This window comes from Coprococcus sp. OM04-5BH (genome assembly GCF_003482105.1).
Taxonomy (GTDB): Bacteria; Bacillota; Clostridia; order Lachnospirales; family Lachnospiraceae; genus Coprococcus.
Genome location: NZ_QULM01000001.1, coordinates 922,744 through 1,153,429, shown reverse-complemented (window position 1 = coordinate 1,153,429; position 230,686 = coordinate 922,744). Strand labels below are relative to the sequence as shown.

The window sequence follows — 230,686 nt, the reverse complement described above, 5'->3', positions numbered from 1 at the left end:
GGAATATATATCCGGCGTTAGTCTTTGGGAGCTTATTGCAGAAAAGAAGCTTCTCATGGATGATGTTATACGGTATATTCTGGAATTGTGTGACATTGTGGGCAGACTTCACGATCTTACTCCCCCACTCATCCACAGGGATATCAAGCCACAAAATATCATCATTTCTTCTTCTGACAGCGTGTTCCTTATTGACTTCAATGCTTCAAAGCAGTATTCACCTGATGAGACCTGTGACACCATCCTTATGGGTACAGAGGGCTACGCAGCTCCTGAGCAGTATGGTTTTGGTGCCTCATCCACAAGAACAGATATATACGGCATTGGCAAGCTTATGAAGATATCCTTTGAAGAACTGGGCATAGTCCCTGACACCACCGTATATGCGCCGGTAATAGCCCAGTGCACTTACCTCATATCCCAGTTCAGATATAACAGTACCTACGAATTAAAGTCGGCTATCATTGAGTGTCGTGACGGAAAGCATCTGTCCCGGCATATTCCTCCGGATAAAGCCAGACTTCTCCCACCGGGCTTTAGGACATTGATTCCCTGGAAAATGCTTCTTGCCACCACCGGCTACATACTCGCATTTTCCCTGTGCACCCAGATGACAGTTAAAAATGTTTCTCCGGCAGAGCTGGTATTTGACAGGATACTGTGTTTTGCCATGCTTATCGGCATAACACTCATAAGCTCAAACTATCTGAACGTGCAGCAGAGGTTTCCCCTGTGTAAAAGCCGGAACAAGGGAATAAAAATTCTCGGCATAGTATTATTTAATCTTACATATATACTGTTTCTTCTGGCAATCATGGTGGCTGTATCACCATTGTTGAAATGAAGTTACACAGTATGTTAGAATCTACATCATGGTGTGTTACTCATATTGTGATGTGCGATACCTTACGCACACAATTTAATGGTCTGATATAAAAAAAGAAGGGAAATGTGTTATGGGGATTTTTCCGGATATGAAAACTAAAAAAAGAAATTTTGACATTAAAGAGCCAGCCACAAAGACACTGGCATGGGGACTGGTGCTTGCAGCAGCGGGTACTGTCTGTATCGCTTATTTATTTGAGAATACAGACGAGGACAACAACTTAAAGCTTGTGCTTCCGGTCATAGGAGTGATACTCTGCATCATCGGAATAGTGCTTTTTATAAAATACAGCAGGGACTGTAAAAAATTCAGAGATTTTGTTCCCTACTGGGACAAATCAAGGGGCATGTATGATGTATATGCCAAAGAATTAAATGAATGGAATACAACAGGAAAATATCCTTCCTGCTGCGATGGTGACACTGCATACTTTTTTAAGCTTCAGGAAAACCGACTTAAAAATAAAGGTCTTACCATGAAGTCTACGGTTCTGCCTTTAAAGAGCGGCAGCTTCGACGCAGTAAGACAGAATGTATGTCCATACTGTGGCACAAAATATCACATGGAATATTTTGACTGGGTTATTGAAGAAATGACCCTCTTGCGTTAAAATCTACAGGTCAGATATTCAAATAACAAAGGAACCTGATCTGACAGGATATACAGATATTGATTTTTACATGACCGGATATAGAGGCAGAAAATGGATTCAACAGAACTTTTTAAGAGTGAGAAAATAAGTAAGATACTTTTTAAGCTGGCGCCACCTGTAATGTTGGCCCAGCTTATTCAGGCTTTATACAATATTGTGGACAGTCTTTTTGTAGGAAGATTTTCAGATTCGGGACTTACCGCCCTGTCCATCGTGTACCCGCTGCAGTTGCTTATGATCGCCATGGCGGTGGGAACCGGTGTTGGCATAAACACTGTAATGGCTGCAAGGCTTGGTGTTGGCGAAAAGAAAACTGCAGATGAATATGCCGGTGTAGGGACACCCCTGGCATTTGCCCTGTGGGTGATATTCGCAGTGGTATGCTGGTTCATAATGCCTGCCTATGCGAGAATGTCCACTGATTCTCCGGAAGTCATAAAGGATGTCATAACTTACGGACGTATTGTGTGCGTATTCAGCTTCGGTCTGTTCTTTGAGAGCATATGGACCAAGGTCCTGCAGTCAAAGGGCAACATGAACATACCTATGTATGCACAGATAGCGGGTGCAGTAACCAATATAATTCTTGACCCATTACTGATATTTGGTGCAGGTTTATTTCCACGACTTGGAATTGCCGGTGCCGCAATATCAACTGTCGCCGGTCAGATCGTGGCTGCTGTCATTGTATTTAAGAGGGGCTTCTACAGATCTCCTGCCATTCATGTGTATCCAAGGTATATTAAAAATATCTTCCATCTGGGGATACCAAATATTCTTATGCAGTCAGCGTACACCTTCTACATACTTGGACTTAACCTGATACTTGCCACATTCTCTGATGATGCGGTTACAGCCCTAGGACTTTACTATAAATGGCAGACCTTTTTCTTTATTCCCCTTGGTGCCATGCAGACCTGCATAGTTCCTGTCATAAGCTTTAATTATGCAGCAGGTAATATACATCGCTGCAGAAAGACCCTGTCAACCTCTGTGCTCTTCGGCATGGCGCTGATGTTTCTCGGAACACTGTGCTTCGTTATAATTCCGGGACCTATGCTGTCAGTATTCACCTCGAACAGGGCTGTTATAGATATCGGCACAGTGGGCTTCCGCTTCGTAGGAATAAGCTTCATTCCTATGGTAACCTCACTTATATTCCCGGTATTCTTCCAGGCAGTGGGACAAAGCTTTAAAAGCTCAATGCTTACTGTTGTAAGAACGGTATTTCTCTTCGTGCCACTTGGCTGGATGTTCTCAAGACTGGGTCTAAGCTGGTTCTGGATGACATACCCTGTAACAGAGATCATAACTACAACTGTTGGATTTCTGTTCTACAGACATTTCTTGATGAATAATTGCTTTAGTAAGCTGCAGGCTATAGAAACGGGGAAGTAAGAAAAATGCCCACTACGGTATAAACATACTGTGGTGGGCATTCGTCGTTCTAATACTCATCTAAGAAATTATGTGTATTTCCCTGCTTGTCTTTATACTGGATTATAGTGCTTAAGTTTACATTGGTGACGCTCTTAAATATATTGCTCTCAACAAACGGATTAAACTCCTTCATCCTGGCGATGATCTGCTTGGTCTCCATTCGTTTGGAAGCTGACGTGCCATCGTCACGGCATGAGGAACAGGTATCTGTGAAATGGCATGCACACTGGATAAAGTGCAGATTATTATAATCTCTCCACTTTATTATGTCGTCCTCTCTGATCAGATACATAGGTCTGATGAGCTCCATCCCTTCAAAGTTTGTACTATGAAGCTTCGGCATCATGGTCTGAACCTGTGCTCCATACAGCATACCCATGAGAATAGTTTCAATAACATCATCGTAATGATGTCCTAAGGCTATCTTATTACAGCCCAGCTCCTTGGCCTTGCTGTAGAGATATCCTCGTCTCATTCTGGCACACAGATAACATGGTGACTTCTCAACTTCATATACTGCATCAAATATCTCTGTTTCAAATACTGTAATTGGCACACCCAGCATTCTTGCATTCTTCTCAATTACCTTACGGTTCACCTCGCTGTATCCCGGATCCATAACCAGAAATACCAGTTCAAACGGGAATTTATTGTGCCTCTTCAACTCCTGGAAGAGCTTCGCCATAAGCATGGAGTCCTTACCTCCGGATATACATACGGCGATCTTATCCCCTTCCTGGATCATATCGTACTCATTTATCCCCTTGGCGAATCTGGTAAAGAGCTGCTTGTGGAATTTCTTCCTTATGCTCTTCTCTACTTCCTTCTGCTTCTCATCGTTATCACTGTCATATGATGACATAAGCCATTCACTATATCCGTCCTTCAGGCTCACTGCATCATATCCCAGACGTCTTAAAGCATAGGCAATACCAAGACTATCTATGCCCTTCATGCAATACAGCACATAGCTTGTGCTCTTGTCCAGCTCTCCATCCTCTGCCATCTGAAGAATATTCTCCATACAGACAGCCCCCGGAATCGAACCATATCTGAACGAAACTTCATCCCTCACATCACAAAGTCTGTACAGTGAGGGATGAATGTCTGCCAGCTCTTCTATTGTTATCTCAGGCACCAAGTTATCTTCAAACATTTTCTGTTGCTCCTGTCTCTGCTATTTCTTACATTTTATATCATAAACATGATACTATACCCTGTCAACTCAATGTCCGACATAATGTTCTTCCCGATGCCCCTCGCCATCAGTACCTTAGATGTTCTTATCTGCACATCTCAAATATCTTAACTACATCCTCCACATCCAGCGGATAGTAAGCTCTTGTCTTTATGCCACTGGTTCTGACGGCTTCCTCTGCCATCTCTTTGAACTTCTCCTCTGTGATACCAACTTCACTTAACTTCTCAGGAAGTCCCAGGGATACGAAGAAATCCTTTGTCTTTTCTATGGCTTTATCTGCCGCTTCATATCTGTCGTCACAATCTATGTTCCACACATTCTTACCGTACATGGCAAATCTGTCCACGGTTTCATCGCACAGCACGTATTTCATCCACGCCGGGGTGAGGATGGCAAGACCCACACCATGGGTAATATCATAAAAAGCACTGAGCTCATGCTCTATAGGATGCACTGACCAGGCACCACCCTTGCCTACTGTTATGAGATGATTAAGTGCCAGGGTACTGGTCCACATAAGATTTGATCTCGCCTCATAATTACATGGATCCTTCATGGCAACAGGACCGTATTTGAAACAGGTCTTAAGAAGTGCCTCTGAAATTCTGTCTGTGACAAAGGCTTCGTCATTCTTCTGAAAATACTGTTCAAATATATGGGAGATTATATCTGCCGTACCTGCCGCAGTCTGGCTATCGGGAAGAGTGTAAAGGTATGTTGGGTCACATATGGAAAGTCTCGGATAAAGCAAAGGAGTATTTATCTCCAGCTTCTCACAGGTTTTCTCGTTGCTTATTACTGCACCGGAGTTCATCTCTGAGCCGGTGGCACATATGGTAAGCACCACTGCTATAGGCAGTGCCTTCTTCACCTTGCTTCTGTCAAGGACAAGATCCCATGGTTCTCCCTCATAGCAGGCTGAACAGGCAATATGCTTTGAGGCGTCAATAACACTGCCGCCGCCCACGGCAAGTATAACCTCAATGCCCTCTTTCTTACATATCTCAGCGCCTTTTTCAACTGATGTAAGCTTAGGATTCGGCTCTATACCGCTAAGCTCGAACACCTGAAAATCTTTTAAAAGCTCGTATACTTTATCGTAAATTCCGTTCCGTTTGATACTGCCGCCTCCATATACCAGAAGAACCTTCCTTCCGTATTTTGCAAGTTCCTCCGGAAGACACTGTATCTGATTTCTTCCAAATCTTATATCTGTGGGAATATAAAATGTAAAATTGTTCACGGATATCTCCTCCTATCTCAAGCTCGTCTTACATATAAGCAAATATATTACACCAGATCATATATCCATCTATGACCTGACATCAGCCATTAGGTATTTGCCTGTTTTATGTTGCCCCTTATATTCACTCAGGTGCATTTCTTAAAATATCAGATCTTTGCCTTGTATCTGTCATATCTGAGTTCATCAAGTGATATGTCTGTGGTTCCGGTTATCATGAGCTTTGCAAGCTGCTCACCGGCAGCAGGAGCAATACCGAAGCCATGTCCGTTAAAGGCACATGCCACATAAAGTCCCGGCACCTCATCTACCTTACCAAGTGACGGAACACCATCTGATGAAGCGTCCATCCAGCCTGCCCAGGTTCTTACGATCTTAGCCTTTGCAAGGTCAGGGAAATATTTCATGATACCACGGCATATACAAGGAGCAGTCTTGCTGTTTGTAACAGGAGTGCCATTATCCTTGTTATACCTTTCAAGGCCCGAAGAACCACCGAACACAAATGATCCATGCTTGGTCTGATGTCCGTAGAAGTCTGCCTCCGCAGTACCGAGCATCTGGTCAAACATGTGAGGCTCTGCCTCAGTGACAAGAGCTTCAAGAAGAGAATTTGTCATTGGGATATCAATGCCCACACTGGTAAGTATCGGTCTGCTGTCAAGGCCTGCTGCCACCAGAACCTTCTCACCCTCATATATATTATTTGGGGTTACAACCTTTCTGATCTTGCCCCTCACCATTCCAAGAGATACTACCGGCTCACCGGTGATAAATCTCACTCCAAGCTGCCTTGCCATCTTGTAAAAGCCAAGGGTTGTGGTCAGAGGATTTGCATGTCCGTCTGTAGGACACCAGCTGGCACATGTAACCTCGTGGGAGAGATATGGATTTATCTGTCTTACCTCATCACCATCTATCATTCTTACATCAAGGCCTACACCTCTGGCATTGTCAGCAAGCTTCGTAAGAGTTGCCTTGTGGGCTTCTGTCTTGCCAAGACGAAGGTTGCCGTCCTGATGATATTCGCAGTCAACCTCCAGCTCCTCCGAAAGATGAGGCCAGAGATTTTTAATTCCGTACATTACAAGTGGCAGCTCTCTTACATCTCTTCCGGACTGTCTTACACCACCACCGTTTCTTGATGAGCCTCCGTTACCCATAAAGTCAGATCCCTCAAGAACTATTACATCCTTAACACCATTTTTTGCAAGATAGTAGGCTGTTGCACAACCTATAATGCCTCCACCGATTATGATAATTTCCGCATTATTACTCATGGACATCCGCCTCCTTTGCCTCATTTGCAAATATATACATCTCTATAGGTCTCATTGGAACTCTTGATGTGGCAGGCTCAAGCTCTGCCGGAGATACTCCAAGCTCCCTTGCTACTATTCCCTTGACCAGCTTACCACAGGTCTGTCCCTGGCAGAGTCCCATTCCTGTTCTTAAGTACCTTCTGATCTCTGTCATGGTCCACATGCCGTCGTGGACTGCCTTTCTTATCTCACCCTTAGTGATCTCCTCACATCTGCATATAAGCATATCGTCATCCGGTCCCGGTACAAATGGTCCTATATCTCTTGATCTGTCATTTACCTTATTCATTAAATGCATCTCCCTTCCTGTAAAACGTCAGCCATTAAAAATCTACCTGCTCGGTATAGCCGACATTGTATGCTGCCTATGATCAACTCTTACCGGTTTATTCTGCCTTAAAAAATCTTGCCTTCATGGCGTATTCCTTAGGAACTCTCATGGTAAGTAGATTTGTCTTGTCAAATGCCTTAAGGCTCTTCACCGACACAACCTCAGCCTGGCATACGGGCTGTCCGCTCCTGCCAAGGCCTACACCCTTTGTTCCCGGCTCCGGAAGCGGAAGAAACTCATATGGCAATGTGACTGTTGCAGTACCGTCTCCACAATCCTCATCCACCAGGAATATCGCCTGTCCTGAACAGGAGGCAACGCACATTCCGCAATTTATACAATCCTCCGCGTGAGGCACTGTAGGAAGTGAGGTTATATTTTCACCAATGCTTATACACTTCTTAGGGCACGCATCCTGACATGGGTTACATGGGATATTCTGCGTACATTCAATAACAGGATGGATACCCTTGGCATGTGTAACACCCGGAAATCTTTCGATCTCATCATCAGCCACATAGCCCTTTGTGAGAAGATTCTCAGAAACCGGTATTCCTTCCTCTGTCTCTGTGATCTTCTTTCCTCTGTTCTTTGGCGCGAACATGCCCTGTCTCAAGCCGTTTAAGGCATGATCAAGCTCTTCCATTCCCTTGTCTAATTCTTCCTTGTCCATGTATCCAAGATATTCGGCAGCAGTTATACCTGCCATCCTTCCTTCTATCATGGCACTTGACGCCTCTTCGATTCCTGACACATCACCTGCTACAAATATACCCGGTATTGAGGTTCTTCCATTTTCATCACAGATAGGAACCTGTCCGCCACGCTTTGGATTGTCCTCCATCTCGCAGCCTGCCATCTTAAGAAGCTGTGACATAGGTGAAAGTCCCACAGCCAGGCAAATGGTATCCACGTCAAAGTGCTTCTCCGTTCCCGGGATAAATTTAAAACTGCTGTCCACCTCTGCAATGGTAACGCCTGTAACCTTATCCTCCCCCTCTGCCTTGACAATGGTATGGGACAGATAAAAAGGAACTCCGGTTCTTGCAACCTTGGCTGCGTGTACACCGTATCCACCGACCCTTGGTGCAGCGTCCACGAGAGCAACCACATCACAGCCGCACTGGAGAAGCTGGAAAGAAACAACCAGACCTACATTTCCGGAGCCCAGCATAAGGATCTTCTGTCCGGGCTTCACACCATGAAGGTTCATCATTGTCTGGGCGGCTCCGGCTCCGATAACTCCCGGAAGAGTCCAGCCCGGAAATGTAACCATGTTCTCGGCGGCTCCGGTAGCGATTATTATGGAGTCTCCCTTATAGTGGCAGATTTCTTCACCAATCTTTACCACCACCTCTTTATCCTGATAAAGTCCTATAACTGTGGCATTAAGCTTAACCTCAACACCTGCCTCGTCGGCCTCCTTTAAGAGCTGCTCGCCGATCACGAAGCCTCGTATCTTAGCCTTATGCTCCTTTGATCCGAAGAATTTATGTATCTGTTTAAAGAGCTGTCCTCCGGGCTTCTCATTTTCATCAAATATTATTGTCTTCATTCCCCTCTTGGCTGCCTCTATTGCAGCAGACAGGCCTGAAGGTCCGGCACCAACTATTATCAAATCATATCGCTTCATATAACACACGCTCCTTTTTGATGGTTTTGATTACTGCTTGTCAAATGGTTCTGCTGAGACACCATACTGGGTTCTTACATCCATTCCTTCTTTTAACGGGGTGATACAGGTTCTTACATTTGGCACACCGTCTACCACCATAACGCAGTCAGTACATCTTCCTATGGCACAGAAGATACCTCTTGGCTTGTGCTCCTTCTTGGTGTATCTGTGTATCATAACCCCTGCCGCCTTAAGGGCTGCAGCTATTGGTTCTCCTTCGTATCCGGTCATTTCTTTTCCGTCAAAGGTAAAGCTTATCTCTCTTCCCTTTGTTGTCTCTCCAAGTATTGGATGAACTGCAATTCTTGTATCCATGGTGCTTCCTCCTTTTTGTATTGCCCCCTCACATTCGTTCGGCGGCATTTCGTCAGCACCATTTTCAAATGCATCTTCGATGCATGGTGCTTCCTCCTTTTCTGTTATGCCATATCCGGCTTATCCCATAATCTGAGGCTGGTTCCAAGCCCCAGTTCCTTAGCTTTGTTGTAGCAGATACTGCCCCAGGCAACATCCTCCACCGGCATACCGCCTACGGAGAATATAAATATCTGATCATCTGAAACTCTTCCCGGTCTCTTGCCATATATGATATCCCCAAGATCGTATATCTGATCTCTGGTTATCACTCCGTCATGTACCATATCCGTGAACTTTGAGCCGATAATGTTATTTGCCCCAAAGGACGGATAAGGAAATTCCTCAGCCCACGCATCGTAGAGCTGCATGTTGTCAACCACCAGTGTTGCCGTTTCCGCCATATCACGGCTATCCATGTCGAAGCAGCTTAAGGCAGCTATCACAGCTCCGGGCTTTATCCATTCTCCCTTGACAAATGGATATGTGGAAGGGTCTGTTCCTCCGGTATTTGCAAATGAGATAACATCTGAACCTCTCACCAGCTCCTCTACTGTATCCACAGCATATATTTTCTTCACATCAGGATATTTTGCTTTTGCATACTCTACAAATGCACTTAAAGATCTTTCACTACGTCCCTTAACCTTGATCTCCTCAATATCCGGACAGATAGTTAAGATGGCCTCAAGTGATGTCTTGCCCATAACACCGGGGCCGCACACTCCGCACACCTTAGCGTCCTTCTTTACCAGATATTTTATTCCCACACCCGGGATTGCTCCGGTTCTCATGGCACTTAATATATTCGCGCTCATGAGACAAAGGGGAGCACCTGTGGTCTTGTCATTTAACATTACTGTAAGGATGGATCTAGGAAGTCCTTTTTCTTTATTTGTCATGTTGGAGCCGTACCACTTCATTCCCATGAGATCAAAGGGTCCACCGATATATGCCGGCATTGCCATAAATCTTCTGTCATCACCTTCATCTAAAGGCATATTGGGAAATGGTGATGTCTTGGGAAATGAAACCTGACTTCCGTGGGAATTATGATTTTCGCCGCCCATAACATAGTCACCGGAGTTTAAGCACTTAACCACCTCTTCCATGGCTTCTATGCACTCAGGCATGTTCTTCACACCTGCTTTTATCATGTCTTCTTCACTTAAAAACAAAAAATCTATTGTCGGATACGCCATATTCATTCCTCCTTATCAATAACGATAAATTGAGCAACAGCATTTTTAGTTGCCTTCGGCAAGGCTGTTGCGGTGTAACGATGTCTTCGACATCCTTACATTAATTGAGCAACAGCATTTTTAGTTGCCTTCGGCAAGGCTGTTGCGGTGTAACGATGTCTTTGACATCCTTACATTAATTGAGCAACAGCATTTTTAGTTGCCTTCGGCAAGACTGTTGCAGTGTAACGATGTCTTCGACATCCTTACATTAAACAAAAGGCAACGAAACTTTTATTAAGCTCCGTTGCCTTTTATCTGTGATTTATTTAATTTATGGATATATGATAAATCTTATCAGATACTTATTCAATTACATTTACTCACCATTATTGTACTTATTTTTTGCCACTTATACTTATATATAAGTATAAAATCGCACCCCTAGTACATATACGGCTCATTCCAGAGGTTAAGCTTCGTACCTATTCCAAGCTCCATGGCTTTCTGGTAGCAGTCATAGCCCCAGGACAGATCCTCAAGCGGCATACCGCCTATGCTGCACATAACAATCTCATCATCACTTGTACGTCCCATTGATATGCCATTTACAATGTCACTGATATTTATTACATCCTCCCGCTTCGCCTTGCCGGTCTGTACCAGATGTACGAAATGGATACCCATTATGACCCACTCACGCTTATTTCCAAATGCATCCACAGGTCCTCTGGCAATGAAATTATTCATGTACTTCTCGTACATTCCATAGTTGTCAACCACCATCTTTGTACCAAGGAAATCATCAAACTGACGATACAGGAATGATCCCATGGAGAATACAGTTGCCCCCTTCTTGAACCAATCAAGATGAAATTCTTCCATGTTCTCCTTGGTTACAGACATTGCCTCACTTACCACATCTGCGTCCTCGCAGGCTTCTCTTAATGTACTACATATCTCTATCTCCTTAACCTGTGGATACTTCTCTTCTATAAATTCCTTCATGGCAAGAGCTGTTCTTGAATTAACAGAGCTGCCACGAAGCTTTATCTTCTCAATGTGCGGAAGTACCTCCATATAACACATAAGGGCACATTTGTTTATAACTCCGGGGCCGATAAGGGACAATACCCTTGAATCCTTTCTGGCAAGATACTTTGCAGACATGGCAGGCATTGCACCGGTTCTCATGGCACTCAAAAGATTAGCTGACATAATCGCCTTAGGTGCTCCCGTATCCACATCGGAAAGTGTGACCATAAGAATAGATCTCGGCAGCTTAAGGGCTGAATTATGGCTGTTGGAGCCATAAAACTTCTGCCCTGCAATATGAAATCTTCCACCCAGATAAGCCGGCATTGCCATAAAACGTCTGTCGGGGCCATCGTCTAACGGAAAATCCTCTATGTCAGACTTCTGAGGAAAGTTCATCTGGAGCCCGTGCTCATCCCCCTTTGGTCCACCAAGAAGGAAATCCTTCTTGCCAAACAGTGACATGGTATCCTCCATTGTCTTTATACAACCGGAAGGATCCATAACTCCCGCCTTTATCATATCCTCTTCATTCAAATATAAGAAATCTATCTTCATTATAGTAACCTCCTCACTATTAACCTTCATCCAATAAAAAATTTGACTTCCAAAAAAGGATTGCATTGCATGCCAAATTTTCATACAAAACCTTACATGACAATCGAACACCCTTCATATTAATTCAGCCGCCTTAAATATCCGATGATTTAAGACGGCTGAATTTTGCTGCTTAATTTATATGGTTACTTCTTAAGCTTTGTCCACATATCGTTGTATATTGCAAGTGTATCGTTGTCCAGATTCTTTACACTTTCACCGGCTGCAATAACATCCTCCGGTGGGTTCTTTGCTATATTGCCACTGTACTCCTCTCCCATTGCCTCTACAGCAGCCTTGTTAGGGCAGAGGTATGGAAACTCCTCAGATACCATCTGGGCTGTATCTGCGTCTAACATGAAGTTGATGAACTCCATGGCATTGTCATAGTTCTTTGAACCCTTAAGGATACACCAGTTATCCATGAATACATATGGTCCTTCCTCAGGATATACTACCTTGATATTAGGATCCTCTTCCATGGCAAGAGCAATCTCGGCACCCCATATCATGCCAACTGAACAGTCACCGGATATAAGAGCACTCTTAGGACTGTCTGAGTCATAAAGAGCGACATTATCCTTAAGTGTCAGAAGCTTATCCTCAATCTCAGCAAGCTTATCAGGATCCGTCTCGTTCATGCTGTAGCCCATGCTTCTGGCAGTCATGCCTATAACTGCTCTGTAGTCATCCAACACAACCAGCTCCCCCTTAAGAGATGGATCAAAAAGATCATCATAGCTTGTAATATCCTTGTCAACCATTGAAGTATTAACTGCTATGGCAGCTACACCACCCTGATAAGGAACTGAATATTTATTTCCCGGATCGTAGGATGGATCCAGATATGCTTCATTTATATTTGACAGGTTAGTAAGCTTACTCTGGTCAAGCTCCTCCAGCATTCCCTGCTCTATCATCAGCTCAACTGTGTAATCACTTGGAAGTACTATGTCGTATGTTCCCTCTGTTTCTGATTTTACCTTGGCAAGCATATCCTCATTTGACGAGTAGGTTGAAACATTTACCTTGATACCTGTCTCTTCCTCGAACTTTTCAAATACTGAATCAGGCACATACTCTGTCCATACAAACACATTGATCTCACCATTTTTTCCTGCGTCATTCTTCTTGCTGCTTCCGCAGCCACCAAGAAGCCCTACCATCATAACACCTGCAGCGGCAATACTTATAAATCTTCTAAATCTCTTCATACTACTACCTCCTTTAATATTGGCCCGGCCCATAAAATACTGGCGCCCTGTTATTCTTCATATGTCACCTGACATCTTCGATTTAACCATCTGAGTACCATTCAGAATAAGCCGGTATTACATGATTAGTTTTTTCTTTTTCTATTGAACAGATTGCTCTGGGTTAGGACAACCAGAACAATCGTACCAACCAGTATCAGTGCCGAAAGAGCATTTACATCAGGAGAAACACCACTCTTAATGCTCTCCATGACCTTAAGTGGATATGTCTTTGTCTGACCATTTACAAAGTAGCTGACGATAACATCATCTATGGAAAGGGTAAATGCCAGAAGTGCACCACCACCTATTCCCGGAGCCAGGATAGGAAGTGTTACCCTGAAAAATGTCTGTATCCTGTTGGCACCCAGATCCATGCTGGCCTCCTCTACCGAATTATCATATCCCGATAACCTGGCACGGACATTGAATATTACATATGGAACACAGAAGGTTACATGGGCAAGTATCAGTGTCAGCATTCCTCTTGGAACATTTGCCTTGGCAAATACCGTAAGAAGTGAAATTCCAAGTACAATCTCAGGAATTACTACCGGTATATACAAAAGAGCATTTATAATTCCTTTTCCTTTAAATTTGTATCTGTACATGCCCACAGCTCCAAGAGTTCCTATGGCTGTGGCAAGCACTGTACTTACAACGGCGATTATCATTGTATTGCCGAAGGATGTAAGCAGTGCGTTATTTTCAAATAATCTCACATACCAGTCCAGTGAAAATCCCTGCCAGGTTAAATATGGCTTTCTGGTGGTGGCATTAAAGGAATTGACGATCACCACTACTATCGGCATAAACAGGAATATATACACCAGTATCATGAATATGGTATTTACAATTTTTCTTCCGATAATTTTTGATTTTCTGCTCATATATTCACTCCCTTACTGTTGAACGTCAGCCCCATTCCAATATGCATCTTCGATGCATGGGGGCTTCCTCTTGTATCGCCCCCTCACCTTATGGGTAACGCCCCCTCGTTTACACTCGGCGGCAAGTCGATTGTGCCATTACAATATGCGTTTTCAACGCATGGGCACAATCTCTCGGCGGCATTTCGTCAGCCCCATTCCAATATGCATCTTCGATGCATGGGGGCTTCCTCTTGTATCGCCCCCTCACCTTCGTTCGGCGGCATTTCGTCAGCCCCATTCCAATATGCATCTTCGATGCATGGGGGCTTCCTCTTGTATCGCCCCCTCACCTTCGTTCGGCGGCATTTCGTCAGCCCCATTCCAATATGCATCTTCGATGCATGGGGGCTTCCTCATACTCCCAGTTCATCCATATCGCCGCCTATCTTCTGATACAGCTTAACAAGCAGCAGCGTTATGACTATCAATATGATGGACAGTGCCGCACCAAGGGGCCAGTTATTTCCACTCTTAAACTGTCTCTCTATGAGATTTCCGATAACATCTGAATTTCCTCCGCCAAGGATATTTGACACGAAGAAATATCCGAGACATGGGATAAATACCATGATACATCCAGAGAATATACCACCGGAGGTAAGGGGAAGCACAACTGTAAGGAATCTCTTAAAGGGCTTTGCTCCAAGATCTGCTGCTGCCTCTAGCAGGCTGCCATCCAGCTTCTCTATGGATGTATAAAGCGGCAATATCATAAATGGGATCAGACAGTAAACCATACCGAACACTGTTGTCCCCTGTTTGTACAGGAAATCTACGGGACCGCCGGTTATGCCGATGGTCTGCAATATGGTATTGAGCCATCCCTTTGTTCCGAGGAATGTTCTCCAGCCATATATCCTTATAAGTGAATTTGTCCAGAATGGAATGATAACCAGCATATACATAAGCTGTTTCCATCTGCTCTTTGTTCTTGCAATAAGATAAGAAAACGGATAACCTACAAGTATGCAAATGATGGTTGTAAGGAGTGCTATAACTATCGACTGTATGTATATCTTCATATAATCCGCACTCATGAGATTTTTGTAATTATCCAGGCTGAAGCTGAATACCACATTATAATACTGATCTGTGGTGCAGAAGCTCATAACCGCCACATATATAAGTGGAACAGCCACAAGCAATACCAACAGCAACGCCACGGGGCCTACAGTGGCAATAGCCGGAAGATTATTGGAACGCCATTTATGTTTTTTGATAAGCTTTTCATTTCTTTCACCCAGTTCCATTTGTTCACCTTCTTTGATTACTGGCACGGCTCACAAAGTGATAGCGTGCTCCATTACTTGTAATAATGTCTGCGACATTTTTTCATGTGTCATTTGACGCTTCCAGCCCACTACGCAAGCACTACATTATCCAGTGCCTCGAATATACTGTTCTCCCTGCTGTGGATAAGAACCGCGTCCTCTTTGTTCCAATATGGATATATGGCACTTCCGATCTCCGGAAGACTCTCACCTGCCAACCTCTCTATCTTAAGCTCATTACCATTTGGTAGTACTACTATACATTTGATAACAGAACCCACATATATGTAATCCTTAACCACAACCTTGATACCAAAGCCCTCCACCGGTGTCTCGGAATACTTCATCTTCTCAGGTCTTACAGACACTGTGATATACTCTCCGAATTTAAAGTCATCACCCTTGCCGGTAATAAAGCCATTTTCAACTGTGACCTGAACCTCATCACCATTTATGAATCCCACGGTTCCGTCAAATATGTTCGTCTCGCCGATAAATGTGGCAACAAATTTCGTCTTAGGTGCCTCATATATCTCCGACGGAGTTCCAAGCTGATCCAGGATACCGTCATGCATGATGGCGATCCTGTCGCTCATTGTAAGGGCTTCCTCCTGATCGTGTGTTACATATATAAATGTAATATTAAGCTTTCTCTGTAATCGCTTAAGCTCAAGCTGCATTTGCTTTCTGAGCTTAAGATCAAGTGCTCCCAGCGGTTCATCGAGAAGCAGTACCCTTGGTTTATTAATAAGTGCCCTGGCTATGGCAACTCTCTGTTTCTGTCCACCGGAAAGCTGTGAAGGATATCTCTTCTCAAAGCCTGACAGCTGTACCAGATCTATCATTTCCTTAACCCTGGTCTTTATCTCCGCCTTTGGCACCTTCTTAATTTTCAAGCCGTATGCTATGTTGTCGGCTATAGTCATATGGGGAAATAACGCATAGGTCTGAAATACTGTATTTACATTTCTCTCAAATGGTTCCTTCTCTTCTATGGCTTCCCCCTCCACCTTTATGGTTCCGGTGGTAGGCTCTTCAAATCCTGCTATCATCCTCAGAGTTGTTGTCTTTCCGCAACCGGAGGAGCCTAACAGGGTGAGGAATTCACCCTCTTTAACTTTTAAATCCAAATCCTTGACGACGTGATTCTTGCCATATACCTTATTAACTCCGTCAAGTTCAACTATATATTCCATAGGATCACCTCTCATCATTGAACATCAGCAATTAAAATTTGCCTTCATAGGTATTGCCCCCTCCCATTATGGGTAACGCCCCCTCGTTTACACTCGGCGGCAAGTCGATTGTGCCATTCAAATATGCGTTTTCAACGCATGGGCACAATCTCTCGGCGGCATATCGTCGGTACCATTTTATATGCATCTACGATGCATGGGTACCTCCTCTCATCAAAGGACTGACGCTACATGTCAAGTTTTATACAAAACTTGACACGACCATTGAACAAACATCTTAACATTAATCTATAATGCCTTGAGTCCTCTCTCACCTGTTCGTATTCTCACAGCCTCTTCAATATTTCTGACAAATATCTTACCATCACCTACATGGTCTGTGGCACAGGCTTCTCTGGTTTTCATGATGATAGGTTCAACATCCTTATCATTTACAACCACCTCAACTCTTATCTTAGGGAGAAGATTAATGGTTGTCTTCAGACCCTTTATCTCATTGACACCCTTATCCTCTGTTGCACCCTTCTGAGTACCACAGCCCATTACTGTTGAAAGTGTCATACCACCACAGTTAATCTCATCTAATATCTTCTTCATGGCTTCAAGCTTCTCCGGTCTGATTATCATGATTATTTCCTTCATACTGCATCTTCCTTTCCTTCGGATTATTCTTTGTCTTCGTTACCATGCCAGCGATAAAACACGCCTTACCATAACAAAACGGAGCTATCTATCCGACAGCTCCGTTGCTTGTTTTTTTCATTAATTAAATTGTTATATGAATAATAATTCCATTCACTGTTATTATCAATGCAGATTTTTTACCATTTTTATACTACTTTTTAAGTATCTTTATCAATAATGATCCGACATGGCTCATCCTTGCAATTTGCATATGTACTTGAATTTGTCCGCATTTGCTACTCTTTTTCTTTAATAAGTTTGAACATCTGAACCCTGTTATTTATACCAAGCTTTCTATAGATATTGAGTATATGCTTCTTCAAAGTGTTATCTGTTATGGTAAGCTCGTCGCAGATATCGGCGTTGGTCTTTCCACCAAGAAGAAGCCTTAATATGGTGTGCTCTCGTCTGGTCAGATCATATTTCTCCACCACTTCTGCTATGGTCATCTTGTCTCCTGCATTGTCAGTCTTCTCAAGCTCCTTATAAAGCCTGTATGACAAATGCTCCTTAAGCTGATCCAGCATAAAAATATCCTCATACTCGAAATTTTCTTTTCCTATGGTTCTGTAGAAGGTCACAACTCCTACGAATTTTTTCTTCATGGCAAGTACCATCTGAAGAGAATAATGCCAGTTATTTGGCTTGTATACCTTCTTATAATACTCGGTCTCCACCCTTGCGTCATCAGAGATTATATCTGTCTCCCGGTATACCAGGGTCTTGCCACTGTATAGTATGCCTCTACTGTAATCAAGCTCGTCATATATGTCAGAGTGATCATCCTCGCAATTAAAATACACTGGTCTGGTCAGGTGATTGTCTCCACCTGCTGCCGCCATATAAAAGTCCGCACTGTCGAAATCCAGAAGCATTTTAAGCTGTTCCAGAAGTTGCTTCCTCATATCATCCACGTCCTCAACAGTGTATATCTTGTAAATTATGCTGTTTAACATGAGCCAGTCATTTGTCTCAAGATTTTTCATGCTGTATCTCTCCCCTTTGAACATCAGCCTCTTAAAATTTGCCTGTTCGGTATCGCCACCTCGTAATGTAGTGCCAACTCTTTTACACTCGGCGGCGTGCCAAGTTTTCTCCGGACATTTACATGGAGATCCATCCAAATGCATTTGCTACGGAGCTAATTAATATTATCAATACGAACACAGGGCACAGGTACCTGATCATAACCACAAATACCTTCTTTCTGCGGAACTTGCTCTCCCCATGTCTGATCTCTTCTTCTATGCGGTCAATACCTACAACCTTTGATACAAGCAGGCTGGTCATAAGAGCTGCAATAGGCATCATTACTGAGTTGGTCATGAAGTCAAAGAAATCAAGGAACTGCATACCTATGATCTTCACAAATGCCAGTGGTCCATATCCAAGGGATGACAGACTTCCAAGCACCAGCATTATGATACCTGTGATGACTGTGGATTTCTTCCTGCCCCATCCAAGCTCATCCTCGAAGGTTGAAACTGCACTTTCTGTCAGTGCTATCGCGCTTGTTACCGCTGCGAATAAAACCAGCACAAAGAAAAGTATTCCTATGGCTGTACCAAATCCCATATTTGCAAATACCTTAGGAATGGTAATGAACATAAGTGACGGACCTGCCTTAAGTGTATCGGGATTGCCCCCTGAAAATGCAAATACTGCCGGGATTATCATAAGTCCCGCCATCATTGCTATGGCAGTATCGAATATCTCAACATTTCTTGTGGAGTCTTCAATAGCGGTGTCCTTCTTCATATATGAACCGAAGGTAATAAGGATACCCATGGCAATGGACAGTGAGTAGAACATCTGCCCCATGGCTGCCACAACCGTCATCCACGAGAAATTTTTAACATTTGGCACAAGGAAATACTTGACGCCCTCCATGGCTCCGGGTCTCGTAACTGAATATACTGCCACTATGACAGACAGCACTACAAGCACCGGCATCATGATCTTTGACACTCTTTCTATTCCATTCTGAACTCCTGCATATATGATTGCCAGGGTGAACAGGCAGAATATTATAAAGCAGGTCTCTGTAGATACGCCATTTGATATGAAACCTGAGAAATATCCTTCCTCTGCCAATGCTGTTCCGTTTCCCTTTATATATTCTATCAAATATTTGATAACCCAACCACCGATCACTGAGTAATAAGGCACTATCAGGATTGGTATTATGGCATTTATCCAGCCGCCGAATTTCATCCATTTTTTGTTGCCAAATGACTGAAATGCCCCCACCGGACTTTTTCTGGTCATTCGTCCAAGTGCAGACTCTGCAACTATCATTGTATATCCAAATGTCACTGCCAGCAGAATATATACAAACAGGAATATTCCTCCGCCGTACTTGGCTGCCAGATATGGAAATCTCCAGATATTTCCCAGACCTACCGATGCTCCTGCTGCTGACAGGACATATCCCAGCTTACCTGAGAATGTGCTTCTATTATTTTTATGTGTACTCATAATCCTCTCCATATATCTATCATTCTCCGGTGATATTTGCCCTTGGCGTAGAGAATGCTATTTTTGATTGTAACATGACTTGGTGGTAAAGTCACTAGAAAAAAGATGGATGCTGTGAAGGAAAAAGGGCGGACATTGTGAAGGGGGCCTTACTATGCACTGCAAATCTGAGCACTTCAAATCTATGCACGCCATCTCCGCGGCTGGTTCCATGACTTATTTTCTAGTTTGTCAATTTTAGGTCACTTTCTATGCCTATTTTCAGTGACTTTATTTTTGATTTCCTGTTTTCAGGTCACTATTTTTTGCATGTTTTTATGACCTGTTTTCAAGATTTGCATTTTTAAGTCACTTTTTTCTTTGACTTTTCTTGACCTTATTTTTGATTTCCTGTTTTCAAGTCACTATTTTTTGCATGTTTTTATGACCTGTTTTCAAGATTTGCATTTTTAAGTCACTTTTTTCTTTGACTTTTCTTGACCTTATTTTTGATTTCCTGTTTTCAAGTCACTATTTTTTGCATGTTTTTATGACCTGTTTTCATGATTTACATTTTTAAGTCACTTTTTTCTTTGACTTTTCTTGACCTTATTTTTGATTTCCTGTTTTCAAGTCACTATTTTTTGCATGTTTTTATGACCTGTTTTCATGATTTACATTTTTAAGTCACTTTTTTCTTTGACTTTTCTTGACTTTATTTTTGATTTCCTGTTTTCAGGTCACTATTTTTTGCATGTTTTTATGACCCGTTTTCAAGATTTGCATTTTTAAGTCACTTTTTTCTTTGACTTTTCTTGACCTTATTTTTGATTTCCTGTTTTCAGGTCACTTTCTATGCCTATTTTCCGTGACTTTATTTTCAATTTCCTGCTTCAAAGTCATTTTCTCTGATTTTATTTCTGCTTATATTATACACATAATGATCATATGCTAACCACCAAACCTATTTCTTGTTTATATGAATTATATGGATTTACTCAAGCCTTGCAATGGCGATATCCCTGCTTTCCTTTTTTGCTTTCTTTTTTGTTTTCTTTTTTGTTTTCTTTTTTGATCTACTTTAATTTTTACTTTGGAGCATAAAAAATCCCCCTTCATCGGGAGCACTGATCGTACTCACCAACAAAAGGGGGAGGGCTAACATATTTAAACCAATTTTTAATCATTTACAATTTTGTGATCGCATAATTCTCACTATATAAACACACACATATTCACTGCTATGTAGTGCTCCCGTAATTGAAGACTATAATAAATAATTACATGATCAAACACCACACAAATGCTTATATGAATATCAGAAGTCCCAGGAATGTTATTGTGCCTGCTATATTTCCTGTGCCCACAAGCTTAAATGGGATAAGGATGATGAACAATGGCAACGTATTAAAAATACATGCCCATGCAGGAAGGGATGTGCCTCCTGTAACTACCGTAATAAACAATGTAACCATGAACACAAGCAATGCCACATAACCAACATACATTGTTGAGATTGTTTTCTTGAAGAACTCAACTATTGCCTCGTGAGCAGCGTCGGTTCTTCCGAGTTTGATATAGAACCACTCGATTATTCCGCAGAACACATGATGGGCAGTGATAAATATTATAAATGCGGCTCCTGATATCAGCATTATATTTGCACTGATAACCGAATACTGTCTCATCCAGTTGCTCAAGCCATAATACCCCACTGCCATCAAGGCAATAGCAACCACTCCGAGCATTATCGATATCATAGAATATCCTGTAGTAGCTCCTTCAAATTCCTTTGAAAGATTTTCATTATCATTTAAGTATTTAAGATTGATCCTGTGCTTATCCTTTGTATATGCCAAGAACCAGTCACACCTCTGACACAGCAGATGTCCGATCATAGCTATAAGCATACATACTTTCACAGCTGTCATTTCTAATCCCCCTGCATGTATTGGCATGGTTTGGCCTGCTTTCCTATTCCAGATGTCATTTGACACTATCTGTCTGGCTTCATTTTTCATAACTCATTTGGCACTATTAAGTTAGTCATTGCTAAACCATAACCCATTTGGCGCTATTAAGTTAGTTATTACTAACCATTTCATTAAGTACTTTATCTCACAAAAGTCACTACGTCAAGATAGTAACTATTAAAGTCCGGCAAAAATTATGAAAATTTAACATTTTCAATTAAACTTCAATCTTCCATGGTTAGAATGACAGCATAAAAGATAAAGCAACACCAAAAAATAATTACAAATAGAAGGAGTGAATGATCATGAAAAAGAAATTTTTATTGGCATGTGTAGCCGGAACAGCGATGGCGATATCCCTTACGGGCTGCGGCACAGAAGCTACTACAACCACATCAGCAACAACTGATACTACAAATTCAATCGAGGCTTCACAGACCAAGGTTACAGGAAAGGTTTCATCTATTTCCAACGGAACCGTAACACTTGCTCTTGGTGAGGTTGATGAAAATGCTCTCCGGATAGACAACGCCACTGTCCCCCTGGACGGTATAACCGTTGACAAAAGTGCCGGTGCTACCTCAAGCACCGAAAATGGCGACTTCTATGGTGTGAACGCTGCCCTCCTTGCAACAAACGGTGCAACGGTCACCATCAAAAATGCAACTGTAACCTCATCTGCCCAGAACGGCAACGGTGTATTCAGCTACGGAAGCGGCACTACAGTCAACATATCTGACTCAACCATAACCACAACCGCTGACAACTCAGGCGGTATCCAGACTACAGGCGGTGGCACAACCAACGCAAGCAATCTTACAGTATATACATTCGGCAACTCTTCAGCAGCAATACGATCTGACAGAGGTGGTGGAACTGTAAATGTGGATGGCGGTTCATATACTTCAAACGGCTACAACTCGCCTGCCGTATATTCCACAGCAGCAATCACAGTAAAGAATGCCACCCTTACAGCCAACAACTCAGAGGCACTGGTAATTGAAGGACAGAACTCCATAGACCTTGAGGACTGCACGGTATCCGGCAACATGAGTGATACCAAGGGCACCAGCTCAGATGAAAATGTTCATAATGTAATGATCTACCAGTCCATGTCAGGTGACGCAGATGTAGGAACAAGCAGCTTCTCCATGACAGGCGGAAACCTCACTTCAAATAACGGCGACATGTTCTACATCACAAACACTGACTGCACACTTTCATTATCAGGTGTTGATATTGTAAACAAGGACAGCGACGCCTACCTTATGAACATTACCGGCAATTCAGCTACCCATGGCTGGGGCACTGCCGGTGCAAATGGTGCACAGGTTACATTTACCGCAGATGATCAGACATTAGAGGGAGATATCAGAGTGGACAGTATCTCAACTCTTAACATGACCCTTAGCAGAAACAGTACATTTACAGGAGCTATTAACATTGATGAAAACGAAGAAGGAGGTGAAGCAGTTTCTGACAACGCTGTAGTAACTATAGAAGAAGGCAGCACCTGGACACTTACCGGTGACTGCACTATAACAAGCCTTACAAATAACGGAACCATCAACTTCAACGGATATACTATCACTCTTGCTGATGGCACCGTATTAAAATAAATTAATTTGATTTTTCACAAAAACTCACTTTTAAAATAAAAACTTCCCTATAAAAATTGAGCAGGCTGTCTCCCGGTGTCATATGGTTAAAAATAACATCAGGAGCTACCTGCTCATCCCTTACAGTAGTGAAAATTTTATCGTATCATTATTTTGTATCATTTTTAATAGACACAATATAACCATCAAATCTCACGAACCAAGCTTAATTCAAAGTATATAAATAGTACTTATTTTATATAGTAAACGTAATTTTCCTTTCTTGGGGCTGGGGCTTTAGCGGGCTCTGCTGCATAACCTAATGCACAGTGACCTATACCTTCATAGTCTCCCTCAATTCCAAGCTCCTTAAGGATCTGCTTGCCAAAGTCTGAGTCGAACTCTTCCTTTGCACGATGGATCCAGATACTTCCAAGTCCAAGACTCTCTGCTGCATTCATCATATTTCCAAGAACAAGTGAACCGTCATACAGATAGGTAGGCACATTTCTGTCTGCCAGGACAATAAGGATAACAGGTGCTCCGTAGAATGGATCGAAGTCCTCTGCCCATGCAGGGTTTATGCTTCTGTTTGCCCTTGATATCTCGTCTCTCTTTTCCTTATTTGTCACTGCAATTATTATAGGGCTCTGGAGTCCCCTGCCTGTTGCCGCATAGGTTCCGGCTTTTATTACCGCCTGGATATCTTCTTCCTTTACCATATCAGGCTTGAAGCTTCTGCAGCTTCTTCTTGTTTCAAGTACCTTTAATGTATCATTCATTATAATTACCTCCTGTTAGATTCACGCCTCCAACCATCAATGGGATAGTCATTGGTTAAGCTTTGTTACTATCCATAGTTTAACACCATAGTCACTTTGTTTCTATAGTTTTTCTTCTTATTGTTTCAATCAAAAACCTTTCAAGAACCCTGGCAACACCATCATCATCATTTGAAGTGGTCACATAATCGGCATGGGCTTTGACCTCCCCAGGAGCATTTGCCATGTTTTGGTATCGTTACCATAATTGTGATTTTTTTACTGGCTATGCAGTTTGTCTGATAGCCAGTTCAAGCTTCAGTTTTTTTCTAACTGATTTCTTCTTGTCTCCACCAAGTTGTCTTAATAATTCAACAGCAGCAAGCCTTCCTTCTTCCTCTACAGGCTGTCTTATGGTTGTAAGCGGAATCTCTATCTGAGTCGCAATAGGCTGGTCATCCACTCCCATAATGGCAAGATCCTCAGGAATTCTTATTCCTCTCTTTCTTGCTTCAAATACCATTCCTGCCGCCACCTGATCACTGCCCGCTATGACTGCGTCCGGCCGAACATCCAGATCTGCATATTCCTCAATGAACTTCTGTCCATCCTCGAAGGTTTTTATCCCTGTATATACAAATGCTGGGTTTGCAACCATATTGTGGGCACTTAATGCTTCCGCATAACCCATGTAACGATCAGTATTGATATTGACACCTACAGGCTGTATCACTACAGTCCTTGTGCCTGCACAGTAGCCGATTCTTTCGTATCCTTTATTTATAAGATACTCTGTAGCTTCGTAAAAGCCTTCGTACTGTCTGCACTGGATGGTTGAAATACTCTCGTCACTGTTATACTCATTGCATATGACCAGACTTCCATATCTTGCATATGACTGTATAAATGCCGGATCATTCTCCAGTGCACATAATATAACGCCATCTACATGATGAAGTTTTAACAGGTTTAAAGCTTCTTCCTCCAGCTTCTTCTCTCCGTAGGTCTGGATGATCAATGTCTTGTAATCATGTTCCCTGCAGGTTCTTTCTATAGCATTCACCAGGTATGCAAAAAAGGTATTGGTGATATTAGGTATCACAACTGCTATATTCTGCGAACCAGAGCCTCTCATCTGTCTGGCTGCCTGCATTGGTGCATATCCAAGCTGCTCCATAGCCTCCAGAACCTTCTGACGCTTCTCCGGGGAAACATGAGGATTGTCATTGATGACCCTTGACACTGTTGATACAGAAATACCGGATAGCTTCGCTACATCTGAAATCGTTGCCAATTAAATATCTCCTCTGCTGTTTCATTTCTAATATAGTTTCATTATATTCAATTTTCATGGGTTGTCAACAGGTTTTTGGTATCGTTACCAATTATTTTTAAAAAATATTAAAAAAATTTAATCTTGATATGCCAAGGCCCGACAGTGATAAAGCTTGTTTTGCAAGTTTTATCTGTTTACATGTCAGAAGCTGTGGCATTTCATCATCTACCGTGGGAGTAATAATCCGATTCTACATATATCCTTCTATAAACCCTGCTATTTTTTTCAACTTCCCCGATTGGATTTAGCAATTCCACAATAGCATTTCCATCCCGGTACTGCACATAAATCCGTGCTTGTCCATCTGCCATCTTAAAATCATTCGCAAGTTCACCGAAGTCTGCTATCTGCAGCTTTTCTGCCAAGGAACACTGTAATTCATCTTCCGGGGTTTTCCATTCAGTAAGCACCACCCCATTACAGATTGCCCGATAACTTGCCGAGGATGCTTGTTTTCCGTCTCTTTCATATTCCTTCATAACCGAAAGTACGTCTCTTCGGATCGAGTCTGCCTGCAGCATATCTCCGTCAATCTGAGCTTCAAAGACATATTTTGTTGTAGATACTGCAAGATTAATGGCAATTGCACATACTGCCATAAAACAAATTGCAAATATAATTATATTTTCAAGATTCCAACGCTCTTTTCTTCCATCATCAGGCTCCACGTCATCGCGATATTTATCTTTATTTTCTTGTTTTCTCATAATCCCGGCAAGAACGATCCAGAGTAAATTTAAAACAACGCATATAACATACCAAAAATAACAGGTTTCCTTCATAAAATTCCATTTAAACAGATATACCGTATCAATCACCATGAACACACAAAAAATAGCAATATATATACATGCTCCTATTTTACTATGTTTTGCAAAAAGTGATGTTTCTGCGTCCTGTATCCTTACAAGCTCACTCAGTTTATCTCCATACTTCTTTTTATGCTCCGGAATTTCATAACCATATGCTCTTAGTCGGACAAAATACAGCCTTGCGAACAAATATACTCCCCAACAAGGAACACAAATAAGTGCTCCCGAATAAACTGCCATGATAACCAAACCTATAAGTAAAAGCGCAGAAAATATAATTGCACAACATTTTGCTGTCTGTGCAGTTGCCTTATCGTATTTTATTTTCATGCTTCTCCTCTTTCTTATTTTTTTTATTTATGTGATCCTTAAATATCATTATTGGTAACATGGTAACACTTATATCTGTCAATGCCACAAGCATCAACAATCTGTATTGAGACATATAATCCCCCTATCATATTCCGATAGTATTAAATGCCATCACCTTTCTATAAAAATACTTTATTTACAGAGATTTTGCAAATAAAAAGATAAGTCTGCCATAGCCTTAAATGCCTACCTTTTCTAAAGCTCGTTTAAGTTCTTTTTAGTCAACTTCATTTTTGTGACTCGTTTACTTAACTTCATTTTTGTGACTTATTTGACACTCTCGAAGCATTCTGAAAGATCAAATTCACCCGCCGTTAATTATATATATTACATTTTCCCCGTTGTCTTAACAAAAAACCTGTCTCGTAGGTTCTACAAGACAGGTTCTCTTCTTATTATTCACGATATTCAACTATCCGTGTCATTCTCTTTCTTGGTCTCTTGGCCGGAGCTTCCGCCGAATGTCCCACAGCTACAATGCCTATCAACTGGTCCTCTGTGTTCAGGTATTCCACGATGTCGTTATAGGCGAAACAGGTATTTGCGATCCACAGAGTTCCCAGATCATGCTCTGTTGCAGCAAGTATCATATTCTCAATGGCTGCCCCTATGGACAGGGAGTCGCATATCTCAACTATCCTCTTCTCATTATCTATGGCTGCAAATGGCGTCTTTCCGTTTGTATTAAGTACCACTATAAGACACGGTGCCTCATCCATAACTCTCACGGTATTCTCTGCGTCCGGTATGGCAAATGCCCACTCAGGCATAAGGGCATGAGTCTCCTTCTCATTTTCAATACCCTGACGCATAACCTGAACCAACTCATCCTTGGCTGCCCCCTTAAAAACTATGAACTTCCAGGGCTGCCTGTTCTTGGCTGATGGTGCCAGGGTCGCCGCATATATCATTTCCTCTATGATCTCCTGAGGTATTTCCTCCGAGGTGTATTTTCTTATACTTCGTCTGTTGTCTATTGCCTTTATCATGGTGTGCCTTTCTGGTAAATCAAATCAAACATTTTTACGCTCTCGTTAAGCCATCTGTATATTAACGCCCGCTTAAAATTTAGTCAATTATAATTTACTAAAGTATAGTTGACTAAAACGCAATCAAAAAGACACTCACATTATCTGCAAGTGCCCATGATGATTTTCTATATTAAAATGCTATTATTTCTTTTCCCTGAATATGCTTCTGAAAATAAGTCGTACAAACGGTCCGCAATAGAACATCTGATACAACAATGCCATAGGGAAGTTCATACCCCATGTCTGGATAAATGTTCCGAAGGATCTGTTTTCTTTGAATAAGATAGTTGCAATGAGACTCATGATCGGACACATGATACAGCATATACATATGGAGATCGCATATGTTATGAACTGTGGGCGGTCATCCGGCCGCATAACCTTGAAAGCTAACATCCTGGCTAACTTGCCCACCACGAAGAACTCCAACACGAATGCTACCGGTACCATTATCGGCATTTCATGAAGTGCCATAAGAAATGTCTTTCCTGTCACCCCTCCTGTGTTCAATGCTACATTGTAGACTATCATTCCATAGACCATAACTGTAGCCATGATGATTGTGAATATGGCGTCTTGAAATTTGTTTTTTGGCATAAAAATACCCTCCTTTTGATGATTGACACGATCCGTGTGTTTTCTTTTTAATGTGTCATTTAGCACGTTCTTATTATTGGCACGACTATGTACTCTATTTTTTCGTGCTTCATCTGACATTTTCTCGTGTTGTTCGTTATCATCCAAGAAGGGTTGTACGTTTCCAATTAATATTTTTATTCACCGAAGTCACAACTATATCATACTTTTCATGAAAATGTAAGTATTTTTTTATTTTGTTTTATTGCTAGATTTTTTCAGTATTGAAATCATCATGAGGTGCCGGTGCGTTTCATGATATTTGACCTGTTTTCCTATCTTCCATATTTAAGTCATGCTTTTGGGGATATTTTCTTGACCTGTTTTAATGTTTTTTATTTTAGGTCATTTTTTTCTGCCGTTTTTCGTGACCTGTATTGCCATTTCCGATTTTTAGGTCACTTTTGCCTCCAATTTTCCGTGACCTATATTGCCATTTCCGATTTTCGAGTCACTTTTGCCTCCAATTTTCCGTGACCTGTATTACCATTTCCAATTTCCAGGTCACTTTTGACTGCAATTTTCCATGACCTGTATTATCATCTTCAATTTTCAGGTCACTTTTGCCTCCAATTTTCCATGACCTATATTGCCATTTCCGATTTTCGAGTCACTTTTGCCTCCAATTTTCCGTGACCTGTATTACCATTTCCAATTTTCAGGTCACTTTTGCCTCCAATTTTCCATGACCTATATTGCCATTTCCGATTTTCGAGTCACTTTTGCCTCCAATTTTCCGTGACCTGTATTACCATTTCCAATTTTCAGGTCACTTTTGCCTCCAATTTTCCATGACCTGCATTGCCATTTCCAATTTTTAGGTCACTTTTGCCTCCAATTTTCCGTGACCTGTATTGCAATTTTCAATTTTTAGGTCACTTTTGCCTCCAATTTTCCGTGACCTATATTGCAATTTCCGATTTTCGAGTCAATTTTGCCTCCAATTTTCCGTGACCTGTATTACCATCTTCAATTTTTAGGTCAATTTTGCCTCCAATTTTCCATGACCTGTATTGCCATTTCCAATTTTTAGGTCACGTCACCTCATATCACTTCATAAATTCAAGACTCAGAACTGCCTCAATTATCTGATCCATGCCCCGCTTGATCTCCGGATCTATGTTCTTCATGCTGCGGTAGAATGTTACGATCTGGCCAAATGACAATTTGAAGTCTGCGGCATACTCATGATTGAGATTTTCAAATATGGTTTCAAAAGCAAGCTTCATAGTGTCATAGCTGATGTTCTCTACACCCTTGGTGGTGTTAGTGTGAAGACGTCTGCTGATATTGGATAATCTACCCTCCACGAAACACTGTCCGAAGACCTCCCATGTTGTAGGATTATGCTCTCCGAGAGCAATGGAATTGCTCTTCACAACCACATAATCTGTGTTGTTGTTCATCAGGACTCCCACAACCGAGTCCGTCGGAACTATAGTGGTGAGCTTCTCTGCCATCAAGGCAAATTTCACCTGATCATACTCATCTTTTCTAAATCCCGGCCCATCAAAATTATATATCTTCTTAATCCTGTCAAACAGGCAATCAGCAGCTCCTGTCACCGTTCCGGAAACCTTCACGCTACCGTCCTTCGTCTCTGCTCCGGAAGCCTTCACACTATCGTTTCTCGTCATTTTCCCTGGACTTTCCAGACTATCATCCATAACAGCAAGCTTCTCACCCGCTGCCTCCATACATGCCGCCATGGCAAGGTTGCCACCCTTTGAATGTCCGCACACATAGAGCACATCATCCGAGTAAAGGCTGACATTATCCAGGTATGAAATTGCCAGACTGTGGGTTGCTGTGGGATACTGATATGCTCCTCGCATGTTCTCTATCCAGCCTATCAGGGCATAGTCTGTTCCCTTGTAGCTGACTGTCACATTCTTTCCCACTCTGAAGGTCACTGCCCCGAACTGGGTCTTGTCACTCCTGAGATTTATAAAGTTGCTCACACGCATATTTCCATATCTTATTGAACCTTTAATAAGCGTTAGCAGCTCATACACCTGTGTAACCAGCCCATTCTCCATATTCTCCGAATAGGCTTCAGAGTATGATATAAACTCGTCTATGTCCTTTTCATCTTCAAATGATGCTGCAGGAACATACGCTAAAACTGAACACAGCAGACAATCCATGACATTCCATGGAGCATCTGCTGTATCAAGATGTCTATAATACTCAACATAATCAAATATTGTATACATTCATAACCCCTTATTTCAACCAATCTGATCAATTCGTCTCTATAATCAATATATACAAAACCTCGCCTACTATGTCAAGGTCTTATATCAAGCCCATACATCAATTCTTTATATCAAGACCTTATATCAAGATTTCATAGCAAGGTCTTATATCCGCACATTATATCAAAATTTTATAGCAAAATTTCATATTAATATCTTACATCATTAGTCTACGCCCCAGCCTTGCTTACCTTTCCCTTTACCGGGTAACCCATCTGGCGTCTGAGCTTTCTGCAGGCGTAGAAGTAGGTGGGTATCAGGAACATATCAGCCATAAGCCATGCAATAGGACTTCCGAGGCTTACGCCTACGAAGCCAATAATTGGCACCAGTCCGAAGCCTGCGATGGATCTTGCCACCATCTCGAATACCCCTGCAAATATAGCCACACCTGAAAATCCCATTCCCTGGATAAGGAACCTGACTATATTCACCAGTGCCAGCAGGAAGTAAAAGCCTGTATTTATAATAAGATACATATGTGAATTTCTTATGATCTCTGTTTCGCTGCCGCTTACAAAGAGCATGGACAGCTTGCCGCCGAACAATGCCGCAATAGCAAATGCTATAACAGAATATCCTATACCAAGTATAAGGCAGGACTTAAGTCCCTTTCCTATACGTTCAAGCTTGCCGGCTCCCACATTCTGACCTCCATAGGTTGCCATTGTTGAACCAAGGGCATCAAGAGGACAGGCGAAGAAGTTACCAAGCTTGCTGGCTGCAGTCATGGCTGCAACTGCATTTGATCCAAGAGTATTCGCAGCTGTCTGAAGAACAACACTTCCGATGGCTGTTATGGAATACTGTAATCCCATAGGTACGCCCATGTTGCAGAGCTCCAGTGCCATATGGCCCTCAAACTTCCACTCACCCTTACGGATACGAAGTATCTCGAATCTCTTCACCATATAAACCAGACAGGTAACACCTGATACTCCCTGGGATATAACTGTAGCCCAGGCTGCACCTGCAACCCCCATCTTAAGGCAGATAAGGAACACAAGGTCAAGGGCGATATTTATAACCGAGGAAAGAACCAGAAAAATGACGGGAGTCTTGCTGTCACCGGTTGCCCTTATTACGCCTGCCACTATGTTATACAGGAATACAGTTGGTATTCCAAGGAAGATGACAAATATATAATTATAGGCACCGTCGATTATATTGTCCGGTGTCTTCATCAGTGTAAGTATGTCTCTGCACAACAGGGCTGTCACTACAGTAAGTATAATGGAGAAAACGATACCAAGCCACACACAGTTTGCCACGTATTTACGCATGCCCTGGTAATCCTTTGCACCGAATTTATGGGATACAGGAATTGCGAATCCATTACATACGCCCATGCAGAAGCCTATGACCATGAAATTTATACAGCCGGTGGAACCCACCGCGGCAAGATCATCTACACCAAGATAAAGTCCCACTATCATGGTATCCACCAGATTATACAACTGCTGGAACAACAGTCCGAACAGAAGCGGAACGGCAAAATTAAGTATCAGTTTCATTGGTTTTCCATTTGTCAAATCTTTTGTCATAATTGCGTCCTTTCATATATTGTCTATCATTGAACATCAGCCCATTTAAAATTTGCCTTCGGCAAAGGGCTGACGCTACATGTCAAGTTTTCACATAAAACTTGACACAATCTTCAGATCCGGAGCTTTAAATTTATATTCCTGACTGCAATAGCATATGAATTTCCGTTTGCTGCCCATTGGAATTTTATCCAAAATTTATCCGGATTTATCTTTTCTTTACAACCTCATGAATTTATAACGCAAATAACAAAGAAATGCAATAGAGTATTTTCAATAAAATTATTGAAATTTTTTAGATATTTTATCAAATATCTACTTCCGCACCTTATCTCCCATTTCTTGTCTTCTATTCCTTATCTAATTCTTTGTTTGTATTCCTTAACTTATATTTCTTAATTTATTTTCTTTATCCTATTTGTTGCCCTTCTTTGTCTTCTATTCCTTGTCTTTTATTCCTTCTCTTCCATCACACTCATATACGCCGGTCTTATGATCTTGCTGGCACATATAAGCTCCTCTATTCTGTGGGCACTCCAGCCAACAATTCTTGCAATGGCAAATATCGCCGTGTAGAGCTCCTGAGGTATTCCAAGCATTTCATAAACGAACCCGCTGTAGAAGTCGATATTAGGACTTACGCCCTTGTATATACGTCTCTTCCTGGCAATAAGCTTAGGTGCGATCTCTTCGATGTTCTGGTAAAGGAGCATATCCTCCTGTCTGTTCTTCTCAACCACCAGCTTCTCCACATACTGCTTGAATACCCTCTCTCTCGGATCTGAAAGTGAGTACACCGCATGACCCATACCATATATAAGTCCCTTGTGGTCAAATGCCTGCTTCTCCAGTAATTTGTCAAGATACGCCTCTATGGCGTCCTTGTCTGCATAGTCATGGACATGGTCTCTGATGTCATCCATCATCTCCATAACCTTGATATTCGCACCGCCGTGCTTAGGTCCCTTAAGGGATGACATAGCCGCCGCTATAGTAGAATATGTGTCTGAACCTGATGAGGTTACAACTCTTGTGGTAAATGTTGAATTGTTACCACCGCCATGCTCCATATGAAGGATAAGGGCTGTATCCAGAACCTTTGCCTCTACAGGTGAATACTTCTTGTCAGGTCTTAAGAGCATAAGAAGATTCTCCGCAGTGGAGAGTGTCGGATCCGGATGATGGATGAACATACTCTGCTGCTTCTCATAATGATTGTAGGCATTGTAGCCGTAGACTGCCAGAAGCGGGAACTCACTTATAAGCTGTATGCTCTGCCTTAAGACATTTGCAATGCTGGTGTCCTTGGCCTTATCGTCATAGGATGCAAGAGTAAGTATACTTCTGGTCATGGAATTCATTATATCCTCTGATGGTGCCTTCATTATTACGTCTCTGGTGAAGTTAGTAGGCAGAGTCCTGCAGGCACCTATAAGCTCGGCAAATTCCTTCTCTGTCTTTTCATCCGGAAGATCTCCCATGAGAAGAAGATAAGCTATCCTTTCAAATCCCAGCTTATCCTCTCCCAGAGAAGAGATAAGATTCTCAACCTTATAGCCTCTGTACCACAGTCTACCGTCAGCAGGAACCTTCTGTCCGTTCTTTATAGCTGTGGAAGTAATCTTTGAAATATTTGTAAGTCCCGTAAGGACGCCATTTCCATTCTCATCACGAAGTCCGAGGTTTACTCCGTATTCATCATAAAGACAAGGTGAAACACTGTCATTGCCAAGGCACTTATCCTGTGCCCACTCTGTGAATTTATTAAGCCTCTCCATCATCGTCGCCTGCTGCCTCCTTACTATCTATTCCCATCTCCTCAAGCTCGCTGTCCATAACCGTCTCAAGCTGCTTCATGAGATTTAAAAGTTCAATAAGATTTTCCTTGCCGAACCTGTTTATTACTTTTCCATAATATTCCTTTATGATCTCCTTGTTATCCTCAAGAAGCTTGTGTCCATCGTCCGTCATGGTAACATATGTGCCTTCGCTTCCGTCACCATCGTGCATCCACTTAACAAGGCCACGCTCCTTAAGCACCCCCACCATTCTTGAGGTCTGTCTTATGGTAAGTCTCATCTTTTCTGCGATATCCTTAAGGTATGACTTTCCCTGATATATGTCTTCTTCACTCTCTGTATTGTCGATTATGTGAAGTGCAATATAGTCCGTAATGCTTAACCCCTTATTCATTCCAGCCTTGTTAAAAAGGTATCTCCTCATCATAAATTCATTTCCAAGTTTAAGTATAGATATATCTTTCTTCTCTTCAGCCATCATATCACCCCTTTTTGATCAAATCATTCAGCTTTGTTATTCTATTGTTCTTACCTTACATTTATGGGAGCGTTAGCACTCCGAGTCTGTGAGTGCCAATCCGAACTATAAAAAAACGCTTCCGAATGAAGCTGTTTATAACATGTACCTTATCATTATAGCTTTTAACTGAAAACTCCGTCAATAGCTTTATGATTATTTAATATGTGGCAAACCTATTTATGGATTGTTAATATTTTAATGCCATCCTGATAAGTCCCAGCACCAACAGATGGGTCGGATAGAAAATATAGAAGAACCACTTTGAAAATTTGGCAGAACGACTTCCCTTAGGGGCACACTCTCCCCCATAGCAGTACACAATCACTACGCCTGCAAGGATTATTCCTGCGCTGTTGCCAATGGAATATAAGATATTATCAAGAACCGGACACTGTCCCAGTCTGCTTACAAAATTGAATACGCAGAAAACCGCTGCCGACACCTGAAATACCATGCCTCTGCGTTCCTTAGACTCTCCTGCCCATATGAACAACAATACAAATGCCGGTGCAAATAATGACCAGTCACAGATCAGTGACACTAACGCCAGCGCCGACACCACGAAAAATCTCAGGTTCACATCGTAGATACGGTCAAATGCCACCAGTATGAGATAGCATATAAACAGAGAGAATATCATGTTAAGACTATGGAATTCCATCAGTCCTTCTCCGGAAAATGCCATCATGTATGGCATCTGGGATACCAGGGCAAATACTCCAAGTCTCACACCGTACCTTCTTTTTGAGCTTGTATAACCATATCCCTCCACCAGAAAGAAGCACATGGTTATGGCAGTAAAATAGCCAATATCGGTAAATACCTCATAGAGAAAGCTTCCCTGTATAAGGAATATATACGCAAAGTGATTTAATACCATGGCGGCCACTGCCATATATTTTATAGTTTCACGATGAAGCTTACCTTCGTCTTTCAAGTCCCTTTGTTTCATAATGCTTATTCTTCTCATCATACATCTTACGATCGGCAACCTTCGCCATATCGTACACGGAGTCCCACTTCTTCTCGTCACTGAACACATAGCCCGAGGATATTACCATGGAGCTTACATGCTTGCCATGCCATGACGCAATCTTCTTATCGAAGTTCTTCTTTAACTGGGCAAATTCCTCATCCCCGGCAAATACTATGGCAACGAACTCGTCTCCGCCTGTCCTGTACACCTTACCGTTTTCACCATAGCACCGCGTCATGCAGGAAGCTGCCCCCTTTATAAGCTCATCACCTGCAGCATGCCCCATGGTATCATTTACCATCTTAAGTCCGTCAACGTCCATTGATACATATACGAACTTATCTGTCCAGCTTAACTTATTATTTATGTCGTCCTCATAAGCACGCCTGTTGAGGCAGCCTGTAAGCTCATCGGTGTTGGACAGCCTGATCTGCTCATCACGCTCAGCCCTTGCCATAAGCAGTCTTCTGACAACCAGATACAGGACTACCACTGTTATTATCAGGTACGCAGCCATCACTGCCATAACTGCCAGATTACTCTTGTCATTTATAGCCGTTTCATACAGGATACCTATAAGATAATCCCCACTCTTTTTAACTACACTGTTATACCTCTTGCCCTCATACCAGTAGTTGAAACTGATAGTTTTCCCATCTGTTATTACATCATTTATATAATCAGCCTTGCTTATTGTACGACCTATCTTACTACTTTCCGTGGCGCCACGTATAATACCTGTATCTGCATCTGCCACGTATATATGCATACCCTCATAGGTCGGCATATTTCCTATAACTGCAGAAATCTCATTCTGCTTAACCTCTTCCAGAAGCCTCACAGGCTTAATGCCAACCTGCACCATATGTGTTCCTTCCTCATTCCAGGTAATGGCATACATCATTTCCTTACCTTCTGAGGTATTCGGGGTAACATCCTGGCACATGGTCAGTTCCTTGTCCTTAAGCATAGGCTTGAAAAAACCCATCTGGTCTCCCGAATCAAAATTATAACCATAGTACTTAGGTATAGTTCCGCTGCATATGGTTCCTGTTGCATCAAAGATATGTATCTCGTCAACTGACATAAGGGTTGCTATCTTGTTAAGCTCACCTACATCCTGCTCCGACTCCGGCCTTGAATCTATCATATAAGAAACTGCCCTTGCGCGGATCATATAGTCGTTCTTAAGCGAAGCCAGCATCTCCTCTTCATTTCTCCGGTTCTCGTCTATAATACTTATTACCTGATCAAGGAGTACCTTGGATGTTGTCTCAGAACTCTTATTATTAATATAAACCAGTATTCCAAACTCCATCAACATGGCAAATATCACCACAAGCACTGACGTTACGATCAGCTTCCAGGATATTTTGTTTTTGATTTTTTCCTGTTTCTTCATACCCCATCACCTAAATTATTTATTGGCGCAACCTGCTTTTATTATGAATTGTACCACCATTATGTATCATGGTCAATTTAAGAAGCTATGAGTGGACCACAATTATGAAGCGATGAATGGATTACAATTATGAAGCTATGAACGGATCACAATTACTTTGCTCGCCTTATGTTCTATACTCTGCCACACTGCCTGGGGCATACCCACATGATAACCTTAAGATTACTACTGGACCTTATGGCTTAGTGGATACATGTTTGTGCTTAAATATTTCATTCCGTTGTCGGCAAGGGCAATGATTATATTCTTGCCCTTATTTTCAGGTCTCTTAGCTACCACTGTCGCTGCATATATGGCTGCGGCTGCCGACTGACCTAAGAACACACCATCTGTCCGGGCAATCTCACGTCCTACAGCGTAGGCGTCCTCGCCCTTAACATCTACACACTCATCATAGTCAAATCCAACGATGAACGGAGCCTTTGCGCTGTCAGGGAATCCCGGATCGCCAAATGGTGCAATACCATCTATAGTCTGTGGATCCTCAGATCCGCCCGGTCTTGATGTGACATCTGCCTGAACGGCAACAATCTTCACATCAGGGTTTTTTTCTCTGAAATATTTTGATAAACCTGTTATGGTTCCGGCAGTACCACTGGTTGCCACAAGGATGTCAACCTTGCCGTCGGTATCTTCCCAGATCTCAGGGCCTGTGGTTGTGTAATGAACTCCCGGGTTGGCTTCATTTGCAAGCTGGTTTATGAAATAATGTGGTGTAGGCTGTGCATCGCAGTATCTTTGGATTGCTTCCTGATAAAAGCCTGTTGAGAAGGTTCCATTTGCGAATGCCTCAGGGACTCCCGGCACATCAAACATGCTCTTAAGCTCTGCACCATATGCCTCCAACATCTTCTGTCTCTCCTCTGATTGTCCCGGCTCAAGGAATACGGTAAGCTTGTAGCCCCTGCTGGCTGAAAATGCAGCAAGTCCGATACCTGTATTTCCTGATGTATTCTCTACAATAGTATCTCCCGGATGGAGTATTCCCTTCTCCTCTGCCGCCTTGATCATGTTAAGTGCAGCTCTGTCCTTTATGGAGCCTGATGGATTGAAGTACTCCAGCTTGCCAAGAAGATGTGCCTCTATGTTGTTCTTTTCCTGATATTTTACAAATTCAAATAATGGTGTATGTCCTACCAGTTCTTCAATATTCTTTATAATGTTGCTCATGATATATCCTCTCTTTCGTTAGTTACTTTCTGTATAAGTCTTTGTATGGATCCTCCAGGTATGGCGGAAGGTAATCCCCGCCGCTTATATACCGGGCAAATGCTATAAGTGAAGACGCGCAGCCTGCTGATCCATGATATAGTCCTATGTACGGATCTGATGTCTCCGGCTCGTGCCTGTTCCATGCCGTGTACCAGTTTCTTAATTTATTCCTGTAAGTAGACTCACCTATGATGGTCTCTGCCGCATCATAAGCCGCACTCAGGTATCGGTCATCCCCTGTAAGCTTGTGTACGTTTAGAAAATGCTCCAACATTCCCGCTGCACCACAGCAGTAACAGTTGGTACGCCAATATCCCTCCGAATGCTTCGCCGGTGCTCCTGTGGCAAGAAGTCCGTTGGTAAGCTTCACCACAAAATCCTTGTACCTTTCCTCACCTGTAATCTCATATAAGCTGTAGAACAGCCTTGAGGTTCCCACAGGTCCCTGACACACTCCCAAGTAATAAAGATCTGTGAGGTATGTGTCGTTGTACCTCACAAGAGCCGCCTCACCATCCTCTGAGTAATCGGCAATGTTCATTATGTACTCTGCAGCCCCCTGTGCAGCTTCTATGTATTCTGACAAAGGTAATGGTGCCTTAACCTCCCTGTTGCCTGCTACGTGTTTATATACCTCCGCAAGAATGTATCCACAACCTGCAGCACCATATTCAAATCCCGGAAAATATCCCCCCGGCTTGCCGATAGTTGGAAATGTCTCTGTAGGCATTACATACCACCTGTAACCGCCGTCAGGTGCCGGCTCCTTCTTATCCAGTATGTAGGCTGCCGCCTTAGCCGCCGCCTGTATATATCTCTCATCACCGTAGAGTTCATAGGAATCAACAAGATACAATATCAGACCGCCTTCACCTATGATCCCGTAATCGCCGTACCAGAATAATCTGCCATTTTCTTCATTTGCAGACAGGATACAATCATCAGTAACCCTGACGGCAAATGTCTTATACTCCTCGTCTCCTGTGATCCTGTATAACTCCGAAGCCAGATATCCGCCACCTGCAGGACCGTTCAGATATCCTATATAAGCCCCCTGCAGATAAGGTTGGTCAGTAGTAAAATCTTCTTTTCCTTTGTAATTCTTCATAACGTATGCTGCTCCGGCCCTGGCTTTCTTAAGCCACTCCTCATCACCGGTTGCAACATAAAGTCTCAGGTAAAATAACGCAATGCCCGCCGCCCCGCCATAAAGGCTTGTGGATTTCAAAAGCAGAGTGTCTTCACCCACCTGCTTTCCCGGCAGCACATCCCAATATTCTGTATCTTTATCTTTATGTCCGTAGGTTTCAAGCCAGGCTGCTGATTCCAGAGCAACCTCAACTAGCCGCTCTCCGGTAAGAGGCTCGAAACGCCTTATCCAGTTTTTCTTGCTCATAATGTATCCTTTCTGTGCTTAAATACATGTATACCTATCTTCTATCTGTTGTATGTCTTCTACTTATCTCCCTAGCATTTTAGTAGGTTTATCTGATAAAAAAATACTACCATTCAAGGCAGTATTTGTATAATCTGAATTTTTTATTATAGGTTATAGGGTGAGGCTATATAATACTAGTAATATCTAACCTCATGCTCCACCAGCTCATCACCTTCATATCTGAGCTTCAAAGTAAAAAATCTCTGTTCATCCTCAAGAATGATCTTTAAGAATATGGCGTCTCCTGTCCAGGTTGGAAGCTTAGGAACCTTCTTCTTGTCTATCCAGGCAAGGTCTCCCTCGTCACATATCTGAACTTCGCCGATGAAATCATCCGCAGTGAACAGGCACATCTGCTCCGGCTCACATTCATTGCTTATAAAGGTGATAAGTCCACGAAATCTGTAGGAAGTAAGGGTAAGTCCGGTCTCCTCCTTCACCTCACGGAGCAGGCACTCCTCCGGTGTCTCTGCATACTCTGCGTGTCCACCCACGCCTATCCATTTGCCCTTGTTTATGTCCTTTTCCTTCTTGGTTCGATGGAGCATAAGGTAACATCCATCCTTTTCTATGTAGCATAGGGTTGTCATTTTCATAATCGTTTCCTCTTTAAAATCAGCGCAAGCATCTAAGTGTATCATATATTGTAACAACATTTATAATCCGGATAACGTCCGCATTACCAAATCTACATCCTTATTCTCCAGCTCCTGAATAATGTGCAGATACGTTTTTTGAGTTGTGGTCATACTGGCATGCCCCAGTCTACGGGCAACGCTGGCTATAGATACCCCTGCAAACAGCAAAAGTGATGCGTGGGTATGCCGTTACGGTATAATAACGACAAACAGAAAAAGCCTTTATTTTCAAGGGGTTTGAGCGTTTGTCGTCTTTTATTCAATTCCTTTTCCAAGTTGAAAATTGACGAAAACTATAAAGAAAAAAGGAGGCTGTTTTATTAACGACAAAATTTAATAGTGCCAGCGGTCCGGCTTTATGTCTGACCGCTGGTTGCCGTGGGCGTTTCACTTTTATAGGTGGACGCCCTTTTTTCATACTCATTTTCGAGAGAAAGGAGATCCACATGGAATTAAACGAAATGGAAAAAAAGCTGCTCTTTCAAGTGGAGGGCGATTATCAGACAAAGATCCTGAATGAACTTTATATGACCGTGCGGTATTCAAATAATTCCGAACAGCGGGAGGCGGCAGAAGGTCTTATGGCAAAACTTCGTGTTCTGTCAAATGCAGAGTGCATGGACTTGGTAAAAGATATTCAGAAGAATTACCGTCTGCCCTATCCAGCCCGGACGATTGGAGAAAAGATCGCCGAGGCCAGACAACAATCAGAGGCAGAAAAATTGAAGGGGCATGACATCATGGCACTTGAACGCTTTGATCCAGAAGTAAAGCACATGATCGTCTTTGATGTATTGTCTTACGATTCCCCTGTTGGCGACAAAGGCGATAAGATGCGCTTGTTCCTTACAGATGCCGGCTATCAGAAATTTTTAGAGAGCCAGGAACGGGGCGAAGTGAAACTGAAAAACCATGCGAAGGTCTCTGACGGTCATCTCCATTATGACCGCAGGGATCATGCCTTGTAACGGAATAGTCGAAGAAAGGAGGCGGTACAATGGCAGTATTCCGTGTAGAGAAAACAAAGGACTTTACGATAATGAGCAATCACCATCTGCGCAATACGGAGTTGTCCTTAAAGGCAAAGGGGCTTTTATCACTTATGTTGTCGCTGCCGGAAGATTGGGATTATACCACAAAGGGACTCGCCCATATCTGCAAGGATGGTGTGGATTCTATCACTACTGCCCTGAAGGAACTGGAGCGGCATGGTTATCTCACCAGACAGCGCCTCCGCTATGATAACGGGCAGTTGGGAGACATTGAATATACGATCCATGAGCAGCCTGTAAGTACCGAAAACACAGGGCTTTCACCTAAACGGGAAAATCCAAGACAGGTAAAACCAGAACAGGCAAAACCTAAACAGGCGGAACCTGAACAGGAAAATCCGGCACAATTAAATACTAATCCATTAAAAACAAAAAAATCAAAAAAAGATAAATCAATAACTTATCCATCAATCTATCCGGCAGAGCCGGAAGCGGCAAACCGCACGGATGGGATGGATCGGATAGAGCTGATAGAAGCCTATCGTGAAATCATCAAAGAAAATATTGAATATGACTTACTGGTCTTACGGTATGGCAGGGAACGTTTGGATGAAGCCCTTGAACTTATGCTTGAAGTGATTTTGTCGAAACGCCCTTACATTCGCATTGCCGGAGATGATTTTCCGAGGGAGATCGTCAAGAGCCGGTTCCTGAAGATCAATTCCGGCCACTTAGAGTATGTCTTTGACTGTATCGACAAGAACACAACGAAGGTCGGAAACATCAAAGCGTATCTGCTGGCGGCGCTGTATAATGCCCCGGCTACAATGGACAGCTATTACCGTGCCGAGGTCAATCACGACCTGTACGGCTGTTAGGCACCTTTGGGTGTCTTTTTTCATTTCATCACAGGAAGGAGGCAAAGCACAATGAAAAGAAACACTGTGCCGGTACTATGCCCGGCGTAACCAAAGAACAGATTCAGGCAGCGCGGGAAGCTGACTTGTTTACTTACCTGCAATTCCATGAACCCGGCGTGCTGAAACAGGATGGACCTAATTTCCGGCATAAGGAGCATGACAGTCTGGTATATGTGACCGGGAAAAGGTACTGGTACTGGAACAGCCGCGGACGGAGTATCAATGCGCTGGACTACCTGATCCAGATTCGGGGATATGGTCTTGTGGATGCGGTTCATGCTCTGGTAGGTGGCGAAATCCCACAGGAACCGGCTTACCGAAGTACGGCAGAAATACAGGTATCAAAAGAGCCGGAAAAGAAAACATTCGCTCTCCCCTGGGCCAGACGTTGCGCGACCGCTGCGGTCTCCTATTTGCAGAAACGGGGGATCAGCTCAGAAGTCATTCGCCAGTGTTTACAAGCCGGGATTTTTTACGAAGCCCGGTATCATGGAGAACCGGTTTGTGTGTTTGTTGGGAAAGATGATTCCGGGAAAGCGAAGTTTGCCTGTATGCGCAGTATCAGCGGCAATCTCAAAAAGGATGTCTATGGCAGCGACAAAGGATATAACTTTTGTTATCCCCCGCAAAGTCCGGGCAGCCGGCATGTGGCAGTCTTTGAAGCTCCTATTGATGCGCTTTCCCATGCGACACTTCAAGAGCTGGAGGGATGGAAATGGAATGGTTATCGCTTGTCTTTGGGCGGTACTTCCCATGTGGCGCTGACTTCTTTCCTGGAACGCCACCCGGAGATACGGCGTGTTACCCTTTATATGGACCACGACCTTGCCGGATTTGTCAATGCCCGGAAAATCAAGACCATGCTTCACGAGGATAAACGTTTCCGTCATATCCGGGTAAGTGTCAACCCTCCCCGGATGGGAAAAGATTACAATGAGAAATTGCTGCTGGTTCGGGAACAACTGCAAACCAGCCAGCACCAACGCCGCCCAAAAGAGGCGGCTGTTTCAATTTAGGGAGGATTTCAACATGAATGGATCTCAACATATCTGCTTTACAGACAGCGCCGGAAAAGCGCTGTTTTCCATTCCCGACAATGGTTTACTCTGCCTGTTCTATGGAAACGGGGACAGGCACTTTGCTGTTTGTCATCGTCTGGATGACACCCATGCAGAAATTGACGGGGTAAATTATTCGCTGCCGGATTTTGCCAAAAGGATGAAACACAACCAGATCAGCTTTGCTCCGGCATAAGGCTGGAAAACAAATAACAGGAGGATTTGAAAATGAAAAAAATTGAAAATACCGCTTTGCAGATGATTGCCGAGGCTTCCCGGTGTCCAGACTACGGCCCCGATATGGTTAAATCGCTGATGAAAAAGCTGGACATGAACGAAAAGGGCTTTGCTCTTTTGATGAATGTTGCCCCATCCACAGTGCGTCTTTGGACCAGCGGAGCTGCACAGCCCTGCGGCACAGCAAAACGCCTCATGCAGATTTATGAAACCGGTCCGGAGATTGTCGGCAAGATTGCCGGCGGGCAGCTACCGGCAGATGGGAGGGATTGATTAAATGGCGGAGACAGATAGCCAGCCGTTTGCGGAAAATGAGCAGGTCAAAGAGCTGCTTCACATGAAAGGAGGAATTTGATTGAATCAGGAACCACTACCGCAGATTCATTTGATCCGTGATACAGACTTATCCGTCTTTGCGTATGAGCTCCATATTTTTGCCGGAGATTTTCTTAGGGAATGCGAATTTAATATGCGTTCTCTGGCGACAAATACCGGGGCTGATTCCATTGCCATCATGGGAAAAAATCACATATGGCTTTCCGACGCTTTGTTTGCTTATTGTTCTACGGCGGATCTTTATCAAATGATCTCAACAACGGAGTTTATCGGAGCGAGGGCTTTCCTGTTTCATACGGATCGCAGAGAGGGCGGTCACTTGTACGGAGATGTCCTGATGATGGATTTAGACACGCTGCGGCAGGATATAAAAAGAAATATCCTCTATCCTTGCGGCGTCAATATCGAACGCAAAGATGGTTCAGCGGCTACGGTCAGCCTGAAAGAATGGACTGAAATGGAGCTTTACGAAAAAGATGCTCTGAAAAGTTGGGGGTTTTCTTATGCCCCGAATCAAGTTACGGAATGGCAGTACCACTATTCCACGATGTTCAGACAGTGGATGGATCAGGCATTTCGTTATATGCCCCAGGATTTAGAAGAACGCCTGAATATGCAATATATGGAGGCAGCCCAGAACCCGGATATGGATAAGTACCGCATACCACAGGGAACGGCAAAGCAAATGCTTCTTTATGACGAAGCCCCTGTGTATCGCCTTCTTCCATCCGGTTCGGAGAAAATTGCGCCCATCGCGGCAATCTCTACGGGCCTGTGGTATGAAAATTACCGGGAGTTTGCCATTGCACCGGAGGATTTAGGCGCTCTGGACAAACTGATCCGCAGGGAAACTGACCGGCTCACAGGAAACCTCCCACAACTTCACAAAAACGAAGAACGTCGCCCTGCCCCGGAGCGATAAGAATTTTACACTGACTGGAGGTGATGAAGATTGGCAGGAGTGCATGAAGATTTCGGTGAAAAGATCGGCGGTGCGAAAAAAGACCTGTGGAAAGACCGCGGGCTGTATGCGGATGATCTGGAAGCCATGAATGAGCGCGAAGCCGAAAAATTTGTGAAAAAGGATAATGTCTGGAAAAAGCCGGACTATGCAGCCATGCTGGAGGAAGGGATTCCTCTTGGCGTGGTCTATTTTATCAAAAAAGCAAGGGACGGCTTAAACGCCTCTCCTCAGTATTACCGCACGGATGACACCCCGGAAAAACGGACTGCGAGGCAAAAGGAGTATATAAAAACAGTCCGGGAATTGCAGACAGTGCTTTCAGATGTCCGTACTGTGGAGGATGCCATGAGAGCCTATGACCGCTTTTTCGTTGACAATGGATATTTAGAAAAGGTACAGGGCTGGGTAAGCGGAATCCATTACCGGGCAACGAAAAAGGGTCAGGACAATCCCGTGATTACAAACAAATTATCCAATACTATGCTGATCCGCTCGGCTGAATATTTTGAGCGCAACTTTACTCAGAAAGCAAAAAAGGAACAGTTTTGTGTTTCCAAAGAGCAGAAAATACCGAAAGGTTATGCGATCCACTTCAACGACGGGAAACATACCTATTCTAAAAATGAGGACTGGAAACCCGGTACCTACTATGTGACAAAAGGCTATTCGATCCTGCGGACCAATTTTGAGACCAAAGAAGCTGCCCTGAAATGGGTGCAGGAACTTGCCAAAGGCAGGAACAAAAATGGGAAGATCCGGTTTGTCCCTCCCCAGCTCGCCCATGTCAAACGTACCGGCCCGGATTATCGGAATGGCGTGGAGATCACCGGACAGCATTATCTTGATACATTTGGATTCCGCGGCGGCGAGTTTGGAAACTGGATGAACCAGAACGACCGTCAGACCTCCCTTAACATGGGATTTGAAGCACTAAAGGATCTGGCGTCAGCCCTTAAGATCAGCGATAAAGATATTGCTTATCAGGGAACGCTTGCTATCGCTTTTGGTGCAAGAGGCAGCGGCAATGCTGCGGCTCATTATGAACCTTTGCGTACAGTCATCAATCTTACGAAAATGCACGGGGCCGGTTCGCTGGCACATGAATGGTGGCATGGACTTGACGATTATCTTGGTACAAAGATGGGCGCAAAAGGGATGCTGTCAGAACAGCCCCGCCTCTATGCGCCGTTCCAAAAACTCATTGACACCATGAAGTATAAACCGGAAACACCGGAACAGGCAGCAAAGCGCACGGAAGCACAAACAGAACGCACCCGGAAAAATGCGGCAAGCTGGCTGGATTCCTCGGTTCTTGCCTCTCTGAAACGGTATGGCAATGAGGAACAGATGGAAACTTACGCAGTCTTGCGGGAAGCATTTTTGTCCGGCGAACCCGGCTCTGTGGGACAGATCAGCGCATTTAAGAAGAATGTTACCGGCCGGGTAATTCCCAAAAGTGAACGGGAACGGCTGGAAATTTTTGAGCGTATGCTTTCCAGGATGCAGGCGCAGGAAGCTCCGCAGATTGGACGGACGGAAACTGATTTTTACCGTAATTCGGTACGCATGGGAAAAGAATGTGAAAAAGACGGCGGTTATTGGGACAGCAATGTGGAAATGACAGCCAGAGCCTTTGCCTGTTATATCAAGGACAAACTGCCCTACACATCGGATTATCTGGTAGGCCATGCCGACTGTGCCCTTACCCTGGTTTCCGGTAAAGACGGAGAAATGGAGGTATTGAAAGCCTTTCCTGTGGGGGAAGAACGCCGTGCGATCAACGCTGTTTTTGACGAGATCATTCAGGATTTGAAACGGGAACAGCTATTGACCCATGCCGATGTAACGCTTCCTCTCTCTGTTTCTGAACTTCGTGAGGCAGCGGACGGTCAGCTATCCATGTTCGGCGTCGGCCGTCCTTCCGTGATGGATCAGCTTGCGGCAAACAGACCGGCAGATAAAAAATCACCGGCACAGACGATTTTCAGAAAAAACCATGAGCCGGAAATATAGCAGGAGGTGAACAGCATTTTGGAAGAAAACAGGGATTACCATGCCTACCGGTATGGCGACCACTTGACGCCGGGATCAGAGCTTAAAATTGAACACAGCGTAGTTTGTGAAAATGTGGATATTTCTACTCTGATCACAATGGGAACCGATAGCCTGGAAGCCATGCGCCAGGGAAGTATTGACGGGGAGCAGAAAGCCTATGAAATCGTGGTGGCTGCTGCAAAACAGTGGGAACAGCAGGCAGCGGCAACACAGACGATCAACCGGGCTTTGGAATATCTTCGTACACCGGAGATCGAACATACCGGCAACCAGTGGAAAGACACCGATAACTGGAGGGCGGATCAGAAAATCAGCAACCGGGTCTATCAGATGACCTGCAGTATTTGGGAAGATACGAAATATGACAGAGAAACCAAACAGAGTGTTCCGATTGCCTGGTATGTGACATGGGAAGTCCGTATTCATTCCCCGAAGCAGGGATATGGAGCAAAGATTGCCGGACAAAACCAGAAACGATATACAGATAAGAACGCAGCCATAAAATACCTGGACGGGCGAAAGAAAGCCTATTCCCATTTATTCACGGAAATTTCCCCGCCGATCCCGAAAGAATATGAGCACCATTTTATGGTTCACGGTACTCTTTTACCTGGCTATACGGTTGAAGGACTGGAACAGGCCAAAACGGAACATGCCGCCACCGAGGTTTCGGAGGGCGGTATTTTTACACCCGAAAACCAGGAGAAGCCTTCCGTCCTGGGGAAGCTCTCTGTGGCAAAAACTCAGGAAAAAACGCCAACCACTCCCGGTACGGCAATGAAAAAGAAGGAGGATATACAATTATGAAAGTGTTAATGGTAGAGCCGGGCAAGTCCCCTTATGCTGCGGAGATCGAAAGTGGTCTGAAATCCTTGCAGGCGGCAGTGGGCGGAGATATTCAGGCGGTCTATCCGTATGAGGACCCGGTGGCTCTGATCTGCAATGAAGAAGGCAAGCTGATGGGGCTGCCTTTGAACCGAGCTCTCTTTGACGATGACGGCCACATCTATGATATTGTGTCCGGGAATTTTCTGATCGTTGGTCTTGGCGAGGAAAATTTTACAGACCTTTCCCCGGATCTGATGGAGAAATATGGGGAGCAATTCAAGTACCCTGAAAAATTTGCAAGGCTTGCCGGCGAGATCATTGCAGTCAAGCAGCCTGCAACCAATGAGCACCGGGAAAAACCGATGATGCACCATTCCGGCCCGGATTTGTAGAAAGAAAGGAGCCAATTATGTTAATGGCAGTAAATGAACCTTATGCCCTTATGGTGCAGCCGGACGATATTCTGATCTCTCCCCGTGAGGTAGATGAACATTTTGGGACGATGGTATGCTTTCATCCCAGCTATGCGCTGGGCGACCATCACAACCATATGGACAAAGATGACTTCCTGCGGGAAATGTATTTAGATACCGTAGGACATGATGAAGCCGGCATGAAACGCTATGAACGGATGGTAAACATTGTAAGCAGCCGTTTCCGGCATGGACCAAAGACAGAGGAACGGGCGATCGATGAAGCAATGCAGAAAGTAATTTCGGAAAAGTATCTGATGCTCCCCCTCTATCTCTACGACCACTCAGGTCTTGCCATGAGTACAGAAAGTTTCTCAGGCAGGGCTCCTCATGCAGAATGGGACAGCGGACAGGTCGGCTGGATCTATGTTTCCAAAGAAGATGCCCTAAAGGAATTTGACGCTGACAAGATGACCGGCGCCATCCGGCAGAAAGCGGACGCACTGATGCGCAGCGAAGTCGCCGCTTATGATTCCTATCTGCGTGGCGAATGTTATGGGTTTGAGCTTTATAAAAACGGGGAGCTGTCGGATAGCTGCTGGGGCTTTATGGGTAACTTTTCCGATGTGTTGAAAGATATGGCGGCATACCTCCCGGATGAGTGCAAAGGGATGGTCGATCATCTGGAGGAACAGGAACGCCCGGCTACGATCATCAAGACGCTTTTGAAACATGCTAAAATTCAGGTCGATCAGGCAGCAAAAGCCTTTGAACACGCTTCCCGACAGCAGGTTCTTGGGGAAAGCCGGTAAAAAGTTATTTCCATATTATAAATACCGATTTTATCAGAAAGGAGGATGCTCTTGCAGGAAGAACTCGAACAACGAACGGTTTCTGTTTCTATACAGGCAGCAAAACTGTCAGGGCGGGTACTGCGTGCGGCTATTGCTGCGGTACTCCAAAAGATGGAACAGGAACGCACAATGCCAAAAGTCGGGCGCAACAGCATGAAGCGGCTGACTTATAAAGACCCCGGAGCCAATACCATTGAAGTTTCAGGGCGAATCCGCTCTTTTGAACGGTATGCCAGAAAACATCAGGTACGCTACCATATAGAAAAGGAACTTGGGACCGATCCCCCAAAATGGACGGTATATTTCAAGGCAAACCAGGCGGATGCACTGACGGCAGCTTTTAAGGAATATACAAAGAAAGACCTTACACGCAGCACCAGACCGTCGCTGCTTATACAGCTTCATAAGTTCAAAGAACTGGCACAGTCGCTTGGCCGTGACCGTGTAAAGAACAAAGAACACGGAGGACCGGAACGATGAAGATTGATGCAGAAACATTGAAAAAACAGGTCATTCTCCATCTGCCTTATGTTCTGTTCCTTCTGGTATTTGCCAAGCTGGGCGAAGCGGTGCGGCTGGCTCCCGGAGCAGACGCTTCCCAAAAGCTGTTAGGACTGTCCGAAGGCTTTGCCCTTGCGTTTCAGAGTATGTGGCCGGGGGCGGCAATGGACTGGCTGATCGGTTTCTGCGGTGCAGCCATTATGCGGCTGGCAGTCTATCTTAGAGGGAAAGACGCTAAGAAATACCGCAAAAATGTGGAATATGGTTCTGCAAGATGGGGAAATAAAGCCGATATTGCCCCGTTTATGGACCCAAATCCGGAAAACAATATCATTCTTACCCAAAGTGAAGGACTGATGTTAAACGGAAGGCCCAAAAATCCGGCCAATGCAAGAAATAAAAATGTACTGGTAGTCGGAGGATCAGGTTCGGGAAAAACGCGCTTTTTCATCAAGCCCAATCTGATGCAAATGCACAGTTCCTACGTCGTCACCGATCCGAAAGGTACAGTCCTTGTGGAATGCGGAAAGATGTTGCAGCGAGGCACACCAAAGCTGGACAAGGACGGAAAGCCTGTGCGTAATGAAAAAGGAAAGATCATCTATGAGTCCTATAAAATACGGGTATTCAATACGATCAATTTCCAGAAAAGTATGCACTTTAACCCGTTCGCCTACATTCATTCCGAGAAAGATATTCTGAAGATCGTCACTACCCTAATCGCCAATACCAAAGGCGAAGGAAAAGCCGGAGACGATTTCTGGGTCAAGGCAGAAACCCTGCTCTATACGGCACTGATCGGATATATCTATTATGAGGCTCCGGCAAACGAACAGAATTTTGCCACACTGGTAGAAATGCTGAACGCAATGGAAGTCCGTGAGGATGATGAGTCGTTCAAAAATGCCGTTGACCTTCTCTTTGACGCGCTGGAACAGAAAGACCCGGATCATTTTGCCCTGCGTCAATATAAGAAATATAAGCTCGCTGCCGGAAAAACAGCCAAGTCGATCCTTATTTCCTGTGCTTCCAGACTGGCTCCTTTTGACATTAAAGAAGTCAGGGAAATTACCATGTATGACGAACTGGATCTGGATATGCTGGGAGATGAACGGACTGCTCTTTTCCTTATTATGAGTGACACGGACGGGACCTTTGCATTTTTGATCAGTCTGATCTATTCCATTTTGTTTAACCGCTTGTGTGAGCGGGCGGATGATGTATATGGTGGAAGGCTTCCCATCCATGTGCGCTGCCTGATCGACGAGGCGGCAAATATCGGGCAGATCCCGAACCTGGAGCGTCTTATGGCGACCATCCGAAGCCGTGAGATCTCTGCCTGCCTGGTGCTGCAGGCGCAAAGCCAACTCAAAGCCCTGTATAAAGACAACATGGACACCATCATCGGTAACTGTGACGCCTCCCTTTTCTTAGGAGGCAAAGAAGAAACCACCTTAAAAAGCTGGAACTCCCTATTGGGGAAAGAGACCATCGACCTGTATAACACCAGTGTCACAAAGGGCAATCAGGAATCCCACGGACAAAATTTTCAAAAGCTGGGAAAGGATCTGATGTCGGTGGATGAACTGGCAGTCATGGACGGGGGTAAATGTCTGTTGCAGATCAGGGGTGTGCGGCCGTTCCTCTCCCGGAAATACGATATAACCAAACACCCAAATTACAAACTGCTTTCCGATTTTAATGAGAAGAACGCTTTTAATATCGAAAAGTTTCTTTCTACCCGGATGCCGATGCGTCCCGGTGAACGATACCGCAATTATGAAGTCACAGCCGAAGATCTGGCTTCCCAGACTTTATAAAGTTGTTCCTGCCTGTCAAAGCATGACGCCCTGGCAGGCTTTGTTTTTGTCACGATGAAAGGAGGATTTTTTGAGGATTCGTGATTCTCCCTGAAAAGTAAATAACCGCAGGATTTTTCCTGCCCCATGCCGCCGTGCTGTTTGAAACAGATTTTTTCTAAAAACAGTGCGGCGGCTTTTTTTGTTTCCGGCCTGATACGGCCATATCACAAATTAAAATTTCTGAAATTAAAGGAGGAACATTATGGCATTTTTTGCAAGCGCGATTGATACTTTGAAGATCCTTGTGATCGCCCTGGGCGCAGGTCTGGGCGCATGGGGTGTTGTAAACCTTCTCGAAGGTTACGGAAATGATAACCCAGGTGCAAAATCCCAGGGGATCAAGCAGCTTATGGCAGGCGGAGGTATCGCTCTGGTTGGTGCAACGCTGATCCCGCTGCTTTCCGGCCTGTTCGGTTAAGGGCTGACTTATGGGCAGTCTGTTTGAATGGATAACAGACTGGATTAAAGAGGGTCTGATCGATGCGATCACCGGACAGTACACCAGTATTTTCAACTCCGTCAACAACCAGGTTGCGGATGTGGCAAATCAGGTAGGACAGACCCCGCAGGGCTGGAATGGCGGCGTGTTTTCCATGATCCAGAATCTTTCGGAAACCGTCGTCATTCCCATTGCGGGCATGATCCTTACCTTTGTTCTTGTGTATGAACTGATCCAGATGATTCTCGAAAAGAACAACATGCACGAATTCGATACATTCAACATCTTCAAGTGGATTTTCAAGACTTTTGTTGCCACTTACCTGCTCACCAACTGTTTTACGATTGTGATGGCGGTCTTTGATGTGGCCCAAAATGTGGTGTCGCAAAGTGCCGGTGTCATAAACGGGAACCTGGATGTGCAGGCGGCGTTGTCTGATCTGGAAACCCAGCTTGAAGCAATGGGAATGTGGGAACTGATTGGACTGTGGCTGGAAACCAACATCATCAATCTGTGTATGTGGGTACTGTCCATCGTGATCTTTGTCATTGTATATGGCCGTATGATCGAGATTTATTTAACCGTGAGCCTTGCACCGATCCCGTTTTCCACAATGGCAAACCGGGAATGGGGACAAATGGGAACTGGGTATCTGCGTTCCCTTTTTGCCCTGGGTTTTCAGGGTTTTTTGATCCTGATCTGTGTTGCCATTTATGCAGTGCTGGTCCAGTCTATCCCATCGTCCGGCGATGTGCACGGCGCGATCTGGGGAACGGCGGGTTATACGGTGCTGCTGGCCTTTGCCCTGTTTAAGACAGGTTCGTTATCCAAATCCATATTTAATGCAAGATAGCATGAACAAAACCAATTCTAAAAAGGAGGATTTTATATATGAGTAAAACCAATACAGAAAAAATGGCGCCGGAGACACAGACGCCGGAAATGGCAAACGGCATGAAGCTGGATGTCCGCGTGCGTCCAATCGCCCCAATGGGAAACCTGCTGGCGTTTGCCAATGTTACGATTGGCGGATGCTTTAAGATTGACGGTTTCCGTATCTGTTCCAGTGAAAAGGGGCTGTATGTCAATATGCCCGCAACCCAGGATAAGGGAGGCAACTGGAAAGATGTCTGCTGGCCGGTTACGGCAGAGTTCCGCAAGCAGCTCAACGATGCCCTGATCGATGGGTACGGGCAGGCTATTGAAAATTTGCAGGCAACTCTTGAAGCAACAAAGGGAGCTGCGGAAAAGCCTTCCCTGACCGGTGCATTGAAGGAAAATGCCGGTAAGGTCAAAGAACAGCCGACTAAACCTGCCCCATCTAAGAATGAGCAGGCTCGCTAATGCCGGAAACGAAACAGTACGGCATTATCTATGCCGATCCGCCCTGGCATTATGACAGGAAACATGGAAGCGGCGTTGCGGAAAACCATTACCCCACAATGAGCATTGAAGAAATCTGTGCCCTGCCGGTATCGGAACTTGCCGCAAAAGACAGCGCCCTCTTTCTGTGGGCGACCTTCCCACAGCTCAATGAAGCCTTCCGGGTGATCGACGCCTGGGGGTTCAAATATAAAACGCTGGCTTTTCTATGGCTCAAACAGAACCGGAAAGCGGATAGCTGGTTTTATGGCATGGGCTTTTGGACCCGCTCAAACGCGGAGGTCTGCCTGCTGGCAACCAGAGGCCGTCCGAAACGCCAGTGTGCGGGAATCCATCAGTTTGTGATCTCCCATATTGAGCAGCACAGCAAGAAACCGGACGAGGTGCGGGATAAGATCGTAAAACTCATGGGCGATCAGCCCAGAGTGGAACTGTTTGCAAGACAAAAGACTCCCGGCTGGGATGTATGGGGCAATGAAGTGAACTGTACGCTGACTATGCCGGAGCGAAAGGGGTGATTTTGATAGAACAAGATGCAAAGCGGCTGCTTATGGAACGGCTGGACGAGTGTTTGAAGGTTCATGCGGATATGCTGGATGCACAGAACATCGGCAGCATTTACGAGTTGCAGGGATTTTCGGAACTCCACTATTATCTGAAGGTTGAGCATGTATTTACTCCGGCGGAAGTAGAGGCACTTCTTTCTTTTCAGGACCCGTTGGATGTAGCCCGATGGTGCTGGGAAGAAAATAACCATGAACACAGTTTCCCGATCTGCGATCTTCTCAAAGAAATTGATGCAGAGCAAAAATTTGAACATTTCACAAGCGAGCCTTCCGCACAGGACAAATATACGCTCCTGATGAAACGACTGGGACAGAATTACTTTGCCTACCGGGAAAGCCTTATGTCAAAGGATAAGGAATCCTTAATTGAAAAAGCTGCTGAAATTACAGCCATGCAGGAGGCGTATTCCTATCTGACAACAAAGTTTGAGTTCGGGGATGAAATGCTGGATGATGTGCTGGCGCTTGAGAATCCTTTGAAATACTTTGCAGACCGTTGGCTTTTGCCAGTTTCGGATGTGTTCGACGTGGATATGGATATTCGGGAAAATATTGCCGGAATCCGAGACAGCCAGGAATACCTGTGTCAGAGAGGACCGGCTGTTTCTGTCCTGGCACGGCTGCAAAATGCGGCTCAGGAAGTGCGGGAATGTCCGGCTGCGGAGAAAGCGGTACGCGATTTTGGTGCACGCTAATGGACCGGAAACTATATTACGATGGGAGGTGTATAGATGCCTTATGTACCTGTACCAAAGGATTTAACCAAAGTTAAGACCAAGCTGGCCTTCAATCTGACGAAGCGCCAGCTTATTTGTTTCAGCCTTGCCGGGCTTGTCGGCCTTCCGGTGTATTTCTTTACCCGCGGGGCGATCGGGAACTCGGCGGCTGTACTTTTGATGATCGGGCTGATGATGCCCTTTTTCTTCTTCGCCATGTATGAGCGTGACGGGCAGCCGGCAGAAAAGATTTTGAAGAACCGGCTCCGTTATAAGCTCTGGCCGAAGGACCGTCCATACAGGACGGATAACCTGTATAAATCTATGTCAAAGAAGGAGGTTACAAAGATTGCCAAAAAACAAGCAGCAGGAAGCTCAGGAAAAGCGTCTGCAAAAAAACATCAGGCAGGCCAAAAAGACCAGAGCCGATGCAAAGCAGGGCAAAACTAAGTCTGCCCGTTCCAAGCCGTCTAAAAAAGGCGGCTTTTTTGCCGGGCTGAAAGCAGATGCCCCGCAGACGGTCCAGCAGAGCATTCCCTACCGTGAAATGTACCGGGATGGGATCTGCCGGCTGACTGATACCCTTTACACCAAAACGGTGCAGTTTTTTGATATTAACTATCAGCTTGCACAGGCAGATGATAAAGCACAGATCTTCGAGGGTTACTGCGATTTCTTAAATTACTTCGACGCCTCGATCCATGTGCAGCTTACCTTTATCAACCAGCGGGCCAATATGCAGGATTTTACCAGAAGCATTGACATCCCTCCCCGCGGCGACGAGTATGACGGAATCCGCAGGGAATACGGGGATATGTTAAAGAACCAGTTGCAGAAAGGAAATAACGGTCTCACCAAACGTAAATACATTACCTTTGGGATCGAGGCAGATGACCTGCGTACTGCGAAAATGCGTCTGGAACGCATTGAAACGGATGTGCTGGCAAATTTCAAGACCCTTGGAGTCCAGGCAAGATCCTTAAACGGACTGGAACGTCTGGAGCTTCTTCACAGCCAGCTTCACCCGGACGGTCAGGAAAAGTTTCATTTCCAGTGGTCGGATCTGCCTAAGACCGGTCTTTCTACCAAAGACTTCATTTCCCCATCCGGGCTGTCTTTTTCAAAGGATGGAAAGACATTCCGGGTAGGCGATCATTCCGGTGCTGTCTCCTTTTTGCAGATTTTGGCGCCGGAGCTTACCGACCGGCTTTTAGCGGATCTTCTTGACTTAAACGACGCCGTGACCGTCAACCTGCATATCCAGTCTATCGACCAGGCGCAGGCGATCCGAAACATCAAGCGTAAAATGTCGGACCTGCAGAAAATGACCATTGAGGAACAAAAGAAAGCGGTCCGATCTGGGTATGACATGGACATCATTCCCACCGACCTTGCCACCTATGGAGAAGAAGCCAAAAATCTTTTGCAGGATTTACAGAGCCGCAATGAGCGCATGTTCCTTGTGACGGTACTGGTGGAAAATATCGCTGCCAAACGTCAGAAGCTGTTTAATGATATTTTTGCCGCTTCGGGTGTGGCACAGAAATACAACTGTGCCTTAAAACGGCTGGATTACCAGCAGGAACAGGGGCTTATGTCCTCGCTTGCTCTTGGTACGAACCAGATTGAGATTGAGCGCGGGCTTACGACCAGCAGCACAGCGATCTTTGTACCGTTTACCACCTGTGAACTGTTCCAGGAGGGCGAGGCATTGTATTACGGCCTGAACGCCCTTTCCAATAACTTGATCATGGCGAACAGAAAAACGCTGAAAAACCCCAATGGGCTGTTTCTCGGTACCCCAGGAAGCGGCAAATCTTTCTCTGCCAAGCGTGAGATCGTCAATGTGTTCCTTCTGACGGAGGACGACATCATTATCGCCGACCCGGAAAATGAGTATGGGCCGCTGGTACAGCAGTTCGGTTCCCAGGGGCAGGTCATTGATATTTCCCCTACTTCCACGAACTACATCAACCCGATGGACATCAATCTGGACTATTCCGATGATGAAAACCCGATCACTTTGAAAAGTGATTTTATCCTGTCGCTGTGTGACCTTATCATCGGCGGCAAAGAAGGACTTTCCCCCATTGAAAGGACGATCATCGACCGTTGTACCAGACTGGTGTACCGGGAATACCTGCAGGACCCGTGCCCGGAAAATATGCCGATCTTAGGTGATCTTTACGAGCTGCTTTTGAAACAGTCTGAACCGGAGGCACAGAATATCGCAACGGCGCTGGAAATCTATGTCAATGGTTCCCTTAACGTGTTCAACCACCGTTCCAATATCCAGATGGATCAACACCGGGTACTGTGTTTCCAGCTTAAGTCACTGGGAAAAGCCTTAAAGGAAATCGGGCTTTTGATCATGCAGGATGCGGTGTGGAACCGTGTCACGGCCAATCGCTCCAAACATAAAACAACCTGGTTCTATATCGACGAATTCCATCTTCTTTTGAAAGGGCAGACAGGAAGTTTCAGCGTGGAGATCTGGAAACGCTTCCGTAAATGGGGCGGAATCCCATCAGGTTTAACGCAGAATGTCAAGGACCTTCTGGCTTCCCGTGAGATCGAAAATATTTTTGAGAACTCAGACTTTATCTATATGCTCAACCAGGCCCAGGGAGACCGTCAGATTTTGGCAAAGCAGTTGGGAATCTCCCCGCACCAGCTTTCGTATGTGACCCATTCCGGTCCCGGCGAGGGGCTTTTGTTCTTTGGAAATGTGATCATCCCCTTTGTGGACCACTTCCCGAAGGACACACTCTTGTACAGCGTGCTTACCACAAGACCGGATGAAGTAGCGGGGACCAAAGCGTGAGACAAAAATTAAAATGGATCGGAGGTGAGAACAATGGCACACGACAGGGAATTTCAAAGGAAGCGCAAAGATACCCGGATGCCGGTGCGTGATTCCCACGGGGAGGATCAACCGGCAGCCAGGCAGACCGAACAGGATTTTGACCTGCGCAGGGCACGGGACACCCCTTCTTCTGTCAACGGCAAGACACACAGGCAGGACATCCCTGTACAGACGGAATTTTCCCATCTGTCACCGGAAACACCGGCGTCCTTGCTGGAACAGGGCGAAGCGTATGCAACCGCTTTGGATGGTTTTTCGGAACACTTTGAGACACCGGATGCTACCAGGACAGCGCCCCCGATACAGGACAACGTGCGAAGCAATTTCCGGCAGGAGGCTTCCAGGCGTTCTTTTGTAACAGAGGATGTGACAGACCATGATACCGGAAAATATGCTCCTTCTTCCGAAGGCTCAGCCCCACCGAACGGCACAGACAGATCCGGTCAGGAACACCGTTACCGAACACACCAGCATGGGAACAAATATCAGCAGCGTTTTCAGGAAGCGGCACAGGCGGAGGAACAGGCAGCGCAGAAGGAAAAGGGTATGGATAGCGAACCGCCGAAAACATCCAAGCTGGAATTTACTGCGGATGAACTACCGCCGGAGACAAAGGATAAAAAGCTCACCCATGCAAGACGGAATGCGGAACGGACTGCACAAAAAGCAGAGCAGGCGCAAAATCGTCTACCTGCCCGGAAGAAACTGCGCATGGAGACGGTTTCCGACCCGGAGACCGGAAAAGCCAAAAAACACTTAAAATTTGAAAAGGAGGTCAAATCCCAAAAGGTCCATGTAAAAGGACCTGTACCCCTGCGTCCGGTCAAGGCGGGCGCCAATACTGCCATTGGTTACGCTCATAAAAAGATTTATGAGGCAGAGGATGAAAATGTGGGCATCAAGGCAGCCCACCGCTCTGAACTTGTGGGCGAGGCAGGGCTTCGCACGGCATATCACCGGCATAAAACTGCCCCCTACCGAAAGGCAGCGAAATTACAGCAAAAATCAGCAAAAGCAAACGCAAGACTTGCTTACCGGCAGGCTCTTAGCGACCACCCGGAGCTGAAGAAACATGCGATTGCCCGGATATGGCAGAAACAAAAACTGAAAAGGCAGTATGCCAAGGCTGCCCGTGAAGCCGGGAAACAGGCAAAAAATGCCGCAGTCGCAACAGAGAGGGTCAGCGTCGGTATTGTCCATGCGGTCAAACGACACCCTGTAATCTGCCTTGTCCTCCTGCTTCTCCTTTTGGTAATTTTCCTGATCACGTCCCTGTTTTCCACGTTCTCCAATATCGGGACCGGCGGTTTGGGAAGTCTGGCTGCTTCTACCTATCTTGCAGATGATCAGGACATCAACCAGGCGGAGCTTACCTATACCGAATGGGAAACGGATCTGCAAATGGAAATAGACCGGGTGGAATCAGACCGCCCCGGCTATGACGAATACCGATATAACCTGGGCGCAATCGAGCATGACCCGTATGTGCTGATGGGGTATCTGACTTCTGCTTATCAGGGATTTACTTACGATGAAGTGGAAAGCGTGCTGCAGCAGCTTTTCCAGGAACAATATACCCTGTCCTTTTCAGAAGAAACCGAGATCCGTTATCGCACAGAAACTTCCGTTGACCCGGAAACCAGAGAAGAAACCCAGGAGGAAGTGCCTTATGAATGGCGCATCTTAAATGTCAAACTCACGGTTATACCTCTGGAAAACCTGGTCGTTTCCCGGATGAACGCAGACCAGAAAGAGATCTGCGAGATCCTGCTGCAGACAAAAGGAAACCGCCAGTATGTCAAAAATGTCTTTGGCACCAACTGGCTCCCTTATGTGACCAGCTATTACGGCTACCGGGTACATCCCATCAGTGGGGAAAAGAACTATCACACCGGTGTGGACATCGGAATGCCGGAGGGCACAGAGATCCTTGCCGGGCATGACGGAACGGTCACCCTTGCGGGAAATGCCGGCGGTTATGGCTTATGTGTTGCCATTGAAGGCGAGGCATACGAAGGACATACCCTGACGACCAAATACGGGCACTGTTCCCAGATCCTTGTTTCTGTCGGTCAGGAAGTCAAAGCCGGGGATGTGATCGCAAAGGTCGGAAATACCGGAAATTCTACCGGTCCCCACCTGCATTTAGAAGTCCTGGTTGACGGCCAGTATTTGAATCCCCTGTATTTTGCCGATACCGGCGATACCAGCGAACGGCACCTGCCGGAAGTTGGTTCAGGCGGCACAGGAAACTACTTCGATTATGACATTCCACCGGAAGCCCTTGCAGATGAACAGTTTGCCGCAATGATGGCCGAGGCGGAAAAATATCTTGGCTATCCGTATGTATGGGGAGGCGCAAGCCCTTCCACTTCCTTTGACTGTTCCGGCTATGTGTCCTGGGTAATCAACAACTGCGGCGTTGGCTGGAATTTTGGAAGGCTGACCGCGGATGGTCTTTTAGGTGTATGTACGCCGGTATCAAGTGCGGATGCAAAACCGGGCGACCTGATCTTCTTCCAGGGAACCTACAACACCAGCGGCGCAAGCCATGTAGGGATCTATGTGGGAAATGGAATGATGATCCACTGTGGAGACCCGATTTCTTATGCAAACATCAATACAAGCTACTGGCAGCAGCATTTTTATACATTTGGGCGTCTGCCTTAACAGATTGGAGGTAATAAATTGAATCCTAAAATTGAAAAACTGGAAAAGGAAATTGAAAAGACCAAAACAAAGATTGCGGAAATGCAGGCAAAGCTCCATAAGCTGGAGGAACAGAAAACAGAACTGGAAAATACCGATTATGTGGCGGTGGCGCGCAGTTTCAAACTGACGCCCCAGCAGCTTGCGGATTTTTTGAAATCACAGCAGGCAGCCCCTTCGGAAACTGTTTTGCCGCAGGAGAAGGAGGATGTGCATGAGGCTTAAAAAACTTTCCCTGCTGCTGGCGCTTACGCTTCTTGTAAGTGTCAGCGCATTACCTGTAACGGCTCATGCCGGCGGTTCCAAAGACACCACACCGCCAACGCTGACTGCTTCCCTGGAGGGCGATGCCCTGAAAATAGAAAGCAGTGACGATCTATCCGGCGTGGAGGCGGTCTTTGTTGATGAAAACCGTATCAACTCCCTCACCGATGGGAAAGCGTCGGTTGCACTAAAAGATTATGCAGGAACAGAAAAACAGGTAAGCATATACGCAAAAGATTATGCCGGCAACCGTTCTGATGTGGTAAAGCTGGATAATCCGTATTACAAAGAACCGGCTCCTGAAAAGAAACCTGTTGCGGCAGCACCCCAGAGTCCGTCCGGTACACAGACAAAACCGCCTAAGGAAGAAAAACCTTCCGGCTCAAACGCTGCAACCCCTTCCGGCGGCGGAAATTCTTCCGGTTCAGATAACAGTACCGGACAGCAGGAAAATACTTCTGCGATCCCGGAAGGTGCATTTACCCCGGAAGGCACCGGAACGGTACAGGACAATATCAGCGGTACGGATGGGGAAAAACAGTTTTACACCATCACTACGGACGCGGGCAATGTCTTTTATCTGGTGATCGACGGGAAACGGGAAGATAACAATGTCTACTTCTTAAACGGCGTCACAGAGTCCGACCTGATGGCGCTTGCAGAAAAGAACAATGGCAGCATGAGCATGATTCCCCAGGAAGAAAGCTGCAACTGCACCGAAAAATGTGAGGCAGGAAAAGTCAATACCGGCTGTCCGGTCTGCAAAAATGACTTGAGTGGCTGCAAAGGAAAAGAAAAGCCGACGGAAACCGAAAAACCGGCTGAACCGGAAAAGCCGAAGAAAGAGACCGGCAGTGTCGGCACGATCCTGTTTATCCTTGCTGCCTTACTTGCGGTCGGCGGGATCGGTTACTATGTAAAAATCGTGCGTCCGAAACAGCAGGCCGAGGACGATGCGGAATTTGAGGATGACGGTTATGGAGAAGGCTTTGACCCGGATGAGGCATACGGGGAACCGGAATATCTTTCCGAGGATGATTTTGACGACAAGGACAGCAAATAAGGCTGTCCTTTTAGATTTTATGAAAGTGAGGATTTTTTCATGGAACATATCATAACCAGGCGCCGCGGCTTTCGCAAGCTGTTGGCGTTTTTGCTTTGTATGGCAAGCATTTTGGGGCTTCTTCCGGCTCAGGCTTTTGCCATGTCTGTCGGACAAACAGCAAGCTCCTGGCTGGGCGACCAGTATGTGGGCTCTGATGGAAACCACTACCGCGCCCCGGCACCTTACACCTATCTTGCCTACCATGCAGACGGAACCATCGACGTACACACCAGTTCCGGGGGCAATGCTTACCGGCACTATATGCTGACGGATTCTGACGGGATCAGCCATCAGGTTTACTGTGTGGAGAGCGGGATTCCTTACCATACTTCGGAAAACACCTATGTTTCAGAAAGCGGGACCAACAGCCAATACCTGAACCTGCTTCCTGCCGAGGCAAGGAGGGGGATCACCCTGACTGCGATCTATGGCTGGAAACCCGGTGCGGTGCTCCCTGTTTCCGGGATCAACGAGGATGACTATAAGATGGCAACCCAGATCATCCTTTGGGAATACCAGCAGCAGCTTAGAAGCGATCCGTACAGCCGCCACGGAAACGGCCACGCAGATGGTGACCAGTATTTCAGCGTGATCGCCGGACGACCGGCTGAAAAAGCCTATGACTGGATTCTGGCACAGGTCGCTTCCCATTCCACAGTCCCTTCCTTTACTTCTTCTAAGAAAAGCGAAGCACCGGAACTGGAACTGAAATGGGATGTAGAAAAAAAGGTCTATACCCTGACGGTCACAGATACCAACAACTTGAAGATCGACCTGGAGGCTTTGAAAGGCAGCGGCGTTTCTGTGACAAGAAACGGAAATGAATACACCTTTACCAGCAGGCAGATGATGATGGACCCGGTGCTGTTTGAATTCCGAAAGAATATCCCGGTGGCAAATGACATGCTGATCTGGGGCAGACCAGGCTACCAGACCATGATGACCGGCGCCAGCGATCCGGTTTCCTTCTTTGTAAAGATCAAAACGGAAACTTACGGTACTGCAAAACTTGTCAAGACCAGTGAGGACGGCATTGTTTCCGGTATCACCTTCCATATTTCCGGTACGGACATTTTGGGAAATGAAGTCAATGAGGAAGTCACGACCGGAGAAAACGGCCAGATTGAAAAGAAGCTCCTGCCGGGAACCTATCTGGTAAAAGAGCTGCCGGTGGACCGCTATGTGACCCCTTCCGCACAGTACGTGACCATTGAAAGCGAGCAAACTTCTTCGGTACATTTCAGCAATATCCTGAAGAAGTTCCGCGTCCATGTGGTAAAGAGCGACGCTGATACCGGAAATGCCCAGGGGGACGCCACGCTTGCAGGGGCGACCTATGGGATCTTCCGTGATGGCGAACTGATCGACACTTATACTACCGGACCGGATGGCAGCTTTATGACCCGCTATTATGTATGCGGGGATGGCTGGACGATCCGGGAAATCGAACCGAGCACCGGGTATCTTCTGAATGAAACCGTTTATGAAGTGGGTGCATCCCCTTCCCTGTATGAAGTGGAACTCAATACCACAGAAAATCAGGTGACGGAAACGGTTATTTACGGAAATATCCAGCTTGTCAAGCACACCGATGACCTGGACCCGGATGTGCCTGAGGGCGAAAATACCGACGATCCCAATGCCGGTATCATCGAACGCCCGGAAGCAGGCGCAGTCTTTGAAATTTACTTAAAGGCAGCCGGAAGCTATGACGCGGCAAAGGAAAGTGAACGCGACCTTCTTACCACGGATGCGGATGGTTTTGCTTCCAGTAAACCGCTTCCGTATGGGCATTATACGGTCCATCAAATCGCAGGCGAGGAAGGCAAAGCCTTTGTCCCGGACTTTACGGTATTCATTTCCTCTGACGGAAAGACTTACAGCTATATCCTGAACAACCGCACCATCACAGCCCGTCTGAAAGTTGAAAAATGTGACGCAGAGACCGGAAAGATTATCCCTGTGACCGGAACCGGTTTTCAGATCAAGGATCTTTCCACCGGGGAATTTATCACCCAGACCGTCTACTATCCGAACCCGGAAACACTGGATACCTTCTATGTTTCTGACGAGGGCTGGCTGATGCTGCCGGAGCCTTTGGCCGCCGGGGATTATGAACTTTATGAGGTAGCTGCTCCTTACGGCTATGTGCTTTCCGACCAGCCGGTACCGTTTACCATTGACGGCAGCGAGGCGGTTGCGACGGTCACGCAGTACAATATGCCGCAGAAAGGCCAGCTTACCATCACAAAGACCGGAGAAGTATTTGCTTCTGTCCAGGAAAACGACGGACTGTACCAACCGGTATATGAGGTTGCCGGACTTCCCGGAGCGGTCTATGATGTGATCGCAGATGAAGATATTTATACCGGTGACGGTACCTTGCGGGCAGCAAAAGATACGGTTGTGGAAACACTTACGACCGGCGAGGACGGTTCAGCAAAAAGCGGGCTCCTTTATCTCGGCCGTTACCGGCTGGAGGAACGTCAGGCTCCTTCCGGCTGTGTGCTGAATCCTCAACCGGAATATGTGGAACTGACCTATGCGGGTGAGACCGTAGAGGTTACACAGACAGCGGCCGGTCTTTATGACGAACGCCAGAAAGTGGATGTCACACTTTTCAAGGCAATGGAGACCGATGACCTGTTCGGTCTTGGCATGAACGAGGAATATAAGGATATTTCCTTTGGACTTTATGCTTCCGCAGACCTGACGGCGGCAGATGGCAGCGTGATCCCGGCAGGTGGACTTCTGGAAGTGGTCTCTGTTTCGTCTGTGGAATCCGGCGGTTACAGCGCTTCCTTCGCTTCCGACCTGCCTTTTGGCAGCTATTATGTCAAGGAACGCACAACCAACGGCGCCTATATCCTTTCGGATCAGGAATATCCGGTTGTCTTTGAGTATGCTGGTCAGGAAACCGCCCTGGTACAGATCCTTGTCAATGAAGGCGAGGCTGTTTCCAATGAACTTCTCCGTGGGCGTGTAGACGGTGTAAAAGTCGGGGAAAACCCGGAAGGCGGCGAGGATGTCACGCTTGCCGGTGCACTCATGGGTCTGTTTAGACCTGATACCGAAGAATTTACTGAAGAAAATGCGCTGCTTACTGCTATTACCGGAAAAGACGGCAGTTTTTCCTTTGAGAACATTCCTTACGGACACTGGATCGTCAAGGAGATCTCTGCCCCTGACCTTTATACGGTAAGCCCGCAGCAGCACCATGTATATATCGGTGCAGACGGACAGCATATCGAGATCCGTGTGGAAAACACCCTGATCCGCGGCAGTGTTCAGGTAACCAAAACCGAAGCTGTGGAGGAACCTTCCCCTGTGGAAAAGGAGGATAAGAAAGACAAGAATTCTTTCCTGCGCTTCCTGTCCGGTGCAGTGTTTGACCTGTATGCGGATTCCAACGCCAACCAGGAATATGATCCTGACGATCAAAAGATCGGTACGCTGAAAGAAACCGATGCAGGCTATCATACGGCGGAAAACCTTCTGGCTGGCGGCTACTTTATCAAAGAAAGCAAAGCGCCGGAGGGCTATCAGCCTGATCCAAACGCTTACTATTTCTCCATCACAGAAGATGGACAGATTGCAGTTGTGGAGAATGGAGAAGCCGGGCACGGATTTACCAATGAGGCTTACCGCGGCAACTTAAAGATCACAAAGGATTCCAGCGACGGGCGCAAAGATGGTTTTGCCATCGAGGTTAAGAGTGCGGACGGCTCCTACTGCGAGACATTCACCACTCCAAAATCCGGCGTGATTGAAGTTAAGGGCCTTCGTGTCGGTATTTATACCGTAACAGAAGTTGCAAACCGGGCAAGCAAGGATTACATCATTCCTGATGCCGCTACGGTGGAGATTAAGGCAGATCAGACATCTACAGTCCAGTTCTTTAATGAAAAACCGGAAAAGCCGGATAACCCAAAGAACCCGGAAAAGCCTTCTGTTCCCTCCAATCCTTCCACCCCTCAAAAGCCGGTACCGCAGACCGGGGATGATCCGTATATTTTCCTGTATGGCGGACTGCTGGCAGCCGCACTGATCGGCGGCAGCGTATTTGCTGTGTATTATTTCAAAAAGGGAAAATACAGCAGGACTTCCCCGAAAAGAACGGCTGTCGGGGTTTCTGTCCTTTCACTTTGCGTTCTGGTGGCTCTTGGCAGCGGTTTTTTGGTGTTCCGTGACTTGAACCAGTATGCTAAGAGTAAAGATGCCTATCGAGATCTTGCCGGATATGTGGAAGTACCGGAGCAGACAGCTTCCCCGGAGTCGGCACCCGATCCGACAGAACCAAAACGGGACGATGCCGATATTGTCCTGCCTTCGGTAGACTTTGAAACGCTCCGTGAAAATGGACCGGACATCATCGGATGGCTTTCCCTTCCTGATACGGTGCTCAATTATCCGGTAACGCAGACCGACAACAACGAATATTACCTGAACCATCTTTATGACGGAACCTATAACAAGGTTGGCTGCCTGTTTGCCGATTATGAAAACCGGGCAGATTTTTCAGACCGCAATACGATCATTTATGGTCATAATATGCGGGATGGTTCCATGTTTGCGCTGCTGAACCGGTACGATGAACAAAGTTACTTTGATGCTCACAGGCAGATGTATCTCGTTACTCCGAAGGGTGGTTATGTCATGGAGATCTTTGCGGCTTTTGCAGCAAAGCCGGAAGAATCCGGCAGTGAAACTTCTCCCTGGCAGCTTTCCTGGAAGGATGACGGTGCTTATACTACCTGGCTTACAGCTATGAAGGAACGTTCTGCGGTGGAAAGTGATGTGACTGTGACCTGCAGCGATAAGGTACTGACCCTTTCTACCTGTACGCCGGGCGGCACAGGACGCTTCCTTGTCATGGGAAAACTCGTGAAAGTAGATAACGAAATATAGATTTTAGACGGTGCGGGGGCAAAAGCTCCCGCACCTGCTGTTTACAAGGAGGATTTTATTTTATGGTAAATACCATTATTTCCATTCCCGGCTATGTCCATCTTTACCGCTCACTTTTGCGGTTTTACGACATGCCGGAAAATGAAGTCCGGGAAATGCTCTATCTTCTGAATACGGCAAACCTGGACTGCTACGAGTATTATCACCCGGACCGCAGTGTGATCCAGAGCGGACCGGTCGCTTTTTGCGGATGGCTGGAAACGAAAGACTGCCGCCCTTACCGCACAGAGGTACAGCTTTACAAGTCGCTGCTGTTTTTGAAGCGCAGCATTGACCGTGACCTGATCGTATCAGCTCAGAGGGAGGCTCTGCAAACCCTGTGCTGTATCATCTCCAATCTGGAATACCGCTTTTATAAAGCCTATGGCATGGAGATCGAGGACAAACGCACGGTCTATGGGGAATGTACCTACCGTCTGGTTCCAAGGGAGGACGAACCCAGCGTGTGCCTGATGCACGACTGGATCTACCTGCCGAGTGCTTAAAATGTCCCAAATAATACACAATATTCGGGACAAAATAAGAATACGATAGTTCCCATCTCCTGATATAAAATTTGAAACTGATGTATAAATTCTGTTCTATGTGGAATATTATTGCTAAAACTCTTGAAGCCTATTGAAAATTTGTCCCGAATAATATATAATATTCGGGACAAAAGGAGGTGAGCAATATGGCAAATGGCTATTCCAAACAGATTCAGGAGCAGATAAAAGCAGCGGCGGAAGGAACTATTTTCATCAGTTCTGATTTTGCGGATATTGCCGATACGGAAACCATAAGACGGAACTTAAACCGGCTTACACAGGCAGGTATGCTTCGCCGCATTTTGAAAGGTGTTTATGAAAAACCAAAATATAGCAAACTTCTGGATGAATATGTGGCGGCAGACCCGGAAGCGGTGGCGAACGCATTGGCACGAAGTTATCACTGGACGATTGCCCCATGTGGGAATACAGCATTGAACCTGTTAGGTCTTTCAACACAGGTAACAGCAGTATGGTCCTATATCAGCGATGGTCCATATAAGACCTACGAGTGGAACTCTACAAAGCTGGAATTTAAGCACCGAACCAATAAGGAGATTACCGGATTGTCCTATATGACAAGTTTGGTTATACAGGCATTAAAAACGCTTGGCAAATCGAATGTTACGCCAGAAGTCATACAGATGCTTTCCGAAAAACTGACAGACAAGGATAAACAGGCTTGTTTGAAGGAAGCAACAGAGTCTACGGATTGGGTTTACGATACGATACGACAGATTTGTGGAGGTGAAAAGGTACAATGAGAAATATAGCAAGACTTTCAGATAACGACCGCAGGGAGCTGTTCAGAAATACAGCAGATAAAATGGGACTGAATGATGCCATCGTAGAAAAAGACTTTTGGGTATGTTTTACGCTGGATTATTTATTTCACCGCTCACCATGGAAAGAGTCCATCACCTTTAAGGGAGGTACCAGCCTTTCAAAAGCCTTTCACCTGATCAGCCGGTTTTCAGAAGATATTGATTTGATTCTGGACTGGCGTGTATTGGGATATGGCAAAGATGAACCATGGGAGAAACGTTCCAATACAAAACAGGATGCTTTTAACAAAGAAGCCAATGCGCGTGCGGAGGTATTTCTGTCCGAAACATTCTGCCCGGCAGTCAAAGCCGGCTTATCCCAGGAAATCGGTTGTGAAGCAAATGTCTACATAGATGAAAAGGATAAACAGACGGTCATTTTCGCCTATCCGCACCTTTTTACAAATACGGCGACCTTACAAGTGATCCGTTTAGAGATTGGTGCGCTGGCAGCGTGGACTCCTGCAAAAACAGCGCAGATCGAACCTTACGCGGCAAAATATTATCCGAAGATTTTTGAGCAAAAAGAAACTGCAATCCTTACCGTTGCCCCGGAACGGACCTTCTGGGAAAAAGCCACAATCCTGCACCATGAAGCGAACAGACCGGAACATTTGGAAATGCCGCAGCGGTATTCCAGACATTATTATGATCTCTACCGCATGGCTGCAACACCGGTTAAAGAAGCTGCTTTTTCCAGGCTTGACCTCCTGAAGAAAGTTGTAGATTTCAAAATGAAATTCTATCCCAGATCATGGGCGAAGTACCCGGAGGCTGTGCCGGGCACATTAAAATTACTCCCGCCGGAATATCGGTTTGCAGCATTGGAAGCGGACTATAACTCTATGCAGGATATGTTGTATGGGGATGTTCCGACATTTGAGACAGTCATAGCAGCGGTCCAGGAACTGGAAAAAGAGATCAATACACTATAAACAATTACATATCCATTTATTTGCCGGCTATTCTAAGATGCTTTAGAATAGCCGGTTTCTTGTTTTCAAAGGAGGGATGCTATATTACGCAAAATGAAGTCAATGCCGTTTTTGACGAACAGGTGCGGCTCTGTGCTGATACCTTGAAACGGAAAACCAAAGAATACACCGGGGATGACCCGGACCGGCTGGGTGCATTTAAGGCAGCGGCAGCTTTACAGCACACAACGCCCCAGCGTGCCCTTGCCGGTATGCTGGCAAAGCATATTGTTTCTCTATACGATATGTGCTTTGCCGAAGAAGTGGTTTATCCGATGGACACATGGGACGAAAAGATCACAGACAGTCTTAACTATCTGTTCTTACTGAAAGCGATTGTAAAGGAGGGACATACCAATTAAACAGATTGAAGTAAAAATTTTGAACTGCCAGGCGGTAGCGGAAGCAGAAAAAAACATGGTCTTTGCGGCAAGGCTTACCCAGCAGGGACATAAGATTGCCTCAATGGACGACCTGATGGAGCTCTACGAAAAATCATTCAGCGTTCAGACAGTAGCAGCTATGGGGGCGCTTCCCCATCCTACCATCCAGAAATTTGCGGTGATCACGGTAGCCATTGTCGGCGCCAGCAGGCGTTTTCTGGCGCAGATCACCCGCCACCAGAACGAAGTAAAATTTATGAGTGCATCGCTGCAGTACAGCAACTATACGGGACAGGCGGATTTTGCTGTCCCGTATTCTATTATGACGGCTCCGGCAGTGGTACGGGAACTGTACTTAAAAAGCTGTAATGAAAGCATGAAATGTTATGAAGCCCTGTGCACTGCCGGAAGCGGGCACGATGCGGCCGGCTATGCCACGCCCCAGGGATTGCGGAATGTACTGCTCATCAGCGCCACCCCTTATCAGTGGAAACATATCATCAGCCAGCGGGTATGCCGGAGAAATACAGATGAAACAAGGATCGTGCTGCTAAAGGTCTGGAAAGAACTTTATGAACTAAGCCCTGCTTTGTTTGCCCCATCACTGACCGGGCCTTTTTGTCAGATGGATCGATGTCTGGAAGGGAAAATGACCTGCGGACGAAAACTGCAGGCAAATATGACGCCAGAGGATATTTTGGAAAAAGATTATCCTGCTCTTTGGGAAGGAGACTGCCGATGAAAATAAAACTGATCGACTTTGGCGTACCGGAGCACCAGCGTCCTTACCGTCCGCATGGCAATGATGCCGGAGCGGATGTTTATCTGCCCTATGACTGTACCTTACAGCCCGGAGAAATCGCCAAAATTCCTTTGGGTTTTGGACTGGAAATACCGGATGGATATGCGGGATATATCTTTCCCCGTACCAGCATGGCGGTAAAAGGTCTGGTCTGTGAACTGCCGCCTGTGGATTCCGGCTACCGTGGAGAGATCCATGCGATCATCAGCAATGTAAGCAATCAGGCGCAGTCTCTTTTTAAGGGAGCCCGTATCGGGCAGCTTGTGATCACGCCGATCGTCATTGCGGATTTTGTAACCGATCTGGGAACAGAACGAGGAACCGGCAGCTTTGGCAGTACCGGCGAATAGAAAAAGGCTGTTTGGAGAACAGTTTTTGAATACTTATCGGTATAGGGAGCGGACATTTCGAGAACATTATAAAATATAATAAAGAAAGTCACGAAAAAAGCGGCCATTACCGTGACCGCTTACTTTCTGCTATTGAGTTCTTTCATAATACCGAGGATATATTGCATGGATTGAGGATCAAGCTGTCTTGCCTCTGCAATGAATTCCTTTAAGGTTTCCGGGTAGGTATTTCCTTCATCAAAGAATTCCTGCGGTGTCACACCCAGATATTCGCAGATGTAGAAAAAAGACTGCATAGCGGGAAGTGACTTTTTATTCTCAATATTATTGATGTAGTTGTTTGCCTGACCTAACGATAAAGACATATCGCGTGCGGAAACTCCTTTTTGTGTCCGCAGCTTCGCTAATCGTTCCGGGACAAAATCTTCATACATCGCCTTCACCTCCCATTCTGTAATAGATTGTACCTCACGCCCCTTTATTATCCGCAAAAGGAAAAAGGGTATTATCGTTGACTTGCTAAATTAAATCTATTACTATATGAAAAGTGAAGAATTTTACCTATCAGATGGAGGGATGACCGATGAAAGGAAAAACTTGCTGTGTTACCGGACACAGGGATTTACCGCAGAATGAGATCAACAAAATAAAAACAGCCTTGGCACATGAGATCGATGCTGCTGTTACAGATGGGTTCACCTGTTTTATGAGCGGTTTTGCAGATGGCGTAGACCAGTATTTTGTGGAGCTGGTGCTGGAAAGAAAGCAGACCACCCCGGCACTGGAGCTGATCGCAGTGATCCCTTACCGCAAGCGTCTGGACAGCCTAAATAAGAAAACAAGAACCCGTGAACTGCTGGAGGCTTGTGCGGATGTTGTTGTGATACAGGAAAAATATCTCCCAAGCGTCTACTCCCACAGAAATCGTTATATGGTGGAACACTCCGACCGAGTGATCGCTGTATATGACGGACGGGAAACCGGAGGTACAGCAAAGACGATCCGCTTTACCCATCGGATGAAGAAGGAACTGCGGGAAATCCCAGTTGGAGAAATCGTCCTGCCGGATCACTTGAAACCAAAAACAAAATAGATACCTGTTGATGCGCTCACTTTGAAGTGGGCGTTTTTCTTTACCCATTTTTAGGAGGAATGCTTATGTGGAACCTGATCTTACATTTCCTTACCTTTGCCGGAGGGATAGTTTCCGGCGTTATGCTGATGTGTCTTATGCAGGTTGGAAAAGAGAACACGGAACATTCCGAACCCAAACACAACGCAAATCTGACGGACAAAAAGGAGGACAACGATTGAATCAGAATTTTGTAGAATATGTAAAAAGCCATATCAAGGAATACCTGCCTATGGAATACCAGAACGCAGTAGTTTCCATCAATGAAGTAACAAAAAGCAACGACCGGCTGCTGACCGGATTGACGATCCTTTCTCCCGGAGAACGGTCTGCACCAACAATCTATCTGGAAGCGCTCGCCGAGCAGGTGGAACAAGGGCTGCCCTTAGATGCTGCGATGAAACAGATCGCACAGATTCAGGTGGAAAATCACAACCGGGTTCCGCTGGACATCTCTGTTCTGGAAAACTATGAGGCCATCCGTCCTATGCTGGCGGTACAGATGTGCGATCCTGAAACAAATCAGGAATATCTGAAAGGAAAACCTTATACTTCCTGCGGGGATCTGGCAGCTTATTACAGGATTCAGGTTGCAGCAAATGAGGAAGGGACTGCTTCTGTTGCCATTACTGAAAGCATGATTCAGATGTGGGGTATCACAAAAGAACAGCTTCATAAAGATGCGGTGCAGGCAGCAAACGCAAGGAGTCCTGTCTGCCTTTATGACATGGAAGAAGTCATGGCAGAAAGTATCTTCTCTGTAAAACCTGAAAACCTCTTTAACCGTGAAGGACCATTGGATATAGGAATGATACCCATTTATATCTTGACAAATCAGGAAAAATTAAACGGTGCATCTGTATCGGTGCAGGACGGCGTTCTGGAAAAAGTCGCTGAATTACTCGGTACCAATTTTTATGTCCTTCCGTCATCAATCCACGAGCTGCTGATTTTGCCAGATAATGGTTCCATGCAGCTTTCCGAATTGGAAGCTATGGTACGAGAGGTCAATGCTACCCAGGTAGCCCCGGAGGACCGCCTTTCGGATAAGGTCCAGCATTATGACCGTGAGGCAAAGCTGCTGCAGCGTGGACAGGAAAAAAGCGTTTTAGGACAGCTCTCGGATAAAAAAGCACAGATTCAGCAGGCAGATCACACAGCACCAAAGCAGCCCCACCGCAGTGAAGTAAGTCTGTAAGAAATGGAGGTTACAAAAATATGAAACTTGTGATTGCAGAAAAGCCCTCTGTTGCTATGTCACTGGCAGCAGTATTAGGCGCAACGGAAAGAAAAGACGGTTATCTCGAAGGTTCCGGCTATCTGGTGAGCTGGTGCGTGGGACATCTTTTGGAACTGGCACAGCCGGAGGCTTACAAAGAACAGTATGCCAAATGGCGGTATGAGTACCTTCCAATCCTACCGGAAAACTGGAAATATGAAGTTCCAAAGGATAAGAAAACGCAGCTTGCCCTTTTGTGCCGGCTGATGAAGGACAAACGGGTGGATTCCGTGGTATGCGCTACGGATGCCGGGCGTGAAGGAGAACTGATCTTCCGTCTGGTCTATGAATATGCCGGATGTAATAAGCCTATGGAACGCCTTTGGATTTCCAGTATGGAGGATGCGGCGATCCGTGAGGGCTTTGACCATCTCCGTCCCGGCAGTGATTACGATAAACTCTATGATGCGGCAGTATGCCGGGCAGGAGCCGACTGGCTGATCGGGATCAATGCCACCCGGCTTTTTTCTGTCCTGTATGGTGTCACACTAAATGTCGGCCGTGTTATGTCACCGACGCTGGCACTTTTGGTACAGCGTGAGTCGGATATTGAATCCTTCATCAGCAAGCCTTTTTATGTGCCGGAGATCACCTGCGGAGGTTTTACTGCTTCCGGCGAAAAAATGACGGAACGATCCGAGGCTGAAAAAATCCGTATGGACTGTGACCACAACTCCGCTTTTGTGCGTTCTGTGGAAAAGCAGGTAAAAACTATACAGCCGCCCCGCCTTTATGACCTTACAACTCTGCAAAGGGAATGTAACCGTATTTATGGCTATACGGCTCAACAGACCCTTGATTATGTGCAATCTCTCTATGAAAAGAAGCTGGCAACCTATCCGAGAACGGACAGCCAGTATTTGACGAAGGACATGCAGGCAACCGCTGCTTCCCTGATCCTATGGCTGCGTGACAATATGCCCTTTGGAAAAGGCTGCGCCGGAGAGCCGGACATTGACCGGGTAACAGACGACAGCAAAGTGACCGACCACCATGCCATCATCCCAACTGTGGAGATTGCATGTACAGACCTGTCAGAGCTTCCTTCCGGGGAGCGGGATGTGCTTACCCTGCTTGCCGTCAGACTGCTTTGTGCCACAACGCAGGCAAACCGGTTTGAAGCGGTCACCGCTATATTGGACTGCCAGGGATATACTTTTACGGCAAAAGGAAAGACCATCTTACAGTCCGGCTGGAAAGAGGTGGAACGGATTCACCGTATGAGTATCAGGCAGAGTGAAACGGAACGCAGAGAAAATGAAGATGCCGCTCTCCCTGTGCTGAAGGAAGGGCAGACTTTTGAAACTGTGTCAGCAAGTCTCTGTGAAGGGAAAACTTCACCGCCAAAACACTATACGGAGGACACCCTGCTGTCCGCTATGGAGACTGCCGGTGCGGAAGATATGCCAGAAGATGCCGAGCGTAAAGGATTGGGTACTCCGGCTACCCGTGCGGCAACACTGGAAAAGCTGGTTTCTGCCGGATTTGTACAGAGAAAGAAAAAGCAGCTCATTCCTACGGAAAAAGGAAGAAACCTGATTGCAGTCCTGCCGGACAATATCAAATCTCCCATCTTAACTGCAGAATGGGAATCCATGCTGAAGCAAGTGGAACATGGCGAACTGTCGGCAACGTCTTTTATGGATCAGATTGCAGATATGAGCCGGACGCTGGTAAAAGAACATACTGCCCCGGAGGAACGTTTTGCGGATCTGTTCCCTTCTTCCAGAGAAACTGCACATGAAGCCGTGGGGGTATGTCCTCGCTGTGGTGCCCCGGTATATGAAGGAAAGAAAGGTTTTTTCTGCGACAACAGGGAATGTTCTTTTGCTCTTTGGAAAGATAACCGTTTCTTTTCCAGCAAGAAAAAGTCCATCACAAAGTCTGTGGCAGCGGCTCTTTTGAAAGAGGGCCGTATTTCTATGTCCGGGCTTTACAGTGAAAAAACAGGAAAGACCTATGATGCGGAAGTGATCCTGGATGATACCGGCGGTAAATATGTGAATTTCAAGCTGGAATTTCCCGTAAAGAAAGGCAGGCGTAAATGAGCGATTGGAAAACCTTTGAATATGGCGGTTATCACTTCACGCCCATACGAAAATTTCACAAAAAAGAAGGCGACTTTTTCGCCATATCGAAACGGCTGGCAAGTGACCCCAACTTAGGGCTGTGTACCTATCAGGATCGGCAAAAAGCACCTTATGATTACAAAGGCTTTTATACCGTCGCAACCGACAAAGAATGTGATGTTTTCCGCTGCGAAGAAAATGGTTTGTTGTATGTGCCTGGAAAAAATGAACTTTTTATTTACCATGAACCAAAACAGAAAAAGCGGAACTCTATCGCCGATGCCCTTTCACAGCCCAGGAATGTTACTGATACAACTGGAATTTCCAGCGGCCGGCAAAGCAGTGCCCCGGAAAGGTAGGCGTTATGGCAGAGAGAGAATTGAACCGCTCGGAACGGGCTGCGATCCGAAAGCTGGTTACAGAGCTGTGCGCCAACTATGACTCTCAGGATAAGATCTGCCTTCCTTTGGACAGCTCTTGCTATATGCTGAATAAATGGTGGACCGGCGCTTATTGCAGGTACTTTGAAAAAGCGGTGCTGCCGGTGGATGCAGCACTGGAATCAACCATTACCGGCGAGGACACCTCCATGAGACAGAAAATATGCCCTGTGTGCGGAAAAGCATATCTTCCTACGACCAGCCAGGCATATTGTTCTGATGCCTGCCGAATCTATGCAAGACGGAAATCCGAGCGGGAACGCAAACGCAGGAAGCGGCAAAACCAACCATGATATGTCCGCAACTTAGCCTTAAAAGTCCTTGATTTTCAAGGGTTTTTTGCATCTGTTTTTAAGGGAACTGTATAAGAATACTCTGGTGCCTTGAAATGAGGTTAAGTTGCGGACAAAACATATATTTTAACAAAAACGATAGGAGGCGATTTTTTGAATATCAACACGATTACTGCAGAGGACCTTCGCCGTATGTCAGATAAGGAAGGCCTGATTTTACAGGGCTGTGGCGGGGATCTGACAGAATGGGTAGACGGAATCAATGAAATGCTGACACATGCAGGCATATTGAAAGATGGCAGTCAGTTTGAGAATGTGGCTGCTTTTCAGCACGGCGAACTGACCTGTCTGCTTTACCCGTTTGATGATGTGAAACTGGATATAGGAAAACTTGCCCTGTGGCGTTTACAGACCCATGAAGTCTATGGCGGCACATGGCTGTCGGACTTTGTGCCGAATTATTTAGGCGGATTTATAGAAACACCGGAAGCGTTGGCAGATAAACCGGACTGTCCACTGATCGGAGCAGATGGGAACATTTTTAATCTGCTGGGTATTGCTTCCCGTACTTTGCGGGAGCATGGTCTGAAGGAACAGACAAAAGAAATGTCTGACCGGGTATTTGCTTCCGGCAGTTATGGAGAAGCGCTCTGTATCATTGGCGAATATGTCAACATCACAGATTCCGAACCGGAGCATAAGAATTCTCTCCGTCAGCAGCTAAAAGCAACAAAACCGGCAGACCCGGTAAAAAAGCAACAAACTTCCAAACAGCAGGAACGATAAGGAGGGATACGGAATGGAAAAGAAACTGACCTATGGTGTATGGGCAGTACGAAGCAGCACTTCTATTTTCGGACCGGCACAAAGCTGGTGCAAGGAAAATGGAAAACCGTTGGAGTTTGATACCAAAGCTGATGCTGAAAACTATGCAAAGGAAGCCAACGAGCATACGACAGCAAATGTCCGATACTATGTGAAAGAAAAAGAACCGGAACCCGGTGCTGTTCGGAAAGGAACATCTCAACCGGAGCTGGATGCGCGCAGCCATGAAGAAGTGACACCAAGAAATGATGCAGCGGAAAAACAAAATGAGATTCCGGGCAGACAGATTCCTTCTCAAACAGATCCGCTGGTAGAAATCCGCTCTGCGGTCCATAGTAATTACGCGGGTATGGTCGCTATGCTGGGTGCGGACAACCGTGTGTATTTGGGGCGTGAGGAACGCTGCCATTATCAGGATATGCAGCCATCTTACTATGACAATCAGGACGGCTCCCTGTGTTTTGTCTGTGATCAGCCCGACATGTATTATTTTCTTTATGGAGAAGGCTGGGCGCATACCCAGGCGGAAATGCTGGAACGAGGGCTTACCCTGCACCAGTATGAAGAATTTGCGAGACTGCAAAATGGCGTCCTTGCACAGTTTACCACACAAAGAGAAATCCTGTTTTCCGGACAGCCGTTTCAGGCACCGGAGAGTTATCTGCGCAATGCGGAACTTTATGAGGAAGGCCAGACCGGCAACTACAATATGCTGGATGGCAGGCTGAACAACGAACCTCCTATGCGCCCGGATCTGACAGACGGACAGACGGATGAAGAAATCCGGGAGCTGGTACCGGAAACAAAGCCGTCCTTGATGGACCGTCTGAAAGCAGACAAACCGGAGCATGAAGCAAGGCAGATGATCCCTCCTGTGCCGGAAAGGGAACGCTGATGGCCGGGGTAAGATTTGAGGATGTAGATCTTCTGGGTGCTCTTTCCCGTATCGTAGATCTTCATACCCAACATTATAAAGATGACTTTGACCTGGATAAAGAACTGATTTCAAAACTGGCTGTGTCAGACCGTTCAGAGGATAAACAGCTTCTTTGGATGTCACGCCCCTGCGGAACCTATACCCTGCGTGAACGGGAAGTTTATCTGGAGGGCAGCCATGAAAACAAAGTGTGGCGGTTTTACCAGGAACAGACAAATGATCCCGTTTTGGCTTATGCCATCTCTTTGAAAGAAGTCAGGGGCGGAAAAATATTTGGCGATCTCTATCCGCTAAATTACAGAGAACATGTGGAACGGATGAAAAAGCTGACCTGTCCAATCGGAAATGTAGCCGTTGCATTTGAGGATGGAAGTGTTATCACGATTCCCTATCAGGAACGGAGACAGCTTATGAACCGGCTTATGCCAGAGCATGGAGTCCCTAAAACAATGACTTATCTGCCGGAAAATGAGCCGGAGCTGATGATGATCCTAAAACGGGAACGCTTCAAACGCAGCTATCATGCGACAGCCGGAAATTTGGAGGAATATCTTGATAAGCTGGAAAAGACCACCCTGCGGGAAAAACTCAAAAAAGCAAAGACGGCAGTTTCGACGCAGGAGGTCTCATCTCATAAAAGAGGGTTGGAACGATGAAGGGCGGGCATAACAAAAAATCCGTCCGCGTCGAATTTGTCATGTCCGAACCGGAGGCCGAACTGGTAAAAGAACGCATGGCGGAACTTGGCATTACCAACCTGTCGGCATATCTGCGAAAGATGGCCGTAGACGGTTACATCATTCACCTTGATATGGGAGATATTCAAGAAATGATCCGGCTTCTCCGCATTTGTTCCAATAATTTAAACCAATATACCAGACGGGCCAATGAGACCGGCAGTATTTATGCCGCAGATATAGAGGACATCCGCACCCGTCTGGACAGCCTTTGGGATGGCATGGATAAACTAATCCGAGGATTTGCAAACATTTCATAAACAGCCAAAAAGCCGTTGCTTTCTATTTGCCGTCACGGTAAAATTTTTATAAGGGCAGATACCCTTCTGAAAGGAGGCAAAGCGTATGCGTTTGATAGGTAAATTACTGGCACTTCCCTTTATGCTGGTTACGGGGATTCTTTATCTGGTATGTAAATTTTTAGTGGTTCTTTCCGGTGCGGTACTTGGGATTCTTTCCGGGATCATCTTTCTGGCGGCATTGGTGCTGTTCTTTGTCGCAGGTTTTTTGCCGGGTCTTGCATGGCTTATGATCGCCTTTCTTATCAGTCCATATGGTCTGCCTCTGGCGGCTGCATGGCTGGTAGGGATCATTGGCGGGGCAAACAGTGCCTTAAAGGATTTTATATTTGGTTAAGCAGATTTGGCGGGGCGCATAGGCAGCCCCGCTCTTTTTCTGCAATTATAACTTCTCTGATTGAAATTAAGTTAAGGAGGTGACGAAAATAGCGACCACAAGACTGATGCCTCTACATGTAGGAAAAGGTCGGAATATCTCTACTGCGATTGCAGATATTATTGATTATGTAGAAAATCCGCAGAAAACCGATTTTGGAAAATTCATTTATGGCTATGAGTGTGATACCCGGCTTGCTGATGCAGAGTTTCTTCTTTCCAAACGACAGTATGCAAATCTGACCGGCAGAAACCAGGGTGCAGATGATGTGATCGCCTATCATCTCCGTCAGGCATTTAAGCCCGGTGAAGTTACACCGGAAGAAGCCAATCAGATCGGCAGGGAGCTGGCGCTGAAACTCACAAAAGGAAACCATGCCTTTGTCGTCTGCACCCATGTAGATAAGCACCATGTCCATAATCACATCATTATCAACTCTACTACACTGGACTGTCAGAAAAAATTTCGCAACTTCTGGGGCTCTACCTGGGCAATCCGGCGAATGAATGACAAGCTGTGTTTGGAGCATGGACTTTCGATTGTTGAAAATCCGAAACCCAGCCGGGAGCATTATGGCACATGGCTGGGAAATAAAAAGCAGCCTTCCTTTCGGGAGCAGATACGCATTGCTATTGATGCTGCATTAGAGGAAAAGCCAAAAGATTTTGAGGAACTTCTAAAGAAGCTGGAGGCTGCTGGACTTGAAGTTAACCGTGAAAGAAAACATCTTAGGTTCCGAGTTCCGGGACAAGAAAACTATACCCGATGCGATACGATCAAAGGCGATTATACAGAACAGGCCATCAAAGAACGGATTGCTGGTACACGGACAGTAAAATCCCGCTATACTTTTTCAAAAAAATCGGTTTCCAAAGTTGGATTGCTGGTTGATATTGAAGCTGCAATCCGTTCCGGCAAAGGTCCCGGTTATGAGCGTTGGGCAAAAGTGTTCAACTTAAAACAGCTTTCCCAGGCAGTGCTCTACTTAAAAGAACATGGCGATATGGGTTATGAGGATCTTCTGGAAAAAGCCAACGCCGCTACCACTAATTTCAATACCTTATCCGTTCAGATTAAAGATCTGGAGTCAAGAATAAACGCCAATGCCGAGCTGCAAAAGCAGATCGTAAACTATGCGAAAACGAGGGCTGTCTATGTAGAATATCGTAAAGCCGGGTACAGCAAAAAATTCCGAACAGAACATGAAACTGAAATTCTGCTGCACAAGGCGGCAAAGAATCATTTTGACGAGCTGGGAATCAAAAAGCTCCCCTCTGTCAAATCTCTCCGGGAGGAATATACCGATCTTCTGGAACAAAAACGGAAAGCCTATTCTGCCTATAAGCAGGCCAGAAATGATATGAAAGAACTTCACAATGTTCGGGCCAATGTGGAATATCTATTAGAGATTTCTTCCCCGCCACAACCGCAGCGCAGCACAGAAAAATCTCGTCAATAAGGTTGTCTGCTTTTCGTTTTCAGCGTTCCAACGGAACGCGCAGCCATTGCCATCGGCAATGATCTCAGGGGTTTGGGGATATGTCACCAACAAGCATTTAGCAGGAATTCCGGGAACGGGATTTCTGCTAAATACGCAATCTTACGTAAGATTGCATTGCTTGCCAATAAGCAACGCACCGGATACAGAGGCTTAAACTTCTCTGTACCCGGTACTTTTACACTCTCCGTTAAAACTTAAATGCCATAATACATTTGAATTGTCTTTCCGATGTATTCAGCACAACCTGCGCCATACTGTTTATCAGCTGCCTCCGCTAATTTTTCATGTGCCAGATATTCTTTTGCCAAATCGAGAAGAATATTTCTTGCGTTATCCAGATGAAACAGCTTCTTGTAATTTTCAGCAAGCATGACAACCGCTTCTTTTGCTAACTGGTCATTGTTTTCCTTTTTGGCTGACATGAACTGTTTATAGATTTTATCATTTTCGTCCTGTTCGGGCTTGGACTCATCTGCTTTTCCAGTAGACTGCAAAATCGCTTCCATTGCTTTTTCTTTGCTTCCATACCATTTAACCAGATCTGCCATTGCCTGTTCATTTGCAAATCCGCTGGCTAAATATTCTCTATATTTTTCTTTACTTCCATATTTAGCTACTTGTTCATCAAGTGCCTCCTTAGACATAGTTTCTAAAGTGTGGTCTAACATTTTTTGAATATCGTCATTGTTAAATGCTTCAAAGCTCATGGTATTAACTCCTTTCATGACATCTGTTATCAACTCAATAATTCCGTTTAATCGGTTGCGTTTTCTTTCCAGAAAACTCTTTTGAGCTAATAAAACCTGTTCTTTATCATAATTTGGATTTTCCATAATTTTTTTAATATCCATCAACGGAATTTCCAATTCTCTAAAGAACATAATTTCTTGTAATTGTTCCAGTGCTTTATTATCATAAAGCCTATAACCAGATTCAGTTAGTTTTGTCGGTTTCAATAAGCCTATTTCATCGTAATATCTAAGTGTCCGTATGCTTATTCCGGTTATATCCGACACATCTTTTACTGTTTTCATGTATCCTCCTTTCGTTTTAAGCGTAAACCCTTACGCCACGAGAGAGTCAAGATTAAATTTTGTTTTTTTCAAAAATATAATAAATAACTTATTTTATTATAGCATTGCTCAAATTATTTATATATCAAAATATAGGGGAGAAATCATGAAAGAATGTAATGCTGTCCCCCCCCCTATTTTGGGACTTCCTGCATTGGAACTGTTGCTATTATTCGGTTAACCGACTAAAATAGAAATATAAATTAGATTAGGAGAGGACAAAATGTTTGAATATATGACAGTACAAGAAGCTGCAAAGAAATGGAATTTATCTGAACGCAGAGTGCAAAAATTGTGTGCAGAAAATCGGATTGCTGGTGTAGTCCATCTCAGTCGTATATGGCTTATTCCCCAAAATGCACATAAACCTGTAGATGGTCGTAAAAAAGAAAATAAAATTTTTCCGTCATTGTAACATTTCGCGGACATTTGCCTGTTATACTATCTGCAAAAAGCAAAGGAAGTGAGGATATGAAGCATATTTTAATTGTCGAGGACGACAGTTTTTTGAATAAGATGTTGGCCTACAACCTGACCGCAGACGGCTACGGCGTGACTTCTGCCCTAAACGCCAGAACCGCAGCCGAAGCCATACGCCAGCGGGAATTTGATTTAGTGCTGCTGGACATCAACCTGCCGGACGGCAACGGTTTTGAGCTATGTAAGTTAATAAAGCCCCAGTACCCGGACACCATTGTGATTTTCCTGACCGCCAACGATCAGGAGAGCGACCAGATACGGGGCTATGAGGTGGGCGCGGTGGACTACATCACAAAGCCCTTTGTGATCGGGGCCTTGCAGCGGAAAATCAAAGCCATGTTCGCCATGCTGGAACACCACAAACCGGCTAAGGACATTTACGACGACGGGCGGCTGTTTCTGGACTTCTCGGAGCAGACGGCTTCCCTAAACGGCAAGCCCCTGACCCTATCCCCGATGGAGTACAAAATGCTGAACCTGTTCCGTAAAAATCCCCGGCAAGTGCTGACCCGTGGGCAGCTTTTGGAAAAGCTGTGGGATATAGACGAGAAGTATGTGGACGAACACACCCTGACAACCTCCATCAGCCGGATTCGCAGCAAGATTGAATCCGACGGCGGCGCACCCTACATCAAGACCGTTTACGGCATGGGCTATCAATGGACGGGAGGCGAGGCAAAATGAAGGTTAAGAACCTCTCGGTAAAGCGGCTGTTTGGCCGGGTGGCGCTGGGGCTTGTCCTCTCCATGTCCGGGATCACCATAGCCCTGTTTTTTGTGACAAAACAGACAGCGGTGCTGCTGACGGGCGGGGCGCTGCTGCTGTGCGCCCTTGTGGGGATTTTTGTACTGACGCAGGCGTTTGGAAAGCGGCTGTCGCAGTTTACCGCTGACTTGTGCCAGACCTTAGACCACATGATTGCCGGAAATGAAGCGCCCCAGCGCCCGGAGGACAGCGAAACCCAGCTTGCCAGAATCGGACACCGGCTGGCAAGGCTTTACCAGATCATGCAGGAGAATCGCCGCCGGGTGGACGAGGAACGGCAGGAGTTGCAGACCCTTGTATCGGATATTTCCCATCAGGTGAAAACGCCGGTAAGCAATCTGAAAATGGCGACGGACACGCTGCTGGAAAAGCCTATGACCGAGGCGGAGCGCACCGACTTTATCCGGGGAATCCGCAGCCAGACGGATAAGCTGGACTTTCTCTTTCAAGCCCTTGTGAAAACCTCACGGCTGGAAACGGGCGTGATCCAGTTAGACAAGAAGCTGGGTCGCCTATTTGATACCGTGGCGCAGGCCATGAGTGGGATCGTGTATGCAGCGGAGAAAAAGGAAATTGCCGTGTCCGTGGACTGCCCGGAAGATTTGACCGTTTCCCATGACAGCAAGTGGACATCCGAAGCCCTCTTTAACCTGCTGGACAATGCGGTGAAGTACACCTCGACGGGCGGGAAAATCGCTGTGTCGGTAGTGCTGTGGGAAATGTATGTGGAGATCAAAGTGACCGACACCGGCAAGGGCATTTCCGAAAGCAATCAGGCTGCCATCTTCCGGCGCTTCTATCGTGAGGAAGAAGTACACGAACAGCAGGGCGTTGGCATTGGCCTGTATCTGGCCCGCGAGATCGTAACGCGGCAGGGCGGCTACATCAAAGTGGTTTCGGAGCCGGGCAAGGGTTCGGAATTTTCCATTATGCTACCTACAAAATAGAACGCGGCGGACGGCCATTTCCGGCTGCCCGCCGTAAATTTTTTTGAAATGTCCGAGCGTTGTAACATTTCACCCCGATTTTCAATGAATTTTTTTGGCCGCTGTAACATTTCGCGGACATTTGGGTTTTATAATACCCTTATCAACAGGCAGAAAGCCTTGAAAGGAGTTTTGAGTATGAGCGTTTTGCAGACGATTGATCTGAAAAAGTATTACGGTACAGAGCCGAACATCACTCGCGCCCTTGACGGTGTGAACTTCTCTGTAAATGACGGTGAATTTGTGGCCGTTGTGGGAACCTCTGGCAGCGGCAAGTCTACCCTGCTTCACATGATGGGCGGGCTGGACACTCCCACCAGCGGAACCGTGATTGTCCGGGGCGAAGAACTGGCAAAGAAGAACGACGAACAGCTCACCATCTTCCGCCGCCGCAACATCGGCTTTATCTTCCAGAACTATAACCTTGTTCCCATCCTGAATGTGTATGAGAACATCGTCCTGCCGGTGGAGCTGGACGGGGACACGGTGGATCAGAAGTTTTTGGACGAGATCGTTCACCTGCTGGGGCTGGAAGATAAACTGAAAAATATGCCGAACAATCTTTCCGGAGGCCAGCAGCAGCGTGTGGCTATCGCCCGCGCCTTGATTACCAAACCGGCTATCGTGCTGGCCGACGAGCCGACCGGCAACCTTGACAGCAAGACCAGCGCTGAGGTGTTGGGGCTAATCAAGCGCACCAGTGCGGAGTTCCGGCAAACTGTTGTGATGATTACCCACAATGACGACATAGCCCGCCTTGCAGATCGGATTGTCCGCATTGAGGACGGCAAGATTGTGGAGTAAGGAGGTGGCAAGCTATGACATGGCCTTTTGAAAATGATACCAGCGCCATTGTAAAGAAGCTGGCAAAGAAAAGTTTGAAAAGCGAGAAGCGCCGGAATTTGATGATAGTAATTGCTATTTCACTGGCAGCGTTTTTGATGTCAATGTGTGGAACATTATTTTTTGCGTTTCAGGAATCTCAAAATAATATGGCTACTTTTCAAGCTAGCTATGATAATGTGACAGAGGATAAAATTGAAAAACTGCGTCATCAACCAGAAATCGAAATGGTAGCATCACTTTACAATCTGGGAGAAATAAAAATGCCAGAGGGATATTCATTGTATTTGGCATATATGGATGAAGCGGCTTGCTATATTGCCCGAAATCAATTTACACTAAAAGATGGAACTATGCCATCTAAAGAAAATGAAATTGCGGTTGACCATGAAATGGTGAATAAATATTTTCCTAATACTGCAATCGGAGATAAGATTTCTTTTCAAATAAACGGAAAATCACAAGATTTTGTGATTTCTGGGATTACGGAAAGCTCGACTGAATCGCAGGGCAATTACTCGTGCTATATATCAAAATCGTTTGTAGAAAATAGCTCTAATTATAACCCTGCAAAATACCAAAGCTATGTTTGTTTTGCTGATGCAGATTCAACATCAAAAGAAATTCTAAAAGAAAGAATTGCTTCTATTGGAAAAGAAATTGGTGCTGATTATAGCTTAAGTTTTCTCTTTTTTAGAGAGAATATGGGATTGTCCTTTGAAAATATACTAACTTTTGTAAGTTTGTCCGTGTTGGTATTATTTGCAGGTATAACGGTAATCCAAAGTATTTTCAGAATTTCTATCAATGAAAAAATAAGAAATTTCGGACAGTTACGCACTTTAGGTACAACCGCATTACAGATAAAGAAAATGATAAACTATGAAAGCAGGTACTTGTCATGGCTTGGAATCCCTCCCGGTATTGTTTTGGGTGCGTTTGTCGGAACTGTTTTGGGAAGCAATGAGTTTTCCAGCGGATTTTCTCCTGTCAATATTCTTTTTATATTGATTGGTGTTTCCATTATTTGTGCTCTTATGGTGAAAGTATCTGTTCGCAAACCACTTAAAATTGCAGCAACTACTTCTCCCATCGAAGCTGTACGCTATGTAGCTTATCGAAATGCTCCGACGCAACCTCGAAAACATAATAAGAAAATTTCACCTTATTCTTTAGCTCTATTAAATCTTGGACGCGATAAGAAAAAGACAGCCAGCACATTACTTTCATTGATATTTGGAGGATTACTTTTATTTATATCTGCATCCGCAGCAGTTAGTAATACGCCAGAGCAATTCGTCCATGAAAAGGTTTTTGTAAACGACGGAAGTTTCCGTATATATCTTTCTGAAGAATCAGTTGGAAAAAACGAAGCGAATAATCCGCTAAATGAATCTTTGAAAGACGATCTTTTGAATACTAAAGGAATCCAAAAGATCGTACCGCTTAGAGATTCAGTAGGAATGTGTCACTATTCTATCAATGGAAATGCTACTGAGGGAATGTGTGATATAATTTCGGATCAAAGTACAGAAGGTAATTTTAGCTTTGTTGAACAACATTTGATAGATGGACAAATGCCTAAGAATCAGTTTGAAGTTTTATTGACAGATGGATATATGGAACTGGGGGTTACAAAAGGGACACCTATAAAGATTACAAATAGTGGAGAGGAAATAGAATGTATTGTTTCCGGTTTCTTTGATAAGAGCTTTGTCGGAACCGAAAACGGCACAGATGCTATTGATCCAGCGAATCTTATAATTACACAAGAACTTGCACAACAACTATTCCCAAACACAGAAAATTTTGCTTATTCATGGGAGATCATAACTGATAAAACTTATAATGATGAAATAGAATCAGCCATTCAGCAGAAAATTACCTCTAAAGAAATGGGGCTTTCTATTTGTAGCTATAATGATGTTGTAGAGTACATGGAATCTTCTATGAACTTATTGTTTGGAAGTTTGCAAATGCTGTCATTACTAATTTTGCTGTTTGGAATAATCAATCTAATCAATATGACGCTCTCTAACCATCAAGCGCGTAAACAGGAAATCAGTACATTACGCTCTGTTGGATTAAGCCTGAAACAATTATATCGTTCTCTCATAACAGAGGGATTTCTATATGTACTTGTTTCATTTGGAATCGTTCTTTTGGTTGGTATTCCCATAGCTATTCCTGTAAGCAAAGCTGTTGGCATTCTATTCGGTATGCCAAATCTCTCATATCAATTTCCGACAATGCAGATAGGTGGATATCTACTAATATTGATTCTTTTACAGTTGATTCTTTCAGCATGGGCAATACAGGATTTGAAAAAGCGTTCATTAACAGAACAAATGCGGGCAATGGAATAACCGTATGGGATTAGCGGGGCGGCGCGTGCTGCCCCGCCTTTTTCGCCATTTCTCAAAGAAATTTTTGAAATGTCCGAGCTTTGTAACAATTCAGCTTGTTTTTCTGTCGAAATCAAAGGCACCTCGGACATTTGTGTAACATTTGTAGTTTATGCTTGTGGTAAATCAATATTGGGGGTGAGGACACATAAAAAAGATACTGCTGATTGACGACAGCAACACCTATACATGGTGCCTGCAAAAATACTTACAGCACCGGAGCTACCCGGTAAAAACGGCTTGTACGCTGAAAGAAGCGCGGGCCTCCATCCAAGAAGAAATGCCGCTGGTGGTCTGCTGTGATCTCGACCTGCCGGACGGTTCCGGCATGGACTTTCTGGACGAGGTGCGGGCCGCAGATAAGAAACTGCCTTTTATTCTGGTGTCCTGCCATGACAAGGACGACTACGAACAGGAGGCCAAATGCCGGGGTGCGACGCTGTGCATGGACAAAATGAAAGTGCTGTTGCTACAAGATAAGCTAGTGGAATACGCCTACCGGCAGTTATCCGGCGAAAAGGCCCCGACTTTTCACAAGCTACTCTTTGTCCATGAAGAAGATACCAACGCCGGAGTGCTGCGGGCGGCTATGTTGCAAAAAGGCTTTGACCTGATTCTGGTTTCCTCGATTGGGGAGGCCAAGCGCCGGATTTTTGAGGATAAGGAAATAGAACTGATCTTGTGTGATCTGGAACTGCCGGACGGTACAGCAATGGAGCTGTTTCATACGCTGCGGCGGGTGGCGGGAATGTTCCAAATGAAGAATCCCCCTGTCCGGCTTCTGCCGTTCTTTATTCTTACCGAGAACAACGACCTCGCCACGGAATATGAATACCGGCATGAGGGCGTGAACGACTATATCACCGCCCCGGTGAATATCCCGGAGTGATCTGGCGGGTTCTGTTCTTTGTGGAATGAAAACTTTACGGAGGTGATGATGTGATGGGACATTAGCTGTTTTTGATATAGAAGAATCTGGTAAGCAGATCGGAGAAAAGTTATTTCTGCTTCTTAACGAGGAACAAAAGAATGCTCTATTGCAATATATTTTGGAACAGGGAGTCTGTCATGGAACGGCATCCAATTCCTGTCACACTTCCTCCGTAGCAAAGAAGAATCCTCTAACAGAAATACAGGAAGGCGAGCTTTATCTATGCCTGGAGCACCGCACTGTCAGGGTTCGTGAACGGATTATCAACCTGACAAGTAAAGAGTTTGATATACTGGCATTGCTCATTGCCAATCCCAAACGTGTTTTTACTTATGAACTGATTACCGATTTGGTTTGGAAAGAGGATTGTGATTTCTATTCGAGAAAAGCGATTCATAATCATATAAGTAAGCTGCGTAAGAAGTTACGTTATGAGCCGGATCTTCCAAACTATATTGAAAGTGTCGCTGGGATTGGCTATAAATTTGAGCATCTATAACATGAGCCCACAAGGTGTCGTTTTTCCCTTGTGGGCTTGCTTTTTGTAGCATATATTCTAAGAGCAGAATATGTAGAAAATTGTGAATATAAAGAGTAAAAAGCGAATGTCTGCGGACTGATACAGGAAACATAACCGATATAATTTTTTCCCAAGGAGGTATCAAACAGCCGATTCAGGTTCCTCCTTGATGGGAGGAAATGCCTATGCGTCTATGCAATACAGATCCGCAGATAAACTGCTTTACATTCAGTCACCTATACGTCGTAGTCCAGTTCGTATGGATTGCGGCGTTTTTGGTTTCGACAAAGTTTGAGCATTTTCGCTGTCAGCCTCCCGGAGAAATTTCATACTGCTGCTTTTGCGCGCCTGTTCTTTGTACGGGCGCGCTTTTTTGTACCCTTTTTTCAATCAGAAAGAAACTAAGACCTTATCGCTGCCGCAGCCCACCCTCTGATTTCGATTTTGCCATCAACTCAAACATCGAAATTGGAGGAAATTACTATGAAGAAAATCAATCTTCGGGATTATTACCCGTATTATACACAGGACATGATCATTGAGGTGCCGGATGAAGTTGCGGATATTCTCCGGGAATATAAACTTGCTGAAGCAGCTTATTTTTTGCGTACATACCGGCACAAAGCCTATTTTTCTTTGGATTATGACATCAATGTGGAACATGAGGCTATGGTGCTTGTTTTGACACCGGCAGATATTTTTGAACAGAAGGAAGAAAACGCCAAACTATATGAAGCGCTTGCCTCGTTGCCGGAAAAACAGCGTAACCGTATCACTTCACATTTTTTGTTGGGAATGAGTTTATCGGATATTGCAAAAAGCGAAGGAACCGGCGTCAGCTCTGTACATGAAGGAATTCAACGCGGACTTCGGCGTTTGAAAAAAATTTTAGAAAAAATGAATACAGACCCCGAAAATTACCATCAAAAATGAAATGTATAGTAGAGGGACATATTCGGCGGGACAAGCTGGACGGGTGTGGTAAGGAAGCATATACATCCTCCCACCCCAACTGCAATATCAATTTGTCTGCCATGCCCCTTGCTTGTTCCTTGACAATCGAATATACGCTGTTACAGGTACTTCATTCTGTGTTCCGAGCGGCAGATGGGGCGGCGCGGTGACAGGCGGCCTAAGGAGGTGATGAATCCAGGCTGTCCGAGCGATAAACGCAACCCACGAAACCGGCTGTGGCAAGCCGGACGCGATAACGACACAGATCATAATGGTACTTCTTCACAGCTTCCTAAAGACTTGGGGAGAGTTCCTGCGGCGTTTGCTTGCTCTGGCAAAGCGGCGGCGTATGTGGGACTATGATGCGGTGACGCTACCCGCAGCCTGTAACAGCCCCGTCCTTATAACAGAAGGACTTGCCGGGGTGCGTGGCAAATACGGCAGTAAAATCGAAATCAGATATAATGGGCCGGATTTATGTGTGTAATAACCATAGATCCGACCTATTCATGTGGTTTTGATAACACAGTTTTCAGAAGGGAGTTGATACTATGGAAATGAACACCATTGTCAGTGATGCGGGTACGCTGGTAGACATTCGGGATGTCTCTGTCAACAAAGAACTTTCCCGTGATGAACGGATTGCAGAATTTGTTCAGCAGATAAAAAATCCATACCATTTTAAGTGTGGCCGTTTTACTGTACAGGCCAGCTTTTCTGCTGAAGGTGCTACCCTGGAAGAATGTATCAAGGGTATTTTGCGATAGGCGCAATTTTAAGAAAGGGGCTGACTTTTCCGTAAAAGCATGGTAGAATAAGAATCGGAAAAGGAATTGAATATGACATAACCACACTTCTTGAATTGCGGGGATTTTTCTGTGCAACGAAAGGAGTGTTTTTTTATGCAGGTTTACAAAGCGATTAAGTACATCCGTCTTTCTTATACGGATGATAAAACAGTAGAAAGTGACAGCGTTGCCAATCAGCGGCGCCTGATCGATGATTACATAGCCCGACACCCGGAAATTGAGGTTGTGGCAGAAAAAATTGACGATGGTTATAGTGGCGTTTTGTTTGATCGCCCGGCATTTCAGGAAATGATGCGGATGATCGAACAAGGCGAAGCTAACTGCGTGATTGTCAAAGACCTCTCCCGCTTAGGTCGTGAGTACATAGAAACAGGCCGCTATATGCGCAGGGTGTTTCCAGCCTATGGAGTGCGTTTTATCGCAATTAACGATAATGTGGACACGGAAAATGACGCTGCCGATGATCTCACGGTTTCTGTCAAAAACATTATGAATGAGGCTTACTGTCGAGATATTTCCGTTAAGACACGGAGTGCCCTGGAAGTAAAACGGCGCAGCGGGGATTTTGTAGGTGCTTTTACCATCTATGGTTATGTGAAAGTCGGCGATAAACACAAGAGCCTGGAAGTAGACGAATATGCTGCCAATGTTGTGCGGGATATTTTCAGAAAACGGCTGGAAGGATTCAGCGCTTCCCATATAGCGGATGAACTGAACCGATTAGGAATTCTTTCACCTTTGGCGTATAAGCGCAATCACGGAATGCCTCATGCAAAAGGTGGCTATACAGACCGAAAGGATTGCAAATGGTCTGCAACTACAATCATCCGTATTTTGCAGGATGAAACTTACACCGGAACACTGGTCCAAGGCAAACAGACAACGCCCCATTTCAAATTAAAAGAGCGTGAGGACAAACCTTCTTCGGAATGGATTCGTGTGGAGGGAACCCATGAAGCGATCATACAAAAGCACGATTTTGATCTGGTGCAACGGCTCCGCAGGATTGACACAAGGACTTCTCCCAAATCGGATAAGGTTTACCTTTTTTCCGGTATTTTGATCTGCGGCTGCTGTGGCTGCCGTATGACCCGCAAGACGAACCGCTATAAAGATAAAGAGTATCACTATTATTACTGCCCGACCGGCAAAAAGAATGGCTGCACATCGTCGGTCATGCTGAAAGAGTCGGATCTGATTGAATGTGTGCAGGACAGTTTGAAAGGACATATTGAAAATGTTGCTTCTCTGGATGCCCTGCTGTCCAGTATCAGTCAGGAACGGATCAACCGGGAATTGGCACAGGAATATGCCGCACAGATCAGAGTAAATGAAAAGCGTGTAGCACAGACCGAGGGCTTTAAGGCAAAACTCTATGAAAATCTGGTGAGTGGAATTCTGACAAAGGAAGAATTTCTCTCTTATAAGCGAAAATACAATGCAGATATTGAACTGTTCCAAAAGGCAATCGCTGAATGGAACGATAAACTTACAGATGTATTGGAAAACCGAAGCGAACGAAATCGTTGGATCAACCATTTTATGAGATTTTCTACTATGGAGGATATTGACCGCCGGGCAGTCATGCAGCTTATCCGAAGCATACGGGTAATGGGTAAAGATGAACTGCATATTGAATTTAATTACCAAGATGAATATCAGAAAGCAATTTCTTTGGCGGAACAGATTGCTACAAAAAATGAAGAAAGGATGGTGGGCTAAATGGCAAGAAAAAGCAGAAAACAGACGGCGGCACCTATGCCGGCACCATCTTTATATGTACATGTAGCTCTGTATATCCGTCTTTCTGTGGAGGATAACAAAAAGCGGGGCTGCTCAGTAGAAAATCAAAAGCTGGTACTGAATGACTTTCTTTCAGATAAACCGGACTTCGTTGTGTATGATACCTATATCGACAACGGAGCGACAGGGACAAATTTTCACCGCCCTGGATTTCAGCAAATGCTATCTGATATTGAAGCAGGCCACATTAACTGTGTGATTGTTAAGGATCTTTCCCGATTAGGGCGAAATTCTATTGACATAGGTTATTATATCGAACAATATTTTCATGCGCATAATGTTCGTTTCATTGCTGTTACGGATCAGTTTGATACAGCGGATTCCGGAAATCTTCATGGCGGTATCATGCTGCCTTTGAAAAATATGATCAATGAAGCCTATGCTCTGGACATTGGACGAAAAATCAAAGCACAAGCGCGGCAGGCTATGAAAGACGGCGACTATATTGGTGCACGGGCACCTTACGGTTACAGGAAAGACCCTGATAATTGCCATAAACTTCTGATTGATGAAAATACTGCCCCTGTGGTAAAACAGATTTTTGAATGGGCACATGAGCATGTGTCTCTGAACCGGATTGTCCGCAATCTAAATGAGATGGGGATTCCGGCACCGAGCCATTATAAAAAGGCCACTGGCGAGATTACCAGTCCGGGCCTGATCGGAAGCGGCAAATGGCAGACCCGTACAGTGATGAAAATTTTAGAAAGCGAAGTCTATACAGGCGATCTGGTGCAAGGAAAAACAAAGATTGTAGATCATCAGCAGGTCAAGGCTGGAGAAGATAATCTGATTATTGCAAAATGCACCCATGAACCGATCATCAGCCATGAGTTGTTTCATGCAGTTCAGGAATACAGAAAACAGATCTGTGAAGAAAGCAAAGCAACTCCAAAACGTCCCTACACACCAAACATTTTCAAAGGTAAAGTGTTCTGTGCTGATTGTGGCAGAAGCCTTCACAGGCAACGCGCCGAGCGCCGGAAAGGACCCGACACTTACTGGTTCCACTGCCTTACAAACAGCCGGGTAGAAAAAGATAGCTGCAAAGGTTCGATGATACAGGAGAAAGAACTGATTTCTACTGTTACGGCTATTCTTGAAAAAGAGTTGACAGTTGCGCTGGGAATGTCGCTGCCACTCTTTCAGTTGGAGGCAAGACAAAAACAGGAAAAAGATAAGCTGAAAATTCAGATGTCGGCCAAACGGCAGGAAATTGAAAAAACACGCCGGCTGATCCGTGGCCTATATGAAAATTTTGTGCAGGGTATTTTGACAAATGACGAATACTTTGAATTGAAAGCGGATTATGAACATGCTATCAATGCTCTGTCTGGTGAGATTGAAGTATTTGAAAAATCTATGGACTCTCTGGACAACCAGCTTGCCAGATACCGTGCAATGGAAAAGGATGCAAAAACACTGGCACAGGATCACGTACTGACTGCAGAACTGATCGAACGGCTCATTGAACGAATTGAGATCGACCACGAGCGGAATATTCATGTTACCTTCTGTTTCAAAAATGAATTTCAGGGAAAGGCGGTGGAACCGTGCGCAACTATGTGATTGCCCTTTATATCCGTCTTTCTGTGGAAGATTTCAAAACTGAAAGTTTGAGCATACCAAATCAAAAACTGATCCTTCGTGAAAAAGCTATGTCTCTGCCGGAATGGGATAACAGCGAGATTTTGGAATTTATTGACAACGGTCATACGGGGACAAACTTTGAGCGTCCGGCGGTGCAGGAACTTTTAACAATGGTTCAGGCCGGAAAAATCAACTGTATTATTGTAAAAGACCTTTCCCGATTTGGACGTAACAGCATTGAAACCGGCTATTTTATTGAGCGGGTATTTCCTCTTTATCACACCCGTTTTATTTCCGTCAGTGATGATTTTGACACAGCTAATTTCAAAGGTGATACCGGAGGGATTGATATTGCTTTCAAGTATCTTATTAGCGAGTGTTATAGCCGGGATATGTCCATGAAAACCAAAAGTGCAAAATACGCAAAGATGCGTCGTGGAGAATATCAGAGTATCATCTGTCCTTACGGCTATCGCAAGAGTGCAGACGGACGTATGGAACCGGACGAGGATGTTGCCCCGAATGTGCAGATGATATTTCAATGGGCGTCTGAAGGCAACACCGCAGCCGAGATCACAAGAAGATTGTATGCCATGAATATCCCCACCCCAGGGGAATATCGCAAACTTAAAGGCAAGGACTATTACAATGTTTCCCGAACAAACGGCGTTTGGAGTACATCAACGGTCCTGCGTATTTTAGAAGATCAAAGATATATCGGTACCTATGTAATTGGCAAGAGAAAGGTAAAAGAGATTGGCAGCCGACATACACAGTTAAAGGATGAAAGTGAGTGGTTCAAAATCCCGAACCATCATCCGGCTATTGTAAGTGTGGATCTATTTGAGAAAGCCAATGCTTCTATTAAGCGTTTCTCTCTGTCAAATAAAAAGCCGCGTGATTATCTGCTCCGTGGTATGGTGTTCTGCGGATGCTGCGATCATGCAATGTCTCTACGAAATGGTGCGTGGTTTTATTGCCGTCATTCCGAGGTGGCTGAAACGCTTCCTTGTCATGGTGTGCGCATAAAGATGGCAGATCTGGAGCAGGTTGTATTTGAAACAATTCGGGCTCAAATGTGTCCGGCTTTGGGAATTGACAGCAATAAGGATAAATTGGATTTGCAGACAGTCCAGCAGGCCGAACATGAAGAAAAACTCCGTTCTATTCAAGACAGCAAGCGGCATCTTTATGAGCAGTATGCGCTTGGAGAGATTGATTTGGAAACCTATCGAACACGAAAAGCGGTTTATGACACGGAACTGGTACAAGCCAAAAATGTTCATGCTGTCATTACTGCACAGACCAAGCAGATAAAAAGTGATTATGAGATTAAGCTGAAACAACAGGAAATTGTGCAGGAAGTCGGAAACGCCAACATGCTGACAAAAGCTCTGATTGACCGACTTATCAACAAAGTTTACGTCTTTCCAGGAGATCGGATTGAGATTGAATATGCAACACAGGATTTCTTAGAAACTAAGGAATCCGAAAAGGAGGGATAACCGTGAACACCCATTTGAAACAGCTATGAGGCTGCCCGAAAAACTTCAAAAAAAGTTATAAATTTTTTTGTCGTGGGCTTGACATACGGGTGTCTTAATCCATGTATGGATATTTCTGATATTCCACAGTTTCTGCAGTGCCTGAGGAGTACATCATTTACCGTAGAATTATATATCTTATTCTCACCAACAAATATAGGCTTGTCGTCAGGCATCCCCTTAACAAGTTCTGAAAACTTAACAACTATCTGCCAATCAATCTGAATTTTTCTGACAGATGAATTATTCTTTGTAGGAAGAAATCCTCCATCTCCCTTATAATCCCACGTTTTACTTATAGATAATGTCTGCCTTGAAAAATCGAAATCTCCCGGAGTAATAGCAAGTGCCTCTGAGAATCTCATTCCCGTCTTTGCCACAAGCATAATAAACCAGTCCCAGTTAGGTTCTTCTCTTATATCAAGATCTGCTATAAGTGTATGCAGTTCGAATTGATTCAGATACTTTATCTTCTTCGCCCTTGGAGTCTTTCCCTTTATGATAGCTTTCCTTGTAGGATCTCTTTCGATAAGACCTTCATCCACAGCATCAAGTACAGCCCCTTTAAGCTGATGATGAAAATCAAGGGTAGTCTGCCGTTCATGTTCCCTGGCATAATCATTTAAAAGCTGCTGATAAGCCGTCCTTGTAAGCTCGCACACCTTTAGTTCCGGTGCAAGTCTCTCAACCCATTTCTGTGTCATAAGATACTTAGACATTGTTGCATCTCTTATTGCATCCTTTTTGTATACATCAATCCACTGTCTGTAGTATTCATAAAAGAGCGATTCACTGTTCATATCATTTAGCATAAGCTACCTCCATTCCTCTTAAGCTGCCTACGCTGATATAAGCAAATGAAATAGCTGCTTTATATTACAGTTTCTGTTAATTATTCACCAATGGTTCAATCTCTTCCTTCATCACATTTCTTAACTCAGCAATCATCTTGGCATAATACTTAAACTTTGGAAGTGCATTGTCACAGTTCTCTTTATAGCCGGTATAATCTACTGTTGCCTTTATAGCACTTTCATTTGGAATCTGCCCATTTCTATAATGCCTTGCCGCATACATAACGTCTTCCTCTGACGCATACCATGTATCACAAAACTCTGCAACCACACGATGTATACAATCATTCTTCATATTTTCCACAATATTTAATATGGATTGTCCTCTGTATTTAGTTTCATCTTCTTCAATTTCGTATATGAGCCTTGCCATAATATCTGCAATCTTGGCGTTATCCTTACGGAGTTCCTCAACATACTCTTTGGCTTCGTCTATACTCTTCTGCCTTTGTTCCCGAGTTACAGTCACATCATCATCCGGAGTTACTATATTCTGAATCAGGTTGATAATGTACTCATAATCTATCTTGGTGTTACTATATGCCATAAGCTCATAGTCAAGCTCAACAGGATTTATGCCATCTCTATCAGTACCCTCCGGGTCCGGCTTTATCTCTTCCTTAATATTCTTGTAATGGCCGACATAATCCTCATATTCACTCTGACTGATTCCATATTCTTCAAGCAGACTGTCATCATATTTTGTAAATGATTTCAACTGGGCAAATAACCTGTCAAATTCCTGGAATATTTTCACAAATACAATCTTTTCTTTGTCAGACAAGCTTGCAGAAGATGCCTCATCGGGAGTTGCCGCTACCGCCCTGAGAGCTGCCAGTGATTTCCTAAAAGCTTCATCGACCTCATCCCATTCAGCCAGCAATGTCTCTTTAGTTCCACCTGCCGAGTAGAGCTTTACCGCATTATCAACGGCTTCCTTAAAAAGCTTAGGTGCCTGAAACGTAACAATCTGTCCAAAGGTCTTATTCTTGTCAAATATACGATTTGTCCTTGAAAATGCCTGGATCAGATCATGCGGTCCCATAGGCTGACGATCTATAAATATTGTAGACATGCATGGTGCGTCAAAACCTGTAAGCAATCTGTCCACAACAATAACCAGATCAAGCTGCTCACTTCGTTTCTCATACATCGGATCCTTTCTTGCCAGCCTCTTATTAAGGTTGCCGTTATAGGTCTGTATCTGGGAAATATCATACTTCGTTCCGAACATGTTATTGTAATCATCAAGTGACTGCTTCATCTTATCCTGATTCACATGTGAATTCTCTTCATTCTCAGTTACGGAATATGTAATAGCAAATTTAGGGAAATCAGGAAGCACCTGCTTAATCCTGTCATCTATCTTAAGTTCAGTCTCCCCGTTCTTAACTCTTGTAAGAAGGTCATAGTACTTTTGTGCGATCTGGATTGAGCTTGTTGTAAGAAGTCCCTCATAGGTCTTGCCTTTACCATTCTGAAAGCCCAGCTTGCCATAGGATCTGTTAAGGATCATATCGAGCACCCTGAGCATATGGGTCTCATTGTCATATATCGTCTGATCTGTCTCATCAACCATATTTTTAGGTCCATTATGCTCCACCTGGAATCCAAGTACTGCCTTGTCATGTATCGCATTCTGTATTGTGTACCGATGTAATCTTGCTCCATACAATTCTTCGGTTGTACGAGGCAGATCTCCCATCTGAGGATATGGATTCTCTGCGAATCTAGGTGTTCCTGTAAATCCATACCAAAGTGATCTGTTAAAGAAACGCTCTATCTCACGCTTAGTCATTGGTGTAACTGCCCTATGGCACTCATCAACTACAAATGCAATCTTAAGGTTTCGTATTTTATTGTATTCCGGAGTCCCCTCCTGCAATCTTTTTGTGATCAATCTCTGTAATTTCTGTATTGTGGTAACGATAACCTGTCTGTCTTCCGATTTCAGTTTCTTTTTGAGGTCATCCACATTATCTGTATTCTCTACACATATAGAATCGTTATTTGCATATGCCTGAAATGCCTGACTTGTCTGGGTATCCAGATCTTTTCTGTCTATCAGGAAAATAGTCTTGTCAAGGGAGGGTATATCCATAAGCAGATTTCTTGTAGCCTTGTAGGATGTCAGAGTCTTGCCTGAGCCTGTGGTATGCCATACAAATCCGCCCTTTCCTACTTTTGATGCTTCCCTTATGGATTCTATTGCATGGATCTGATATGGTCTGAGAAGTATCAACCTCTTCGCATCCCGGTCAAGCACCGTATACCTGGCGATCATCTCATGTGCCTGTGGTATGCTTAAAACACACCTTGCAAAATCTATATAATCTGTAACGGGATTATTATTGCTGTCCAGCCATCCGCTTACAAATTTCTCGTTCAGTTCATTATCACCGGCTGCGGAGAAATACTTCGTATCCACGCCATTACTTATAACGAACATCTGCACAGCAGAGAATATACCTGTGAATTTTCCCTCACCAATATATTTCTTTATCTGCCTGAAAGCATCCATATATGAGTGCTGCTTATTCTTAAGCTCTATATGTATCATAGGAAGACCATTGATCATAAGGGTTACATCAAATCTTCTGTCTCTTGTGCCGTCAACATCCTCCGCCGCAGCCAGTGCATTATACTGATTTATAACTTCATATACACTGCTTCCGCCTGCTATATGTTCATGATTCATTACAACAAGATGGAGTTTTTCTGTGCCTCTCTGCACATGTACCTGTACCTTGCCGTTCTCCCCCACAAGCCATTCTCCGGCCTTGTAGAATGATGAAAATTGAAGCTGGTTCTTCACCTGTTCAAATTCAGGATCCGATAAGCTCTCACCATTAAGCCTGTCTTTATTATTCTGCTCAAGAATATATCTGAAATTGTTCCACAGATCACTTTCAGTCTTCAGATCCGGTCTATATGTCCACTGAGAATCCCCATATACCAACTGATTGATTAATTTCTCTTCAATTAAAGCTTCTAATTCTGCCATTATACCCCTTCTCCTAAATATTGAACGTCAGCCCATTTAAAATTCGCCTTCGGCAAAGGGCTGACGCTGCATGTCTGGTTTTCATATAAAGCCTGACACATTAGTCTCAGCTATTATCTATGATGCTTATCTTCAATGTATTAGTTCTCTACACTGTTAAATCTATATACAAGTTCATTATCTGCCTTTATACACTAACCATTCCAAAAAATAAACAACTGTAGTTATTATACAATAAGTTTACGCCATTGAAAACTTATGTTTATGAATTTGTAAAACTTCCACTGGTGAAGAGTGATGAGGTGGTCAATACCAAGTAAAAAATCACCAATTTTGTCTTGTTCATCCTTATGTGGTACAAAAAATGTATATGCATTTAACTCATCTCTGTTGATCTTTGGCATACCTGAACGCTTCGAAACAGATACCGAATATTTAAAGAAATCATTTGTCTGTAACTGTGAAAACAAAAATTTTTGTCTCAATCCATTTTTTCCATTGAACACATATGCATCTGCACTAGTAAGCCCATCAACAGTGGCATAAAAGTACTTGCCAAGTTGAGGATTTATTTTTCCATACACAACATTACCAGGTCTAAATCTGAATTTTCCGCTAATAAGCTGCTCCTCTTTTACAGTCTTGACATTATTTAATATTCGCCCCGTGAACGCCTCTATATTTCCTGGCGCAATGTGGGGCATATCATCATATTCACCAGAAGTAGGATCTACCATTTCTGTTGAAATATCTACAGTATCTATCCACCTACGCTGTTCCCAAGTTCTAGTGATATATAACTTGCCTTTGACTTGGACATGAAATATTTCTTGCATGAAACTTTTTGCCAAGCAATCTACAGCATTTTTTCACATATGCTTGGGAACAGCGTAAGTTAGGTGAGGTGTGTTCAAGAGTTCAGGGAAATGATGGAAGGATGGATCTTCCAACACTGACAATATCGGCTGCAAATGGTTGGATGAATCAAGAAGATCGATTTTCAGGAAATATTGCAGGTAAAGAACAAAAGAATTATACCCTTCTTCATAAGGGAGAATTATCGTATAATCATGGAAATTCAAAGCTTGCAAAATATGGGACAGTATTTTCATTACAATCTTATAAAGAGGCGCTTGTACCAAGGGTTTATCATAGTTTCAAAGTAGAAGAGGGAAGTCCAGATTTTCTTGAATATTATTTTGCAACAAAATTGCCAGATAGGGAATTGGGAAAATTAATATCATCTGGTGCAAGGATGGATGGACTATTAAATATTGGCTATAACGAATTTATGGAAATACAAATGTTATTTCCATTAGTTGAAGAACAAAAGCAGATTTCAAACTATTTTCGGAACCTCGACCACCTCATCACTCTTCACCAGTGGAAGTTTTACTTTACGAAATTACCCCATCTTCTCCGCCAAAAGCTTAATTTTGTAGCCTAAAAAAGAGAGTTTCTAAAAACTCTCTTTTTTAGGCTGTCATTCCATAAAGTACTTACATTGTTGGTAATAATCTTCGGTCTCTTTTTCCATTAACTTAACCAGTGTATCTACCTTTTCCTTTTCACGATATTCCTTCAAGCCTTCAATATACTGAATTCTATTGCTATCCTGTATAATAAACGGACATATACAGTCACTCCTCAAGCACTCCCTGAATAAAATCATTCTGCCCGTTCTTCCGTTTCCATCTTGAAATGGATGAATGGACTCATATCTTGCATGAAACTCGGCCAGTGTAGCTAAATTTTTTTCTCGTTCTGTATACCATACCAATAGCTCTTCCATTTTATCCGACACTTCGCTCGGATGAACCGTCTTATACATTCCAATCATATTTGGTCTTTTTTTATAGTCTCCTATTGCATAGCCATTCGCTCGATCTTCAAAAACCCCGGACTTCAATTCAAAATGAAATTGCTTAATAAGTTTCTGGGATATCTCTTCATCCAAAGTATCTATCATGCGATTAAACATCAGGAAATGTCCATTCATTTCCTCAACATCCTTAGCTCTATAATAATCATCACTCTGCGGTAACGTTCCGCTGTCAAACAATGATGCAGTCTGTTCCGGAGTCAAGGTACTTCCCTCTATTTTATTAGAATTATATGCCATAGCCCTTTGTGTATAAGCATACACACCTGATCTGTCAAACTTTTTTCGTTCTACAACAAACCGATCAACTAACCATTCCTTAAAATTCACCATTTTGTACCTCCCTAGATTCCAAGCACAAACATTATCACCTCTACAGCAACGAACCTTCCCGGTATGATTCGTATATATATGATGGATTCTCATAATACACGCTACTATTATAATCATCAATCTTCGGACTTATAAAAGAATTATACACCTTAATCAATGAAGATATCGTATCAATCCCATCCTCCTCGGCAACCTTCTTTACAAGTCTTTTGTATACCTTGCCTATATCCCAATGGGATGGTATCGCATAGCCACATTCATTAACATTATCGAATGTTCCATTTTTTATATCTGCCTCTTTTATGAAATCCTCACTAACTCTATCAATATTGTCACAATGATAGACATCGGCAAGATCATAAATTTTCTCAAGTCGTTCCTTTCCAAGCTTATTTACAATATACGACCGTTCATTTTTTGTTTTTCTAGCCATATAATCTATCAAGCCACATAGATAGAATAAGTCATTATCTTTTTTATCTTCTCTTCCTTCACCTACCATTAGAGCACCTCACATTCCCTATATTCAAGACATTTTAATGCGGCTTCGGTACAGAATACAATCTGATGTGTAGGATATTTAAACTTTGCAAGTACCCAGAACTGCTCCCTTGTAATAGAGCCATCTATATAGTCCGATACATAATTATAAATCTGGTCGTCTGCCATGGCTCCTATGACCACATCGTAATCGTGATCTTTTCCACTTCTGCATGACACAATAAAATCAAGCCATTCTTCTGACATATTTGCAAATTCCTTAATATTCAAATTTGAATTTAATCGCACATCATATACAGACACGACTTTAGTTTGGTATCTTCTTGCCCATCTTTCCGCCTGTTCCTTTATGATGGTACAGTAAAAGCCATTTCCAAAGTCTTTTGTATTGCGCCCCACACGTATTTCAGGATCTTCTACCACCTGATATCCCCCATGGTAAACAGTCATCATCGCCATATAATCAAAATCTCCTTTTATATTCGGATTTTTCATCATCCAAAATCAATATAACACCCTTGTTAAGCGTATTATCACATGATATTACCCTTAAATTCCGTTTTCTGCTTACACAAACATATTCTGCAACATAAATTTCTTTAAATTCTTCAACTGATCACACTTTTTCTGGTGAAGAGTGATGAGGTTGTCAAGGTTGGAAAGAAACATTCCAATCCGCTCCTGCTCTTTAACACTGGGGACTAAAAATTTCTGTTCAAGAAAATCGTCCGTAACCAAATCGTGCATCATAGTAGACGCTTTTGTTGACCTTGAAAGAACTCTTTGCATGAGACTCTCATTATTAATAGCATATTTCCAAAACTGTAAATCGTAATCTACGATAGGTCTAAAAACCGCGAATATATGAGAAACAATGCCGTTTCCAATATCATTTTCTACAAAGCGGCCAAAACGATATTCTTTACTCTGATGTCCTTCAAAAGCAATATCACCAATATTAAACGTATAATATGTTTTTAAATAATCTTCCGTTGATACTTTAACATCTTCTTTGAATTGCATTGTTGCAACGGTAATATTTCTATCCATGCTGATGCTACCATCATTCTTTTCACTTGACTTTTTGTAAAGTTCCCCCAACTTACGCTGTTCCCAATCGTTAGAAAATCCCTCAAATCTAATTTCAGGAACACTTCCGTTATTTTTTGGAAACATCTTTTGAAGCATATATTTTTTTAACTTCTTTGCCTGATCACACTTTCGCTGGTGAAGAGTGATCAGGTGGTCGAAGTTGCAAAAATAGCTCGCAATCACTTTCTGTTCTTCATATTTTGGAATATCAACTACAAATTCCTGCATATCAGATGCAAGGATATGTTTTATGGTATTACCAGTAGTAATGTTCTCAATTTGCTTTTTGGCTTTATCAGTCTGATATTCATAATTCAAAAAGTAAGGTTCAATTTCTTCTTTGGGATTTCTGAACATGATTAAGGCATGAGCCGCTGTATTGTCCAATTCTTCAGGGATTACAGCTGCATGTCCAACATGCCCTGACTGAACCATAACCATATCTCCGGTATGTAGCCATTTATCTTTTTGCTTTTCATAAAATTCATCATTTATGAAAATTTCAGCGTTATGATTTATCTGTCCGTCTTTTACATTGTTAGATTCCAAATAAAAATGTCCATGTTCTGCATAGTACGGAGTAGCTGTTCCTACGAATGCATTTCCAATCGAACCATATATATCCCCCAGCTTACGCTGTTCCCAATCGTTAGTGTAACCTTTAAATCTAATCTTTGGTTTTGCCATAAATGTCACCCCTCCATCATCTCAATGTATCGTTTTAAAGATGCCATTATGTCTTCATCAGAGGAAGTGAGTTCCTTTAACTGAGATACGAACTCGCTTTCGACATTTGCAATCTCTTTATCTGTCTGCTCCATCTCATCAAGAAGTGCCTTTAAGTCCACCTCTTCTTCCTGTTCGAAGTTGTCTACATATCTTGGGATATTAAGATTGAAGTCATTTTTCTCAATGTCTTCAAAACTTGCAAGGTATGATTCCTTTTCCACAGTTTCTCTCTTGCTGTACAGACTAAGAACCGACTCAATATGTTCATCAGTCATGGTGTTCTGCTTTTTACCCTTTTCGAATTTCTTTGATGCATCTATGAACAGAACGTCTCGTCCATCTCTGTGCTTCTTCAACACAATGATACAGGTAGGAATTGATGTATTGAAGAAAAGATTTGCAGGCAATCCAATCACTGCATATATATTACCTGAACGTAATAGCTTTTCTCTTATCTTTCCCTCTGCTGCACCTCTGAATAATACTCCATGAGGCAGTACGATCGCCATGGTTCCATTATTCTTCAAATGATACAGACCATGAAGAAGAAAAGCATAATCAGCCTTTGATTTTGGTGCAAGAACTCCGTAATCACTGAATCTCTCATCCTGAAGGAAGCCTGCCGCCGCACTCCATTTTGCTGAATATGGTGGATTCATAAGTACCATGTTAAAATCTGTCTCTTCACCTGTAGGCCAGTCTCCATCAAGAGTATCGCCGTTACGCAGTTTCTGGTTCTCCGGTGAAATTCCATGCAGAAACATATTCATTCTTGCAAGGTTAAATGTAGATGTATTCAATTCCTGACCATAATATCTGATGTATGAAGGCTCCTTTGAATATTTCTTTGCATTTAACAGCAGGGAACCTGAACCCATACATGGATCATAAACTGAAAGTCCTCTCATATCCTCCTGACCTGCTATCGCTATCTTGGTCAATATCTTTGATACTGCCTGAGGTGTATAGAATTCTCCGGCTTTCTTACCTGTTTCTGACGCGAATTGTCCTATAAGATACTCATAAGCATTTCCAAGGACATCTGAATCAGAATTAAGAAGATCTGCCTTATCTATTTCCTTTATAAGACTTGATATTGTATCGCTCTGCTTTTGATCCCCTGCGCCAAGTCTGTTAGAATACAGATCTATATCCGTGAACAGATCGGCAAATAATGCGTCGCTCTGTTCAATATTGTTAAATGCTTTCTGGAGCTCCTCACGATTAAAGCAGTTATTTCTTGCCTTCTCAGCAAATGATGTATATGTAAGCTCAGGCTCAATCACATAAGAAATCTCTTCCTTTATCTGTTCATTTAATTCTGCTGCACTTTCATCCTCAAGAGCTTCCTTGTATGCCTCTAAAGCGGCTTTCATAGTCTCCGGCTTCTCATCATAAAGAAGATCATACGCTTTGATAAGAAATGAATCCGACAAATATTTATAAAAAACTATTCCCAACAGATAATTTTTATATTCATTTGCATCCATCTTGGACCTGAGTATATCTGCCCCACTCCATAATACACTTATTAAATCTTTGCTGTTTTCCAGTTCTGCCATTTGTAGTTTCCTCCCTGAACCGTATCTATTTGCCTTCTGTTTTCTTCTTCAACTCCGCCTTAAGATGCTCATACCTCAGTCTTTTCTCTTCCTTGGCGAAGTGAACCTCCCTGAACTGCTCCGGGTTGTTCTCGTAATCAAGTACTTCATCCCCGAACTGTTCACTGGTAAGATCAAAGCTCTGATCTCCCACCACATTGTAGCAATGATAATTTCCACCGGGTCTCAAGATACCATATACCTTTCCGCCAAATATGTCCTGTGCCAGAAAGGCTGTGATGGAGCACTGTCCCAATGTCTTATTTTCCTTTGTCCAGTTCTGTCTCATTCTCGGTGCACAGGTCTTAGCACACCAGATCTCTGACAATGCGTCGTAAAGGTCATAGGGTGTGTCTATCCCTTTATATTCATCATTTACCGCATGAACATCTGCATGCTCAAAGCCCCAGAAATTGTATTTTTTCATAATAGTCTTCCATCCATCCGTCCATTATAATTCCATTATTTTTTCACTATTATTTCACTATTTGTGATCATCTGGCATAGCCACAACCTGATCTTCCCGGCATGTCGTCGTCCTTAACGTATCTGGCATTGAACTCCATATTTATTTCACGAAGTTCTTTCTTGCCATCGATATACTCCTGATACATTTCAGCCAGTCCAGCCATGCAGCCATCGCAATTTGCCTCAATATATCCGAGGGAGTCCGCAACTATCTTCTCTCTTTCTTCCTTTGTGGTTTCACTGATTAAATATCCCATTTTACACCTCGATCATCCGGACAGCAGTCCGTGTTATCAGCCTTGTATACACCATCATAATATATGCACTACATGCATTTAAGGCTGTAAGTATTTTAATATATTATACAATAATATATCACATTAGGGCAAATGGTGAAATCCCGATTCACTTATGCCTTCTCTCGTAATCCTCTCTTATGGGGGCTGTGCATTTGCATACTGCCTGATCTAAATCCTCCTTATTTTTTGCACGCCTTAATGCTGTTATGGTTTCTGACATAACCTGATAATTAAGACTGGTGCCAACCTGGTCACACTCATAATTTATGGCTCTGTCTGCATTTATTCCAAATCGTGCTGCAACCGATATTGCGTCAATATTTGCCCCTAAGAACAGAAATTCCCATCCATATTTTTCCTTCTGTCTCTCCACCATGTATTTTACTCTGTCATAAGTATAAAACCGGCTGGCATTTTCCATTCCGTCAGTGGTTATAATGAACATGGTCTTCTCCGGTCTGTCCTCTTCTCTGGCGTACTTGTGTACATTGCCGATATGATGTATGGCTCCACCTATGGCGTCAAGCAATGCGGTGCAGCCTCTGACATAGTACTGCCTGTCTGTCATAGGCTCTACCATCTTCACCGGCTGCCTGTCATAGACCACCTCCTGCTGGTCATCAAACAACACTGTAGATATGACAGCCTCTCCATCCTCTTTCTTTTGTTTGCTGATCATGGAGTTAAATCCTCCTATTGTGTCAGACTCAAGACCTGACATGGAGCCGCTTCTGTCCAAAATAAATACTACCTCTGTTAAACCTTTTCTCATAATTATATCCTCCTATTATTGGCACGGCTCACAAAGTGATGGCGTGCTTTCCTTTCTCATGTGTCACTTGACACTTTCCATAACATTTTTTATTTGTTGGACTTATTATAATCAAAGGCATTAAAAAAACGGTCGCCCTGAAAGCGACCGCCTGCATATGCATAACTTTTTCAATTCAAATTCTTATCTGTTTACTTCTCATATGATGGTCATCCCATCTATTGACACGGCTCACAAAGTGACGGCACCCTTTCCTATGTTTCGTGTATTGTCACGAAATAATACATGGGAGTCCATGTTCTTCCAACTGGATGTCGAGCTCGATCATGTCGTATATACCATTTTCAATAAAATATGAAAATATAATATCTGTCTTATCACAAGGTGACAATGCGTAACCGGCTCTCGCTAACAGATCTCTTGTCTCATCAAGATTGAGTCTTGCACCAACACACAGACACAATGCCGTAAGTTTCTGCGGATGATATCCACGGTTATTCTTTATCTTGGAGAACACCTTCTTGTCCACTATAGCCCGCTTCCACACTTCTGAATTCGTCATATTTTTATTACTTATAAGAAACAGCAGATACTCTGAAAATGTGTCTGATATATGTTTCATTCTTTCTTCCAGACGCTCTTCATGAGCCTCTTCAAATACTTCACATATATCCGATGACACAGCCGCTTTCACCGATTGATTTACATGGTCTGACATCTCAGGCTCATCAAGTCTCGCCGTCTGTATAGTCCCTGTATGTCCGTCCGGGCACCCGATAACAGTGCCACGCATCGGATTCATGCCATACTCTTTATAGCTCTGCTCCCCAACATACACAGCGTCAATATATGCCTCAAGGCCACCGGCTATCTTCTCTCCAAGCTCCGTGGACTCATGGTCAAATACCACCAGATATACGGCCATATCGTTCTTCATGATAAATGAATTTATCTCGTCAACGGCTATCCTCATTGCTTCTTCTCTTGGATACCCAAGTGATCCGGTTGATATTAACGGGAATGATATTGAAGCCACGCCATATTTGTACGCAAGTTTTAGGCTTTTTCTGTAACAGCTCCGCAGTTTTTTCTCTTCATCTCTGCCGCCGTCAACATACGTCGGGCTTACTGCGTGGATAATATATTTTGCAGGAAGGGCAAATCCCGGAGTAATAAATACTTCCCCCTCAGGAACAACACCTATCTTTTCCTTACGATATTTCAGAAGTTCGTCATAGCCCGCCGCCATATATATCGCGCTGTCACATCCACTGCCTGCCATCGGATATTTATTGGCAGTATTGACTATTGCTTCTGTTGTCATTCTTGTTATATCGTTTCGAACAATCTTAATAGGCATACTGCACCTCCTAAATTACCACTCTCTTAATATTCTCCACCCTGATATGGCTGCTTTCAATCCTGTTCTTAAATCATTCATTATTATAATAAAATCGATGGTCTTGAAATCATATACATTACCATAGATACTATTTAGAACTTATAAGGAACCAGTACAAAACTGAAATCAAATTTGTTCTCGTTAAATTTGTATTTGTCTGCCACCTCCGGACCGCAGCTATTTGAGCCGATACCATTTAATGCATAGTCTATGCACAGTACCGTACTGCCACACTCTGTAAGCTCATAATTATGTCCCGCCGCAGCCAACTGCTCCTCTGTGTAAGGTGACACATTAAAGGAAAATGTATTCTGTGAAGCAACTGCCAATCCCATACAACTCACCACAGCATTACCTGCTTTCTCCACAACATTCTCAGCTTTGTCCACTTTCGTTTTATCATTTTCAGCTTTCTGCTCAAGCTTCACGTAGTCACAATCGTAATGGCTTCCGTTCTCCTGCGGTCTGATGTAATCCTCATGCATATCCATCACATCACCATGATAGTGTCCATGGCTTGAGCCTCTATGCTTATCCCGGTAGCTTTCCTGTGGTCCCATTCCGAAGTAATCTACCCCAGCAAATGTCTTATCTAAGAACAGCCTCACTCCAAACCTCGGAAGCTCAGGGAACTCCTCATCCTTCTCTGCATGGATATCTGCCTTGATCTTTCCTGAAGGATAAATAGTCCATGTGATCCGGGCATCTATTATCTTCTGAACCGTTGCCGCAACAATTCCCACATGGCAGCTGATTTCCATGCCTTCTCCTACAGTCACCTCATAGGCTCTTGTGTAAGCCTTATCATAATGGGCACGCTGCCACAGGGCTTTAATATACATATCATTATCAGTTGGTGCTCTCCAGATATTTAATTCCATTGGCCGGTTCAGGTACTTCTTGCCTGCGTATTCAAGCTGGCTGAACAATCCTGTACGCTTGTCAAGGGTATAAGAGAAATCCCCAGAGCTTATCACCATCTCCGTATCACTTTCGGTAATTTTTATCTTCTGCTGTTCTTGACTATCGTCAAGTATCGCTACAGCAGTCCGGTTTCTCTCATCTGCATTTTCAAGCTTTATCTCATCAAAGCCCAGAACGTCACCCTTATCCATGAGAGGAAGAGGCTTCTTAAGAGCATAGAATATACGCAGGTACACCCTGCCAGCTACAGGGATATCTAACAACAGCTTACATGTCCCGTTGCCGTGTGGCTTTATGCCGATATCATTTATATTACCTGCTGCAATAACCTCACCATCTTTTGTCAGTTCGTAGGTAACATCTGCATAATCCTCAAGGTTATCAAAGTCCATGTAATTGTGGAGAACCAGTTCGCCGGTATTCTGATCGTATGAAACAACCCTTGCCGGACGATATACATTTTTATATTCCAGAAGTCCTGTGTGAGGCCTCCTATCGGGATACACCAGCCCATCCATACAGAAATTACCGTCATGTATATCCTCGCCGTGGTCTCCGCCATAATAATATACTGTCCTACCATCCTCTGCCTTGCCGTGTGCAACCGCATGGTCACACCACTCCCACACAAAGCCACCGCACATAAGGTCATTTGCCTGGATCATCTGAAAATAATCCTCGAAATCTCCCGGACCATTTCCCATGCTGTGACAGTACTCCACAAGAAGAAACGGCTTACTGCCATCCCTGTCAAGATACTCCTGTACCTCCTCAAGGGACGGATACATACGGCTGTAGAGATCAAGATCTTCATAGTTGTAGGTCACATCATAATTACGATACCTGGAGCTCTCATACTGGGTTATGCGACTATGGTCGAATTTCTTAGTCCACGCCAGGGCAGCCTCGAAATTACATCCGTAGGCACTTTCATTTCCCATGGACCACATAACTATTGAAGGACGGTTTTTGTCACGCTCCACCATCAGCCTCACTCTGTCAAGGATTGCCTCCTGCCATGCCGGATCATCAGCGATCTTCTCATTCCAACGCTTGAACCTGTTGTAATCTGTGTCCTCCCTGCGATACAACATGTAAGGGCCATGAGCCTCAATGTCCGCCTCCGCACACACCATAAATCCGTATCTGTCGCACATTTCATAGAAATACGGAGCATTTGGATAATGGCTGCACCTTATGGCATTGAAATTATGCTGCTTCATCAATGACATATCCTTCTTTATCTGCTCTACACCCACGGTAAAGCCGGTCACAGGATCCGAGTCATGCCTGTTCACTCCACGGAACTTGATCTTCTGTCCGTTAAGGTATATTACCCTGTCCTTGATTTCTACCTTCCTTAAGGCAAGGTGGTCGGTTATCACTTCATTTGCAGTGGCAAATACCAGCTTGTAAAGATATGGTTCTTCTGTATTCCAAAGCACAGGATCATTGATCTTAAGTGTCACGCTGGCAGTATCCCCACATATTTCTTTAGCAACCACCTGTCCCTTGGCGTCCTCTATTGTGATCTCTGTCTCCACCGGCTCATAAAAATCAACGCTTATATTAACTTCTGCTGCCTCACCTGAGACATCCGCTGTCACATGATAATCCCTGATGGCTTTCTCCGGTCTCTTTAAGATATACACGTCACGAAATATGCCGCTCATCCTGAATTTGTCCTGATCCTCAAGATACGAGCCATCACACCACTTGAGCACCAGAACCGCCAGCGTATTCTCCCCATCTGTTAAAAGCTCCGTCACATCGAACTCACTGGTGGCATGGGACACCTGGCTGTATCCCACATAGGAGCCATTTACCCACAGATAAAAACAGCTGTCCACACCCTCGAAATTCAGATATGCCCTCGGTGCCGCCTCGTCCTTCTCATATGCAAATGTATGAACATAGGCCCCACAGGGAATATCCTGTGGCACGTATGGCGGGTCAAATGGAAACGGATAGCGGATATTCGTATACTGGTGTCTGTCATAGCCATACATCTGCCACACGCCCGGAACCGGTATCTCACCAAACTCCGTCAGGTCATAGCCCTTCTCGTAAAAGGCGTCCTCCACATCATATATGCTTTCAAAATATCTGAACTTCCATTGTCCATTTAAAAGTATAAGCCTGTCGGAACACTCCCGGTTCTCCACCAGGCAATCCATCTTTCTTGACGCCGGCACATAATATGCCCTTGCTGGCATTGTATTCTCATGTAAAACCTTCAGGTCTTCATAGTAACGTGGTACGATCATAAGCAACCTCCTTCATTTTCTTTATATTAATAATTCTCATAACCTTGCATAGCCATACCTTGTTATGCTATCTCAAATATTTTTAATCTCTATCTCATATCTTCATTAAAAGGTTATCACAGCCGGGCTTGATTGTCTATGGACACAGGATATCTTAATCAATCACATATTGATTTCAAGGACAAGAGCCGCCCTCTGATCGTAGGAACCTGCTGATCCTGTTCAGCAGACTTTTCCATAAACAAAAGGGCTGCTCCCCTAGTCAATACAGAAAAGGAGAGAGCCCCTATAACATTACCTATCTTAATCCTACACCAGCCAATACAGCTTCAACACTATCTATCGGACCATCACTCCATGGATATGACGCATCACTGCATCCGGCAGATTCAAGCAGATCCTTAACCTCATCTTCATTCGTGCCTAACAATTTAATATAAGCATCGTCAACCATCTCCATTTTCTGAACAAATTCTTCCTGTTCTGTCGCACTCTTACCTGCCATCCATGCGGATGCAGCGTCCTTTATCTCATCTGCCCCCAGACCGGTTCCGACTCCCCAATCCATAAGCTTCACTGCAGCCTGTACTGCTTTCAGATAAGAACCGGCTGTTCCAACTGTAACAAGCTGGTCGATTTCATCTAAAACCGGCATGGAAATATTGGAATCACCCTGTTCATTATCCGGAATTTGCTCCGTTGTTTCTTCTTCTGTGCCGGGTGTCTCTGTTGTTCCGGAATCATTCGCTTCTGTTATGTCTTCTGTTGCCTCTTCGCTTTCTTCTGTATCCGTTGTCGTTTCTGTTATTTGTTCAGTGGCTGTACTATCGCTATTTTTTGCACTGCCTGTTCCACAAGCCGCCAATGACATCATTGCTGCAAATGAAAATAAAACTATTATCTTTCTCATAACAAACCCTCCATTCACTTCTATTACTATTACTATAACCAAGCCGCTAACCAAATCTTTTTACCTGAAGCACTGATAAAAGCGGTGGTCAGCTATCTTCATTATAGTTAACCATATTTCGCATTGATCGTAGTTTGTCGCAAAACCACATCATTTGCCGTAAATTGTCGTTTTTTACTCGTCCGGATCCAGAATAGCTCCTATCTTGAAGTCTCTTCCTTCTTTCTGCCACTGACGATACTCTGCTGTAGCGGCGAATAAAACATCGCCTGATGAATTAATGGCTGTCTCCAATGAGTCCTGAACCACGCCTATGATCATACCAACTGCCACTGCCTGCATTGAAATATCCTGCGGTATTCCAAATAATGAACACGCCATAGGAATAAGAAGAAGTGAACCGCCGGCAACCCCCGACGCACCACAGGCACCCAGAGTTGCCATAAGGCTCAACATAAGTGCTGTAGGAACATCCACTGACACACCCATGGTATGTGCAACGGATAAAGCCATAATAGTGATAGTTATGGCAGCTCCGTCCATATTTATGGTAGCACCCAATGGTATTGACACTGAGTATACATCAGGATCAAGTCCAAGACGTTTGCATAGGGACATATTTACAGGGATATTTGCAGCGGAGCTTCTGGTGAAGAAGGCCGTAACTCCTGACTCCCTGAGGCAACGCCATGCAAGGGGATATGCATTTCTCTTAAGCACAATAGTTGCCAGCAATGGATCGACGATAAGGGCAACTGTAAGCATTGCTCCTACCAGCACCAGCAACAATCTTCCGTACTCCTTGAAGATAGACAGGCCGCTTTCTGATACAGTTGTGAAAACCAGACCCATAATACCAAATGGGGCACATCCGATTATCCATCTTACTACTGTAGAAACTGCATCTGAAATTGACACCAGTGCAGATTTCACGGATTTATTTGCCCGACGCATGGCAAGTCCAAACATAAGTGCCCATGCCAATATGCAGAGATAATTTGCCTCGAGCATTGCATGGATCGGATTATCTGTTATATTAAGCAGGAGATTTTGAAGAACCTCCATTATTCCTGAGGGAACCACATCTGCCTGATATGACTCAAGATCCAGGGTCATATTAACCGGGAAGATAAAGCTTGCACTGACTGCCACAACCGCAGCGACCAGCGTACTTAATATATACATGACAGTAACCATGCGGAACTGCTGTCCATTTCCCTTTCCTGCATTTGCAATGGAACTTATAACCAGGGCAAATACCAGGATTGGGGCTATCGCCTTAAGTGCCCGTACAAACATTGTACCTATCAGCCCGATCCCGGTGGCACCCGGAACCAGTATTCCAAGGATTGCACCGATCACTATTCCTACTATGATCTTAGCGATCAATGATACACTATTCCACATTTTAACAATTCGTTTCATTTATCTGTCTCCTAAATTGAACATCAGCCCATTTAAAATGTGCCTTCGACACTTGGTGCTTCCTCTGGCAAAGAGCTGACGTAATTTTTTACACGATTGGTATTCTATCATATTCTGCTGTTTCTGCATAGCTTTTGCCTATTTTTCTATCTGCCATCCAATTATATTTTACCGTAAATGCTGCATTTTCATTCCATACAGCGATAAAACACGCTATGCGAGTTTTATCCGCTGATTAGCAGTCGTCAAATGCAATCATGCAAGCATGTTGCACTTGACTCGTTGCCATACATAAAAAAGCCCGGTCATAATGCGTGCGTCACACTATGATCGGGAAAATCATCCAATTTCAAAATCCAGAAACGGAAGCAACTTTTCAGGTCAATGCATGTATGAAATTATTTGATCTGTCCTTTCCTCTCGCTTCTTATGCTGAAGATAAAACATTGCCTTTACACACACTTCTACATTTTATATACTTTATCGCACAGCAGTTCAATATCTTCCTTATTATGGGAGGATATAATTATTACCTTTCCCTTTTCTTTTTCCTCCACAAGTATATCACGGACAAGCTTAACGCTTCCCTCATCTAAGCTGTTAAAAGGCTCATCAAGAATAAGAATATCCGGATCTTCCATTATCGCTTGTATTATCGCAAGCTTCTGCTTCATTCCAAGACTATATTTTTTCACCTTGGTTTTCGAGTGGGGATCAAGATTAAATCTATTCATATACTCAATAATAGTTTCTTTATCGGCAATTTTCTTAATTGACGCCAAAAGAAGTAGGTTCTGAAGTCCTGTTTTATTTTCAGCAAACACCGGATACTCTATTATTATCCCCATGCTTTCCGGAAAATCCACATCACAGCCTACCACTTTGTCATCAACAACAATCTCTCCTGATTTTATCGGTATAAAACCGCATATACATTTCATAAGTACTGTTTTTCCAGAACCATTTCTTCCAACAAGACCACATATCTCTCCATTCTTCACAGAAAGATTTACATCGTCAAGTATCTTGTTACTTTTATAATCAAGCGACAAATGCTTTACCTCTATCATTATCTTTCATCTCCTATTTGGCATTTCTTAATCGTTACTACATTCACCACCGACATTATTACAATCAACAAAATAAAATATATATATGAAATCCACAATTCACATATAGGTTTCCGAAGAAACACATCAAAATGCTCTCCATATATGACATGACTTACCGGAAAAAGCCACTTTATTTTTAAGTGCAGTCCATTAAGCAGGGTTCCAATAATCAGAATCCCCAGACTGACTGTTATTCCAACAAATCTATGTCCCTTCAGTTTGAAATAACATAATATCTCAGCAAATAAAGTTAAAAATGCTGACAGGAGCAATATACTATTAAAAATGACACTGCACACTGTTCCCTGATTCACTGTGCTACTCTCCACAAACAACTGATTATTTGCCTGGTAGAGTTCCGGAAAGCTCAAATGAAAGCTGGTCATGTATTCACTCCAATTCGTAGTCTTTTCTCCGGAAGAATACAGAATACTCATTATTCCAAGTAAGAAAATCATAATAAGTGCTATCATAAAGGCATAAATAATCTGACTTATAATGTACCTTGTTTTACCCATTCTGGTGATGGCGAATATACATCCATTTTCTTTTGCCGGGAAATCTGACATAACCACAATAAACAAAATTGGAATTATCAGAAAGTGATCATAATGTGACAGAAGCAAAACAAATGGCTCAAATATACTATATTTAACACCTGCCTCATTAGCCAGTTTTGCCATGGGTACAACTACATCCTCCATCATGAAGATATAAGTCATGATGCACACGATCATTTTCTTGCTAAATATAAAGTCATGAATCCAATTATTAATCTGACGAAATATACTCATCATTATCCATACACCTTTCTGTTCATCCAACGATAAATGGCATAGATCATAGCAAGCACTACGATTAATAAAGCACAGTATAAAACCGCAACATTCACACCAAACGTATTTTCAAATGCAAGATCAGCATTAATTAAATACGCCGGATTAAGTATCTCAACTCGAAGAACTCTATTGGGAAAATCCATTCCATAAATTTTCCTGATATATATCATGTGAATATTTAGTACCTTGTAACCTATGTAGCATATCAACATAGGTAGTGTTATAGCAAAGAAAACATCCCCCGATATATTCATAATCACCAAAGAAATACAAAGTAATAACAGCGACACTAATGTTGTCATTAAACATATTTTCGCCATATGAACTATGTAAATACTACCAGACATTTCTTTTCCTTCTAAAATATCTATGCAAGGAAATTTCATACATATTATGATAAAAAACAAAATTAACGAAAGGTTATTTACAGCAGTTGTATAGCCTACTGCCTCCACCAAAGTTTTTCCCGAATAGTATTTTCTCCCCTCCCTTGTAACCCGATAATAGTACGAATTACTGAAGAATTTTTCTTTCATTAAAATAATCGGATACAACGATACAATTACAGGAAGAAGAACCACGTACCATTGCATATCTCGAAAAGAATCCAGTATAGTACCAACGGAATAAAAGTCTCCATACCCAATCAGTTCACTTTTATTATACTTACATAAAACTGCCATTATCGTTCCCTTATCACCACTGGGCATTTCCATTGGTGAAAAAAGGCACAGGACTACATATGCCGCAATGGATATTAAAATCATTAATGTTTTCTCAATATTTATTTTCTTCATGTTTTACCTACATTTTTGTTATCAGCACCTGGCCTGTAATGGCATCCACATCAATATATATTGCAGTATATCCCAACACATCAGGATTCGTTATGACAAAATGATAAATAGGCTTTATCTCAACACCTTGTATAACTCCATCCTTTTTCTTAAATACAGTATCATAAACCAGTTCTATTCTTCCTACCTTTAGTTTGGTACTGGTTGACAACTGCTGCGACGCGGCAATGCAAGCTGACGAAAGCGAGAGCACCTTGTCATAGCTCTCAAGTTCTTCTACATTTTCATAAGAATGAGCACAGGACCATACATAGTTAAGCTTATTATTTTCTACCATTGAGGCTACATACTCTACTCCAAATCGTTCTATATCTTCATCACTATCTTCTTCTCCACTAATAACCTGTGGTGCGTAATCTTTATTAAGCGGAATGCCCTTATACTCAGGTTGGATATGAAACTGGTAGTAGTAGATACCATCCTTAAGTTTCATAACTTTCACCTTATATACCTTATAATCCAACAATTTAGAACCAACAAAACGATAATCATTCTTTACATGCTGCTCCATATAATCAACAGCCTCTTTGAGATTCATCGGTCCATCACACAAATTGTAGGACACTTCTGAGATATCCTCGTGCAAAACATCATAATTTTTCTCCAATGTCCCCATATCAAGAACTCTGTATCCCCATATGTTTTCTTCGTCTTCTTCTCCTTTAATTTCCAATATTCTCTTATAATCAGCCATCTCACACATATACGAAGACTTGTAAAGAACCTCAGAAAATCCTTTATGATTATAAAGCAGTGCACTTTCTCTAAACTTATGTTCATTTTCCGATGCCTCATTATAATTTACATATTCCGGCCCCTCTTCCTCTGATCTCCACATATGGTATACGATCTTGTCTGTGTCTATTTCCTCGCCGTTTGATAACTTTTTCAAATTATCAATATAAGACTGTTCAACCTCATCTTGATCATAATCCCCTATATCAAAATAAGCCTTATACAAAGTATCAGCTTCCGGTATTATTATCTCTGCATTCCCTATATCTAAGGTTTCATATTTGTTCTCACATTCACTTGCCTCATTCTGTACCTGTAACAAAGAGGAGTCAGGAGACCCAACCTGTGGCTCATTTCCTGACTCCTTAGTACAGCCACAGAGAAGAAAACATAATGCCAACACAATGCCTAGTTTTTTTCTCATGGACTACACCTACTTTCCTTTTATTGTACCTGCCAAACTCGCAGAGCTTCCACCACTACATGATAACCTCACTTTAAAATATATGTAAGTTGTGGATGGCGTTTTTGTAGTATTAAAACTGAGTGTTGATGTCCTAGTAAATGCAACTGTCTTATTTAAAGTATAATTTGTGCTTGTAATTGTAGCCTGTCTGGCAGTACAATTCCCCGATACACCAGTACACTCTGCCGTATAACCACCACCACTTGTATATACGAAAACATTAGTCTCGTATTTATTACCACCGCCGGCTACATAATATACATTCCAATTTGTTGAATTAGCCTTTGAACTAATTACCGGTACTAAGCTTATGATCAATGCTGATACAACCAATGCTAATATCCTAACTTTATTTACCATTTTTTTCATAATATCCCTCCTCGTATAATATCTTTGCCTATCATCATCATAATTCTTTTCAAGAGTGTATTGCCTTTCATCAGAAAATCAGGCATTTTTACTTTATACACAATTCCAATACAAATCTTATCAGCTTTACATATTACAGCTTTTCCAATCGCGTTACTAAGCGTTATCTTCGTTCTTCTATAAGTTATCCCCCCCCTTTTCTAAAGCACGCTTTGTTTCACTAACATGTTGTATTAACATCTTATCATTGTGAAAATAATATTTCAACTAATTGGAGCGAACAGCAAAAAAATGGTCGTCAACGACATAATCAGTCCTATAATCTCCGTTATATTGCTCGAAAAACACCTTCAGGGTATATCTTCCAACTGCCAGACCAGATGGAATAGTAACTGTCGCTGTTCCACTTGCACTATTTTCTGCAATACGTCCATAATAAATAAAAACCGCCTACCCATCCAGAGTAAGCGGTTCGCTGAAAACATCTATCTATGCAAATACAGGTCTCTCCTGCCTCTACACTGATCCATGCAACATCCTCTTTTTTCTCTTATTCTCATACATAGCCTGATCCGCCATATTAAGATAATCCTGCAGGCTTTTCTGTTTGTTCGACGTATCTGCAGCCATGATACAGGTGCCTATACTCACCTGAATCCCCTCATCGTCAAAACGTTTATTCACGCGATTAATTATTTTATCTGCTGTCTCATCATCCTCAAGTGGATACAAAACAACGAATTCATCGCCGCCAAAGCGGAAAGCACCGCCTTTCCTGCTGCATGTATCCGACAGAATAGCTCCTATCTTCCTAAGGATCTCATCTCCCTTATCATGACCTTGTTCATCATTAATTGTTTTGAAATTATCACAATCAAAAAATGCCACCACACAATCCTGATTTAATATGCGACAATTTCTTGAAATTGTTTCTGCCAGCTCAAAATAAGCCATTCGATTATAGGTTCCCGTTAATGCATCACGCTTATACAGAAAATCCAATTTACGATTTGCCTCAATATAACACCGTCTTTGATACATCTCCCAAATCACACGATTAAGCAGACTTTGAATATCATAAAAATATGGGTTATCATATAAAAATTTTCCGTTCTTTAAGATACTGAATCCAATCGAACGATCCCGGTAATGAAATGGCATGAACATCCATACATCGTTATTGGGCTCGTTCTCTTTTCTTTCCCAATAAGAATCAAAGTTTTCATACTCCCCGGACTTTACTGCATCATCGCTATACACAACCAGCGTTATTCCATCGCATTCAAGCTGCTTGAAATATTCTCCCGCGTCCCGGAATATTTCTTCAAAATCCCGCGCACTCGAAAGTCTTGACTCCAATCCGACACGTTTTTCTTCAAATAACCGTCTTTTTTCATTTTCTATGATATTTCTTCTTGCAACCGCACGATAATCAACCGGTATCAAAAAAGGACAACCGCAGCTTTCCGTATAGGAAATCTCCGGTTCAATATAGTGACACTGTTCAACCGGCTCTCCCTTCCATATCTTCTCGAAAATCTCCATGCAATGTTTGGCTAATGTCTCACGCTTATGTGCTACCGTCGTAATCTGAGGATTAAAGCAGAATCATCACTCCAATTACCCATACAATTATAATGACAGATTTCTATTGGTTCCGATTGTTTTTCGTTAAATGTATTTATTCCCTGAACCCACGCATATGTAATCAATCTCTTCCAGCCATCTGCAAGTAACGCAATCTTCTTCATCAAAACTCCCCATTTTATATAATAATCAAATTATGAAAAAACGCCCCTGGTAGCATAAAACCCGGGGTGCATTCAAAAATCTTCAGTTATAAATTAGTTACAGCGTTCATAACGAACCGTAATTTCTTTTATCTCCTCAGCTAAAGTCTTACTTAACTCTTTGCTGTCTACCCGCCATCTCCAATTGCTGCCAACCGAAGAAGGCGTATTCATTCTCGACTTGTTGTCTAAACCAAGGTAATCCTGAATTGGAACAATACAGATCTTCGCATTGCTTCTCATGATTGCACCAATGAGCGGAATATATATTTTATCTTCCGGTGTATAGTAATCACACAGATAATCTCTTGCTTTTTTTCTGCCTTCATCATCGATTTCCTGCCACCAGCCCACCAGTGTCTCATTGTCATGCGTGCCTGTATAAGCTACACAATTTTCAATATAATTATGAGGTAAATACTCCCTCGCCGAACCTGTATCTCTTGTGTCAAATGCGAACTCCAACACTTTCGTCCCCATGAACCCGCTATCTGCAACAAGCTTACGGACTGTATCCGTTATATAACCAAGGTCCTCCGCAATCACTGATTTCCTGCCAATTTTCTTTTCGATCGTATGGAACAAATCCATTCCCGGACCTTTTTTCCAACTGCCATTTACCGCAGTCTTATCGCCATATGGAATGGAATAATATTCATCGAAACCACGGAAATGATCAATACGTACAACATCATATAACTGAAAGCAGAATGAAAGTCGTTCAATCCACCATGCATACTCTGTCTTTTTGTGGTAGTCCCAATCATAAAGAGGATTTCCCCACAGCTGCCCATCAGCCGAGAATCCGTCCGGCGGACATCCGGCAACAGCCTTTGGTGTGCATTGTTCATCTAACTGGAACAATTCCGGATGCGACCATGCGTCTGCACTATCTAATGATACATAAATCGGAATATCTCCGATAATTTTAATTCCTTTTTTATTGGCGTAAGCTCTAAGCTTATACCACTGGTCGAAAAACTGAAACTGTATAAATAACTGAAAATCAATCTCGTCTGCCAGCTTCTCTCTATACTCACGTAAACCTTCTTCTGTACGACTATGAATTGCCTCCGGCCATTCAGTCCAGTTCATTCCGCCAAAATGATTTTTTACTGCCATATACAGGCAATAGTCATACACCCACGCTTCATTCTTCTCTAAGAACGCCTTATATTCTGTACTCTTCTTATGCCCGCTTCTCTCACAAGCCTTGCGAAGCAATACATACCGTCCATTATATTGTTTTTCATAATCAACAGACTGTTCGTCTGCTCCAAAGTCAACGCTATCACATTCTTCTTTTGTTAATAATCCTTCGCTAATTAAAGTTTCCAGATCTATGAAGTACGGATTCCCGGCAAATGTGGAAAACGACTGGTATGGAGAATCTCCATATCCGGTAGGTCCCAAAGGTAAAATCTGCCAGTACGTCTGACCAGCTTCCACTAACCAATCCACAAATTTATATGCTTCTTTGGAAAAGCAGCCAATTCCATACTTTGATGGCAAACTGGAAATTGCGAACAATATTCCTGCTGTTTTATCCATATATGTCCTCCATATACGTCAAGACAAAACAATTATACTCTGCGAACGCTCTCGCCCTCAATCAGTTTGTGTGGGGCATAATCATGTTCACACTCCAGTGTATAATGCATATGCTTCATCAAAAGCTCCACACTCCGCTTCACAATACTGTTTATGTCCTGACCCATTGATGTAATTCTCGGCGTATAAAATCTCGATATGACTGTACCATCGAAGCCCACCACCGATATATCATCCGGTACTTTTTTCCCGGCATCTTCTATTGCACGAATTGCGCCAACCGCAATCGAATCTGACAGCCCAACAATCGCTGTCACATGCATGTTTTTTTCAAGTAGTTTTTTTGTTGTCTCATAACCTGCCTCATACGAATACCTGCAAGCCATATAATTTTTATCCGGATCGAATTTTAGGCCACTTTTTTCAAAGCCTTTTTTGCACCCAAGATAACGCGAGAAACTAATCTGTTTATCTGAAATCTCGCCACCCATTACGACAATATCTTTGTGTCCGTAACTTGTTAAATACTGCACGATCTCCATGGTTGCAGCCTCATCATCTACACACACGGAAGATACATTGTTGAATGCTAACTCTCTTGCACTCGTAGTTGCAACAACACAGGGTATGTCAATTTCATTCATACGTTCATCAAAAAGAGCTAAATTCGCACCGAGAAAAATAATTGCTTTTGCGGTTTTATCATGAACGAATTTTAATGCCTCTGCGACCTCGTCCCCATCTTCATCGATAATCTGACAGGATACAACCTCTTCCAGCTCCGACAACAAAATTGTAATCCGGTCAAGAATCTCCATGAAGAAACTATTGTGTCGGCCTTTCATGATAATTGTAATTGTATTTCCACCACAGCGTTTCAGCTTTCTGGCGTTTCCATTTGGTTCAAAATTGCTCTCTTCGATAACTTTCAATATCTTTTCGCGCGCTTTATCACTTACACCCGGTTGTTTATTTATTACTCTGGATACGGTACCAATACCGTATCCAGATAACTTTGCTATATCTTTGATCGTCATATAATCGCCCCCATAAAAAATGTGACTATATATTAACCCTTAACAGCGCCAGCCGCAACCCCTTTGACAATATATTTCTGAGCGCATAAATAGAATACAACAACCGGAATGATAGCCATGATCAGGCATGCCATAATCGCGCCCATATCAACTCGTCCGTAGCTTCCCTTCATGTACTGGATGACAATAGAAATTGTCTTGAATTCCTTAATATCAAGTACAAGGTATGGAAGAAGGAAGTCATTCCAGATCCACATTGCCTCAAGAATACCTACGGAAATGAATGTAGGCTTCATCATAGGAACTACTACACAGAAGAATGTACGGAGTGGTGAGCATCCATCCATCATTGCCGCTTCTTCCACTTCTATCGGAATTGATTTTACAAATCCGGTGAACATGAATACCGCAAGTCCGGCACCAAAACCGAGATATACAATAACGATTCCCCAAGGTGTATTCAGATGGAGGGAGTCTGCCGTTCCGGAAAGTGTAAACATAACCATCTGGAACGGTATAACCATAGAAAACACACATAAGAGGTAAATGATTTTTGTAAAAACATTCTTAACGCGGGTTATAAACCAGGCTGTCATTGAACAGCAGATCAGGATAACCGCAACGGATAATACTGTAATAAATAATGTCCAGCCCAGAGCTTTCAGGAAATCATATTGAGTAATTGCTGTCTTATAATTTTCAAGTCCAACATAGCTTTCCTCTGTAGGCAGCTTAAATGTCTCAAGATTAATAAACGTCTTCGACTTCATGGAGTTAATCAATACGATAAATATTGGAGCAACAAATACAATTGAAACGAGTGTAAAAAATAATGTTGCAAGTATTCCCATCATTTTCTTTTTCATTTTCATTACTGCTGCACCTCCTTATCTCTTGTCAACTTTAACTGTAACAATCCAATTCCTACTACAATTATGAAGAACACAACTGCCTTCGCCTGTCCAACACCTTCTGCTCCTACTCTGCCATAGAATGTGTTATAAATATTCAAAGCAAACATCTCTGTCTTATGAAGTGGCTCACCACCTGTAAGAGCAAGGTTTTGATCGAATAATTTGAACGAATTCGTAATCGTCAGGAATGTACAAATTGTAATCGATGGCATCATGTTCGGAATTGTAATTTTAAACAACCTCTGCATTCTGTTAGCTCCATCGATCATAGCTGCTTCCTGAATATCACCAGGAATCGCCTGAAGTCCCGCAATGTATACGATCATCATGTAACCAATCTGCTGCCATCCTACAAGAATAACCAGTCCCCAGAAGCCTAATGTTTCATTCAATTTGAGAGCTGTATCAAACTTCACGAAAATACCATCAAAAATCAGCTGCCATACATAACCTAATACAATACCTCCGATCAGGTTTGGCATAAAAAACACTGTACGGAAAATATTCTTTCCTTTGATATTCTGTGTCAATGCCAGTGCGATTAAAAATGCAAGTACATTGATCAACACAAGTGAAACGATTGCAAATAACGTAGTGAATTTGAATGATCCAATAAAATTTGAATCTTTAAATGCTTCTATATAGTTTTGTATACCGACAAACTTTGCATCTTTGATTGTTGTAAACTTACAGAAGGACAAGTAAATACCTTCAATAAAAGGAATAATAAATCCTATCAAAAATGCAGCCATAGTCGGCACCAAAAATATTGGCCAATATTTTTTTACTGCCTTTTCCATCTTATACCTCCTATGCTTTGAACATCAGCCTATTTAAACAATCCCTTGAACAACTATCTTCTAAAAAAGGGAGGAAATGTCTCCTCCCTTTTTAATTACAGGTCGTTTTATTGGGTTTCTAAATCCTAGTTTCCTGCTGCCTGACTCTCTGTAGCCCAGCCTTCAACGAATGCTTTCTTTACAAGATCCCAATTCGCATCTGTCTGATCGGAAGCGTATACAGTAAGAGCTGATCCTACTTCGTTCTTCCATGTCTCAGAAGGCATTGTTGTGAAGTTCCAGCTTACAGGTGTCTTGCCATCTGCAACATACTGGCTTGCGATATTCACAAGAAGGTTATCTGACTCAAGGTTCTTCTTGAATGGAGTAACAAATCCCATTCCATCTGCTCCGGATGGCATTGCACCCTGTGAACCACAGATTGCCTTAAGTGCTGTATCGTCTGTAGCAAGCCATGCCATGAAATCTTCTGTTGCCTTGATGTCTGCTTCGGAAGCCTTATTATTTACACACCAGTAGTTCTCTGTACCTGTACAAAGTCCCTGATTCTCTTCTCCATCTACACCGATATAAATCGGAAGCATTCCGAGATTCTCATCTCCGACTGAGCTTATATCTGAGTATGCCCATGTACCATTCTGGTAAAATACTGCTTTTTCTGCTACGAACTCAGCAACTGCATCATCACCGGTCTTAACACTGAGCTGCTTTGGATCTGTAGTTGAATTATTAATGTACAAATCCCAGATCTGACGATAGTTATCCAGGTATGTGCCCTTGATTGCCTTTGTGTTGTTGATTCCGTCTGCCTGATACTCATAGTATACAGGGAGGTTTGCAAGGTGAGTCTTAAATCTCCAGTCTGATGAACCATCCATACCTGCGGATGTAAATGCATCAAATCCAAGTTCATCACGTCTTGCTGTAATATCTTCTGATACATGCTTCAGATCAGCAAAGTTCTTGATGTCATCCATAGAGTAACCTGCCTCAGTAAGAAGCTTCTTATTGCAGATGATACCATATGACTCAATAACATATCCGATACCTGCCACCTTATCGCCGTCCTTCAAAGCGAAATCCTCTGAAGTAAGCTGCTTGTAAACTTCTGTGTCAGACAAATCTGCACAGTAATCCTTCCATGATGCCAGACCGACCGGGCCATTTACCTGGAACATTGTAGGGCATTCTGATTTACCCATCTCACTCTTAAGAGTTGTCTCATACTGACCGGATGCCGCTGTAACAACTGTTACCTCTACGCCTGTCTCCTCTTCGTAGATCTTGGCAAGCTCCTGCCACTGGGCATCTGCTTCCGGCTTAAAATTCAAATAATATACCGAGCCCTTATCACCTGATGCATCCTTTCCTCCTGAAGTTTCCTTTCCTCCACATCCTGCACACAGTGACATCACCATTGTTGCAGTTAATCCTAAAACTGCTAATTTCTTCTTCATGTTTTTTCCTCCTCTAATCATTTCATTTGTTTTGTTAATAGTTACGTAAACGCTCTTTGGAAACGCTTGTTGCATCGTTTTCGGTAACGTTTCCATTTCATGAGTCAATGATACAACATTTACAAACTTTTTGCAACCAAAAAAGTTAATATATTGTTTATTTGGTTAAATTCTACATCAATTTTGAATTTTTTTTGTTACTTATCACCAATTTTTTCGTGTATTTGCCATCAACGGACTATCAATTCGCTATCAATGGATCTTATTTTATTATTTTCCAAATATCGTTATTATATTCAGCAATTGTACGATCTGATGAGAAAAATCCTGCTTTCGCAATATTCACCATCATCTTCTGCGCCCATGCCTTACGATTTTCATATTCCCTATATGCATGTTCCTTGGCATCAACATAAGAATCGAAATCAATAAATGTCATGAACCAGTCTTTGTTGAGAAGCTCATTATATAAACGATGCAGCATTTCTGCATCTCCAAGTGCCATCACAGCGTCACTGATAATAAAATCAACCGCTTCCTTCAATACCGGATTATTCTCATAATATGTTCTTGAGACATAGTCCTTCTTCGCATAATGATCAATAACCGCATCACTTGACTCTCCAAAGATATAGATATTGTCGTCACCAACAAGCTGATGGATTTCAACATTCGCACCATCTTCTGTTCCGAGAGTAACCGCACCGTTCAACATGAACTTCATGTTTCCGGTTCCGCTTGCCTCTTTTGATGCAAGGGATATCTGCTCCGAAATATCACATGAAGGAATTAATTTCTCTGCAAGAGTAACATTGTAGTTTTCTACCATAACTACATTCAAATACGGTTTCACTTCCGGATCATTGTTGATCAATTCCTGAAGACACAGGATCAAATGAATAATATCCTTCGCAATCGTGTATGCAGGTGCAGCCTTTGCACCAAATATAACCGTAATCGGTGTAGTAGGGAGCTTGCCCGTTTTGATCTCCAGATATTTATGAATAACATAAAGTACATTTAACTGCTGGCGCTTATACTCATGCAGACGCTTTACCTGAATATCAAAAATCGAGTTTTCATTTAATTCGATTCCCTGCGTTTCCTTGAAATATTCTTTAGCGTGAAGCTTATTCTGATGTTTAATTTCAAGGAGCTTTTCAAGCTTGTCATCATCCTTTACAAATGCAAGCAATTTTTCTAATTCCATTGCATCTTTCTTGTATCCGTCCCCAATCCACTCTGTAATCGTATCGGTTAACAGTTCATTGCAATAGAGAAGCCAGCGGCGGAATGTAATGCCGTTTGTCTTATTGTTGAATTTCTCAGGATATATTTTGTAAAAATTGTTAAGCTCCGAATTCTTCAAAATCTCTGTATGAAGATACGCAACGCCATTTACACTAAACCCATAATGAATGTCGATGTGTGCCATGTGAACCAGATCATTTCGGTCGATAATTGCCACACTCTCATCGCTGAACCGTCTTCTTACCTTATCATCCAGAATCTCAATAATCGGGACAAGCTGCGGAACAACCTCTGCCAGATAATGTCTAGGCCACTTCTCAAGTGCCTCAGCCAAAATTGTATGGTTTGTATATGCACAGGTCTTACTTACAACATAAATCGCTGCATCCATATTCATCCCTTCTGCTACAAGCAGACGAATCAACTCAGGTATGATCATGGTTGGATGTGTGTCGTTGATCTGTATTACTGCATAGTCGAACAAATCATAAAGGTTACTTCCCTTCGCCTTACACTCATCGATAATGAGTCTTGCTGCATTGCTTACCATGAAATACTGCTGGTAAATACGAAGCTTTCTTCCATCTTCGTCACTGTCATCCGGATATAAGAACAATGTCAGGTTTTTCTCTATGTCTGTTTTATCAAACTTATCATTCTCATCAACGATGGATTCATCAACGGTTTCTACGTCGAACAAGCATAATTTGTTGGTACGGTTATTGTAACCTGTCACATCAATCTCGTACAATCTCGACTGCACTGTGCATTTTCCAAATGTAACAGGATATGTCACATCTGTTTTCCTAAGCCAGCTTTGATCCTTGATCCATGGATTTACCTGTTCTTTCTGCATTCTGTCTTCGAACACCTGCTTAAACAAGCCAAGGTGATAATTTAATCCAATACCCGCACCCGATAATCCAAGTGTTGCTATTGAATCAAGGAAACATGCAGCAAGTCGTCCCAGACCGCCGTTTCCAAGGGATGGCTCTACCTCAATCTCCTCAATCTCCGCAAGTGTCTTTCCGCTTTCGGTAAGCACTTTTTTGACTTCTTCATAGATTCCAAGATTGATCATGTTATTCGAGAGCAGCTTTCCAATCAAAAATTCTGCCGATACATAATAAATCTTCTTTTTCGTCTCTTCCATGCGACGATCATCTGCCAACTGCTTTGTCAGGTTGAGCAATGCATAATATACTTCTTCATTGCTGCTTTGTGCGATTTCTTTTCCAAGCAGTTTTTCAAGTTCCTGTTTTACCTTCATCGTATACCCCTTTCGTTTTAACTCGAGCTTTTGTATGCCCTTTTGTAATAATACAATATCACGAATTGGAAACGTTTCTCTTGCATAATAATATCATAATATGATACTATTCTATCAATAAGGAGTGTATTGCCATGAAAGAGATTATAAATCCGGACTCTGCATCTAGTATCGAATTAAACGAGAACAAGATTCACTTTCAAAATGAATATCAATATAATACCTATATATGTTCGATTCCGATGGATTTTGCAAGTGTACCGGTTCACTGGCACGACGAGTTCGAAATGATCGTTATTAAGAAGGGGCGCGGATACGTTACCCTGAATTTTCAGAGATATAAGGTTTCATCCGGTGATATCGTAATTGTTCTTCCCGGAATGCTTCATTCCATTGAAGGCAAACAGAATTCAACTATGGAATATGAAAATATACTTTTTTCAAAGCACTTTCTTGCTTTTGATGCAGATGACGTGACGCAGCAAAAATTTATCGATCCTTTTTTTAACGGAGATATCCAGATTCGTCATTATCTGACCCCCGGCCACACATTATACAGGGAGATCAGTGATATTGTTGATTTATTAGATGAGAAAAGCGATGAAAGAGACTATGCGTATCAGCTTTTTATCAAGGGGGGACTTATCCAGATTATATACCTGCTGATTACGCACCCGCCAAAAGTAAACGAGACTACGCAAAGTGATAAGCATGAAGAGAAATTGAAAAGTATCATTCGCTATATCTCCACGCATTATTATGAAGATATATCCATCGAAGAAATTGCAGATTTCTGCCACTATAGCCCATCGCATTTTATGAAATTTTTTAAGATCCATACCGGAATGAGCTTTATCTCATATGTGAATGACTTCCGTGTCACAGAAGCACGCGCAATGCTCACATCAACCAATGATTCGATACTTGAAATCTCACAGAAATGCGGATTCTCGAATCTGTCGAATTTCAACCGGATGTTCAAAAGGAAATATGGTATAACACCAAGGCAGGTACGCAGCTGAGTCTGCTCCTACCCTCAAAAGCCAACTTTTATCTTTCTATATAATTCCTCGCCATATTCTCCCGCCAGCTTCCCGCTGTTTCGTGAATACCTTTTTGCAGGTTCGTATAGTTTGCACGGATAAGTACATTTCTGAAACATCACGCATTTTCTACAAACTTGAATTTGTTAAAATCCACCATAATGAGACAGAGTCTCTGTTGCTAATTCTGTCCCAACTCTCATAGCCTCATAAATATTCCCATTTATCAAATGTGAACATACAAATCCTGCATGGTAGCTATCTCCACAACCTGTAGTATCAATTACTTCTTTAACTTCATTAGCTTGAACAAAATACTTTTCACCATTATGATATGTAACACTTCCTTTATCAGCTAAAGTCACATTAAATAGTCCTTTATACTTCTTTGAAAACGCCTCAAATATTGGGAGAATTGATTTCTCTCCACTAATCATGAAATAATCTACATATGGTGCATATTTTTCCATATCTTTAAAATTACGATATTCTACAAAATCCACTGCCAATCTGAAGTTATTATTCTTTTTTAAATCTATAATTTGTCCAAAACAGCCTGCCCAAAAATGTACAAATACAACATCTGATTTTTTGATAAACTCCAATTCATCATGGTTCAATATCATTTTATCAACAATATCACCCGTCCACGAATCAGCTTTGTAATATCTGTCACCGCCAGCTGTAAGATATGTACGATTATTCGCTGTTACTTTATCCTTTTCTACTCTTACGTGGCTTACATCTATTCTCTTATCAGAAATAGAATCCATAATAAATTTTGCGTAAGAATCCTGTCCAACCGCACCCAATATTGAAACATTGAGCTCCTCAAATTTTGATGCATGGGCTGCAAAATTAAGGGCTTCACCCCCAGCATATAGTTCATCAGTTCCATCAAAAACATCTACACATAAACACGGAAGTGCTACTAGATTTATCATTCTTTATACCTCCAAAACTTGAGATTTACTAATTCAACAAATTCCGATTTGTATTTCTGTTTGTTTTAAAAATGGGCAACTCCGATTAGGAATTACCCACTCGCTATACTTGCTATCTTAACATAGCATTCCGTATCACACAAACCCTTGAGAAAAGTATTTCTCCTCTCTCAAAGGGCAAGTTGACAAACTTGAAGTTATCTGGTTGATGTCATTTTATCAGTCCGCCATAATCTCCTGAGAGCCCCATAGGAGATTAAGAAGTTCGCAAGCCAACCAACCGGTACAGCAAGCCAGACAAAGGCAATGCCGAAACGCGGTGCACAGATCAGGGCAACGGACAGACGAACCGCAAGGTTCACCATGTTTGCAACGAGGAACGGACGCATAATTCCGAGACCGCGAAGGACTCCATCGGTTGCCATCTTGATACCCATGAAGATGAAAAAGTAACCAATCCACCTCATATAATCACCAGACACCTGATATGCCAACGCCGTTCCGTCTTTTCCCAAGAACAGCGAGGAAATCTGCGTGTGCAGCGCTTCAATGGTCACAAACGCAATGACTGCAAAGCACAGATCCAGCACCAGTGCAGCTTGGTAGCCTTTTTTGATGCGTTGGGGCTTGCCTGCGCCAAGGTTTTGGGAAACAAACGGCGAAACCGCATTGCCGATGGAGACAAAAATCAAAGAGAACACATTCTCTACTCGCATTGTCGCCGAATAGCCTGCCAACGCCTGTGTGCCGAATGGATTTACAACTGCCTGCACAATCAGCATACCGATGGACACCGTAGACTGCTGAAGAATCGACGGCACAGCAATTTGCAGCATGGATTGCAGCCCCCGCCAGTCGAATCGTTGAAATGGGCTCTCGTATCGTCGCATCCGATGAATAAAAATCAGAAGGGAAAATACGGCGGAAATGCCTTGGGCAATCAAGGTTGCAAGAGCGGCACCGAACACGCCCAGACCAAGCCCGGCAACCATCCAAAGGTCCATAATAATATTCAGGACAGAAGAAAAAATCAGGAGTGCCAAGGGAATTCTTGATTCACCGATGGAGGTGAACATGGTGGAGAGAATGTTATACATAAACAAGAACGGAAAGCCCACAAAATAGACCCGCAGATACAGCACTGCCTCATCCAGAATGTCGGGAGGGGTTTGCAAGCACCGCATCATCGGGCGGGTAAAGCATAAGCCAAAAATGCCAAGGACAATGCTCAGAATCAAAAAGCTGAGCAAGGACGTTGACACAATGGTTTTCATTTTGCCATATTCTTTGGCACCGAAATAGCGACTCACCAGCACACCGGCACCTACGCCGGCTCCCAGTGCCACACAAATGAACACATTGGTCAATGCTGCACAGGCACCGACAGCTGCAAGTGCAGAAGAACCAACAAACTGGCCGACAATAATGGAGTCGGCCATATTGTATATTTGCTGAAAAAAACTCCCAAGAATCATCGGCATTGCAAAAACTGTCAACGCTTTGAGGGGCGCATCGTTTATCAAATACTCATCTTTCGACATTCTCATATTCCTCCATGGTATCTTGTTACAAGGGTGCAGGACATCCGGTGGATGTCCGCTTTGCACCGACCGTAGCGAAGCGAAGACCACAAGATGTCCAGTGGACATCTGCTCTGTGCCGACCGAAGCGGCAGCGGAGACCAAAAAAATTATATAAAACAGTATAACACAAAATAAAAGTGACATGGTGAACTGATTGAAATGCTTCTGATTTTTGTAGCAAATAATTGATTGAACGATAAGGAGATAAGATACGATGAGAACAATATTTGCAGAAGATTCCTTGACATTATAGTAATGTTCAAAAAAAAGCTCTCTGTGCAATGCACAGGAGCTTTTTTTATGTAGGCCTCTATTTATTTGTGCTGTCTGCATCAATTATAGACTGAATCTGCTTCATAAGGGCATCATAATTGTCCTGGTTATCGATTCCACCGAGCATTGGTTCGCCTACAATATTGCCATTTCTGTCAACGAGTATAGTTGTTGGAAAGGCCATGATTTCTGAGGCATATTTACCGGCAGCACTAGAGGAGTCAATTGACAGATTACGATATTTGACACCCTGGCTTTCAAGAACAGAGGCCGCCTCTTCGATAGCTGTTTTATTTCCATCGAAAGTCTCAGTGTTGATGCCGACCACTTCTCCGCCCATTGATTTGATAGCGTCATTTAATTCGTTAAGCTTGGATAATTCAGCGACACATGGTTTGCAGCCGGTAAACCAGAAATTGACGACTGTTACTGCATTACCGGAAAACAGGCTGTCATCAACCTTATTGCCATCAAAATCCTCACCGGAAAAATCACTGAATACAGATGTGTCTTGAGAGCTGTCATTCTTGTTATCGTCTGATGATGTATTTTTGTTTTCAAGCTCTGCTATCTGTTCCTCGATTTTTCGTATGGTTTCAATATCCTCATTAAGTGTTTTAAGCTCATCGTCTGTGAATGAATTCTTGTTTGATTCTACGGTACCGGCAAGATAATCAGCATAATTTCCGTTTGGATCGGCGTCACTTTTGTTCATCATGCCAAATACCTTGTTCCACACATCAGCGTGATCTGCAAAAAGCTGATTTTCCTGCTGATATAAATCATCAAGCCTGGAATCTGATTCGCCGGCTTCAGTCTGAGTGTTCTTAGAATCTGTTGTGGAAGCTTGCTTTGCGCCACATGCTGTAAGTGATAATGCTATGCAGAGTGCAAAAATAAAAATAAATGATAATTTGTTTTTCATGAGTAATTTCTCCTTTAAAATAATAGTAAAATGTTTAACAGTTATCTGTTGTCATTTTTTTGACATGATTTTCCCATAAACCGGTAGCAGATGGCGTCCTTCGGACAGGCCTTTATGCAGGCACCGCAGCGTATGCACTCGGGGTGATCCGGTGTCTTACACACATCCACATCCATCTTACATGCCTTTGAGCATTGACCGCATCCGACACATTTGCTGCTATCAACGGTGATTTTGAGCAGGCTGACCTTATTAAATAATGAGTAGATTGCTCCAAGCGGACAAATCCATTTACAGAAGGGCCTGTAAAATAAGATACTTAGTACAATCACTGCAATTAAAATCATACACTTGAAAGAAAAAAGCTTTCCCAGCGCAGAACGGATAGCAGCATTTCCAATAGATAACGGTATAGCACCCTCTAAAACACCCTGAGGACAGATATATTTGCAGAAGAACGGGTCTCCCATTCCTATAGAGTTCGTCACAAGTATCGGAAGAAGTATAACGAAAACAATAAGAATGACATATTTTAGGTACCTAAGAGGCTTTAGTTTGGCTGTGGATAATTTCTTTCCGGGGATTTTATGAAGTAAATCCTGAAACCATCCAAATGGGCACAAAAAACCACATATAAATCTGCCGAGAATTACACCGAGTAAAATAAAAAATCCGGTTATGTAGTATGAAAACTTAAATTTTGATGATCCAACAACTGCCTGAAATGCCCCTATTGGACAGGCTCCTGTCGCGGCAGGGCAGGAGTAGCAGTTTAATCCGGGTACGCATACTGTTTTTGCATTGCCCTGATATATTTTACCCTTAAATAAATTTGGAATATGAATATTGGTCAGCAGCGTTGCTGCGGCCTGTATCCAGCCACGTATTTTGGCCAGTTTTCTTGATAGTAATTTCTTTTCCTTATCCAATTCCGACACACTCCAGACATAGTTTTATTGCTTTACCAAGCACTGTAGCCGCCTCACCTCTGACTGCACCATAGCTTATCATGGATACACCAAGGATAAGCAGAATGATTTGACATGTTTTTTGGTATTTCAACATAATGTTGCTCCTTTTTGTTGTATTGTTGACCAGCTGACTTTGGTATTATACAATATAGGTTGTAAAATTATTGTTAAGAAACAGGAGAACATTTTGAGATTATTAATTGTTGAGGATGAGAAACAAATATGTGATATGGTTGCAAAGAGTCTGTATGCTGCTGGTTATGAGGTGGATACCTGTTATGATGGGAAAGAGGCTCTTGAATGTATACTGTCGGAGAATTATGATCTGATAGTTTTGGATTTGAATCTGCCGGGGATGGATGGCATGGAGCTTCTTAAGGAGCTTAGAAAATACAATGATGAAACTAAGGTTTTGATATTATCTGCAAGAGGTCAGATTGCTGATAAGGTAGAGGGACTTGATGCAGGAGCAAATGATTACATGGAAAAACCATTCCATCTGCAGGAGCTTGAGGCACGTATCAGAAGCCTGACAAGAAGGAAATTTGTACAGAATGATATATGTCTTAAATGCGGAGAAATAAAGTTTGATACGATTAAACGCGAGGCATATGCAAAGGAAGAGCCGGTTCCACTGACAAGAAAAGAGAATGGTATTTTGGAATATTTACTTATCAATATAGGCAGACCAGTGAGTCAGGAGGAGCTGATAGAGCATGTGTGGGATGCCACGGCAGACAGCTTTAGCGGAGCAATCAGGGTACATATGTCTTCACTTAGAAAAAAGCTTAAGGCGAAGCTGGGATATGATCCCATTCAGAACAAGGCAGGTGAAGGCTATAAAATACGGGAGGAGTCTGACAGATGAAAAGAATGTCGCTACAGTGGAGACTTACGTGCATTACTACATTGTGTATTGCTATTATATGTGGCTGCCTGACTATGTTTGTCTATAAAAATGGTGTGCATTATATCGATTCTCTGCATGATGCGGTAGAGTCACAGGGGGATGAAAAAGGGAACAAATCAGATGAAATATATATCAGCATACCGGACGATAAGTGGGATGAGTTTGCGGATAAATTTTCGGTTCAGGTGTACAATAATAAGACCGACTATAAAAGAAACAGTCTGATAATCACGGTTTTGCTGGCGCTTTTGGGAGGTGTCGTCACTTATTTTATAAGCGGGCATGCCCTCAGACCAATCAGGGAGTTTTCAGATAAAATTGAAGAGGTACAGGCTCAGAATCTGTCTGATTCAAGAATAGAGGAAAACAATGTTAAGGAACTGAACCAGCTGGGTATTTCTTATAATAAGATGCTTGAGCGTCTGTCTGAAGCATTTGAGATACAGAGACAGTTTACTGCAAATGCAGCACATGAGCTGCGTACTCCATTAGCGTTAATGCAGGTACAGCTTGATTTATATAATTCTGCCTCTCACCCGGGAAATGATACAGACACTTTGCAGACCATAAAAATGGTTACGGAACAAAATGATAAATTAAACAGGATGGTAAAGACTCTTCTTGACATGAGTGAGCTTCACACGGTGGGAAGGGATGAAAAAATTCTATTGGATGCTATTGTTGAAGAGGTTTTGGCAGACCTTGAGCCTCTTGCCGTGGAAAAGAATATAAAGCTGATTGGAAAATATGAGGATGCCACCATGATAGGCAGTGATATCCTTATTTACAGGCTTGTATACAATCTGGTTGAGAATGCCATCAAATACAATCATCCGCTCGGACAGGTTACAGTAACCGCATATCAGAGAAACAAGCATGTTTATCTGTCTGTAGAAGATACGGGAAGCGGAATACCAAAGGAGCTTAGGGAGAGAGTGTTCGAGCCATTCTTCCGTGTGGATAAATCCAGAAGCCGAGAGCTGGGTGGCGTAGGACTAGGTCTTGCTTTTGTCCGTGAAATCGTTAGAGCACATGATGGCAGTATTTGTATCAAATCAGGCAAGACTGGGGGAACGATTTTCGAGGTGACTTTTGCACAGCATTCAATGTAGCGTTCCATTTTACACATTTGTCAACGCTATTAAAACAGATTTGCTAAATGAGAAAAATAGAATAATTTGTTATTTGAGTGTGTGAAACTTTTTCTGTAAATAGCTAATAACAGCAAGGTCTTCTATGGTAAAATATAAATCATAGGAGGCTTTTTGTTTACAGACAGATTTACAATATCTGATACTCTGCATACACCTATGCCTTCACTGTATATGACTTCATTCTTGCCATGCTGTCTACCTCTTATCCAATCCATTTTTTAATTTCAAAATATCTTTTCTGATTTTTTCAATGACTATCTTAAATTCCTCATCACTTTTTCCTGTTGGATCTTCAAGTCCCCAGTTATCATCAAACGGTCTTCCTATAAATGGACATTCCACATTACACCCCATTGATATTGCAATATCCGGATTTGGAATATCACTAACTAGCCTACTGAACTGCCCATCTGCTTCCATATCTATATTATATAATTCCTTCATAATACGGACAGCATCTTGGTCCGTTTATGGCTCCTAATTCTCCGATTGCTTTCGAGGTAAACTGCATATGATTGCGGTGTTATTTATATTATGTACATTTAAATGTGGGAATCTAAAGAAGAAAATATGAAAAAACGAAATGGATATTTTGTCCACATGTGGAAACAGACCACGAAATAAAATTAGAAAATACAAGATTAAAAATTTTCCTCTGTATTGTCCAAAATGCAAAAGAGAACCTTTAATTGAAGTTAGAGAGAGATTTTCTTCGTAAACCGCTGTTTGTCGCTTCCGGGTAACAAAAAGCGCCGTATTTCTACGACGCTTTTGTCTTGCTCGGAAGATATCGAGCAAGGGAACGCTATTCAATTATTTGTTGTACTTTTTCTTTCTGCTGACAACCGTTGTACCGATGGCTGCACCACCGCTGACGAACAACAGGGCAATCCACAAAGCAATGTTGCTTGTGTCACCGGTCTGCGGACTCTTATCGGATGTTCCAGGTTTGGTACTGGCAGATTTTTTCTCAAGAGCTGCAATCGCATCTTCAATCGCTTTCGCCATTGCATCTACTTCGGATTGCTCCGTAATATTTTTACCACGCACAACAGCATTGACAGCAGCTTCCACACCGGAGAAGTCCTTATACTCGTCCTTCTTCAGGGCATTTGCCTTAGCAATGGCTTCATCAACCTTAGTGTAGTCAGCATCCTTGTATTGCAGGGCTGCAATGGCATCCTCAATAGCCTTTGCCATCTTATCTACTTCAGATTGCTCAGTAAAATTCTTGTCACGGACAACAGCGTTGATAGCGGATTCTACAGCGGAAAAATCCTTGTAGTCATCCTTCTTCAGGGCCTTTGCCTTGGCAAGGGCTTCATCAACCTTGGTGTAGTCAGCGTCCTTGTATTGCAGGGCTGCAATGGCATCTTCGATAGCCTTCGCCATTGCATCCACTTCGCTCTGCTCAGTGATATTCTTGTCACGGACAACAGTGTTGATAGCGGATTCTACAGCGGAAAAATCCTTGTAGTCATCCTTATTCAGGGCATTTGCCTTGGCAATGGCTGCGTCAACCTTGGTGTAGTCAGCGTCCTTGTATTGCAGGGCTGCAATGGCATCTTCAATTGCTTTCGCCATCTTGTCTACTTCGGATTGCTCGGTAACGTTCTTGTCCCGCACAACGGCATTCACTGCGGAGTCTACAGCGGAGAAATCCTTGTAGTCGTCCTTGTTCAGGGCCTTTGCCTTAGTAATGGCTTCATCAACCTTTGTATAATCAGCAAACAACCCGACAAACTTCAAGATAAAGGTTCTTTGTTTATCCTTTCCACAGTCATATCTGTATGCAACGGTGTCTTTGCCACTATCCACTGTCAACGTGTTTCCACTTACTGTCCCACCACTCCAGTTGCTTGTCTTGGCAACGTCGAAGTTTCCCGGCAAGGTGGAAAGGTCAAATGTGGGGTCATTGTCAACAATGATCTGGTAGATATTACCTCCACAATACAGGTCGTCCATATTTGTGTTGCTGACATCCAGAGAGGTCAATTGGTTGTTTCTGCATTCCAAATCAGTCAGTGCCGTATTCTTGCTGACATCTAGCACAGTCAGTTGGTTGTCTCTGCATTCCAAATCAGTCAGTGCCGTATTCTTGCTGACATCTAGCACAGTCAGTTGGTTGTTTCTGCATTTCAAACCAGTCAGTGCCGTATTCTTGCTGACATCTAGCACAGTCAGTTGGTTGTAGTTGCAGTTCAAAATCTGAAGTGCTGTATTCTTGCTGACATCCAGAGAGGTCAGTTGGTTGCAAACGCAGCTTAAAGAAATCAGCGCCGTGTTCTTGCTGACATCCAGAGAGGTCAACTGGTTGTCGTTGCAGTATAATTCAGTCAGCGCCGTGTTCTTGCTGACATCCAGCGCGGTCAATTTGTTAACGCTGCAGTTTAATTCAGTCAACGCCGTGTTCTTGCTGACATCCAGAGCGGTCAACCGGTTTGCGTTGCATTCTAATATAGTCAGCGCCGTGTTCTTGCTGACATCCAGAGCGGTCAATTTGTTAAAGCAGCAGTTTAATTTAGTCAACGCCGTATTCTCGCTGACATCTAGCGCAGTCAGTTGGTTGTCAGTGCACCGCAAAATATTCAATGATGTAAAGTATTCAATGCCTTTCAGATTGGTGATACCTTTGTTAGAGCAATTAATTTTTTTAACTGCTGCGATTTCTGTATCACTTAAACTACTGTCCTGGTTGGTATCAAATTTCTTGACAACAGTGCGGAAATTTGCATCCGGAAAGTTAGTGTTGTCAATAGTAACACCGGCACTCTGGACGGCAATGCCATTTTCTCCTTCGCCACTCATCTGTGCTAGAGCTGCTTCGGATTGTGTATCCGGCATATCGCTGTCCTGGTTCTCCTGAAGTTCCTCTCCTTCCGGCTGGGATGCTTCACCCTCGGCTGCTGGTTCGACATATTTCCCACAGTTTTCTGCCAAAGCACCCTCTACGCCGCAGACAGGGCACTCTGTGTTCATTTTTTCTTCCGTGCAAGCTATTTCGCAGGTGCATACAGGTGTTTCTTCCGTGCTGTCCTCGGCAAAGGCCGTGATTGGCACAAGACATAGCACCATACAAAGAGCGAGCAGGATGCTGAATAATCGTTTCTTCATGTTGTCACCTCCGTTTCTCCGTCCTTCGACAGCTTAAAGTCGTATTTCATTTCCAACATTGTAAACAGCTTATACATAACCTCTGTAGCAATTGCTTTAATATCCAGTGATTGAATAAAGGCAAGCACCTTTGCCTGCTCTGCCTCCGATACACGATACACCCGCATTGCCGCCGTCAAAAAGCGACTGAGCTTGCGTTCCAACGGAAAATGAATATCACATTTTCTCGCCATATAGCTGCGCATCAATCCTGCCGTGCCAATTTCCATCTCGTAAAAGTCGCTCTCGGTATCATCGGGGAAATTTTCACCAAAAATCTGCTTCAGCTCTGCTGTGGTATGCAGATAAATATATTCCGACGTGTCGGGCAGGGAATAGGCTTCAATGTAGATTTCTCGCAGGTTCTCATTCAGTTCAGTCAGTGTCAGTTGGATCGCCGTTTCCACCGCATAGGCGTAAACCGGCGGCAGCTTGCTGTCTGCAATGCTTCTTGCCACGCCGAACTGTCCGCCGAACATCGTTTCGGTCAGCTCCAGCAAAATTCTGTCCTTGGTAGGAAACAGATTCAAATAGCTTCCTCTTGCAACACCTGCTTCATCCACAATCTGACTGACAGAGGTGTTTTTATACCCCTGTTCCAGAAAGAGACGGACGCACACGGTCAGTATTTTTCTCTTTGTTTCACTGCTGTCTCTCCGCAAATATATCTCCTCTCTTCAAGTGTTTTAGTACGCATACTAATAATATCATAACAAGTGCAAAAAGGCAAGTGCCATTTGCAATCCATACTTCGGCTATATTTATCTTTTCTCTGCCTCTATGTTTGATAGTCACGATATTATATCTGTACGGCTTGTATTTCTGTATTCGCTCGGTGTAACTTTGTATCGTTCCTTAAATACCCGATTGAATGTTCTCTGACTTTCAAATCCGCTATCATAGCATATATTTGTAATGGCATCACTGGTATTTTCCAAGCGATTGCAAGCATAATTTAGTCTTGCATCATTCAGATATTGATTGAAATTACGATGGAATGTTTTGGAGAATGTTCGTGACAAAACATACTTGCTCACTCCCAAATCTCTTGCCATATCATCTAACGAGAAATTCTTTCTAAAATTACCAGACACGTACGATACTGCCTGATAGACAAGATCTTTACTTCCCACATCTCCTTTCTCGACCAGTTTCAGCTTTCCAATGCATCTTGCAATCAAAATCTGCAGGTATGCCTGTATAACTACTATATCCATGTGGTCTGTATCTAAGATGGCATTAATTGCCCGGTATACTTCCGGCTCCACCATTTCTGCCTTTATGATTGGGTAATCCGGTGCCATCGTCTGTATAATATCAGCATATTTTCCAATCGCAAATGGTGGAGAAATAATGTAAACCGCCTTATTCACTCCCGAAGAGAAAACCTGATAATGATGGATAATATCAGGAAATACAAAACCAATATCTCCCTTTTCCATGTGGTATAACTCTTGTCCAACTCCCAGCTCCAGTGTTCCATTTGTCACACATACGATCTCCAATGCATTATGTAAATGCGGAGCAACATGCTTCGATTTTCTTTTTAAAGCTAATATTTCTTCTTTTGTATCAACAAATGATAAATGCATTGGTTACGCCCCCTTTGCAAGATTTGTCTACTTTTTCTTTCGATTTGGCAGGCAATCACATTGTATTTATTCTATAATCAGCTTGTAAATAAGGAAAGGAGGTACGCATTATGAACAAGTTTAAGAATTATATGAACAACCTTTTAGTATTCTACGCTGATTACTTTGAACATGTATATCATGCATAAAATACTAAAAGGACTGCTTTGTGAAAACTGAATACCTAGCTTGCAGACCATTTCACAAAAATGAAATGGTCCTTTTTATAAATTATCAATAAATCTATTGAATGCAGCAATTCCATCTGGTGTTCGTTTATAAACGCCTGCGTCCTCTAAAACCTTTGTAAAGACAATTCCGATTTCCTTTTGCACGATAGAATGAATATTCTCCGACGTAATGTCATACTTAGGGATCCATTCCTCTGCCCAGTCTGCGTGAGAAGCCATCACCTCATTCTGTCGCCTTCAAAATATACACCTTCTTGCACAAAAAGCATTGCCTTTCTCGAATGTTCAATTAGACAATGCTTTTCATTACATATAAACCTTAATACTCTGTTGCGTCTGTTACTTCATCAGACTTAATTCCCTTTTCAGCTTTCAATTTTTCATTTACAGCTTCCACGTTCATTCTGGAAAGAACAATCATAATTAACACATCCAAGATCAATGGCAACCATAAATACATAAACTGCATCATATCAAGTGCTGACTGCGGCTGTGTTGCATTTTTTCCGACATAACCACTAAGCTCTAATAACCAGCCACATACTGCAGTTCCGATTCCTCCACCAATCTTTACACCCAGTGATGTACAAGAATACATAGTTCCGTCAATTCTCTTTCCCTGTGTCAGATAAGTATACTCTGAACAAGAAGCAATCACTGCGTTCATATCTCCCTGCCATGGGCCCTGTCCAAGTGCTGCAAGGGCTGTAAATGCCAGCATAAGAGGAATACTTCCCATATATCCTGCTACAACAACCAACGCTCTACCAATAACGGCAATGATATATCCTCTGAGATTCAGCTTGTACATACCATTCCACTTGCCAACGAGTGTCGGAGTAAAGATAAGAGCTATAATAAGCGGGATATTCACCGCCCAGGCGAACTGACCAAAAAGATTCTTGTTCTTCAATACCCATGTCATGTAGTAGAGACCAGCACCGATCATGGCACTATAAAGCTGCTGTAAAATATATGTTCCACAGATCATCATATAATACTTGTTCTTTACAAGAAGCTTAAATGCCTGAACCAGTCCATACTTTTCTTCATCTCCTTTTACTTCTCCATCGTTAAGCTCCTCCTCCGGAAGCTCTTTTACGGAGAGCGCTGAGATTGTATTTACAATCAGACCGATAATTGCATAAATGATTGCTACCGTTCTCCATGCTGCTGCATCCCCACCGCAGTAATCAACAAATTTTACGGTTACAGACTGGATCAAAAGGCTTGTAGAAAATGCGAAGATGAAACGATAAGATCCCATCTGCACACGCTCTTTACTGTTCTTCGTAATCAAAGAAGTAAGTGCAGAATACGCAATATTATTTGCTGTATAGAACACACCATTTAACAATGTATATGCAATAAAGAACCATGCATATTGTGCTGTATTTCCCCAGCTTGTAGGAACCGCAAAACAACATACCAGTGTAATCGCACATCCAATGTAGCCGTAAAACATCCACGGTTTCGCCTTACCCATCTTGCTGTGTGTCTTGTCAATCATCGAGCCAAAGAAAATGTCTGTAAATCCGTCAAACAGTTTGGAAACTGCGATCAACGTACCTACTATACCTGCTGCAAGTCCGACTGAATCCGTCAGATAAATCATCACAAAGGATGTTAAAAATGCATATACTACATTTCCTGCTATATCGCCGGATCCGTATCCGACTTTGTTATACCATTTTAAATACTTTTTTCTTCCATAGAATCACTCCTCATCTTAATCATGTTTAGAATTTCATGTGTCAACGAGTCACATCATTATCCTTTCACATACGGAACCAGTGTAAACCGGAACCGGAATAATCTATCATCAAATCTGTATGCTTCTAACACGTCTGGTCCGCAGCTGTTAGAGCCTATTCCATTCTGTGCATAATCAAGACAGAATACCGTACTGTCCGATTCTATCAGTTCATAGTTATGTGCCTTTTCTTCCAGCTCCTCCTGTGTATAGAAGGACGCATTGAATGAAAATGTATCTTCCTCTGCAACGGCAGTGATACCGTACTGGCTGTTGCCAAGCTCCACATAATCGCAGTCGTAGTGACTTCCGTTTTCCTGTGGGCGGATATAGTCCTCATGCATATCGGAAACCTTCAGACGATACAACCCGTGGCTTGCTGCTCTATGCTTGTCCCGGTAGCTTTCCTGCGGTCCCATACCGAAGAACCCTGCATCTGTAAGCTTCTTATCTAAGAACATCCGCACACCAAATCTTGGAAGATCCGGGAACTCCTCATCCTTTTTCACTGCGATATCCGCTCCAATTCTTCCAGCTGCGTCAATCGTCCATGTGAGCGTCACATCAAGAATCTTCTGCACGGTTGGAGCTACAACCGAAGCCTGACTTACAACAGTTACTCCATGCTTTCCCTGAATCACCTCTGACTTATATGCTCTTGTATATGCTTCATTGTAGTGTGCTTTCTTCCACTCCGCCTTGATATACATATCATTATCCGTCGGTGTTCTCCAGATATTCAGTTCCATCGGGAGATTGAGATATTCTCTGCCTGCAAATGTTAAGCTGTCAAAGAGTGCTGTCCGTTTGTTGATCCTATAGAAAAAATCTCGTCCATTTATGTTGATCTGTGTATCATTTTCCTGCACCTGAATACCCGTATCAGGCACTTTCTTTGTAAGCCAGCCTACTGCCTGCTGATTCTTTGCGCCCTTACTGCTTACATCTATCTCATCAAAGCCTAAGACATACGCCTTGGAAAGAAGCGGGATGTCCTTCTTCAGCTTATAGAACAGCTTCAGATATACCTTTCCATTCTCCGGAATTGAAAGCTTTAAAGTTGTGCTTCCATCACAATGCGGTAAAATGGATACTTCGGAAAGCTTCCCCTTCCCGATTACAAGCCCATCCTGTGACAGCTCATAGGTAATCTCTGCATAATCCTTCAGATCATCAAAATCCATATAGTTGTGAAGCACTAATTCTCCACTTGCTGCATCATACGATACTACTCTTGCCGGGCGGTATACATTCTTGTACTCCAAAAGTCCGGTGTGTATCCTTCTGTCCGGATATACCAGACCATCCATACAGAAGTTGCTGTCATGGATTACTTCGCCATGATCGCCGCCATAGGCATAGATCGTCTTGCCATTTTCGGCTACACCATGGGCGATTGCATGATCGCACCACTCCCATACGAAACCACCGCACATCTTATCCTCTGCCTGTATCATCTGGAAATAATCTTCAAAATCTCCGGGACCATTTCCCATACTGTGGCAGTATTCCACCAGAAGGAATGGTTTGCTGCCATCCTTTTCCAAATATTCCTCTATCTCAGTAAGTGCCGGATACATACGGCTGTATAAGTCAAGATTCCCGTAATCATAGGTTACATCGTAATTGCGGTATCTGGCACTCTCATACTGCGTGATACGTTCCGGATCAAATCCCTTTGTCCATTCCAGTGCCTTCTCAAAGTTGCAGCCATAAGCGCTTTCATTTCCCATAGACCACATCACGATACAAAACCGGTTCTTGTCACGCTCCACCATCAGCTTCACACGGTCAACAATCGCAGCTTCCCATACCGGATCATCTGCTATCTTCTCATTCCAACGCTTAAAGCGGTTGTAATCCGTATCCTCTTTTCGATACAGCATAAATGGTCCGTGTGCTTCGATATCTGCCTCGTCAATCACCATAAATCCATAGCGGTCGCACATTTCATAGAAAAATGGTGCATTTGGATAATGGCTGGAACGAATGGCATTGAAGTTGTGCTGCTTCATCAGGGTAAGGTCTGTCTTGATCTGCTCCATGCTAATTGTAAATCCGGTGACCGGATCGGAGTCATGGCGGTTCACACCACGGAATTTAATCTTCTGTCCATTTAAGTAGATTACCTGATTCTTGATCTCGATCTTGCGGAGTGCTATATGGTCTACGATTACCTCCTGCTCCGTCTCCAGAATAATCGTATACAGATACGGATTCTCTGTATTCCAGAGTGTATAATCTACAATGTCAAAAGTCGATTCTCCACTCTCGGAAATAACACCCTCGGAAACAACTGCTCCATTCTTATCCTCGAGCTTTACCCGAACCTCTGTCGGCTCGTAAAATGCTGCTGTAAGATTTATCCTTGCAATGTCTGAATCTAATTGTGTTGTAATGCGATAATCACGGATTCCCTTTTCCGGACGTTTTAAGAGATACACATCACGGAAGATTCCGCTCATACGGAACTTGTCCTGATCTTCAAGGTACGAACCGTCGCACCACTTCATCACAAGCACGGAAATCCGGTTCTCTCCTTCCCGCAATACGTCTGTCACATCAAACTCACTGGTCATGTGGCTCACCTGACTGTAGCCTACATAGGTGCCGTTTAACCATACATAAAAGCAGCTATCCACACCTTCAAAGTTAAGATATGCCTTTGGTGCTGCAGCATCCTTTGCATAGTCAAAGGTATGCACATAAGCTCCACATGGAATATCCTGTGGCACATATGGCGGATCAAACGGAAATGGATAACGGATATTTGTGTATTGGTGTGTATCATAACCTGCCATCTGCCATACACTCGGAACTTTGATCTCGTCAAAGCCCTCAACCGAATAACCATCCTCATAAAAGGCATCCTTCATATCATAGATGCTGTCAAAATACTGAAACTTCCATGTACCATTCAAAAGCTGCATTCTGTCTGACAGCTCTCTGTGCTCTACCAGGTCATCCATCCGCTTGGAAGCCGGCATGTAATAAGCTCTCGCCGGCATCGTATTGTCATGTAATACACTTAAGTCCTCATAGTAACGTGGCACGATCATAAATAAGCCTCCTTCATTCATACAGTTTATACACTTTTTTGTTGTTTATAACCCTGCTAACAGTTTTCTCCTTACTGTCTGCTTTTTTTCTCTCTCGCTTTTGTTAGATTTATATTACCTTAATCCATTTCTTATGTCTATAAACTAGAATAGACAAAATATGCACAAAATGATACAATAATCCCATCAAGCAGAAAAGTGGACGAACTGCTTGCAGCATCGGACACTTTTCTATTTGATGGGTAAACAGTCATAAGCACGCAGGACGATAGTCCGGAGTGCGCATGGCTGGCACGATTTCGAGAGTTCGAAGAACGAAGAAATCGTGATTATTGTATCGAGTGAAAGGAGTGCTGCCCTATGTACATGAACACCGGTTATTTGAGCCATTCACATATGGATTTTAAGGATAAAAGCCGACCACTGATTGTCGGTAGCTGCGGAATCTATCGTTTGTCTGAGCAACCAAAGATGCCAACCTATCGCCCAAGAGGACGTGTTGATTTTCAGATTATATATATTGCAGCCGGATGCGGACATTTTCATTTTGATACTGTTGATAACGAAACAATTGTTCCCGCTGGTAACATTGTCATATTCCGTCCAAAAGAGCTTCAGAAATATGAATACTATGGGGAAGATAAGACAGAAGTCTACTGGATTCATTTTACTGGAAGTGATGTAAAAAATATCCTAAGAAAATATGGTTTCCCAGATAACGAGAGAATATTCCCGGTTGGTACATCCATGGAATATGAGCGTATATTTAAGAAAATTATTATAGAATTACAACGTTGTCAGGATAACTACGAAGAAATGCTCACATTATTGCTCCGTCATCTTCTGATCATATTCCAACGTGAGCTTACCAGAGAGCATGTTTTAAAAAATGAATATCTCGACCACGAGATGGATACCGCCGTGACATATTTTAACGAAAATTATAACCGTGATATCAATATAGAAGAGTATGCGACATCCAAGGGGATGAGCGTCAGTTGGTTCATACGAAGCTTCAAGAAGTTCACGGGTTCTACTCCTATGCAGTTTATTGTTGCGCTCCGTGTCAACAACGCACAGGTCTTGCTTGAGACAACCAACTATTCCATCAATGAAATATCTAAGATTGTAGGCTACGATAACCAGCTCTATTTCAGCCGATTATTTCATAAGCTGAAGGGATTTTCTCCGAGGGAATATCGGAAAACCAGAAAGTCGGAAATATAAAAGAAAAGCCAGGAAAAAGTCACGCATATAATGCATATTCTGTATCATTTCATGCATTGTTTCGTATGTAATATCCATCTATAATAGGAATAACTACTATTTTTGCTATACATCTGGTATCCTCCTTCTTTTTTATTTGAACTTCTGGACAATTTGTCCAAAAGCTGCTTTCTTGTTCTTTGTCCATGAAAGGACGAAAAAAGAGCATTCATGCTTTTACACATAAATGCTCTGACGCTGTTTTATTATAAAATTGTCTTAGCTGTTGTTCCCTACAAACTGGAATTTAGCGATTTCTTTTTCCGGTATTCTCTGTCCCTCGGATTTCCTCATGATAGAAATAATCTACGATCACCGGATGCCCCTGCGGGACTCTGCCATAAGGCATTTCATTATCCACAAAGGCACAATCATACTTCTTAGCCATTTTCTCAGCTTTTACTTCAAGTGCTTCAAAGTAGCTGCGGTTATGCTTGTTATAGATCTCATCGTAAAGTGGTACAAGATCAGGATATTTTCCGGCGATATAATCCATAATTGTCTTTTTGAAACCGCCTCGAAGATTGAGATTTTCGAGCCAGAACAGATCGCACTGATTCTTTACCCGCTCAAAGATTGCTTCAAAATCCGTGACGCCGGGGAATACCGGGGATACGAAACAGACTGTACGGATACCTGCCTCATATACCTGCTTCATAGCAGCGATACGATGCTCAATGCTCGAAGCAGAGTCCATATCGTTCTTGAAATTTTCATCTAGTGTGTTGATCGACCATGAAACGGTTACACGTCCAAGCTTCTTCAACAGCTCAATATCCCGTACCACAAGATCCGACTTTGTGCAGATCAGAATATCTGCGTCACTGCCGATCAGCTGCTCCAGAAGTTTTCTGGTATTCCCGAATTGCTCCTCCTGTGGATTGTAGCCATCTGTCACAGAACCGATGACCACCCGCTGTCCGGCATATTTCTTCGGATTTTTAATTTCCAGCCAATGCTTCACATCAAGGAAAGTGCCCCATTCCTCCTTGTGCCCGGTAAAGCGCTTCATAAAAGAAGCATAGCAATACTTGCAGGCATGTGTACAGCCCACATAGGGATTGACCGAGTAACCGCCTACCGGCAGACTAGACTTAGTCATGATGTTCTTTGTTTCCACCTCACGAATGAGGATTCCATTTATTACTTCTTCCATGATTTCTGTACCTCTAACACTTTATTAAATTCTTCCGGCATTTCCTGAATCATATTTTCATCCCCTATGATAGGGACAAGGTCTTCCTTCATAAACACCGGAATGCCGAGCTTATGTGCCTGGTCCGTCAGAGACCATGCCCATTCCGGCTCCGTATGAATCTTCCTGCTCTGAGCTCCGGTCATGGTGCCGACAACGATCCAATTGATTCCGGAAAGGTCAACTGTCCCGGGATCATCGAATAACGGCTCAAAGGTAACATGGTAATGTTTTGCTCTGACGTTTTTCCGAAGGGCGTCGATACGCCACAGTTCTGCTTTCCTCGTCACCGTAACGCCAAACCATGCGTTTTCCAGATCGGTATCAAAATCCAGCAAATCAGGTCGCTTGGTAAGGAGCAGGAACTGATGCTGTGGATTTTCACGGATCTTTGCAAATACCTCGTCTCTCCATTCCTGCTTCCATCCGGAGAGATCGCTCATCCCAGTAAGAAGAAAGTTCTGCGGACGTTTCTTTTCCATCATCTTGAGCTTACCCGGAAAGAATTCAGGGTAAGCGAAGTCATCAATCATATGCCAGCGTTTCACGTTGTTGCGGGCATAGCAATATGTACACCCCACTGTGCAGCCGATGACGATATTCATGTTCTGAATCTGATCTTTGATACAAATACTCATGACTTCTGCCACTCCTCAAGATTCTTTCTGATGCGGTCGAGACATTTCTCAAACCGGGTAATTTCTTCCTCTGAAAAACCTTTGTAGTAAATACTGCCCATCTCATCAGATACAGAATCGTACTCGCCCTTTAAGGCATGTGCTTTCTCAGTCAGAAACAGGAGTGTTTTCCTTTTGTCCGTTTCAGACTGAACACGGCTTATCAGCCCTTGATTTTCCATTCTTTCCAGCATCGTAGTAAGAGATGTTATCGCTAATCCGCATTTAGTCGAGAGTGACCTGATTGAGATACCATCCTCCTGCCACAGCACATAAAGAATACGTCCCTGGGCTCCATTAAACGCATCAATATTCTTTTCACTGAGAATCTTCTCGAAAATCCGGTCTCCAAGCTGTTTTATTTTGGTGACAAGAAATCCTCCATTCATTTCCATACAAAAGCTCCTATATAGTAGTTTATTAAAAAGATACTATATAGGAGCTTTGTTGTCAACAGTTTATATGTCTTAATAGGTAAATTCCGTTTTTTTCAATTCTCCAAACTGGAATTGTTCAAGCTTTTCAAATACTAACGTCCTTAATTCTATTCAATAATTGATTTATAGTAGTTACCAAAGTCAGCAAGTGAATTAACAATTGGAAGCATTTTTGTTCCGAGTTCCGTTAAGCCGTATTCAACTCTGGGCGGCTGCTCATGGTAATCGTGGCGATATGCCAGTCCATCACTCATCATTTGTCTTAAACTATCTGTCAAAACCTTTTGTGAAATACCATCTATACTTCGTTGTAGCTCATTGAATCTCCATGGACGCTCTTTCAAGTTACGCAAAATCAGCAGTTTCCATTTTCCTCCGATAAGAGATACTGCTGTTGCAACTGGGCATTCCGGTAATTCTTCTTTTGCTCGCATAATTCTCACCTCCGAGTCTATTGTAACACATTCATTTTTGAGTGTACAGTTACAAAAAGGTGCGTACTTGTTTTTGTATGTGTCTCACACTATACTAATACCAAGCAACCAGAAACTACAAATTAACTATGGAGGTTATTATGGCAAATTACACAAAAACAACTATTGGAAAGGAAAACCGAATTGAGCTACATGAAAAGTTGTCTTTAACAGGTGCAGAAATCAGTTTAAACGAACTACCTGCAGGAGCAAATGTCCCATTTGTTCATTCTCATAAAGAAAATGAAGAAATCTATGGAATTCTTTCAGGTAACGGCAAAGCCATAATTGATGAAGAAGAAATTAGCCTTTCAACTGGAGACTGGCTAAAAATCGCACCTACTGCAAAGCGTCAGTTTTTTGCATCCGATATTTCTGGAATTACTTATATCTGCATTCAGGTAAAAGAAAATTCTCTGGAACATTTTACAGCAGAGGATGCCGTAATCGGCTAATTAAAAGTATTTATTTACAAAAATGCACAGTTCACGATAAGCTAAGAACTGTGCATTTCTTTTTGTTCAATATTACGTTTTCTCAATTTTTCAAACAAGAAGTTATCAGTGATTATCTTTTAGAAAACAGCCAACTACAGCGACGCCAAATCCAAGAACACCTAGGACATATCCCCCAAAATTATTTGTTGTCACAGCAATTCCTAAAGGTATTATTGCAATCCCCAATAACTCAATCTTAATTCCTTTCATCGCAAATACCTTCGTTACAAACTTGAATTTGACTTAATATCCATGGTCAACATGCTGCCACTTTCCGCCATCTGTTCTAACTAAAATCCACTTCCAATCACTGTATGTACTATTTGGATTCAAAGATCCGTTTCCACCCGATGAATCAACATCGAATGAAGATAATAAAACAATGACTTCATCTGCATTGTTTCTGTCTGCCCAATCTTTATAATCTTTCGTGCAGTCATCTCCGGCATAGTAAATTTCTGTGAGAGTGCATCCTTTCCAGTCACTCTTAAACTCCTTTTTTATTGTGTCAATAGCGGCTTTAATATCCTCTTCTGAATAGCTCTCAGATTCAACATTATGAGTTTTCACTTCACTGACATCTCCACCACAAGCACTCAAACCAAATAAAAGCATAATACATAGCATTGTACATACGATTTTCTTCATACAAGCCCTCCTTAAATCCCGATTTCTCAGTTTCAAAAACTTAAATTTATTTACTTTTCTTCACGACCAGATTCTTAGAAAACATATCTTTTATTCCTAATCCAATTATAAACACTCCGAAAAGTGACCATATAATAAACCCTATCATATTGTTTCTCCTTACAAATCGAATTAAAAGCCACCATAATGAGACAATGTCTCTGTTGCAAATTCTGTACCAACTCTCATAGCCTCGTAAATATCACCAATTAACATATGAGAACACACAAAGCCTGCATGGTAGCTATCTCCGCAACCAGTAGTATCAACTATTTCTAAAGCTTCATCAGCCGGGACAAAATACTTTTCACCATTATAATATGTAACACTTCCTTTATCAGCTAAAGATGCATTAAATAGTCCTTTATACTTCTTGGAAAATGCTTCAAATATCGGAAGAATTGATTCCTCTCCACTAATCAGGAAATAATCTATATATGGTGCATATTTTTCCATCTCCTTAAAATTACGATATTCTACAAAATCCACAGCCAATCTGAAGTTATTATTCTTTTTTAAATCTATAATTTGTTCAAAACAGCCTGCCCAGAAATGTATAAATACAACCTCTGATTTTTTTATAAAGTCCAATTCGTCTTGATTCAATATCATTTTATCAACAATATCACCCGTCCATGAATCATCTTTGTAATATCTGTCACCGTCAGCCGTAAGATATGTACGATTATTTGCAGTTACTTTATCCTCTTCAACTCTTACATGGCTTACATCTATTCTCTTATCAGAAACAGAATCCATAATAAATTTTGCGTAGGAATCCTGTCCAACCGCACCCAATATTGAAACATTAAACTCCTTAAATTTTGATGCATGAACTGCAAAATTGAGGGCTTCACCACCTGCACGCAATTCATCTGTTCCATCAAAAACATCTACACAGAGGCACGGAAGTGCCACTAAATTTATCATTCTTGTACCTCCCTAAATCCCGATTTCTCAGTTTCAAAAACTGGAAGTTGAAAGTTCCTATAATTTACAAATCATAATATATTCTTCATCATTTTCATCAACGATTTCAAATCCTACCTTCCTATACATACGGACAGCATAATTCATCTTCTGAACAGCTAATGATGCTTGTTTATATCCTTCTAGTTTTAATTTCATTAGCATCTGTTTCATTAATTCTGTTCCGATACCATAGTTTCTATACTCTTTAAGAAGTGAAATTGCAAAAGACGGTGTTTCATTATCTATATGCCCGTAATCATTCATAATCCGAACCCATACAGCACCAACAATCTCATCCGCAACTTGAGCAACCAAACATAAGTCTACCTTGTTCTCACCAAAGTCTTTTACATATACCTGCAAATCTGGTTTGTTAATGATATCTGTGGACGGTACAGGAACACCTTCAGGAATAAAAACCGCCTCGTACAAAAAAGTATCTAATATCTTATTTTCATCTTGTTTTAATTCTCTTATTGAATAATTCATATAAACCTCCGATTTATTTTTATTTATAAATCAGTTGTCATTCCACACATAATGATTCCTCCGCTAAATTTCGATTTAGTAAATCGTGATTTGGAATCGTTACATCCAATACTACCGAACACCAAAAGAATCCGTCCACAACAGCATATATCCACTACTAAAGGCAACCGCCTGAGAAGCTAAATTCGTGACAGAGGCACTGTAAAACGGAATCTGGTCTCTTTTAAGAATTTCGATGGTCAAGTTTCTGACTAAAAGTCTCGCCAAACCATATCCTCTCCACTCTTTATTTACATCAATTCCAACCTCCATGATATTTCCGGAAACTTTGGATGCACCAGCAATTGCAATTATTTTTTCATCCTTCCTAGCACATAACACAATAGCGGTAGGTGTATTTCCATTTTCATCAAATGCCAGTGAATTCTCAAAGCCTTTTATACCACATAATTGGGATAACTCATTTTCTTCATACAATTTATAAGAAAACCCATCTGTCAAAGGAAGAGGAATCATCTTTTTCATATTCGGAATATAGTGTAACGTCTGTCCAAAAATTAATGTACTTTCATATAATTCATCTCGAATTTTTCCTGCCAATAACTGCTTTCCAATCTCATATTTATCTTCTGAGCAAGAAATGATATTGGCATATTTTATACTTAAGATCTTTATATAATCTTTTTCTTCTTTCCGATTCTTTACAAAGCAAGTATCATCTGATTCTAACTGCTCTATGGAACAATCTATTGAATCAGCAATATATTGGTAAATTGCGGCCTTGATTTCTTCTTGATTTTTCATTTTAATTCTCCAATCCGCTTAAATTCAAAACCCATTTTATCTCCTTCTTGCAGTATTTCGTACCAACACCTCATACACTCCAAGCAATATACCCCCGGCGGCATAGCACAGGATATCTTTCCAATCAAATACAGAACCGACCAAAACACTTAAGAATCGGTTATCCTGCCAGCCTAATACTTCCACAATATGGAACATCTGTGAAAATTCTACCAGTGCTGCAAAAATAAATACATACAGCGGCAACAATTTGCATCGCTCCGGTACAAATATTCTTATAAACGTATATATCACAATCACAACCAGCACATCACCAATATATGGTCTTACAAATGCATCATGTACATATAACGCAATCAACACCTCGATCAGCAACAAAATCACAGTTGCTATTGCATATCCGATTCGCTTCATGTTCTTCTCCATTCAACAAATTATTTGAAGAGATTGTCATTTTTGCAGCTCTGGCACTACTTTACTTTTTTCAGATTCAACATATACTCTTCAATCAAACAATCAACCTTTTCTTTTTCCTTTACAAGATTCGGGAATAAACCGGTAGCTCCGTACCCTACCAAATTCATCAATCCAATCAGTCTCCATTCATTCGCAGATGTCACCGAATCTTCTCCCTCAATATTTTCCTTATAAGAACAAAACTCTACTGTGAATCGATTTCTTCGCTCCGCTTCCAATTCAGAATCTGCCGGCGGTAAAGTCGGAGGAAACCGCCACAGATTATCCATCTGCCTGATGAGTTCGTCTGCCTTCTCTGTCATATTTCTATTCTTGTAAATTTGAACTTCCAGTCCCCACATGAGTAGTATTCTATCCCAGACATTCCATACTCCCTTCCCCGGGAACTCCACTTCATGAGTAATTTCACATAACTTAAGAGCCTCGTCCTCACACCCATAAACATATAACCAATAGGCTAAGTGGCAAAGATTTTCAACATCCGATCCTCTATTAAACGAACATTTTTTTACCAGTTTCTTTGATAAGGACAAAACCTTCTTTTCTTTATGTCCCATCTGAATACTCTCAAACAATTCCTGATTCGTCATCTTTCCTTCTCCTCTCTCATAAAGTCGTGGTTTCAGTACCTTTTTGCCTCATTTTCCTCAAGCAATATTTCCGCATTTGCTGTTGAAAATATTTGCTTTTTTACTATCTCAGTTTCAGGTGTCATAATAAAGCCCCTTTTCATGCTAATATAATAATGCACATCAGCACCATAAATGACGTCAATAAAATAAGTTACATTCCATGCACGATATCCGGTAATATATTCATGATCCGGATATTCTTATATCTCATATAATTTCATACCGCTATCAGATGTGCATACCATAAACTTCCGCTTTATCCGTGTATACGATTAATCCGGATTATTTTCGACTTCATCCCAAAGTTCTTTGTTAAACCTTATTACCCGGGCTAACGATTTCATATCCAATTGCTCTGTCTTGAGTCCATAACCACTGACTTCATACTCATATGTCATTTCAACCTTGGAATCATTTTTATGTATTTTATTGTGTTATCATCTTTTTCTATTTTTACTTTTACCAAATGTATACTGTGTTCCTCCATTTATCAGATTAACTTTATCTAATATTCACCGAAATCACCCGTTCAATTCCATCCCCATACATGAATCTGATGCCTGAAACCCTAATACTTCATACAAAGGTCTTCCCATCTTTGTTGCATCCAGACTTATCTCTGTCACACCATTTTCCTTTGCCTCTTCAATCAGAATCTCAACCATCTTCTTAGAGATGCCTCTTCTTCTGTAATCTGCACGGGTATAAACATTCATCAAATGCGCCCGATTGCCTGTCGGGTGCGAAAATGTCGGCATAATCCATATATAGGATAGGCTTGCACAGCCTACGGTAGTTTCCCCATCAAACGCAATAACTGTAGTCTGCTCACCTGACTCAAAATACTTCCTGCTCTCAGAGACAAAATCCTCATCATATTCATACTCACCGGACAGGTCATTTACCTCTCTAAGCATTTCAAGTCTCAGCTTCATAAGGATTTCCATATCATCTTTTGTAGTCTTTCTGTATGAAATCTCGTTCATTTCCTACTCCCCCCTTAACAATCTATCGAGCAAGATCTGCCCACAGTCAGTCGTTTTGTATTCTCTAAGTTTCATGTTTTATCCTCATAAACTGGAAGTTATTGCTTTCTGCATAGTGTGTTTCCTAAAATGATAATTACCACGACATCAACCAAAATAATCCCCAATGCAATATATACAAAAAATGCGGGCAAAATATTTTCAAACAAGCCCATAGTTAATGCAAGAATTGCTATAATAGACATTCCAATTCCCATTGTTCTGCATAACTTCTTTTCATCATATTTTTCCTTTTCTTCATTTGAAGCTGTATTATATCCAGAAATGAACCAGCTTCCATGTCAAGAAAGTAAAATAATAGAAAGTACAGCAAATATCGCAAAGACAATCCACACTATCCAATCAGAGCCTGTTGCTAAATCTGCTAATTTCATTTACATACTCCTCCTTAAATTCCACTTTCTTAATTTTATAAACTTGAATTTTAATATTACTCGACATGATGAAAAATTTTTAATCTTTGTGCCTCATTTGCTTCAAATCCAAATTTTTCATAAAAAGGTATCTTATCTGGAACCGCACATAGCTCCACAAAAATATCTGTTCCTTTTACTCCATTGTTATTTATAAACCTTCTTAATTCATCTATTAATATTCTTCCAATACCTTTTCCCTGATATTCAGGTCTGACAACAACATCTTTAATATAATAATTAAGTCCCATATCGCCATTCATTCTTGCCATAGCAACAATGCAATCTCCGTCCCATATAGAAACTCTAAATATGGTATGTTTCATTGCTAGTCTTGTTTGCTCAAGAGATGGTCCATCTCCCCATACTGTTTCCCATAATTCAATAAATTGCTCTGCTGTTAGTTCGTTGTATTTGATTTTTAAATCTAACATATATTATTTCTCCCCAATACTTTGTATTATAAAATCAATCAGATTTACAAATTCCGATTTATCAACGTGTAACATGATTAAATCATATTAAAAACGGAATAAAATAAAATGGCTTCAATAATAAATTTTCTTCTCTTCCTACATCTTTTTGTGATATTAAAAATACCTTATTCACATTTTGGGAAAGTTTTTTGGAAAATTCCTTTATTGATTCGTGTTTTCCTGTTCCGGAAGACTTGATTTCAAATGCATTTATCTTGCTTCCTTCTGATATTAAAAAATCTACTTCATAATAATGTGTACTCCCATTCTTTTCCCATGTATGATAAAACAATTCTCTCCCAGATGCAGTAATCATCTGTCTTTTAATCATATCAATCTCTGAAAAATTCTTTCCATTGACGTCGTATGCTTTTCTTCAATATCTATGTCTGGTATTATGTGCTTTTCTTCAAAATATTTTGAGTTGCAGATTTATATTTTCCTATCTGATCAACTGTACAATCAACCAGAAATTTAAGAAATCTTATACATATCGTTCTTGTAGAACATTATTGAATCGCTTTTTTCAGAATTTCTTAAAACGGCAAGAACATTAAACACATCCGGAAATGGCGATACCATACCCATACATGCCATGCCAAAATTCAATCCATTAAATACTCTAAATTCAGCAGGACTAATTACAAATAATATAAACGGAACCAATCCCAGAACAAATGGCAACAGGCACATCAATATAAATTGATTTCGCTTCAATGGATAGGATGCTAATGCGACAAATGTTGTCTTTCCTTTTATTCTACCTATTGTTACATCTGCTTCCTTAGGATAAACAATTCCATGTAACCACTCATGAATTATTAACAATAAAAAACCGAAAGCAAATCCAACCAGAATAAATATTGGTGAGATTACAACTGTCTTGCATATAATCGTTTTACAAAGCATAGCAATAAAAAGAAAAACGCATAGAATTGCAGCAATTGGCACTGCTTTTTTCATCAGTTCACCAACACTCTGCGGTGTTTCTATCTTTACTGCGTCATCCGGTAAGCTTCCTGTTTGATATTTATTTATATCATTTATCGACCACACAATTTTTATCATATCTACTTCCTATTCTTTTGTATAATCTTTTGCATTTACACTGTGTACCGTATTATAAAATAATTGCTCCAATTGCTCATAGTCAGTCGTTTTGTATTCTCTAAGTTTTATCCTCATAAGCCGGAATTTGAGCAAAAGCCCAAGGGACTAATGTCCCTTATATGGCACGATCAGCTTATTCGGTAAATTGCGATTTGTAAAACTTTTGCATTGATTATATCAAAGAATCATGCTTGCAGCAATCGCCTTTCCTGTCTGGAACGACTCCTGCGTCAATTCATCGACCATTGTTCTGTCCTCCCGATATTATTCTCTCCATGCTTCTTGTCCTGTGTGGGTGGTCTTACCCACGGAATACCATTTTTGCTATACATCAGGTGTCCTCCTTCATTTTTATTTGAACTTCTGGACAATTTGTCCAAAAGCTGCTTTCTTGTTCTTTGTCCTTGAAGAGACAAAAAAAGAGCATTCATGCTTTTACACATAAATGCTCTGTCGCTGTTTTATTATAAAATTGTCTTAGCTGTTATTCCCTACAAACTGGAATTTGACTAATTATTGTGTTTTAATGATTCTATAAACTACCCCCAATTGAGCAGGGTATGTTTCTTGAATCATTCCATTAAACCATATTGTAACGATATCTCCCACCTGAACATCTTCCGCTAAATTTTCTGCCGATACATAATACTCTCCATCATTCATCTGACAAAAGCCTTCAGCTGTACTCACATGCGTTACAAGAAGTTCTCCATCATCGGTAATTTCTTTTACTTTTGCATTAAAATTGATAACCTCTATTGGAATAGACGTATCATCTTTTTCAATATCTCTAAATATGATTCGTTCGTCATCAATGACTACTATGAGCTGACCTTCAGAACTCCTTTGATAATGATATCCGCTTCCGAAATTTGATTGATTATTTTCAGATGGTAACTCTGTCCCTGCCACTGTTGACACAATTTCTCCATCCATTGTTCCACAACCAGGCATTGACGCTACATATCCTGTGTCTTTATATATAACACCATCAACCATAACACATGGAGGATATGAGCCAGTATCTGCTATTTGCTCATTTTGTACTACATCATCATTTTCTTTATTTTCTGTTTCTACGGACACATTTCCAGACACAGGTTCTTTATTTTCTTGATTCGTTCCACATCCAGCCATTCCCAGCACCATACATAATACAAGCAGATAGATTACTTTTTTCATAATACATGCCTCCTTAACTTATATTTTTTAACTCTATAAACTTGAAAATGTTAACTAATCTGTGCCTTGATTTTTATCCCTATCTGACCTAATTGATCTTGAGCTACTTGCAAAAATTTCTGGCAACTATCTGTTATGTCATACTTGAAACGGATTTCTATCATAGCCATCTTAAAATCAGCATTGGGGTATATTTCATCGTACTGTTTGCTTTCGATAAAAGCCACATACGCATTGATTTTATCTTGTAAAATCTTCAAGTGTTCAAACTCATTGTCCCAATTCAAATGGTCGGTAATAAGGAGTACCAAACAAGCATTTTCTTTATCGTTTGCAATTGCGTCAATCTGACTTGCGTTATCAACAGCCATAATATCTCTCCTTTACAGTTCTTTATAAAGGCAACTCGATAAATTACAATTTTATTATAATTTTCTAATAGTGTTAGCATCTAAATAGTACAAAACAAAATGAGATATCCCCTTAAATGTTGTATAATAAAGAATGAGGAGGAACTCATTATGTCACGACAAAAAGCTCACCACACCAGGCAGTTCAAGTTGGATGCTATCAACTATCGCAAGGAGCACCCTGATCTTACAGGTTGAATGTGCAAAGAACCTGGGAATCGGTGTCAGCACCCCTGCCCGCTGGGAACCCCAGTTCAGAGATAATGACGGCGATATTCCCGTTATCGGTTCCGATAATTACGCTTCTGAAGAAGCGAAGGAAATCGCTCGTCTTAAGCGCGAACTCCGGAATGCTGAAATTTTTAGGCGTGTCCCGCTCTGGATACAGATTTTTTCTGAATCGAATCTTTTCATTCCTTAATCAAAAGAGAATGGCTTAACAGATTCAATATCATTAACTACAAACACGCCTATAGGCCTGTATTCGAGTATATCAAACCCTTTTATAATACCGTTAGGCTTCACAGTCACTGCGACCATATGTCTCCTAATGACTTTGAAAAAATGTATGAGAGGGTATGTTCTCTGCCGGCAGCTTAGTTGGCAGAACTTCTCATTTTATTTTGTGCTAAATCTTGACACAGGACCAATGATTATTTTTTTGTTCACCAACCACATATTATAGGAAATGAAATTATGAGTCAATGCACTTTTGAATGATTATACTGATGTTAGATTGTACAAAAAAGAAGACCGGAAACTCTCCGGTCTTCAGGGTTAAGGGAAAATTTTATGTGAAAAATTGTAGTACCCTTACTTTACTGCGAGTCTCTCAAATGTCTCGCTCTCTTCAGGAATCGATCTGAGTCCTCCGCGCTTCTCGACACACAGGCTCGCCACCGCATTTCCATATCTTGCAAATTCTTCAAGCTCGTCTATACTGAATTCCTCCAGGCTCTTGTCCGCCCTTATAAGCTGCGATACAAATGCCCCCCAGAACGAATCTCCAGCTCCGGTTGTGTCGACCACATGGCTGACAAATCCAGGAACTTTTCTGCTGCCATCCCTGCTGCATATCAGCACACCCTCACTTCCCAGGGTGACCGCAACAAGTCTGACGCCTGTTCCAAGGAGATACTCCGCAGCCTCCTTCGGATCTTCAAATGGTGTGAGGAGTGCCGTCTCCTCATCCGAAAGCTTCATTATATCTACAAATGGGAGAATACTCTTCATTCTCTCCATCGCATTTTCTCTGTTGTCCCACAGCGGCTCTCTGTAATTTGGATCATAGGATATCACCGCTCCGTATTTTCTCGCCTCTCTCACCGCCTGGAATGTGGTGGTTCTGGCCGGTTCATCCGTGAGAGACAACGAACCTATATGGAACACCTTTGTGTCTCTTAGCAGGTCGGCATCCACTTCCTTGTAACAAAGCATTGTGTCCGCTCCCGGCTTTCTGGCAAATGAGAATTCACGCTCTCCGTTCTCATCCAGAGTGACAAATGCCAAAGTGGTAAATACCGTGTCATCGACAACTATACCTCTGGTATCTATCCCTGCCTGCTTTGCCGTCTCAATAAGGAAATTGCCATGCATGTCATCCCCGACCTTTCCTATAAACGCGGTCTTAAGTCCGGCCTTGCTGACTGCTGTGAGCATATTTACCGGAGCGCCTCCGGGATTCTGCTCGAAGAGCTTCATCCCGGAATCAGTACTTCCGGCAGGGGTAAAGTCTATCAGGAATTCACCAAGAGCCACAACATCATATTTCTTTTCCATGTTGGATCCTCCTTGTGAATTTTACTTTCCTGTAATCTCTATGTCATAGAATTCTACTCTTGCATCCTGTGCCAGAAGTCCTGTCTCAAACTCAGGCTTTGCATATATCCTGTATGTAAATGCCACCTGTTCTCCGACAAATACCTCCACCATATCATGGTCAACGATGATCTTCACATCTATCTCGCTGCCCTCTGTTATGTCAAATGTCTTCTCGCACACTCTGACTCCATCAGGGCCCGGCTCCGTTGCAGGAGGCACAGCCTGACAGGACTGAACCCAGAACGGGTCAACTCCCATAGGAAGATTTACCAATGACACTCTCTGCATGGCCACATCGAACTCAAGGAGAAGGCATCCGCTTGCTTCCTTGTCTGACTTGAGCAGTATACCGAAATGGTCATACACCTCTCTAGGCATGATCTTGCACTTCAGCATGTAGCTCTCTTCGTTGTGTCCAAGGAATCCGTATGTACATGTGCTTACTGAATCCATCTCAACCAGTCTGTCTCCGTGAAGCTCTGCATTTCCAAGTACAGGGATGTAATCCCATGCCACAGGCTTCTCAAATACATGCTCATATTCCTTTGGAAGCTTTACGTCAAGTCCTCCATCCGCTGTGGCAACTACCTCGTGCGGCACGCAGAAGGTTCCGCCCCAGTACCATTCACCTCTGTCGCTTCTGTCTGCTCTGTCGTGAGCCCAACCGAAGTAGAAGCGTCTGCCGTCATCATCCTGCATGGACTTGGCTGCGTAGAATCTTCTTCCGCCTATGCCATCCTTCTTTGGCTTTCTCCATGGGCCAAATGGTGACTTTGCAACTCTGTATATTGTATTTACATATTCTGAGAATCTTGAGTATGAGAGATACCAATTGTCTCCCATCTTGTACATCTCAGGGCACTCAGGACAGTTGGTGTGTCCCGGTGAATATATCGGTCCGTAATATTCCCAGTTGACCAGATCCTTTGATCTGTAGAGAACTATACATCCTCTTCTGGTTATCGGCATATCCAACCTTCTCGCTGATATGAGAATCCAGTAACATTTGTCCTCCTCATTGTAGAATACATATGGATCTCTCCAGTCAAGCTTCTCGTAAAGCTCTATCATAGGTGTGATGACCGGATTGGCTGCATCCTTCACCCACGTGATTCCATCATCGCTTGTAGCGTGGCATATGGTCTGCTGATACTCTGCGGTGAGGCAGTAGCCTGTATAGAATGCATGGTATTTGCCCTCGCCGTATATGACTGATCCAGTCCATACTCCTGATGCATCCGGCTCGTCGCCCTCGCCCGGATAGAGCGCTGTAGGAAGCTCCTCCCAGTGCACCAGATCATCTGATACACTATGGCTCCATGTTGTTCTGAGTCTTGCCGGGTACACTGTTGTTCCCGGAGGTGAAGTCAGTGAGAATATATGATATTTGCCCTCGTGGTAGAAAGGTATTGCATCTCCCGTGGAATCCGCGAAGGACATCTTTCTAAAAATCTCCATATTATCAGTCCTCTCTTTCTACTAGTTTGCTGCAAGTTTCTTCTTTTTGAGGAGCTCAAGCTTGCCCTTCTGTCCATCAAGGAGTACCGCACATGCGATGATGAGACCCTTGATGATAAGCTGCCAGTATGATGACACTCCGATAAGGTTAAGACCATTTGAGATGATTCCGATGACCATGGCACCAAATACTGTTCCACTGATCCTTCCTTTACCACCTGTCATAGAGGTTCCGCCAAGTACACAGGCTGCGATGGCATCAAGCTCATATCCGCTTCCAACTGAAGGCTGGCCTGAGTACATTCTTGAACAGAGTACAAGTCCTGCGAATGCTGAGAGAAGTCCTGATATTGTAAACACTATGATCTCTATCTTCTTAATAGGTACACCTGAAAGTCTTGCGGCCTCGCGGTTACCACCTATCGCGTATACGTATGTTCCGAACTTTGTCTTACTGAGGATGAAGCTGAACAGTATGATGAGCACTACCATGTACACTACCGGGAGTGGAATCACATTAAACAGATATCCTGTACCGATCTCGATGAAGAGCTTGTTTGTGATACGTGTTGACTGTCCACCTGTGTAGACATAAGCTATACCACTTGCTATGTTCATCATGGCCATTGTGATGATGAATGCAGGCACCTTGAAATTGGCTACTATGAAACCACTTACAAAGCCAGCCGCTGTGCCGACCAGAAGGCCTGCTGCTATTGCTACGCCGAGAGGAAGTCCCTGATTAACTATAAAACCTACGGTCAGAGTTCCCGACATAGCTACTATCGATCCAACTGACAGGTCAATGTGACCAAGTATGATTATGAGTGTCATTCCAAGTGCTATGTATGTGTTGATCGATATCTGTCTAAGCACTGATATGATGTTGTTGGTCGTTAAAAACTTGTCTGTGGCAAATGATACGGCCACACACATGATTATCAGAACCACTATGATTCCTATGTTGCCCTTGACTATGGATGTCAGGGGATTGTTTTTTAATATAGAAGTTGCTTTTGAATTCTTCTTTGTCTCGCCCATATTATTTGATACCTCCTGCAGCGTATTTCATTATCTCTTCCTGTGAGAGCTCGTCCTTTGACAGCTTCTTCACGAGTTTTCCGGCTCTGACCACACATACGTTGTCGCACATGTTGATGATCTCAGGAAGCTCACTGGATACCATGATTATCGCTATGCCTTCCTTTGCCAGTTCATTGATTACTGTGTATATCTCAAATTTTGCATTTACATCAACGCCTCTGGTCGGCTCATCCAGAATGAGCACATCCGGCTTGGTTGCAAGCCATTTGCCCAGAACTACCTTCTGCTGATTTCCACCTGACAGGCTGCCCGCCTCGATCTCAGGTGACGCCGCCTTGATCCGCAACCGCTTTGAATAATGGTCTATGACCTCACCGCGCTTTTTCTCGCTTATGGCGATTCCATTCATATAGAATCTGAGGGATGAGAGTGTTAGGTTGAACGCCACGCTGTTGCCGAGCACCAGGCCCTGCTTCTTTCTGTCCTCAGGAACCAGGGCTACGCCTGACTTGATCGCCTGCATCGGATTCTTGAAGTGTACCAGCTTTCCGCCGAGTATCACCTCGCCTGATGTAGGCTGTGTGGCACCAAATACCGCCTCCATGATCTCGCTTCGTCCGGCACCGACCAGACCTGAGAATCCCAGGATCTCACCCTTGTGTACCGAAAAACTTATATCTTCAAAGACACCTGTCTGTGAAAGGTTCTTTACCTCCAGAGCAACCTCTGCCTTGTCCATGTCACAGTAATCCCTGGCATAGAAGCTCTCCAGATCTCTTCCTACCATCATCGCAACCAGCTCATTCGGGTTGGTCTCAGATGTCTTTTTTGTTCCTACGTATGCACCATCCCTGATGACGGTAACTCTGTCAGATATCCTGAAGAGCTCCTCCATTCTGTGGGAGATGTAGATTATACTTACCTGTTTCTTTCTGAGATTCTCAATGATCTCAAATAACTGCTCCACCTCTTCATTTGAGAGTGATGAGGTAGGCTCATCCATAACTATGATCTTACCGTTGAATGAGACCGCCTTGACGATCTCCACCATCTGCTGCTGTGCGATGGTCAGATTCTCTACTATCGTGTCTGCTTTTATATTCACACCGAGGGACGATATCATCTCCTCTGCTCTTCTGTTCATCTCTGCAAAGTCCAGCGTTCCAAGCTTTGTCCTTATCTCTCTGCCGAGAAACAAATTCTGTGCCACCGAAAGATATGGAACAAGTACGATTTCCTGATGTATTATTCCTATACCATTTTCTCTGGCAGCCGGAACTCCGTTGATCTTTACCTCCTTGCCATTTACCTTGATGATTCCGCTGTCGGGCTGGTAAATTCCGCCGAGGACCTTAATCAGTGTGGACTTTCCTGCACCATTCTCACCGAGCAGTGCATGTACCTCTCCCAGCTCAAGGGAAAAGTCGATGCCACTTAAAGCATATATTCCGGAGAAGCTTTTCTTTATCCCTATCATTTCCAGAACTGTCTGTCCCATATTAAACCTCCAAGTTTCTAAAATAGATCTTTTGTTATCCTGCTTTTTCGGGATCTCGGCCGGAGATCTAAGATCCCCGGTCTCTCCCGTGTTATATACACCTACGTTGTGTCATGTATGTCCAGCCGGGGGACAGCCCCGTGCTGTTACTGCCGGCTTCGATCCGGCCTTACTGCCAATCGTTAACTGTCTGCTCAGCCTCATCCTTGAGTACGAGGTGTGAGTCAAGATATACCTTCTTCTCGTCGATCGTTGTATCTCCGCCCACATACTTCTGTGCTGCGTTGAATGCGTACTCAGCAATCTGTACAGGAACCTGACATGCAACTGCTGTGAACTCGCCGTCGAGGAGTGCCTGCTTGCCATCTGGTGAAGCATCGATACTGTATACACCAATCTGACCTGTCTTGTTGGCTGCCTTAACTGCTGCTGCAGCGCCAAGTGCTGAAGGATCATTGATACAGAAGAATGCCTGAAGATCTGTGTTTGCTGTGATAATATCCTCTGCAAGGCTCATTGATGCATCAAGTGCTGCCTCGCCATCCTGCTGTGCTACGATATTGAACTTATCCTTGTTATCACCGAGTCCGTCAAGGAAACCATTTACACGGTCTACACAACTCTCATTTGATGGGAAGTCAAGGATCGCAATGTCTGCTCCGTCCGGATAATCCTTAGCCATCTGCTCACCGACAAGCTTTCCTGCCATGTAAGCATTTGTTCCAACGAACTGTGTTACGAAGTTCTCTATGTCATCCTCGATAACTGCTGTATCTACATTGAAGATTGGGATTCCTGCATCCTTGATCTCTGCAAGACCTGATGTGATACCTGCTGAATCAACCGGGATGATGAACACTGCGTCGTATCCACTATTTGCCACGTCTGATAACTGGCTGAGCTGTGTGTTCAGATCGTAGTCAGGATCAAGACATGTATATGATATTCCGTTCGCATCGCAGAGCTCCTTGAGCTTGGCATCAATTGAACTCTGGAATGTATTGTTGAGTGTGTTTGTACAAAATGCAAATGACAGGTCAGATGACTTTGTGCTCTCCTGCTTTGTACCTGAATCAGATGAACCGCTGCCCGAAGCGTTTCCTGATCCTGATCCACAACCTGCCAGTAAACTGAGTGACATGCACAGGCATGCTCCAACTGCTAATAACTTTTTAAATTTTCTCATAATTTTTACCTCCACTATCATGTATTTTCTTTGCTAACTCGTTGTCGAAAAACTGTTTTTAACCGGTTTATTTACGTAATTTTTAAACTGTTTTTCGCCCCTTGCATATTTTGATGATATAACCTTTGTCAGTTATTGTCAATATCAAGTGTTTTATTTATTGTTTATTCGTCACTTTGCACAAATGAAGCTCGATTGCATTATAGGATTCGCAGGTCTTTTATAGTTTTTTACGTAAATATTTTGTCAGATGTCATACTTATGAGATTTGTAGTGTATGATTGGCACCCGTTACTTGTCACCTTGTCTCTTGTGTATAAACGCAAAAAATCCGCCAGAAAGATACAATTTTCTCTCTAACGGATTCTTTTTTAGATAAAAAGATACAGTTTCTAACTCTGTCCGGCACGGACTAACTAAAGATGTCATATCAACTCAATCTGTCCGGCATGGACTCATGGAAGATTTCCTTCCATGCAAGCCTGAGCTGTTTTGGCTCAACCTGATACGGCTGAACTCCCACATACTTTGGAAGCTGTTCTTCACTTACCAGGGACTTGGCAACAACTGCCGCGGCTGCTCTTCCCTGCTCGTATGGTCTCTGCGTGCTGAGTCCCTTGACGATTCCTTCCTCCATGCACCTGGCAATTCCATGATCAAGGTCTGTGGTGAACACCGCCACATCCTCCCTGCCAAGCTCCTTGAGTGCCTTTATAACCAGAAGTGCCGGGCGATCCCAGCTCACATACATTGCCTCAATTTCAGGATTGGCAGTTATCACGTCCTGGGCTACCTGATATGCATTGGATATCTCTCCAAAACTCCTAATCGTAACTATGTCAATATCAGGATAACTGTCCTTGATTATCCTCTCAGCGGCGTTATCCCTGACTCTTGTTCCATAGAATGCCGCACCATGAATAATGAAACCTGCCTTTTTTTTCTTGTTCTCCTTGCAGTATTCCCCCAGCATTCTTCCCGTGTTCGTTCCATTCTCCGACTCATTTACTGATACACAGGACACATAGCTGTTCTTGGACATGCCATCCGGAACATTGCTTATGAACACCAGCTTTGACACTTTGGAAAGTTCCTGAAACTTCTCTCTGGTACGGCTGTCATCCGCCGGAATAGCTATAACTGCGTCCGGCTTCTGAAGTCTTATTCCATCAAGCTGCGCATTCTGCAGTTCCGAGTCAAAGTGCGCATCCATAACCGACACCACATCTATCCCGAACTGCTCAAGCTCCTCACAGATACCCTTCTCATGAAGCTCAGCCCATGACGTACCTGTGTAATGGAATGATATGGCAACTCTGAAATGTCCTGCCTTCAACCTCTGTTTTTCCTCCTTCGTCAGCACCACGGAATCAGGGGCAGCTGCCTTATCTCCAAATGGTCCATTATCCAGCATCTTGGTGGATTTCCTGACAACCAGTTCCACATCGGCATAGCAGTCATGGGATATGACCGCACCTGTGTTGATCTTCTCAAAAAGCATTCCAACTGCCTTGGTGCTTAACCCCTTCACATCTCTTCTGATTATGGTAAGCGGAGGATATGTAAGTTCTGACCAGCTCTCATCACCAAACCCAACCACAGATATCTCTCCCGGACAGTCGATTCCCATATCTCTCAGTGTCTTCATGAGGTAGAGCGTTATTCTATTGCCCCCCGCAAGAACTGCGGTCGGCCTGTATCTGCGGAGCGCCTTCTGGATGACGAGCATACAGTCATCCTCGCCATTTTCCAGTGTCACATCCACTATATTCGCATCGTTTGTATTTATATTGTATTTCTGCAGAGCACTCAGGAAACCTTTTGTTCTCTCATCCCTGGTGGTACTGTCCGTACTCTCTCTGAAAAACAAAACATTCTTGTGTCCACTCGCAAGCAGATAATCTGCGCCCTTAAATATAGCCTCCCTGTCTCGGAACTCAACTGAGTCTATCCCTGATCCAAGTATATTTCTCTCCACGCAGACAAATGGAACGCCTGACTGTATAAGCTTTGTGTAGTTGGTTGCCACATCGCTCACCGGCGCATGTATGATACCGGCAACCTTCTTGTTGACCAGAAGTCCGGCAAGCACCTGTGTCTCCTCCTTAAAATCATTGTCTGTTATCGCCACAAGGAACTGATATCCCTGTGCACTGACAAGTTGCTCCACATAAGCTACCATATCTCTGTATATCGTACTTTCAATGTTCGGAATGACTGCAACGATCGTAGACTCTCGGCCAACCAGCAGTTTTCTCTCCTTATCTGCTATCTTATTCTGATATCCCGTCTCTACAATAATCTTCTCTATCTTATCCACAAGCTCAGGTCTTACATACCTTGTCCTGTTGATAACATGGGAAACTGTAGCTATGGACACCCCTGCCTTATCCGCAATCTCTTTTATTGTAACCTTTGACTTGCCCATATCTCGTCCTTTCTCCTTTATCACAGATATAACTCTGGCTTCCGTACATTGCCACTGGCAACGCCCTTTTCCGATATTATAATCTACTTTTCTATGTTTGTGCAACCACTGCCATCATCCAGACTGTCGGCTCTGTTGGAGGGCTACTGGCTCTACGATGGCTACTGGCACCATGCAGTTGCCGGCTCCACCATTACATAAAACAGCACAAATTTTTCGCAAAATGCAGAAATGCAGATAAAAACGTTAAGTTATTTCCTGGGATTTCCCGGGTCCCGGGGGGCAGCAGATACTTAGTTCTGCCAGTTGATGTTCTCCCCCTGCAGCAATGGATATCTGGCAAGTTCTGTACCTTCCTGCCCATATATCTGAATTCAAACGGATAATTCCTCGGAGTCACGGTGATCTCATCGCCGTACGAGAATTCGTAATCCAGCGGGCTTCCAAAAATAGAAATCCTTTGTCTTATATATCGCCGCTGTACACATATTTTGTCTCCTTTCCCGCTGAGTTTCAGGCCACTTAAACTGACTTTGCACCATCAACTAAATTTACAACCAATGCTTACATTATAAAATATCAAAGTGATTATTAACAGACCGCCACCCATAAATTTATTATAAAATATCCCGGAAAATACTTAGGCAAGGCTCTGTACAGCGGTCACAATGACCACAACTATTTTGAAATTGCGCACATCGTCCATATTTATCTCACCATTATTTACAAAGTCAGCCGACATGACCTTCTTGCCCTTATCATCGTAAAGCACAAGTGTCTTGGTCATTTCCTTCTGCTCTTCAAGTACCTGTTCGGAAGCCATCTTCAGTAATGCTGCCACCTGATCTATGCTTTTCACTTCACAGAATGCAGTATGCGTGATGGAACCATCCGCTCTCGTTACTTCTTTCATATCCATTGGAATATGACTTTTCTTACAGGCTTTCTCCAAAAGCTCCGCTGTTCGCTCATCATTCACATCAATATGCGTGACATCTTTGTCCTCTCTGTTAAATCCCTTTAATGAGCCATGTATTTCCTTATAATTCGACATTACCTTATCGACAACCTTGCCGAGCAATGTCTCCTTCTGTTCCTCACTCATACCCGGATTCTGCTGTTCAGACCTCTTGCACGCATCCGCAATGGCAGTAATCAGATCTACGCTGACAGTCACAATCGCCTTTCCTGTCTGGAACGACTCCTGCGTCAATTCATCGACCATTGTTCTGTCCTCCCGATATTATTTTCTCTATGCTGCCTGTCCTGTGTGGGTGGTCTTACCCACGGAATACCATTTTGGCTATACATCAGGTGTCCTCCTTCATTTTTTATTTGAACTTCTGGACAATTTGTCCAAAAGCTGCTTTCTTGTTCTTTGTCCATGAAAGAACAAAAAAGAGCATTCATGCTTTTACACATAAATGCTCTGACGCTGTTTTATTATAAAATTATCTGGTATGTTTTCCCCTATAAACTGGAATTTGACTAATTATTGTGTTTTAATGATTCTATAAACAACCCCCAATTGCATATCCTCATCGGCTTTTGCAATCATCTGCCTGTACTGTTCTTTCACACTCTCCGGTACAAGAATCTGTAAAATAACTTCTCACTGCTCTCCGATTTTACTTTAAACATTCATATCACATTTCTCATTTTAAACGCATTTCCACTTATGATTTTGTCACGTTATCATTAACTATTTAACATTATATATAAATTTTCTGATCACTTCAATGTTGTATAAACAAATAATCTCTACAAGCTCCAATGCACACTTTACTGAACATAAAACCCACTTACATAAAATTGGAGCAGCAACCATTTGAAATTGCCTATGGCAATGGGTTGCTGCGGCGTAACGATGTCACAGACATCCTTACAAATCAGAGCAGCAACCATTAAAAATTGCCTACGGCAAGGGTTGCTGCAGCGTAACGATGTCGCTGACATCATTACAATAAGTAAAATAGCCGGGACACTTCTTCCCGGCTATCATTTAAACTATCCAATTATATGTGTCACTTTTTCTTCTTTCTGGCAACTATCGTCCCAACAGTTGCACCACCGCTGGCGAAAAACAGAACAATCCACAAAACCGGATTATTTGTATCGCCGGTCTGGGGAGATCCTGAGCCATCTTTTAACCTTGCCGTTATGATGTCCTCTTTTTTAATCTCCTTTGTACCCTCACTGTTACTGTAATACTTACCACAGCCATCACAGTACCAATATCCAATATTACCATCAGCTGTCTTGGTTGCTGCTTTTTCCGGGTAATACTTTAAATTGACATGATTTATTGGATCAGTCTCACCGTATTCCTCACCACATACCTCACACTTTGCTTTGTCTCTGCAGGTTGCCTTACCTCCGGTATGAGTGCCGATCACTCTACCGCAAATGTCACATATGTGGTCATTATCTTCATTTTTGTGTGATGTTTCATTTAATCTATCCGCACATCTGTTACACTCCAGCCAATGACTGTTTTCATCTGACTTATATCCAGCCTTTGGATCATGTCCCAACGCTGCAAGCTTCTCGCCACACTCAGAGCATGTTGCAGATCGTGTGCAAGTCGGTTTTGTCTTACTCCCCTTGTGATCACACAACTTCCATCGTGCAGTTAACGTCTTTACATTTGCCGGAACACTTTCACCCGGTGTATATAACTTTCCATCATCACCAAGCCACCTGAAATAATCACCTGCATTGCCGTCCGGCCTGGTGAGTCCTTCACCCATTGGAGCTGTAAATCTTTCACCGTTTTTCACAATAATCCCGATACTGCTTTCACCGCTTAATGCACCGCCATCTAAATTCAGCTTTACAGCTTTTAGTCCGTCATTGCCTAAGGTGTCGATGTCTGTAACCTCAAGCACTGGACGAAAACCGATATAAGAAACCGCCGCGTTGTCATAGCTCCACTCTCTGGCAGAATCTTTGCCACGATAAACATAGTTGGTTTCACTATCTCTCGCTACGTCCTGTCCCCAGGATGATATCCAGCTCCAGTTCTTTATATATCCTGTCGTATCATCTGTCCAGAACTGTTCTGCTTTGTCAAGAATTGCATCCCATTCATTATTCTGAGGTTCACCACGCCTATCAGACTCCCGACTGCTTGAAGCTTTTCCTACAGATGCAGTTCGCAAAACGAAATTCACGCCACCACTTTTATAGTTTCTGCCGAAAATCAAATCTGCCGTATTCAGTTCATCCCATGATACAGTATGAACCACATTGTAATCCGCAATAAAAATACTGTGCGGATACGACTGTGTGTTTGTATCGCTTTTATTTTCCATTGCATATGCTCCCACTGTGCCCACGTAAGTAAATGGCACATAATGTAACGTGCTATCCGGCACCTTATCGTTCACCACACCCGGAAGCTCTTGTGCGGAAAAATCAAAATAATATGTATCTCCCGGAGTAATTGCAAATTGTTCTTCAACCTTATCCCGTACTTTAATCGTAACATTCCGAAATGCACTGGCATAATCAGTCCTATAATCACCGTTATATTGCTCGGAAAACACCTTCAGGGTATATCTTCCAACTGCCAGACCGGATGGAATGGTAACTGTCGCTGTTCCACTTGCACTATTTTCTACAATGCGTCCATAATAAATAATTTCATTGCTACTGTTGACCAACATTACAGAAATATATTCATTCGTACCATTTTTTGCATTGAAATAATCAATATTTACCTTCCAATCTGAATATCCGTATTCATTTGTCAATGCTGTACCTGTACTTGCCTGGGCTGTAAAATTGTTTCTACTGTCATCCCAAAGAGTCAACTTCCACTCATTACCATTGTATGTAGGAATTGCCGCCAGGCCTCCATCCATACCCTGTACGGATTTTCCGTTTTCTGCGGCAGATGTGAAAAGAATAGTACTCAGATCTAAATTACAAGCAGGTCTTGCCAAACAGTCAGAATTTGGACTGTAAAGATCCACGTTGCCATCAAAGTCAACTACTCCCACAAGATCGGTGTCATCTGCCCCGAAAGATCGAAGCCACCACGCCCTCACATTCTGATCAGTATCCGTTGCGGCAATCCCCGGTGCATTATTATAATTTCCTACATAATCTGCCAGTTCTTTAGCAGACAGAAAGAATAGTTTGTCGCTTTCTGCCAGACTACCCTCCCTCCACGAATGTGAATATAAATCCGTTTCATTACTGTCGCTTTTTGAAACTCCAAGTATAGCATTTTGCTCTGAATATGAGAAATTGTTCACATCCGTTGCAAAGCTATGGCACCAGCTTTGTGCATTGCTCCCTTGATATGTACTGCCATTGTTCTGATCATTATTAAACTTTACCCCGTCACCCATAAGGTATTCCGACAGTAGGAACATTCCTCTTGTGTTTCCGTCATTTGTACTTTCATCATCCAGCACACGCCATTTGATTGGATTATTACTGTTTTCACTATTTATACCGAAATATATGTAGCTTCCGGGTGTCCTATAATTCCCCCCCGCCGTCTGCTTTTTTATTGGGTTTTCAATACCATTTGTACCAAACTGAACCGCCTTATCTGACCGCACCTGCAGATACAATGTACTTTCTTTCTGGATATTGTAATCCGCCAGTGTTCTTCCATCGACAAGCTCTTTTCCATTGAAGATCAATTTTTGCCTGTCAGGAGGTAATCCGATTTTATCCTGAATTTTCTGTTTCACATTATCAATACTGTCACCCGGCTCAACTTCAAGGGGTAAATTTCCCTGGCCAACAACAGTCAGATCAATGTAGATTGCCATTGCATTTGCCCTTATGGGCACAAAGCAGATCACCATACATAAAATAAACAAGATAGCGAACAGGCGTTTTTTCATATTGTCACCTCCGTTTAGCTGTCTTTTGACAACTTAAAATCAAATGTCATTTCCAACATTGCAAATAATTTATACATAACATCTGTAGCTATTGCCTTAATATCCAGCGACTGAATAAAGGCAAGCACCTTTTCCTGTTCTGTCTCGGGCACCTGATATACCCTCATTTCCGCCACAAGAAATCGTCTGAGTTTGCGTTCCAACGGAAAATGAATATCACATTTTCGCGCCATATAGCCACGCATCAGCCCCGCTGTACCAATTTCCATCTCGTAAAAATCACTATCATCATAATCTGGAAAATTTTTGCCAAAAATTTGTTTCAGCTCATACGTTGTATGAAGATAAATATATTCCGATGTCTCCGGCAAAGAGTAAGCCTCGATGTATATATCCCGAAGATGTTCATTCAGTTCCGTTAATGTAATTTGGATCGCGGTTTCCACTGCATATGCGTAAACCGGCGGCAGATTCCTGTCTGCAATACTTCTTGCCACACTGAACTGTCCACTGAACATTGCTTCAACTAATTCCAGTAAAATCTTCTCCTTAGTAGGAAACAGATTTAAATAGCTTCCCCTGGCAACGCCCGCCTCTTCAACAATCTGACTGACAGAAGTATTCTTATACCCCTGTTCTAAAAAAAGACGAACACACACAGTCAGTATCTTTCTCTTTGTTTCGCTGCTATCTCTTCGCAAGTAAATCACCTCTTATAAATATCTTAATGTAAAAATTTTTCTTTTTTTCTGGCAATCACAGTACAAATAAATGCACTGCCGCTGATAAACATAAGGACGATCCATAAAACAGGATCATTTTCATCTCCGGTCTGCGGAGATTGGGAATCACCCGGCAGCTTCGCCGTTATAATATCATTCTTTTTGATCTCCCTTGTGCCATTTTTATCGCTGTAATACTTACCACATCCCCCACAATACCAATATTCAATATTACCCTGGGAAGTCTTTGTCGCTGTATTCGCAGGGAAGTGCTTTAAGTCGACATGATTTTTCGGATCAAGCTCTCCGTAAGCTTTTCCACACACATCGCAGATTGCTCTGTCCTTGCAGGTTGCTTTGCCACCAGTATGATCGGAAATCACCTTTCCGCAATAATCACATACATGATCTTTGTCGTCGTCTGTGCATTCATTCAAAACCATATCACATTTATCACATTTATGGTTTTTATCTTCATCAATACAGTTCTCAGTTTGTATACCTGCGGTACACCCTTCAATGACACATTTTCGGGTATGTGTTCCATCGCCGTTCGATGTCCATCCGCTGAAAGTATGCCCATTGTTGACCGTCACGGTCATCTCAGAGGTATTACCTGCCTTATCGGTAACAGCAATCCTCTGTTCACCTTTTGACTGGGAAAGAACAAACCGGTTGTTTTCATCAAGACTGACTGCCTTTCCATTCACGGTAACGGCAGACATATATTTTTCGGTAATCATAACAGTTTGTGCCTCACAATAGGTCTTGCCGTTCTCGATTCCGGAAATCATAGGATTAGTTCCGTCCAACACAATTCCCTCAGAACACATGTAGGATACATTTCCCGACATGTCAGTCAGCCGTACATATACAATATACTCGTTATCAGGTTCAATAGCAAATGGTGCAGTGTATGCAGTAAAAATCAAGTCGTCTAATTCGTTTTCGGTCAGTGTATCATTTGATATAAGATACTCAACTTTAACCGTTTCCATACTGTTGTCGCTTCCATCAATCATCACTGTCTGCGTTTCCTTGAAGAACAGATTAAAAGTTATATTTGAAGCAAATGTACTCCAGACTTTCCCGCCAATTTTAATTTCGCCCCTTGGCTTTTCGACATCTTTCCACAATGCTTTTATCGTTACATTCTCTGCAGGCATGGTTGTCGGGATTGTCTTATCCCACCCCATAAAATCATAACCTGTTCTTGTCGGTTCATCAGGGGCGGTGATTACTGTTCCGTAATCCTGTATTATAGGAGCAATCTCACTACCGCCGCCGGTATCAAAGGCAATCGTGTACTGATTTACCTTCCACTTTGCAGTGATGGTCATATCCTCCGCAGGCATAGTTGTCGGAAATGTTTTGTCCCATCCTATAAAAGTATAACCTGTTCTGGTGGGATTCTGAGGTGGGATATCTGATCCATAGTTTCGGGTTATAATAATATCCTCTTCGCCATTTTCAAGCTTGATTGTTATTTCATACGCCATAACCATCCAACCGGCGTACAAAGTCATATCATCGATCACCCAGTCTCCATCTCTCCATCTCTCTGTACAGGCAGCATCTTTATACCAACCAGTGAACAAATATCCTTCTCTGACAGGGTCATGCAGCTCACAGACAGGTCCATTTTTCCTCTCTTGACTGGTTACAGGTCCAGTCAATGTTCCTCCGTTCCCATCGAACGTGACTTTACACCAATCTATACGCCAATGTGCATACAAAGTGCAATTCTCCGTCTTGTCATACCATCTTGTGCTTTTGCCATTTTCATCAATATAACACTTACCCCCTCCTCTTTCATCAAACCAGCCTTCAAAAACGTAACCTATCCAGATCGGCACAGGCACATCATCAAACTCCTCACCATAAGCAATCATGATCGTGGAGACATTAGAAGTACCATCGTCATAATCCAAAGTAATTGTGTACTGAATAGTTTCCCACTGTGCTGTCAGCGTAATACTCGTTACAGTATCATCAACCACAAGCTCCGCGTAGGTGGTATCTCCAGATATGATCCTGCCCTCGTAAGTCCACCCCTTAAAATCAGCTCCTTTTTTTTCAGGATTGGAAATACCCTCCAGTACTCTGTCATCCCAACAAACAGTTTTATCGGCAACTGTCGTATTATTTGCCGTATCAAATTTTACAGTATAGGTCTTTGCCTTCCAATCGGAAGTCAGCGATATATTTTGAGTGACATTCTGAGAAAAATCATATTGTATTCCGTCCTTAAGCCACCCCAGGAAGGTGTACCCCTTCCTAACCGGTTCTTCAGGTACTGCTGCAGGTGCCTTTGCACGTATCTGCGAGGGCACACCTGAATCAAAGGTAACAGTATATATTCCGGTTGTGCTGCCATTAAATGTTCCTCCCGTAACAGTATAGGTATTTTCGACTGTTCCATTGAATATACCGTTCGTGATAATTCCGGCATTTGTAACAGGATAATTGTATGTACCTCCAGAAATTGTTCCCAGCCCCGTATTTAAAACATTACAATAGAAAACAGTTGAATCTTCCCCAGTATTTTGAATTATAGCGTAATTCGTGCACGATTGTCCTGTCTGAACCACGCCACCATCTGCATTAAATGTACCTGCATTGCTAATGGCACTGCCATCACCACCATAGGTAGACTTGCTTCCGGAAATTGTTGCATTTCCACTCATTGTGAATATTCCATAGTTTACCACTCCGGCGGAACACGGGAGGTACAAAGGAGTACTTCCACTACAGCCAGTGATAATTCCGCCTGTCATTTCAAATTCAGCATTTTCCGAAACATAAACACCCCCCGCAGAGCTCAATTCATTCGAAGAATCAACACAATTGGTTAACCATCCAGAATTCATAACAAGCTTTCCACCGCTTGCAACCAAAATGCCCCCTGCCTTTTGATCGACAACTTTACCATTTTTAATATTTCCAGTAATAGGACCGGCACCGCCTCCTATGGGACCAGCTAAATCCGCGCCGCTGTTTTTTATGGTCAGCATACCATTAACCACAATTACGGTGCCATTATTTTGGGCGTCTATCGTCTTTCCATTTAAATCCAGTATGACGTTTTTGCCAACCGGAATCGTTAAAGAGCTTCCTCCCCAGGAAATATCACTTGAAAGGGTTACTGAAAGATTATCATTACTGTCAATAAGGTCTTGCAATCCACTCCAACTATCAACTGTCTGAGTTTCTGCATACACTATAGTCGGCATAAAACAGATCACTATACAAAGGGTGAGCAGAACACTGAGTATTCTTTTTTTCATCTTGTTTCCTCCTTTCCTCTTGAACGTCAGTCCACTAAACTTTGCCTTCAGCAATGGACTAACGCTACATGTCAAGTTTTCATATAAAACTCAACACATTCCGCCGTCGGTAATCAGCGGCTTATAATGATATTTTATTTACAGTATGGCAAACAGTTTATACATAACCCCTGCTGTTTCACTGCGATTGCTTGCCATACTATAAATATATTAGTATGCATACTAATAATATCATAATAAAATTTCAAGTACAAGCAACAATGCATATTTTACTGAACATTAACCCACACACAATAAAATAGCCGGAATACTTTTGCCCGACTATCATTAGAATTTCCTATTAATATTCAGTTAGTTCACGCCGATTTTTCCATACAATACCTTCACTATCTTCTTCTTTTAATATCACTAAATTTTAATCTTTACCTGTGTTAATTATTCTGCACACAACCCCACCATCAACTACAAATACAGCCTTTCCCTTTTGCCTTATGTCTTCCATGTAGAAGATTGAGCTGGGTAGATGCCACCCAGCTCTTTTTATGTTTGAATCGTCAACCTTCAATTCGATTATGTTTTCATCTCCAAACACATTTTTTCACCCAATGCAATGTTATATTAAATGAAAAAATCATTTGATATCATAACAAAAATTATATTATTCTCTTCTTATATGTGCATATAATCCCAACTATAATAATAGTTATGTAATAAAGAATAGTACGAGCATTTTTAATTTTATCAGCTATCATAATTCTGTATGCCTCCTTCTTCCATGAGATTACAGCAAACGTAGAAGTAATGTCTATCAAAAGGCTTTTACATATTAGATAAAAGCATGTAAAATTTCTTTTACATAGCTTAATTGCGGTCTATTTAGCTTGTTTCTTGACTACTCAGGAAAAATATTTCTACCCTCGCCCCACCTGTATTTTCAGAATTTGAAAGTTTAATACCTCCACCATATTTTTCAGCCACAGTTTTTGCAAAAAATAGTCCCATCCCATAATGGGCTTCGCCATTTCTACTTGTGTCATCCATAAAAAACTGCTCTGTGCCATGCAATAATGCTTCTTTTGTAAATCCTGATCCGCTATCCTCCACAATGAATGTCAGCCGGCCATCCTGCTCCTTTGCGTCAATATAAATGATTCCATTTTCTTTTGTATGCTCCACTGCATTCTGAATCACATTCATTACGGCTCGGAACATTGGATCATAAGCAATCGTTACCTTTTTATCACTTTGTTCCGCCTTCCAATCTATCTTCTGGTGATAGCTTTCTACCAGTCCGAGTGCCTGTTCCTTTATATCTGCGAAAAAATCTTCTAACCTCACCGTTGTATAGGTAACATCACTGCAATTCCATGATTTTGTGACATCTATCAACTGTTTTACATAACTTTGTATCTGTGTTGTGCCGTTCAAAACATAAGTGATATTTTTCTTCTGTTCTGTGGTCAGTTCAGTCTCTGAAAGTAGTTCTGCATTTCCCCGTACAATCGTAAGAGGTGTTTTAATATCATGCGCCAAAGCAGACATCTGCTGTTTCTTTTCCTGCTCTGTTTTCCACTGCTTTTCTAAAGATTCTCGCAATGCATCTCGCATATCATCGATTGCCGATAAACAGTCATCAAACTCTTTGATACCGGAACAGGATGTCTCATATTCCAGATTTTGATCCTTTATTTGTCCGATTGCGTCTAATACAGGCTGCATCTGCTTTTTGATTCTTTTTCCAAAACGTATGGACGGAATGATGATAATCGCTACCGCTCCAATCACAGACATAATAATCATCACATTCTGTGGTCCTATAAAATGCTCCCTCAAAAAAGCTGAATGATATTGAGGTGTCAGGCGATATTGCAATACAACATATTCATTTTCCCTTACAATTACTTTATAAAAATATTTCCCGGATGCGTTTCCGTACTTTACAACATTCCATGCTATCTGTTCGTATTGTTCTGACAGATCTCCACCTATTTTCTCTCCATTCTCTGAAAAGATTACATAATCACAAAGTGCGGGAATCATCTCAGCAGTCACTTTATCTGCACGTAGAATCGTATCATATGCTTCATTAATCTTTTGCTCTGCATAATTTGCCGGATAAATACAGCCCACACTAATCAAAAGGTACAGCAGCAGATAAGCAACAATCACCAAACCAACTAATGATCCAAGCATGACCAGTACATATCTCATAAAAATCCTGCTGAGTGCATTGCTTCTCTTTACTCTTCCCATTTATATCCAATCCCCCAGACTGTTTTTATCGGTGTATAATCATAATCCGCAAATTTTGCTCTTATATTTTTGATATGCGTGATTATAGTACTGTCATTACTCTCATTGTCAAAGCCAAAGACCGCTTCCAATATCTGTTCCTTCGAGAAAACCTGTCCTCTGTTTTTAGCCAGAAATTCACAGATTTCGTACTCCGCTTTCGTAAGAGGAAGTTCCTTATCATCAACCAATAGTTTCTTTTGAGATATTTGAATACAGACCCTCCCCAAAACCATCCGGACAGAATGTTCCCTGTGCTCTCTTCTAAGATGTGCATTGATCCTTGCCCGAAGTTCCATCACTCCAAATGGCTTTGAAATATAATCATCTGCTCCTAAAGAAAGTCCGTTTACCAGACTGTTTTCCTCCGTTTTTGCCGTAAGAAACAAAATCGGACAATCCACAAGTGCCCTGATTCTTTTGCATAATTCGAAGCCATCAATTCCAGGCATCATAATGTCCAGTAAAATCAGGTCATAACGATGTAATTCTTCCATATTAATTTTTAGTGGATTACTTACTTTGGTAACCAGATGTCCATCCTTATTCAAAATGCTTTCTATCATTTCCAAAATTGCCGGTTCATCATCAACTGCCAGTATTTTTGCCATAGTTTCCCTCGATTCTATTCCGATATTCTGTTTCCTTCCCAGTGGTTTACCCACCAAAAATAGTATACCATACTAATCCCTGTAAATATTAAGCAACCTGGTATGAATGACAACCATTCACCTACACTAGTTTCTCCCAATACAGATTGCAGATAAGTATATGGTACTCTACCCGTCCAACAGACAAATACATATTTCCACACATAATCTCCAAGTCCGGTAAGCATCAATGCACTAATTAGTCCTGATATAATCCCTGCTCCAATGGATACCCCTTTTCCAAACTGAAAAGCCAGAATCAGCTGCCACAGATAAAGTGGAACACTGCTTCCCCACAGCAGCAATGCTGCAAATATACATCCTTTCATGATTTCGATATCGCTTGATGCGATTCTTCCAAATCCAACTCCGAATATGATTGCTGTCAATAGGATAGAGCACAGACACAAAACCAGTAGCATCAACAGTTTCGATAAAAATGCTGTAAGTTTATCTGGTAAAGACAACAGGTTTTGAAAATTACCTGCATTTTGTTCTTGTTCCATCACACTTGCTGTAAAAATTCCAATAAGTACCGGAAGTCCTGCTCCTATTGCCTGATAAAATGCAATCACTTTCATATTTTCATTCCATGGTGAAAAAAAGTAATATATTAAAAATATAACGCTGGTTATAATCGGAATCAGTAAGTGTGCCAGAATCACAGATGTTCCTTTCATCTTTCGCAAGTCTGCATTAAGAGATCTTCCAATCATCTTATTTCACCTCTCTTCTCTCAAACCATTTCAAAAACAGAACCGTTACAAAAACAAACCAGATGATTGAGAGACACATTCCCGGAACAATGACTCCCGTATCCAAAAGAGGATTCCCTGCTTCTGCGGCAAGTCCATTTGGTAAAACATGAAGCAACGGGCACATCATTCGCATAGGGATTGCAGAAACAAGTACATACCAGATTCTGGTTTGTGATATTACCACACCGCTGACGGTAATAAATAGGCAGACCAACAGGTTTACAATCATTCCAAATCGTTCACTTAAAAATAAAGCTACCGGAATCTCCCATAACTCAGAAACCGTCAGAAACAATACTGCAATCAACGCTCCTCCAACTGGAACATGTGTCGTTAGAAGAAAGCCTCCAAGCGTTGCTCCTGCAAACACAATCACATTAGAAAACAAAATCATGTACCCAATATAAATAATTTTCCCCAGCAACAATTTTCTTCTGTCTGTGGGAATAGTCATTAAATGATAGTATTTTATCTTTTTCTCCTGCGCCACAGAAAGATAACAAAATAGAGCAATCATCCCCGGCAGCAAAAGTGTATACCACCAGTTCCAAACACTTTCTGCATAAGCATTTGTCATCCCAAGAGTAAATATAAATGCCATGACAAATGTAAGAAGAGGAAATCCCCAGATAAACTTTTTTCGCATGGTTCTTTTGGCTTTTTGATGTTCTGCTTTTATAATATTAACCATGGATTTCACCTGCTTTCTGGTTTTTTCTTACCACATTCATAAACAAATCTTCAAGATTATCTCCCTGCTTTAATGCTCCTTCGTATCCTAAGATTCCACCTGAAATAATCCCGACTTTATCTGCAAGTAACTGTACCTCTGAGAGAATATGACTGGAGAGAATTACAGTGATTCCCTGTTCCGGAAAAGACCGGATCAGCTCTCGTAATTCCTCGATGCCTATTGGATCTAATCCATTCGTAGGTTCATCCAATATCAAAAGTTCCGGTTCTCCAAGCAATGCCATTGCAATGCCTAGTCTTTGCTTCATCCCCAAAGAAAACTGTCCTGCTTTCTTCTTTCCGGTGTTTGTAAGTGATACAATCTGCAAGACCTCATCAATTCTGTTTTCATCTGTACCAAGCAATAATTGTCTTACCTTCAAATTCTCTCTGGCGGAAAGATTTTCATAAATAGGCGGATTTTCAATTAACGCTCCTATTTTTGATAAATCTTTCCTATCCAAAAGTTTTCCATCAAAGTAAATCTTTCCTGCAGTTGGTTTCATCATACCGGTCAGCATTTTCAATGTGGTAGATTTACCAGCGCCATTCGGTCCAAGCAGTCCATAAATCTGTTCCTTTTCGATATTAAGTGAAACATTATTTACCGCTTTCTGCTTTCTAAAATATTTACACAAATTTTGTGTCTGCAACATCATTTCCATCTTTACTATCCTTCCTTCCATATTTCATTTCTTACTGAAATATAACCTAACAGAAAAAAATAAAGATTTGATGAAGATTGCTAAATAATTCGTCTACTCTATTTTTATTCTCGTATGGAATAAACCATCAATTGAATATCATTATCAGAACTCGGCTTTCCACTGAAGTCAGCAAAACTGTTACAAATACGAAGTCCTAATTTACAGAATATCTCCGTGATTTCATCCAAACTATATAACCTTATAGGATTTCCTTCTTTCATTTCAGGCTTATAAAGTGCTTCTCCATACATATAGTCTACCTGCCCATATATCAGCGTTTTTCTATCCTTCTCCCATTCAAAAGCAGATAATGTAAGTCCCTTTTCTCCTGCATCCCATAACTTGCAAACCTGAATTTATCTTTTCTTATATGTCACCACAACTCCAACCACCGAAGTCAAAAAAACAATCGGTGCGAGTCTTACAAACAAGAATTCAAACCCATGCAGTATTGTTCCTGACACTGCCAACTCAGGATCATTGTAATTCCAATTCAAATAAAAACTATTCGTAGATGCAAGTGCGATAAATATTACCACTATAACCGCACACAATGAAATAAGAATCCATCGAATCGTTTTTACCTTTGTTATACTTCTTTTTGCAAGCTGCAAATTAATAACTTCTAATTTTTCAGAAAGAATCTTTAAATCATCGGTAGTCGGTTCTGCTACAGGTTCTCCAAGTAATTCACTTACAGTAGTATCCAGTTCATTCGCCAAAATAATCAGCATACTGGAATCTGGAACTGACAAACCATTCTCCCATTTTGATACTGTCTGTCTTACTACGTTCAGTTTAATTGCCAGTTCTTCTTGCGACAGCCCTTTTGACTTTCTAATTCTTTTGATATTTTCATTTAGCATAATCTCTGCCTCCTTGTTTTTGATAGCTCAATTCTATATTCAATAGAGCCGTTGCCACAAGCAATACATATTAACATCCGCTTATTCACGGGCTTTTCACAGACAAAACTCGATTTGTATTTCTGTTTGTTTTAAAAATGGGCAACTCCGATTGGAATTGCCCACTCATTTATCACTCCAAAATCCAACGGCTTTGCCGTTGCCGTTCTTCGAACTTCTTGATTTTGTCGTTGTCACATCAGGTGAAAACAAATACTCGCCTTGCTCGTGCTTGTTTTCCTGCTGATGTTCCAAATTATACGATTTTTTCTTGCTTGCACTTAATTTTGCATCAATTGATGTAAGTTTGATGTAAATCGCTGTTTTTTTAGTTTTTTATCAAATGAAGTACGTCCCGTCTATTTACTATGAAAGTCCTGAACGGCAGCCATGAATGAGTCATGCTTGCATGAACGAATTCATGGATATCGGGCAGGCTAAACTGTATGAGTAAACAGGGCAATCGCCCGGATTACGAATGCAGTTGGCAGTTACGGGAGTGCCATAGGCACGGAGTAACTGACTTTCATATATTTACATCTTAATAGAGCTTTGCACCTGCCGGAATGTGGTCATCTACCATCAGAAGATGAATCTTTTCTTCGCCTTCTTCTTCATGAATAGCACTGAGGAGCATACCGCAAGAGTCAATGCCCATCATCGCTCTCGGTGGAAGATTTGTGATAGCGATAAGAGTCTTTCCAACCAGTTCCTCCGGCTCATAAAAGCTATGAATGCCGCTTAAAATGGTTCTGTCTGTGCCTGTTCCGTCATCAAGAGTAAACTGTAACAGTTTCTTTGACTTCGGTACTGCAACACACTCTTTAACCTTTACTGCACGGAAATCTGACTTGCTGAATGTATCAAAGTCTACCATTTCCTCAAACAAAGGCTCAATCTTTACTTTAGAAAAATCAATCTTTTCAGACTCAGTTTTTACATTTTTTTCAGGTGCTTCAGAAGCTGTATTATTTACATCATTTTTCTTATTTACACCATCTAAGGACTTCATTGTCGGGATTAGGATTTTCGTCCTTAAATAAATGCTCATATCTTCTTATATCCCCACTAATACAAGGCTCAAAATCATCTGTATTTCACATATCTTCTTATATATCTTTATATCTCTGTTGTAGAATGTCGTAAAAATTATCGTAAATTGCTAACAGATTTTTATTTTACCTTCCAGTCTTGCAAAGGATTCCTGTTTTCTTTCCTTTGTGGCTTCATTGTAAACATTCATTGTGGTAGTAATATCACTATGTCCCATAATCTCCTGAATAATCTTTAAATCATTTTCGTTCTCACATAACCTAGTACAAAAGGTATGTCTGAGATTATGAGCACTAAAATGTGGTATTAAAACAGGCTGTCTATGTTCTTTCTTAGCTTGTACCTTTTCCTGTTCATTACAGGCTGTGTAAATACGTTTAATCGCTCGATTTATGGTCTGTGGATTATGCACATATCCACAACGATTAGTAAACACAAATCCTGAATACCCATCAATAATAGCAGTATTAAATCCACATTTCATCTGCTGCCTTCGTTCCTGTAATAAGGCTTTTCTGACAGCTTCAAACATTGGAATAATACGCTTTCCTGCTTCTGTCTTTGGTGTAGTAATGTGCATTTCACACTTTCCATCATCTTGCTGTCGGTAAATCAGATTATGATTTATAGAAATAATATTTTCTGTAAAATCACAATCTTCCCATGTCAAACCGATAACCTCGCCGATTCTACATCCTGTACCAAGAAGTACAGTAAATAAAGGCAACCAATGTTTATAGGTATCAGAACCAGCTACAAAATCAACAAATAACGACTGCTGCTTTTCTGTCAACGCATGACGTTTTGTTTTTTCCCAATTATGACTCTTTTCGATTTCAGCCATAACACCATCTGAAGGATTTGTACGGATATATCCATCCCTAACAGCCATTGTAAAAACAGGATACAATATTGTATTGATTATTTCCATACTGTTCGGTTTAAATTTCTTTTCAAGTATCAGGCTGTTATAAAATTTCTTAATATCACTATACTTAATACTTGAAATTCGTCTTTTCCCAATAGTATCACTCACATAGTTTTTATACATATACTGATAATTTGTCCTTGTAGACTGTTTTAATTCCTTTGTGGACATATATGTATCAAATAGCTGATTCAGTGTTTTAGTATTTGCTGTATGAGTCTGTATACCATCTTCCAAATCTCGTCTTATTTGCTTCTCCATCTCTCTAAGACTTAATTCACAGCGTTTTCCTTCTGGTACTCTGTCGGTTGCAACCAATTTCCAACTGTAAGCACTTCTGCGAGTTCCATTTACGTCAACATACTTAAATTCATATTTACCATCTTTTCTTTGGCTCTCTCCATTTTGCAAAACTCTGTTTTTGCTATCTCTTCTCTTTTCAGACATGATAAAATCTCCTTTCCGAAAAGAGCCATGATATAGTATGCGTTCATCATACCATACCACGCCCTAATCTTCTATAAATTTTTAAACAACCTTCTGTAAATCCATATACTGCTCAAACAATTTTCTTTTAATCTGTTTTCTGTTTCCATTCCAAAACCAAAAATCTGCATCTGGATTTTGATTTATAATATTCCTGATATTATTCTCACCGATACGAAAGTAAACAGCAGCTTCTTCTATGGATAATGAATACTTTTCCCAAACAGGTACTACAATATCTTTTGCCATAGCAACTACACCTCACTTTCATCAGCAAGGTAATGTTTACAGTTAATAGCTCTAATATCTGTATTCATCAATGCCATGTATACTTTTTCAGGAATATAATCCATCAGTGATTTTGCTTTGCTTACCAGTATTCCCTGCTTAATATCACAATAAATATCTAATGCATGGTTATATGTATCAATGTCAGTTGAACGAATCCATCTATCACTATCTTTAACCTTCACACTGTATTTCTTTGTAAACGAATTTTTTGTAATATTTGATTTTCCAACCTCAATCGTTTCATAAAATACATTGATACTGTGAGGAACAATCAAACACAAATCAGGATGGTACTGTTTATTTCCATATTGTAAAATATCTTTATCAATATCCATCTGACCTTCACCTGGAACCTCATAAAAATTCTTATCCAACCATTCATAATATTCTTCCTTGTTTTCTTCCCACAACTTCCACATGAAAGCTCCTCTATAACGTGGATTACGTTCCTGATATTCCTTTCCACATCTTGCTTTCATGTTAAAATATCTGCTCTTTTTTTCTTTCTTATTAAGTTTTTTATATCTTGTCACCTTATTTATTCTCCTTTTGTGTAAATATTGGTGACACATTCACACTCATCCATTACCTAACTGAATGAACATATTAGGTAACTGACTTTAAGGAAAATCTTCAATAAAGCCTTATATTTCAATACTTTTCAACATTTATATAAAATTCATTTTTGGTAACAAATTACTGTTTTCCAATTTTATTTTGAAAAATACTCAATCATTTTTTCTTTAATATCTGTAACAATAGCTTTCAAATCTTCAAAACTGAAATATTCAATATTGTGATATTTCTTAAAATTACTAGCCTTGTTATTTGCTTTTTCTTCCGTAAATCCAAGTAACATCAATAATTTTTTCATCTGATTACTTGTAAAGATATGATCACGCCTTGTTATCAAAAAGCTGTTCACACTCATAAATTCCCTGTCACGTTTCTTTCTGCTTAGATCTTCCAAATATAATTCAGCCATACTGTGATTGAATCTATCCTGAACAGCTTCAAACTCTTTTACAGCATCATCCAATCTGTCAAACCATACTTTTAAAAATTCATGCTCAATACTATCCTTCATACGAACACTTCTTAATTCCAACCGACTATAATATGGGCTTCTATTCTGGCTTTCATCAGCTTTATCATAAAATTCAACTTCTCTTAATTGATTTCTCGTTGCAAGACTTTTAGTCTTACCATTCCAGAAATTTTTTGTGTCGTATGTATTTTTGTCATTCGATGAATTAGCAATACAAGCAATCAATAATCGGTTTAACTTTGTATAATTCGGATAATACTTACTGTCCATAGTGTTAAAACTCATATCTACACGTTTCCACTTGAAATCGGTTATTGCCAATTCTTCAAACACATCTTTCATTACCTTCTTAAAAGCTGTATACTCTGTCAAAATGTATCCGTTGTTATTCCTGTTAGGATTTACACGAAAATATGTTTCCTGTTCATCCTCATTTCTAACTTTACGAATATTGCAGTTTGTAACAAAATAATTGTCATTTGCTTTCTTCAAATCAACAACCTGTGGTGCAATACCATTTCCAGTATGAAAACCAACATGTGCATCAATCTCTTTTAAATATGCTAAACGCTTCTTTTTATCCATAATCTTTTTTTCCTCCTTAAGTCTAATGTCGAATAGCATTTTTCATTTATGCGAATGTATCACCACTTGTTTATTCTCTTTTTGAATTGACAATTAACGTGAAAATGCACACACACGCTTTTTCCTATTTTTAAGCACAAAAAAAGCAAGGTATTTTTCAACCTTGCTATCGTAAAAATAAATCGTTATCGTGTTTCCCCTTATTTTTCTTGTTTTTTTTTAATTTTGGTGTCAAAAATTGATTTTAAAAAAAATCGTGGTTTTCCCTTATATTTCTTGGCAAAAATCCACTTTTAGGGTAAAAAAATAATATCGTACCCTATATCGTGTTAGTGTATGCGTGTAGTAGCTATACTGTATTCTAATATTACAATTTGCTTTTCCAGTTTTTGCTACCCTCTCTTTTTCTTGGCTCGTATTAATGTACTCTTACTAATTCCTGTCATATCTTCTACCTGTTTATAAGAATTGCTTTCCAATAATTCCAACGCATGTTCTATCTGTTTTCTACTATATTTTTTCGGTCTACCTTCCCTAAAATCAGGATTTTGTTTTGCAATGGCTTTTCCTTCCATTGTTCTTTCAACAATCATATCTCTCTCAAATTCAGCAAAAGCAAAAAACACATTCCTAATCAATTTTGAAGATGGTGTATTATCCATAACACCGATATTCAGAATATAAACCTTAATTCCCTTTTCAACCAAATCTGATACTAACTCACTACCCTGTGTCATGCTCCTTGCAAATCTATCCAATTTTGTAACAATCAGAGTATCACCCTTTTGTATTTTATCCATCAGTTTATCAAATTCTGGTCTATCCGTTTTCGTACCTGTAAAAGCATCCACATAAATTTCATTAGCACCTGATTCTCTCAATGCTTTTTCTTGTGCTTCCAAACTGTTTCCATCTTTAGCCTGTCCTTTTGTACTTACTCTTGCATACCCATAAATCATATAAAATCTCCTTTCGTTTTTTGACACCAAGTTATGACACCTTTCTATGCCTTGATTTTACTACATTTAATTTTTGGTGTCAATACTTTTGATTATTGACACCTACTATACCTACACATTATCCAAAAAATATTGATATAGTAATACGTGTTTATTAAAAACTTTTATATGCATTTATCAAACACCCTGCAAGATTTTTACATCTTGCAGGGTGTTCTACTGTCAAAATATATGTAAGACCGCAAGGCAGGTCGCCCTGCGGTGATGTTTCCTATGTCGTGATTATCTGTCCCTGTCTTGGGATTTCTTTCTCTGCTTCGGCTGAGAGTTCTGTTTCCCCTCTTCCTGAGTACCCACTATGAGGCGTTTACTCCTCTACATAATCTTTTATGCTGGGAGAAGTTTCAGGAAAAGCAAACGCCCACCCAAGTAATGCTAAGTAACTACCAAGCGTTCCTTGCAGAAGCCCTAGTATTACCAAGCATATTTTTTTGATTACATTGTTCAAAATAAACACCTCCAAACAAAAGATAAACTACAGGACCGGTCAAAATTTAAAGAACCAGAAAAACTTCCCGCCGTATGGATTTTTCTTACTGAGCAATAGTGCTGAAACTTCATGCAATAATAAAAATGCACCGCTTATGGCCGTCATCACCAGTTCAAACTGTGATAAGACCGACATGGAATTATCATTATAGCCTATATAAACATTCTTACTGCCCAGAATGCTGCAATTTCCCTCATACCAGAACACATTGGCACCATTAACCGGTGAATCCGGCTTAATCTGCAGCACCGTATAAGTTGACCGAATGCCTTTCCCATAACGTGATTTGTAATTTCTGACAGCATTTCCGCTATATACCTTGACATGATTGGAGCTCTGCCGGGAGCTTTGATATGTTACAGTTCTCATCAAGTTTTATAGCTGATAAAGAAAGACTGAACGCCTCTTGTAATTGCCCATTATAAAAGGAAGTTTCCGCATTTGAAATTAATTCTGCAAGTTGATCTTTTTTGTCCATTGGCATCCAAATCATCCCCTTACGTAACATCGGTTTTTTTCAGTTCGTTTATTAGCTCTATATCATAATCATTTGGAACATCACTGAATGCTTTTTCTGCTAAAGTGACAGCTTCTTTTGAAATCGTAACCTCATTAGCTAAAACGTTCTCCAAAAAATTTTCAAGAGCCACCCGTTTTTCTCCATATTTCGCCAGTTCTTCAGCATCTTCCACAAGAGCATTCACAAGAGAGTCGTCATGAAATTGCATAGAGATATTTTTGAAGAACATATCATATGCGTCTTTTACCATTTTAATCTCCTCTCATAATTAGCGATTAATAGGAAAGCCAGTTACTATCCCTTCACCGCCTGGTTCAACAATCACTCTAATATCTAAACTATGGTTTTGTCCTTCAACAGTAAATCTAACTGGTCTACCATTTCTTGTGGTAAGAGGAGCGTTTGGATCTGGACCACCAATAGTTTTCGGTGCATTTCGACCACTTCCTGGACCTGTAGCTTGTTGCCAAATTGATTTTGGACTATTCGCAACATCTTCGACAGCCTTAATAGCATTATCATCGGACCAAGTATCTGGAAAAGCACTATTGCCAAATCCGCGATTTGGACCGTGCCCAGGATCATCTGGACCTTCGCCTTCAAGAATATGTCGTCTTCTATTATCACTAACTTTACATTCGGTATTGTGAACCCATACGGTATTTCTTCCAACAAAATATGTATGTGAGTTTTCAACCTGAAAATTATATACATTTACAGATATTTCGAACTCTTCAATCTTATACTTTTCGATTAATAAATCATCACCATTAACGCTAACAAGCTTATCACCCACAAGGAGTCTACCAGCCTCAATAAAGCCTCTGCCCTGCACATAAAATGGATGATTGTCTGTGGTGATGACTTCTTCACCATTGATTACAAGATGAACGAGTTTGTCCACCTTGCGGACATATGTTTCAAGGACAGTTTTTTCACTTGTTTCAAGCGTATCAGGATCAGTTGAAATAACCTTATCACCAGGATTTATCTTTTCAATAGCGAGCAGACCAGCAGTTGTAAGTACCAATGTACCAGCAACAAAGCACGCCATATTCTGAGAAGCAGCACCTGAGAACGAAGATACCAAGCTTACCCCCATCTGGAACTTGTTGTATACATCGCTCTGATGCATTTTGTTGTTAAGTTCCGTGATTGGGTTATTAGGATCAATCATCCCCAATCCTAATGATACCATGTCAAAACCATCCATACTATTAGAAATGGCCCCGCTGATTTTAGAGGTTGTCTGGATTGCGTTTCCTAATTTAGAACCGCAGGTTATGAATTTGCCGGCGATTCCGCCTACGCCGCCCAAGGCACCACCCATTATGGCACCATCTAATGCACCTTGGGCAAATCCTTCTAGGAATGAGCCTCCTGTTAGCATACTGGTAATTCCGCCAATCAAGCCACCGGTCAAAGCACCTTTTAAAGCTCCGATAAGAATGCCAGTGCCTATACCCTGTAAGCCAGGAACACAAATGCAGACAACAGCCACTACGATTTCAATTACCAGAACGATCTCTTTCCAGTGATCTTTACACCACTGACCGACCTTTTTCAAACCTTCGCAAAATTTTTCCCAGTCGGTCTTTTCGCAGTCAGGCTTAAGATAAGAGTATTGTTTGTAAAAGTCCTTCTTAGCACGTGAGATTTCGGATGATGCCGAATTATCACGATCTACCGTCAAGTTAATAAACTCATCGACTTCTCTTTGGGTTGCTTCGAGACCCGCAATCTGCTGTTCTTGTGTCTGAGAAGAGGTTCAAAAACAGTTAACTTCTAAATCAACTGTTTTTTGAAAGGTCGTTTCATCAGATTCTTATAGCAATCCAGCAAATAATCTCATAAATAATTGTCCCAGTCGCAAATATGCACTTCGTCCGGTTTGATATTGGTCTGTCACATCACGACATTCTCCCAGCGTGTTCACTCTTTTTTGAAATAGAACAACAACACAGCAACAACTCAAATCGACTTAAAATTCCAGACTATTCGCATTCAGCAAGAAATACTTCATTCCCATGATGACAAAACCTTCATCATTTCTCCAAGGCTTTTTGCTGCCATTTACAATGACGATCTTCTTGAAAGAGTCCGGGATATTACGCAGAGAATTGAACTCCTGCGTCTGTTTTTCTTCCGAAGTCATGTCATATGCAACCTGGATATAGTATCTCTGGTTTCCTTGATTCACCACAAAGTCAACCTCCAACTGCTTGCGAACACGTTTGCCCTCTTTATCCTTATCGAAGATATCCACGACACCCACATCAGCATTGTAGCCACGGATCAACAGCTCGTTATAAACAATGTTCTCCATGATATGAGTAGGCTCCTGCTGTCTGAAATTCAGACGTGCATTTCTCAGTCCCAGATCCGTAAAGTAGTATTTCAGATTTGCACCGATATACTTTCTGCCCTTAATATCGTATCGGCTTGCCTTGGAAATCAAAAAGGCATCTGTCAAATAGTCGATATGCTTGGAGATGGTTTTATTAGCATAAGTCATCTGACGCTCACTGGCAAAGGTATTGGCAATCTTTGAAGGGTTGGTCGGTGCGCCGATTGCAGATGCAAGCACATCAACCAGAATCCCAATCTCATCCACGTTCTGAATCTTATTTCTTTCAATAACATCCTTCAGATAGACATTTGCAAAGATGTTCTTCAGATAGTCCGCTTTCTGTCGTTCGCTCTGGAAACTTACGATCTGCGGCAATCCTCCGTAGATCATGTAGTCATCCCATGCATCATCATAATCGCCGTCATAGACAGAATAAAACTCTGCAAAGGAGAGAGGGTAGATTCTAATCTCATCACCTCTGCCACGGAATTCGGTCACAATGTCGCTGGACAGGAACTTGGAATTACTTCCGGTGACATACACATCAATATTGCTCATGCGGAGCAGGCTGTTCAGCACTTCCTCAAATTGTGACATAAACTGCACTTCATCAAGAAGCAGATAGTATTTGCCATCGTCTTTCATGGCATCTTTGATGTACTTGAAACACACCTTAGGATCTCTTAGTTCCTCATTTTCAATACCGTCCAATGCAATCTCAATAATATGATCAACATCAATGCCGTTCTCCAGTAAGTATCTCTTAAAGATGGTAAACAGCAAAAAGGATTTGCCACATCTACGAATGCCGGTAATCACCTTTATCATTCCATTATCTTTTCGCAGGGTCAGCTGCTGTAGGTAAGCGTCTCTTTTAATCTCCATCATTACGCTCCCCCTTTCCGTGCATCTGCACACTTTTTAGTAATGAGATCCTATCACAGAACGACCTGAATTTCAATATGTATTCCCATTTTATGTGCATCTACACACTTTTATGTAATGTTGATAAATATATTTTCAGATTTTTTTGATTGCAGTGTCTATAATCGACTACTCCAATCGTTATTATAGGTAAACAACAAAAAGAAGATGGTTCCGATGTTTCATTAAATATGTTCGTTAGTCTTTTACGCAAAGGATTCTATCTCCTCTGCGCCCTAATGCTTTTCGGATTCAGTTCAACAAACTGGAAGTTGTTTATCCAAAATGAAATGGAATAACCATATCAAGTAAAACTGCAAGAACTATACTAATCGTTCCCATTAGCGCAGAACTCCTCAATGTGTCTCTCCTCAAAACAATAAGTCCAATAATAAAGACTATCACTTCCAAAACAGATTTTGCATTAAAATACCAGCATCCATATACAAAGCACATATTGAACAATACTGCCAAAATCAGCGCTGATAGTATAAATGCCAGTTTGCTTTTCCCCTTTGCATACCAACAGACAAAAGCCAATAATGGAGAAACAGCTGTAAATCCAAACCAAATCATCGCATAACTTCTTGGGAAAAATCCTGCAATATAGTTTGAATACAAATAGTAGCTTGCAACCATACCAACAAAGAATACAAAAACATTGATGCTTGCTCTTATTGCAGAATTGCTATAAATAGAAATACACAGTGCAATCAATATCCAGATTGCAAAACGCCCAAGAAAATTACCAATATCTAAGACTCCATTTATTGCCATAAGCACACCTGGAAGTTCAGTTTGACGAAAATCCAGATATTTTGAGAAAGTTCCCAAAGCTATTCCGAGAAACAATATCGCTATGGTATTTATAAGTTTTCTATTATTGGATATTGGATTTTCTGCATTCCTTATATCATTCAAAAAATTTATCATAATTACCCTCACAAATTCCGATTTGTAAAACTGTTGCATTGATTATATCAAAGAATCATACTTGCAGCAATCCCCTTAAAACGAGAGGCAGGTGTGCCCTCCTGCCCCTCAAAAGGAAGGGAAGGTGAAAAATATATAGTCAACTGCTGTTTCCAGCAGCTATGAATCGTTACTTACCATAGAAGTCATGGTTTACTTCTGCTTTATAGTAATTACTACATGTTACCGGAGCATTATACAGTGTCGTGAGCATATAGCTTCGTATGTTGCGTACCTTTGTAGTATTGTTGCGAAGGCATTCCAGCACATACTCCATCGTATGAAAATCTATCTTCTCCAATCTGCTCCGAACAACATCATATGGAAAGTCATATTTGTTGATACGGATTACCGGCTGTTTAACCGCTATAGTCTCTACTATCAGCTCCACCAATTCATTTATGTCCATCTTCTCTGTTGGATGGCAATGAAGCAATCCGTCATAATCTATATTGTCTTTGATAAATGAGCGCACTTCATCCATCCTATCCATCGTATCAGTTTTCACGCCTGTGCCTGATGGAATGATAGGATAGGTAATCTCCCCTGTATTCTCTGTAGTATTCTCTGTATTTGTATTACAAAACTTTGTATGAGGGGGTACATCATTTTGTGGGAGTGTGGTACAAAATTTTGCAGGAGGGTCATACAAAGTTTTGTAGGGGGTGGTACAAAATTTTGTAGGAGGGTCATACAAAGTTTTGTAGGAGGTGGTACAAAATTTTGTAACAGGCTTATTTGCTTGGTATTCAGCCTGTTTTTGTATTCCTTCCCCTGTGTTTTCTACATCTTCGTCATCTCCTGGTATGTCCAGATATGTACATGTGTAAAGTTTATCAACGCATAGATCAATATACATGACATTATTTAAAACCATTCCGCTATTTGTTTCTATGTTACGGAATTCACGACGGATCACACCTATTTCCTCTAGTCTGTCAAACGCTGCCTTCACACTTCTCCGTGATTCTCCAAACTGCTCGGCAAAATCATTGTAGGTTTTCTGGAGCAAATCCTCTCGAAATTTTCTTCTGTAACCGATTGTCATGCCGCTATGCTCGTCCCGTACTTCCACGGGACGATACCAATACACGATTTCCGACAACACACAGATAGCGAGAAGGTATGGCTTGCCATTTTCACGTAAAATCGTTTTATACCAATTCACCGGCGTAACATTTCCACTGATGTTCATTTCTGCCAGCGCATCCACCGACGCATTACCAGTATTTACGATGTTTGTCATGCCTTCTCACCTCTTTTCTTCCATTCATCTAAAAGACTTATTATAACCTCTGTAATCTTCTCTTCTGTGTATTCATCATTAAAGTAGTCATCCAATCTGTCTGCTTTGAATGTTACTTTTCTTGGCTTTACCGACACCTGTTCCGGAAGCATGATGTTCCTCACTTCTTCCTGCGTAAGCATATTTTCCCGGCAGGATGCCTTTAGTCTTGCCGACTGCTCTATATTAGGGAATATATTCCTGTCGAGTATTATATCGAGTACCCACTGCTGCTGCTCCTCGTTCAGATACGAAAGATCAACACCCTGAATAAAACCAATCTTTTTCCTGTCAACAAAGTCAAGCAGTTCATCAGAGAGCTTTGCAAGTCTGATATATCGCTGAATCTTCTTTGCGTTCTCGCCGGTTTCCTCACTCATGATATCAAGGCTACTACCCTTATCTCCCTTAATGCCCTGATGTTTCATGGCATAGTAACGCATACTATACGCCCTTGCCTTTTCGCTTGGAAAGATATCTTCTCTCTGAATGTTACTGTCCACCATGACAATGGTAGCTTCATCATCATTCAGATTGCGAATGAACATCGGCATGGTATCAAGACCGGCAAGTTCACAGGCAGCCTTTCTTGTGTGTCCGGCAATAATTTCATAACCACCCTGCGGTCGCATTCTCGCAATTCCTGGAACAAGCACGCCATACTGTCTGACACTCTCTACCATTTCCTCTAGCTTATCTTCATGGATCTGAAACGGATGATTTCTGAATGTATGCAGACTTGCTAAAGGTATTTCTCGGATTTCACCACCATTTGCATTTGCCTGTTCCAGATTTTCGTTTGTACCAAACAGATCGTCAAATGATTTCATCTTTATCTTGGAAGCACTATTGGATTTATTCATCTGCAAGCACCTCCTTTGCGAGCTTCTTATACGCCGCCGCAACTTTTCCTCTTGGGTCATGCTTGAATATACTCACACCCTCTGCGGAAGTCTCTGCCGCTCTCACAGAATGTGGGATAACCGCACCAAACACACGGACATTTTTGCCATAGATTTCTTCCACCATGGACTTGATTTCCTTTGCGTAATTGGTACGTCCAACCATCTTTGTGAAAACGATTCCCTCTATCCCAAGATTCGGATTCAGATATTTCTTTGTCCTGCCAAGGGTAGTGATAAGCTGTTGCAACCCCTTTACGGAAAGGTACGCTGCTTCTATCGGTATGATGACCGAATCAGCCGCAGTCAGGGCATTCATTGTCACCATGCCAAGGCTGGAATTGCAGTCAATCAGGATATAGTCATACAAGTTTCTCACACTTGTTATGTACTCTTTCAATATGTACTCTCTCCGCATGGTATTTACCAATGTGACTTCCAGTCCGGAAAGTTCGATATTGCATGGAAGAAAAGATACTCCCTCCTCATGTACAATAACCCCTTCCCGCTTTCCATAATCTTCATCATTGATCACTTTACCCATGATCGTCGAGAGAGTAACATCAAGCTCATCAGGCTCTGCTACGCCAAGGCTTGATGAAAGGGATCCCTGACTATCCGCATCTATAAGTAGTACCTTCTTGCCTTCTCTTACCAAACCTATACCTAAGTTCACTGTTGTCGTAGTCTTTGCTACGCCACCTTTTTGATTCACGATTGCTATTACTTTACACATACCGTTGTACCTCCATTCCCTATCGAATCACCATGCCACTTCCTACATAGTGGCATTGTTCATTCAACTGTTTTGCATTGATGGATTTCTTATCAGAATCCGTTTTCTTTCTCGACACTTCTGCATATACACGCTTGTATTTATCTGTCCCCACATTGTCAAAAAATGTCGAGACATTATTCAATTCAAATCTTTTATCTCTCTGAAGCAGACGGACAAACCAGCGTATATCATTCTTTGTTCCCTGAAGTCTAATCTTTAACATCTGATCACTCCTCTTAGTTTTATCTCATGACACAAAAAGGACACCTTCCAATAATTTCTTAATGGAAAGTGTCCTTAAAATTTTGCAAATATTTAATTTCTATGCACTAAGCGGAATATTATTGTATTTTGTTTTTGAATTTTGTCGTACTAAGTGTCGTACCATCTCCTGTAATATCTCTGCAAACCCGCATAAATCCTATTTCTCGCTATTCAACGACTTCATAGTCGGGAGAACATTTGTTTGTACTTTATATTTCTCCAAACTGATTTGCATCCATTTATAATTCATTTTTTAATAAGTTCATTTTTGTTCGGATTTATGCAACTTTTTACGTCTTTTTGTTGTCAGATTGTTGTCATCCATCCTATTTTGTTGTCCTACCTGAAAGTCCCATTTAATATGGACTCTCTTCTAAAAAACATCTAAATTTTTTGCCAGATTCTCAATAGATTCTCTGGTGCTTTCTGCATTTACTTCTGCGTAAATATTCATGGTTGTCGATACATCTGCGTGTCCCATTAACTGCTGAATAATTTTGACATTCGTCTCATTCTCACATATTCTTGAAGCAAAAGTGTGTCTGAATATATGACATGAAAATCTTGGTAACATAATAGGCTTACGCTTTTCCTTCTTTGCTTCTACTTCCTCTTCAGCATTATGAGCATCCACAATTCTCTTAATAGCTCTATTGATTGATGCTGGATTATGTGGATTACCAAATCGGTTAGTAAAGATGAAGTTCGTCATGCCATCAACTACTGTATCGCAGAAGCCTTCTTCCTGCTGTCTTTCGTATTCCGATTTTAAAATATTATATATAGGTTCCATCATCGGAATGACTCTTTTTCCTGCCTCGGTTTTGGGCAATGATACTCGAAACTCACATACATAAGTTTTTTCTTGCCTTGGATAATATGTCAAACTATGGTTAATATCAATCGTTCGATTCTCAAGATTTACATCATCCCATCTTAAGCCAATTGCTTCTCCAATTCGACATCCAGTTCCTAATAGAAATGCGAATAACGGATACCATGTGTAAAAGATAGGACTATCAGCAACATAATTCATAAATGACCTCTGCTGCTCTACGCTTAAAGCGTGCCTTGTTTTTTTAGTTCCGCCATTTCGCTTCTTTATTTCAGCATACGCTCCATCGGTAGGATTTTTTCTTATTATATCATCCCTAACAGCCAACTGAAATGTAGGATGTAACACCGTATTTATACTTTCTATCGAACTAATCTGCAATTTCTTCTCAGTTATAAGATAGTTGTAGAAATACAAAACATCTGAATATTTTATATCTCCAATTTTCTTCTTACCGAATCCATCTCTAATGAAATGATTCCATGTGTAAAGATAGTTTGAACGAGTAGTGCTTCTCAGCTCAGATTTCGTCGAAATATAGCGGTCAAATACAAAATTCAAATCTGCACTTCCTGCTACATATACATCTAATCCATCCAGCTGATCCCTTACTAACTGTTCTTCACGTTCTCTTAATTTTGCAAGATTATTTGAGTATATGAATTTTCGATTTCCAAACACATCGTTATATGAATAGGAATATCTCCCATCACTTTTTCGATAGTGTTCGCCTTTTCTCAAGGCTCTTCCTTTTCCATCCTTTCTTGTTGCCAATGTACTCCTCCTTTCTAATATGAAGGAGTCCTTTGCACCTAACACCTATTCAGGATTTTCTCCTGAATACATGACTTAACAGCTTGCGTTACTGTAATATCATGATTCTGCGCATACTCGACTAAAATAGTAAATTCCTCTTCATTAAGCCTTATAGTAACTCTTTTATCTAACGGCTTTTCACTCTTAGGTCTTCCCATCTTTGCCATCCTATGCACCTCCTCATATAGATATTATACTTTTTGTCTGCCAATAAGTCAAGTGTATTCATGCAAGTTTCTCCACATATCTTTGAATTTACTTATAGAAATCTTCATCTGTTATACGGAATGTCTCCAGATAAGCGTCCAAAATGTCTAAATTCACCAGTACCAACTGATTGACCTTATAACAGGCTTTCGCATCCTTAGCTAATTCCTGAAATTTTGTCTTTCCCATTGAATACATCTCAGCACCTTCTGAATAACGGACAAATCTTTTATTATTAGTTTTCCTCGTTTTCACATCCATTTTCTACTTCCTCCATAATCATTTTCCTTGCTGCAGATAAAAGATCCAACTGTAATATCAAACTTCTGTCTATATTATCACGCACCGGTGAATCTTTCGGAATATAACCTGTTTTTCCTCTGATCTTCCCTTTAGAAACAGTCTGCATGTCTTCTGGTATAAAATCCGACTTCGCTTTCAGTTTATATCCCTTTACATCTTCTGGATTAAGTTTTACATGCACAGGATTGTCTTTAAGTTTCGTGCTTAATGGGACAATGCATACCTGTGGTGCATACTCATGGTTACTTCTATCGCACGAAACTATTACTCCCGGTCTGATACCGCTTTGAACTCCATGCGGATTATTTCCAAAATCGGCATATACAACATCATATTTTCTATATTTCTCATATCTTCTTTTCATCAGAACGCCTCCTTAATATTCAGTCCAAGTCTACCCTCATCCACTGTGACGATTATGCCTCCAGCCTCTACAACTTCACAAACCTTCACATACGCATCCAGAAGATTGACTGATACTGCTGCCATATTGGCAATTACTACACCATCAACCTTTTTTCTTCGGATTTTATCCACAATATCGCTCCATTGCCTGTCAACATCTCTTTGAGAAAATCCATGTCTTCTCATTGTTCCAACAATGCAATACTCCTTGTTTTTCACATACTCATGGATATATTTGCTCTGCTTATCTTCCAGATAATCTACTTTCCTAAGTGGTGCTTCGACTGATAAATACTCTATGCATTCTATTGTCTTACGAATTACTTTGTTTTTATTTGCCATACATTCATCTCCTAAACTATCGCTTCCGCATTTTCCAGCATAAAGAGAAAGGAAGCTGTAAAATACGCTCGCTTCTCTTTTTCCATTTTGGCAAGCCTTGTATCGATGGATTTACAATCCTCCCGTTTATTTATCCCAAGAATTGTATTTGCATCAACTTTATAAAGTTCCATTAACACATAAAGACTTTTCATACTGAGATTTCTTCCACCCTGTTCCATCTGAATCAATGTGGAAACGCTTAATCCTGTTACTTCTGATAACCGTGTCAAGGAATACCCTCTATCTTCACGCAGCTTACGGAGTATCGGTCCAACTACATAACCATCATATTTCATCGCTATATCCTCCATCGACCTTTGCCATTTCTCTTAACATCTCTACAGCTGCATCTTCTGTCTCATACTGACCAAGCCACTTCCCACTTGAATCATGTACAACTGTTCCGAATGCAGTCTGTGTAAATCTGCAATCCTTCACAGCCGGGACTTGTTTGTCCCGACCGGAATGATTTTCTGTTGTCGCTCTACCAAAGAACTCCGTTAGCATCCAAAGTCCTCTGCATGAGATACAATAATTGGCACCGGACCGACTTCAAGAGAATAGAGCCATATGCCCATATCTGTGATGGTCTTAACAAATTCTTCCAAATCATAAATGTCATCGGTGATCTCATTCAGGCTTCTGACTACTACAACCTCAAAATCTTCCTCTTTAAGTGTTGCAAAGAAAGCATTCAGTGCTTCTCTGTCATAGTCTCTTGTTATCGAGCGGTCACAATATGCATCGTTAATTATTACTCCGTTAGGCATTGCCTGATCACGCATATTCTCGACCATCTGGACTACATTGAGTTCTGCTCTGCGGGACTTTATAAATGCAATTCCCTTAGCAAGCTCCTGATTATCTGTACCTTCGTTTCCCACTACGTTAAAATCTCTTTTATTCATTTTGTTATCTCCTTTACGATTTCGTATTGGAGAGTTTTGGCGCCTCCACTCTCGTGGTGTGCTGTTCCTTAGCACATGTTTATGGTACTCTATTAAGAAAACCTATGCGCCCACTCTAAAGACTATCTTTTCTGATTTGTAGTCTTTAAAAGACTATTTTTAATTTCTCCCTCTATTCTTCCAGTCACCATTTTTAAATTGTTTACTAATTCCACCATCTCCGGCGAATAATTCATGTGTTCTTCTCCAAACAACAAAAAATCAGCAGAGCAATCCAAGATTTGTGCAATACAATACAATTGTGGTATTGTACAATTTGCTTTTCCACTTTCAATTCGAGACATTTGGTTCTTACCAATACCAAGATAGCTTGCCAACTCTATAGCTTTCATATGTCTTGATTCTCGTATATCTTGAATTCGTATACCAATTTTCGAACAAGTATCAGAATCATATTCTTTTATCTCTTGGATCACTCTGCTCACCTCCCTTACAAAAAAATAAGGAGCCTCTATCATTCAAATATTGAACGATATCGGCTCCCTTTTGCCCTTATCAACTGCCAATTCAGCTGATGTATTATTTAACTTGTATTTTATCTGCCCGCTGTTTTTTTACGGAATAAACCACAAAATTTCCATCTTTATCTCTGCGCACTTCTGCATCATGACCATTTTTAGTTGCTGCCTGTATCTGACGAAATAATAAAACTGTTTTATCTTCTTCCATAAGCACCTCCTATAGACTAATCCATAAATTGATTACGACCATTTATATCTTCAAACAAATCGTCTGTATAATCATCGCATTCTTCATTCATAGAAATTTTCATATTACTATCACGAACACTTCCATCAGGCGATAAAAAAGTGAATTCTTCTATAAATTGTGCTTGCTCCATATCAAATAGCATAATTGTAATCCATGGTTTTACACAAATCCCCTCCAAGGTATCTTTAAGTAATTTATAGAATTTTCTATTAAAAACCACAAACGATAATTTATCTGCTTTGACTTCATCCATATAATATAGTCCTAAAACCATCAATAATTTCTGTCTTAGTTTTATTGTCTGTTTACGAATGGCTTGCTGTTCCGTACCGAGCATTGTCCAAAACTCAAATAGCCATTGTCCCATAGTGTTATCAGAAGTAACGGCATCAGTAGCAATTTCCCAATCAGGTCTATAATGATAATTTAAAGCATTGTAAACCTGAGGTGTCATTGGGACCTGAACTTTATACCCCCTCTTCATAATCTCCGACAGTACTAAGTCAGCTGCATTTTTTTCAAATGCTCTGTATTCTTCTGTATCCACTTTTCCATTTAAATTACGCTTTTTCATGCCATGAGCAGACATAAGCATTTCAAAGGTAACTCCACTATTTGGATCTGCATTCTCCGCAATATTAAATATTAAAGCATCTGAATTTTTGCCCGTTGTTTTTTTGTTTACAATTCTTGAAAGCGTAGACGGATTAACCTCACACTTTTTTGCGAACTGTGACATACTAAGCTCTGGACCTTTTGCTCTCACAACTAATTCTGCCAATCTATCCTTATCCGGAGTACTTATTCTTACATATTCTGATAGAATTGATAAATCTCTTTTCATTAATTTGCTTCCTCCTTTCACAAAGGATACCATAGATTTTGCGTGTAGTCAAATCTTTGCACAACATTTGCATATCAAAGCAAAAACTTTCTATTTTTTGCATGAAAAGATATTTATGCAAAGTACTGTTTATTTATCAAATGCCCTCAACATTTTATCAATTGCCTCTCTCTGGGCAAATGTTATCTTATTTTCCTGTCTGCCCCTTTTGCCCGATATGATATAATCCATACTGTGCTCAAATATCTGTGACATTATATATAACTGCTGTATAGTGCAATTTGCTCTACCATTTTCAATCCGTGACATTTGGTTCCTTGTTATTCCCAATTCCGTTGCCAACTCAATGCTTTTCATATTTTTGTCTAGTCGCATTTCCTGTATTCTCTGCCCTATTTCAAATTGTACATTCTTATCATATTCTCTTATTTCCTTGTTCATATCGTCCATCCTTTCAAACTTGTTACCGTTAACTCGTTTGAGGGCGGACAATAACTCCCTAGATATGTAATTTTCAGCAAATAAAAAAGGACACATGAAAAACAGTCCCAGTCCTCAAACTGGTTTCTAATTTTTCATGCGTCCTTAGGATGGCACCTTTGCGTATCATCAGCTTACGCTTATTGCAGGTGTCTCCCATATCATGATGACCACTAATTTAATTGTCTTGTCCTGTTGCGACCAAATATCTGCCGCACCATCTGATGTCTGACTGTATGTATCAGATATAATACTTATCCTGCTCTACTTTATCTAACAGTTCACCTTCCTTGAAATTCTTCAAGGTCATTACTCTGCCACAATGGTGACATTTCATCATTACTCTCGGCAGTACCGGATAATTTCTGTTACCTGTAACCATGTATGAAACTTTCATACTCTTTTTGCACTTCTTACAATAAAAATCTATAACTTTTAACTCTTTGTTCAATTCAGTTCGCTCCTTATTCATACAAAATCATCAATCTACAATTCTGTACTCGTAAAGGAAAGGGAAATCACCTTTGCAAGCCTTTTGCCGGGAGTTCCGATGAATGTCTGCACATTCCCCGGCTTTGCTGATCTAAAGCCAACTGATATGAATTGTGCTGTCAGCACACAATCACATCAGGCTCCGGCTCTTTCCATAAACCACATATTGTTATCTTCATAGAAAAGGAATATTTCCTTTCCATTTACCACACAGGTATAACGCTCTCCAACGCCGCCAGCCCTTGTACTGGCTGCTCTGCGCTTGTCTTTTACTCGTGTAATCTCATACTTTCTGCCATCTTCCCATGTTATCTCTTTGGGAATGAGCAGTCCGTCCTTTGAAAACTCTGCAAGTACATCAACATATACCTTATTGCTCAATGTAATCACCTTCCTTACAAGATTGCTATTGCTCTGGAAGCATCCATCTTCCTTGCTATATAGCCTTTTTCTTCTAATATTTTCAGATGTGCATAAACACTTGAAGTCGATGCCACCCCAACCATCTTGCATATCTCCCTGATAGTAGGTGCATAACCATTCACACGCTGATATTGCATAATGCTTTCATACACATTCTGCTGCTTCTCCGTCAATGGTGCTCTGTCTACCAGATCAATTCTTGCTGCTTCGCTCATGTTCCGCCTTCCTCTTTTTTACTCTATCGCTACTCGTAGTGCAGCTCAATTCCGCTTCGCTTCATTTCGCTCACGGCAGTCGCCGTATCAGATAACCAAGTCCCATATGTTTATGTGCAAGCACAACACATCTGTGCCTTGATTATCTGGCACTTCTCGTTGCTAACCTGAAAAGTACCCATGTGGATGTACTGTGTGTTCTTCTTTTGCATTGACTGCCGACAGAATCCTGTCCCGGTACATGAGTCCCCTCTGGATACTGTAAAATCCAAATCTTCTGCGTATCTCATCCACCGCTGAATCCATCTTCATCTGCTTTTCACGCTTCTCCACACTTGAGAACAAATCAATCTGTTCCCAATAATTATCTGTTACTAAGTCTGCACCTCGGACACCAACACTGCGGATCGGCTTGCTCCAGTTATAGTTTTCCTTAAATATCTGATAAGCATATGCAGCTATCTCTCCGGTGATATTCGTTGCATGGTCAATCTTTTTCTGACGAATAAAAGAGAATAACTCATTATCCCTGACACTTATCTCAACCACTCTGCACCGGAATCCATTCTCACGAAGTCTTGCTGCAACACTCTCAGCCAGAATATAAAGAACAATCTTTACATCCTCATCACATACTAAATCCTTTGGAGTCGTTGTGCTGTTTCCCACCGATTTGATTGGAGCGTGGGTATTCTCTAGCTTGACAGGTGAATCATCATAGCCATTCGCAAATGACCATAAGATACTGCCCATCTTTCCAAGGTGACTGTTAAGCACATCTTCATCTGCTCTTGCAAGATCACCTATGGTTTTAATACCAAATAATGCAAGCTTTCTGTTCGTACTTTTGCCAACGTATAGAAGATCTGCCACCGGAAGTGACCATGCCTTCTGCTTAAACTCACTCTTATACATAGTTGTGATTGCATCAGGTTTCTTATAGTCTGAACCAAGCTTTGCAAATATCTTATTGAAAGAAACACCAACACTTACTGTGATGCCAAGCTCTGACTTCATTCTCCTGCTGATTTCCTGTGCAATGAGCAATCCATCCCCTTTAAGGGAGCTGCTCCCTGTCACATCAAGCCAGCACTCATCAATTCCATATGGCTCCTGCCTGTCCGTATATTCTGCATATATCTCATGTGCCATTCTTGAGAATCGAAGATATAAGTCCATTCTTGGTGAAACAAACGTTATGTCAGGACAGACCTGCTTTGCCTGCCAGAGTGCCATTCCTGTTTTCACACCGTACTTCTTGGCAATATAGTCGGCTGTTAAGACAATCCCATGTCTTGCCTCCGGGTCACCGCCTACTGCCAGTGGCTTTCCTGCAAGCTCCGGATGATGCAGATGCTCAATCGAAGCATAGCAACAGTTGATATCTGAATGAAGTATTACCCTGTCTCCCATCTGCATAACCTCCTGCTGCATTTAATCTGTCACTACCATAACCTTTAGTCCAAGTATATGAGTAATGTTCCTTACAGGGCATAGTATAACCCCAAGAATAATCGACTGTCAACGGACACATGTGTCCTTTTTCTCATTATATTGGATTTTTAACTTGAATAATTGGCACTATTGCTATATACTATGGAGTGAAAAGAGACATTTGAAATCAACAAAATGAAAGAAAAGAGGCGTATGTATGTACTCAATCGGAGAAATCATTTCAACATATAGAAAAAAGAAAGGCTTGCTCCAACAGGATCTCGCTGATGAACTGGCAAAGGAAGGCATTACCATTTCCTATAAAGCCATATCCAACTGGGAGAGAAATCTTGCTGAACCAAGCGTTACCATATTTTACAAAGTGTGTAGAATCCTTGGTATTACTAACATGTATGAGGCATATTTTGGAGTAAATCCTGCCGATCCTTTCTCATCACTAACTGATGAAGGCAGGGAAAAAGCTATGGATTATATCAATCTGCTCCACGCATCCGGAATGTATGAAAAGCAGACTGCTAAGATAATTCCATTCCGTAGCATTGATATTTTTGAAAATGCTGTATCAGCCGGAACCGGTAACTTCCTTGTAGATGGACCGAAAGAGACTGTACGCATAGATGAATCTATCCTGCCAGAAGATACTACTTTCGGTGTCCGTATTAGTGGTGACAGTATGGAACCAGAATTCCACGATGGTCAGATTGCATGGATATTACAGCAGGAATCTGTTGCTAATGGAGAAATCGGCATCTTCGCTCTAAACGGAGAAGCCTATATTAAGAAATTACAAAACGATAAAGAAGGAATTTTCCTTATCTCACTCAATGAAAAGTATGCACCTATCAAGGTTAGTGAAAATGACCGCTTAGACATATTTGGAAAAGTTCTTGGAAAATCTGATGCTTGTGCTATTACAGGACATTGCCGATAAAATTGCAAGTCATTTTTATCGGACACATTATTTTGCATAATTGACAATAAGAAAATATCTATAGAACTGAAAGAAGGGATTTTTATGGCGGTTACCAATAATATAAGAGAAATACGTGAACAGCGAGGCATTTACCAGGATGACCTTGCCGCTGCTATTGGATACAGCACCAAAACTGTCGGCAGGATAGAGCGTGGGGACAGCACCCCATCTGCCGAATTTATGCTGCGGATATCAAAGTACTTTAATATGCTGGTGGAAGATGTATTCCATGTGGAAGATTGAGTCGGAGCAGCAATCCGGTTCACCTTCTATTTTGGACAGCTTTTCATGTCCTTATCAACAACTATAGTTTTTTTGATAAATGCTTGACTGTAAACCTTGTTTATAGCTTATTATTAAGTAAAATAGAGTTGCTCGAAAGGAGGGCATAATATGACTATAAAAGACGTAGAAGAGCGAACAGGTTTATCCCGTTCTAATATCCGTTTTTATGAAAAGCAAAAACTTATTGAGCCTTCGAGAAATGAAAGTAATGGTTATAGAGATTATTCTAAATTTTATATCTGATTTTTGATTATCCGCATAAACACTATACTTTCAAGCATTTTGAAATATAGGAAAGCACTCATTTTACCACGAATTTACCACGATTGAATGAGCCTTGATATGACGTAAGAATTTGAAAAGGACACCGTATAGTTTGGTGTCCTTTTACATGAAAATCATTAGTCGCTATTGATTGTTATTATACATTTTGTTAATTGTTCTTATTTCTTTTACGTTTTTTACCGAAAATCATGAGTATTGTCCGAGAGTGATTGGTCTTGCGTATGGTTAACCCTAAAGTTATGGAAATAAGACTTAGAAGCAAACTTAAGAGTGTGTTGACAGTGCTCTTAAAATTTTGTATAATAGGAATTGAAGTTAAATTAGATGCTAAAAATTTGTAATTAAGAAGGAGGGATTCGTCATGTTGGTATTCCAAATGCGTAATGTAGATAAAACATCTACTGTTTTGAAACAGACTAAAAACAGTGATTACGCAGATAAATAAATACGTTAGATTAATTCCTACCAGTGACTAATCTTATGACTTTTTAAACAGATAACTAAAATTACAAACAAATCGTTTAACTTCTGTATTTATTTATAGATGTAATCACTTCAGGAGTGATTACATGAACAAAAATATAAAATATTCTCAAAACTTTTTAACGAGTGAAAAAGTACTCAACCAAATAATAAAACAATTGAATTTAAAAGAAACCGATACCGTTTACGAAATTGGAACAGGTAAAGGGCATTTAACGACGAAACTGGCTAAAATAAGTAAACAGGTAACGTCTATTGAATTAGACAGTCATCTATTCAACTTATCGTCAGAAAAATTAAAACTGAACATTCGTGTCACTTTAATTCACCAAGATATTCTACAGTTTCAATTCCCTAACAAACAGAGGTATAAAATTGTTGGGAATATTCCTTACCATTTAAGCACACAAATTATTAAAAAAGTGGTTTTTGAAAGCCATGCGTCTGACATCTATCTGATTGTTGAAGAAGGATTCTACAAGCGTACCTTGGATATTCACCGAACACTAGGGTTGCTCTTGCACACTCAAGTCTCGATTCAGCAATTGCTTAAGCTGCCAGCGGAATGCTTTCATCCTAAACCAAAAGTAAACAGTGTCTTAATAAAACTTACCCGCCATACCACAGATGTTCCAGATAAATATTGGAAGCTATATACGTACTTTGTTTCAAAATGGGTCAATCGAGAATATCGTCAACTGTTTACTAAAAATCAGTTTCATCAAGCAATGAAACACGCCAAAGTAAACAATTTAAGTACCGTTACTTATGAGCAAGTATTGTCTATTTTTAATAGTTATCTATTATTTAACGGGAGGAAATAATTCTATGAGTCGCTTTTGTAAATTTGGAAAGTTACACGTTACTAAAGGGAATGTAGATAAATTATTAGGTATACTACTGACAGCTTCCAAGGAGCTAAAGCGCTCGGGACCCCATTAAGTATTTTTAAAAGCATGGTCGCAAGTTTCACTAGCAGCCATGCTTTTATTGAATCATTGTAGGACATTTTAAAGATAATTGCCCACTTTAAAATTAAACATGTGCTTAGAATCGTTCTAGGCAACACCAATAACAATCACTAATCACAAGTGATTTGTGATTAATCACTTGTGATTTACAAGGTGTAACGATATAATTAAATGGAAAACGTGCAAAATATTTACATAAACAGGAGGGAGAAACTTGGAACTAGCATTTAGAGAAAGCTTAAAAAAGATGAGAGGTACCAAATCAAAAGAAAAATTCTCCCAAGAATTAGAAATGAGTAGATCAAATTATTCATTGATTGAATCAGGAAAATCAGATCCGACATTAAAAACATTGGAACGAATTGCAGAATTGACAAACTCAACCTTAGTTATTGACTTAATTCCTAATGAATTAGAACAAGTAGAGTTGCAAATAGAAGAAGAGAAGCAATGATTGTCGTTAATATATTTAACGAAATTGTTGCTTATTTTTTTTAAAAGCGGTATACTAGATATAACGAAACAACGAACTGAATAAAGAATACAAAAAAAGAGCCACGACCAACTTATTTTCCGCCAAGAAAATAAGTTGCGAGCCTTAATTGATTACCACCAATCAATTAAAGAAGTCGAGACCCGAAATTTGGTAAAGTATTTAATTACTTTATTAATCAGATACTTAAATATCTGTAAACCCATTATATCGGGTTTTTGAGGGAATTTCAAGTCTTTAAGAAGATACCAGGCAATCAATTAAGAAAAACTTAGTTGATTGCCTTTTTTGTTGTGATTCAACTTTGATCGTAGCTTCTAACTAATTAATTTTCGTAAGAAAGGAGAACAGCTGAATGAATATCCCTTTTGTTGTAGAAACTGTGCTTCATGACGGCTTGTTAAAGTACAAATTTAAAAATAGTAAAATTCGCTCAATCACTACCAAGCCAGGTAAAAGCAAAGGGGCTATTTTTGCGTATCGCTCAAAAAAAAGCATGATTGGCGGACGTGGCGTTGTTCTGACTTCCGAAGAAGCGATTCACGAAAATCAAGATACATTTACGCATTGGACACCAAACGTTTATCGTTATGGTACGTATGCAGACGAAAACCGTTCATACACGAAAGGACATTCTGAAAACAATTTAAGACAAATCAATACCTTCTTTATTGATTTTGATATTCACACGGCAAAAGAAACTATTTCAGCAAGCGATATTTTAACAACAGCTAACTGGAATAATTGATTTTGGAGATTCTGGAATTATAGATGAATATTGTGATTTTATATACTTACTTGAAGATAGTGAAGAAGAAATAGGAACAAATTTTGGAGAAGATATATTAAGAATGTATGGAAATATAGATATTGAGAAAGCAAAAGAATATCAAGATATAGTTGAAGAATATTATCCTATTGAAACTATTGTTTATGGAATTAAAAATATTAAACAGGAATTTATCGAAAATGGTAGAAAAGAAATTTATAAAAGGACTTATAAAGATTGATTATATAATATATGAAAAGCTATTATAAAAGACATTAGTATTAAATAGTTTAAAAAAATGAAAAATAATAAAGGAAGTGAGTCAAGTCCAGACTCCTGTGTAAAATGCTATACAATGTTTTTACCATTTCTACTTATCAAAATTGATGTATTTTCTTGAAGAATAAATCCATTCATCATGTAGGTCCATAAGAACGGCTCCAATTAAGCGATTGGCTGATGTTTGATTGGGGAAGATGCGAATAATCTTTTCTCTTCTGCGTACTTCTTGATTCAGTCGTTCAATTAGATTGGTACTCTTTAGTCGATTGTGGGAATTTCCTTGTACGGTATATTGAAAGGCGTCTTCGAATCCATCATCCAATGATGCGCAAGTCGTAGAAACATCTAAAGACTGCAAATTTGTTAGATATTGAATACCCTCTAATGAAGATATCGTTTTCATATCATGCAAGTTTAAGAATTGGGCTTTTGATATTTCATCAACAGATAACACACTATCGCCGTCTTTATCAAATTCTGCAATGATTTGTTCTCTAAATACTTTGTCTGGAAAATGTGCTTCATCAATAGCAATGCTTCCAGCTTTTACTTCTGTATTTTTGCTTGCTTCAACGGTCTTATCTTCGGTAACCACTTCTTTTTCTGGTGTTGCAGGTGTTTCCTGTTTTGTACTTTCTTCTTTTAAAGTTTCTGCATTTTCAGCAGTTTCTTCCTGTTCCTTGTCTGTTATATTCTCTTGTACTTCTGCGTTTTCTGTTTTCTGTTCCACAGGAACTTGCTCTGTCTTGTTTTCTTCTACAACGGCTTCCTGCACAACTTCTGTGTTTTCCTGTGCCATGACAGGAGTAGGAAGCCCTGTAAGTGCAGTTGTTGTTCCAATCATCAATGCGGAACTTACTGCAAGGACTTGTTTTTTCTTCATAGTTTGTTCACTCCTTATTTTTCATAAATTCTTTGCATAGAAAAACGCACAAACTCCCCCTTATAACTGGATAATCTGTGCGTTCTGTTTATTATTGATAGAATTGAAAAAAGGGCAGAATTTACTTGTCTGTCTGTCTGTCTGTCTGTCTGTCTGTCTGTCTGTCTGTCTGTCTGTCTGTCGCAAGCGTAACAATGTGTGAACATGACTGTCAACCCTTTCTTTCAAAAAAATTCAATCCTTGCTTCTATACAAAAAACATTATACTGGAAACAAACACCTCTTTCAATCTTTTTATGCGTGCAAGATAAAAAAATTGAGACATCACACTTTTCCTTTTTTCCTCTTGAGTACCCACAACAGAAAAGAAAAAGCCCTGTCAAGAGCTTGCCACCATTGGTGGTGCTTTGCACTCTTGATCGGGCTTTTTGTTTGCTGTATCTTCTCGCAAGAGGAAAAAGATTACTCGTCCTCATCATCAAAATGGTTATTCCTTAATACTTCCCGTAACAGTTCCATATCCTCTTTTGAGTTCGGATTTATCATTTTCACGACTTGATAAGGTGTCCTATATTTATGTCCCTCTATGCTTTCCCCAAACATATCCATACTGTATAAATCATCATAGCGGTCTAGTAATTTTTGAAACTTCAAATGCTGGATAAATTCTTTGATTGGGTAAAGGTCGGACGCTTCAATGCTTTTCCCGTTGATATAGTCTGTAATGTATTCCCGTAACTTTTCCAACTCATATTCCAGCCATTCTTCCTCGCTGTCAAAGAAGTTATCATAGTGTCCGTGTTTCAGTTCTGCATTTAGACGTTCTTCTGTTCTTAAAAACTGACAGACTTCTTTTTCAGACTGATTGACATACTTCCATTCTCCCGATAATAATTCATTCGGCGTTACGTCCAGCACTTCCATTATCTTTTCCAGCGTTTCATAAGCAGGATAGTTCAACCCTCTTTCAATCTTGGAAAGGCTCTGCATATTGATACCGATTTTGTCCGCAAGTTCCTGTTGTTTCATTCCCCTAAATTTTCTTATGGTCTGTATATTATTTCCTAAATGGCTTATTTTCATTGCACAACCCTCCATATCTCGTTATATCTTCACTGTTATAAGTCTATCATGCTTAATATGATTTGTAAAGACAAAAAAAGATATTGACAAATAAGCATATAAGAATTACTATGCTATTGTGAGTGAATAAGCACAATAGCATGAAATACAAAAACATTCAAAAAGAAATACCCATCTGATTAAACCCGTAGATATGAATATTGGTTGAAATGGAACTTGTTAGAAAAGGCAAAACAGGACTTGCTGACAAAGTATTTCTGACACGGTGGCGGAAGCCTCTCAGGCTTACCGCCATGACACCTTGTGTCAAGGGGAAGAAATGCTTTGTCGGCTGGCGAGCCTGCGAGCCTTGACTGTGCCCCCGTTATCTAACAGGGGGGCACTATTTCACAAAAGACAAGTCAAAAACCATACAACCCCAAACCTGTGAGTAGTAATGAGAAGTTTTAAGAAGATAGTAATTTCACATTCTTTTGAATAGTGGTTTACAGGTATTTCAAGGCTGTTGTGGGATTGGAGGAATACAATGAACAATTTAGAATTTGCACTTGAAATGAAGAACAAACGTCTTGCAAGCGGTCTTTCACAAGGAGAACTTGCAAGTCTTACCCATGTATCAAGATATAGTATCAACCGCTTTGAGAACGGAAAAGCCAACGCAAGTAAAGAAACACAGAACATTATCCTGCGTTGTCTGAATTACTATGTCTGTGATAAGCCTTTTTATCTGCTCGTTGATTATCTGTCTGTCCGTTTTCCAACGACTGACGCATTAGAAGTTATCCGAAAGGTGCTTGGCATGAAAGCGGACTATTTTATCCATTATGACTATGGGTATTATGGCTATAAGGAGCATTATGCCTACGGGGAAATCAAGGTCATGGCTTCTGATGATGAACACATGGGTGTATTTTTAGAATTAAAAGGGGCAGGCTCACGCAACATGGAATATGTCTTACAGGCACAGAACAGGGATTGGTATTCATTTTTAAACCGCTGTCTTGACTGTGGCGGTGTTATCCGACGTTTTGACTTGGCAATCAATGATATGTGCGGTCTGCTGGATATTCCCGTTTTGTCTGAAAAATACAAAAATGGCGGTGCGGATTGTCGCTGTAAAAACTATGAAAATGTACAAGGTGGAAAACTAAGCGGAAAAAACCGTAATTTAGCAAGTACCCTTTATATCGGCTCAAAGGCAAGCACAAAATATTTCTGCCTGTATGAAAAACAAAAGGAACAGGCAACCAAAAAGAAACATACGGATATTATCAACCGTTTTGAAATTCGTCTGCGTGATAAAAAGGCAGTACAGGCAGTTGAGGAATTGTTATTGACATATAACCCTCATGGGTTGGTGTTTTACCTTATTACTGATTTTGTGCAATTTCCCGATTATCCGCTGTGGGAGATATTCATTTCCCATGACAGTTTACCTTTTGAAATGAACCCCGTACCTGTCAATATGGAACGCACTCTGCAATGGCTGGAAAGACAGGTCATGCCGTCAATCGTGATGATAGAGGAAATCGACAGGCTGACAGGCTCAAACTACATGAAAATGATTGATGAATGTACCAACCTTTCCGAAAAACAGGAAATGCTTGTAGAACAGATGTGTACGGATATAGCAGATGTAATCGAAAGTGAGGGGGTGTTTTATGAGTAATGCACAGGATATTCCCGTATGGGAAAAATATACCCTTACCATTGAAGAAGCGTCAAAGTATTTCCGTATCGGAGAAAACAAGTTAAGACGCTTAGCAGAGGAAAACAAGGACGCTGGCTGGCTCATTATGAATGGCAACCGCATACAGATTAAACGCCGACAGTTTGAACAGGTTATTGACAAATTGGACGCAATCTAATGCAAATGAGCCTTGTATGTGTTATGATGAACACAAGTCATATCAAGGCTCTTTCCAACAAGGAAAGGAGCAGACACCATGAAAGAAAAAAGACGGGATAGTAAAGGACGTATCCTGCATACTGGAGAGAGCCAACGAACAGACGGGAAATACTTATATAAATATGTAGACGCATTTGGAAACACAAAATATGTGTATGCTTGGAGATTGACACCCACAGACCCGACACCAAAGGAAAAACGGGAAAAACCCTCACTTCGTGAACTGGAACAGCAGATAAGACGGGATATTGAGGACGGTATCGACAGCACAGGCAAGAAAATGACGCTTTGCCAACTCTATGCCAAACAGAACTTACAGAGGGCGAATGTGAAGAAAAGCACACAAAAACAACGGGAACAACTCATGCGGTTATTGAAAGAGGACAAGTTGGGTGCTAGGAGCATTGATGCGATAAAACCCTCTGACGCTAAGGAATGGGCGTTACGCATGAAAGATAAAGGCTTTTCCTATAACACCATTAACAACCATAAACGCTCGTTAAAAGCGTCATTCTATATCGCCATACAAGACGATTGTGTAAGGAAGAACCCTTTTGATTTTAAGTTAAGTGAAGTCCTAGAAAATGATACCAAAGAGAAAGTCGCATTGACAGAGGAACAGGAACAAGCCTTACTCTCATTTATCAAGACAGACAATGTGTATCACAAGCATTATGATGATGTGCTGATACTGTTAAAGACTGGACTTCGTATCTCGGAACTGTGCGGACTGACAGTAGCTGATATTGATTTCAAGAATGAAGTTGTAATTATCGACCACCAGTTACTAAAGAGCAAGGAACAGGGCTATTATATTGAAACGCCTAAGACGAAAAGCGGAATAAGACAAGTGCCATTAAGTAGAGAAACAATACAGGCATTTCAACGGGTTATGAAGAAACGCCCAAAGGCAGAACCATTTGTGATAGACGGACAGAGCAATTTCTTATTTGTCAATCATAAAGGCAAGCCCAAAGTTGCGATTGATTACAACGCCTTATTTGTCCGTATGGTAAAGAAATATAACAAGCACCACAAGGACAATCCCTTGCCACATATCACACCGCATACGCTACGCCATACATTCTGCACAAGACTGGCAAGCAAGAACATGAACCCAAAAGATTTACAGTATATCATGGGACATTCAAACATTAGTATCACAATGAACTGGTACGCTCATGCGTCCATAGATACCGCAAAATCAGAGGTTCAGCGTCTAATCGCATAGAAGTATTTACCACGATTTTAACCACGCTTGATAGCGAAAATATAAGAAGATAGACCTAGATATGTGAGGTTTACCACAAAAGCAAAATGCCCGTAGAGCCTATAAAATAAGGCTTTGCGGACATTTAAGGAGATATAAAAAGATAGTCAAAAAGACATATATAATTTAATATAAAAATGATGTGGAAAATATAAAGAAGATTGCATATCTACGTACATTGGGAATTTCTATTGAAGATATACGAAATATTATATCCGAAAAAGTAACATTGCAGGAAATGCTTGAGAAGCAAAAGGAAGTATTAAAAAATCAGATTACTGATTTGAATAAGGCGAAACTCATGTGCGAAAAAATGCTGGATGAAGGAAGTATTAGTTATGAAAAATTACAGGTAGAACAGTATGTAACAGATTTTCATGACTATTGGAAAGATAATCGAACTGTTTTCAAACTGGATTCAGTCAGCTTTTTGTATATATGGGGAAGTATGCTTACCTGGACTATGATTACCGCACTATGCTTGATTATTGGGGCTTTGTCTTATTCTAAGTTGCCGACAGAAATTCCAGTACAATGGAGTAAAGGAGTGGCAACATCCCTAGTTAATAAAAACTGGATTTTTATTTGTCCTGTTATATGTATCATAATCCGTTATTTATTAAAACCTTTTATCTATGCGAAATTGCAGATGAACAATTATTATGGAGAAATTATAACAGAGTATTTGACAAATTATATGTGTTTTATGGGTTATAGGACAAAACGTGTTGATGGGTTAATCCCATTCAACAAACGTTCTGTCATAATTATGTAAATCACTCCATACAATGGCATCGCCCCAACTAGAAAGACTTTTTTCAAGTTTATTCTTTTCATTCATTTTTTGATATATTGCCGCAATGCTTTTATCGGTTGGCATAACATTTATTATTTCAGACAATGAAAGCGGTTCAGGCGAGTGCATATAGCACCACCAGTAAACCGCTTTTATTCTTCTTTCAACAGATAATCCTCTATGATTTCTAAGCATTTCCCTAAGTCTGGAATTGACACTGCCTTCAATTCTGTTATTGGTAGAAGGTGTGTTAAATTTGTCCCTTAATTCTTTGTCCAGATAAGTAAACAGCGTGTTTTCCCTGATAAGTTTAATTAATGACTTTTCTGCTTTCAGTATCCGTTCATGTGTAGGACGCCTGTTTCCATTTTCATCAACTGTCATTTCATTCAGGAAATCCTCATACTTATTTATCCATTCAATAAATCTTTTTATCCATAAATCCGCTTCTTCTTTTGTGTTTATTTTCAAGAGTTCTTTTGCCATGTTATATAGCTCTTTACCTGCCATTGAATTAGGTCTTGATGTCGTGTAACGCCTTACCTGGCAGAATACATGGAAAACGCATCTTTGGTGTTTTGCACCCGGCCATACTTTTTTGAGTGCCTTTGCAAACCCTGTTCCACCGTCAGATACAACCATTCTAGGTTCCGCTATACGTTTCATTAAAGCCGTCCATGCAGCGGCATATTCATATCTGCATAAATACCAGCCAAGGACATATTTATCATCACAACAGATTAAAATACACGCTTTTCTTCCCAGATAAATACCATCAAGATACAAGACATCCCTGCTGTCCTCGACTTTAGGCGGCATAGGCCATATATTCCAATATTTAGCGGTTTTGCGTCTGAATGTTCTTCCATCTCCGGGCATTGATGACTGGGATTCCTTTCCAAACAACCAATCCAAGAAGATTTGCAGTTCTTTGGCAGAGTTGTCTATTTTGTGTGTAACTGATGAATTGCATTTCCTGCAAAGCCAACGTTGTGACCCTGCTTTTGTCTTTCCAGCTTTAATACATTTATTTCCACATACAGGACAATTTACTTGATTCATTTAATCTTCCTCCGTTGTTGCTGTTTCAAGGAAGATTAAACCTTGTTTTTCCCTTTATTTGCAAGGGATGCAGGTGTTTTTATCAACACGTTTTGTCCACCCTCAAAGTTGTTTCAAAAAAGATCGAACCGCCCCCAGCCCTTGAAATTCAAGGGCTGAAGGCGGTTTCTATCAACACATTTTGTCCTATAGGTCTATATGAATAAAAAAGCCCCGCCGCAGCGGGGTTTTTTTATAGGAATTTATCAAGTTCAGTCTCGACACGCTTATTTATTTTAACTTTAGGATTTTCCATAATCGTTCCTCTTGCGACAACCATTTTTACATGTCGTAATGCTCTGAGGTCATCGAGTGGGTTTTCCTCGGTTACAATCATATCTGCACATTTATCTTTTTCGAGCGTACCGGTAATATCACCGATTCCCGCCATTTCGGCAGCTCTTGCGGTTGCCGTATACAGTGCAAACGCATTGGAAACGCCCGTATATTTGTGGAAATAATACAATTCTCTCCAGAAATCATACTGTGTAATCCACGGACATCCGACATCATTGCCAAGAACGACAGGTATATCATTTTCAAGTGCCGCTTTCGCACATGCAATTATTCCCTCAAACACAACATTTCCGTTAAACTGTTCAACTTCAGTTGCGTTGGTAATCGAACGATCAAACAATGCATACGGAAGTGCAGGCGAAATTGTTGTGCAAAGAAATGCTTTTCTTTCCTTGAATAACTTAATTGTATCATCATCAATTTTTGCACCGTGTTCAATTGAGTCAACACCATTTTCAAGAGCAACACGCACCCCCTGCGGAGATTCGACATGTGCAGCAACTAAATAGCCATTTTCATGTGCCTTGTCACAGACTACCTTTACCATTTCCGGAGACATTTTCAGTTCACCCGGAACACCTTTTTCTTTTGCGTCCATTACGCCGCCAGTAATCATAAGCTTTATCAAATCAACCTTTTCTTTTTCCGATTGCTCCAGATGTTTTAAGGCTGTATCTATACTGTCCGCCGCAACAGCAACAGAGCCAGCCATATGTCCGCCAGGCACGGAAATCCCTTCATTAGCGGCAAGTATTCTAGGTCCCATCTTTGTTCCTGCATTAATCTCATCTCTTAATTTTGTATCAAAACTTCCAAGTCCGCCAACCGTTCTTATTGTTGTCACACCGCTCATAAGCTCTGTTTTTGCAAATCCGGCAACCATACCGTATGCAATTGAACGCATAAGTGCATTTCCCATAAGTATTTTTACAAGTTTCTCATTATCACGCTGTTTTTTCTGCGGCTTGCCATTACCTGCAAGGTGAACATGCATATTTATAAGACCGGGCATAATATATCTGCGTTTTAAATCAACTTTTTCATATCCATTCAAATCCGTGCCTGCCTTGACAATATCCTCAATTTTATCATTGTCCGTAAGTATGACGAAGCCCTCTTTTACCTGCATATCTTTGGTTCCGTCAAGTATTTTTCCGTTAATATAAGCATATTTCATATTTTTATACCCCGTGTTTTTGAAATGTTTATTTAATACCAATTAATCAAAATCTTACGCACTGATTGACTTTCCTGTGTAAAGCTGATAGTATCTGCCTTTTTCTTCCATAAGCTGGTCATGTGTACCACGCTCAATAATTCTTCCCTGTTCCATAACCATAATACAGTCTGCATTCCGTACCGTAGAAAGACGATGAGCGATAACAAATGAAGTTCTTCCTGTCATAAGTGCATCCATACCACGCTGTACAAGTTTTTCTGTACGTGTATCAATAGAAGAAGTCGCCTCATCAAGAATAAGAACAGGAGGATCTGCAACTGCCGCCCTCGCTATTGCAAGAAGCTGACGCTGTCCCTGACTAAGGTTCGCACCACCGCCGGTAAGCACTGTGTTATAACCATCAGGAAGTCTTTTTATAAATCCATCAGCATTAGCAAGCTTTGCGGCAGCTATACATTCTTCATCAGCTGCATTGAGTCTTCCATATCTGATATTGTCCATAATCGTGCCTGTAAAAAGGTTGGTATCCTGTAAAACAATGCCCAGGCTTCGGCGTAAATCGTCTTTTTTAATATGATTAATATTAATTCCATCATAACGGATTTTACCATCCTGTATATCATAAAACCTGTTAATAAGGTTGGTAATTGTTGTCTTTCCGGCACCGGTAGAACCTACAAACGCAAGCTTCTGACCAGGTTTTGCGAACATTTTTATATCGTGAAGCACGATTTTGTCAGGATTATATCCAAAATCAACTCCATCAAATGTAACATCACCCTGAAGTCTTGTATACATTTCATCTTTGTTTGCAGCATTTGGTTTTTTCCATGCCCACATCTCTGTCAGTTCTTCAGTTTCATGGATTTCACCATTTGAATCATAACATATATTTACAAGTTCAACATCACCTTCATCTGTCTCTGGTACTTCATCACAAAGGTCAAATACCCTGCCGGCACCTGCCATAGCCATTACAATACTGCTTACCTGCTGGCTTATCTCTGTTACAGGCTGTGTGAAACTCTTGTTTAATGAAAGAAATGCTACAAGTGTACCAATTGTAAGTCCTGAAAAGCCGCTTAATGCAAGCACACCACCTACAAGTGCACACAAAACATAACTTATATTTCCTATATTTTCATTGATAGGCATTGTAATATTTGCAATTTTATTAGCATTGTTGGCACTTTCTCTTAACTTGTTATTAATCTGCTTAAACTGTTCAAGACTTTCCTGCTCATGACAGAATACCTTAACAACCTTCTGCCCTTCCATCATTTCCTCAATATAAGCATTTACTTTACCGATATCTTTCTGCTGTTCAATGAAATATCTGCCAGATGCAGCGGAAAGCTTTGATGTCACAAAAAGCATAATTGCAACCATAATAACAGATACAATTGTAAGTGGTATATCAAGAACTATCATACTTACAAATGTTGATACAAGTGTTATAAGTGAATTAAGAACCTGTGGAATACTCTGGCTTATAAGCTGTCTTAATGTATCAATATCATTTGTATATACCGACATTATATCTCCATGTGCATGTGTATCAAAATATCTGATTGGAAGTGATTCCATGTTAGTAAACATCTCTGTACGGAGCTTTTTCATAGTACCCTGACCAACATTTACCATAATTCTGTTATATCCGTAGGAACATAAAACACCCACTGCAAATATTGCTACAAGTTTTAAAAGAGCCTGTGCAAGCGGTGAATAATCAGGAACTGCCATCTGGGTAAGAGGCACAATGTAATTATCAATAAGTTTCTGTATAAATAAAGTTCCACATAATGTCGTAAGTGCCGAAACCAATATGCAAACGACCACCATGAAACATGCCAATTTATAATTTTTTACTATATAAGAAAGAAGTCTTTTTAATAATAAAAGCGGATTCTTCTCTTTGTTCTCATTTTTATTTTTCATGTCTTCCTCCTATTCTCACTATTCTGCCGATTCGTCGAAATCGCCGCCGCCCTGCATCTGAACTTCACAGATTTCGCGGTAAACTTTGTTATTTTCCATAAGATTCTCATGTGTATCAAAGCCACTGACTTTTCCATCTTCAAGAACAATAATTCTGTCGGCATCCTGAATACTTGAAATTCTCTGCGAAACTATAAGCTTTGTTGTTCCCGGAATTTTCTGGGCAAATGCCTGTTTGATTTTTGCGTCTGTTGCAGTATCTACAGCACTTGTCGAATCATCAAGAATAAGAACCTTTGGTTTTTTAAGCAATGCTCTCGCAATACAGAGTCTCTGTCTCTGACCACCTGAAACATTAGTACCGCCCTGTTCTATCCATGTATCATACTTCTTAGGCATTCTCTCGATAAATTCATCAGCACATGCCTGTTTACATGCCTCAACACAATCTTCATATGAAGCATTGTCATCACCCCATCTGAGATTGTCAAGTATTGTTCCTGAAAACAGGACATTTTTCTGTAATACTACAGCCACCTGATTACGGAGTGCATCCATATCATAAGTTCTTACATCTTTTCCGCCAACACATACAGAACCTTCAGTAACATCATAAAGACGGCTTATAAGGCTCACAAAACTTGATTTTCCGCATCCTGTACCACCAATAATACCAATTGTCTCACCTGCATTAATATGAATATCAATATCATGTAAAGTATCCTCTGTACTGTTTTTTCTGTATGAAAAATTAACATGATTAAAATCGATTCTTCCGTCTTCCACTTCTTCATAAGGTTTTTCCGGATTGGCAAGGTCCGCTTTTTCATTAAGAACTTCTGAAATACGCCTTGCACTTGCCGCACTCATTGAAACCATTACAAATATCATTGAAAGTATCATAAGTGCCATAAGCATGTTCATTACGTAACTGAACATTGATGTAAGATTACCAGTTGTAATTGAACCCGACACAATAAAATGTGAAGCAAACCATGACAATGCAACAATACATCCATATACAACAAGCATCATAGTCGGATTGTTAAATGCAAGAAATGACTCGGCTTTAACAAATGTTTTATAAAGATTATCTGCCGCTTTATTAAACTTTTTATTTTCATGCTCCTCACGTACAAATGCCTTAACAACACGGATTCCTGAAATATTCTCCTGAACGCTCGCATTGAGTTCATCATATTTTTCAAAACCTGATGTAAAAACCGGTGTTACTTTATATATAATAAAGAAAAGTACAAATCCTAAAAATATAAGTGCAACAAGAAATATAATACTTAATCTCGGACTTATTATTACACACATTGTAATACTGCAAATCATCATGAGAGGTGCTCTCACAACACTCCTTATTATCATCTGATAAGCATTCTGTACATTAGTTACATCAGTTGTCATACGTGTTACAAGACCTGCTGTACTGAATTTATCAATATTAGAAAATGAAAATGTCTGTATATTTTCATACATTTTCTCTCTCAGATTACACGCAAATCCTGTTGATGCTGCCGCCCCATACTTTCCTGCCTGTATACCACAAAAAAGGCTCAAAAATGCTATAATAAGCATTATTCCACCATAAATACCAACCTTTCTCATATCTCCGGCCTGTATTCCTTTATCAATTATTGAGGCTGTTATAAATGGAATAAGAATTTCCAAAAAAACTTCAACTGCAGTAAATATTGGCGTTATAATTGATTCTTTTTTATATTTGCCCATACATTTTGCTAATGTTTTTATCATATTTTTATCATTCTCCCTTCGATTAAATTCACCTTATAAGTCTACAGTCAGCATGACTTGATACTGTCATATACTTTCTGCAAAAGATTTCTAAGCTGTCCTTTTTCATCATCATTAAGTGCCTTTAAAAGTTCCCTCTCATTTTCATCCATTGAAGCTCTTGCCGTCTTGCATATCTCCTCACCTTTTGCCGTGAGCTTTACATGTTTGATTCTTTTATCATTTGAATCATAAAACCCCTCTATCATCCCATTTTTTTCCAGACGTGCAGCAATTCCTGCCATCGTTGCCTGTTTAACTTCAAAATGCTTTTCAAGTTCTTTTAGCGTTATCGTCTCATCGGCTGCCTCGCTGATAGTTGCGAGGACCTTAATCTGCGAAAGGGTGACATCATTGCACATCAACGTATTATTAGCCTTTCTTCCAAGTGCATCGTTAAGTCTCTTTATAAGTTCACCGCAATGCAATGTTTCTCCAAACATATGCTCATTCCTTTTCATAAAATTTGATAAATAGTTTCTTCTAGATGCTCTAATATATTACAAAAATAATCGGCTCTGCGTCTTAAGCGTCTGGCTCTTTGATGACAGTTATCTTCAAGTTGTCAACTTTAATCAATCTTTCTTGTCTGCATTTTGGACAATAAAGGGGATAATTCTCCAAAACAGTGTCCTTCCTAATTTTATTACGGGTTTTGCTCCCTCAAACAGGACACAATATCCATTCGCATTTCATCATAATTAGTCTCTAATCCTTTCAAATCTCATTTTATATGACTTTTGCAAGCTGTTAAGCTAACTTGTGGAACATATGCCGAACCTTATCTATACGGCTATTCGGGCGGCGGGGTTGGCAAATAAATTTACCAATAGCTGGCTGGTATCCTTTTAACTCTGTCAAGCAGACTCCCTGCCCATTTGTGAAATAAGTTAAATCGTTCCTGTATTCTTGAATACATCTAGCAGGGATTTCTCCTTTCAGAATGACCTCGTCATTCTTTATCTGAGTACTTACAATATCTGCACAATACCTTGGAGCATCATGATACGCCCGTGAGAGATATTCCTGCGGTGCATAAATTTCAAAGTGGAGATATGGCTCTAATAGTTCTGTCCCTGCTTTTTTTAAAGCCTGCTCCAATACGATAGGGGAAAGCAGCCGAAAGTCTGCGGGGGTACTTACAGGACTATAATACAATCCATATTCAAAACAGATTTTACAGTCTGTCACTTTCCATCCATACAGCCCCTGCTCGCAGCCATAAAGAACCCCCTCCATAACCGCATTTTGGAACGATTGATTTAAATATCCAAGTGAAACTCTGCTTTCATACTGCACTCCGCTTCCAATAGGGAGCGGCTCTATGGACAACCCGACAGAAGCCCAGAAAGGATTTGGCGGGACTTCTATGTGGATGGTATATTCTGCTTTTCTAAGCGGTCTTTCCATATATATAACAGTAGGCTCTTTTATTTCTGCCTCCACATGATATTTTTCCTCAAGGATGGCACAAATGACTTCCATCTGCACATTCCCCAAAAAAGAAAGTATAATCTCATGCGTTGTAGTATCCACATAATATTTTAAAAGAGGGTCGCCATCTGAAATTTCTGTAAGTGCCCCAAGCAATATTTCCCGCTGTTCAGGTTTCTTTACTGCAATCGTTGTTTGGAGCATAGGGAGAGGATTTTCAATAAATTTTCTCTGCGGCAACAGCATTTCGTTCCCCAAAATACTGTTTAGCTGCAAAACATCATTTGGTAAAATTACAATATCACCAGAGCAGGCTGTATCGGATGGATATAATTCACCGTTTGTCGGAACACACATCTCTGTGATTTTTATTTTCTCTTTTTCAGATATTCTAATAACATCCCTCAAATGCAATGTTCCGCTATATATACGCACATAAACAAAACGCCGCCTTTTCTCTGAATATTCAATCTTAAAAACCTGTCCGCATAATTCAGATTGACCTTCAGGCGTTGATGAATAAAATTTACTGGCAATCACTTCTATAAGCTGCCGAATCCCCAGATTGTTTTTAGCGCTTCCGTGATAAACGGGAAATAACGTTCCGTTTTGGAATCTCCTGTTTTCTTCCTGTTCCAGTTCTGACATTTTAAACGGTTTCCCTGACATATATTTCTCTAATAGTTCATCGTTTCCCATAATTACCGCATCCCACTGTTCCATATCGTCATTGTCCGTTACATTTATATGGGGATGCTGCCCAACCTTTTGCTTCACTATAATTTCCGAAGAAAGCTTTGCTTTCATTTCTTGATATACCATTGGCAAATCAATCCCCTCTTGGTCAATTTTATTGATGAAAAAAATTGTCGGAATCTTCATTGTCTGTAGTGCATGAAACAGTATACGGGTCTGTGCCTGTATGCCATCCTTTGCAGAAACTAATAATACTGCTCCGTCTAATACGGATAAAGAACGGTATACTTCCGCCAAAAAATCCATATGGCCTGGCGTATCTATAATGTTGACTTTTACATCCTCCCACTGAAAAGATGTCACTGCTGTCTGGATAGTGATTCCCCTTTGACGCTCCAAATTCATTGTATCTGTCCTTGTTGTGCCTTTATCTACGCTCCCTGGTTCTGCAATTGCACCACTGGTATACAATAAACTCTCCGTTAATGTTGTCTTTCCTGCGTCAACGTGAGCCAGAATGCCTAAGTTAATTATTTTCATGTGATTTTCCTCCTATCAACACCCAAAAAAGGGCATAAAAATACCCAGTGATAAATACTCCTATCACTGGGTAAATAACTCCAATAGCCCCAAAACACTTATATGTTTTCGGGCATATAAAATTACATGATAAAAGTATTCTTAAACTGGGTACAAAAAACTAAGCCCCATATTAAAAGTGAAACGGGACTGCTACTTTTTGTTCCCACTATCAAATTGACAGTTTATTTAAGAATACCTTGCCGCATATTTATTAACTCCTTGTATAATACTGAATCTAATTATATTCCTTAACCCTTTATTTGTCAAGCCCTTTTTAGCATTATTGACAAGAGTATCTTCCTGCATTTCTTTGATCTGGTTCTGCATATTGGTGAGTTCTTCCGTCATGGAATCAATCTTTTTCTCCAGTCCATCCACATAGCTGCATATCTCAAATACATCGTTTGCCTGCTCTTTCATGGCATTTTTCTTTAATAAGTCGAGAAGTTCTCTTATGACCTCCTCATTGGTAAGTGTTTTTCCTGCTTCCATATCCATTCTGTTTCCTCCATTCTGTAAATGGGGCAGCCTTGGCCGCCCCTGTACTCTGATTACTGATTATCGAAAGGGCGTCGCCTCTTTGTCCTTCTCTTTATCGGGATTGCCATGATGTTTCTCTGCACTCTCTCTTGCATTTTCGTTGCTCTTATCCTTTGCTTTCTCATATTCAGAGATAATCTCATTATAGAGTTTTTCCCTGAAATCCTTTGTGACCGGATAGCAGACATCCTGGTAGATTGGCTTGCCCTGCTCGTCCACCTGCTTTGTCTTATAAGAAGGCATTGATACAAAGATTTTCTCTTTGCCCTGCACGATATTGATGTTATTTACGATGAAACTGTTTTCAAAATAAATGCGTGCAAGTCCCTTGATGTTACTACCTTCCCTCTCATAAGGTGTTACAGTTACGGAAAACTCCGGCATTTCCTGTGTACGCTCCTGCTTCTGTGTCTCCTCTTTCTCCGGTTCCTTAATTCTTGCATAGGCATCTTCCAGCCTGTCGTAAAAACAGTCCTCTTCAATCGTTCCAAAATCCTCATACATCTGGTGAAGGAAGTCATTCTGCAGCTTCTTTGGTACATCATCATCCTTTGACATATCCTGATAAAAATAGAACTTCTGCTTTAGCTTTGCCCTGTAATCATAGATATCCTCTATCTTTTCCGGTGTGCCATACTCCCTCTTGTATGCCTTGAAATTTGTAGTTGAAAGTGTGGAACCTAGATAAATGCCATGCTCCCACGATACCCCGATTGTGGTATTGTCCTTTGTAGGCTTCTCATCCTTCGGATAACGCTTATACTCTGTCGCACCAAGGGCGATTGTAAGGGAACCTGACTTCATATCCATCACCACAAGATTCCTTGGTGATAATGCTTCAAGCACCATGTAATCATGGTCATTGAAGTTATGAAATGTCTGTCCCCTTTCAAATGAGCGGTTCTCCATTTCATAATGCAGGTTAAAATCATCCACCCAGCCCTTATCGGTCATTCCAATCTCCTTAAGCTTTGCAACACATTCAGAAGAACTGGCTTCTTTATCAAACCGGAATTCTTTGGAATCGTTATAAAATCCCTGAAGAAAATGTCCGAGCTGAATATCATCCAGACAGAATCTCGCAGATACAGTTACATTTGCTGCCCTGTAATACTCTGTGAAGTTATCTGCTTCACCAAGTGTCCTTCCAAGCTGCAACAAATTTTCTGCAAGCTCTGACATATCATCAATTGCTATAAAACTCTTATAATCATCCAGAGTCATCAGCATATTTGTCTCTGTTCCCCTGTCGTTTTCTGTTACCAGTATCATATCTTTTAAATCCATTCTTACCTCCAGTCTCAGAGAGGGACTATGCCCTCTCTGCAAATTTCCTGTTATGGTCTTCCTATCACAACAATCTTTCCTGTGCTTGCCACATCCCTGTAGACCACACCAAGACTTTCATTAAGTGCCTCTACCACCTTGCCATTTCCGACATATACTGCCACATGGCTGATGTTCTTATATCTTCCATTGCTTGTAAAACTGTAAAAGATAAGGTCTCCCGGCTGTAACTCATCAAAGGAGACAGTCTTTCCGGCTTCATCAAGTCCCTGTGCCTCCGCTGCCGCTGTGGTTGCACCGCCATAACTAATATCCACGCCTGCATCTTTCCATGAATAATAGGCTAAGGAACTGCAGTCATAATAGTTACCGCTGTCTCTTAAATCCTGACTATAAGGAAAACCAACTCTGTGTAGTGCATAGGAGCAGACTGTTTTCTGCCTGCTGTCTGTAATTTCGTTTAGGATGGCATTGATTTCATCCTCAGTCATGGAGCTTACTCCCGGACTTCCGCCTCCGCCGCCACTTCCGCTTCCGGCATATCCAAGCTGTCCCATAAACTCCGGACTCATGATCTGCTCAAGCATTTCCACATGATCAGAGTTAAACCCATAGACCGAAATCATATCCCTGTACGATTTCAGCGTTACATTCACATACAGAACAGACTTCGTGACAGTAGTCACATTGCCGTCTGCATCCGTTTCTTCCACATCCTTTGTTCCTGTGCTTGTGGTGTATGAACACATATCATTTACAACTGCCTGCAGCCAGCCTTTAGAAGTATCATTCATGACTGTTGCAGTATCTCCGACACCATGCTTGACCATATAGACTGCCATGATGTCATAGTAATTGCTTGGGTTTTCTTCCATACCTTCATAATCCACATATACAAGCTCTCCAAGGTCATATCCGGTATGCTCATTCACTTTCGTGTTCACATCCCGGTTAAACTCCTGCACATAAGCACTCGTTACTGTCTGCACGGTATCTCCTGATTCAAGTGGTGGCAGGAATAAAGCAAATGGAGAATTGTAAAGGATTGCTATCGCCGCAATAACCGGAACAGCAATCGTGGCAACTACAAGAACAAGTAACAACAGCACCAGTCCGACAATCGGTGCCGCTGCCTTTACCCAGGTAATCGCTTTTCGCACAATCAGATCCTTTACCAGCTTTGCCACGCTGTCTGTCTGATTCTCCTGTGCTTTCATCTTATCCAGAAAGAATTTTATCTTCCTGCTCCGGTTGGTCATCTTTTCATCCTTGACCTCTATGGACACACCTGCAGCATATCCGGCTACCATGCCGATTGCAGTTCCTACTCCCGGTGCAACCGCTGTTCCTGCCGCTGTAGCAGCTGCCTTTGTAGCAGTTTTCGTTGCAACCTTGGCAGTAATCTTGGCTGTTTCTTTTGCCGTCTCTTTAGCTACCGTCTTGGCTGTATCTTTGGCAGCTTTCTTTGCTGTCTTTTTTGCCAGCTTCTTTCCTGCCTCTACCTTCTTGATACGCTTCTTTGCCTCGGCTGCCGCCTTTTTCCTGAAAAGTGCTGCACCCTTAGAAGCAGTTCCGGTAACAGGTCGGCTTGATTCATATGCAAGATATGCTGCCTGCGATACCTCCTGCCCACCCTCCACCTGCTCCGTTACTGCCCCAGCTGCAAGTGCTCCTGTTCTTCCTGCAATGTGAATATTGGTGTTCTTGGTCTTGATGGAAATGTTTGATTCTTTAAGGTTTCGCTTGAATCTTGATAATCCCTTATTCTTCGGCTCTGACTGATGAATGGTGCTCTTGCGATAGGACTTTTTTTTATCATCAGATACCTTTGCACCGATAGTTTTAGGACCTCTCTCTACTGTATAGATGTTGCTGCCTTTAATCTTGGCACCCTTTGGCTCGTGGGCATGAATCTTGGCTTTCTCCTTGGTGTGAATGACCATTGGCTTGTCATCAACCTTTCTAATTTTCAATTTTCTCACCTCCTACTTTGAAAAATAAAATAAGCCGCTAGGGAGCAAAAATTACTCCTTAACGGCTATGTAAAATCATTCAATATTCAATTATTAAAAACAACATGAAACTGAAATTTTACTTTTCCTTATATTCATCTGGTATTGCTATTTGAAATGTTTCACACAACAGCATCACATCATGCACATCATTTTTATCGTGTTCATATCCCAAATGAAGCATTACCTGACTCAATGGTTCAATACAAGAAACAGTTATATCTCCAACTTTTCCAATACCGGAAAAAGTTTTTGATGGAAATATATCTCCCTCATAAACAATTCCGTCATCTGTAAATTCAAAACAATGTAAATCAATGATTCTTTGTTTATCATCTTTCCAGACAGTATGACCATCCGTTGTATAATCAGTATTTACTTCCTCAAATCCATGCTGCTTAATCACATAAATATAATCATGATAATGTTTCAGTTCAACAAACAAATCAATATCATTGTGTATTCTTGATTCTCTTTTAAGAAGTGCATCAACACCCCATCCGCCATCTAAATATACTTTAATTTCGTTTTGCAAAGCATATTTTATAATTTCACATGCATCTTCTGTACGTACCATAATCTATCCTCCAAATTCAAATCTTTGTATGCTTTCCAACTCACTAAAAGCCTGAAATTTGTCAGTCTTTCATCCTTTTTGTTATCAATCACCAATTAGCTGTAATCCATTAGGATTTAGCTGATATATTTTATCGCACACCTCTTCAATATACTTTCTATCGTGAGAAATGCTAATGACAGCCCCCGGAAATTCTCGGAGCATTTTTCTTATTACCGGACCGGACAATGGTGAAAAATTTCTTGTCGGTTCATCCAGAATAAGAACATTTGCACCACTTAAGCTCATCCTCAAGAGAAGCACTTTCGCCTTTTGTCCGCCTGATAACTCCCGAATCGGATGCTCCATTTCATCTGGTGTGTATTTAAGTGAACCAAGGTATGTTCTAATTCTTGTACGCTCTTCTTTATCTCCTGTTTTATCAAGGTAATCAACCGGTGTAACATCCAAATCCAGCAGGTCTTCATAAGTTTGAGGCATATATTCTGCTTTAATGTCATTCCGATTTAGGAGTTCTTCCGCTATCTTTTTTAGAAGAGTCGTTTTTCCTGCCCCGTTGGCTCCTATCATACAGATTTTTTCTGAACCTTTTATTTTTAAATGAATTCCTTCTGCTAAAATTCTTTTGCCATCCGGAGTCACAAGCTTTGAAAGTTCATATTCTATGACCGTTTTTCCTGCGGGAATGTGTGAGTTTTCATCCCCTAATTTGACAAAGATTGCTTCTTCCTGTTCCGGCATCTGAGTCATATTTTCATCTTCTTTTTCAAATCTTCGTTCCATTGCCTTAACCGTATGCATTTTGTCCTTTAAGTTTTTGGCAACAGACGGTGCTTGTCTGGTACAACTTCTTAATGCACCTTGTACACTCTGCATAACTCTTTGATATTTTTCATCGCGAATCTTTTTCTCCCTACGGTCACTCAGTGCCCGCTGTTTTTGGATTTCAAATTTATGAAGCCGTTCTTCCACATAGCGTCTATAGGGAAGCTTTGCCACGGTATATCTCGCCTTTGTTTTTCGTATAATCTGCTCGATATGTATCACCATGTTGGCAGTACGCTCTATCAGCGTTTCATCGTGTGAAATAAAAAGCACAATGTGCTTCCAGTCATTTATGATTTTTTCCAGTAATGTAAGCGTCGCAATGTCGATGTCATTGGAAGGTTCGTCCAACAACAGCACAGAAACATCGCGAATGAAAAGCCTCATAAGTTGTGTCTTGACTTTTTCGCCTCCTGAAAGACTACCCATTGTCTGGTTACTGTAGAAAAAATCATTTTTCATTCCAAATTTTCCCGCAATAACAGACAATTCTTTAGGCGTTTTCTCCCAGAATATTTCCTCTTCAGAAAAATATTCGTATATTGTTTTTTCCTTATCTTCATCGAGCATCTCCTGCGGAAGATAACCAAGACGTTCGTGTCCCATTATCCTTTCCCCATCTGCTTCTATATAGTTTTCTACAAGCGACGGATTGTATATCCACTTCATTAATGTCGATTTCCCATTTCCCTCTTCTCCAATAATAACTGCCTTATCTCCATCATTTAGCACAAGGTTGAAATCATTAAGAATTATTCTCAGGTCTTTTTTATGTGTTAAATTTAATTTTTTTATCTGCAACATTAAAGTTTCTCCTTTTCGAAGTCTGAGCCAATTAT

The 230,686-nt window shown here is 41.8% G+C and carries 223 protein-coding genes and 13 pseudogenes (1 of these 236 cut by a window edge); 77 read left to right on the top strand and 159 right to left on the bottom strand.

Annotation, left to right across the window (positions count from 1 at the left end):
• The 3 genes from DXB54_RS05125 to DXB54_RS05115 all read left to right on the top strand — a co-directional run.
• Nucleotides 1-844, top strand: the 3' portion of a protein-coding gene (locus DXB54_RS05125; RefSeq protein ID WP_158578181.1) for a serine/threonine protein kinase. The gene continues 230 nt to the left of window position 1, outside the view; only the last 844 of its 1,074 coding nucleotides appear in the window; its start codon lies beyond the left edge, outside the window; it ends in the stop codon at nucleotides 842-844.
• Nucleotides 845-974: 130 nt separating this feature from the next.
• The gene (locus DXB54_RS05120) at nucleotides 975-1,496 is read left to right on the top strand and encodes a hypothetical protein (protein WP_147361010.1); all 522 of its coding nucleotides are present in this window, start codon (nucleotides 975-977) and stop codon (nucleotides 1,494-1,496) included.
• A 93-nt stretch (nucleotides 1,497-1,589) separates the two neighbouring features.
• On the top strand, nucleotides 1,590-2,936 hold the full coding sequence (locus DXB54_RS05115) for an MATE family efflux transporter (RefSeq protein ID WP_118694423.1): 1,347 nt from the start codon (nucleotides 1,590-1,592) through the stop codon (nucleotides 2,934-2,936).
• A 49-nt stretch (nucleotides 2,937-2,985) separates the two neighbouring features.
• Here the strand turns inward: DXB54_RS05115 and DXB54_RS05110 are convergent, their stop codons facing one another.
• The 16 genes from DXB54_RS05110 to DXB54_RS05035 all read right to left on the bottom strand — a co-directional run bounded on the left by DXB54_RS05110 (nucleotide 2,986) and on the right by DXB54_RS05035 (nucleotide 21,641).
• On the bottom strand, nucleotides 2,986-4,134 hold the full coding sequence (locus tag DXB54_RS05110; RefSeq protein WP_118694422.1) for an ATP-binding protein: 1,149 nt from the start codon (nucleotides 4,132-4,134) through the stop codon (nucleotides 2,986-2,988).
• Between the two features lie 127 nt (nucleotides 4,135-4,261).
• Nucleotides 4,262-5,422: an iron-containing alcohol dehydrogenase gene (locus tag DXB54_RS05105; protein ID WP_118694421.1), complete on the bottom strand. Its 1,161-nt coding sequence runs from the start codon at nucleotides 5,420-5,422 to the stop codon at nucleotides 4,262-4,264.
• 149 nt (nucleotides 5,423-5,571) lie between these two features.
• Entirely contained in the window at nucleotides 5,572-6,702 is a 1,131-nt protein-coding gene (locus DXB54_RS05100) for an NAD(P)/FAD-dependent oxidoreductase (RefSeq protein ID WP_118694420.1), read from the bottom strand.
• Nucleotides 6,695-7,033, bottom strand: a complete 339-nt coding sequence (locus DXB54_RS05095; RefSeq protein ID WP_021937844.1) for a (2Fe-2S)-binding protein — start codon at nucleotides 7,031-7,033, stop codon at nucleotides 6,695-6,697. Before DXB54_RS05095 ends, DXB54_RS05100 begins: the two co-directional genes overlap by 8 nt.
• 97 nt (nucleotides 7,034-7,130) lie before the next feature.
• Nucleotides 7,131-8,708 (bottom strand): FAD-dependent oxidoreductase, encoded by a 1,578-nt coding sequence (locus DXB54_RS05090; protein WP_118694419.1) that lies wholly within the window; start codon nucleotides 8,706-8,708, stop codon nucleotides 7,131-7,133.
• Nucleotides 8,709-8,738: 30 nt separating this feature from the next.
• Nucleotides 8,739-9,065: a (2Fe-2S)-binding protein gene (locus tag DXB54_RS05085; protein WP_021937846.1), complete on the bottom strand. Its 327-nt coding sequence runs from the start codon at nucleotides 9,063-9,065 to the stop codon at nucleotides 8,739-8,741.
• A 104-nt stretch (nucleotides 9,066-9,169) separates the two neighbouring features.
• Nucleotides 9,170-10,306: a tyramine oxidase subunit B gene (locus tag DXB54_RS05080; RefSeq protein WP_021937847.1), complete on the bottom strand. Its 1,137-nt coding sequence runs from the start codon at nucleotides 10,304-10,306 to the stop codon at nucleotides 9,170-9,172.
• Between the two features lie 423 nt (nucleotides 10,307-10,729).
• Nucleotides 10,730-11,878 carry a tyramine oxidase subunit B gene (locus DXB54_RS05075; protein WP_243104741.1) on the bottom strand — a complete coding sequence of 383 codons (1,149 nt, stop codon included), beginning with the start codon at nucleotides 11,876-11,878 and terminating at the stop codon, nucleotides 10,730-10,732.
• 185 nt (nucleotides 11,879-12,063) lie between these two features.
• Nucleotides 12,064-13,131, bottom strand: coding sequence for an ABC transporter substrate-binding protein (locus tag DXB54_RS05070; RefSeq protein ID WP_158578179.1), 1,068 nt, complete (start codon nucleotides 13,129-13,131; stop codon nucleotides 12,064-12,066).
• 125 nt (nucleotides 13,132-13,256) lie between these two features.
• Nucleotides 13,257-14,060 carry an ABC transporter permease gene (locus DXB54_RS05065; RefSeq protein WP_118694416.1) on the bottom strand — a complete coding sequence of 268 codons (804 nt, stop codon included), beginning with the start codon at nucleotides 14,058-14,060 and terminating at the stop codon, nucleotides 13,257-13,259.
• A gap of 395 nt (nucleotides 14,061-14,455) precedes the next feature.
• Nucleotides 14,456-15,352 carry an ABC transporter permease gene (locus DXB54_RS05060; RefSeq protein WP_118694415.1) on the bottom strand — a complete coding sequence of 299 codons (897 nt, stop codon included), beginning with the start codon at nucleotides 15,350-15,352 and terminating at the stop codon, nucleotides 14,456-14,458.
• A 110-nt stretch (nucleotides 15,353-15,462) separates the two neighbouring features.
• Nucleotides 15,463-16,569, bottom strand: coding sequence for an ABC transporter ATP-binding protein (locus DXB54_RS05055; RefSeq protein ID WP_118694414.1), 1,107 nt, complete (start codon nucleotides 16,567-16,569; stop codon nucleotides 15,463-15,465).
• Nucleotides 16,570-16,857: 288 nt separating this feature from the next.
• A complete protein-coding gene (locus DXB54_RS05050) occupies nucleotides 16,858-17,211 on the bottom strand; it encodes a P-II family nitrogen regulator (RefSeq protein ID WP_021937753.1) in 354 nt (117 codons plus the stop codon).
• Nucleotides 17,212-17,489: 278 nt separating this feature from the next.
• Nucleotides 17,490-18,239, bottom strand: a complete 750-nt coding sequence (locus DXB54_RS05045; RefSeq protein ID WP_118694413.1) for a helix-turn-helix domain-containing protein — start codon at nucleotides 18,237-18,239, stop codon at nucleotides 17,490-17,492.
• Between the two features lie 118 nt (nucleotides 18,240-18,357).
• Nucleotides 18,358-19,731: a sodium-dependent transporter gene (locus DXB54_RS05040; RefSeq protein ID WP_118694510.1), complete on the bottom strand. Its 1,374-nt coding sequence runs from the start codon at nucleotides 19,729-19,731 to the stop codon at nucleotides 18,358-18,360.
• Nucleotides 19,732-21,017: 1,286 nt separating this feature from the next.
• On the bottom strand, nucleotides 21,018-21,641 hold the full coding sequence (locus tag DXB54_RS05035) for a DUF6796 family protein (protein ID WP_118694412.1): 624 nt from the start codon (nucleotides 21,639-21,641) through the stop codon (nucleotides 21,018-21,020).
• Between the two features lie 347 nt (nucleotides 21,642-21,988).
• Between DXB54_RS05035 and DXB54_RS05030 the strand changes: the two genes are divergently transcribed.
• Nucleotides 21,989-23,302, top strand: coding sequence for a hypothetical protein (locus tag DXB54_RS05030; RefSeq protein ID WP_118694411.1), 1,314 nt, complete (start codon nucleotides 21,989-21,991; stop codon nucleotides 23,300-23,302).
• Nucleotides 23,303-23,532: 230 nt separating this feature from the next.
• Here the strand turns inward: DXB54_RS05030 and DXB54_RS05025 are convergent, their stop codons facing one another.
• The 16 genes and pseudogenes from DXB54_RS05025 to DXB54_RS12310 all read right to left on the bottom strand — a co-directional run.
• On the bottom strand, nucleotides 23,533-24,063 hold the full coding sequence (locus tag DXB54_RS05025; RefSeq protein ID WP_021937748.1) for a nitroreductase: 531 nt from the start codon (nucleotides 24,061-24,063) through the stop codon (nucleotides 23,533-23,535).
• Nucleotides 24,064-24,154: 91 nt separating this feature from the next.
• Complete coding sequence (locus tag DXB54_RS05020) at nucleotides 24,155-24,289, bottom strand: HAD family hydrolase (RefSeq protein WP_118694410.1); 135 nt, start codon at nucleotides 24,287-24,289, stop codon at nucleotides 24,155-24,157.
• A 39-nt stretch (nucleotides 24,290-24,328) separates the two neighbouring features.
• Complete coding sequence (locus DXB54_RS05015; protein WP_118694409.1) at nucleotides 24,329-25,336, bottom strand: LacI family DNA-binding transcriptional regulator; 1,008 nt, start codon at nucleotides 25,334-25,336, stop codon at nucleotides 24,329-24,331.
• Nucleotides 25,337-25,539: 203 nt separating this feature from the next.
• Complete coding sequence (locus tag DXB54_RS05010; protein WP_118694408.1) at nucleotides 25,540-26,520, bottom strand: hypothetical protein; 981 nt, start codon at nucleotides 26,518-26,520, stop codon at nucleotides 25,540-25,542.
• A 437-nt stretch (nucleotides 26,521-26,957) separates the two neighbouring features.
• Nucleotides 26,958-27,551 (bottom strand): nitroreductase family protein, encoded by a 594-nt coding sequence (locus DXB54_RS05005; protein ID WP_118694407.1) that lies wholly within the window; start codon nucleotides 27,549-27,551, stop codon nucleotides 26,958-26,960.
• A 183-nt stretch (nucleotides 27,552-27,734) separates the two neighbouring features.
• Complete coding sequence (locus DXB54_RS05000) at nucleotides 27,735-28,190, bottom strand: hypothetical protein (protein WP_021937744.1); 456 nt, start codon at nucleotides 28,188-28,190, stop codon at nucleotides 27,735-27,737.
• A 1,088-nt stretch (nucleotides 28,191-29,278) separates the two neighbouring features.
• On the bottom strand, nucleotides 29,279-30,445 hold the full coding sequence (locus tag DXB54_RS04995) for an Mbeg1-like protein (RefSeq protein ID WP_118694406.1): 1,167 nt from the start codon (nucleotides 30,443-30,445) through the stop codon (nucleotides 29,279-29,281).
• 212 nt (nucleotides 30,446-30,657) lie between these two features.
• Nucleotides 30,658-32,031, bottom strand: coding sequence for an MATE family efflux transporter (locus DXB54_RS04990; protein WP_118694405.1), 1,374 nt, complete (start codon nucleotides 32,029-32,031; stop codon nucleotides 30,658-30,660).
• Nucleotides 32,032-32,483: 452 nt separating this feature from the next.
• On the bottom strand, nucleotides 32,484-33,809 hold the full coding sequence (locus DXB54_RS04985) for a citrate/2-methylcitrate synthase (RefSeq protein WP_442872132.1): 1,326 nt from the start codon (nucleotides 33,807-33,809) through the stop codon (nucleotides 32,484-32,486).
• Entirely contained in the window at nucleotides 33,796-34,311 is a 516-nt protein-coding gene (locus DXB54_RS04980) for a MarR family winged helix-turn-helix transcriptional regulator (RefSeq protein ID WP_243104740.1), read from the bottom strand. Before DXB54_RS04980 ends, DXB54_RS04985 begins: the two co-directional genes overlap by 14 nt.
• A gap of 226 nt (nucleotides 34,312-34,537) precedes the next feature.
• On the bottom strand, nucleotides 34,538-35,302 hold the full coding sequence (locus DXB54_RS04975; RefSeq protein WP_118694403.1) for a TraX family protein: 765 nt from the start codon (nucleotides 35,300-35,302) through the stop codon (nucleotides 34,538-34,540).
• Nucleotides 35,271-36,728 (bottom strand): GGDEF domain-containing protein, encoded by a 1,458-nt coding sequence (locus tag DXB54_RS04970; RefSeq protein ID WP_118694402.1) that lies wholly within the window; start codon nucleotides 36,726-36,728, stop codon nucleotides 35,271-35,273. Before DXB54_RS04970 ends, DXB54_RS04975 begins: the two co-directional genes overlap by 32 nt.
• A 225-nt stretch (nucleotides 36,729-36,953) precedes the next feature.
• Entirely contained in the window at nucleotides 36,954-37,958 is a 1,005-nt protein-coding gene (locus tag DXB54_RS04965) for a PLP-dependent cysteine synthase family protein (protein ID WP_021938050.1), read from the bottom strand.
• A gap of 22 nt (nucleotides 37,959-37,980) precedes the next feature.
• Entirely contained in the window at nucleotides 37,981-39,396 is a 1,416-nt protein-coding gene (locus DXB54_RS04960) for a lanthionine synthetase LanC family protein (RefSeq protein WP_118694401.1), read from the bottom strand.
• 176 nt (nucleotides 39,397-39,572) lie between these two features.
• The gene (locus DXB54_RS04955; RefSeq protein WP_118694400.1) at nucleotides 39,573-40,034 is read right to left on the bottom strand and encodes an NUDIX hydrolase; all 462 of its coding nucleotides are present in this window, start codon (nucleotides 40,032-40,034) and stop codon (nucleotides 39,573-39,575) included.
• A 60-nt stretch (nucleotides 40,035-40,094) separates the two neighbouring features.
• Nucleotides 40,095-40,265, bottom strand: a pseudogene (locus DXB54_RS12310) (site-specific integrase); the annotation flags it as partial.
• A 257-nt stretch (nucleotides 40,266-40,522) separates the two neighbouring features.
• On the opposite strand from DXB54_RS12310, the gene DXB54_RS04945 reads away from it, so the two are divergent.
• The 29 genes from DXB54_RS04945 to DXB54_RS04805 all read left to right on the top strand — a co-directional run bounded on the left by DXB54_RS04945 (nucleotide 40,523) and on the right by DXB54_RS04805 (nucleotide 69,972).
• On the top strand, nucleotides 40,523-41,044 hold the full coding sequence (locus DXB54_RS04945) for a DUF5720 family protein (RefSeq protein WP_118694399.1): 522 nt from the start codon (nucleotides 40,523-40,525) through the stop codon (nucleotides 41,042-41,044).
• 29 nt (nucleotides 41,045-41,073) lie between these two features.
• Complete coding sequence (locus DXB54_RS04940; protein WP_005361053.1) at nucleotides 41,074-41,946, top strand: DUF6017 domain-containing protein; 873 nt, start codon at nucleotides 41,074-41,076, stop codon at nucleotides 41,944-41,946.
• Nucleotides 41,947-42,071: 125 nt separating this feature from the next.
• Nucleotides 42,072-43,004 carry a DUF3991 domain-containing protein gene (locus tag DXB54_RS04935; RefSeq protein WP_242992161.1) on the top strand — a complete coding sequence of 311 codons (933 nt, stop codon included), beginning with the start codon at nucleotides 42,072-42,074 and terminating at the stop codon, nucleotides 43,002-43,004.
• 13 nt (nucleotides 43,005-43,017) lie between these two features.
• Nucleotides 43,018-43,242 (top strand): hypothetical protein, encoded by a 225-nt coding sequence (locus tag DXB54_RS04930; RefSeq protein WP_055156485.1) that lies wholly within the window; start codon nucleotides 43,018-43,020, stop codon nucleotides 43,240-43,242.
• A 32-nt stretch (nucleotides 43,243-43,274) separates the two neighbouring features.
• Entirely contained in the window at nucleotides 43,275-43,556 is a 282-nt protein-coding gene (locus DXB54_RS04925) for a helix-turn-helix domain-containing protein (RefSeq protein WP_005361060.1), read from the top strand.
• Nucleotides 43,557-43,638: 82 nt separating this feature from the next.
• Nucleotides 43,639-44,541, top strand: coding sequence for a hypothetical protein (locus tag DXB54_RS04920; RefSeq protein ID WP_117468897.1), 903 nt, complete (start codon nucleotides 43,639-43,641; stop codon nucleotides 44,539-44,541).
• Between the two features lie 126 nt (nucleotides 44,542-44,667).
• Nucleotides 44,668-46,596, top strand: coding sequence for an LPD1 domain-containing protein (locus DXB54_RS04915; RefSeq protein ID WP_243104755.1), 1,929 nt, complete (start codon nucleotides 44,668-44,670; stop codon nucleotides 46,594-46,596).
• Nucleotides 46,597-46,614: 18 nt separating this feature from the next.
• Nucleotides 46,615-47,445 carry a hypothetical protein gene (locus DXB54_RS04910; protein WP_118285559.1) on the top strand — a complete coding sequence of 277 codons (831 nt, stop codon included), beginning with the start codon at nucleotides 46,615-46,617 and terminating at the stop codon, nucleotides 47,443-47,445.
• Nucleotides 47,442-47,858 carry a DUF3846 domain-containing protein gene (locus DXB54_RS04905; protein ID WP_005361068.1) on the top strand — a complete coding sequence of 139 codons (417 nt, stop codon included), beginning with the start codon at nucleotides 47,442-47,444 and terminating at the stop codon, nucleotides 47,856-47,858. Before DXB54_RS04910 ends, DXB54_RS04905 begins: the two co-directional genes overlap by 4 nt.
• A 23-nt stretch (nucleotides 47,859-47,881) precedes the next feature.
• Entirely contained in the window at nucleotides 47,882-48,691 is an 810-nt protein-coding gene (locus DXB54_RS04900) for a hypothetical protein (RefSeq protein WP_243104739.1), read from the top strand.
• 51 nt (nucleotides 48,692-48,742) lie between these two features.
• Entirely contained in the window at nucleotides 48,743-49,213 is a 471-nt protein-coding gene (locus DXB54_RS04895) for a PcfB family protein (protein WP_040446572.1), read from the top strand.
• Nucleotides 49,210-51,054: a VirD4-like conjugal transfer protein, CD1115 family gene (locus DXB54_RS04890; RefSeq protein ID WP_005361076.1), complete on the top strand. Its 1,845-nt coding sequence runs from the start codon at nucleotides 49,210-49,212 to the stop codon at nucleotides 51,052-51,054. The genes DXB54_RS04895 and DXB54_RS04890 overlap by 4 nt, the downstream gene beginning before the upstream one ends.
• A gap of 244 nt (nucleotides 51,055-51,298) precedes the next feature.
• Nucleotides 51,299-51,514 (top strand): Maff2 family mobile element protein, encoded by a 216-nt coding sequence (locus DXB54_RS04885; protein ID WP_005361081.1) that lies wholly within the window; start codon nucleotides 51,299-51,301, stop codon nucleotides 51,512-51,514.
• A 10-nt stretch (nucleotides 51,515-51,524) separates the two neighbouring features.
• The gene (locus tag DXB54_RS04880) at nucleotides 51,525-52,388 is read left to right on the top strand and encodes a VirB6/TrbL-like conjugal transfer protein, CD1112 family (protein WP_005361084.1); all 864 of its coding nucleotides are present in this window, start codon (nucleotides 51,525-51,527) and stop codon (nucleotides 52,386-52,388) included.
• A gap of 38 nt (nucleotides 52,389-52,426) precedes the next feature.
• Nucleotides 52,427-52,879, top strand: coding sequence for a SpoVG family protein (locus tag DXB54_RS04875; protein ID WP_064785871.1), 453 nt, complete (start codon nucleotides 52,427-52,429; stop codon nucleotides 52,877-52,879).
• On the top strand, nucleotides 52,879-53,436 hold the full coding sequence (locus tag DXB54_RS04870) for an MT-A70 family methyltransferase (RefSeq protein ID WP_005361089.1): 558 nt from the start codon (nucleotides 52,879-52,881) through the stop codon (nucleotides 53,434-53,436). Before DXB54_RS04875 ends, DXB54_RS04870 begins: the two co-directional genes overlap by 1 nt.
• A 2-nt stretch (nucleotides 53,437-53,438) precedes the next feature.
• Entirely contained in the window at nucleotides 53,439-54,179 is a 741-nt protein-coding gene (locus DXB54_RS04865) for a hypothetical protein (RefSeq protein WP_199676945.1), read from the top strand.
• Between the two features lie 36 nt (nucleotides 54,180-54,215).
• Nucleotides 54,216-54,650, top strand: coding sequence for a PrgI family protein (locus DXB54_RS04860; protein ID WP_071144312.1), 435 nt, complete (start codon nucleotides 54,216-54,218; stop codon nucleotides 54,648-54,650).
• Complete coding sequence (locus DXB54_RS04855; RefSeq protein ID WP_373196400.1) at nucleotides 54,589-57,024, top strand: VirB4-like conjugal transfer ATPase, CD1110 family; 2,436 nt, start codon at nucleotides 54,589-54,591, stop codon at nucleotides 57,022-57,024. The genes DXB54_RS04860 and DXB54_RS04855 overlap by 62 nt, the downstream gene beginning before the upstream one ends.
• Nucleotides 57,025-57,057: 33 nt before the next feature.
• The gene (locus DXB54_RS04850; RefSeq protein ID WP_118694396.1) at nucleotides 57,058-59,736 is read left to right on the top strand and encodes a CD1108 family mobile element protein; all 2,679 of its coding nucleotides are present in this window, start codon (nucleotides 57,058-57,060) and stop codon (nucleotides 59,734-59,736) included.
• Nucleotides 59,737-59,754: 18 nt separating this feature from the next.
• Nucleotides 59,755-60,000: a DUF4315 family protein gene (locus DXB54_RS04845; RefSeq protein WP_025577937.1), complete on the top strand. Its 246-nt coding sequence runs from the start codon at nucleotides 59,755-59,757 to the stop codon at nucleotides 59,998-60,000.
• Nucleotides 59,990-61,102, top strand: coding sequence for a DUF4366 domain-containing protein (locus DXB54_RS04840; protein ID WP_118694395.1), 1,113 nt, complete (start codon nucleotides 59,990-59,992; stop codon nucleotides 61,100-61,102). Before DXB54_RS04845 ends, DXB54_RS04840 begins: the two co-directional genes overlap by 11 nt.
• A 39-nt stretch (nucleotides 61,103-61,141) precedes the next feature.
• Nucleotides 61,142-66,052 carry a class B sortase gene (gene srtB / locus DXB54_RS04835; protein WP_118694394.1) on the top strand — a complete coding sequence of 1,637 codons (4,911 nt, stop codon included), beginning with the start codon at nucleotides 61,142-61,144 and terminating at the stop codon, nucleotides 66,050-66,052.
• Nucleotides 66,053-66,114: 62 nt separating this feature from the next.
• Entirely contained in the window at nucleotides 66,115-66,597 is a 483-nt protein-coding gene (locus DXB54_RS04830) for a hypothetical protein (RefSeq protein WP_118694393.1), read from the top strand.
• 188 nt (nucleotides 66,598-66,785) lie between these two features.
• Nucleotides 66,786-67,403 carry a DUF6088 family protein gene (locus DXB54_RS04825; protein WP_025577929.1) on the top strand — a complete coding sequence of 206 codons (618 nt, stop codon included), beginning with the start codon at nucleotides 66,786-66,788 and terminating at the stop codon, nucleotides 67,401-67,403.
• Entirely contained in the window at nucleotides 67,400-68,398 is a 999-nt protein-coding gene (locus DXB54_RS04820) for a nucleotidyl transferase AbiEii/AbiGii toxin family protein (RefSeq protein ID WP_025577928.1), read from the top strand. Before DXB54_RS04825 ends, DXB54_RS04820 begins: the two co-directional genes overlap by 4 nt.
• A gap of 83 nt (nucleotides 68,399-68,481) precedes the next feature.
• On the top strand, nucleotides 68,482-68,799 hold the full coding sequence (locus DXB54_RS04815) for a hypothetical protein (RefSeq protein ID WP_029676883.1): 318 nt from the start codon (nucleotides 68,482-68,484) through the stop codon (nucleotides 68,797-68,799).
• On the top strand, nucleotides 68,795-69,562 hold the full coding sequence (locus tag DXB54_RS04810; RefSeq protein ID WP_256372856.1) for an FAD-dependent thymidylate synthase: 768 nt from the start codon (nucleotides 68,795-68,797) through the stop codon (nucleotides 69,560-69,562). The genes DXB54_RS04815 and DXB54_RS04810 overlap by 5 nt, the downstream gene beginning before the upstream one ends.
• Nucleotides 69,559-69,972, top strand: a complete 414-nt coding sequence (locus tag DXB54_RS04805; RefSeq protein ID WP_005361111.1) for a dUTP diphosphatase — start codon at nucleotides 69,559-69,561, stop codon at nucleotides 69,970-69,972. The genes DXB54_RS04810 and DXB54_RS04805 overlap by 4 nt, the downstream gene beginning before the upstream one ends.
• 119 nt (nucleotides 69,973-70,091) lie before the next feature.
• Here DXB54_RS04805 and DXB54_RS04800 read toward each other — a convergent pair whose 3' ends face one another.
• A complete protein-coding gene (locus DXB54_RS04800; protein ID WP_005361112.1) occupies nucleotides 70,092-70,406 on the bottom strand; it encodes a helix-turn-helix domain-containing protein in 315 nt (104 codons plus the stop codon).
• Between the two features lie 149 nt (nucleotides 70,407-70,555).
• Between DXB54_RS04800 and DXB54_RS04795 the strand changes: the two genes are divergently transcribed.
• From DXB54_RS04795 to DXB54_RS04740, 12 genes are all read left to right on the top strand, one after another.
• Complete coding sequence (locus DXB54_RS04795) at nucleotides 70,556-71,065, top strand: SLOG family protein (protein ID WP_025577925.1); 510 nt, start codon at nucleotides 70,556-70,558, stop codon at nucleotides 71,063-71,065.
• Between the two features lie 65 nt (nucleotides 71,066-71,130).
• Complete coding sequence (locus DXB54_RS04790; protein ID WP_081703194.1) at nucleotides 71,131-71,286, top strand: DUF3789 domain-containing protein; 156 nt, start codon at nucleotides 71,131-71,133, stop codon at nucleotides 71,284-71,286.
• On the top strand, nucleotides 71,283-72,302 hold the full coding sequence (locus DXB54_RS04785) for a DUF5688 family protein (protein ID WP_118694392.1): 1,020 nt from the start codon (nucleotides 71,283-71,285) through the stop codon (nucleotides 72,300-72,302). Before DXB54_RS04790 ends, DXB54_RS04785 begins: the two co-directional genes overlap by 4 nt.
• A gap of 20 nt (nucleotides 72,303-72,322) precedes the next feature.
• Nucleotides 72,323-74,431, top strand: coding sequence for a DNA topoisomerase 3 (locus DXB54_RS04780; RefSeq protein WP_118694391.1), 2,109 nt, complete (start codon nucleotides 72,323-72,325; stop codon nucleotides 74,429-74,431).
• Nucleotides 74,428-74,811 carry a hypothetical protein gene (locus DXB54_RS04775; RefSeq protein ID WP_118694390.1) on the top strand — a complete coding sequence of 128 codons (384 nt, stop codon included), beginning with the start codon at nucleotides 74,428-74,430 and terminating at the stop codon, nucleotides 74,809-74,811. Before DXB54_RS04780 ends, DXB54_RS04775 begins: the two co-directional genes overlap by 4 nt.
• A 5-nt stretch (nucleotides 74,812-74,816) precedes the next feature.
• Nucleotides 74,817-75,185, top strand: a complete 369-nt coding sequence (locus tag DXB54_RS04770) for a cysteine-rich VLP protein (protein WP_118694389.1) — start codon at nucleotides 74,817-74,819, stop codon at nucleotides 75,183-75,185.
• A gap of 192 nt (nucleotides 75,186-75,377) precedes the next feature.
• Nucleotides 75,378-75,971: a hypothetical protein gene (locus DXB54_RS04765; RefSeq protein ID WP_442872131.1), complete on the top strand. Its 594-nt coding sequence runs from the start codon at nucleotides 75,378-75,380 to the stop codon at nucleotides 75,969-75,971.
• A 13-nt stretch (nucleotides 75,972-75,984) separates the two neighbouring features.
• Nucleotides 75,985-76,905 (top strand): DUF4316 domain-containing protein, encoded by a 921-nt coding sequence (locus DXB54_RS04760; RefSeq protein ID WP_118694387.1) that lies wholly within the window; start codon nucleotides 75,985-75,987, stop codon nucleotides 76,903-76,905.
• Nucleotides 76,905-77,603: a hypothetical protein gene (locus tag DXB54_RS04755; protein WP_118694386.1), complete on the top strand. Its 699-nt coding sequence runs from the start codon at nucleotides 76,905-76,907 to the stop codon at nucleotides 77,601-77,603. Before DXB54_RS04760 ends, DXB54_RS04755 begins: the two co-directional genes overlap by 1 nt.
• On the top strand, nucleotides 77,600-77,944 hold the full coding sequence (locus tag DXB54_RS04750) for a plasmid mobilization protein (protein ID WP_118694385.1): 345 nt from the start codon (nucleotides 77,600-77,602) through the stop codon (nucleotides 77,942-77,944). Before DXB54_RS04755 ends, DXB54_RS04750 begins: the two co-directional genes overlap by 4 nt.
• 85 nt (nucleotides 77,945-78,029) lie before the next feature.
• Complete coding sequence (locus DXB54_RS04745; protein WP_005361132.1) at nucleotides 78,030-78,320, top strand: CD1845 family protein; 291 nt, start codon at nucleotides 78,030-78,032, stop codon at nucleotides 78,318-78,320.
• Between the two features lie 88 nt (nucleotides 78,321-78,408).
• Complete coding sequence (locus tag DXB54_RS04740; protein WP_118694508.1) at nucleotides 78,409-79,818, top strand: relaxase/mobilization nuclease domain-containing protein; 1,410 nt, start codon at nucleotides 78,409-78,411, stop codon at nucleotides 79,816-79,818.
• 236 nt (nucleotides 79,819-80,054) lie between these two features.
• Here the strand turns inward: DXB54_RS04740 and DXB54_RS04735 are convergent, their stop codons facing one another.
• A complete protein-coding gene (locus DXB54_RS04735) occupies nucleotides 80,055-80,894 on the bottom strand; it encodes a MerR family transcriptional regulator (RefSeq protein ID WP_118511075.1) in 840 nt (279 codons plus the stop codon).
• A 262-nt stretch (nucleotides 80,895-81,156) separates the two neighbouring features.
• On the opposite strand from DXB54_RS04735, the gene DXB54_RS04730 reads away from it, so the two are divergent.
• The 12 genes and pseudogenes from DXB54_RS04730 (at nucleotide 81,157) to DXB54_RS04670 (ending at nucleotide 94,524) form a co-directional block, all read left to right on the top strand.
• Complete coding sequence (locus tag DXB54_RS04730) at nucleotides 81,157-81,348, top strand: helix-turn-helix domain-containing protein (protein WP_046442308.1); 192 nt, start codon at nucleotides 81,157-81,159, stop codon at nucleotides 81,346-81,348.
• A 56-nt stretch (nucleotides 81,349-81,404) separates the two neighbouring features.
• A complete protein-coding gene (locus DXB54_RS04725; RefSeq protein WP_118511073.1) occupies nucleotides 81,405-82,097 on the top strand; it encodes a response regulator transcription factor in 693 nt (230 codons plus the stop codon).
• Nucleotides 82,094-83,125, top strand: coding sequence for a sensor histidine kinase (locus DXB54_RS04720; RefSeq protein WP_117950109.1), 1,032 nt, complete (start codon nucleotides 82,094-82,096; stop codon nucleotides 83,123-83,125). The genes DXB54_RS04725 and DXB54_RS04720 overlap by 4 nt, the downstream gene beginning before the upstream one ends.
• Nucleotides 83,126-83,302: 177 nt before the next feature.
• A complete protein-coding gene (locus tag DXB54_RS04715; RefSeq protein WP_055158491.1) occupies nucleotides 83,303-83,968 on the top strand; it encodes an ABC transporter ATP-binding protein in 666 nt (221 codons plus the stop codon).
• 14 nt (nucleotides 83,969-83,982) lie between these two features.
• A complete protein-coding gene (locus DXB54_RS04710) occupies nucleotides 83,983-86,373 on the top strand; it encodes an ABC transporter permease (protein ID WP_117950107.1) in 2,391 nt (796 codons plus the stop codon).
• A gap of 187 nt (nucleotides 86,374-86,560) precedes the next feature.
• Nucleotides 86,561-87,330 (top strand): annotated as a pseudogene (locus tag DXB54_RS04705) (response regulator).
• A gap of 119 nt (nucleotides 87,331-87,449) precedes the next feature.
• Nucleotides 87,450-87,842: a winged helix-turn-helix domain-containing protein gene (locus DXB54_RS04700; protein ID WP_118694384.1), complete on the top strand. Its 393-nt coding sequence runs from the start codon at nucleotides 87,450-87,452 to the stop codon at nucleotides 87,840-87,842.
• A 504-nt stretch (nucleotides 87,843-88,346) separates the two neighbouring features.
• On the top strand, nucleotides 88,347-88,796 hold the full coding sequence (locus DXB54_RS04695) for a sigma-70 family RNA polymerase sigma factor (RefSeq protein WP_118511067.1): 450 nt from the start codon (nucleotides 88,347-88,349) through the stop codon (nucleotides 88,794-88,796).
• A 572-nt stretch (nucleotides 88,797-89,368) separates the two neighbouring features.
• Complete coding sequence (locus DXB54_RS04685; protein WP_118502298.1) at nucleotides 89,369-89,584, top strand: DUF6870 family protein; 216 nt, start codon at nucleotides 89,369-89,371, stop codon at nucleotides 89,582-89,584.
• A 135-nt stretch (nucleotides 89,585-89,719) separates the two neighbouring features.
• Nucleotides 89,720-91,348: a recombinase family protein gene (locus tag DXB54_RS04680; RefSeq protein ID WP_117995169.1), complete on the top strand. Its 1,629-nt coding sequence runs from the start codon at nucleotides 89,720-89,722 to the stop codon at nucleotides 91,346-91,348.
• Nucleotides 91,349-92,998 carry a recombinase family protein gene (locus tag DXB54_RS04675; RefSeq protein WP_118694383.1) on the top strand — a complete coding sequence of 550 codons (1,650 nt, stop codon included), beginning with the start codon at nucleotides 91,349-91,351 and terminating at the stop codon, nucleotides 92,996-92,998.
• Nucleotides 92,983-94,524, top strand: a complete 1,542-nt coding sequence (locus tag DXB54_RS04670; protein WP_118694382.1) for a recombinase family protein — start codon at nucleotides 92,983-92,985, stop codon at nucleotides 94,522-94,524. Before DXB54_RS04675 ends, DXB54_RS04670 begins: the two co-directional genes overlap by 16 nt.
• 23 nt (nucleotides 94,525-94,547) lie before the next feature.
• On the opposite strand, the gene DXB54_RS04665 is transcribed toward DXB54_RS04670, so the two are convergent.
• The 3 genes from DXB54_RS04665 to DXB54_RS04655 form a co-directional block, all read right to left on the bottom strand.
• Nucleotides 94,548-95,375, bottom strand: a complete 828-nt coding sequence (locus tag DXB54_RS04665; protein WP_118694381.1) for a site-specific integrase — start codon at nucleotides 95,373-95,375, stop codon at nucleotides 94,548-94,550.
• 76 nt (nucleotides 95,376-95,451) lie between these two features.
• Nucleotides 95,452-98,421 (bottom strand): type I restriction endonuclease subunit R, encoded by a 2,970-nt coding sequence (locus tag DXB54_RS04660; protein ID WP_118694380.1) that lies wholly within the window; start codon nucleotides 98,419-98,421, stop codon nucleotides 95,452-95,454.
• Between the two features lie 227 nt (nucleotides 98,422-98,648).
• Entirely contained in the window at nucleotides 98,649-99,257 is a 609-nt protein-coding gene (locus tag DXB54_RS04655; protein WP_118694379.1) for a restriction endonuclease subunit S, read from the bottom strand.
• 101 nt (nucleotides 99,258-99,358) lie between these two features.
• Between DXB54_RS04655 and DXB54_RS04650 the strand changes: the two genes are divergently transcribed.
• A complete protein-coding gene (locus DXB54_RS04650; RefSeq protein WP_199708727.1) occupies nucleotides 99,359-99,868 on the top strand; it encodes a restriction endonuclease subunit S in 510 nt (169 codons plus the stop codon).
• 36 nt (nucleotides 99,869-99,904) lie between these two features.
• Here the strand turns inward: DXB54_RS04650 and DXB54_RS04645 are convergent, their stop codons facing one another.
• The 25 genes from DXB54_RS04645 to DXB54_RS04530 form a co-directional block, all read right to left on the bottom strand.
• A complete protein-coding gene (locus DXB54_RS04645; protein ID WP_118694378.1) occupies nucleotides 99,905-100,636 on the bottom strand; it encodes a Fic family protein in 732 nt (243 codons plus the stop codon).
• Nucleotides 100,637-100,676: 40 nt separating this feature from the next.
• Nucleotides 100,677-101,138 (bottom strand): hypothetical protein, encoded by a 462-nt coding sequence (locus tag DXB54_RS04640; RefSeq protein WP_118694377.1) that lies wholly within the window; start codon nucleotides 101,136-101,138, stop codon nucleotides 100,677-100,679.
• A complete protein-coding gene (locus DXB54_RS04635; protein WP_118694376.1) occupies nucleotides 101,138-101,596 on the bottom strand; it encodes a DUF3990 domain-containing protein in 459 nt (152 codons plus the stop codon). The genes DXB54_RS04640 and DXB54_RS04635 overlap by 1 nt, the downstream gene beginning before the upstream one ends.
• A gap of 108 nt (nucleotides 101,597-101,704) precedes the next feature.
• Nucleotides 101,705-102,916, bottom strand: coding sequence for a restriction endonuclease subunit S (locus tag DXB54_RS04630; protein WP_118694375.1), 1,212 nt, complete (start codon nucleotides 102,914-102,916; stop codon nucleotides 101,705-101,707).
• 5 nt (nucleotides 102,917-102,921) lie between these two features.
• A complete protein-coding gene (locus DXB54_RS04625) occupies nucleotides 102,922-104,520 on the bottom strand; it encodes a type I restriction-modification system subunit M (RefSeq protein ID WP_118694374.1) in 1,599 nt (532 codons plus the stop codon).
• 25 nt (nucleotides 104,521-104,545) lie between these two features.
• Nucleotides 104,546-104,986 (bottom strand): YunG family protein, encoded by a 441-nt coding sequence (locus tag DXB54_RS04620; protein ID WP_118694373.1) that lies wholly within the window; start codon nucleotides 104,984-104,986, stop codon nucleotides 104,546-104,548.
• A 67-nt stretch (nucleotides 104,987-105,053) separates the two neighbouring features.
• The gene (locus DXB54_RS04615; RefSeq protein WP_021938054.1) at nucleotides 105,054-105,284 is read right to left on the bottom strand and encodes a hypothetical protein; all 231 of its coding nucleotides are present in this window, start codon (nucleotides 105,282-105,284) and stop codon (nucleotides 105,054-105,056) included.
• Between the two features lie 148 nt (nucleotides 105,285-105,432).
• On the bottom strand, nucleotides 105,433-106,098 hold the full coding sequence (locus DXB54_RS04610; protein ID WP_118694372.1) for a vWA domain-containing protein: 666 nt from the start codon (nucleotides 106,096-106,098) through the stop codon (nucleotides 105,433-105,435).
• Between the two features lie 271 nt (nucleotides 106,099-106,369).
• The gene (locus DXB54_RS04605; RefSeq protein ID WP_118694371.1) at nucleotides 106,370-107,458 is read right to left on the bottom strand and encodes a macro domain-containing protein; all 1,089 of its coding nucleotides are present in this window, start codon (nucleotides 107,456-107,458) and stop codon (nucleotides 106,370-106,372) included.
• Between the two features lie 134 nt (nucleotides 107,459-107,592).
• Nucleotides 107,593-110,691: a glycoside hydrolase family 2 TIM barrel-domain containing protein gene (locus DXB54_RS04600; protein ID WP_118694370.1), complete on the bottom strand. Its 3,099-nt coding sequence runs from the start codon at nucleotides 110,689-110,691 to the stop codon at nucleotides 107,593-107,595.
• A gap of 298 nt (nucleotides 110,692-110,989) precedes the next feature.
• A complete protein-coding gene (locus DXB54_RS04595; protein WP_118694369.1) occupies nucleotides 110,990-111,601 on the bottom strand; it encodes a hypothetical protein in 612 nt (203 codons plus the stop codon).
• A 174-nt stretch (nucleotides 111,602-111,775) separates the two neighbouring features.
• Nucleotides 111,776-113,026, bottom strand: coding sequence for a serine/threonine transporter SstT (sstT, locus tag DXB54_RS04590; RefSeq protein ID WP_021938059.1), 1,251 nt, complete (start codon nucleotides 113,024-113,026; stop codon nucleotides 111,776-111,778).
• 464 nt (nucleotides 113,027-113,490) lie between these two features.
• A complete protein-coding gene (locus tag DXB54_RS04585; RefSeq protein WP_021938060.1) occupies nucleotides 113,491-114,096 on the bottom strand; it encodes an ABC transporter ATP-binding protein in 606 nt (201 codons plus the stop codon).
• Nucleotides 114,096-114,845 (bottom strand): hypothetical protein, encoded by a 750-nt coding sequence (locus DXB54_RS04580; protein ID WP_147361009.1) that lies wholly within the window; start codon nucleotides 114,843-114,845, stop codon nucleotides 114,096-114,098. The genes DXB54_RS04585 and DXB54_RS04580 overlap by 1 nt, the downstream gene beginning before the upstream one ends.
• Nucleotides 114,846-114,934: 89 nt before the next feature.
• A complete protein-coding gene (locus DXB54_RS04575) occupies nucleotides 114,935-115,774 on the bottom strand; it encodes a hypothetical protein (RefSeq protein WP_021938062.1) in 840 nt (279 codons plus the stop codon).
• A gap of 7 nt (nucleotides 115,775-115,781) precedes the next feature.
• Nucleotides 115,782-116,993 (bottom strand): hypothetical protein, encoded by a 1,212-nt coding sequence (locus DXB54_RS04570; RefSeq protein WP_021938063.1) that lies wholly within the window; start codon nucleotides 116,991-116,993, stop codon nucleotides 115,782-115,784.
• Nucleotides 116,994-117,002: 9 nt separating this feature from the next.
• Nucleotides 117,003-117,404 (bottom strand): hypothetical protein, encoded by a 402-nt coding sequence (locus DXB54_RS04565; RefSeq protein ID WP_021938064.1) that lies wholly within the window; start codon nucleotides 117,402-117,404, stop codon nucleotides 117,003-117,005.
• Between the two features lie 516 nt (nucleotides 117,405-117,920).
• The gene (locus DXB54_RS04560) at nucleotides 117,921-118,850 is read right to left on the bottom strand and encodes a GGDEF domain-containing protein (RefSeq protein WP_199708726.1); all 930 of its coding nucleotides are present in this window, start codon (nucleotides 118,848-118,850) and stop codon (nucleotides 117,921-117,923) included.
• A 131-nt stretch (nucleotides 118,851-118,981) separates the two neighbouring features.
• On the bottom strand, nucleotides 118,982-119,155 hold the full coding sequence (locus DXB54_RS11965; protein ID WP_199708725.1) for a hypothetical protein: 174 nt from the start codon (nucleotides 119,153-119,155) through the stop codon (nucleotides 118,982-118,984).
• Between the two features lie 93 nt (nucleotides 119,156-119,248).
• Complete coding sequence (gene malQ / locus DXB54_RS04555) at nucleotides 119,249-120,745, bottom strand: 4-alpha-glucanotransferase (protein WP_118694367.1); 1,497 nt, start codon at nucleotides 120,743-120,745, stop codon at nucleotides 119,249-119,251.
• Between the two features lie 32 nt (nucleotides 120,746-120,777).
• A complete protein-coding gene (locus DXB54_RS04550; RefSeq protein ID WP_118694366.1) occupies nucleotides 120,778-121,782 on the bottom strand; it encodes a LacI family DNA-binding transcriptional regulator in 1,005 nt (334 codons plus the stop codon).
• 32 nt (nucleotides 121,783-121,814) lie between these two features.
• Nucleotides 121,815-122,654 carry a carbohydrate ABC transporter permease gene (locus DXB54_RS04545; RefSeq protein ID WP_118694365.1) on the bottom strand — a complete coding sequence of 280 codons (840 nt, stop codon included), beginning with the start codon at nucleotides 122,652-122,654 and terminating at the stop codon, nucleotides 121,815-121,817.
• Nucleotides 122,654-123,496, bottom strand: coding sequence for a carbohydrate ABC transporter permease (locus DXB54_RS04540; protein ID WP_118694364.1), 843 nt, complete (start codon nucleotides 123,494-123,496; stop codon nucleotides 122,654-122,656). The genes DXB54_RS04545 and DXB54_RS04540 overlap by 1 nt, the downstream gene beginning before the upstream one ends.
• A gap of 125 nt (nucleotides 123,497-123,621) precedes the next feature.
• Nucleotides 123,622-124,953 (bottom strand): ABC transporter substrate-binding protein, encoded by a 1,332-nt coding sequence (locus tag DXB54_RS04535; protein WP_118694363.1) that lies wholly within the window; start codon nucleotides 124,951-124,953, stop codon nucleotides 123,622-123,624.
• Nucleotides 124,954-125,215: 262 nt separating this feature from the next.
• Nucleotides 125,216-127,474, bottom strand: coding sequence for a glycogen/starch/alpha-glucan phosphorylase (locus DXB54_RS04530; RefSeq protein WP_118694362.1), 2,259 nt, complete (start codon nucleotides 127,472-127,474; stop codon nucleotides 125,216-125,218).
• Nucleotides 127,475-127,608: 134 nt separating this feature from the next.
• On the opposite strand from DXB54_RS04530, the gene DXB54_RS04525 reads away from it, so the two are divergent.
• Nucleotides 127,609-128,496 carry an AraC family transcriptional regulator gene (locus tag DXB54_RS04525; protein WP_021938073.1) on the top strand — a complete coding sequence of 296 codons (888 nt, stop codon included), beginning with the start codon at nucleotides 127,609-127,611 and terminating at the stop codon, nucleotides 128,494-128,496.
• Nucleotides 128,497-128,663: 167 nt separating this feature from the next.
• Here the strand turns inward: DXB54_RS04525 and DXB54_RS04520 are convergent, their stop codons facing one another.
• From DXB54_RS04520 to DXB54_RS04495, 5 genes are all read right to left on the bottom strand, one after another.
• A complete protein-coding gene (locus DXB54_RS04520) occupies nucleotides 128,664-129,461 on the bottom strand; it encodes a PfkB family carbohydrate kinase (RefSeq protein ID WP_118694361.1) in 798 nt (265 codons plus the stop codon).
• Between the two features lie 197 nt (nucleotides 129,462-129,658).
• Nucleotides 129,659-131,002, bottom strand: a complete 1,344-nt coding sequence (locus DXB54_RS04515; RefSeq protein WP_118694360.1) for an MATE family efflux transporter — start codon at nucleotides 131,000-131,002, stop codon at nucleotides 129,659-129,661.
• A gap of 352 nt (nucleotides 131,003-131,354) precedes the next feature.
• The gene (locus DXB54_RS04505) at nucleotides 131,355-132,242 is read right to left on the bottom strand and encodes a TlpA disulfide reductase family protein (RefSeq protein ID WP_118694358.1); all 888 of its coding nucleotides are present in this window, start codon (nucleotides 132,240-132,242) and stop codon (nucleotides 131,355-131,357) included.
• A gap of 41 nt (nucleotides 132,243-132,283) precedes the next feature.
• Complete coding sequence (locus DXB54_RS04500) at nucleotides 132,284-133,171, bottom strand: 4Fe-4S binding protein (RefSeq protein WP_118694357.1); 888 nt, start codon at nucleotides 133,169-133,171, stop codon at nucleotides 132,284-132,286.
• Nucleotides 133,164-133,307: a CD1871A family CXXC motif-containing protein gene (locus DXB54_RS04495; protein WP_009263530.1), complete on the bottom strand. Its 144-nt coding sequence runs from the start codon at nucleotides 133,305-133,307 to the stop codon at nucleotides 133,164-133,166. The genes DXB54_RS04500 and DXB54_RS04495 overlap by 8 nt, the downstream gene beginning before the upstream one ends.
• Nucleotides 133,308-133,400: 93 nt before the next feature.
• Between DXB54_RS04495 and DXB54_RS04490 the strand changes: the two genes are divergently transcribed.
• Both DXB54_RS04490 and DXB54_RS04485 read left to right on the top strand, forming a co-directional pair.
• Nucleotides 133,401-134,081, top strand: coding sequence for a response regulator transcription factor (locus DXB54_RS04490; protein WP_178035886.1), 681 nt, complete (start codon nucleotides 133,401-133,403; stop codon nucleotides 134,079-134,081).
• Nucleotides 134,078-135,235: a sensor histidine kinase gene (locus DXB54_RS04485; RefSeq protein WP_118694355.1), complete on the top strand. Its 1,158-nt coding sequence runs from the start codon at nucleotides 134,078-134,080 to the stop codon at nucleotides 135,233-135,235. The genes DXB54_RS04490 and DXB54_RS04485 overlap by 4 nt, the downstream gene beginning before the upstream one ends.
• 237 nt (nucleotides 135,236-135,472) lie before the next feature.
• Here DXB54_RS04485 and DXB54_RS04480 read toward each other — a convergent pair.
• Nucleotides 135,473-135,742: pseudogene (locus DXB54_RS04480) on the bottom strand (arsenate reductase ArsC); the annotation flags it as partial.
• 118 nt (nucleotides 135,743-135,860) lie between these two features.
• On the opposite strand from DXB54_RS04480, the gene DXB54_RS04475 reads away from it, so the two are divergent.
• Nucleotides 135,861-135,995 (top strand): cysteine-rich KTR domain-containing protein, encoded by a 135-nt coding sequence (locus tag DXB54_RS04475; RefSeq protein ID WP_442872121.1) that lies wholly within the window; start codon nucleotides 135,861-135,863, stop codon nucleotides 135,993-135,995.
• Between the two features lie 95 nt (nucleotides 135,996-136,090).
• Here the strand turns inward: DXB54_RS04475 and DXB54_RS12060 are convergent, their stop codons facing one another.
• The 6 genes and pseudogenes from DXB54_RS12060 to DXB54_RS04445 form a co-directional block, all read right to left on the bottom strand.
• Nucleotides 136,091-138,391, bottom strand: coding sequence for a hypothetical protein (locus DXB54_RS12060; RefSeq protein WP_118694354.1), 2,301 nt, complete (start codon nucleotides 138,389-138,391; stop codon nucleotides 136,091-136,093).
• On the bottom strand, nucleotides 138,388-139,092 hold the full coding sequence (locus DXB54_RS04465) for a TetR/AcrR family transcriptional regulator (RefSeq protein WP_243104738.1): 705 nt from the start codon (nucleotides 139,090-139,092) through the stop codon (nucleotides 138,388-138,390). The genes DXB54_RS12060 and DXB54_RS04465 overlap by 4 nt, the downstream gene beginning before the upstream one ends.
• A 129-nt stretch (nucleotides 139,093-139,221) precedes the next feature.
• Complete coding sequence (locus DXB54_RS04460; protein ID WP_118694352.1) at nucleotides 139,222-140,022, bottom strand: AraC family transcriptional regulator; 801 nt, start codon at nucleotides 140,020-140,022, stop codon at nucleotides 139,222-139,224.
• A gap of 263 nt (nucleotides 140,023-140,285) precedes the next feature.
• Nucleotides 140,286-140,486, bottom strand: a pseudogene (locus tag DXB54_RS12305) (UDP-glucose--hexose-1-phosphate uridylyltransferase); the annotation flags it as partial.
• 85 nt (nucleotides 140,487-140,571) lie between these two features.
• Nucleotides 140,572-141,909, bottom strand: coding sequence for an MFS transporter (locus DXB54_RS04450; RefSeq protein ID WP_118694351.1), 1,338 nt, complete (start codon nucleotides 141,907-141,909; stop codon nucleotides 140,572-140,574).
• Between the two features lie 113 nt (nucleotides 141,910-142,022).
• Complete coding sequence (locus tag DXB54_RS04445; protein ID WP_118694350.1) at nucleotides 142,023-145,064, bottom strand: glycoside hydrolase family 2 TIM barrel-domain containing protein; 3,042 nt, start codon at nucleotides 145,062-145,064, stop codon at nucleotides 142,023-142,025.
• A 360-nt stretch (nucleotides 145,065-145,424) separates the two neighbouring features.
• Between DXB54_RS04445 and DXB54_RS04440 the strand changes: the two genes are divergently transcribed.
• Entirely contained in the window at nucleotides 145,425-146,291 is an 867-nt protein-coding gene (locus DXB54_RS04440) for an AraC family transcriptional regulator (protein WP_118694349.1), read from the top strand.
• Between the two features lie 286 nt (nucleotides 146,292-146,577).
• Here the strand turns inward: DXB54_RS04440 and DXB54_RS04430 are convergent, their stop codons facing one another.
• From DXB54_RS04430 to DXB54_RS04415, 4 genes are all read right to left on the bottom strand, one after another.
• Nucleotides 146,578-147,486 carry a radical SAM mobile pair protein B gene (locus tag DXB54_RS04430; protein WP_118694347.1) on the bottom strand — a complete coding sequence of 303 codons (909 nt, stop codon included), beginning with the start codon at nucleotides 147,484-147,486 and terminating at the stop codon, nucleotides 146,578-146,580.
• Nucleotides 147,474-148,163 carry a radical SAM mobile pair protein A gene (locus tag DXB54_RS04425; RefSeq protein WP_118694346.1) on the bottom strand — a complete coding sequence of 230 codons (690 nt, stop codon included), beginning with the start codon at nucleotides 148,161-148,163 and terminating at the stop codon, nucleotides 147,474-147,476. Before DXB54_RS04425 ends, DXB54_RS04430 begins: the two co-directional genes overlap by 13 nt.
• Nucleotides 148,160-148,597: a radical SAM mobile pair system MarR family transcriptional regulator gene (locus DXB54_RS04420; protein WP_005608550.1), complete on the bottom strand. Its 438-nt coding sequence runs from the start codon at nucleotides 148,595-148,597 to the stop codon at nucleotides 148,160-148,162. The genes DXB54_RS04425 and DXB54_RS04420 overlap by 4 nt, the downstream gene beginning before the upstream one ends.
• A 149-nt stretch (nucleotides 148,598-148,746) precedes the next feature.
• The gene (locus DXB54_RS04415; protein WP_118694345.1) at nucleotides 148,747-149,073 is read right to left on the bottom strand and encodes a winged helix-turn-helix transcriptional regulator; all 327 of its coding nucleotides are present in this window, start codon (nucleotides 149,071-149,073) and stop codon (nucleotides 148,747-148,749) included.
• A gap of 140 nt (nucleotides 149,074-149,213) precedes the next feature.
• On the opposite strand from DXB54_RS04415, the gene DXB54_RS04410 reads away from it, so the two are divergent.
• Nucleotides 149,214-149,567 carry a cupin domain-containing protein gene (locus DXB54_RS04410; protein WP_118694344.1) on the top strand — a complete coding sequence of 118 codons (354 nt, stop codon included), beginning with the start codon at nucleotides 149,214-149,216 and terminating at the stop codon, nucleotides 149,565-149,567.
• Between the two features lie 105 nt (nucleotides 149,568-149,672).
• Here DXB54_RS04410 and DXB54_RS11955 read toward each other — a convergent pair whose 3' ends face one another.
• From DXB54_RS11955 to DXB54_RS04335, 14 genes and pseudogenes are all read right to left on the bottom strand, one after another.
• The gene (locus DXB54_RS11955; RefSeq protein ID WP_167513785.1) at nucleotides 149,673-149,819 is read right to left on the bottom strand and encodes a hypothetical protein; all 147 of its coding nucleotides are present in this window, start codon (nucleotides 149,817-149,819) and stop codon (nucleotides 149,673-149,675) included.
• A 33-nt stretch (nucleotides 149,820-149,852) separates the two neighbouring features.
• Nucleotides 149,853-150,257, bottom strand: a complete 405-nt coding sequence (locus DXB54_RS04405; protein WP_118694343.1) for an LptM family lipoprotein — start codon at nucleotides 150,255-150,257, stop codon at nucleotides 149,853-149,855.
• Nucleotides 150,258-150,428: 171 nt separating this feature from the next.
• Nucleotides 150,429-151,226 (bottom strand): PfkB family carbohydrate kinase, encoded by a 798-nt coding sequence (locus tag DXB54_RS04400; RefSeq protein ID WP_118694342.1) that lies wholly within the window; start codon nucleotides 151,224-151,226, stop codon nucleotides 150,429-150,431.
• 57 nt (nucleotides 151,227-151,283) lie between these two features.
• A complete protein-coding gene (locus DXB54_RS04395) occupies nucleotides 151,284-151,757 on the bottom strand; it encodes a GNAT family N-acetyltransferase (protein WP_118694341.1) in 474 nt (157 codons plus the stop codon).
• A gap of 111 nt (nucleotides 151,758-151,868) precedes the next feature.
• Nucleotides 151,869-152,561: a GNAT family N-acetyltransferase gene (locus DXB54_RS04390; RefSeq protein ID WP_118694340.1), complete on the bottom strand. Its 693-nt coding sequence runs from the start codon at nucleotides 152,559-152,561 to the stop codon at nucleotides 151,869-151,871.
• A gap of 36 nt (nucleotides 152,562-152,597) precedes the next feature.
• On the bottom strand, nucleotides 152,598-152,975 hold the full coding sequence (locus DXB54_RS04385; protein ID WP_330426349.1) for a ribosomal maturation YjgA family protein: 378 nt from the start codon (nucleotides 152,973-152,975) through the stop codon (nucleotides 152,598-152,600).
• A gap of 56 nt (nucleotides 152,976-153,031) precedes the next feature.
• Complete coding sequence (locus DXB54_RS04380) at nucleotides 153,032-153,628, bottom strand: DUF6707 family protein (RefSeq protein WP_118694338.1); 597 nt, start codon at nucleotides 153,626-153,628, stop codon at nucleotides 153,032-153,034.
• A gap of 563 nt (nucleotides 153,629-154,191) precedes the next feature.
• Nucleotides 154,192-154,656 carry a GNAT family N-acetyltransferase gene (locus DXB54_RS04375; RefSeq protein WP_118694337.1) on the bottom strand — a complete coding sequence of 155 codons (465 nt, stop codon included), beginning with the start codon at nucleotides 154,654-154,656 and terminating at the stop codon, nucleotides 154,192-154,194.
• 98 nt (nucleotides 154,657-154,754) lie between these two features.
• A pseudogene (locus tag DXB54_RS04370) lies at nucleotides 154,755-155,090 on the bottom strand (DUF3784 domain-containing protein).
• Between the two features lie 56 nt (nucleotides 155,091-155,146).
• Complete coding sequence (locus DXB54_RS04365; protein WP_118016915.1) at nucleotides 155,147-155,563, bottom strand: GNAT family N-acetyltransferase; 417 nt, start codon at nucleotides 155,561-155,563, stop codon at nucleotides 155,147-155,149.
• 82 nt (nucleotides 155,564-155,645) lie between these two features.
• Entirely contained in the window at nucleotides 155,646-155,936 is a 291-nt protein-coding gene (locus tag DXB54_RS04360; protein WP_199708724.1) for a hypothetical protein, read from the bottom strand.
• A 143-nt stretch (nucleotides 155,937-156,079) separates the two neighbouring features.
• Nucleotides 156,080-156,673: a DUF3267 domain-containing protein gene (locus DXB54_RS04355; protein WP_118694336.1), complete on the bottom strand. Its 594-nt coding sequence runs from the start codon at nucleotides 156,671-156,673 to the stop codon at nucleotides 156,080-156,082.
• A gap of 555 nt (nucleotides 156,674-157,228) precedes the next feature.
• Nucleotides 157,229-157,897: a hypothetical protein gene (locus DXB54_RS04340; protein WP_008402220.1), complete on the bottom strand. Its 669-nt coding sequence runs from the start codon at nucleotides 157,895-157,897 to the stop codon at nucleotides 157,229-157,231.
• A 50-nt stretch (nucleotides 157,898-157,947) separates the two neighbouring features.
• Nucleotides 157,948-158,268 (bottom strand): DUF6572 domain-containing protein, encoded by a 321-nt coding sequence (locus tag DXB54_RS04335; RefSeq protein WP_118694335.1) that lies wholly within the window; start codon nucleotides 158,266-158,268, stop codon nucleotides 157,948-157,950.
• A gap of 438 nt (nucleotides 158,269-158,706) precedes the next feature.
• Between DXB54_RS04335 and DXB54_RS12300 the strand changes: the two genes are divergently transcribed.
• Entirely contained in the window at nucleotides 158,707-158,907 is a 201-nt protein-coding gene (locus tag DXB54_RS12300) for an IS3 family transposase (RefSeq protein WP_279220711.1), read from the top strand.
• A gap of 213 nt (nucleotides 158,908-159,120) precedes the next feature.
• Here DXB54_RS12300 and DXB54_RS04320 read toward each other — a convergent pair whose 3' ends face one another.
• The 52 genes and pseudogenes from DXB54_RS04320 to dinB all read right to left on the bottom strand — a co-directional run bounded on the left by DXB54_RS04320 (nucleotide 159,121) and on the right by dinB (nucleotide 205,051).
• Nucleotides 159,121-160,086: a carbohydrate kinase family protein gene (locus DXB54_RS04320; RefSeq protein ID WP_117808615.1), complete on the bottom strand. Its 966-nt coding sequence runs from the start codon at nucleotides 160,084-160,086 to the stop codon at nucleotides 159,121-159,123.
• Nucleotides 160,087-160,107: 21 nt separating this feature from the next.
• On the bottom strand, nucleotides 160,108-161,586 hold the full coding sequence (locus DXB54_RS04315) for a glycoside hydrolase family 32 protein (protein WP_008402272.1): 1,479 nt from the start codon (nucleotides 161,584-161,586) through the stop codon (nucleotides 160,108-160,110).
• A 21-nt stretch (nucleotides 161,587-161,607) separates the two neighbouring features.
• On the bottom strand, nucleotides 161,608-162,627 hold the full coding sequence (locus tag DXB54_RS04310; RefSeq protein ID WP_118694334.1) for an ABC transporter permease: 1,020 nt from the start codon (nucleotides 162,625-162,627) through the stop codon (nucleotides 161,608-161,610).
• Nucleotide 162,628: 1 nt separating this feature from the next.
• On the bottom strand, nucleotides 162,629-164,128 hold the full coding sequence (locus tag DXB54_RS04305) for a sugar ABC transporter ATP-binding protein (RefSeq protein WP_118694333.1): 1,500 nt from the start codon (nucleotides 164,126-164,128) through the stop codon (nucleotides 162,629-162,631).
• A 169-nt stretch (nucleotides 164,129-164,297) separates the two neighbouring features.
• Nucleotides 164,298-165,314, bottom strand: coding sequence for a sugar ABC transporter substrate-binding protein (locus DXB54_RS04300; RefSeq protein WP_118694332.1), 1,017 nt, complete (start codon nucleotides 165,312-165,314; stop codon nucleotides 164,298-164,300).
• A gap of 430 nt (nucleotides 165,315-165,744) precedes the next feature.
• The gene (locus DXB54_RS04295; protein ID WP_118694331.1) at nucleotides 165,745-167,742 is read right to left on the bottom strand and encodes a LacI family DNA-binding transcriptional regulator; all 1,998 of its coding nucleotides are present in this window, start codon (nucleotides 167,740-167,742) and stop codon (nucleotides 165,745-165,747) included.
• A 352-nt stretch (nucleotides 167,743-168,094) separates the two neighbouring features.
• A pseudogene (locus tag DXB54_RS12295) lies at nucleotides 168,095-168,230 on the bottom strand (linear amide C-N hydrolase); the annotation flags it as partial.
• A 152-nt stretch (nucleotides 168,231-168,382) separates the two neighbouring features.
• The gene (locus DXB54_RS04285) at nucleotides 168,383-168,967 is read right to left on the bottom strand and encodes a hypothetical protein (RefSeq protein ID WP_243104737.1); all 585 of its coding nucleotides are present in this window, start codon (nucleotides 168,965-168,967) and stop codon (nucleotides 168,383-168,385) included.
• Between the two features lie 799 nt (nucleotides 168,968-169,766).
• On the bottom strand, nucleotides 169,767-172,607 hold the full coding sequence (locus tag DXB54_RS11945) for a ubiquitin-like protein (RefSeq protein ID WP_199708723.1): 2,841 nt from the start codon (nucleotides 172,605-172,607) through the stop codon (nucleotides 169,767-169,769).
• A 14-nt stretch (nucleotides 172,608-172,621) separates the two neighbouring features.
• On the bottom strand, nucleotides 172,622-173,317 hold the full coding sequence (locus DXB54_RS04270) for a TetR/AcrR family transcriptional regulator (RefSeq protein WP_243104736.1): 696 nt from the start codon (nucleotides 173,315-173,317) through the stop codon (nucleotides 172,622-172,624).
• A gap of 14 nt (nucleotides 173,318-173,331) precedes the next feature.
• Nucleotides 173,332-176,616, bottom strand: coding sequence for an InlB B-repeat-containing protein (locus tag DXB54_RS04265; RefSeq protein ID WP_118694330.1), 3,285 nt, complete (start codon nucleotides 176,614-176,616; stop codon nucleotides 173,332-173,334).
• A gap of 415 nt (nucleotides 176,617-177,031) precedes the next feature.
• Nucleotides 177,032-177,208, bottom strand: coding sequence for a hypothetical protein (locus tag DXB54_RS11850; RefSeq protein WP_158578177.1), 177 nt, complete (start codon nucleotides 177,206-177,208; stop codon nucleotides 177,032-177,034).
• Between the two features lie 284 nt (nucleotides 177,209-177,492).
• Nucleotides 177,493-178,869, bottom strand: a complete 1,377-nt coding sequence (locus tag DXB54_RS04260) for a sensor histidine kinase (RefSeq protein ID WP_118694329.1) — start codon at nucleotides 178,867-178,869, stop codon at nucleotides 177,493-177,495.
• Nucleotides 178,857-179,519 (bottom strand): response regulator transcription factor, encoded by a 663-nt coding sequence (locus DXB54_RS04255; RefSeq protein WP_006858444.1) that lies wholly within the window; start codon nucleotides 179,517-179,519, stop codon nucleotides 178,857-178,859. Before DXB54_RS04255 ends, DXB54_RS04260 begins: the two co-directional genes overlap by 13 nt.
• A gap of 14 nt (nucleotides 179,520-179,533) precedes the next feature.
• The gene (locus tag DXB54_RS04250) at nucleotides 179,534-180,274 is read right to left on the bottom strand and encodes a lantibiotic immunity ABC transporter MutG family permease subunit (protein ID WP_118694328.1); all 741 of its coding nucleotides are present in this window, start codon (nucleotides 180,272-180,274) and stop codon (nucleotides 179,534-179,536) included.
• Nucleotide 180,275: 1 nt separating this feature from the next.
• Entirely contained in the window at nucleotides 180,276-181,007 is a 732-nt protein-coding gene (locus DXB54_RS04245; protein WP_118694327.1) for a lantibiotic immunity ABC transporter MutE/EpiE family permease subunit, read from the bottom strand.
• A complete protein-coding gene (locus tag DXB54_RS04240) occupies nucleotides 181,000-181,713 on the bottom strand; it encodes a lantibiotic protection ABC transporter ATP-binding protein (protein WP_117854318.1) in 714 nt (237 codons plus the stop codon). The genes DXB54_RS04245 and DXB54_RS04240 overlap by 8 nt, the downstream gene beginning before the upstream one ends.
• 104 nt (nucleotides 181,714-181,817) lie before the next feature.
• Nucleotides 181,818-182,006: a hypothetical protein gene (locus tag DXB54_RS04235; RefSeq protein WP_005330841.1), complete on the bottom strand. Its 189-nt coding sequence runs from the start codon at nucleotides 182,004-182,006 to the stop codon at nucleotides 181,818-181,820.
• A 105-nt stretch (nucleotides 182,007-182,111) separates the two neighbouring features.
• On the bottom strand, nucleotides 182,112-182,621 hold the full coding sequence (locus DXB54_RS04230) for a helix-turn-helix domain-containing protein (protein ID WP_118694326.1): 510 nt from the start codon (nucleotides 182,619-182,621) through the stop codon (nucleotides 182,112-182,114).
• A 580-nt stretch (nucleotides 182,622-183,201) separates the two neighbouring features.
• A pseudogene (locus tag DXB54_RS04225) lies at nucleotides 183,202-183,687 on the bottom strand (lysine--tRNA ligase); the annotation flags it as partial.
• A gap of 135 nt (nucleotides 183,688-183,822) precedes the next feature.
• On the bottom strand, nucleotides 183,823-185,088 hold the full coding sequence (locus DXB54_RS04220; protein ID WP_118694324.1) for an integrase DNA-binding domain-containing protein: 1,266 nt from the start codon (nucleotides 185,086-185,088) through the stop codon (nucleotides 183,823-183,825).
• Nucleotides 185,089-185,169: 81 nt separating this feature from the next.
• The gene (locus DXB54_RS04215; RefSeq protein WP_118694323.1) at nucleotides 185,170-185,376 is read right to left on the bottom strand and encodes an excisionase; all 207 of its coding nucleotides are present in this window, start codon (nucleotides 185,374-185,376) and stop codon (nucleotides 185,170-185,172) included.
• Nucleotides 185,377-185,381: 5 nt separating this feature from the next.
• On the bottom strand, nucleotides 185,382-185,951 hold the full coding sequence (locus DXB54_RS04210) for a hypothetical protein (RefSeq protein WP_118694322.1): 570 nt from the start codon (nucleotides 185,949-185,951) through the stop codon (nucleotides 185,382-185,384).
• A 179-nt stretch (nucleotides 185,952-186,130) separates the two neighbouring features.
• Nucleotides 186,131-187,051: a hypothetical protein gene (locus tag DXB54_RS04205; protein ID WP_118694321.1), complete on the bottom strand. Its 921-nt coding sequence runs from the start codon at nucleotides 187,049-187,051 to the stop codon at nucleotides 186,131-186,133.
• A gap of 392 nt (nucleotides 187,052-187,443) precedes the next feature.
• On the bottom strand, nucleotides 187,444-188,010 hold the full coding sequence (locus DXB54_RS04200; RefSeq protein ID WP_118694320.1) for a recombinase family protein: 567 nt from the start codon (nucleotides 188,008-188,010) through the stop codon (nucleotides 187,444-187,446).
• Between the two features lie 367 nt (nucleotides 188,011-188,377).
• Entirely contained in the window at nucleotides 188,378-188,518 is a 141-nt protein-coding gene (locus tag DXB54_RS11845; protein ID WP_158578176.1) for a hypothetical protein, read from the bottom strand.
• Between the two features lie 39 nt (nucleotides 188,519-188,557).
• Nucleotides 188,558-188,809, bottom strand: a complete 252-nt coding sequence (locus tag DXB54_RS04195) for a hypothetical protein (RefSeq protein ID WP_243104734.1) — start codon at nucleotides 188,807-188,809, stop codon at nucleotides 188,558-188,560.
• Nucleotides 188,810-188,870: 61 nt separating this feature from the next.
• Entirely contained in the window at nucleotides 188,871-189,044 is a 174-nt protein-coding gene (locus DXB54_RS11940) for a hypothetical protein (protein WP_199708735.1), read from the bottom strand.
• Nucleotides 189,045-189,057: 13 nt separating this feature from the next.
• Nucleotides 189,058-189,330: a hypothetical protein gene (locus DXB54_RS04190; RefSeq protein WP_118694319.1), complete on the bottom strand. Its 273-nt coding sequence runs from the start codon at nucleotides 189,328-189,330 to the stop codon at nucleotides 189,058-189,060.
• A gap of 18 nt (nucleotides 189,331-189,348) precedes the next feature.
• Nucleotides 189,349-190,773, bottom strand: a complete 1,425-nt coding sequence (locus tag DXB54_RS04185) for a polymorphic toxin-type HINT domain-containing protein (protein ID WP_118694318.1) — start codon at nucleotides 190,771-190,773, stop codon at nucleotides 189,349-189,351.
• Between the two features lie 288 nt (nucleotides 190,774-191,061).
• The gene (locus DXB54_RS04180) at nucleotides 191,062-192,315 is read right to left on the bottom strand and encodes an ATP-binding protein (protein ID WP_118694505.1); all 1,254 of its coding nucleotides are present in this window, start codon (nucleotides 192,313-192,315) and stop codon (nucleotides 191,062-191,064) included.
• A 315-nt stretch (nucleotides 192,316-192,630) separates the two neighbouring features.
• Complete coding sequence (locus DXB54_RS04175) at nucleotides 192,631-193,287, bottom strand: hypothetical protein (protein ID WP_004851532.1); 657 nt, start codon at nucleotides 193,285-193,287, stop codon at nucleotides 192,631-192,633.
• A gap of 169 nt (nucleotides 193,288-193,456) precedes the next feature.
• The gene (locus DXB54_RS04170) at nucleotides 193,457-194,572 is read right to left on the bottom strand and encodes a DUF6017 domain-containing protein (RefSeq protein ID WP_118694317.1); all 1,116 of its coding nucleotides are present in this window, start codon (nucleotides 194,570-194,572) and stop codon (nucleotides 193,457-193,459) included.
• Complete coding sequence (locus DXB54_RS04165) at nucleotides 194,569-195,474, bottom strand: ParB/RepB/Spo0J family partition protein (RefSeq protein ID WP_055280723.1); 906 nt, start codon at nucleotides 195,472-195,474, stop codon at nucleotides 194,569-194,571. The genes DXB54_RS04170 and DXB54_RS04165 overlap by 4 nt, the downstream gene beginning before the upstream one ends.
• Nucleotides 195,467-196,249, bottom strand: coding sequence for a ParA family protein (locus tag DXB54_RS04160; protein WP_008400179.1), 783 nt, complete (start codon nucleotides 196,247-196,249; stop codon nucleotides 195,467-195,469). The genes DXB54_RS04165 and DXB54_RS04160 overlap by 8 nt, the downstream gene beginning before the upstream one ends.
• A 19-nt stretch (nucleotides 196,250-196,268) precedes the next feature.
• Nucleotides 196,269-196,514: a hypothetical protein gene (locus tag DXB54_RS04155; protein WP_008400180.1), complete on the bottom strand. Its 246-nt coding sequence runs from the start codon at nucleotides 196,512-196,514 to the stop codon at nucleotides 196,269-196,271.
• A gap of 414 nt (nucleotides 196,515-196,928) precedes the next feature.
• The gene (locus DXB54_RS04150) at nucleotides 196,929-198,164 is read right to left on the bottom strand and encodes a tyrosine-type recombinase/integrase (RefSeq protein ID WP_117788083.1); all 1,236 of its coding nucleotides are present in this window, start codon (nucleotides 198,162-198,164) and stop codon (nucleotides 196,929-196,931) included.
• A gap of 38 nt (nucleotides 198,165-198,202) precedes the next feature.
• Entirely contained in the window at nucleotides 198,203-198,373 is a 171-nt protein-coding gene (locus DXB54_RS04145) for a DUF6290 family protein (RefSeq protein WP_117788085.1), read from the bottom strand.
• An 88-nt stretch (nucleotides 198,374-198,461) separates the two neighbouring features.
• On the bottom strand, nucleotides 198,462-198,674 hold the full coding sequence (locus DXB54_RS04140; RefSeq protein ID WP_117788086.1) for a DUF6462 family protein: 213 nt from the start codon (nucleotides 198,672-198,674) through the stop codon (nucleotides 198,462-198,464).
• Nucleotides 198,649-199,080 (bottom strand): type II toxin-antitoxin system PemK/MazF family toxin, encoded by a 432-nt coding sequence (locus DXB54_RS04135; RefSeq protein WP_117788088.1) that lies wholly within the window; start codon nucleotides 199,078-199,080, stop codon nucleotides 198,649-198,651. Before DXB54_RS04135 ends, DXB54_RS04140 begins: the two co-directional genes overlap by 26 nt.
• Complete coding sequence (locus DXB54_RS04130; RefSeq protein WP_117788090.1) at nucleotides 199,080-199,463, bottom strand: resolvase; 384 nt, start codon at nucleotides 199,461-199,463, stop codon at nucleotides 199,080-199,082. The genes DXB54_RS04135 and DXB54_RS04130 overlap by 1 nt, the downstream gene beginning before the upstream one ends.
• Nucleotides 199,464-199,474: 11 nt before the next feature.
• Nucleotides 199,475-199,801: a helix-turn-helix domain-containing protein gene (locus DXB54_RS04125; RefSeq protein WP_117813344.1), complete on the bottom strand. Its 327-nt coding sequence runs from the start codon at nucleotides 199,799-199,801 to the stop codon at nucleotides 199,475-199,477.
• Nucleotides 199,791-200,012 (bottom strand): terpene synthase, encoded by a 222-nt coding sequence (locus DXB54_RS04120; protein ID WP_117813346.1) that lies wholly within the window; start codon nucleotides 200,010-200,012, stop codon nucleotides 199,791-199,793. The genes DXB54_RS04125 and DXB54_RS04120 overlap by 11 nt, the downstream gene beginning before the upstream one ends.
• Nucleotides 200,006-200,413, bottom strand: a complete 408-nt coding sequence (locus DXB54_RS04115) for a recombinase family protein (RefSeq protein ID WP_117761249.1) — start codon at nucleotides 200,411-200,413, stop codon at nucleotides 200,006-200,008. Before DXB54_RS04115 ends, DXB54_RS04120 begins: the two co-directional genes overlap by 7 nt.
• A gap of 122 nt (nucleotides 200,414-200,535) precedes the next feature.
• Nucleotides 200,536-200,889 (bottom strand): helix-turn-helix domain-containing protein, encoded by a 354-nt coding sequence (locus tag DXB54_RS04110; protein WP_118589283.1) that lies wholly within the window; start codon nucleotides 200,887-200,889, stop codon nucleotides 200,536-200,538.
• A gap of 103 nt (nucleotides 200,890-200,992) precedes the next feature.
• Nucleotides 200,993-201,142, bottom strand: coding sequence for a hypothetical protein (locus DXB54_RS11835; RefSeq protein ID WP_156454676.1), 150 nt, complete (start codon nucleotides 201,140-201,142; stop codon nucleotides 200,993-200,995).
• A gap of 16 nt (nucleotides 201,143-201,158) precedes the next feature.
• On the bottom strand, nucleotides 201,159-202,028 hold the full coding sequence (locus tag DXB54_RS04105; RefSeq protein WP_117529004.1) for a hypothetical protein: 870 nt from the start codon (nucleotides 202,026-202,028) through the stop codon (nucleotides 201,159-201,161).
• A gap of 129 nt (nucleotides 202,029-202,157) precedes the next feature.
• Entirely contained in the window at nucleotides 202,158-202,469 is a 312-nt protein-coding gene (locus DXB54_RS04100; RefSeq protein ID WP_158565043.1) for a helix-turn-helix domain-containing protein, read from the bottom strand.
• A gap of 280 nt (nucleotides 202,470-202,749) precedes the next feature.
• Nucleotides 202,750-202,959, bottom strand: coding sequence for a hypothetical protein (locus tag DXB54_RS04095; RefSeq protein ID WP_022293003.1), 210 nt, complete (start codon nucleotides 202,957-202,959; stop codon nucleotides 202,750-202,752).
• A gap of 176 nt (nucleotides 202,960-203,135) precedes the next feature.
• Nucleotides 203,136-203,390 (bottom strand): hypothetical protein, encoded by a 255-nt coding sequence (locus DXB54_RS04090; RefSeq protein WP_055941755.1) that lies wholly within the window; start codon nucleotides 203,388-203,390, stop codon nucleotides 203,136-203,138.
• Nucleotides 203,391-203,395: 5 nt separating this feature from the next.
• A complete protein-coding gene (locus DXB54_RS04085; RefSeq protein WP_004611567.1) occupies nucleotides 203,396-203,638 on the bottom strand; it encodes a LexA family protein in 243 nt (80 codons plus the stop codon).
• A gap of 162 nt (nucleotides 203,639-203,800) precedes the next feature.
• Nucleotides 203,801-205,051, bottom strand: a complete 1,251-nt coding sequence (dinB, locus tag DXB54_RS04080) for a DNA polymerase IV (protein WP_118257474.1) — start codon at nucleotides 205,049-205,051, stop codon at nucleotides 203,801-203,803.
• Nucleotides 205,052-205,289: 238 nt separating this feature from the next.
• Between dinB and DXB54_RS04075 the strand changes: the two genes are divergently transcribed.
• The 8 genes and pseudogenes from DXB54_RS04075 to DXB54_RS04030 form a co-directional block, all read left to right on the top strand.
• Nucleotides 205,290-206,024 (top strand): helix-turn-helix domain-containing protein, encoded by a 735-nt coding sequence (locus DXB54_RS04075; RefSeq protein ID WP_117482444.1) that lies wholly within the window; start codon nucleotides 205,290-205,292, stop codon nucleotides 206,022-206,024.
• An 84-nt stretch (nucleotides 206,025-206,108) separates the two neighbouring features.
• Nucleotides 206,109-206,309, top strand: coding sequence for a helix-turn-helix transcriptional regulator (locus DXB54_RS04070; protein ID WP_004611564.1), 201 nt, complete (start codon nucleotides 206,109-206,111; stop codon nucleotides 206,307-206,309).
• Between the two features lie 150 nt (nucleotides 206,310-206,459).
• Nucleotides 206,460-206,582 (top strand): annotated as a pseudogene (locus tag DXB54_RS04065) (MerR family transcriptional regulator); the annotation flags it as partial.
• Between the two features lie 415 nt (nucleotides 206,583-206,997).
• Nucleotides 206,998-207,081, top strand: coding sequence for a 23S rRNA methyltransferase attenuation leader peptide (locus DXB54_RS04055; RefSeq protein WP_001814874.1), 84 nt, complete (start codon nucleotides 206,998-207,000; stop codon nucleotides 207,079-207,081).
• A gap of 124 nt (nucleotides 207,082-207,205) precedes the next feature.
• Nucleotides 207,206-207,943 (top strand): 23S rRNA (adenine(2058)-N(6))-methyltransferase Erm(B), encoded by a 738-nt coding sequence (erm(B), locus tag DXB54_RS04050; protein ID WP_001038790.1) that lies wholly within the window; start codon nucleotides 207,206-207,208, stop codon nucleotides 207,941-207,943.
• A 361-nt stretch (nucleotides 207,944-208,304) separates the two neighbouring features.
• Complete coding sequence (locus tag DXB54_RS04040; protein WP_002380754.1) at nucleotides 208,305-208,544, top strand: helix-turn-helix transcriptional regulator; 240 nt, start codon at nucleotides 208,305-208,307, stop codon at nucleotides 208,542-208,544.
• A gap of 394 nt (nucleotides 208,545-208,938) precedes the next feature.
• Nucleotides 208,939-209,331, top strand: coding sequence for a hypothetical protein (locus DXB54_RS04035; RefSeq protein ID WP_243104733.1), 393 nt, complete (start codon nucleotides 208,939-208,941; stop codon nucleotides 209,329-209,331).
• Nucleotides 209,312-209,593: pseudogene (locus DXB54_RS04030) on the top strand (aminoglycoside phosphotransferase family protein); the annotation flags it as partial. The gene DXB54_RS04035 and the pseudogene DXB54_RS04030, both read left to right, overlap by 20 nt.
• 129 nt (nucleotides 209,594-209,722) lie before the next feature.
• On the opposite strand, the pseudogene DXB54_RS11935 reads toward DXB54_RS04030, so the two are convergent.
• Both DXB54_RS11935 and DXB54_RS04015 read right to left on the bottom strand, forming a co-directional pair.
• Nucleotides 209,723-209,974 (bottom strand): annotated as a pseudogene (locus DXB54_RS11935) (transposase); the annotation flags it as partial.
• A gap of 1,005 nt (nucleotides 209,975-210,979) precedes the next feature.
• Nucleotides 210,980-211,600 carry a helix-turn-helix domain-containing protein gene (locus DXB54_RS04015; protein WP_009242236.1) on the bottom strand — a complete coding sequence of 207 codons (621 nt, stop codon included), beginning with the start codon at nucleotides 211,598-211,600 and terminating at the stop codon, nucleotides 210,980-210,982.
• A gap of 526 nt (nucleotides 211,601-212,126) precedes the next feature.
• On the opposite strand from DXB54_RS04015, the gene DXB54_RS04010 reads away from it, so the two are divergent.
• The 4 genes from DXB54_RS04010 to DXB54_RS03990 all read left to right on the top strand — a co-directional run bounded on the left by DXB54_RS04010 (nucleotide 212,127) and on the right by DXB54_RS03990 (nucleotide 215,554).
• Nucleotides 212,127-213,269, top strand: a complete 1,143-nt coding sequence (locus tag DXB54_RS04010) for an XRE family transcriptional regulator (RefSeq protein WP_021361841.1) — start codon at nucleotides 212,127-212,129, stop codon at nucleotides 213,267-213,269.
• Nucleotides 213,262-213,468, top strand: a complete 207-nt coding sequence (locus DXB54_RS04005; protein ID WP_002341493.1) for an excisionase — start codon at nucleotides 213,262-213,264, stop codon at nucleotides 213,466-213,468. Before DXB54_RS04010 ends, DXB54_RS04005 begins: the two co-directional genes overlap by 8 nt.
• A 78-nt stretch (nucleotides 213,469-213,546) precedes the next feature.
• A complete protein-coding gene (locus DXB54_RS04000) occupies nucleotides 213,547-214,740 on the top strand; it encodes a site-specific integrase (RefSeq protein ID WP_021361840.1) in 1,194 nt (397 codons plus the stop codon).
• A 181-nt stretch (nucleotides 214,741-214,921) separates the two neighbouring features.
• Nucleotides 214,922-215,554 (top strand): DUF1648 domain-containing protein, encoded by a 633-nt coding sequence (locus DXB54_RS03990; RefSeq protein ID WP_243104732.1) that lies wholly within the window; start codon nucleotides 214,922-214,924, stop codon nucleotides 215,552-215,554.
• Here the strand turns inward: DXB54_RS03990 and DXB54_RS03985 are convergent.
• The 13 genes and pseudogenes from DXB54_RS03985 to DXB54_RS03930 form a co-directional block, all read right to left on the bottom strand.
• Complete coding sequence (locus tag DXB54_RS03985; RefSeq protein WP_117582137.1) at nucleotides 215,516-216,637, bottom strand: IS1249 family transposase; 1,122 nt, start codon at nucleotides 216,635-216,637, stop codon at nucleotides 215,516-215,518. The two genes, DXB54_RS03990 and DXB54_RS03985, sit on opposite strands and share 39 nt — an antisense overlap.
• A 232-nt stretch (nucleotides 216,638-216,869) precedes the next feature.
• The gene (locus tag DXB54_RS03980) at nucleotides 216,870-218,150 is read right to left on the bottom strand and encodes an amidohydrolase family protein (RefSeq protein WP_117529001.1); all 1,281 of its coding nucleotides are present in this window, start codon (nucleotides 218,148-218,150) and stop codon (nucleotides 216,870-216,872) included.
• 54 nt (nucleotides 218,151-218,204) lie between these two features.
• Nucleotides 218,205-220,091 carry an ABC transporter ATP-binding protein gene (locus DXB54_RS03975; RefSeq protein ID WP_117761253.1) on the bottom strand — a complete coding sequence of 629 codons (1,887 nt, stop codon included), beginning with the start codon at nucleotides 220,089-220,091 and terminating at the stop codon, nucleotides 218,205-218,207.
• A gap of 18 nt (nucleotides 220,092-220,109) precedes the next feature.
• Nucleotides 220,110-221,855: an ABC transporter ATP-binding protein gene (locus DXB54_RS03970; RefSeq protein ID WP_117761255.1), complete on the bottom strand. Its 1,746-nt coding sequence runs from the start codon at nucleotides 221,853-221,855 to the stop codon at nucleotides 220,110-220,112.
• Between the two features lie 47 nt (nucleotides 221,856-221,902).
• Nucleotides 221,903-222,337, bottom strand: coding sequence for a MarR family winged helix-turn-helix transcriptional regulator (locus DXB54_RS03965; RefSeq protein ID WP_158550875.1), 435 nt, complete (start codon nucleotides 222,335-222,337; stop codon nucleotides 221,903-221,905).
• A gap of 57 nt (nucleotides 222,338-222,394) precedes the next feature.
• A pseudogene (locus DXB54_RS03960) lies at nucleotides 222,395-222,593 on the bottom strand (cysteine-rich KTR domain-containing protein).
• A gap of 51 nt (nucleotides 222,594-222,644) precedes the next feature.
• Entirely contained in the window at nucleotides 222,645-224,564 is a 1,920-nt protein-coding gene (gene tet(O), locus DXB54_RS03955; protein WP_118694314.1) for a tetracycline resistance ribosomal protection protein Tet(O), read from the bottom strand.
• Between the two features lie 303 nt (nucleotides 224,565-224,867).
• A pseudogene (locus tag DXB54_RS03950) lies at nucleotides 224,868-225,104 on the bottom strand (DUF6674 family protein); the annotation flags it as partial.
• Between the two features lie 60 nt (nucleotides 225,105-225,164).
• Complete coding sequence (locus tag DXB54_RS12290; protein ID WP_243104752.1) at nucleotides 225,165-225,530, bottom strand: SpoVG family protein; 366 nt, start codon at nucleotides 225,528-225,530, stop codon at nucleotides 225,165-225,167.
• 3 nt (nucleotides 225,531-225,533) lie between these two features.
• Nucleotides 225,534-226,433, bottom strand: a pseudogene (locus tag DXB54_RS03945) (hypothetical protein); the annotation flags it as partial.
• 50 nt (nucleotides 226,434-226,483) lie between these two features.
• Complete coding sequence (locus DXB54_RS03940; RefSeq protein ID WP_118694504.1) at nucleotides 226,484-228,376, bottom strand: C40 family peptidase; 1,893 nt, start codon at nucleotides 228,374-228,376, stop codon at nucleotides 226,484-226,486.
• 148 nt (nucleotides 228,377-228,524) lie between these two features.
• Nucleotides 228,525-229,022: a nucleotidyltransferase domain-containing protein gene (locus DXB54_RS03935; protein ID WP_009247521.1), complete on the bottom strand. Its 498-nt coding sequence runs from the start codon at nucleotides 229,020-229,022 to the stop codon at nucleotides 228,525-228,527.
• 84 nt (nucleotides 229,023-229,106) lie between these two features.
• Nucleotides 229,107-230,651 carry an ATP-binding cassette domain-containing protein gene (locus DXB54_RS03930; RefSeq protein WP_009247522.1) on the bottom strand — a complete coding sequence of 515 codons (1,545 nt, stop codon included), beginning with the start codon at nucleotides 230,649-230,651 and terminating at the stop codon, nucleotides 229,107-229,109.
• Nucleotides 230,652-230,686 lie beyond the last annotated feature (35 nt).

Excerpts from the sequence above, each read along its gene's own strand:
- DXB54_RS04390 (WP_118694340.1), bottom strand. The coding sequence starts at position 152,561 with ATGAAAAATCAAGAAGAAATCAAGGCCGCAATTTACCAATATATTGCT.
- DXB54_RS04725 (WP_118511073.1), top strand. The coding sequence starts at position 81,405 with ATGAAGCATATTTTAATTGTCGAGGACGACAGTTTTTTGAATAAGATG.
- DXB54_RS04115 (WP_117761249.1), bottom strand. The coding sequence starts at position 200,413 with ATGAATAAAAGAGATTTTAACGTAGTGGGAAACGAAGGTACAGATAAT.
- DXB54_RS05030 (WP_118694411.1), top strand. The coding sequence starts at position 21,989 with ATGAAAAAGAAATTTTTATTGGCATGTGTAGCCGGAACAGCGATGGCG.
- DXB54_RS04035 (WP_243104733.1), top strand. The coding sequence starts at position 208,939 with ATGAATATCCCTTTTGTTGTAGAAACTGTGCTTCATGACGGCTTGTTA.
- DXB54_RS04730 (WP_046442308.1), top strand. The coding sequence starts at position 81,157 with ATGTTTGAATATATGACAGTACAAGAAGCTGCAAAGAAATGGAATTTA.
- DXB54_RS04320 (WP_117808615.1), bottom strand. The coding sequence starts at position 160,086 with ATGGAAAAGAAATATGATGTTGTGGCTCTTGGTGAATTCCTGATAGAC.
- DXB54_RS04875 (WP_064785871.1), top strand. The coding sequence starts at position 52,427 with ATGAGTAAAACCAATACAGAAAAAATGGCGCCGGAGACACAGACGCCG.
- DXB54_RS04925 (WP_005361060.1), top strand. The coding sequence starts at position 43,275 with ATGAAAAAAATTGAAAATACCGCTTTGCAGATGATTGCCGAGGCTTCC.
- DXB54_RS05025 (WP_021937748.1), bottom strand. The coding sequence starts at position 24,063 with ATGAATGATACATTAAAGGTACTTGAAACAAGAAGAAGCTGCAGAAGC.
- DXB54_RS04315 (WP_008402272.1), bottom strand. The coding sequence starts at position 161,586 with ATGGAGATTTTTAGAAAGATGTCCTTCGCGGATTCCACGGGAGATGCA.
- DXB54_RS04265 (WP_118694330.1), bottom strand. The coding sequence starts at position 176,616 with ATGAAAAAAAGAATACTCAGTGTTCTGCTCACCCTTTGTATAGTGATC.
- DXB54_RS04295 (WP_118694331.1), bottom strand. The coding sequence starts at position 167,742 with ATGGGCAAGTCAAAGGTTACAATAAAAGAGATTGCGGATAAGGCAGGG.
- DXB54_RS04905 (WP_005361068.1), top strand. The coding sequence starts at position 47,442 with ATGAAAGTGTTAATGGTAGAGCCGGGCAAGTCCCCTTATGCTGCGGAG.
- DXB54_RS04655 (WP_118694379.1), bottom strand. The coding sequence starts at position 99,257 with ATGCAAGAAATATTTCATGTCCAAGTCAAAGGCAAGTTATATATCACT.
- DXB54_RS04385 (WP_330426349.1), bottom strand. The coding sequence starts at position 152,975 with ATGAAGCGAATCGGATATGCAATAGCAACTGTGATTTTGTTGCTGATC.
- DXB54_RS03930 (WP_009247522.1), bottom strand. The coding sequence starts at position 230,651 with ATGTTGCAGATAAAAAAATTAAATTTAACACATAAAAAAGACCTGAGA.
- DXB54_RS05010 (WP_118694408.1), bottom strand. The coding sequence starts at position 26,520 with ATGAAAATAAAATACGATAAGGCAACTGCACAGACAGCAAAATGTTGT.
- DXB54_RS04160 (WP_008400179.1), bottom strand. The coding sequence starts at position 196,249 with ATGTGTAAAGTAATAGCAATCGTGAATCAAAAAGGTGGCGTAGCAAAG.
- DXB54_RS04860 (WP_071144312.1), top strand. The coding sequence starts at position 54,216 with ATGCCTTATGTACCTGTACCAAAGGATTTAACCAAAGTTAAGACCAAG.
- DXB54_RS04720 (WP_117950109.1), top strand. The coding sequence starts at position 82,094 with ATGAAGGTTAAGAACCTCTCGGTAAAGCGGCTGTTTGGCCGGGTGGCG.
- DXB54_RS04070 (WP_004611564.1), top strand. The coding sequence starts at position 206,109 with ATGGCGGTTACCAATAATATAAGAGAAATACGTGAACAGCGAGGCATT.
- DXB54_RS11965 (WP_199708725.1), bottom strand. The coding sequence starts at position 119,155 with ATGAAGAAGATTGCGTTACTTGCAGATGGCTGGAAGAGATTGATTACA.
- DXB54_RS04335 (WP_118694335.1), bottom strand. The coding sequence starts at position 158,268 with ATGGCTGTTGATAACGCAAGTCAGATTGACGCAATTGCAAACGATAAA.
- DXB54_RS04890 (WP_005361076.1), top strand. The coding sequence starts at position 49,210 with ATGAAGATTGATGCAGAAACATTGAAAAAACAGGTCATTCTCCATCTG.
- DXB54_RS04585 (WP_021938060.1), bottom strand. The coding sequence starts at position 114,096 with ATGATAGAGGTAAAGCATTTGTCGCTTGATTATAAAAGTAACAAGATA.
- DXB54_RS05040 (WP_118694510.1), bottom strand. The coding sequence starts at position 19,731 with ATGAGTACACATAAAAATAATAGAAGCACATTCTCAGGTAAGCTGGGA.
- DXB54_RS04795 (WP_025577925.1), top strand. The coding sequence starts at position 70,556 with ATGAAAGGAAAAACTTGCTGTGTTACCGGACACAGGGATTTACCGCAG.
- DXB54_RS04680 (WP_117995169.1), top strand. The coding sequence starts at position 89,720 with ATGCAGGTTTACAAAGCGATTAAGTACATCCGTCTTTCTTATACGGAT.
- DXB54_RS04610 (WP_118694372.1), bottom strand. The coding sequence starts at position 106,098 with ATGAGAAAAGGTTTAACAGAGGTAGTATTTATTTTGGACAGAAGCGGC.
- DXB54_RS04375 (WP_118694337.1), bottom strand. The coding sequence starts at position 154,656 with ATGAACGAGATTTCATACAGAAAGACTACAAAAGATGATATGGAAATC.
- DXB54_RS04765 (WP_442872131.1), top strand. The coding sequence starts at position 75,378 with ATGTCAGATAAGGAAGGCCTGATTTTACAGGGCTGTGGCGGGGATCTG.
- DXB54_RS05070 (WP_158578179.1), bottom strand. The coding sequence starts at position 13,131 with ATGAAGAGATTTAGAAGATTTATAAGTATTGCCGCTGCAGGTGTTATG.
- DXB54_RS04605 (WP_118694371.1), bottom strand. The coding sequence starts at position 107,458 with ATGCCTATTAAGATTGTTCGAAACGATATAACAAGAATGACAACAGAA.
- DXB54_RS04900 (WP_243104739.1), top strand. The coding sequence starts at position 47,882 with ATGGCAGTAAATGAACCTTATGCCCTTATGGTGCAGCCGGACGATATT.
- DXB54_RS05120 (WP_147361010.1), top strand. The coding sequence starts at position 975 with ATGAAAACTAAAAAAAGAAATTTTGACATTAAAGAGCCAGCCACAAAG.
- DXB54_RS04445 (WP_118694350.1), bottom strand. The coding sequence starts at position 145,064 with ATGATCGTGCCACGTTACTATGAGGACTTAAGTGTATTACATGACAAT.
- DXB54_RS04055 (WP_001814874.1), top strand. The coding sequence starts at position 206,998 with ATGTTGGTATTCCAAATGCGTAATGTAGATAAAACATCTACTGTTTTG.
- DXB54_RS04600 (WP_118694370.1), bottom strand. The coding sequence starts at position 110,691 with ATGATCGTACCACGTTACTATGAAGACCTGAAGGTTTTACATGAGAAT.
- DXB54_RS05100 (WP_118694420.1), bottom strand. The coding sequence starts at position 6,702 with ATGAGTAATAATGCGGAAATTATCATAATCGGTGGAGGCATTATAGGT.
- DXB54_RS05090 (WP_118694419.1), bottom strand. The coding sequence starts at position 8,708 with ATGAAGCGATATGATTTGATAATAGTTGGTGCCGGACCTTCAGGCCTG.
- DXB54_RS04660 (WP_118694380.1), bottom strand. The coding sequence starts at position 98,421 with ATGGCAGAATTAGAAGCTTTAATTGAAGAGAAATTAATCAATCAGTTG.
- DXB54_RS11955 (WP_167513785.1), bottom strand. The coding sequence starts at position 149,819 with ATGAAAGGAATTAAGATTGAGTTATTGGGGATTGCAATAATACCTTTA.
- DXB54_RS05060 (WP_118694415.1), bottom strand. The coding sequence starts at position 15,352 with ATGGAACTGGGTGAAAGAAATGAAAAGCTTATCAAAAAACATAAATGG.
- DXB54_RS04880 (WP_005361084.1), top strand. The coding sequence starts at position 51,525 with ATGGGCAGTCTGTTTGAATGGATAACAGACTGGATTAAAGAGGGTCTG.
- DXB54_RS04755 (WP_118694386.1), top strand. The coding sequence starts at position 76,905 with ATGGCCGGGGTAAGATTTGAGGATGTAGATCTTCTGGGTGCTCTTTCC.
- DXB54_RS04305 (WP_118694333.1), bottom strand. The coding sequence starts at position 164,128 with ATGGGACAGACAGTTCTGGAAATGATAGGGATAAAGAAAAGCTTCTCC.
- DXB54_RS04780 (WP_118694391.1), top strand. The coding sequence starts at position 72,323 with ATGAAACTTGTGATTGCAGAAAAGCCCTCTGTTGCTATGTCACTGGCA.
- DXB54_RS04135 (WP_117788088.1), bottom strand. The coding sequence starts at position 199,080 with ATGAAAAGAAGATATGAGAAATATAGAAAATATGATGTTGTATATGCC.
- DXB54_RS04620 (WP_118694373.1), bottom strand. The coding sequence starts at position 104,986 with ATGAAAAAATACAATTTCTGGGGCTTTGAGCATGCAGATGTTCATGCG.
- DXB54_RS04240 (WP_117854318.1), bottom strand. The coding sequence starts at position 181,713 with ATGGAAATGATGTTGCAGACACAAAATTTGTGTAAATATTTTAGAAAG.
- DXB54_RS04985 (WP_442872132.1), bottom strand. The coding sequence starts at position 33,809 with ATGGAGAGGCTTAATAAATTCACAGAGTGGGCACAGGATAAGTGCCTT.
- DXB54_RS04430 (WP_118694347.1), bottom strand. The coding sequence starts at position 147,486 with ATGGAAGAAGTAATAAATGGAATCCTCATTCGTGAGGTGGAAACAAAG.
- DXB54_RS03965 (WP_158550875.1), bottom strand. The coding sequence starts at position 222,337 with ATGTTTGGAGAAACATTGCATTGCGGTGAACTTATAAAGAGACTTAAC.
- DXB54_RS04245 (WP_118694327.1), bottom strand. The coding sequence starts at position 181,007 with ATGGTTAATATTATAAAAGCAGAACATCAAAAAGCCAAAAGAACCATG.
- DXB54_RS04365 (WP_118016915.1), bottom strand. The coding sequence starts at position 155,563 with ATGTTAGATTTAAAAATCAAATACAACGAACTAACAGCAGAGCAATTT.
- DXB54_RS04770 (WP_118694389.1), top strand. The coding sequence starts at position 74,817 with ATGGCAGAGAGAGAATTGAACCGCTCGGAACGGGCTGCGATCCGAAAG.
- DXB54_RS04010 (WP_021361841.1), top strand. The coding sequence starts at position 212,127 with ATGAACAATTTAGAATTTGCACTTGAAATGAAGAACAAACGTCTTGCA.
- DXB54_RS04830 (WP_118694393.1), top strand. The coding sequence starts at position 66,115 with ATGGTAAATACCATTATTTCCATTCCCGGCTATGTCCATCTTTACCGC.
- DXB54_RS04640 (WP_118694377.1), bottom strand. The coding sequence starts at position 101,138 with ATGGTAGGTGAAGGAAGAGAAGATAAAAAAGATAATGACTTATTCTAT.
- DXB54_RS04425 (WP_118694346.1), bottom strand. The coding sequence starts at position 148,163 with ATGAGTATTTGTATCAAAGATCAGATTCAGAACATGAATATCGTCATC.
- DXB54_RS04630 (WP_118694375.1), bottom strand. The coding sequence starts at position 102,916 with ATGGCAAAACCAAAGATTAGATTTAAAGGTTACACTAACGATTGGGAA.
- DXB54_RS04800 (WP_005361112.1), bottom strand. The coding sequence starts at position 70,406 with ATGTATGAAGATTTTGTCCCGGAACGATTAGCGAAGCTGCGGACACAA.
- DXB54_RS04175 (WP_004851532.1), bottom strand. The coding sequence starts at position 193,287 with ATGATAAATTTTTTGAATGATATAAGGAATGCAGAAAATCCAATATCC.
- DXB54_RS04360 (WP_199708724.1), bottom strand. The coding sequence starts at position 155,936 with ATGATTAAAAGACAGATGATTACTGCATCTGGGAGAGAATTGTTTTAT.
- DXB54_RS04955 (WP_118694400.1), bottom strand. The coding sequence starts at position 40,034 with ATGAAAATGACAACCCTATGCTACATAGAAAAGGATGGATGTTACCTT.
- DXB54_RS05005 (WP_118694407.1), bottom strand. The coding sequence starts at position 27,551 with ATGATAAAGGCAATAGACAACAGACGAAGTATAAGAAAATACACCTCG.
- DXB54_RS04300 (WP_118694332.1), bottom strand. The coding sequence starts at position 165,314 with ATGAGAAAATTTAAAAAGTTATTAGCAGTTGGAGCATGCCTGTGCATG.
- DXB54_RS04575 (WP_021938062.1), bottom strand. The coding sequence starts at position 115,774 with ATGAAGAAAATAAATATTGAGAAAACATTAATGATTTTAATATCCATT.
- DXB54_RS04635 (WP_118694376.1), bottom strand. The coding sequence starts at position 101,596 with ATGGCGATGATGACTGTTTACCATGGGGGATATCAGGTGGTAGAAGAT.
- DXB54_RS04105 (WP_117529004.1), bottom strand. The coding sequence starts at position 202,028 with ATGAAAAGAGATTTATCAATTCTATCAGAATATGTAAGAATAAGTACT.
- DXB54_RS04990 (WP_118694405.1), bottom strand. The coding sequence starts at position 32,031 with ATGACAAAAGATTTGACAAATGGAAAACCAATGAAACTGATACTTAAT.
- DXB54_RS04775 (WP_118694390.1), top strand. The coding sequence starts at position 74,428 with ATGAGCGATTGGAAAACCTTTGAATATGGCGGTTATCACTTCACGCCC.
- DXB54_RS04715 (WP_055158491.1), top strand. The coding sequence starts at position 83,303 with ATGAGCGTTTTGCAGACGATTGATCTGAAAAAGTATTACGGTACAGAG.
- DXB54_RS04005 (WP_002341493.1), top strand. The coding sequence starts at position 213,262 with ATGAGTAATGCACAGGATATTCCCGTATGGGAAAAATATACCCTTACC.
- DXB54_RS04850 (WP_118694396.1), top strand. The coding sequence starts at position 57,058 with ATGGCACACGACAGGGAATTTCAAAGGAAGCGCAAAGATACCCGGATG.
- DXB54_RS04380 (WP_118694338.1), bottom strand. The coding sequence starts at position 153,628 with ATGACGAATCAGGAATTGTTTGAGAGTATTCAGATGGGACATAAAGAA.
- DXB54_RS04595 (WP_118694369.1), bottom strand. The coding sequence starts at position 111,601 with ATGAGAAAGATAATAGTTTTATTTTCATTTGCAGCAATGATGTCATTG.
- srtB (WP_118694394.1), top strand. The coding sequence starts at position 61,142 with ATGGAACATATCATAACCAGGCGCCGCGGCTTTCGCAAGCTGTTGGCG.
- DXB54_RS04975 (WP_118694403.1), bottom strand. The coding sequence starts at position 35,302 with ATGAAACAAAGGGACTTGAAAGACGAAGGTAAGCTTCATCGTGAAACT.
- sstT (WP_021938059.1), bottom strand. The coding sequence starts at position 113,026 with ATGAAACGAATTGTTAAAATGTGGAATAGTGTATCATTGATCGCTAAG.
- DXB54_RS04820 (WP_025577928.1), top strand. The coding sequence starts at position 67,400 with ATGAGAAATATAGCAAGACTTTCAGATAACGACCGCAGGGAGCTGTTC.
- DXB54_RS11945 (WP_199708723.1), bottom strand. The coding sequence starts at position 172,607 with ATGAAAAAACGCCTGTTCGCTATCTTGTTTATTTTATGTATGGTGATC.
- DXB54_RS04250 (WP_118694328.1), bottom strand. The coding sequence starts at position 180,274 with ATGATTGGAAGATCTCTTAATGCAGACTTGCGAAAGATGAAAGGAACA.
- malQ (WP_118694367.1), bottom strand. The coding sequence starts at position 120,745 with ATGGATAAAACAGCAGGAATATTGTTCGCAATTTCCAGTTTGCCATCA.
- DXB54_RS04155 (WP_008400180.1), bottom strand. The coding sequence starts at position 196,514 with ATGTTAAAGATTAGACTTCAGGGAACAAAGAATGATATACGCTGGTTT.
- DXB54_RS04000 (WP_021361840.1), top strand. The coding sequence starts at position 213,547 with ATGAAAGAAAAAAGACGGGATAGTAAAGGACGTATCCTGCATACTGGA.
- DXB54_RS04825 (WP_025577929.1), top strand. The coding sequence starts at position 66,786 with ATGGCAAATGGCTATTCCAAACAGATTCAGGAGCAGATAAAAGCAGCG.
- DXB54_RS04970 (WP_118694402.1), bottom strand. The coding sequence starts at position 36,728 with ATGAAGAAACAGGAAAAAATCAAAAACAAAATATCCTGGAAGCTGATC.
- DXB54_RS04840 (WP_118694395.1), top strand. The coding sequence starts at position 59,990 with ATGAGGCTTAAAAAACTTTCCCTGCTGCTGGCGCTTACGCTTCTTGTA.
- DXB54_RS04220 (WP_118694324.1), bottom strand. The coding sequence starts at position 185,088 with ATGTCTGAAAAGAGAAGAGATAGCAAAAACAGAGTTTTGCAAAATGGA.
- DXB54_RS04710 (WP_117950107.1), top strand. The coding sequence starts at position 83,983 with ATGACATGGCCTTTTGAAAATGATACCAGCGCCATTGTAAAGAAGCTG.
- DXB54_RS04405 (WP_118694343.1), bottom strand. The coding sequence starts at position 150,257 with ATGAAGAAAATCGTATGTACAATGCTATGTATTATGCTTTTATTTGGT.
- DXB54_RS11940 (WP_199708735.1), bottom strand. The coding sequence starts at position 189,044 with ATGCCAATGGACAAAAAAGATCAACTTGCAGAATTAATTTCAAATGCG.
- DXB54_RS03985 (WP_117582137.1), bottom strand. The coding sequence starts at position 216,637 with ATGAATCAAGTAAATTGTCCTGTATGTGGAAATAAATGTATTAAAGCT.
- DXB54_RS04750 (WP_118694385.1), top strand. The coding sequence starts at position 77,600 with ATGAAGGGCGGGCATAACAAAAAATCCGTCCGCGTCGAATTTGTCATG.
- DXB54_RS05045 (WP_118694413.1), bottom strand. The coding sequence starts at position 18,239 with ATGAAAAATCTTGAGACAAATGACTGGCTCATGTTAAACAGCATAATT.
- DXB54_RS04085 (WP_004611567.1), bottom strand. The coding sequence starts at position 203,638 with ATGAGCGAAGCAGCAAGAATTGATCTGGTAGACAGAGCACCATTGACG.
- DXB54_RS05115 (WP_118694423.1), top strand. The coding sequence starts at position 1,590 with ATGGATTCAACAGAACTTTTTAAGAGTGAGAAAATAAGTAAGATACTT.
- DXB54_RS04665 (WP_118694381.1), bottom strand. The coding sequence starts at position 95,375 with ATGCTAAATGATATGAACAGTGAATCGCTCTTTTATGAATACTACAGA.
- DXB54_RS04685 (WP_118502298.1), top strand. The coding sequence starts at position 89,369 with ATGGAAATGAACACCATTGTCAGTGATGCGGGTACGCTGGTAGACATT.
- DXB54_RS04440 (WP_118694349.1), top strand. The coding sequence starts at position 145,425 with ATGTACATGAACACCGGTTATTTGAGCCATTCACATATGGATTTTAAG.
- DXB54_RS04260 (WP_118694329.1), bottom strand. The coding sequence starts at position 178,869 with ATGGGAAGAGTAAAGAGAAGCAATGCACTCAGCAGGATTTTTATGAGA.
- DXB54_RS04550 (WP_118694366.1), bottom strand. The coding sequence starts at position 121,782 with ATGACGATCAAAGATATAGCAAAGTTATCTGGATACGGTATTGGTACC.
- dinB (WP_118257474.1), bottom strand. The coding sequence starts at position 205,051 with ATGGGAGACAGGGTAATACTTCATTCAGATATCAACTGTTGCTATGCT.
- DXB54_RS04485 (WP_118694355.1), top strand. The coding sequence starts at position 134,078 with ATGAAAAGAATGTCGCTACAGTGGAGACTTACGTGCATTACTACATTG.
- DXB54_RS03935 (WP_009247521.1), bottom strand. The coding sequence starts at position 229,022 with ATGGTACGTACAGAAGATGCATGTGAAATTATAAAATATGCTTTGCAA.
- DXB54_RS04615 (WP_021938054.1), bottom strand. The coding sequence starts at position 105,284 with ATGGGATATTTAATCAGTGAAACCACAAAGGAAGAAAGAGAGAAGATA.
- DXB54_RS04140 (WP_117788086.1), bottom strand. The coding sequence starts at position 198,674 with ATGGATGTGAAAACGAGGAAAACTAATAATAAAAGATTTGTCCGTTAT.
- DXB54_RS04340 (WP_008402220.1), bottom strand. The coding sequence starts at position 157,897 with ATGAAAAAAGTAATCTATCTGCTTGTATTATGTATGGTGCTGGGAATG.
- DXB54_RS04675 (WP_118694383.1), top strand. The coding sequence starts at position 91,349 with ATGGCAAGAAAAAGCAGAAAACAGACGGCGGCACCTATGCCGGCACCA.
- DXB54_RS04395 (WP_118694341.1), bottom strand. The coding sequence starts at position 151,757 with ATGAATTATTCAATAAGAGAATTAAAACAAGATGAAAATAAGATATTA.
- DXB54_RS04205 (WP_118694321.1), bottom strand. The coding sequence starts at position 187,051 with ATGGATAAAAAGAAGCGTTTAGCATATTTAAAAGAGATTGATGCACAT.
- DXB54_RS04495 (WP_009263530.1), bottom strand. The coding sequence starts at position 133,307 with ATGTTGAAATACCAAAAAACATGTCAAATCATTCTGCTTATCCTTGGT.
- DXB54_RS04645 (WP_118694378.1), bottom strand. The coding sequence starts at position 100,636 with ATGGTGAATTTTAAGGAATGGTTAGTTGATCGGTTTGTTGTAGAACGA.
- DXB54_RS05075 (WP_243104741.1), bottom strand. The coding sequence starts at position 11,878 with ATGAAGATAGATTTCTTATATTTGAATGAAGAGGATATGATAAAGGCG.
- DXB54_RS04190 (WP_118694319.1), bottom strand. The coding sequence starts at position 189,330 with ATGGTAAAAGACGCATATGATATGTTCTTCAAAAATATCTCTATGCAA.
- DXB54_RS03940 (WP_118694504.1), bottom strand. The coding sequence starts at position 228,376 with ATGGTCATTCACACCAAGGAGAAAGCCAAGATTCATGCCCACGAGCCA.
- DXB54_RS04915 (WP_243104755.1), top strand. The coding sequence starts at position 44,668 with ATGAATGAGCGCGAAGCCGAAAAATTTGTGAAAAAGGATAATGTCTGG.
- DXB54_RS04580 (WP_147361009.1), bottom strand. The coding sequence starts at position 114,845 with ATGATGGAGGATGTAGTTGTACCCATGGCAAAACTGGCTAATGAGGCA.
- DXB54_RS05085 (WP_021937846.1), bottom strand. The coding sequence starts at position 9,065 with ATGGATACAAGAATTGCAGTTCATCCAATACTTGGAGAGACAACAAAG.
- DXB54_RS04870 (WP_005361089.1), top strand. The coding sequence starts at position 52,879 with ATGCCGGAAACGAAACAGTACGGCATTATCTATGCCGATCCGCCCTGG.
- DXB54_RS04650 (WP_199708727.1), top strand. The coding sequence starts at position 99,359 with ATGGATCTTCCAACACTGACAATATCGGCTGCAAATGGTTGGATGAAT.
- DXB54_RS04965 (WP_021938050.1), bottom strand. The coding sequence starts at position 37,958 with ATGAGCAACATTATAAAGAATATTGAAGAACTGGTAGGACATACACCA.
- DXB54_RS04805 (WP_005361111.1), top strand. The coding sequence starts at position 69,559 with ATGAAAATAAAACTGATCGACTTTGGCGTACCGGAGCACCAGCGTCCT.
- DXB54_RS04790 (WP_081703194.1), top strand. The coding sequence starts at position 71,131 with ATGTGGAACCTGATCTTACATTTCCTTACCTTTGCCGGAGGGATAGTT.
- DXB54_RS04170 (WP_118694317.1), bottom strand. The coding sequence starts at position 194,572 with ATGACAAACATCGTAAATACTGGTAATGCGTCGGTGGATGCGCTGGCA.
- DXB54_RS05055 (WP_118694414.1), bottom strand. The coding sequence starts at position 16,569 with ATGGAATATATAGTTGAACTTGACGGAGTTAATAAGGTATATGGCAAG.
- DXB54_RS04945 (WP_118694399.1), top strand. The coding sequence starts at position 40,523 with ATGGAATTAAACGAAATGGAAAAAAAGCTGCTCTTTCAAGTGGAGGGC.
- DXB54_RS04310 (WP_118694334.1), bottom strand. The coding sequence starts at position 162,627 with ATGGGCGAGACAAAGAAGAATTCAAAAGCAACTTCTATATTAAAAAAC.
- DXB54_RS04180 (WP_118694505.1), bottom strand. The coding sequence starts at position 192,315 with ATGGAGATTAAAAGAGACGCTTACCTACAGCAGCTGACCCTGCGAAAA.
- DXB54_RS12060 (WP_118694354.1), bottom strand. The coding sequence starts at position 138,391 with ATGAAGAAACGATTATTCAGCATCCTGCTCGCTCTTTGTATGGTGCTA.
- DXB54_RS04960 (WP_118694401.1), bottom strand. The coding sequence starts at position 39,396 with ATGAGCAAGAAAAACTGGATAAGGCGTTTCGAGCCTCTTACCGGAGAG.
- DXB54_RS04075 (WP_117482444.1), top strand. The coding sequence starts at position 205,290 with ATGTACTCAATCGGAGAAATCATTTCAACATATAGAAAAAAGAAAGGC.
- DXB54_RS04215 (WP_118694323.1), bottom strand. The coding sequence starts at position 185,376 with ATGGCAAAAGATATTGTAGTACCTGTTTGGGAAAAGTATTCATTATCC.
- DXB54_RS04745 (WP_005361132.1), top strand. The coding sequence starts at position 78,030 with ATGCGTTTGATAGGTAAATTACTGGCACTTCCCTTTATGCTGGTTACG.
- DXB54_RS04235 (WP_005330841.1), bottom strand. The coding sequence starts at position 182,006 with ATGTATGGAGAAGCACTTTATAAGCCTGAAATGAAAGAAGGAAATCCT.
- DXB54_RS04930 (WP_055156485.1), top strand. The coding sequence starts at position 43,018 with ATGAATGGATCTCAACATATCTGCTTTACAGACAGCGCCGGAAAAGCG.
- DXB54_RS05050 (WP_021937753.1), bottom strand. The coding sequence starts at position 17,211 with ATGAAGGAAATAATCATGATAATCAGACCGGAGAAGCTTGAAGCCATG.
- DXB54_RS03975 (WP_117761253.1), bottom strand. The coding sequence starts at position 220,091 with ATGAAAAATAAAAATGAGAACAAAGAGAAGAATCCGCTTTTATTATTA.
- DXB54_RS11835 (WP_156454676.1), bottom strand. The coding sequence starts at position 201,142 with ATGGAAGAAGATAAAACAGTTTTATTATTTCGTCAGATACAGGCAGCA.
- DXB54_RS04200 (WP_118694320.1), bottom strand. The coding sequence starts at position 188,010 with ATGATTTATGGGTATGCAAGAGTAAGTACAAAAGGACAGGCTAAAGAT.
- DXB54_RS04125 (WP_117813344.1), bottom strand. The coding sequence starts at position 199,801 with ATGAAATATGATGGTTATGTAGTTGGACCGATACTCCGTAAGCTGCGT.
- DXB54_RS04565 (WP_021938064.1), bottom strand. The coding sequence starts at position 117,404 with ATGAAAAAAATGGTAAATAAAGTTAGGATATTAGCATTGGTTGTATCA.
- DXB54_RS04540 (WP_118694364.1), bottom strand. The coding sequence starts at position 123,496 with ATGGAAAAGGCAGTAAAAAAATATTGGCCAATATTTTTGGTGCCGACT.
- DXB54_RS05035 (WP_118694412.1), bottom strand. The coding sequence starts at position 21,641 with ATGACAGCTGTGAAAGTATGTATGCTTATAGCTATGATCGGACATCTG.
- DXB54_RS04570 (WP_021938063.1), bottom strand. The coding sequence starts at position 116,993 with ATGAGAAAAAAACTAGGCATTGTGTTGGCATTATGTTTTCTTCTCTGT.
- DXB54_RS04625 (WP_118694374.1), bottom strand. The coding sequence starts at position 104,520 with ATGGCAGAACTGGAAAACAGCAAAGATTTAATAAGTGTATTATGGAGT.
- DXB54_RS04145 (WP_117788085.1), bottom strand. The coding sequence starts at position 198,373 with ATGGCAAAGATGGGAAGACCTAAGAGTGAAAAGCCGTTAGATAAAAGA.
- DXB54_RS04355 (WP_118694336.1), bottom strand. The coding sequence starts at position 156,673 with ATGATAAAAATTGTGTGGTCGATAAATGATATAAATAAATATCAAACA.
- DXB54_RS12290 (WP_243104752.1), bottom strand. The coding sequence starts at position 225,530 with ATGCCGGAGTTTTCCGTAACTGTAACACCTTATGAGAGGGAAGGTAGT.
- DXB54_RS04980 (WP_243104740.1), bottom strand. The coding sequence starts at position 34,311 with ATGATGGCTGAAGAGAAGAAAGATATATCTATACTTAAACTTGGAAAT.
- DXB54_RS04230 (WP_118694326.1), bottom strand. The coding sequence starts at position 182,621 with ATGCTAAATGAAAATATCAAAAGAATTAGAAAGTCAAAAGGGCTGTCG.
- DXB54_RS04410 (WP_118694344.1), top strand. The coding sequence starts at position 149,214 with ATGGCAAATTACACAAAAACAACTATTGGAAAGGAAAACCGAATTGAG.
- DXB54_RS03970 (WP_117761255.1), bottom strand. The coding sequence starts at position 221,855 with ATGATAAAAACATTAGCAAAATGTATGGGCAAATATAAAAAAGAATCA.
- DXB54_RS05110 (WP_118694422.1), bottom strand. The coding sequence starts at position 4,134 with ATGTTTGAAGATAACTTGGTGCCTGAGATAACAATAGAAGAGCTGGCA.
- DXB54_RS05080 (WP_021937847.1), bottom strand. The coding sequence starts at position 10,306 with ATGGCGTATCCGACAATAGATTTTTTGTTTTTAAGTGAAGAAGACATG.
- DXB54_RS04120 (WP_117813346.1), bottom strand. The coding sequence starts at position 200,012 with ATGCTAACGGAGTTCTTTGGTAGAGCGACAACAGAAAATCATTCCGGT.
- DXB54_RS04100 (WP_158565043.1), bottom strand. The coding sequence starts at position 202,469 with ATGAACAAGGAAATAAGAGAATATGATAAGAATGTACAATTTGAAATA.
- DXB54_RS04460 (WP_118694352.1), bottom strand. The coding sequence starts at position 140,022 with ATGCATTTATCATTTGTTGATACAAAAGAAGAAATATTAGCTTTAAAA.
- DXB54_RS04760 (WP_118694387.1), top strand. The coding sequence starts at position 75,985 with ATGGAAAAGAAACTGACCTATGGTGTATGGGCAGTACGAAGCAGCACT.
- DXB54_RS04015 (WP_009242236.1), bottom strand. The coding sequence starts at position 211,600 with ATGAAAATAAGCCATTTAGGAAATAATATACAGACCATAAGAAAATTT.
- DXB54_RS04530 (WP_118694362.1), bottom strand. The coding sequence starts at position 127,474 with ATGAAGGTAAAACAGGAACTTGAAAAACTGCTTGGAAAAGAAATCGCA.
- DXB54_RS04420 (WP_005608550.1), bottom strand. The coding sequence starts at position 148,597 with ATGGAAATGAATGGAGGATTTCTTGTCACCAAAATAAAACAGCTTGGA.
- DXB54_RS04940 (WP_005361053.1), top strand. The coding sequence starts at position 41,074 with ATGGCAGTATTCCGTGTAGAGAAAACAAAGGACTTTACGATAATGAGC.
- DXB54_RS04130 (WP_117788090.1), bottom strand. The coding sequence starts at position 199,463 with ATGGCAAATAAAAACAAAGTAATTCGTAAGACAATAGAATGCATAGAG.
- DXB54_RS04400 (WP_118694342.1), bottom strand. The coding sequence starts at position 151,226 with ATGATAAATTTAGTGGCACTTCCGTGCCTCTGTGTAGATGTTTTTGAT.
- DXB54_RS05020 (WP_118694410.1), bottom strand. The coding sequence starts at position 24,289 with ATGGCAAATGCTCCTGGGGAGGTCAAAGCCCATGCCGATTATGTGACC.
- DXB54_RS04885 (WP_005361081.1), top strand. The coding sequence starts at position 51,299 with ATGGCATTTTTTGCAAGCGCGATTGATACTTTGAAGATCCTTGTGATC.
- DXB54_RS04545 (WP_118694365.1), bottom strand. The coding sequence starts at position 122,654 with ATGAAAATGAAAAAGAAAATGATGGGAATACTTGCAACATTATTTTTT.
- DXB54_RS04515 (WP_118694360.1), bottom strand. The coding sequence starts at position 131,002 with ATGTCGAAAGATGAGTATTTGATAAACGATGCGCCCCTCAAAGCGTTG.
- DXB54_RS04520 (WP_118694361.1), bottom strand. The coding sequence starts at position 129,461 with ATGATAAATCTAGTAGCACTTCCGTGTTTATGTGTAGATGTTTTTGAT.
- DXB54_RS04255 (WP_006858444.1), bottom strand. The coding sequence starts at position 179,519 with ATGGCAAAAATACTGGCAGTTGATGATGAACCGGCAATTTTGGAAATG.
- DXB54_RS05000 (WP_021937744.1), bottom strand. The coding sequence starts at position 28,190 with ATGCCAAAAAACAAATTTCAAGACGCCATATTCACAATCATCATGGCT.
- DXB54_RS03980 (WP_117529001.1), bottom strand. The coding sequence starts at position 218,150 with ATGAAATATGCTTATATTAACGGAAAAATACTTGACGGAACCAAAGAT.
- DXB54_RS04525 (WP_021938073.1), top strand. The coding sequence starts at position 127,609 with ATGAAAGAGATTATAAATCCGGACTCTGCATCTAGTATCGAATTAAAC.
- DXB54_RS04165 (WP_055280723.1), bottom strand. The coding sequence starts at position 195,474 with ATGAATAAATCCAATAGTGCTTCCAAGATAAAGATGAAATCATTTGAC.
- DXB54_RS04735 (WP_118511075.1), bottom strand. The coding sequence starts at position 80,894 with ATGAAAACAGTAAAAGATGTGTCGGATATAACCGGAATAAGCATACGG.
- DXB54_RS04415 (WP_118694345.1), bottom strand. The coding sequence starts at position 149,073 with ATGCGAGCAAAAGAAGAATTACCGGAATGCCCAGTTGCAACAGCAGTA.
- DXB54_RS05065 (WP_118694416.1), bottom strand. The coding sequence starts at position 14,060 with ATGAGCAGAAAATCAAAAATTATCGGAAGAAAAATTGTAAATACCATA.
- DXB54_RS04695 (WP_118511067.1), top strand. The coding sequence starts at position 88,347 with ATGAAGAAAATCAATCTTCGGGATTATTACCCGTATTATACACAGGAC.
- DXB54_RS04995 (WP_118694406.1), bottom strand. The coding sequence starts at position 30,445 with ATGTATACAATATTTGATTATGTTGAGTATTATAGACATCTTGATACA.
- DXB54_RS04535 (WP_118694363.1), bottom strand. The coding sequence starts at position 124,953 with ATGAAGAAGAAATTAGCAGTTTTAGGATTAACTGCAACAATGGTGATG.
- DXB54_RS04505 (WP_118694358.1), bottom strand. The coding sequence starts at position 132,242 with ATGAAAAACAAATTATCATTTATTTTTATTTTTGCACTCTGCATAGCA.
- DXB54_RS04475 (WP_442872121.1), top strand. The coding sequence starts at position 135,861 with ATGGATATTTTGTCCACATGTGGAAACAGACCACGAAATAAAATTAGA.
- DXB54_RS05095 (WP_021937844.1), bottom strand. The coding sequence starts at position 7,033 with ATGAATAAGGTAAATGACAGATCAAGAGATATAGGACCATTTGTACCG.
- DXB54_RS04285 (WP_243104737.1), bottom strand. The coding sequence starts at position 168,967 with ATGGTCGATGAATTGACGCAGGAGTCGTTCCAGACAGGAAAGGCGATT.